This window comes from Nonomuraea sp. B12E4 (genome assembly GCF_039871825.1).
Taxonomy (GTDB): Bacteria; Actinomycetota; Actinomycetes; order Streptosporangiales; family Streptosporangiaceae; genus Nonomuraea.
In genome coordinates this window covers 1-172,073 of the sequence record NZ_JBDPME010000020.1, presented here as the reverse complement: position 1 = coordinate 172,073, position 172,073 = coordinate 1, and the positions used below count along the sequence as shown (strand labels likewise).

Here is a 172,073-nt window from a genome sequence, read left to right as displayed (position 1 = left end):
GCTACAACACCCGCAGGAGACACTCCACGCTCAGCTACCTCAGCCCCATCGACTACGAGCAGCAGACCACCGCTAGAGTGCTGCTCGCCGCATGACAGCCGGTGTCCACGCTTCGGGGTGAGCCCCCTGGGTCATGGCGCGTGCGGGGTCGGTGCGGGCGAGCACGTATGGAGCACGCAAACGCTAGACGAAAATTCTAGAACGCATCCGATCCCGCATAGTCGCAGGTCAGACCATGATCAAAGCGCGCCCTGCAGGATTCGAACCTGCGACCGTCGGATTAGAAGCAAGATCTTTTAGTGCCGCGCCGTGCCGTTAGGTGACGGTTCGTGCCACCTCAATGCGTTTTGCGTGTCAGGCAATGCCGGGTTCTGACGGCGTGTGACGGGGCATACGAGCACGCACCGAGCACGACGGTACTCTACCGGCCCACCATACCCATCGTCGCCTCAGCGGCGCTTGAATTTAGCTTGCCGCTAAGGAGCCTTGTCGACCAAATTCATGATGCGGTGACCTGTTCACGGGGTGAGATTGCGCAGTGTGGTGACCATCAGCGACCATTTGCTGTCGGAGAAGTACGAGCCGTTGTCGTCCGTCCAGAGGATCACCGGCTGTCCCTCCCGGTCGAGCGTCATGGCCAGGCCATCGCCAGGCCCGTTGCGCATGCCGGTCACCGCGGTACGCGAGCAATGGCCATCGGCGCAGGACCTGGCGTGAGTCGCCGGCCGGAATCGTCAGAAACGGTAGTGCGCGACCGTGGTGCCCAGCCTGGAGAAGGCCGCGCTGAGCGCCGACAGGCGGGTCCACAGGCGCAGGGCCGTCGGGAACTGGTCGACCTCGGGCTCCCGGGTGAGCAGGATGTGCCGGATCAGGGTCAGTCGCGGGTTCCACCGTACGGGGTCGAGGCGGTCGAAGCCGGGGGACTTGAAGAGGGGGACCAGGAATTGGCTGCCGGAGTAGTGTTTCGCGGCCCAGACGGTGAATCGGGTGTAGACGTTGAACGCGATCTCCCCACTGGGAAAATGGCTGGTGAGACGGCCCAGCAGCGTGATCATCTCTTCCTGGGAGAGGAAGGGCAGCACGCCGTCGGCGACGATCACGGCGGGACGGTCGGCGGGCAGCGCCTCCAGCCAGCCGGGCTCGGTCAGGTCCGCGCCGATGGTGTGCGTGTGCGGCCGCTCGGGGATGACCCGGTGCCGGGCGTCCACGATTTCTGGGAAGTCGACGTCGTACCAGTCCGCTGTGGGTGGAGGGTCGATGCGGAGGGCTCGGGTGTCGAGGCCGGCTCCCAGGTCGATGCCGATCGCGTCGGGGTGGCGGGCGATGAACCGCTGCGCGATCTCGTCCAGTTTCTTGGCGCGCTGGGCGACGTCGATGGCCGAGGCCGCGCTCCAGCGGAGTTTGCGGTGGTCGTAGCCGGTCTTGTGGATGATCTCGTAGGCCATGCGGTCGCCGAGTATGGGGCTTGGCAGGCGGCTGTCGAGCGCCCGGCCGCACAGCGTCACCCACAGGGTTTCCTGCAGCGGGGTCAGGGTAGGAAGGGTCACTCCCATGATGTCCTCCAGGCTCAGGTGGTGGGCATGTCGCGTCGGGTGAGTCCGGCCAGGCCGGCCGCGACGAGGGCCGCCGCGACGACGGTCATGACGATCAGTGGCGTGGGCGTCATGACCCCGCCGGGGAGTTTCGGTACGTGCTCGAAGACCGACAGGTTGATGACCCATCGGTCGAGCTGCAACTCCCCGCCGACCCAGCCGAACAGCATGCTCACCATGGCCACCGCGAACGTGCCGGCGACCAGCCGGGGCAGCAGCCCGAACAGCGCGAACGCGATCCCGGTGAACACCCACACCACAGGGAGCTGCACGAGTGCGGCGGTCAGGAGGCGGGGCAGCTCACGGGCGATGTCGCCGGTGTTGAGGCCGTGCGTCAGGCCGGCGGCCGCCCCGAAGGCCACCACCCCGAGCGCAGGACCGAGTAGCGCGAAGGCGACGTGGCTGCCCGCCCAGTGCAGCCGGTTGACCGGCGTGGCCAGCAGGGGCTCGGCCCGACCGTCGCGCTCTTCGTTCCTGAGCAGCAGCGCGGACTGGATCGCGAAGAAGGCGCTGACCAGGCCGAGCATGGTCATCATGGGAGCGAGGAACTGGTCGACGAGCGTGCCAGGACCGCCGAGCCGGGCAAGTACCTCTCGCGCCACGGCACCGCTGTTGTCCATCAGCGCGCCGAGGCTCGCCGACATCGCGCCGATCACCAACCCGACCAGCGCGAGCCCCGCGATCCTGCTGATCAGCGGCCCGCGGTGCAGCCGCCAGGCCAGCGCCAGCGGGCTGCGCAGGCGGGGTCCGGCGGCGGCCGGGCCCAGGCGGGCCTGGAACATGCCGGCGCCGAGGTCGCGCCGATCCGACAGCGCCACGGCCAGCACGATCAGCGCCAGCACGGCGCCGGCCGCGAGCGCGAGGACCCACCAGCGTTCGCCGCTGTAGGGCCGCAGCGCCTCCGCCCAGCCGAGCGGCGTCAGCCAGGACACCCAGGCGGGCCCGTCACCGGACTGCGCGGCGATGTCGCCGACGCCGCGCAGGAGGATCGCGGCGCCGAGCGTGCTGATCCCGATGGCGCGCGCGCCGCCCGCGCCGGTCGTGAGCTGCGCGGTCACGGCGCCGATCGCGGCGAACGCGCAGGCGGCCACCGTGAGCCCGAGTCCGAGCGCCAGGGAGCCGGCGGCGGGCAGGCCCTGGCCGATCAGCGCCAGCGCCGAGGCTATGCCCAGGACGAGGGCGGCACCGCAGGTGACGATCAGGGTGGCGGCCAGGTCGGCGTGGCGGGACACCGCTGTGGCCCCGACCAGTTCGCGCCGTCCGGCCTCTTCTTCCGTACGTGTGTGCCGGATGACCGTGAGCAGCGCGAACAGCGCGACCATGAACGTGACGAATCCCGACCGCCAGGCGACGAGCTCGCCAAGGCTGGAGCCGTTCAGCACGCCGTAGGCGATGGTGAAGGCCCTGGTGTGGACGCTGGTCTCGTAGTAGTGCTGACGGGCCTCGGCCGTGGGGTACGCGCCGGTGAACGCGCCGACGAACACCACCGGGATCATGCAGATGAAGGCCACCCACAGCGGCAGCAGCACACGATCGCGCCGCAGCACCACGCGGATGAGCTTTCCCGTGCCGGCGAACGCGTTCATCGTCCTGCCTCCGCGTGCCGGCCCTTGACGTTCGCGGTCGCGCGGTCGTAGTGCCTCAGGAACAGCTCCTCCAGCGTCGGAGGCTGGCTGACCAGGCTGCGCACGCCGGCCTGGGTGAGGTGGCGAAGTGCGAGGTCCAGCGCGGCGGCGTCGACGCTGAAGCGTACCCGGCCGCCGTCGGCGCGCAGGCCGTGCACACCCGGCAGGCCGGCCAGCCCGTCCGGTGGGGCGGCCAGTTCGGCGTCGATGGAGGTGCGGGTGAGGTGCCGCAGCTCGGCCATGGTGCCGGTTTCGACGGTACGGCCGTCGCGGATGATCGTGATCCGGTCGCACAGCGCCTCGACCTCGGAGAGGATGTGGCTGGACAGCAGCACCGTACGGTCACCCGCGCGCCGCACTTCCTGGACCGTTTGCCGGAAGACCTCCTCCATCAGCGGGTCCAGGCCGGAGGTGGGCTCGTCGAGGATGAGCAGCTCGGCGTCGGAGGCCAGAGCCGCGACCAGGGCCACCTTCTGCCGGTTGCCCTTGGAGTAGGTGCGGCCCTTCTTACGCGGGTCGAGGTCGAAGCGCTCGATCAGCTCGTCCCGGCGCCGCCGGTCAAGCCCGCCGCGCAGCCGGCCGAGCAGGTCGATGGCCTCACCGCCGGACAGGCCGGGCCACAGGGTGACGTCGCCGGGCACGTAGGCCAGGCGGCGGTGCAGCTCAGCGGTCTGTGTCCAGGGGTCGCCGCCGAGCAGCCGGGCGGCGCCCGCGTCGGGGCGCATCAGGCCCAGCAGGATCCGGATCGTGGTGCTCTTGCCCGCGCCGTTGGGCCCGAGGAAGCCGTGCACCTCGCCGGTCCGTACGACGAGGTCGAGGCCGTTCAGTGCCCGTGCCGGGCCGAACGACTTGACCAATCCAGCCATGGAAATGGCATCAGTCTCAGTCATCATGGATGTCCTTGTGTGGTGATGGGGAGAGGGCTAGAGATCGTCTCCCTGCTGGGCCTCCCAGGCGGTCTGGGCGGCTTTGAGCATGGTGTCGTCGGCGTACAAGCCGTGGGTGTAGATCTCGAGCATGGGCAGCCCGATGCGCCGCAGCACGTCGGGGCCCATCCGCTCGAAGCCGAGCGCGCGGGTCAGGGGCGGCGCCATGGTCAGCGTGGCCAGGCTCACCAGCACGGTGAGCACGGCCAGCGCCCGCACGTCGGAGGACTGGCGCATCGAGCCGCCGGCGATCCCGTCCCGGAAGAGCTGCTCGGTCTCCTCCACCAGCGTGTTGACGAACGTGGTGGCCGCGGAGGAGTCCTCCTCGATCGCGCGCACCATGTACTGCACATGGAGGCGGTACTCCTCCGAGCCCGACAGATATTCCTGGGACAGATCCCGCACGCCGACCAGGTCAGCCGCAGTCCGGGCCCTCCGCACCAGGATCTGCAGGACGTGCTCGTCGCAGACGCTCCGCAGGTTGTCCTTGCTGCCGAAGTGCCGGATGACCAGGGCGGCGCTCACCCCCGCGGTGGCCGCGATGGCGCGCAGGTTCGTCTTCTGGAAGCCGTCGCGGGCGAAGTGCGCGATGGCGGCGTTACGGATCTTGGCCTGGGCGGTCAGATCCGCCGATGTGGCTGAACACACGTTTACTATAGTAAACACGTGTTCAGTACCGTGGCAACCGGGGTCAGAACGTGGTGAGGATGATCTTTCCGTGGACGTCCCGTCGTTCCAGAGCGCGGTGCGCCTCGGCGGCCTCGGAGAGTGGGAAGCGGGCCCCGATTCGTGGCCGGATGTGACGCCCCAGTGCGAGCTCGAAGAGGTGCGTGAGTAGTGCCTGGTGCTGGGACGGGTCCGTGGCGATCTCCCGGGGCAGCGTGCAGAGGGCCGTGCGCTTGCCAGGCAGCAGGTTCAGCATTCTGTTGCGCAGCGCGCCGCGGATAGTGTCGGCCAGCACGTGTCCTGGTCGGCCCATGAAGGCGTAGCTGACCAGCACGCCGCCCGGCGCCAGGAGACGATGGTTGGCGCGCATGCTGGCGCCTCCGAGGTGGTCGTAGACGATCCGGACGCCTTCGGGGTGCTTGGCGCGTACGACCTGGGCGACGTCCTGGCGGCGGTAGTCGATGGGCACGATGTCGTAGTCGCGCAGCCGGTGCAGGCTACGCTCGGAGGCGGTGCCGTACATGACTAGGCCCCGGTGAGCGCCGAGTTGGCACAGCGCGTCGCCCACGCCGCCGGTCGCGCCGTGGATGAGCACGGTGTCGCCAGGGCGGGCTCGGCCGTGGCGGTCAGGAGGCTCAGCGCGGTCAGGTAGTCCAGTGGAAGGGCGGCCGCCGCCAGGGTGTCGAGGCCATCCGGTACGGGGGCCAGCAGCCGGACTGGCAGGTTGGCGTATTCCCTGTAGCCGCCCATCCTGGTCAGGCACGCGGCGACCCGGGCGCCGGCGACCAGCCAGGGCGGTGCCGGATCCGCGTGGTGGTCGACCACCTCGCCCACGAACTCGTATCCGGGGGTGAACGGCAGCCGGCACTGGAAGATGCACTCGCCCTTGCGCGCCATCAGCCTTCAGCCGTGTCCGCAACCCCAGCGGCTTCTGGCTCTGGCCGGGCTCGGCCACCAGGCGCTCCTGCTTCCGCCCTCGACCGCTCATCCCGGCATACAAGAACACATCTCCCCGCTACACGGTGTACACCCCGGCGACGTATCTGACCTGCCGGACGGAGACCGGTGGCGCGGTCACATCAAACGCCACGATCAAGGACGTCGTCCGCTTTCTGCCGTTCTTGTCGACGCTCTCAAGCGGCTGGACAGAGTCGATATCCGTGATGATCAGGCTGGTCGGTGAGCCGGTGACCCTCCAGGATCGCGCGAAATCGGGCGGCGGGAAGTGCGTAGGCGACGCAAGGTTGCAGGGCTGTCACCGTGGCCGAGCGCCTGCCGCCGTCGATGGCTGCGATCACGCCGACCACCTCCCCGGGCCCGCGTACGGCCAGAAGCACCTCGGATCCATCCGGCTCGCTGCGGGTGACCTTGATCTTGCCTGCGGTGAGGCACAGTACGAACGCGCCCGTCTCACCCTGCCGTACCAGGACGTCTCCGACGGCGTAGGACCGAGCCGCGCCAGCCCTGATCAGCCCCTCCCACGCCGGCATGGGTAATGCGCCGCCGAGCCCTCGGACGGGTGACTCAACGTTGGCCATCTTCTCCGTATACCTGGGCTCGTGAACTCCATCAAGCCTCAGGCGGAGCATCAGCCGGCTATGAGACGACGTCAGCTACGGGGATTACGGAGTCGACCATCCAGGCACTCCCCCGGCAGACGACAAGTGGTCGCCCCCGAACCTGCGTTACACGGTCGGACGGCAATGATTTCTGTACTACTACAAGTCGCGGCAACATGGGCTTCTTCGAGCTCTACAAGAGGCTGGTTGGCTCCTCGGATTGGCCGACCTATGGTACGGGCTTCTCCTGGGGTGACGAGCAGATCGCGAGGGCGGCGGTCCCGCAACCGGGAGGCGTGTGCTCGCACCGCCTCGACGATGAACTCGGCGACCTGCCGGGAGGGGTGGGCGGCGTCAGCGACTTCGAAGTACAGGGCGTACTGCTCCTCGTCGCCGGCTGTGACGGCCCAGACGCCGTATTCGTCCTTATCCAGGTTTGATGGGCCGGGAACGACGGCTTAGGACGCCAGGTCGACGGTGCCGATCTGATCAGGAGTAGGAATCGGTGGCTGCATCGCAACCTTCCTTCTGCTCGGACTGGGAAGATGACGCGTTGAGAGCGGCCTCCCATGGTGGCGGAGGCGGCACGTGATCGCCAGTCTTATCGCTAGAGCGGAGGTCAGGATTCCATCTGACGGCTCGGGACGACCAGGGGTGAGGGCCAGCGCCCGGCTCAACCTGAGTTCCCCGCACCCTGGGCACTTGCCCTGAGGTCATCCCCTGATCGAGTGCGGGCCCTGGCTGGCGCGTCTGTCGTCGCCCACCGTGTGAGGTGCAGGTGGGACAGATGACGAAGACTCGTGTGCAGGTCAGCAGGCGATGCGGCTGCGTGGATGCGGAAACAGGACGTCAGCGAGGGGTGACGTGTCCGCGTCTGCCGGTAGATGACGACCATGGCAGCTGGTATTTCGCGGTGCAGGTGCGCGGCCTGGACGGGCAGCGGCAGCGCGTCCGCCAGGGCGGTTACGCCGACCCCGAGGAAGCACAGGCGGCAGGCCGTGCCCTGGCCGCTGCCGACCATGACGGCGCAGGGGCCGGATGCACCCTTGGACAGTGGCTGGCGCGCTGGCTGGCCACCAAGGACGCCCTGCGTCCGTCGACTCGGCAGGGCTACGCCACCCATATCCGCCTCTACCTCATCCCGCAGCTGGGACGGGTCCTGCTCCGCCAGCTCACCTCTCGCGATGTCAACGGACTGCTCGCGACGCTGGCGTCCCACCCCTCGCCGACCGGCCGTCGGTTGTCACCCGCCACCGTGGTGCGGATTCACGCCACCTTGCGGACCGCGCTGAACGCGGCGGTGCGCGCCCGGCTGCTCCCCATCAACCCGGCCAACGGCGCCGAACTCCCCCATCCCCGACGACCACATCCGGTCGTCTGGACCGCCGGACGGACCGCCCGGTGGCAGCAAACAGCAGAACGTCCGGCGGTGGCGGTCTGGACCGAACAACAGCTCGCGGCCTTCCTGACCGGCGTCGCGCAGGACCGCCTGTACGCCGCCTGGTGGCTGGCCGCGCTACGCGGATTGCGCCGCGGTGAGCTGGCCGGGCTACGCTGGACGGACGTCGACCTGCAGACTGCGGAGCTGACAGTGGCGCAGCAGCGGGTGCACACCGATGGTCACGTCGTGGTCGGCCCGCCGAAGAGCGCCGCCAGCTGCCGGGTGGTGGCCCTGGACGCGGAGACCGTGCGGGTGCTGAGACGGCACCGCGAGCGCCAAAAGGAGCTGAGCGCGACGGCGGGCACACGCTGGCAGGACTCCGGGTACGTGTTCACCACCGCGGACGGCGAGCCGCTGCGACCGGACTACCTCACCGGCCGGTTCCGCCGACTGGTGACGACCTCCGGACAACCGCCCATCCGGCTGCACGACCTGCGACACGGCGCCGCCACCCTCGCGCTGGCCGCGCGCATCGATCTGAAGGTGGTGCAGGCCATGCTCGGGCACGCCAGCATTGTGCTCACCGCCGACACCTACGTCTCGGTGCTACCGGAGGTGGCCCACCAAGCCGCCAGGGAAACGGCCAGGCTGGTGCTGAACGCCGCGTCCGCGCTGGGGCGGCCGCTGGGCGGCTGACTCAGCTTTGCCCCACATTTGCCCCATGCTGCCCCAGCGCACGGGCGTGGCCTGAGTTTGCCCAGGTGGAGAAGCGCGCCCTGCAGGATTCGAACCTGCGACCGTCGGATTAGAAGTCCGGTGCTCTATCCAGCTGAGCTAAGGGCGCTCCCGCCTTATTGTGCATGATCCGGCGACTTGTCATGCACACGTTTTCCCCGTGTCAGCCCTTGAGGGCCGATCACCCCCCACATGAGCAGCGTGACCACGGCTGTCTAGCCGACGGCACACCTGGCCACATCGGCTCCAGTGAGGATATCGGAGTTGCCGGGCGGAGGGGAAAACCGGAGAAGGCCGCATGGCGCGCCTCAGGTCTTCTGGGGGGATCGGGTTGCGACTGAGGGCTGGGCAGAGCGTCCGTGAGTGGTGGCGTGTGGGCTTGTTCTGGATTTGCGCCGGGGGCGATGTGGGGCCGCAGCACGGGGGTCGTGGGTTGGTCGGTCGGGCCTCGATGGCAGCGGAGCTCGCATGCAGTGGGACTCGGGGGGTTGGGTGGAGCAGCGGGATGCGGGGGTGGAGGTGGGGAGGGGTGGGTGAAATGGCTGGATGGTGAGGGGGCGCGGGGGATGGGAAATAGCGGGCGGGGGTGTTGGGGAAGGGTCTAAGCTGTCTTGGCATGGTCGCGACGCTCCTGCATGAGATTCCCTTGCAGGGCGGGGACGTGACTGACGGGGTGGTGCGGGTTGGGGATACCGTGCGCAGACCGGCCAGTACGTCGACACCCGCCGTGCATGCCCTGCTCAGGCACCTTGAGGCGGTCGGGTTTGAGGGCGCGCCCAGGGTGCTGGGGATGGATGGGCTTGGGCGGGAGATTCTTACCTTTGTGCCCGGTATAAGTGGGTTACGTGTTGAAAGTGTGGCTGATGGGGCTTTAGCCGGTATTGCGGCGTTGTTGCGCGAGTATCACGATGCGACCGTTGGGTTTCCGCTGACCAGTGGTGGGTGGGGCGGGGGGTCGAATGATGACAGGGCGCCGGAGGTCATCGGGCATTGTGACTTGACGCCGGAGAATGTGATCTTTTCCAGGGGTGGGCGGCCTCGGGCGATGATCGACTTTGATCTGGCTCGGCCGACCACCCGGCTCTTCGACATCGTGACCACCCTGCGGCACTGGGCACCGATTGCCGATCCCGTCGATCGGCACCCGCTCCTTCGCAATCTTGACGTCGGGGCTCGCCTCCGCCTGTTCTGCGATGCGTACGGGGTGTCGCCCCGTGACCGCCGCCGCCTCCTCGAACTGGCCAGGGCCCGCTTTCATCGCTCTTACACCATCATGCGCACCCGCGCCACGGCCGGGGGTGCTTGGGCCCGGATATGGGCGGATGGTGCGGGTGAGCGCATCCGGCGCGCGACTGCCTGGCTGGATGTCCACGAAGATGAGCTTTATGCCCATTTGGTATGACCCCCTGGGCCTCGCTCTCGGCGTGGCCCTCGACCAGTTGCTCGCCGATCCCCGCAGCGCCGCCCACCCGGTCGCGTTGTTCGGGCGTGCCGCGGCGGGCCTGGAAAGATCCCTGTACGCGGACAGCAGAGCGCGGGGAGTCGTCCACGTCGCCGTGTGCGTCGGGTCCGTGGCCGCCCTCGGTGTGCTGGCCCAGCGGGCGCCTGGGCGCGCAGCCCGTACGGCCGTCACCGCCGTCGCCACCTGGGCCGTGCTCGGCGGCACCACGCTCGCCCGTGAGGGTGAGTACATGGCCGATGCCCTCGAACGCGACGATCTGGAACGCGCCAGGGCCCGGCTCCCCCACCTCTGCGGCCGCGACCCGGCCGGCCTGGAGGCTCCCGAACTGGCCAGGGCCACGGTCGAGTCGCTGGCCGAGAACACCTCCGACGCCGTCGTGGCCCCGCTGTTCTGGGGGGCGGTGGCGGGGGTGCCGGGGTTGCTGGCGTACCGGGCGATCAACACGCTCGACGCCATGATCGGCCACCGCTCCCCCCGCTACGAGCGCTTCGGCTGGTTCGCGGCGCGCCTCGACGACGTGGCGAACTACCTGCCCGCCAGGGTGACGGGTCTGCTCACGGCCCTGACGGGACCGAACCCCGGTCGCGCCCTGGCGATGCTCATGAGAGACGGCCATCGCCACCCCAGCCCGAACGCCGGTAGGTGCGAGGCGGCGTTCGCCGGTGCGCTGGGGGTGACGCTGGGCGGTACGAACGTGTACGGCGGCCGTACCGAACACCGGCCCACCATGGGCGACGGCCCCAAGCCCGATGTCAAGGACATCCGCCGGGCCACCCGCCTCACCCGGGCAGTGAGCCTGGCAGCCGCCGGAGCAGCCGTCCTCACAGCATGGACCCTGAATCGAGTCGCGAACAAGAAACAACCCTCCTGAGGGCACGGGTATACGACGGCCCTGAGGCGGGGGCCAAATGGCGGTCCGGGGGTCGTGGGCGGCCGTACGGCGTCCCCGAGATACGTAACCGGCCATACGACTACCAAAGGAACGGCGGGCGGTAATGACCTGAAGGGTCGAATTCACATGACGCGGTTCAGGTTGACCACCAGCCAGATCACGAACAGCGCCAGCACGGTGATCCCGATCATCGACCTGGCCGCGTTGTGCGCGACCTCCTTGCGGGCCGTGACCTGCCTGGCGCTCTGCTTCCACACCTGGCGCATGACGATCATGTTCTGGTAGCGGCGGCCGAGAGCGAACACGGCGAGTGCGATAAGGACGAATAGGATGATGCGAATGTCTGCAGATGCCACGGAGATCCCCCTGTGGGCTTTGAAGACTCATCCCCCGAGATGTTAGAAAATCATGATACTCGTACGGCCACGATTTGTGATTTGAATTTACGGTTCGAGATCGACCACGATCGGTGCGTGGTCAGAAGGGCCCTTTCCCTTTCGGGCCTCGCGATCGACGTACGCCGAGCGCACCCGGCCCGTGACCTCCGCGCTCGCGTAGACGAGGTCGATCCGCATCCCCTTGTTCTGGTGGAACATCCCGGCCCGGTAGTCCCAGTACGTGAACGGGTGCGGCCCCTTCATCGGCGTGGGCACCACGTCGTGCAGCCCGAGGGCGCGCAGCTCGGCCAGCGCCCCGCGTTCGGCGGGCGTGACGTGGGTCGAGCCGACGAACAGCGCGGGGTCCCACACGTCGGCGTCCGTCGGTGCCACGTTGTAGTCCCCGCAGGCCACCAGCGGCGCGGCCACCTCGGCGGCGAGCGCGTCCCGTAGCGCGGCGAACCAGGCCAGCTTGTAGGCGTAGTGCGGGGAGTCGAGCGTGCGGCCGTTGGGCGCGTACAGCGACCACACCCGCAGCGTTCCGCAGGTCGCGCCGATCGCGCGCGCCTCGGTACGGGCCACCCCGTCCCCGCCGAGCTCCGCGAAGCCGGGCTCCCCGGGGAAGCCCGGCGTCACCTCGTCCAGGCCCACCTTGGACAGGATCGCGACGCCGTTCCACCGCCCGTCGCCGTGGGCCGCGGCGGCGTACCCCAGCGCGCCCACCTCCGCGTAGGGGAACGCCGCCGCGGAGCACTTGGTCTCCTGCAGGCAGACGATGTCGGGGTTCGCCTCGGCCAGCCATTCGAGCAGGCGAGGCAGCCGTGCCTTGACCGAGTTGACGTTCCACGTAGCCAGGCGCATCCCTACAGACTGCCACCGGCCGGCGCCGCTCGGGACCGCGCCCCCATCCCGCAGCCGAGGTCAGGCGGGTGCGCCTCGAAGGTGCTGGGGGACGAGGGCAAGGTGTGTCAGATCAGGCCGGTGCGGCGGGCCAAGGCGGCTGCCTCCACGCGGCTCGTCGCGCCCAGCTTGGCCATGATGTTCGAGACGTGCACGCCCGACGTCCTGGCCGAGATGAACAGCCGCTCCGCGATCTGCTTGTTGCTCAGCCCCTCGGCGACGAGCCTGAGCACCTCCAGCTCCCGCGCCGACAGCGCGAGCTCGGTGGTGAGGCCGACGCGCAGCGTGGCACCGGTCGCCTCGATCTCCCGCCGCAGCGGCTCCGCGCCCAGGGCGTCGGCTATGGTGGCCGCCTCGCGCAGCAGCTCGCGGGCGTTCGCCCGGTCCTGCTCGGCGGCTCGGACCAGGGCCTGCCCCAGCGCGTACGGCTGCCCGACCGAACGCCAGGCGGTCACCGCCTCCGCCCAGGATCCACCACACTCGGCGCGGAACGTGGCCCGGTGCGCCTGCTGTACCCGCCCGGTCGTGGCGATGCCCGCGGGCGCCTCGCGCAGGCGGCCGATGCGGGCCGCCAGCACCAGCAGCGGCCAGGCGTAGCGGCGGCTCAGCGTGAGATCGTGCTCGGCCAGCACGTGGCCGGCCACCCGCCGAGCCCGCTCCAGGTCGGCCCGGGCCACCGCGAGGCGGCATTCGAGCAGGTCAGGCTCCAGGCACGAGTCGTATCCCCGCGAGCGCCCCCGCATCAGCGGCCTGGCCAGCCGCAGGATGTCGTCGGCCTCGGCCAGCGAGCCCTCCCAGACGGCGACGGTGCCGAGCACCATGAGGATCCAGGCCCGGTGGATCGGCGGCGGGTCGAGCGCGAGCGCGGCCGTCATGACCTCGCGGGCCTCCTTCCAGCGGCCGAGCGAGGCGAGCGGCTCGGCGAGGTTCGCGGCCAGGTGGGCGCCCCTAGAGCGGGCCAGGCCCAGCCGCCCGGCCCTGGCGATGCCCTCGCGGGCGACGGACTCGGCCCTGGCGTGCTCGCCCGCGGCCTCCAGCACGTCGGCCTGGCTGGCGTAACAGGCGAGCAGGCTGTGGTCGTCGGGAGCGCCGGCCCTGGCCTCGGTGTACAGGCCGGTCGCCGTCTCCAGATCGCCTTCCAGCGCGGTGAGCGCGGCCAGCGTGGTCAGCGACCTGGTGTCACCGAGCGCGAGCGCCTCCTCGGCGTGGGCGCGGGCCTCGGCGTCCTGGCCGTTCCAGTAGAGGGTGGTGGCGAGCGCGCCGATCAGCCTGGCCTCGCGCGGTGCCAGGCGTACGGCCTCGCGCAGGTCGTCCAGGCCCTCCTCGCCGAGCAGGTCGCGAATGGCCACGCGCAGTTCCAGCAGGTGCGCTGCCCGCAGCGGGTCGTCCACCTGGTCGAGCGCCCGGGTCGCGAGGTCCTCCGCACGCTTGGCGTCGCGGCCGCATGACGTTGCGCAGCAGGAACACCAGCAGGTCCCGGCTGGCCTGGTCGGCCCAGTGCAGGTCCTCCAGCACGAGCACCAGGGGGCGCCGCTCCGCCGCCCGCTCGATCAGCAGCAGCGCCTCCTCGAACAGCCGGGCCCGCCCCAGGTCCGGCAGCTCCTCGGCCTCACCCAGCTCGGGCAGCAGCCGGGCGAGCCCCCGGCGTCCGCCTCCCGGCACCAGCTCGGCGCCGTACTCCCTGATCAGGCGGCGCAGCACCGGCACGAACGGCGCGTACGCCGTCCCGCTCGGATCGGCCCCGCCCTCCGCCACCAGCCCGTCCACCCCCGCGACGAACTCGTGCACCAGCCGGGGGTTCGGGCTGGTGCTCGGGCACAGCGGCTATTCGGCCGGGTTCGCGCTGGTCGCGGTGCTGATGGCGGCCACGCTGCCGCTGGCCAGGGCCGGTCGTACGGGTACGCCCCAGCCGGTCGCCCGGTGACCGTCAGTGGCGGGTGCGTTCGACGCCCACGGTGATCTCGGAGCCGAGGCGGCGGCCGGTGAGCAGCTCCAGGTCGTCGCCGCTCCAGAACCTGCCGGGGTCGTACCAGTTGGGGCGGCGGCGGACGGGCAGCAGCCCCATCGCCTCGTAGGTGACGGCCACGACCTCGGCGCAGTAGGCGCTCTCCAGCGTCCGCTCGCCGCCGTTCCCGCGCGGGACGCGTCCCCTGAACCAGCGCGCCGCCATACGGGCGGTGGACGGGAACGGAGTGCCGTCGAGCCTGGCGACCGTACGCAGGGCGGCGTCCTCCATCTCCAGCGTCGCCTCCGGTTCGAGCTGGCGCAGCCAGACCCGCTGGTCGTACCGGTCGACCCAGACCTTCACCGCGTCGCGCAGGTCGTGCAGTTGCACCCCGCGCTGGTGGGTGCCCGACCACAGGTCGGGCAGTGACCTGCCGAGCTCGGCGTGCCACATCATGGGTGGCAGGTCCTCGATCACGACGGCCATGCCGACGTGGTTGACCGGGCTGTTGGTCATCGTCTGGATGGCGCGGTCGGGCACCGAGCGTCCGCGGAAGATCCACAGGTCACCGGTCCTGGTCACCTTGACGGCCTCATCGAGAGTCAGCACACCGTTTAGCCTAGGCACATGCGCTGGTGGAAGATGCTGGGTCTGGCCGGAATCATGGGCGTCGCGGCCACGGGGGTGGTGATCGCGCGCGCCGAGCGCCGCCGCCGCGCCTACACCCCCGAGGAGATCAGGACACGCCTACGCGCGCGCGTCGAGGGAGCGCCGCATCAAACACGAGGGAGCGCCGCCGTCTAAAGGAGCGGCGGGAGCGTGGCGGCAGCGGCGTGGTTCAGCTCGCGGGGCGCAAATCGTAGACGAAGACGACGTCGGGGTAGGCCGGGTTGTCGTCGTAGCCCTGCACCCCGCCCAGGTAGGCGCGCCGGTAGTTGACCACCCACGGCAGCACGGCGGCCACGCGTTGGTCGAGCACCCGCTTGGTCACCTGCTCGTACGTGCGCTGCGCGGCCGTCCGGTCGGTCACGGTCAGCTCGGGCAGTGTGTCGAGTTGCGCGTCCAGGTCATGGTCGTTGAGGTAGGTCAGGTTGAAGACCGGCGGGTTCGCGCTGTGGAAGACGTTGCCGAAGTAGGAGTAGCCGTCGGCGTAGTCGGGCCACCAGTACATGACGAAGATGTCCTGCCCGCGCTTCTTGCCCAGGTCCCACTGGTCGGTCCAGGGCATCGCCCTGGCCTCGACGGTGACGTTGAGCGTCTGCAGCGTCCTGGTCAGCTTTGTGGCGAGCAGGCGCCAGTCGGCGTCGCCCTCGCCGTACGTCATGCGCAGCCGCAACGGCCGGCCCCCGGGCCCGTATCCCGCGTCCTGCAGCAGGCGGGTGGCGCCGGCCAGGTCCTGCCGGGGGACGCGGCCGGGCACGTGGCCCACCAGGCCCTCCGGGACGACGCCGCTGGCCGGCCTGCCGGCGCCCTTCAGGTTCTTGATGAGCCCCTGGTAGTCGATGGCCTTCTGGACGGCGCGGCGCACGCGTATGTCCTTCATGGGGCCGCTCGCGGTGTTGAACAGCATCATCGCCGTCTGGAACGAGGGCCGCGCCGAGGTGCGCAGGCCCGGCGCGGCAGCGGCCTCGGCGAACCGGCGCGGGGCGAGCCGGGGCACGAAGCTGGCCTCGCCGCGTTGCAGCAGCCGCCATGCCCGCTCGGGATCGGGCACGACCTGGAACTTCACGATGTTGTAGTGCGGTGTGCGCCACCCGCCCCAGTATTTGCCGTACGCCTTGAGCGTGAGCTCCTCCTCGTCACCGTTCCGCCACCCCGCCACCGTGTACGGCCCGGAGCCGGCGTCCCGGCCCGCCTGGAACCACTCTCCGAGGTCCGGGGCCGCCTTCGTGTCGTAGATGTAGGCCGCGTACCCGGAGGAGGCCACGAGGTCCAGCGGCACCGGGTACTTCAGCGCGAACGTCACCGTGGTGGGCCCCTCGGTCCTGATGGAGGAGACGGCGTCCCAGATGTAGGAGGCGCCGGTCCTGGCGCTCATGGTGCGCTCGATCGACGTCTTGACCGCCGTGGCGTCCAGCGGCCTGCCGGTGTGGAAGGTCACGCCGGGCCGCAGGTTGAACGTCCACGTCCGGCCGTCCGACGAGGCCCGCCACGAGGTGGCCAGGCGTGGGGCGGACTTCTTGGTGACGGGGTCCCAGAAGGTGAGGGTCTCGTAGACGTTCTGGAAGGCGACGATCTCGTTGGAGTAGGACGTGCTGGGGTCCCACTCGGTGATGATGTCCAAATTCTTCAGGTAGACGAACGTGGACGCGCCGGCCGGCGCGCTGGGCGTCTCCGCCGCGGGCGCCGAGCAGGCCGCGAGGAGCATCAGCGCGGCGGCCGCTGCGAGACGACGGCGCAACGCAACTCCCTCTGTCGGCATGTACGCGGGGAAACCTACTCCAAGATCATGAGAACCGGGGTGTCGTACCCAAAAGTCCCGAAAAATTGGGCATTCTGGTGATCGAATTGCTATCCTCGGGGCTTGTCCCGTCCGGGGTTGCCAGCAGGGGACCGACCGGAGTGAGGTGCCATGGGTCGTAGCCGAACGATCCGCATGAAGATCATCGGACTGCTACTCGTGCCACTGAGCTCCATGGTGGTGTTGTGGGGGGTCATCACTGCGGTAACCGCCGGGGAGAGCCTGGAACTGCGTGAATACAAGACACTCTGGACGAACCTCCGTGTTCCCGCGTACAAACTGATCAACGAGATCCAGAATGAGCGGCTCGCCTCGGCCAAGCTGCTGCGTGACCCGGCGGAGGCGCCGGCCGTGACCGCGCAGCGCAAGCGCACGAACACGGCCGTGACCACGTTCAGGCGTCTTTCCAGCGGTTCAAGGGACAGATCGGAAGAGATCCGCACACAGGTGGATGCTGTGTACACGCAACTCGACAGGCTCGAATCGATCCGAGGAGAGATCGACATGGGTCTGTCCGACCGTCTGCACAGCTACGAGGCCTTCAACGCGGTCATCGACTCGCTCTTCGGCCTGCACCGGCGGGTCGCGATCATCGACGACATCCCGATCTACGAGCAGTCCCGCGTGCTCATCGACATCGCCTACGCCAGGGAGCTGCTGACCAGGGAGCAGGCCATCGCGCTCGGGCCGGTCACGACGGCGGAGCGGCGGCAGTTCACGCAGATCGTCGGCAACCGCCGCTTCCTGATCGACCAGGCGCTCAGCGAGCTCGACCCGTCACTGCGCGAGCCGCACATCAGCTTGATCACCTCCCCCGCCTACCAGCGGATGCGGATGATGGAGGACCAGATCATCGCCAACCGCACGCCGCGGGGCTATCTGGCCGCCACGGAGGGGCCGGCCAAGGCGTTCCTGGAGGTGCAGATGCGGGCCAGCACGATGCTGAACGGGCGCGCGGACCCGGTGGCCGACCAGGTGCTGTCGAGGGCGTTCCTGCTCGCGGGCACGGCGCTGGCGCTGGTGATCGTGTCGATCGCCTTCTCGCTGCGCATGGGCAACCGGTTGTCCAAGGAGCTGGGCGCGCTGCGGCTGGCCGCGCTGGAGGTGGCCCAGGAACGGCTGCCGCACGTGGTGGCCAAGCTGCGCAAGGGCGAGAAGGTCGAGATGCCCGAGCTGTCGGTGGCCAGCACCACGGTCGAGATCGACGACGTCGGGCAGGCCTTCTCCACCGTCCAGCAGACCGCCGTGGAGGCCGCCGTCGGCCAGGCGCAGCTCAGCGAGGGCGTCGGGCACGTGTTCCGCAACCTGGCCCGGCGCAGCCAGACGCTGCTGCACCGCCAGCGCATCCAGCTCGAGGACATGCAGCACCGGGCCACCGACCCGGAGGCGCTGGACGACCTGTTCCGGCTGGACCACCTGACGACCCGCATGCGCCGCCACGCCGAGGGCCTGATCATCCTGTCGGGCGCCACCCCCGGCCGCGGCTGGAGCAAGCCGGTGCCACTGCTCGACGTGGCCCGCGGCGCGGCCGCCGAGGTCGAGGACTACCAGCGGGTCACCGTCGAGCCGATGCCCAGCCAGCGCCTGGCCGGGCCCGTGGTCGGCGACGTGATCCACCTGATTGCCGAGCTCATCGAGAACGCCACCGTCTATTCGCCCGCGCACACGCCGGTCATCGTGCGCGGCGAGGTGGCGGCCCGCGGCTTCATCTTCGAGGTCGAGGACCGCGGGCTCGGGCTGAGCGCAGAGGAGCTGGCCGATCTCAACGAGCGGCTGGCCAGCCCACCGGAGTTCGACCTGGCCGACAGTGACCGGCTCGGCCTGTTCGTCGTCTCCCGCCTGGCCGCCAGGCATGACATCCGCGTGACGTTGCGCGGTTCACCATATGGAGGGACCACCGCGATCGTGTTGATCCCGGATGAGCACGTGGCCGAGCCTGAGGCCAGCGTGACGAAGGAGCCCGCTCGTCCCATGCGGGTGGTGCGAAGTGACTAAGGGGCCTAACGAGCGCTGGCTGGACGAGGACGCCGGTCCGATCGTCCCGGCGTATCTGCTGACCCGGGGCCGTACCGTGCCCGCGAGCAAGGCCATCGACCTCATCGCGGTGATCATCACGGCCGGCGGGCTGACCCCGCCGGTCGGCCTCGGGCCCGAGCATCTCATCATCCTGCAGAAGTGCACCAGGCCGACCCGGCTCGTGGACGTCGCGGCCGAGCTCAACCTGCCCATCGGCGTGGTGAGGGTGCTGGTCGGCGACCTGCACGCGCAGCAGCTCGTGCAGGTCGAACTGCCCCCGCCCGCCCCGGACGCGACGGTGCTGCTGGAGGTGATCAGCGGGCTGAAGGCGCTGTGACGGCCGGGCGCCGGTTGAGGGCGCCGTAGACGGCCGCGAACAGCGCGGCCACGGCGCCCGCCGCGGCCGCCACGCCGAAGACCCACTGGTAGCCCGCCACGCCCGGCTGAGCGGCCAGCAGGGCGGCGATCACCGCGCCCGCCGTGCTGGCGCCCACGATCCGCACCAGGGCGTTGACGCCCGCCGCCACGGCCGTCTTGGCCGGGTCCACGTGCTCGACCGCCATCGTGCCCAGCGCCGCGTATCCGACGCCGAGGCCGATGCCCATCAGCGAGGCGGCCACGTACAGGTCGGCCGGGCCGTCATGGGAGAGCACCAGCCACAGGCCGCCCAGCCCGGTCACCGCCGACCCCGCGCTCACCATGGTGGAGGCCTGGAACGTACGCATGAACCGGCCCGCGAACAGCGAGATCACCAGCATGAACAGGGTGCTCGGCAGCAGGTAGAGGCCGACCTGCAGGGTGGAGGCACCGAAGCCGCCGGCGCCGGCGGGCGCCTGGGCGAAGCCGGACATGCCGGTCATGATGGTGAAGAACGAAAACCCGAGCAGCATCGAGGACACCGTCGCGCCCACCGTGCCCCGGTGCACCAGCATGGACATCTCCACCAGCGGCTCGGCCACCCGGAGCTCCACCACCACCCAGACGGCGGCCAGCAGCACCGCGGCGGCGAACAGGCCCAGCACGCCCGCCGAGGTCCAGCCCCACGAGCCGCCCTCGCTCACGGCGAGCATGAGCGCGACCAGCCAGGCGGCCAGCAGCGCGGCGCCGAGCAGGTCGGGGCGCCCCTTCCCGGCCGGGGCGCCGTCGCGGACGAGTACGGCGACGACCACGGCGGCCACCAGGGAGATGCCGCCCATGATCCAGAACGCCAGGTGGAAGTCACCGGAGGCGAGACCGGCCAGGATCATGCCGCCGCCGCTCCCGAAGCCCATCGTCGCGCTGAGCACGCCGATCCCGGTCGCGAGCTGGTTTCTGGGGACCGTGTCGCGTACCACCCCGATCGACAGCGGCACCAGCGCGGCCACGAAACCCTGCAACACCCGCGCCACGATCAGCATGGCCAGCGAGGTCGCCAGGGCCGCCAGCACGGAGCCGATCACGAGGAGGGCCAGCGCGCCCAGGATCATGCGGCGCCTGCCGTACATGTCGCCGAAGCGCGACAGCAACGGCGTGGCCACCGCGGCGACCAGCAGACTCAGCGTGAGCGTCCAGGTCACGGAGGTGAGTGAGGTGTTCAGCTCCTGCTGCAGCACGGGAAGCAGCGGGACCACCGCGGTGTTCTGCAATGCGGCGATGGAGGCCGCGAAGGCCAGGGCGACCACGGCGGGCCAGGGGTTCTTGCTCGTTGTCTCGGTAGATGCGGCGGGTGCGACCACAGTCGCCATGTCCGGCTCCTCTTAGCTAACTTAGGTAAGCAACCGGAAAACGGTAACACATACGTAAGTTAGGTAAGCAAATAGATGGACGCAGACCTCAACGGCACGGTGGCGGCCTTTCGCACACTCGTGACCACACTCAATCGCGGCAAGACACACGAGCGACTGACCGAGGTGGCCGGCGTCCGGCTGGATCGGCCCGATCTGCAGGTCCTCATCCACCTGCTGGACCTGGGCGAGCCGCGCCGGATCGGCGCGATCGCCGAGGGGCTGCAGGTGGAGAGCCCGCACGTGACCCGGCACGTCGCCGCGCTGGAGCAGCGCGGCCTGGTCGAGCGCGTACGCGACCCGGACGACGGCAGGGCCTGGCGCATCGCGCTCACCGAGGAAGGGGCCGAGGTCGCCGCCCGCTGCCGCAGGGTGACGACGGACTGGTTCGCGGGCGCCCTCACCGACTGGTCCGAGGCGGACAGGGCGGAGCTGTCCCGGTTGCTGCGGAAGCTGTCAGAGGATCTGAGCAAGCATCTGAGGGCCCAGGCCGTCATCAAGTGACGTGGTCGCCGGCGAGGGTGTCCTCCGCCCGGTGACAGGCGACCTGGCGGCCCGCCACGTCCCGCAGGGCGGGCTCCCGCTCGCATTCCGGCACCGCCAGCGGGCAGCGCAGCCGGAACGGGCACCCCGTCCCGGCCGGCACGGCCTCCGCCCGGCCCCTGGCCTCGGGTGGCGGGCCGCCGAGTCTGGGTACGGCGTCGCGCAGGGCCCTGGTGTAGGGGTGGGCGGGGTTCGCCAGCAGGTCGCGGGTGGGGCCGGACTCGACGATCCGGCCCGCGAAGAGCACGTGCGAGGTGCGGCAGAGCCGCTCCACCACGGCGAGGTTGTGGGTGATGAGCAGGCGCTCGGTGTCCAGGGACGCCAGCAGATCCAGGACCCTGGCCTGGACCGTGACGTCCAGGGCGCTGGTGGGCTCGTCCAGGATGAGCAGGCGGGGGTCCACGGCCAGGGCTCTGGCGATCACGACGCGCTGGCGCTGGCCTCCTGAGAGCTGGTGCGGCCTGCGGGTGGCCAGGCCGGGGTCGAGGCCGACCTGTTGGAGCAGGTCCGCGACCCGTTGCCTGGTGCCGGGCCGGGCGCTTCGGGGCAGGGCCTCGGCGACGGAGGTGCCGACGCGTATCCGGGGGTCGAGGGCCTCGGCCTGGAAGACGGGCTGGACGTCCTTGCGGAACTTCCTCAGGTCGGCTTTTTTCAGTGTTTGGTCGCCGTACCAGATATTTCCGGACATGGGGGTGAGGAGGCCCAGGAACGCGCGGGCCAGGGTCGTCTTGCCCGAGCCGCTCTCCCCGATCAGGCCGACGCCGCCCTCGGTGATGTCCAGGGTCACCTCGTGCACGACCGGGCGGTGGCCGTACCCGAGCGTCACCCGCTCGGCCCTGAGCATGGTCACGGGGTGCCTCCAGGTACGGACAGCACGGCCTCCAGCAGCTCGCGCGTGTACGGGTGCCGCGGCTCGGCCAGCACCCGCGCGGCGGGCCCCGACTCGACCACGGCACCGTCCTTCATGACCAGCACCCGGTCCGCGATCGTCGAGACCAGGGCCAGGTCGTGGGAGACCAGCAGGAGGGCGAGCCCGCGCTCCTCGCGCAGCCGGCGCAGCACGCCGACCACCTCGGCCTGCACGGTCACGTCGAGGGCGCTGGTGGGCTCGTCGGCCAGAATCACCTCGGCGCCCAGGGCGATGGCCAGCGCGATCGCGAAGCGCTGGGCCTGGCCGCCGGAGATCTCGTGCGGATAGCGGGTGAGGATCCCGGGGTCGAGCATGACCGCCGCCACGGCCTCCTCCATGACCTCCGCGCTGCCCCCGGCGCTCCCGTTCCCGACGCCGTGCAGCTTGAGGGCGCGGCGCATCAGGACGCCGAGCCTGGTGGCGGGGCTGAGGGCGGCCTGGGGCGACTGCATGACGAGCGCCACCCGCGCGCCCCTGATCTCGCGCAGGCGGCGGGGCGGGGCCGTCAGGACGTCCACCCCACAGACCCGAATGTGTCCCGAAATTTCGGCATCTGGGGTGAGGCCCAGCAGCGAGAGCAGCGTGGTCGACTTGCCCGACCCGCTCTCCCCCACGATCGCCACGCACTCGCCCTCGCCGACGTCCAGCTCGGGAACGTCGGCCACGAGCCGCCCGCCGTAACTCACCCGCAGGTCGCGTACCTCGATCATTTCACCACCCTCGCAGCCCCGCTCCGCGGGTCCAGCGCGTTGCGCAGCCCCTCGCCCAGCACGTTGAACGCGAACGCCGTCACCAGGATCGCCAGCCCCGGGAAGGTGACGACCCACCAGTTGGTGGTGAACAGGCTCTGCCCCTGCTGCACCATCAGCCCCCACTCCGCCGTCGGCTCCTGCGCGCCGAGCCCCAGGTACGACAGCGCCGCCGAGGTCAGGATCACGCCGCCCGCGTCCAGGGAGAGCTGGACCAGGACGGGGGTGAGCGAGTTCGGCAGCACGTGCCGCAGGATGATCAGCGGCGCGGGCACGCCCAGGCAGCGGGCGGCGTCCACGTAGCCGCGGGTGGCGATCGAGGCGGCCATGGAGGCGGCCAGCCGGGTGTACCAGGGCCACCAGGTCACCGCGATGGCCAGGATGACGGTGTTCACGCTCGGCTGCAGCACGACGGCCATGGCCAGGGAGAGCAGCAGCGCGGGGAAGGCCAGGAACACGTCCGTGATCCGCATGATCACGTCCCTGAGCCAGCCCCCGGCGTACCCGGCGACCACCCCCAGCAGGGTCCCGGCCAGCGCCGAGACGCCCAGCACGGCCACGGCGATGAACAACGACGTGCGCCCGCCGTACAGGATCTGCGTGAGCACGTCCCGCCCGACCTGGTCGGTCCCGAACCAGTGGGCGCCGCTCGGCGGCCGCAGTTGCTCCAGCGGCGCCGGCTCGTTCACCGGGTACGGGGCCAGCCACGGCGCCATGATCGCGGCCAGCACCACGAGCACGATGAGCACGGCCCCGAACGCGGCGAACCGGTCCGGGATCCGCGGCAGCCACCTGCGCAGCGGCACGGCCTCCGCACTCGCCATGGCCTCGTCCTTCCCGGCCGTCATCGGGCCCTCGTCCGCGGGTCGACGAAGGCCTGGAGGATGTCCACCACCAGGTTCGCCAGCACGTACACCAGGGCGACCAGCAGCGTGACGCCCGCGATCGCCGGGGTGTCCAGCGAGCGGATCGAGTCGGCGGCGTAGCGGCCGAGGCCCGGCCAGTTGAAGACCGCCTCGACCAGGAACCCGTTGACGATCGAGTAGGCGAAGACCAGGGCGATCAGCGACAGGACGGGGTTCAGCGCCGGTCTCAGGGCGAACTTGGTCAGGATGGACGTCTCGCCGAAGCCGAGCGCGCGTTCCAGCCTCGTGTGGTCCTGGCCGGCCTCCTCGATCAGCGCCGCCCTGGTCATCTGGGCGATCACGCCCGCCGGGTAGGCGGCGACCACCAGGGCGGGCAGCACCAGGTGCTGGAGCGTGCTGGTGAAGATGGGCCAGTTGCCGGTGATGAGGGCGTCGACGACGGTGATGTTCGTCCAGAGGGTGAGCGGGCTGGTCGTGTCGAGCGAGGAGTCGTACTCGCCGGCGACCGGGAACCAGCCCAGATGGCCGGCGAACACCAGTTGCATCACCAGGGCCAGCCAGAAGACCGGCACGGAGACGGCCAGCATGCTGCCGACGCGCACCCCGAGGTCGGGGAGCCGCATCTGGTGGCGGGCGGCGAGCACCCCGACCGGGATGCCCACGACGACCGCGATGAGCAGGGCCGCGCCGACCAGCTCCAGCGAGGCGGGGAAGGCCTGGTAGAGGTCATCGCGGACGGGCTGCCGGGTGTGCAGGCTGATGCCCCAGTCGCCGCTGAGGAGGTCGCGCACATGGTTCAGCAGTTGCAGGGGCAGCGACTCGTCCAGCCCGAACTGCCGGCGCACCTCGGCGAGCTGCTCGGGCGTGGCCTTCGGCCCGGCGAACGCGACCGCGGGGTCCCCCGGCACCAGCCGCATGACGGCGAACGTGAGCACGACCACGCCGGCCACGACCAGGAGGGCCTGGCCGAGCCGGCGGCCCAGATAGCGGAGCATGTCGTCAGCTTGCGCGCTTGAGGTCGTGGAAGAAGACCACGTTGGGATAGGCGGGGTTGTCCACATATCCCTCGACGTCGGAGGACAGCGCGCGCTGGTAGGTCTGCACGTACGGCACCGCCACCGCCGCCTGCTCCGTGATGATCTTCTGCTGCAGATCCCGGTAAGCCTGGTCGGCCTTGAGCTGGTCGGTGGCCGTGAGCTCCGGGAGCGTGTCGATGGCCGTGTCGATCCCCGCGTTCTTCAGGTAGGACAGGTTGAACTGCGGCTTGTCCTCGCTCTTGAAGACGTTCAGGAACCACGAGTAGGCGTCCGGATAGTCCGGATACCAGTACATGATGAGGACGTCCTGGCCCTGCTTCTTGCCCTGGTCCCACTGCGCGGCCCAGGTCATGGGCTTGGCCTGCAGGTTCACGTTGAGCTTCTGCAGCGCGGAGCTGAGCAGCGTGACCAGCAGTTTCTGGTCGTCGTCGCCCTGGGCGTAGGTGAGGCTGAGCTTGAGCTCGGGGTTGTCGGGGCCGTACCCGGCCTCGGCGAGCAGTTGCCGCGCCCTGGCCAGGTCCTGCTTGGGCTCCATGCCGGCGACGTGGCCGAGCAGGCCCTCCGGCACCAGGCCGCTGGCCTTCTGCCCAGAGCCCTTGAGTGCCACCGCGAGGCCGTCGTAGTCGATCGCGGCCTGCAGCGCCTGCCGGATCCTGACGTCCTTCAACGGGCCGGTGGCCGTGTTGAACAGCACCAGCAGGTTCTGGAACGACGGCATCTGCTCGGTCTTCACGTGCTCGGTGCTCCCTGCCTGCTCGAAGAGCTGCGGGTTCAGCCGCTGCACGAAGTTCACCTCGCCGCGCTGCAGCAGTTGCCACGCCGTGGTGATCTCGGGGGTGACCCGGAAGGCGGCCTTCCTGTACTGTCCCGGCTGCCAGCCGCCCCAGTAGCCGTCGAACGCCTTCAGCGTCAGCTCCGTCTCCTTGCCCTTCTGCCAGGAGTCGATCGTGTACGGGCCGGTGCCGGCGGTCGTCTTGCCGTCCGGGTCCACGGCGTTCACGTCGTAGATGTAGGCGGCGTAGCCGGAGGAGGCGACGAGGTCGAGCGGGGTGGGGTATTTGAGGGTGAACTTCAGCGTGGAGGCGTCCACGGCCTCGATCTTGTCCACCGAGTCCCAGATGTAGGCCGCGCCGCCCTTCTTCTCGATCGTCCGCTCGATGGCCTTCTTGGCGGCCTCGGCGTCGAGCGTGGCGCCGGAGTGGAACTTGACGCCCTGGCGCAGCTTGAACGTCCAGACCTTGCCGTCGTCCGCCGAGGTCCACTCGGTGGCGAGGAGCGGCTCGGCCTCCTTGGTCTGGGAGTTGTACCTGGTCAGGCCCTCATAGATGTTCTGCAGGGCGACGATCTCGTTGGAGTAGGACAGGGCCGGGTCCCAGTCGGTGACGACGTCGAGGTTCGGCACGTACACGAACGTGCTGTCGTTGGCCTGCGCGGTCGCCGCCGGGCCGCCGCTCGTCGCCGGCCCGGGCGTGCCGCCGGCGCCGCGCACCTGGCCGCCCCCGCAGGCGGTTGCGGTCAGGACCAGGACACCGGTCACACCGGCGGCGACCAGTCGCTTGTGCCAGCGCATGGTGGGGATCCTTTCGGTCGGTCACCGGGCGAGGGGTCCGGCGGCTTTGACGTGTACCCGTACGGCGGGCTCGGAGAGGTAACTCAGCGGCACCTCGAGGAGGTCGACGATCTCGACGCCGGAAGGATCCGCCCCCGCTGCCACGGCCCGCCCCACAGCCTCCTCTTTTGCCCTTTCTATCGCTTCCGACCGGTTATCTCCCGCCGGCAAGATCGTATCGACTCTCCCGCTCGCGAGCGCGATCGCGGCCCCCACGGCGTTGGCCACCTCGGCGTGTTCCGGGCGGATCACCCGGCTCGCCCCGGGGATCCGGTCCGGCAGCAGGAACGCCCCGCCGCCCACCGCGACCAGGGGTCTGTCGGTCTTGCCGAGCGACATCCGGTCCACGGCGTCGATCACCATCTCGTCCGCGACCGCCACCGCCCTTTCCAGGGTGTCTGCCATTCCTTCCGACATGTCACCCAGCGCGGCGTCCAGGCGGTCGCGCCAGCCGGGCGCCTCGCGCGGGCTGCGGCCCGCCGCGACGGCCGCGTCTGTCATCGTCGCCGTGCCGCCGCCGAAGACCAGCGCCTCCCGGACGATCCGGTAGCCGGCCGAGTCCGGCCCGATGCCGTGCCGGCGCACCATCGTGCCGCCGCCGAGCGCGATGGCCAGGATGTCCGGCATGCGGAAGTTCGTCAGCACGCCGCCGATCTCGACCGCCGCCGCCGACTCCCTGGGGAAGCCCCCGGACAGCACGCCCAGGTCGGTGGACGTGCCGCCCACGTCCACCACGATCGCGTCCGCCACGCCGGACAGGAACGCGGCTCCGCGCAGCGAGTTCGCCGGGCCCGAGCCGATCGTCGACACCGGCAGCCGCGCGGCGTGCTCCACCGTCATGAGCGTGCCGTCGTTCTGCGCCAGGTACGGCTGCGCCGGCCGGTCAGAGGTGCCCAGCCCGCGCTCGGCCAGCGCGGTCACCAGGGCGTCGGTCACGTGGGCGGCGACGCCGTACAAGGCGGCGTTCAGCACGGTGGCGTTCTCGCGTTCCAGCAGCCCGAGGGAGCCGATCTCGTGGCTCACCGAGACCGGCAGGCCGTACTCGGCCCGTACCAGCTCCGCCACCAGGCGCTCGTGCTCGCCGCTCGCCGGGCTGAACACGCTGGTGACGGCCACGGCGTCCGCTTGCCTGCCCTCCAGGAAGCGGCGGACCGCGTCCAGGTCGGGCGGGCTGATCTCGCGGCCGTCCACATAGTGGCCGCCGGGCACGATCGCCTCGCCCGCCGAGACGGCCTCGCGCAGGTCGTCGGGCCAGTCGGTGAGCGGGGGCACGGAGGTGGTGGCGGGCGCGCCGAGCCGCAGCACCGCCACCCGGCCGAGGCCGCGCCGCTCCAGGATCGCGTTGGTCGCGTGGGTGGTGCCCAGCATGACGCGGCCGATCCCGGTGGTGCGCTCCCCCAACTCGCCCAGTACGGCGTCCAGGGCGGCCCGCAGGCCCCCGGTCACGTCCGGGGTGGTCGGCCGCTTGGCCTTGACGATCACCCGGCCGTCGGCGTCGAGCACCACCGCGTCGGTGTTCGTGCCGCCGACGTCGATCCCGATCCTGAGCTCCGGCAGGTCAGCCACGCGTCATCAGCTCCTCGACCGGAGCGTAGTCAAGCTCGTACCCGAACGCCCTGGGCCCGGCCGTCTCCAGGCCCTTGGCGGTGCGCCAGAGGGGATCGCAGGGCCAGGCGAGGACCGTGACGCGCTGGCCGTACCTGAGGGCCTCGGTCTGGACGGCGACGGCGGTCTCGGTGTCCACGACCGTGATGAGGTCCGGGACCATGGCCCTGACCTGGCCGTTCTCGATGGCTACCAGGTTCTCGTTCTGGAGCTCCATGGTGAGGCCGCGGCCCCGGTCCGCGCCGGTGCCCTCGATGGTGGCCGTGCCCCGGACGAAACCGCCCGTGGTGCGCCGTTCGACGTCGGTCAGCTTGCCAGTGATCAACCTTGTGGCGCCCAGCCGGTCCTGGAGGGCCTGGAGCGGGTCCGCGGCGCCCTCGGTGGCCCGGCCGACCTCCAGGGCGCGGGTGACCGTACCCTCGATGACGGCGCCCCTGGCCCGCGCGGCGGTGAGCACGTAGTCGGCCATCAGCGCGTGCGACCCGGCCGCCACGCACACGGCCCTGGCCAGGCGCTCCGACCACAGGCCGTCCACCGGGCGGATGGTCACCACGTTGCCGGCCACGTCGGACATGATCACCAGGTCGGCCGGCAATCCCACCACGTACATGGACACCATCTGGACCTCGGGAAACGCCCGGCCCATGCCGTCGGCGTCGAGCAGCGGCAACCCGAGCTGGGCGGCCCAGGCGACGGGGGCCACGCCGTTGGAGCCGCCGATCTCCGAGGACATGACCGCGCTCGGCGGCCGGCCGAAGAGCCGCTCCACCTCCTCGGCGATGCGCTTCGGCTCGTCCTCGCTGTGGATCATCTCATGGCTGACCGTGGGCGCCCCGATCCCGGACAGCGGCACGACCAGCGCGTCGTCGTCGAGATCGGCCAGCGTGACCAGCGGCACCTCGCCATACTCGCGGATGGCCCTGATCGCGGCCAGCGACCCGGTACGCACGTCTCCGCCGCCCCCGGTGCCCAGCACGGCGCATCCTCGGGCGAGGGCAGGAATATCGCTTACAGAAATGCTCATATGGGGACACAACCAAGCACATGACACCATATTTGGCCAGTCCAACGGGGGCTCGGCAGGGTAAAACCTGTTGCGCCGTCCCCCTCCCGGCGGCCATGATCGAGCTCAGTGCCCGATCTTCTCCTGGAAGGACGACCCCATGGTCAACCGGCGAATGCGCCTGCGGCGCCGTACCGGTGTGCTGCGGGGAGCCTGACCTTCCTCACTCCCCCGCGGCCGTACGGAAGCGGGTGGGGGCGCTGGTGTGCCCGACGGCCTCATAAGCCGTGCACAGGCGGGTTCGATCCCCGCACCCGCTACGAGCCCCCGTGGCGCAGCGGAGAGCGCGCCTGTTTCCGGAACAGGAGGTCGCTGGTTCGATTCCAGCCGGGGGCACCGGGCGGACCTTAGGATCGGCTCATGCGGATTTCGGTGGCCGCCGACAGCAAGGACGGGGTGGCCGAACGGGTCGTGTCCGAGCTGCGCAGGCGGGGGCACGAGGTGGTGACCCACGGCGCGCTCAGCGACGTGGAGCGCGACGACTGGGCGTGGGCCTGCGAGCTCGCCGCGAGAGACGTGGGCGAGGGGCGGGCCGACCAGGCGGTCGTCTGCTGCTGGACCGGCACGGGCGCGTCGATCGCGGCCAACAAGGTGACCGGGGTGCGGGCCGCGTTGTGCGTCGACGCCTACACGGCCGACGGCGCCCGCAAGTGGAACGACGCCAACGTGCTGGCGCTCAGCCTCCGGCTCACCTCCGACGTGGTGCTGGAGGAGATCCTGGACGCGTGGCTGGACGGGCGGCCGAGTTCTGACGCCGTGGACGTGGCGAACATCTCCCACCTCGACGACATCTGACCCCCGGCCGTACCTCCTCTTCCCGTGCGCTCGTACGCCGGACTCAGAACCGTCACACCCAAGGAACGGAAAACGTCGGCGCCGGCGTTTAGGGTGCTTGGCATGACCGACGTGCTGCTCCGCGGCGGGCTCCCGTGGGGCCTCGGCAGTCCAGCCGACATCCATGTCCGCGACGGCCTGATCCATCGCGTGGCCCCGGACGCGGAGGTGCCCGGCGCCCAGGTCATCGACATCGACGGGCAGATCGTCCTGCCCGGCCTCGTCGAGGCGCACTGCCACCTCGACAAGACCCTGTTCGGCGGGCCGTGGGTGCCCCACGCCGCCGACGACACGCTCGCCGGCCGCATCGGTGACGACCTGGGCCGCCGGGCGGAGCTGGGCGTGCCGAGCGTCGCGCGGATCGGCGCGCTGCTGGAGCGCATGAGCGCGGCGGGCACCACGCACGCGCGCACGCACACGGACATCGACCCGCAGGTCGGGTTGCGGGGCGTGGAGGCCGTGCGGGAGGCCGCCGCGGGCTCGCCCGTCGAGGTGCGCCAGGTCGCCTTCCCGCAGCACGGCCTGCTCACCAACCCGGGCACGGCCGAGCTGCTGGAGGAGGCGCTGAAGAGCGGTGTCGAGGCGGTCGGCGGCCTCGACCCGGCGGGCATCGACCGCGACCCCGTGCGCCACCTCGACCTGATCTTCGGCCTGGCCGGGCGCTACGGCACGCATCTCGACATCCACCTGCACGACGGCGGCTCGCTGGGCGGGTGGGAGCTGGAGCTCATCACCGAGCGCACCAGGGCGCTCGGCCTGGGCGGCCGGGTGACGGTCAGCCACGCCTACGCGCTGGGCCAGCTCGACGAGCCCTACCAGGACCGGCTGGCGCGGGGGTTCGCCGAGGCGGGCGTGGCGGTGGCGACCGCCGCCGTCTACAGCTTCCCGGTGCCGCCGATCAAGAAGCTGCGCGCCGCCGGGGTGACCGTCGCCTGCGGGCACGACGGCATCCGCGACCTGTGGGGCCCCTACGGCAGCGGCGACATGCTGGAGCGGGCGATGCACGTCGCCTACCGCAGCACCTTCCGCAGGGATGAGGACATCGAGCTGGCGCTGGAGGCCGCCACGTTCGGCGGCGCCCGCGCGCTCGGGCTGGAAGGATACGGGCTCTCCCCGGGTGACCGGGCCGACCTGGTCGTGGTGCCGTCCGGAGGCCCCGCGGAGGCCGTGGTCGTTCACCCTGCGCGCACTCTGGTCATGAAGGATGGCGTCGTCCTGCACAATTGACCGGCGGGACCATCGAAAGGCAGGCAAGTGCTCTCTATTCACCAGCGGATCGCGGCAGAGCTCGGCGTGCGCGACGGGCAGGTGCAGGCCGCCGTCGAGCTGCTCGACGGCGGCGCGACCGTGCCGTTCATCGCCCGATACCGCAAAGAGGTCACCGGCGCACTCGACGACGCGCAGTTGCGCACGCTCGAGGAGCGGCTGCGCTACCTGCGCGAGCTCGACGAGCGCAGGGCGGCGATCCTGGAGTCGATCGAGTCTCAGGGCAAGCTCGACGACGAGCTGCGCGAGCAGATCATGGCTGCCGAGACCAAGGCCAGGCTCGAGGACATCTATCTGCCTTACAAGCCCAAGCGGCGCACGAAGGCGCAGATCGCCCGCGAGCAGGGCCTGGAGCCGCTGGCCGGCCAGTTGCTCGCCGACCCCTCGCTCGACCCGGCGGAGACGGCCGCGGGGTTCGTCACGCAGGACGTGGCGGACGCGGCGGCGGCGCTGGAGGGCGCCAGGGCGATCCTGATCGAGCGGTTCGCCGAGGACGCCGACCTCATCGGCGGCCTGCGCGAGCAGCTCTGGGACCGCGGGCGGCTGGTGTCGCAGGTCCGGGAGGGCAAGGAGGAGGCGGGGGCCAAGTTCGCCGACTACTTCGAGTTCGGTGAGCCGTTCACGAAGTTGCCCTCGCACCGGATCCTGGCCCTGTTCCGGGGGGAGAAGGAGGAGATCCTCTCCGTCACGCTGGAGCCCGACGACACCCCCGACTACGAGATGCGCATCGCCTCCCGGTTCGGCATCTCCGACCAGGGGCGCCCGGCCGACAAGTGGCTGAGCGAGACCGTGCGCTGGGCCTGGCGCACCCGCATCCTCGTGCACCTCGGCATCGACCTGCGGATGCGGCTGTGGCAGGCGGCCGAGGACGAGGCGGTCCGGGTGTTCGCGACCAACCTGCGTGACCTGTTGCTGGCCGCGCCGGCGGGCACCCGGGCGACGATGGGGCTCGACCCCGGGCTGCGCACCGGCGTGAAGGTGGCCGTGGTCGACGCCACCGGCAAGGTCGTGGAGACGTCGACGATCTACCCGCACGAGCCCAGGCGGCAGTGGGACCAGTCGCTGGCCGTCCTGGGGGCGCTCGCGCAGAAGCACGGGGTGGAGCTGATCGCGATCGGCAACGGCACCGCGTCCCGGGAGACCGACAAGCTGGCCGGGGAGCTGGTCCAGCACATGTCGTCGGTGACCAAGATCGTGGTCTCGGAGGCGGGGGCGTCGGTTTACTCGGCCTCCCCCTACGCCTCGCAGGAGCTGCCCGAGCTGGACGTGTCGCTGCGCGGCGCGGTCTCCATCGCGCGCCGGCTGCAGGACCCGCTGGCCGAGCTGGTCAAGATCGACCCCAAGTCGATCGGCGTCGGCCAATACCAGCACGACCTGGCCGAGTCCAAGCTGTCCCGCTCGCTCGACGCCGTGGTCGAAGACTGCGTCAACGCCGTCGGGGTGGACGTCAACACCGCCTCCGCGCCGCTGCTCACGCGCGTGTCCGGCATCGGCTCCACGCTGGCCGAGAGCATCGTGCGCCACCGCGACGCCAACGGTCCCTTCCGCACCCGCTCGGCGCTGAAGGGCGTGCCGCGGCTCGGCCCCAAGGCGTTCGAGCAGTGCGCGGGCTTCCTGCGCATCCCGGGCGGCGACGACCCGCTCGACGGGTCCAGCGTGCACCCCGAGTCCTATCCGGTGGTGCGCCGCATCCTCGGCTCGGTCAAGACGGACCTCAAGTCACTGATCGGCAACACGGCCGCGCTGCGCTCGCTCAGCCCGGCCGACTTCACCGACGAGACGTTCGGCCTGCCCACGGTCACCGACATCCTGCGCGAGCTGGAGAAGCCGGGCCGTGACCCGCGTCCGGCCTTCAAGACCGCCACCTTCAAGGAGGGGGTCGAGAAGCTCTCGGACCTGACGCCGGGGATGATCCTCGAGGGCGTGGTCACCAACGTCGCGGCCTTCGGCGCCTTCGTCGACGTCGGCGTCCACCAGGACGGCCTGGTCCACGTGTCGGCCATGTCCCGCAATTACGTAAAGGATCCGCGCGATGTGGCCAAGCCCGGCGACATCGTCCGCGTCAAGGTCCTCGACGTCGACATCCCCCGCAAGCGCATCTCCCTGACGCTGCGCCTGGAGGATGAGACCACGGCCCAGCCCTCGGGCGACGGCCCCCGCCGCACGTCCGGCCGCCAGGGCGGCAACCGCGGCGAAGGCGGCCGCGGTGACGGCTCGCGCGGTGACGGCTCGCGCGGTGACGGCCGCCGGGGCGACGGTGGTCAGCGGGGCCGGGGTCAGGGCGGCCGGGGCGACGACCAGCGCGGCCGGGGCGACGGCGGGCGAGGCGACGGGCAGCGCGGCCGCGGGGACGGCCAGCGCGGCGACGGCGGCCAGCGCGGTCGCGGGGACGGACGCGGCGGCCAGCGCCGCCAGGACCGCCCGGCCCCGACGGGCGCCATGGCCGAGGCCCTCCGCAAGGCCGGCCTGGGCGGCGACCAGCGCTAGGGCTCTTCGTTTGCGGTGCTCGGGTGGGTTTGTGGCAGTCTCACAACCCACCCGAGAAGGTCGGTGCCGCCCCAGCAGCCCTCGCAACGAGGCGGGGCGAACGGTGGCCGTGTGTGATCGTGGACGACAACGCAGTGCGCTGCTTCGTCGCGGGGCGTTGTCCGTCGAAGGGCGGCGTACCTGGCGTTCCCCTCCGTGCGGTCTCGGTCATCGGGCTCAGCGGTTCCCGTACGCCTGTCCGCCACTCCGCTGATCGCCTGCCACGTGGGGGCGATACGGTCTGAGGGTGGGCACGACGACGTATGACGCGGCGGTCGCGCAGGCTCGCGACCTGCTCAGGTGGTGTTCTCCCCTGCGGACCGAGCTCTGGGCCGGGCGGCTTGCCGCCGGGCTGGAGCCCGGAGAGGTGGAGCCGTTCCTGCGGAGGTTGGCGCAGGATCGTGGCGCCGAGTCACGTCTCACGCTCGCCGCCCTGGCGGCGGTTCATCGGGCGGTGGAGGGCGCATCCGGCGCGTCGTCGGTGAAGGGTGATGACCGGGGCTCGCGGCCGTACACGCTGGCTGGGAGCGAGGTGGCGGGCCCGCTGCCCGGGTGGGTGCGGCGGATGACGCACGTGACGTGCGAGGGGGGCTGGTACGGCAAGGGCGACCCGTACGGTGAGCAGACCCTGGCGGCGCTGTCCTTCCGCTATGAGAACGGCAAGGAGCCTCACCTGCTCGTCGTCGGCATCGACCAGGTGAGCGGCGGGCTGGCGGTTGACGCGGTGGTCGAGGAGGTGAAGTTCCTCGACGGGCTGGAGCTACCGGCGGTGGATCCGGGGGTGGTCGCGGGGCGGGTGCTGGACGCGTTCGAGCTGGGAGATCGGATCATGGGCGCGGTCGTCGCCGACACGCTGCCCGCCGTGCGGCCCGTCGCGCTCGCCCGGGCCCACGCGGTGCCCGATCTTGTACGTCCGGCGCCCGACGACACGGTGGCCCGGTTCCGGGATCTGCCTGACTTGCCCGGTGGGCGGGAGGCGTTCGAGAAGCTGGTGGAGTTTGTCGGGGATCGTCCCCTGTGGTGGAGTCCGGCGAGGGTCAGCCGGTTTCTGACCTCGTGGTTGCCCAGGGAGGCCATCCTCTCCGAGGCGGGGATCGCGGCGATGCCGGAGGTGGTGCGGGCCTGGAGCCGGTTCTCCGGCGGGCATCGGGCGGTGCTCGACCAGGTGGAAGCGGACGCGCCCCGGCTGGCCGCCCTCATGGCCGACGAGTCCCTGGCCGGCCTGGGCAAACGCATCGCCCAGAACCGCCACCGCTCCTGACCCGCCCGACCGGCGCGGTCGCCCGGGCCGTGGTCACGCGGGCCGTGGTCACGCGGGCCGTGGTCACGCGGGCCGTGGTCACGCGGGCCGTGATCACACGGGCCGTGGTCACGCGGACCCCATCTTCGCCCCCGCGGCCGACCGGCGACCGGCCGTGGCCGCCTGCGTGCGGACTGCCCGGCGGCGGGCGCCGGGGGGAGCTACGCCGTGAGCTGGGCGGCGGCGCTGGACAGCAGCATGTCGAGGGCCGTCGGGTAGGCGCTGTTGTTCATGCGGGCCACCAGCAGCGGCGCCGTCGCGGCGATGTTGGGATGGGTACGCGCGGGCAGCCGCGCGTACGTGTCCCGCCACACCTCCTCATCAGCCTCCCGGGCGGGCGCCGGCAGCGCCAGCGTGGCGGCGTCCAGGATGGCGAAGGCCAGGCTCTGGTCGATGAACGCGTGATAGATGCGCACCGCGTCGGTGTCCGCGAATCCGGCCCCACGCAGGATGCCGAGGATCGTCTCGTCGCTGGCCACCTCGTTCGGCCGGCCCGTGACCCGGCTGGCCGTCAGCAGGGCGGCCTGTGGATGGGCCAGATAGGAGTCGTGGATGCGCAGGCCAAGGTCGCGCAGGTCGGCCCGCCAGTCGCCGGTGGGCCGCCAGTCCGCCATCGCGTTGGCGAACACCTCGTCCGCGATGGCCAGGGTCAGATCGTCCATGCCGCGGAAGTACCGGTAGACGGTGCTGGCGTCGGCGCCCAGGGCGAGGCCGAGGCGGCGGGCGGTCAGGCCGGCCGCGCCGTGCTCGCGCAGCATGCGCAGCGCGGTCTCCACGATGAGCCGGTGTGTCAGCACCTGTCCCTGCTTGGTGGGGCGCCGCCGCCTGCGTGCGGTCTCCGGCACCACCCGTTTGGTCGCCATATCTCCCCTTATGCCAACACCATTGACGTTGAAGACCCTACTGGCGTTGGATGAACGACATACCCCACAAAAAGCGTATAAAAGGGGATAAATAGTCATGCGCATCCTTCTTGTAGGAGCCGGCGGAGTGGGAACCGCCATCACCCGGATCGCGGCGCGCCGCGACTTCTTCGACCACATGGTGGTCGCCGACTACGACCTCCCCCGCGCCAAGGCCGCCGTCGCCGCGCTGGGCGAGCGGGCGGGCAGGTTCACCCCCGTCAAGATCGACGCCGCCGACCCGTCCGCCGTCACGGCCCTGCTGACCCAGTACGGGTGCGACGTCCTGCTCAACGCCACCGACCCGCGTTTCGTGCTGCCGCTGTTCGACGCGGCGCTGGCGGGCGGGGCGGACTACCTCGACATGGCGATGTCGATGTCCAGGCCGCACCCCGACCGCCCGTACGAGGAGGTGGGGGTCAAGCTGGGCGACGACCAGTTCGCCCGCGAGGCCGAGTGGACCGCGCGGGGCAGGCTGGCGCTGGTCGGCATGGGCGTGGAGCCCGGCCTGGCCGACGTCTTCGCCCGGTACGCCGCCGACGAGCTCTTCGACGAGATCGAGGAGATCGGCATCAGGGACGGCGCGAACCTGACGGTCGACGGCTACGACTTCGCCCCGTCGTTCAACATCTGGACCACGATCGAGGAGTGCCTCAACCCGCCGGTCATCTACGAGAAGGACCGCGGCTGGTACACCACGGAGCCGTTCAGCGAGCCCGAGGTCTTCGACTTCCCGGCCGGCATCGGCCCCGTGGAGTGCGTGAACGTCGAGCACGAGGAGGTCGTGCTCGTCCCCCGGTGGATCCCGGCCCAGCGGGTCACCTTCAAGTACGGCCTCGGCGACGACTTCATCGACAAGCTCAAGACCCTGCACGCGCTGGGCGTGGACAGGACCGAGCCGGTCCCGGTGAAGACGGACCACGGCACGGTCAAGGTGTCGCCGCGCGACCTGGTGGCCGCCGTGCTACCCGACCCGGCCGGGCTCGGCGACCGCATGCACGGCAAGACCTGCGCGGGCACCTGGGTGAAGGGCCGCAAGGACGGGCGGCCCCGCGAGGTGTACCTGTACCACGTGGTGGACAACCAGTGGTCGATGCGCGAGTACGGCTCCCAGGCCGTCGTCTGGCAGACCGCCGTCAACCCGGTCGTCGCCCTGGAACTGCTGGCCGACGGGGCGTGGAAGGGCGCGGGCGTGCTGGGCCCCGAGGCGTTCGAACCCAGGCCGTTCCTGGACCTGCTGGAGGAATACGGGTCCCCGTGGGGAATGCGCGAGCAGTAGGCGGATCATGGAAGGGCCACGAACCACATCACCGGAGGAGTGTTCTTGAGCATCGCCGAGGATCCCGACCGCGCACCGGCCCGCTCCCACCTGTACGCCATGGGCATGTCGGACGAGGACATGCGCCGCCCCACGGTCGGCATCGCCACCACCTGGACCGGCACCATGCCGTGCAACCTCACCCACCGCGAGCTGGCCGCCCATGTGGCCGAGGGGGTGCGCGCGGCGGGCGGGACGCCGATGGAGTTCAACACCATCGCGGTCTCCGACAACCTCACCATGCACACGCCCGGCATGCGCGCCTCGCTGATCAGCCGCGAGGTCATCGCGGACTCGATCGAGCTCATGGGCCGCGCGCACGGCTTCGACGCGCTGGTGGCCATCGTGGGCTGCGACAAGACCGTACCGGCGGCGATCATGGCGCTGGCCCGGCTGGACGTGCCCTCCGTCGTGCTCTACAGCGGCAGCATGATGCCGGGCCGCTGGCGCGGGCGCGACGTCACCATTCAGGACATGTGGGAGGCGCTCGGCGAGCGGGCCGTCGGCCGCCTGGACCAGGCCGACCTGGACGACCTGGCCAGGCACGCCTGCCCGGGCGCCGGCACCTGCGCCGCTCAGTACACCGCCAACACCATGGGCGGCGTCGCCGACTTCCTCGGCCTGGCCCCGTTCGGGATCGGCGACATCCCGGCGGTGGCCGAGGAGAAGAACGCCGCCGCGCGGCGGGTGGGCGAGATCGCGATGGGCGCCCTGGCCCGCGACGCCCGCCCGTCGCGCGTGCTCACCGAGGACGCGCTGCACAACGCGATCGTGTCGGTCGCCGCGATGGGCGGCTCCACGAACGCCGTGCTGCACCTGCTGGCCATCGCTCGCGAGGCGGGGCTGCCGCTGCGGATCGACCGGATCGGGGAGGTCTGCCGCGAGGTCCCGATCATCACCGGGCTCAAACCGAGCGGCGGCGAGCACACGGCCCTCGACCTGTGGCGGGCCGGCGGGACCTCGCTGGTGGTGCGCCGGCTGCTGGCCGCCGGGCTGCTGCGCGACGACGTCACGCTGGTGGACGGCCGCACGCTCGCCGAGGTCGCGGCGGGGGCCCACGAGGCGCCGGGGCAGCGGGTCGTGGCGAGCGTGGCTGAGCCGTTCAAGTCGCGCGGCGCGCTGGCCATCCTGCGGGGCTCGCTCGCGCCCGACGGGTGCGTGCTCAAGCTGGGCGGCAAGCAGGATTTCCGGCACGAGGGGCCCGCCAGGGTGTTCGACTCGGAGGCCGAGTGCACAGCCGCGATCGACGCCGGGCAGATCGTGGCCGGTGACGTCATCGTCGTCCGCTACGAGGGGCCGGCGGGCGGTCCCGGCATGCGCGAGATGCTCTCGATCACCGGGCCACTCGTCGGCCGGGGCCTCGGCGACTCGGTGGCGCTGGTCACCGACGGGCGCTTCAGCGGGGTCTCGCACGGGCTGGTGATCGGGCACGTGGCCCCGGAGGCGTACCACGGAGGGCCGATCGCGCTGGTGCGCGACGGCGACACGGTGGTCGTCGACAGCGCGGCGGGGACACTGGACCTGGTGGTGCCCGAGGAGGAGCTGGAGCGGCGCCGGGCGGCCTGGCGACGGCCCGAGCGGGCGGTCGAGCGCGGAGTGCTGACGAAGTACGTCGCCACGGTCGGCTCCGCCTCGGACGGCGCGGTCACGACCTGACCCGGGCGGAACGAGCAGGTGGCGGGGGCGGCTATGCTGCAGTCACTCATGCCGTCCCCGCAGAAGGAGACTTACGCGATGTACAAGGAGTTCGCTCTTGAGGCCGTGATGTGGCTCGTCCCGGTCGTCGTGCTGATCGGAGTGGCCATCCTCGTCACCGCGTGAGGCCAGGGGACCGGCCGGGGGTCGACCGGCCCCTGGCGGTCACTCAGCGGTAGTAGAGGTACGACACGGACGTGCGGGCGTACTTGTTGTAGGACGCGAGGTCACCGTCCAGCCAGGCGTTGTAGTAACGGCTCAGCGTGGCGGTGCGCACGGTGCAGGACGCCCAGCGGACCTTACGGGCCTTGATGGTGCCCACGTTGTCGTAGCAGGCCCCCATCTTGCGGCCGTTGATCGTGAGGTTCGCGTTCAGCTTCACGCGGTAGAGGGTCTTGCGGGAGATGTTCGTGACGCGGACCTTGACCTGGCAGGTGTCCTTGCATCTACCGAAGTAGACCTTGGTACGGATGAGCTGAGGTCTGGCGGCGGTGGCGGCGACCGACGCGTCGGCGGACGTACCCGCCGTGGACGCGTTGGCGGGTGCCGCCAGGAGAGCGGTCGCGGCAGCAACGACTAAGGCCACGCCGGCAAGACTCTTGAACATGTGATGCCCCCAGTGATGAAGACGGCCGCTTCCCCCTGTTGGTAACGACCAGTACCTGATCAACCCCTATCAAGAAAAGCGGCACGCCGACATTTCACCGGGCACTTCCGATACGAAACGGTTATCAGCTTATATCGCCCTTATACGCCCAATCCCGAGGACGCCCACGCCAGTAACGGGCCGCCCTTCCTGAGCCGTTTCAGCGCCTGGCGCTCCAACGGGCGAATGCGCTCCCTGGCCAGGCCCAGGCGCTCCGCGATCTCGGTGCACGTCCGGACCTCCTGCCCGGCCAGGCGTGCCCCCATCACGCTCGATGAGCACGGGCACTACCCGGTGAACGGCGGCGAACTCCCGGGTTCGTTGAGTTCCGCGATGGCCAGCTCGGCCGTGCTGCGGATGTCGAAGAACTTGTCCAGCGCGGTGATCGCGAACAGGTGCTTGCACCGGCCGTTCAGCCCGGACAGCAGCAGCTTGCCGCCGGAGGCGGTGACCGCCTTGTGCAGGTAGACCAGCACGGACAGGCCGGAGGAGTCGCAGACGCTGACCGCCTGCATGTCGATGACGAGCAACGGGGGCTGGGTGAGGTCGAGGGCCTTGGTGACGCGGTCACGGACCTCGGCCGCGGAGCCGAAGTCGAAATCCCCTGTCAGCCGCGCGATGACGCAGGGTCCCTGGAGTCCGAGGCTGATCGACAAGGCCTGCTCCGAAGTCACCCAGCTCCACCTACCCGCGCGTTGTTCTCCCGATCGCACCTACTTTACGAGAAGTAGCGTTTCGGGTTGAACACCAGCATCTGCTCAATCTGGTCGTCGGTCACACCCGAGTCCAGCAGTGCGGCCAAAACGTCGTCGTGAATGTGATCGTAGCGCCAGTTCGGCGCGAGCGTCGGACGGGCCTCGTCCCAGGCGCCACCGAAATAGTCCATGAAGCACGCCGTGTCGTGGCTGAGGACCATGCGGTCGGCGTATCCCCGCTGGCAGAGCGCGGCGACCGTGGCCACCCGCTGGGCCGTCGAGTTGTAGACGTCCAGCCCGAATCGGTCCATCCCGAGGATCGCGCCCGTGTCCGCCAGGCGCATGAGGTAGTCCAGGTCGTTGCTGTCGCCCGCGTGCCCGACGACCACCTTCGTCAGGTCGGCCCCCTCCTTGCCGAACAGGTCCAGGACGAGCAGGCCGCTCCGCGTGTAGGAGTTGGTGTGCACGGTGATCGGCGCGCCGGTGCGCACGTGCGCCTGGGCCACGGCGCGGCAGATGCGCTCGACGCCGGGGGTCAGGCCCTTCGCCTCGACCACGCACTTGAGGAACGCGGCCTTGACGCCGGTGTCGGCGATGCCGTCGGTGAGGTCGCGGACGAAGTCGTCGACCATCGGGTCGGGGCCGTCGATGGCCAGGCCGGGGCCGCGGTGCTCGTACTGGTGCGGGAGCTCCTCGAAGGAGTAGATGCCGGTGGCGACGACGATGTTGAGGCCGGGCACCTGCTCGGCGATCCGCTGGACGCGCGGGATGTAGCGGCCCAGCCCCCACACGGTCGGGTCGACGAGCGTCCGCACCCCCTTGGCGGCCACCGCGTTGAGCTTGGTGACGGCGTCCGCCACCCGGAACTCCTCGTCCCACCAGGCACCCTTGCCGTAGTTGTCCAGGTGCTCGGTGGCCACGACGAAGATGTGCTCATGCATGAGGGTCTGACCAAGTTCGTCCACGTCAAGGGGGCCGCGGACGGTGTTGATGGTGGGCACGAGCACCTCCATACCGACTGGTTGGTCGCGCCGCCAACCTAGGCCCCCAGTCGATCTCCGTCAACCTTCGCCACGAGGCGCCGGAACAGCGGCTCCGGCCGCGGCAACCGCTCTCCGCGCACCGCCGCCGCCACCCGCGCCGCCGCCGTCGGCAGGAAGGGCTCCAACTGCACGGCGATCTCCCGGCAGGCCCGCACGAGCGTGGCCAGCGACACCTCCCGCGCGTCGGGGGCCTGCCGCCACGGCTGGGTCTGATCGACGAACCTGTTGGCCGCCTCGACGAGCGCCCACACGGCCGCCGCCGCCCGCCGGAAGTCGAAGTCCTCCAGCGCCTCGTGCACCGCGCCGGACACCTGGGCCGGCTCCCGCGCGGGAACCTCGGGCACCCGGCCGTCCAGGAACCGGTGCACCATGGTGACGACCCGGTTGACCAGATTTCCCAGGCCGTTGGCCAGGTCCTCGTCGGCGCGGGCGGCCAGCCCGCCCTCAGTGAAGTCGCGGTCGCCGACGCGCGGCACCTCGCGCAGCAGCCACCACCGCACGGCGTCGACCCCGTACGCGTCCACCAGCGACACCGGGTCGGCGGCGGATCCCGCCGACTTGCTGATCTTGCGCCCATCCACCGTGAGGTAGTCGTGCACGAAGATCTCGGTGGGCAGCGGCAGCCCGGCCGACAGCAGCATCGCCGGCCAGTAGACCGCGTGGAACCGGATCACGCCCTTGCCCACCAGGTGGGTCCTGCGTTTCTCGGAAACCCACCAGCGCTCGTAGTCGCCGCCCTCCAGCCCGGTCACGTAGTTGGCCAGGGCGTCCCACCACACGTACACCACCTGGCCGGGGTCGCCCGGCACCGGGATCCCCCACCCCCTGGCGCGTACGGCCGACCGCGAGACGCTGATGTCGGCCAGCCCCGCCCGGACGAACGCCAGCACCTCGTTCCGCCGCCCGGCCGGCTCGATCCTGAGCCGGCCGCCCTCGATCAGCTCCAGCAGCGCGTCCCGGTAGCGGGACAGCCGGAAGAACCAGTTCTCCTCCGACACCTGCTGCAGCGGCGCCTCGTGCCCGTCGGGGCAGGGGCCCGCCGGGTAGAACTGCTCGCAGCCCACGCAGTAGAGCCCCGCGTAGTGCCGCTGGTAGAGGTCGTGCCGGGTGGCCGCCCAGATCCGCTCGACCCCGGCCCGGTGCCCCGGATGGCCGCTGGTCCGGATGAACGAGTCGAAGGACAGGTCCAGCGGCCGCCGCAGCCCCTCGAACGCGGCCGCGTTCCGCTCCACCAGGTCCCGCACCGGCACGCCCAGCTCCTCGGCGGCCAGCACGTTCTTCAGCGAGTTGTCGTCGGTCCCGGTCTGGAACCGTACGGGCTCACCCCGCCGCCGGTGGTGCCGGGCCAGCACGTCGGCCTGGACGAGCTCCAGCGCGTGCCCGAGATGCGGCCGGGCGTTGACGTAGGGAATGGTCGTCGTGACGTACATCGGATGCCTCCAAGGGGCCCCGGACACGACGAGAGGCCCCGCTCGCAGGGCCTCAACAAGACGTCGCCGGTGAAACCCCCTAGGGGGCCATCATCACCAGGCGAGCCGTCATGCCTCCATGATAGCCCGCCCGGCCGGCTCGGTCAGTCGCTTTTCTCCGGGGCGGGCACCACCAGCACCGGCCGGTTCGCGTGGTGCAGCACCCGGTCGGAGGTGCCGCCCAGCAGCAGCGAGCGCACCCCGCCGAGCCCTCGCGTGCCGGTCACGATGAGCTTGGCGTCGATCTCGTCGGCCACGTCCACGATCGTCGACCAGACGGACACCGAGTCCGTGTCACAGCGCGCGCTCGCCTCCAGTCCCGCCTGGCGGGCCAGCTCCGCGCCCTGCTCGGCGAGCTGCCTCATCGCCTCCCCGATCGCCTCGTCCTCCAGGCCGGCCTGGTCGAGCGTCAGCATGAGCCCGGCCGAGGCCCGGGACGCGGCCAGCGCCACCCGCTCCCACACCGTCAGCACCACCGCGTGCTCCCCACGCATGAGCTCACCCGCGAGGGCGATGGCGGCCTTGGCATCATCAGAACCGTCGTACGCCACCAGAATCGTCATGTCAGACCTCCCGCTTGCCACGTTGGGCAATCCCCCCTTTCCCGATCACCGCGTTTCACGCACGTGGATCACGGAAAAGGGCTCCCGGAGTGCCCGGAAGCCTCCACAGGACGGCGCGTCACGCCAGGGCGGGCTCGGCGGCGGCGTGCCGGACCCGGGGCCGCAGCATCGACAGCCCGGCCAGCGCCAGCACCCCCAGCTCCGCGACCACCACGACCCGCTGGGTCAGCCCGGCCGGGATGTCGTCGTTGCTCAGGGGCACGCCGAACATCCGCACCACGTACGGGATCACCACCAGCAGCAGCGCCCCGAGCGCGATCCCGCTGAGGACGCGCACCGCCCCGGCGTAGCGGATGCGGGCCCTGGCGAGCAGCAGCCCGACCACGGGCATCGCGAGGAAGGCCGCGAAGGCGGCATAGCGGTGGATGCCCCCCGACATGGACAGCGGCACCCCGGGCCGGTCGGTGGGGAAGGCACCGATCAGGAACATGCTCGCCGCCCACGCCAGCACCAGCGCGACGGCCCAGCGGCTCGTCCCGGCCCGGCGCAGCGCCTCGGCGATCAGCGTGCCGCCGACGGCGAACAACGTCAGCGAGGCGGGCAGCAGCCAGCCGCCGGCGTGGAAGGCGTACTCGCTGATGACACTGTGCACCGGGTCGAGCCCCGCCTCGGCGTGCAACGTGAGCATGGCGCCGGTCCCGGTGCCCATGGCCGCGAACCCACTGACAAGCAATCCCTTCATGCCTACAAAAGTCCTGGAACGCGGCCACGCGCAGTATCGGAGATGGACCCCAACCGGCCCTGAAGGATCCCCTGATACCTTGGTCGGTGTCTCCCCTGAGGGGCCCTGGTGACCTGTGTGAACGTGACCCTTGGTAGGGCTCGCCCCCTCAGGGTGGGTACAGGGACCCGCACCCGGTTTGACTTAGAGCGCGCTCTAAGGGCGAACATGACGATCCAGGGGGCCGCACCGCGGCTGCGGACAACTGCGAGAGGCAGACATGAACAAGCGCACTCTAGGACAGGACAACCTCCAGGTCTCCGCGCTGGGCCTCGGTTGCATGGGCATGTCGGAGTTCTACGGCCAGGGGGACGACAAGGAGTCCATCGCCGTCATCCACCGCGCGCTCGATCTCGGCGTGAATTTCCTCGACACAGCCGACATGTACGGCAGCGGAGCCAACGAGGAGCTCGTCGGCCGCGCCATCAGGGACCGGCGAGACGAGGTCGTGCTGGCCACCAAGTTCGGCATCAAGCGCGAGGGCACCACCCGCTCCATCGAGAACAGCCCCGAGTACATCAGGGCCGCCTGCGACGCCTCGCTGCGCCGCCTCGGCGTCGACCGCATCGACCTCTACTACATGCACCGCCGCAACCCGGAGGTGCCGGTCGAGGAGTCGGTGGGGGCCATGGCCGAGCTGGTCAAGGAGGGCAAGGTCGGCCACCTCGGCCTGTCGGAGGTCGGTGCGGACACACTGCGCAAGGCCGCGTCGGTGCACCCGATCGCCGCTTTGCAGACCGAATACTCGCTGTTCACCAGGGACCTGGAGGCGGAGATCCTGCCGGCGGCCAGGGAGCTGGGGGTGGGACTGGTGGCGTACTCGCCGATCAGCCGCGGTTTCCTGACCGGAACGCTGCCGCCCGCCGACGAGATGCCCGACACCGACTTCCGCAAGTGGATGCCGCGCAACTCGGGCGAGAACGCCGCGCACAACGCGGCGCTGGCGGCCGAGGTGAAGAAGGTCGCGGACGCGGCCGGGGTCACCGCGGCGCAGATCTCGCTCGCGTGGGTGCTCGCCCAGGGCGAGGACGTGGTGCCGATCCCGGGCACGAAGCGGCTGAAGTATCTGGAGGAGAACGCGGCCGCCGCGGACATCACGCTGACCGCCGAGCAGCTCGCCGCGCTCGCGGCGGCCGTGCCCGCGGACGCCGTGCGCGGCACCCGCTACCCCAACATGTCGGAGATCGGCCGCTGAGAGGGCCGGGCTGGTCAGGGGAGGTCGAAGTAGGCGCGGACCGCTGTGCCACCGGCATGGGTGTGGACGCGGACGAGGTCGCTGAGAAGGTTGACGATGAGCAGCCCGCGCGAGCCCGACGCCCGCGGATCGACGGGCTTGCGCCCGGCCAGCGGGTCGGTGATGTGGCCCGCGTCGCTGACCTCGCACACCAGCCGCCCTTCCGCGGTCCACACCCTGATCAGCCCCGCGCCGCCGCCGTGGTCGAGGCTGTTGGCGCCGAGCTCGGCCACCGTCAGCCGGATGTCGTCGAGCCGGTCTCTGCCGAACCCCAGCTCGACCGCCCGGCGCGCGGCCAGCGCCCGCGTGGCGGACAGGTTGGTGCGGTCGAACCGCAGGGAGACGAACCCCACCGGCTCCTCCAGCGGCCGGTTGTGCCCGTCCACCACGAGGTCCGGCGCGTAGTCGGCGCTGGGCCACTCTCCCGTGGCGTCGCGCAGCACGGGATGGGTGAGCGCGGCCTCGCGGAGGATCAAGGGGTCCAGGCGGGCGGCGTCGTACGGGCACAGGATCGTGATCCACCGCCCCGCGAACGACAGGTTGATCAGCGCCTCGTGCTGCGCGCACGCGGGATATTCCGTCGCGGTGCGGCCCGGCCAGATCGGCTCACCGATGATCCGCACGGGCCGGCCGGGATGCCGGTCGGCGAAGTCGCCCAGCACGGCGGGGATGATCCGCCCCGGATTGCGCCCGACCTTGCTCATGTCGAGCAGGTGCACGGCCCTGGCGTCGGAACCCAGCTCGGCCTCGATCACGGCGAGGTTTCCGGCCGGTACGGCGACCGCGACGGGCTCCCCGGCGGCCAGACCGGCCCGCACGAACGCCGTGGTGGCAGCCGCGTATTCTCGCTCCCCACGATAGAAGAGCGCCGGGTGCAGGAAGGGCTCCGCGAACATCAGCTCTCACGCTACCCAACGAAGGTGACTTCATGGCGAGCCGTTGGGTACGTAGATGTTGTGAGAAGAATCCAGGTCATCCGCCGTCCCCGGCCGGAGCGCCGGCCGGTTCCTCTCGATCTGCGCACCCCATCAGGCCGGCATCTCCCGTTCTGAGCGCCACGAACCTATGCTCAAGATATGTCGGAATTGCAGATGCGGGTCTCCGACGAGGACCGGGAGCGCACCGCACAGCGCCTGCAGCACGCGTTCGCCGAGGGTCGTCTCACCCAGATGGAGCTCGAAGACCGCCTCGAACTGGCCCTGGGCGCGAAGATCTACGGCGACCTGGCCGGCCTGGTCAGCGATCTACCCGACGATCGGCCTCCGGCCAGGGACGTGATCGAGCTGGAGGCGAAGAACGGCCACCTCAAGCGTTCCGGCGACTGGTTGGTCCCGCGCCGGCTGCGGGTGACCTCCAAGCACGGCAGCGTCGACCTCGACCTTTCCGAAGCCGTCATCGACCACCCGGTCGTCGAGATCGAGCTCAACCTCACCTACGGCTCCGCCCGGATCACCCTGCCGGAGGGCGCGGCGGCGAACGTGGACGGGTTCCAGAGCGACTGGGGGCGCGCGAACTCGGGCGTGTCGCACAGGTCCAGCCCCGGCTCCGTGCAGGTGGTGATCAGCGGCCGGTCGAAATACGGCGGCGTCACCGTGCGCTACCCGCGCAAGCGCTGGTTCACCCAGTGATGGAAGATCGAGATGTGGTGCTCGCTGGGCACCAGCACGCCGCCGTCCCGGTAGGCCCGTGACGACATCCCCGGCTGGGTCCGCTCGCATGCCGCGAAGTCCTGCTCGTTGACCCGGTGGAACAGCTCCACCGACGACGACAGGTCCGCCCCGGAGGCGACCACGTCGGGGTGGTAGAGCCAGTCGCACTCGACCACCGTCCGATCGACGGCCAGCGGGAACATCCGGTGCATGATCACGTGGTCGGGCACCAGGTTGACGAAGACCTGCGGCTTGACGGTGATCGCGTAGTAGCGGCGGTCCTGCTCCGGAGCCACGCTGGGCAGTTTGCCGAACCCCGCCCTGCCGTCCACGGTGAACCCCTCGGCCCGCTCGGCGAACTCGGCTCCGTGGCCCACGTAGTACTGGGCCGCGTAGCCGCCGGCGAACTCCGGGAGCACGGCGGTCAGCTCGGGGTGGATGGTGGCGCAGTGGTAGCACTCCATGAAGTTCTCGACCAGGAGCTTCCAGTTGGCCCGGACGTCGTAGACGATCCTGCGGCCGAGCGCGAGCCCGTCCACGTGGTAGCGCTCGATGGCGGCGGGGTCGCCGAGCCGCTCGGTGGCCGCGTACGTCACCGTCTCCTCGAACGAGGGCGGCCGCTCGGCCAGGCACACCCAGGCGTAGCCGAGCCATTCGCGCAGGTGCACGGGGACCAGGCCGTACTCCACCCGATCGATGTCGGGCATCTTGGCCAGGTTGGGCGCGGCGGCGAGGCGGCCGTCGAGATCGTAGGACCAGGCGTGATAGGCACACCTGATCGTGCGCTTCACCGCGCCGCTCTCCTCCAGGCACAGCCGGGCGCCGCGGTGCCGGCACACGTTGAGGAAGGCACGCAGCCGCTCGTCGCGGCCGCGTAGGACGATCACGCTCTCCCTGCCGACCTGGACCGTCCTGAACGCGCCCGGCGTGGGCAGGTCGGCGGCCCGGACCGCGCAGAACCAGAGGCTTTCGAAGATCGTGGCCTGCTCGTCGGCGAACACCTCAGGGTCGGTGTACGAGCGGCCGGGCAGCGTGGAGATCAAGCTCGAAGTGGTCGTCAACCCGCACCCCTTGTTGCGTATTACGCACCGAGTTGCTCTATATGCGAATAGTCGGGCGGGTCTCCCGAGGTGTCAAGGGATGTCACCCACTGGGAGCCCCCGGATTTTCTCTCCCTTGCAGGAGGGGATTCCCCAGGTCGATCCGGTGGCTTTACGCCCACTTGACGCGGGCGGTGTTAGTGGGGTGCAAGTGACGATCAAGCGCTCATCCATAATGTTCCCTTCGTTGTAAGAACCTACGAAGGGCACGGAATGACACCCCCTCGTCGCCTCGCCGTCGCGGCCGCGACGCTGACTCTCGCCGTTCTCACCACGTCTTGTGGAGCGGTCGGCCAGGCTGTTGACTGCGCCAACGTCAGTCAGGAGATCACCAAGATCACGACTGAGTTCAGCAGCGCGGGAAGCGACCCCGCGGCCATCGAGAAGGCCAGCCAGGACGCCGCCGGCAAACTCAAGACTCTCGCGGGCCAGTATGACGGGGACCTCGCGAGCGCGGTGAACGACATGGCGACCGTCTTCGAGAGCGTCAATTTCGACGACCCGACCGCCACCACGGACGCGATGTCGAAGCTCCCAGAGATCCAGGCCAAGGCCGTCGCCGCCTGCGGCTGATCAACGCGCGACCGTCGCACAGCGGCCCGTGGGGGGCAGGTCGCAGCGGCGGTCGCGCCCCGACCGGTCGTCGCACCGCCCGCGGGGGCAGGTGGTGCGGCGACCGTGTCATGTCCGGGGTCATATCCGGCCCGGCGCGCTACGCGGTGCCGCGCCGCGACCGGCTCACCGCCTGCTCGTACGCCCCCTCGAACCCCTCCAGCACGGTCGGCCACGAGCCCGCGGCGGGCGGCGTCGACCGGTTGTGCGCCGCGATCGCCTCGCGCAGCCCCGCGTCCACGCACAGTCGCGCCACCGCCCGCGACAGGTCGCCCAGCGTGCGTCCGAGCAGTCCCTCGGTGCCGTTCTTGACGAAGTCGGCCACCCCGCTCTGCTCCCTGGCCACCACCGGCAGCCCCGCCGCCCGCGCCTCAAGGGCCGCGATGCCGAACGACTCGCGCGGCGCGGGCGCCACGAACACGTCGGCCGACTCCAGCACCTTGGCGATCTGCTCCCGGGTGTAGCGGCCGGGCAGGGAGACCCAGCCGGCCATCCGGTGCCGGGCGAGGAAGCGCTCCATCTGCCCTCTGGCGGGACCGTCGCCGACGATCGTGGCCCGGATGGGGATCCGCGCGGGCACCCGCGCCCTCGCCGCCCGCAGCAGCCTCAGCAGGCGTACGGGCTGCTTGCGCGGCGCCAACCGGCCGACGGCCACGATGTGCACCTCGCCGTTGCGGTGCGGGCTCCCCGGCAGCGCCCAGCCGGACAGGTCAAGGCCGTTGGAGACCACCCGCACCGGCACCGCCGGCCCCGCCACCGCGCGGATCGGGACCGCGGCGGCGTTGCTGACCGTGGTGGCCACCAGCCCCCACCCCTGCCAGCCGAACACCAGCCGCAGCAGCCGATAGGCCCCGCGGGTGAGCGGATCCCACATGCTGTGCACGGTCACCACGCACGGCACCCGCGCCCGCACCGCCGCCCGCACCCCCATCCAGGCGAACGGCGAGACCGCCCCCGCATGCACGTGCACCACGTCGGGCCGGACCGCGGTGATGCGGCGGGTGAGCAACCCCACACCGAACGGGTGCACCGGCAGGTCGAAGGGCATCCTGGCGACGATCCTGTGCACACCTGGCAGCGGCTCGCCCCGGGTCGCCGTGGCCACCGAGACCTCGTGCCCGGCCTCCCGCTGCATCCGTACGAGGTCGGCGACCTGGACCTCGATTCCCCCGAGTCGTGGCAGGTAACAGTCACTCACGTGAAAGATCCGCACCCCTCCCAGACTAATCTGGGCGTGTGCCTCCACGTACCGCTGTGTTCTTCCATGCCCATCCCGACGACGAGGCCCTGCTGACGGCGGGCACCATGGCGATGCTCGCGGCCGAAGGACACCGCGTGGTGCTCGTGGTGGCCACCGCGGGCGAGCGCGGGCTGGCCGAGATGGAGCCGGGCGAGGCGCTCGGCGAGACCAGGCTCAAGGAGCTCTACACGTCGGCCGCGCTGCTGGGCTGCGCCCGGGTGGAGTGCCTCGGCTACGGCGACTCGGGGCTGAGCCCCAAGGGCGGCATCGCCGAGGAGCGGCCCGACAACGCCTTCATCGACGCCGACAGCGAGGAGGCGGCCAAGGCGCTGGCCGCGATCCTCCAGGAGGAGCAGGCCGACCTGCTGGCGATCTACGATCCCGCGGGCGGCTACGGCCATCCCGACCACGTGCAGGTGCACCGGGTGGGCAAGCGGGCGGCGAAGATCGCGGGCACGAAGATCGTCCTGGAGGCGACGGTCAACCGCGACCCGCTGGTCAGGCTGCTGCGGATCGCGGGCAGGTTCTACAGGTTCCCGCCGGAGTTCGACGTACGGACCTTCGAGAGCGCCTACTCCTCCAGCGAGACGATCACCCACCGGGTCAACGTCCGGAGATACACCAGCCAGAAGCGGGCCTCCATGGCCGCGCACGCCTCCCAGGCCAGCGGCGGCGACAGCGACCGCACGCTCGCCGTCATGCTCAAGGTCCCCCGCCCTCTCTACCGGCTGGTCTTCGGCACCGAATGGTACGTACGCCGCGACCTCCCCCCGGGCACCCGCCTCACTCATCCCTTCGACCGGTGGCCCGACTGATACCTGAGATTGACGAGGCCCCCGCCGCCAACCGGCAGACTGGACCCGATGAAGAACAAGTGGCTCCAGATCACCCTCTCCGTGCTGTCGCTCGGGCTGGCCGTGCTGCTCGTGCTCTACCTGCCGCAGATCCTGCGCACGCTCACCGGCAAGCCCGTGTCCTGGCAGCAGATCCTCGCGGTGTTCGGCACGCTCGGGGGCGGCGAGATCGCGCTGATGACCGCGCTGTGGCTGCTGAGCCTGCTGGCCTACACGTTCGTGCTGACCAACTCCCTGCCCGGCCTCAACAACCTGCAGGGCCTCACGCTCAACGCGGCGGGCAGCGCGGTGAGCAACCTGCTGCCCTTCGGCGGGGCCGTGGGGGTCGCGCTGTCCTTCGCGATGACCAGGGGCTGGGGCTTCACCAGCCGGTCGTTCGTGGTCATGACGCTGGTCAGCGGCATCTGGAACACGCTGTTCAGGTTCGTCCTGCCGGCCGTCGGGATCATCGCGCTGCTGATCGCGGGCAAGGCGGCCACCCCGCAGATCGCCCAGGCGGGCTGGACCGGCGCGATCTCCATCCTGGTGCTCTGCGTGGTCGTGGCCGTCGCCCTCTACTGGGACCGCGCCGCCACCGTGCTCGGCCGCGTGCTCGACGTGCTCGCCCGGCTGCTGCGCCTGAAGATCAACGCCTCCGAGGCGTTCCAGAAGCTGCGCGCCGACACCGCCGGGGTCGTCAGGAGCCGGTGGCCGGGGCTCTCCCTCGGCATGGTGTTCTTCCTCGGCTCCCAGTGGGCGATCATGGCGGTCTGCCTGGAGGCCACCGGCGCCTGGCCGGGACCGGCCGAGTCGATCGCCGTCTTCGCCCTGTCCCGCGTGCTCACCAGCGTCCTGATCACGCCCAGCGGCGCCGGGATCATGGAGGGCGGCGTGGTCCTGCTCCTCACCCAGGGCTTCGGGGTCGAGGTCGCTCCGGCGACGGCCGCCGCACTGCTTTTCGGCTTCTGGACTTACACTATCGAGATCCCGTTCGGTGGCCTGGCTCTGGGCGCGTGGGCACTCCTGCGCAGGCGCAACGGCCGGAACGCCGGCGCGGAGCCCCCGTCCGCGATCCCGAAGGCCACCCGGTGACAATCCCAAACCCAACAGATGCTAATCAACCACGGGCCTTGTGCGTGATTCCAAGGCACGCATAGCGTGGCGGCTGACATGGTGGCGTTCCGAGTTCTGGGGCCAGTCGAGGCGTACGAACACGACGACGAACTCGACCTCGGCGGGTTGCGGCAGCGGGCCGTCCTCGCCCGACTGCTCGTGGCAAGAGGTCAGGTCGTGCCCGTTGACACACTTCTTTACGATTTGTGGGATGACGACGCGGCCAAGGGCGCGCAGTCGGGCCTGCAGGTCTACATCTCGCGCCTGCGCCGGGTGCTGGAGCCGGGCCGCCCGCGCGGCGGGCCCAACCGGCTGCTGGTGACGGTGGCCTCCGGCTACGCGTTGCGGGTGGCTCCCGACCAGGTCGACGCGCTCAGGTTCGAGCAGCTCGTCCGCGCCGCCGGCGAGCACCTCGAAGAGAGCGACCCGCAGTCGGCCCGCGGCCGCCTGGAAAAGGCGCTGGGCCTGTGGCGCGGCACCCCCTACTCCGACTTCGCCGACCAGCAGTGGGCCGAGGCCGAGGTCAACCGGCTGGCGGAGCTGCGCGTGGTGGCCCGCGAGCGGCACGCCGACACCGGCCTGCGGCTCGGCCTGCACGCCGAGACCGTGCCCGACCTGGAGGCGCTCACCACCGAGCACCCGCTGCGCGAGGAGGGCTGGCGGCTGCTGGCGCTCGGCCTCTACCGCTGCGGCCGGCAGGGCGACGCGCTGGCCGCGCTGCGCAGGGCCAGAAACATGCTGGCCGACGAGCTCGGCATCGACCCCGGGCCGGCGCTGCGCAAGCTGGAGTCCGACATCCTGTCCCAGGCACCCGAGCTGGAGCTGGCCGCCCCGGCCCGGCCGCCGCGGCCCGCCCCGGTCAGCGACACCTGGCCGCCCCGGCCGGCCACGCCGGTCGAGCCGCCGCCGCTGGAGCCGGAGCCGTTCGTCGGCCGCGACACCGAGCTGGCCCGGCTGACCACGGCGGCCTCACGCACGGGCCGGTTCCAGGTGGCGCTCGTGACCGGGGTCGCGGGCGCGGGCAAGACCACGCTGCTGCGCCAGCTCGAAAGCAGGCTGGCCACGGACGGCTGGATCACCTCCTCCGGCGCCTGCCCCGACTCCAGCGCCACCCCGCCCGGCTGGGCCTGGGTGGAGATCCTGCGCACGCTCACCGAGACGACCGGCGCGGGCGAATACGCGCAGTTGCTCGCCCCGCTGCTCGACGACGCCGCCCCCGACCCCGACGAGGACGAGGTGTCGGGCGGCTTCCGGCTGCACCGCGCGGTCGGCGGCTACCTGGCCGGGGTGGCGCGCCGCGCGCCGGTGCTGCTGACGCTCGAAGACCTGCACTGGGCCGACGACCAGACGCTGGCCCTGCTGCGCGCGCTGCCGAGCCTGCTGGCCACCAGCCGGGTGCTGCTGGTGGTGACGTGCAGGGAGAGCGAGCTCGACGACCGCCAGTCCGACGTGCTGGCCGCGCTGGCCAGGCTGAGCCCGGTGCGCGTGGGCCTGTCGGGGCTCGACCCGAAGGCCGTGGCCGAGCTGGTCAAGGCGACGTGCGTACGCGAGATCGACGAGGACGCGGTCGAGTCGATCGTCGAGCGCACCGGCGGCAACCCGTTCTTCGTCCGCGAGACCGTGCGCCTGCTCGACGCCGAGGGCGCGGCCGACCGGGCCAGTGCGACCGAGGTGCTCTCGCGGGTGCCCTCCGGCGTGCGTGACGTGCTGCGGCGGCGCATCTCCCGGCTGCCGTCCGGCGCGCAGCAGATCCTGCTGCAGGCCGCCGTGATCGGCCGGGACGTCGATCTCGACGTGCTGGTGGCCGTGGCGGTGGACGAGGAGTCCGTGATCGAGGCCGTGGAGGCGGCGCTGCTGGCGGGGCTGGTGACCGAGCCGGGCCCCGGGCTGCTCAGGTTCGACCACGACCTGGTGCGCGACACGATCTACTCCGATGCCTCCCGGCTGCGCCGCACCCGGCTGCACGCGGCCGTGGCCTCGGTGATCGAGCAGCGCACCCCGTCCGACGTGGCGGCGCTGGCCCACCACTACTTCCTGGCCGACGCGGCCGAGAAGGCGGTGCACTACGCGGGACTGGCGGCCGAGCAGGCCGAACGGCGGTTCGCCCACCGCGAGGCGGCCACGCTGTGGGAGCAGGCCATCGCCGCGTTCGACCGGTCGCACAACGACGACCAGGGCGGCGCGCAGGAGCCCGAGCCCGCCAAGGAGCGGCTGCGGCTCATGCTGCGCCAGATCAGGGCGCTGGCGCTGTGCGGCGACATGACGGCGGCCAGGCTGCTGCGCCGCCAGGCCATGGACGCGGCGCTGCCGCTGGGCGACCTGGAGATCACCGCGAAGGTGGCGGCCTCGCTGGCCGTGCCGCACAAGGGCATGGCCCGCGACTTCACCCGCACTGCGTGGGAGATCGTGGACGTCACCGAGAAGGCGCTCATGGAGCTGCCCGCGGGCGAGCAGCGGCTGCGGGCCAGCCTGCTGACGACGCTCGCCCTGGAGCTGGAGGGCTCCTCCTCGCCCGAGCGCGGGCGGCAGGCGTCGCTGGAGGCGCTGGAGCTGGCCAGGCAGAGCGGCGACCCGGCGCTGATCGCGGCGGCGCTCAGCGGGCGGCTGCGCCAGTCCTACGACATCCCCGCCGTGGACTCGCGCGAGAGCATCGGCCGGGAGCTGCTGGAGGTGGCCCAGCGCTCCGGGCAGATGGCCACGCAGGCGCTGGCGCACCTGGTGCTGCTGGAGTGCGCGGCGGCCAGGGGCGAGTTCGCGGTCGCCGACGAGCACGCGGCCGCGGCCGACCGCCTGGCCAGGCAGTACGACCTGTCGGCGCCCGCCGCGGTCGTCGTCTGGTATGCGGGCCAGCGGCTGATGATCGCCGGCGACTACGAGGGCGCCGAGCGGACCTACCGCGAGGCGGCCAGGATGACGCAGCGGGCCGGCATGCTGGAGGGCCGCCAGGACCTGCCGCTGATCACGCAGTTCTGCCTGCACCTGGTGGCGGGCCGGGCGGCCGAGACGGTCGATCTGCTGGCCGACAAGCACATGGGCGGCTCCAAGTGGACGCTCGACGCCTACGCGCTGGCCCTGGCCTCGGCCGGGCACCTCAACGACGCCAGGGCCGTGGCCGCCACCCGCCCGCCGGTGCGGCCCGACTTCCTCTACGAGCTGGCGATGACCTGGCGGGCGCTGGCCGGGATGCTGCTCGACGACCGGGAGCGGATGGTCGACTGCTACGACAAGCTCAAGCCGTTCGCCGACCGGGTGGCGGGCGCCGGCACCGGCGTGGTGGCGTTGTGGCCGGTGGCGCTGACCCTCGGTGACCTGGCCGTGCGCCTCGGGCAGCCGGACGCCGCGCGTGACCACTACAACAAGGCTCTGGAGGTGGCCGGGCGGGTCGGCGTGCCGCGCTGGGTGGAGGCGGCGCGGCAGGCGGTCAGCAGCTCACCTGGAAACGCTCACTCTTGACGGGCTCGGCGCCCGCGACCGACAGCTCGACGCGATACCATCCGGGGTCGCCGGAGACGTGGAGCCGCCACTCGACGCTGTCCGCGCCGCGGGCGAAGCCGTCGTAGTCGGCCAGGTAGGTGCGCCAGGTCTTGGTGGCCTGGCTCCAGCGGGTGAGCCTCCAGCCGTACGTCACGGGCTCGGCCGGCTCGGACGGGGTGGGCCTGCTGCGGGCCACGTACGACTTGGCGCAGTTCTCGCCGGCGGCCAGGAGGCTGAGGGTGACCTCGCCCGCCTTGACGGGGGCGGCGATCTTCTCGACGACCGGCAGCTCGCGGGCCGAAAGGGCGATCTGGGTGGGGCGGGTCTGGGCGCCGGTGCCGGAGGTGGCGTTGCTGTAGGCGGTGAAGCCGACGTACGCGCTGGTGAAGGCGAGGGCCGCCACGAAGAGTTTGGCCGCGTTCGCGGTGCCGGTGACCAGGACGGTCGCGCTTCTCGACGTCATCTTCAACACCCCTTTGACTCACCCCTAGAGTGGGTCAGGGCGGTTGAGTGGCACTTGTCGGGCGGTTGCACCTTTTGCGGGGGGCTTGCAGGCCGATGTAGCGATAACTTGCCCCTTGAACTAAGGTAAGGCTGACCTAAGGGGCGGAGGGGCGATGGGTCAGAGGTGTGGCAAGTGATGATCGCCGACCCGACGCGCCCGTCCTTGCTCGGGCTGCCGTACTGGCTGGTGGGCGCCGTGCTGATCCTCGCCCTGTTCGGCGCGTTCCAGGTCTACTACTGGGTGGGCCGCAAGCTGGGCGAGAAGCTCTACGACTCGCGCATGGGCGTCAGGCTGGGGCGCGAGCGCATCGCGAAGATCGAGCAGATCGTCGAGAAGTGGGGGGCGCTGGCCGTCTACGGCTGCTTCTGGGTGCCCATGCTGCGGCACACGCTGCCGTGGGTGGCCGGGGCACTGCGCGTGTCCTACCCCTGGTACGTGGTCGCCAGCGCGCTGGGCTGCCTGACCTGGGCGCCCATCTGGTGGTTCGGGCTCACGGCCATCGTGTGGGGGTGGCTGGAGCTGGCCGCGCGGTCGCCGCTCACGGCGGGCGTGGTGGCGGTGGCGGTCATCGCGGGCGCGTGGTGGTTCGGGGCCCGGCGCAGGCGCAAGCGGCGGACGGCCGAGGCCGCGGTCTCCTAGCTAGGGCTCCTGCGACTGGCCGCTCCGGTCGTCGATCGTGGCCTCGGGAGCGTTCCTGCGTACGGTCTCGATGCCGTTCACGCAGGCCACCTTGGTCGGGAAGCCCTCCCCCACCGCCAGTGTCTGCCCGTTGTTCGCGACGAGCTCGAAACGGAATCCACCGCGCTCGTCCTTGCTGATGACGAACCTGCCCGCCACAGCCGCCACCCCCGCCCTTTTCCGATCTGCCATACATTTACCCCTCTCTGAGGGTGCCTTATGGCCCGAGTCGGCAAACGAACCCTTGATCTCCTGAGACCATGATTGCCATGCGTATTGGGGGTTTCATAGTTTCTGCCGCGCTCGCACTGGTTGTCGGCGTCTCCACACCCGCCGTGGCCGTGGCGCGGGAGACGGCCGCTCACACTCCTAAAGTGACGGCCAAGGCGGCGTACGTGGTCGATTCCACCGGAACGATCCACTTCGGCAAGCAGGAGACTACGCGGCTCCCGGTGGCCAGCCTGGTCAAGGTCATGACGGCGTACGTGGTGCTGCGCGAGGCCCGGCTGAGCGACACCATCACGATCACCGCCACCGACGTCAAGTACGGGTCCAGGGACGGCGCCACCACGGCGGGATTGAAGGCGGGCGAGCGCCTGACGGTCAGGGACCTCCTCTACGGACTCCTGCTGCCCTCGGGAGCCGACGCGGCCAACGCCCTGGCCCGCCGGTACGGCCCGGGCAGGACGGCCTTCGTCGCCAAGATGAACCGCGCCGCCCAATCCCTCGGCCTGGACAACACCCGCTACACCAACGCGGACGGCATGCCGGATCCGGATGACGGCACCTCGACCGCCGTCGACCAGGCCCGGCTGGCGCAGCACCTGCTGGAGAGCAGCACGTTCAGGACCGTGGTGGGAACCAAGGTGCACAAGGTGGCCAAGTCGGCGGTGCACCGGGCGCACACCTGGCACAACTCCAACAAGCTGTTGTCGCAGGCGAGCGGGGTGCTCGGGGTGAAGACCGGCTACATCCGTGCGGCCGGCTACTGCCTGCTGTTCGCGGGCGAGCGGGGCGGCGAGCAGGTCGTGGGCGTGCTGCTGGGCGGCAAGAGCTCCGAGGGCCGCTTCACGACGGCCGAGCAACTGCTCGACTACGCCGGGGACCAGATCACGGGCCGCTGACCGCCCGTCCGGGGGAAGCCCTTAACCGAAGGTGACGCGGCCGGAGCCGGCCAGGCCGGCCATGCCCTGGGTGGCGCAGCCAAGGAGGGCCGTGGCGGGGGTGACACCGCCGCGGGCCCGCTCGCCGGTGAGCGGGCCGGCGGTGACGGAGCCGATGAGCAGGGTGTCGGCCGGGCGCTGGATGGCCGGCCGGTCGGCCCCGACGCGTAGCTTCGAGGTGCCGACCGGGCGACTGTCCAGGCCGAACCAGGTGATGACGGCGCTGCCGCGGACGCGCCGCGTGCTCGTGCAGGAGGTCTGCAGGGTGGCCTTGACGGCGACCCAGCCCGAGCTCAGGGCGGCGGCCGTGCCGTCGGGTGACACGCAGCCGGTGAACTCGAGGTGGCCGCTGGCGGTCACGCGTCTCGGGGTCAGGCCCACGCTGGGACTGAAGGCCAGCGGGCTGCCCGCGGGGGTGGCGACATGGCAGGTCAGAGTGGCCGGCTCGGCCGGGCTCTGCGGGACCGCCGCAGCCGTGACGGCGATGATCCAGGCCATGTGCATCAGACACTCCGGACACTACTGAGGGTGACAGGCCCGCCACAGTCTAGAGGGGCCGGCCTCCGCCTGCCGTCAGCCCGGGTGGCATGCCGGGTCCAGGCGGTCGGCGGTCCACCTGAGCGAATACGCGAGCCGCACGCGGACCGTGCGCCTCTCCCGGTGCGGGCGGCGTGGGGCATCGGGCAGGGCCTCGCCCAGCGCGGTGCGATGACCCATGGCCGTCTGGTGCGCGAGGACTTGCATGGCGTCCATGACTCCTCCTTAATCAATTAAGAGCTTAATTGATTAAGGAGGAGTGGGCAACCCGTTGCCGATACCGTTGGACAATGGCCAGGGTCACTCTCCAGACGATCGCCGACCGGCTCGGCGTCTCCCGGGCCACCGTGTCCTACGCCTTCTCCCGCCCCGACCAGCTCAGCGACGGGCTGCGGCGGCGCATCCTGGAGGTGGCCGACGAGCTCGGCTACGCGGGGCCCAACCCGACCGCGCGCTCCCTGCGGCTGGGCCGGGCCGGGGCGCTCGGGCTGCTGTTCGGCGAGACGCTGGCCTACGCGTTCGCCGACCCCTACGCGATCGGGTTCTTCCAGGGGCTGGCGACGGCCGCCGAGGACGCGGGGGTGGGGCTGCTGATCCTGCCGCTGCCGCACGGCGACCGGCGCAGCGACACGGTCAAGGACGCAGTGGTGGACGCCTTCTGCGTGGTCTCGCTGCCCGACGGGCATCCGGCGCTGGCGGAGGTGCTGGCCAGGAAGCTGCCCGTGGTGGTGGTGGACGAGCCCTACGTGCCCGGACGTCCGTTCCTGGGGATCGACGAGCCCGCCGCCGCGGCCGCGGCGGCCCGGCACGTGCTGGAGCTCGGACATCGGCGACTGGGGGTGGCCATGGTCGCGCTCAACGACGACGGCCACTCCGGCTGGGCCGGCCGCGACCGGCAGGAAGGCGCGGTGTTCGAGGCCATGCGGCGGCGGCGCTCGGGCTATCAGCGGGCCTGCGAGGAGGCCGGAGTGGACTGGGCCGGGGTGCCGCTCTACGAGCTGGCGCGCAACTCCCGCGAGTCCGGGCGCCGGGCGGGGCACGCCCTGCTCGGGCTCGATCCGCGGCCCACCGCGATCCTGACCAACACCGACGTGCTGGCCCTGGGGGTGCTGGACGCCGCGGCCGACCTGGGGCTGCAGGTGCCCGGGGAGCTGTCGGTGGTGGGATTCTCGGACAGCGCGGCCGAGGAGGCGGGGCTCACCACGATCCGGCAGGCCAAGCAGGAGATCGGGGAGGCGGCCGGGCGGCTACTGCTGTCGGGGGAGGCGGCGCGGCCGGAGCGGCTGATCTTCCCGTACGAGCTCGTCGTCCGCTCCTCCACAGCCCCACCACCCGCCTGACCCGTCCGCCCTTCACTTTCCCCTTCTCCTCAGTTGCGACCGTCCAGGAGCACCTTTACCGTACGATCCCCCTGGTGCGGCCGTGTGGGTACATCTGCCCGGCGCAGGCTCGCCGGGCCCCACCTGCCCGGACCCGAAGCCACGGGTAACTTGTCCTGAATTCCGCTGAGCCATCCCTGCCCTGGGCGTTTCCGTGGGTAGGGTTGAGATCAACCCCTCCAGAAGGAAATCCCTCATGGCGGAATTCATTGAGGTCCACACGACGATCGAGGGGCATGAGAGGGCCGCCGAGCTCGTCCATGGCATCCTCGATGCCGGCCTCGCCACCTCGATCGACATTTCCGAGGTGCCACCGGCCGCCGCCCTTTCCGAGGATGTCACGACGTGGGAGCTCACGTTCATCGCTCCGGCGGCCCAGGCTCCTGTCCTCGAACGCCACATCAGGGAGCGCGGCTTTGGCAACCTGATCGTCAGCCTGCCGGTCACTCACAGCCTCGACAACCACCCCGGCTGGCTCACCGACGGCCCGGTCTGAGCCTCCCCCCGGCGACGCCCTGCGCTCGCCATGGTGATGACGGCCGGCTCACGTTTGTCGGCAGGACTCTGAGGTAAGCATCAGCCCGTGGCACGCGATCGCAGCGGCGGCCACGACGTTGAGCGAATCCACTCCGGCCGCCATGGCTTCCGCGCTCATCGGGATGCACACCGTCTCGTCCGCCTCCTCCAGCCAGTGGGAGGAGAGCCCGTCGCCCTCGGCGCCCAGCAACAGCGCCACCCGGTCGCCCGTCTTGACGCTGTCGATGGGCGTGGCGCGCTGGTCGGGGGTCAGCGCCAGCGTACGGAAGCCCGCCCCGCGCAGCCGCCCGAGGCCCTCGAACCAGTCGTCCATCCGCGCGTACGGGATCGAGAACACCGCCCCCATGGACACCTTCACCGCCCGCCGATACAGGGGATCGGCGCACCGGGGCGACAGGATGATCCCGTCCACTCCCAGCGCGGCCGCGGACCTGAAGATCGCGCCGACGTTGGAGTGGTCGACCAGGTCCTCCAGCACGAGCAGGCGGCGCGGGCCGTCGTCGAGCAGGGTTTCGACGGCGGGGAGCGGGAGGCGCTCCATCGAGGCCAGGGCGCCGCGGTGGACCTGGAAACCCGCTATGCCGGACATGATCTCGTCGCTCACCACATAGACGGTGGCGTCCCCGAGCACGTCGGCCAGCGGGGACAGCCAGCGCCGGGTGGTCAGGACCGAGCGGATCGGGTAGCCGGCGCCGATGGCCCGCCTGATCACCTTCTCCCCCTCCGCCAGGAACAGGCCGCGCTCGGCCTCCAGGCTCTTGCGCAGCTCCACGTCCCGCAGCCGGGTGTAGTCGGACAGGCGCGGGTCGTCGGGGTCGGTTACGAGCTCATGCACCTTCCGATAGTGCCATGCGCCGGCCGACCTGCCAGACCACGGCATAGGAGACGAGGACCAGGCACAGGCCGACCACGGTGCCCGCGCCGGTCTTGGTGATCACGCTCGGCAGGCCCAGCTCGGGGCTGGGCCGGTCCACGAGCGGCCAGAGGACGGCGCCCGCGACGACGCCCGCGGCGCAGGCGCCCAGCACGGTCCAGCGTACGCGCGGGGCCAGGCGCAGGCGGTCCGGGACCGCCGTGGCGGGCATCCCGGCCAGGCCGCGCCAGCCCCACCCGACCACGACGGTCAGGCCGATCACGGACGAGACGTATTGCAGCAGGCGGAAGAGCGGGATCACGCCGAGGACCGAGACGGACAGCCAGGGGCCCCATTCCGCCGGGCCGGTGGAGTGCGTGAAGGAGTCCCACAGGATGTGCGAGGCGGCGCCGATCACCCCGCCCGCGACCATGGGCAGGAAGGCCGGCCGGGACGGGACCAGCCGGGCGGCGCGGCCGGCCAGCGACGGCGGCAGGAGCGAGATCAGCGGGTCGCGCAGGACGAAGTGGAACAGGGGCGTCAGCAGCAGCACGGCGGCCAGGTCGATGGTGACCACGCCGGCCCAGGAGTGCCAGTCGGTGTAGTCAGGCAGGAACGGCAGGAAGAGCGGCAGGTCCGGGACCATCGCTCCCAGCGCCAGCGCCCACGGATCGACGAACCTGCGCACGGTCGGCGAAACCATCAGTGGCACCACCAAGGCCACGTGACTGGGCGTGAACGGCACGAACCCTCCCCCTCAGCGATCTTCGGCCATTATGCGGCGAAGCTTGAGCATCCTTTGCCAAGGTAGCCTTGAATCACTCTCCGTAGTTGGTACCGTACATATCGCTGTCGACGGCCGGAAGCCGGGAGTTCGGGGGATCAAGGTGCCTGACCAGCGGATTCTGCAGCATCCGGCCGCGTCAGCCGACTGGTTGCACGCAGCGCGGACGGCTCGTTCGCTGTCCGTGGTCACGCTGGCCTGGCTGGGCGTGGAGAGCACGCTCGGCCTGGCCGCGGGGCTGGCCGCGCATTCCGTGGCGTTGATCGGATGGGGACTGTCGGCCTTCGTGGAGGCGGCGGCCAGCCTGATCGTGGTGTGGCGGTTCACCGGCGCCCGCACGCGCTCGCCGCACGCGGAGACCACCGCCAGGCGGGCGGTCGCGGTGAGCTTCTGGCTGCTCGCGCCCTATCTCATCGTGCACGTCGCGCACGACCTGGACGCGGGCCACCGGGCGGTGCCGAGCACTCTGGGGATCGTGGTGACGACGCTCAGCCTGATCGGCATGCCGGTGCTGGGGGTGGCCAAGCGGCGGCTGGGCCTGCGGCTGGCGTCGGCGGCCACGTCGGGCGAGGGTGCTCAGAACCTCATCTGCGCCGCGATGGCAGCGGGAGTGCTGGCCGGATTGTGGCTCAACACCGTGGGCTGGTGGTGGGCCGATCCGGCGATGGCGGTGGCGCTGGCGGTGGTCGCCGTACGCGAGGGCACGCGCGCCTGGCACGGCCATTTGTGCTGCCATCGAACGTAACAAGCGCCACATACGTATCAGTGATAGATGTACCAGAACAGTCACGCATATAGCAATTAACCGCAACACTGGGTAATCGCCGCATCAAAACGGCTGTTTTCCCCCACTGACCGCACCGAGTATCGTTCCCGGGAGTATTGCGGAGCATCTCCCGCTAGGGTCTCCGGACCGCTGCGTGCGAACGCGGCGATAAGGTCACAAGCACACCGAAGAGGACATCGTGGGGCGACACCGCACAGACGAGCTCGACGACGGATACCGCGCGAACCACCCACCGGCCCGTAGACGGTCTCGCGGTCGCGGCAGAGTGCTCGTACCGCTGGCCGGGGCGGTCGCCCTGGCCGTGCTGCTCGGTGTCGCGGCTTTTGTGATCTTCAATCGCGACCACGACTGCTCGGACGGCAAGCTGCCGCTGCGCGTCGTCGCGACCCCGGACATCCAGCCCGCGCTCGACAAGATCGCCGGCCGGTATAACAAGGCCCTGCACTCGGTCGACAGCCGCTGCGTCGAGGTGACGGTGGCCAAGGAAGCGGCGGCCAGGACAGCGAACGGGCTGGCCGCGGGCAAGGTGTCCGCCGACTTCTGGGTGGCCGACTCCAGCCTCCTCCTGGAGAGCATGCGCAAGACCCCGGCGGGCGAGGCGCTGCCACAGCCGGAGGGCTCGGTCGCCACCTCCCCCGTGGTGCTGGCGGCGGCCAGGTCGGCGGCCTCGAAGCTGTCCTCCAGCCTCCAGCCGAGCTGGGGCAGCATGGTCGCCGCCGCGAACGTGGCGAACGTGGACGGCCCCGGCCGGAAGGTGCGCGTGCTCGCCCTCGACCCGCAGAAGAACTCCGCGGGCCTGGCCGCGCTGCTGGCCGCGGCGGGCGTCGCCAAGGAGACCAAGCAGGACCAGGCGCTGGTGGGAGCGATGAAGGAGCTGTCGGGCCAGCTCGCCTCCGACTCCACGGCGCTGCTGGCCAGCCTCACCGTGAAGTCCGGCAGCAGGGTGCCCATCGGCGTCACCTCCGAGCAGGCGATCTTCTCCCACAACGCGAACAAGCCGGACGCCCCGGTGGTCGCCCTCTATCCGAAGGAGGGCACGCTGAGCCTGGACTACCCGGTCACGATCCTCACCAAGGACCCGTCGGTGATCAAGGCGGCGGCGGACTTCAAGCAGGACCTCGCCACCGATTCGGCCCAGAAGACCCTGCGCGAGGCCGGGTTCCGCGGCACGGACGGCCAGGCCGGGTCCGGGCTGTCCAAGGACAAGGGGTTCACGCCCGGCAAGCCGCTGGCCCTGGACCCGCCCGACGGCGCGACCGTGGCCAGGATGGTGCAGACCTGGTCCAGGCTGAATCTCGGCTCCCGGCTGCTCACCCTCCTCGACGTCTCGGGCACGATGGCCCTTCCCGTGCCGGGCACGAACATGACCCGCATGCAGGCCATCAACAAGATCGCCACCGAGGGTCTCTCGCTCTTCCCCGCCGAGTCCGAGCTGGGCCTGTGGACGTTCTCCACGCACCTGAACGGGCAGGGCAAGGACTGGAAGGAGCTGGTCTCCGTCGGCCCGGCCAGCGAGACCATCAACGGAGTGCTCCGCAAGGACCAGCTCGTCCGGGCGTTCGCCCAGGTCCGGGCCAAGCCCACCGGCGACACCGGGCTGAACGACACGGTCAAGGCGGCCTACACGGAGCTGACCAAGACGTACGCCGAGGACAAGATCAACACACTGCTGATCCTCACGGACGGCGCGGGTAACGACGATCCTGACGGCGGCGTCAGCAACTCCCAGATGCTGCAGTTCCTGAAGAAGACCTACGACCCGAAGCGGCCCATCAGCATCCTGCTCATCGCGTTCGGCCCGGAGGCCGAGAAGGGCAAGACGCAGATGGACGCGCTGGCCAAGGCCACGGGCGGCGAGGCGTACATCGCCAAGGACATCCTGCAGGTCCGCGACTTCTTCCTGCAGGGGATGGAGCGCCGCCTCTGCTCCCCCAACTGCGACGGCTGATCCGGCGACCGGCCCGCCCGCCATGCCTGTTGGGCATGGCGGGCGAACCTGCCCGAATGAGGCCGCGTCCTCTCCCGCGTGGGGCCTGAGTGCCCGTTCCACCTGCGGGGAGGGAAATCCGTGCCCGGATGGCCGACCGTCGACCGCGCCGAGGACAACGAGCTCGTCGAGACTCTGCTGCGCGCGACCGCCGACGCTCCCGCCAAGCTCTACGACCTGTACGCCGAACGCCTGCACGACTACGCCTTCGGCCTGGCCGGCGACCGGGACGTGGCGGCGGACGCCGTACATGACGCGCTCGTCACCGCGCAGGGAAGCGTGCGGCGGTTACGCGACCCCGGCCGGCTGCGACCCTGGCTGTACGCGCTGACCCGCTTCCAGGTACGCGCCAGGCTCGCCCACCGGCCCCCCGCGACGGGAACGCCCGCACCCGCGGAGCAGGAGCACGACGACCCCGAGCTGGCCGAGCTCGTCCACGAGACGCTGGGCGACCTCAGCGGCAACGAGCGCGAGATACTGCGGCTGTCGCTGCGCCACCGCCTGACCCCGGCCGAGGTCGCCGCGGTGCTCGGGCTGACCTCGCGGCAGGCGGCGGCCCGGCTCGGCAGGGCCCGCGACCACCTGGAGAACGCCGCCGCGGCCGTGGTGCTGGCCAGGACCGGCCGGGCGCACTGCCCCGACCTGTCGGCGATGGTGGACTCGTGGGAGGGACCGCTCACCCCGCTGCTGCGGCGGCGGCTGACCGGGCACATCAGCGGGTGCGAGGTGTGCACGGAGAGGCGGCACCGGCAGGTCTCGGCCTCGCGGCTGCTGGACATGGTGCCGGTGGAGTACCCGGCGCTCTCGCTGCGCCGCCGGGTAATTGACACGTGCGTCAGCCCCGAGCGCGACCCGACCCGGACGCTGATCATGGAACGTGGGGAGGCCTTCGACCGGACTGGCTTCCCCGTGGCCGCCGACCGGCGCCCGCGCCGGCGCAGGCCGCTCCGCCTGGCGCCGGTGGTGCTGGCGGGCGCCTGCGTGCTGGCCGCGACCGGCGCCATGGTCGTGATCAACGGCCGCGGGGCCTCCGACACCGCCACCCTGCGGCTTCCCCCCTCCCCCACGCCCTCCCAGGAGGAGGAGAGCCCCGCGCCCGAGCCCGTACCGGACCTGGACGAGCTCACGCCGTCGCCTACGCCCACGCCCACGCCGAGCCCCAGGAAGTCCGTACGGGTCCCGCCCACCCCGCGACCGGCCGCCGCGCGGCCGAGCACCCGGCCCGCCACCGCGCCCACGGCCACCCGCCGCCGGTCCGCGCCCGGTGCACGGCTCACCACCACGTGCCCGGCGTCGATCGACGAGGTGGCCGAGATCGGGCTGCGCGCCCGCCACGCCGCCGTCTCCTGGGTCGCGACCGCCTCGGAGGGCCTGGACGCCTACCCGGCCACCGGGTCGATCAAGTCCGGCGGCTCCATGCGAATCTGGGTGACGGTCGTGGACCCGTCCGGCTCCGGCAGCGGCCGCGTCGTCTTCACCTCGAACGGCGGCACCGCGACCTGCGCGTTGTCCTGGGACGGCGAGCGGCTCTCCACCTCCGAGCCGCCGGACGACCAGCTCACGACCTCCCCGGAGCCGAGCGAGTCGGCCTCCGACGCCCGGACTGCTTTACGGGAAAGCGACCCGGAGAGCGACACGGCGGGCAAAACGCCCACAAACTCACAGTAATCCTGCAGTTTAAGCCGACAAACAGGTATAAATCGGGCCCTGAGTCGAGGAACCTCAGCCAGATAGGGCATTCTGGTGTGCTTGGGGCGGCGTCGGAGCGGCAGACTGCTTGACCGTGTGCTGAAACTCACAGAAGAAAACTTTGCCCGCCGGTAAACCGGAGCGCGTCACCAAGCGTCGGCATTGACGTGTCCAGGCACCGATTGGTCCCATGAACTGCGATCCGATCGGCCTTTACCAGGAAGAGCAGGAGAGAAACAGGAGATGCTCAAGCACCGCAGAGCGCTGGCCTGGCTGCTGGCGCTCGCCTGCATAGCCGGGGCGGCGGTCGCGCTGTTCGACATACAGACGCCGTTGCGCCCGTTCCTGATCTCTCTGTTCCTCCTGGTGGTCCCAGGGGCCGCGGTGGTGGGGCTGTTGCGTGATCGTGACCCCCTTGCCGCACTATCGGTGGGGGCCGCGGCAAGCCTCGTACTGAACGTGCTTCTCGCGCAGGCCATGCTCCTCTTCGGCGCGTGGTCGCCCCGGGCAGGTGTGGCCACGGTCGCCGTGCTCGGCGGGTTCATGTACGTGCTCCGCGTGCTGTACCGGGGGAAGAGCATCCAAACCGAACAGGGGGCCAGGGCAAGGTGAACATCCAGGTAGTTCGGCCGAACGAACTCGGCGACGCCGAACGGGACCGGTGGCGTGAGCTGCAGAAGGCCGACCCGAGTCTGGACAACCCGTTCCTGTCCGTCGAGTTCGCCCTGGCGATGGACCGCTTGCGCGGCTACGTGAGGGTGGCGGTCATCTCCGACGGCGGCCGCATCGCGGGGTTCTTCCCCCACGAGCGGCACAGCTTCGGCATCGGCAAACCGCTCGGCGGCTTCCTGACCACGTGTCACGGCCTGATCGCCGGCCCGGAGCTCAACCTCGACGCGAAGGCCCTGCTACGGGCCTGCAGACTCAGCGTGTTCGACTTCGACCACCTCGTGGCGGGGCAGCCGACGTTCGCCCCTTATGAGATGGACGTGCGCCCGGCCCCGGTCATGGACTTCACCGCCGGGTTCGACGCCTGGATCGACCAGGTCAAGTCCAACTCGCCGAAAAACCTCAAGACCGTGCGTTACAAGGAGCGCAAGCTCGGCCGGGAACAGGGCGAGCTGCGCTTCGAATGGGCCTCGGCCGACCCCGAGGTGCTGCGCACGCTGCTCAACTGGAAGTCCGATCAGTATCGCCGCACCGGCCGGGTCGACAGGTTCGCCCAGCCGTGGATCGTCGAGCTGACCGACATGATGCATACCGAAAAGTCATCGGACTTCGCGGGTGTGCTGACCATGCTGTATGCGGGGGACGTACCGGTGGCCGGCCATTTCGGCCTCCGGACGGCGACCACGCTTGTAGGGTGGTTCCCCGCCTACGACACCGAGTTCGGGCGCTATTCGCCCGGCATCGTCCACCACCTGCAGATGGCCGAGGCCGCCGCGAACGACGGCCTGCACATGGTCGACATGGGTAAGGGCGGCAAGGAGTACAAAGACTGGCTGAAGAGCGGAGTCCTGTACGTTGCCGAAGGCCGCATCTCGAGACCGTCCGCGACGGCGGCGGTCCACTGGATGGGCCGAACTCCTTTGAACAAGGCCCGAACAATTGTCATGGACCGGCCGTCTCTTTATAGGGCGGCCGATCGTGTCCTCAAGGGCTTCGGTCGGGTGCGCACCTCGATGCAGCAGCAGGAGTCACCCAACTCGGTAGTCAAGGAACCAACGGGAGCGAGCTGAGCGCTCCCAAACCCGGCACAGCACAGCACACCCTCACAGCACAGGACCCTTCAATGCAGCGTTCAGCGGCCTCGCCATTCCCACAGCACCCGGGGCTGGCTTCATCCGGGCCGCGGCAGGGCTGGGTCCCGGAAGGATTTCCCTCGCCATGAGTCCCGAGATAGCCAAGTACAACGGCCAGCGCCAAGGCTCCCCCCTTCGCGCTGTGCCGTCACCCTCGAGCTTCACGCCGGTCACCCCACACCTGGCCATCTCACCCACGGTGAGCGTGGTGGTGCCGGCGATGAACGAAGCCGAGAACCTGCCGCACGTCTTCGCCACGGTGCCGCAGTGGGTCGACGAGATCGTGCTCGTCGACGGCAACTCCACTGACGACACCGTGGCCGTGGCCAAGCGCCTGCGGCCCAACGTGAAGGTCGTCACCCAGACGGGCAAGGGCAAGGGCGACGCCCTGGCCGCCGGATTCGCCGCGTGCACCAGCGACATCATCGTGATGATCGACGCCGACGGCTCGACCGACGGCAGGGAGATCGTCAACTTCGTGGGCGCGCTGGTGACGGGCGCCGACTTCGTGAAGGGCTCGCGCTACGCCTCCGGTGGCGGCAGCGACGACCTGACGATCAACCGGCGGCTCGGCAACAAGGTGCTGACCGGCATCGTCAACGTGATGTACAACACCAAGTACACCGACCTCTGCTACGGCTACAACGCCTTCTGGGCCCGTCACCTCGACGTGCTCGACCTCGACTGCGACGGCTTCGAGGTGGAGACGCTGATGAACGTGCGCGCCGCCAAGGCCGGGCTGAAGGTCCACGAGGTGCCGAGCCACGAGCGCAACCGCATCCACGGCGAGAGCAACCTGCACGTTGTACGAGATGGCTTCCGGGTGCTCAAGACCATCCTGAAGGAGTGGCGACGCCGGCCCTCTCCCTCTCAGCCTGAGCCGACCGCCACCCCTGCCGCTGACCGAGGCGTCGCATAAAAAGGACCGTTGTGAACACGTCTGTTGTCATCTGCGTCTACACCGAGGACCGGTGGGAGGACATCAGGCAGGCAGTCGAGTCGGTGGAGAAGCAGACCCGCCCGGCACACGAGCTGATCCTGGTGGTCGACCACAACCCGGACCTGCACCTGAAGCTCAAGCGTGAATATCCACAGGCCATCGTGGTGGAGAACTCGCACGAGCAGGGGCTGTCCGGGGGCAAGAACACCGGCGTGGCCACGGCCAACGGTGAGATCGTCGCGTTCCTCGACGACGACGCGGTCGCCGACGCCGGGTGGCTGGAGGCTTTGGAGGAGGGCTTCCAGAACCCCGGTGTGGTGGGCGTGGGGGGTCGGACCGACCCCCTGTGGGCGTCCTCGCGGCGCCCGCGGTGGTTCCCGTACGAGTTCGACTGGACGGTCGGGTGCACCTACCGCGGCATGCCCGAGGTACGCGCGCCCATCCGCAACGTGATGGGGGGCAACGCCGCCTTCCTACGGGACGCCGTGGCCGAGGTCGGCGGGTTCCACAGTGGCATCGGGCGCAGCGTACAGGGGCGCAAGTCCCGCCCGCTCGGGTGCGAGGAGACCGAGTTCTGCATCCGGCTGAGCCAGCGCAAACCCGGCTCGGTCATGTTGTTCGAACCGCGCGCGGTGATCGGGCACAAGGTGTCCGCGCAGCGCGAGCGGTTCGCCTACTTCAGGTCCAGGTGCTACGCGGAGGGGCTCTCCAAGGCCCTGGTGACGCAGGAGGTCGGCACCCAGGACGGGCTGGCCAGCGAGCGGGCGCACGCGCTCAAGACGCTGCCGCTCGGAGCGCTGCGCGGGGTCGGCGAGGCCCTGCGCGGCGACGTGGGCGGCCTCGGCCGGGCCGCCGCGATCGTGGTCGGGCTGGCCTGGACGACCTGGGGTTACCTGGTGGGTTCCGTACGGCTGAAGGCGGCACGCTCATGATCCGGGTTCCGATCCTGATGTACCACTCGGTCACCGACAACCCCAACCCGGAGACCAAGCCGCACGCCGTACGGCCGGGCGACCTGGCCGAGCAGGTGGCATACCTGTCGGAGAGCGGCTTCACCCCGCTCACGCTGGGCGACCTGGTCGCCTCACTGAACAAGAACAACGGCCGGTCGCTGCCCGCCAAACCGGTCGTGCTGACCTTCGACGACGGCTACGCCGACTTCCACAGCCACGCGCTGCCCCTGCTCGAACGGCATGGCTTCCCCGCCACGGTCTTCCTGACCAGCGGGTGGGTGTCCGACGCGGGCCAGGACGCCGCGGGCCGGCCGCTGGACGCCATGCTGTCCTGGACCCAGGCCCTCGAGGCGGCCCAGACGGGCATCGAGATCGGCGGGCACAGCCACAGCCATCCCCAGCTCGACCAGCTCCGCATGGACGACCTGCGGCAGGAGCTGCGCAGGAACAAGGGCCTGCTGGAGGAGAAGATCGGCGCGCCGGTCGCCACCATGGCCTATCCCTACGGCTATTCCAGCGCCCGCGTACGCCGCGAAGTGCGCAAAGCCGGTTATTTCGCTGCTTGCGCCGTGAACAACTCGCTCGCCGCCGACCGGCACGACGTGCTCGCCATCCCCCGGCTGACGGTCGGCAAGGGCACCACCCTCAGCATGTTCAAGCGCGCCGTCGAAGGCAGCTCCGTGCCCCTCATCTACCTGCGCGAGCGCATCCTCACCAAGGGGTACGCGGTCGTGCGGCGGACGAGGTACGGGCTGCAACGGGTGCGCGGAAATGTCTAAGGTCTGGAACCGGGTCCTCGTCGACCTGCGTAACCCGCTCTTCCGGCAGGGTTACTCGCTCATGGCGAACACCGTCATCACCGGTGTGCTCGGCATGGGCTACTGGCTGCTGGCCGCGCACTACTACACGCCCGAGGAGTTCGGCCGCGGCCAGGCCGTGATCACGGCGATGCGGCTGTTCGCGTCGCTGACGGCGCTGGGCTTCGTGGGCGCGCTGGCCCGCTTCCTGCCGCTGGCGGGCCGCCGCACGCCGGAGCTCATCCTGCGCGGGTACGGCCTGGCCGCCGCGACGGGCGGGGTGGCCGCCGTGGGATTCCTGCTGACGCTGCCACTGTGGGGTGAGACCTACTCGGTGCTGGCCGGATTCGGCCCCGGGTTGTTCTTCGTGGCCTCCGTGGTCGTGTGGGCCGTGTTCACGCTGCAGGACGTGGTGCTGACCGGGCTGCGCAGGGCCACCTTCGTACCCCTGAACAACCTCGTCTTCGGCGTGGTCAAGATGGGGTTGCTGTTCGCGCTGGCGGGCGCGCTGCCCGAGGGCGGGATTTTCACCTCCTGGGTCATCCCGACCGCGCTGGCGCTGATCCCGGTCAACTGGCTGATCTTCGGCCTGGTGGTGCCGAGGCACGTCCGGCAGGTCGACGCGGCCGCCCAGCCACCTCGGCTGCGCGAGGTCGGCAGGTTCCTGGCCGGGGACTTCCCTGGCACGCTGTCGATCCTGGCGATCGTCTACCTGGTGCCCGTGGTGATCGCCACGCAGGTGGGCGAGGCCACGTTCGGGCGCTTCTCGATGGCGTTCACCCTGGCGAGCATGATCGAGCTGCTGGCCATGAACATGGCGGTGTCGCTGACCGTCGAAGGCTCTATAGAACGTGCCAAACTGGCCGTGAACGCCAGGAACGCGTTGCGGCGCGCCCTCCTGGTCGTCACTCCGATCATCGCCGTCGCCATCGTCGGAGGGCCGCTGATCCTGCACATCTTCGGCTCGGACTTCGCCGACGAGGGCTCCACGTTGCTGCGGCTGATGTCGCTGGCCGTGCTGCCGAGAGTGCTGATCGAGGTCTATCTGAGCACGTTGCGGGCGCAGAGCAAGGCGCGGACGCTGGCGACCGTGCAGGTCGGGCTGGCGGTGCTGGTGCTGATCTCCGTCGCGGCGCTGTTCCCCCTCGCCGGGGTGAACGCGGTGGGGTACGGACTGCTCTTCAGCGAACTTCTCATGGCACTTTTGATCTTCGGAAATCTACGCAAAACGCTCAGATATCGCGAAACTGGCAAGCCGACTGTCACCCAGGGGTCGTCCGGGGCCGCATGATGGTCAACGTGAGGCAACGGGACGGCGATGGCATGACAACCGGGATCACCGGCTCCTCAGGCGTGCGCGGCGACAAGGAGGAGTCAGAGGTGCCCTTCGATCCGGAAGCCACGGGGGTCATCCCGCGGCTGACGTTCGATCCCCCGGCCGGTCCGGTGAAGTCCGGGTCGGACAAGGAGGCTGCGAAGGGCGCCGCCGAGGGCGGCTCCAAGAGCGGTTCCGACGGTTTCGACGGGTCCAAGGGCGGTTCTGAGGGCGGTTCCGACGGCTCCAAGGGCGGTGCTGAGGGCGACTCCGAGGGCGCCGGGAGCGCTGCCGGGGCCGCCGGTTCTCCGGGTGCGGAGAAGACGACGGCCTTCCGGCTTCCCGGGCCCGTCCGCATCGGGCAGCCGCCCGCGGCGGAGAAGGGGGCGGCCGCCGCGTCGCCGGTTGCCGGGACGCAGCCCATGAGCCTTCCGTCCGTCGGAGCGACACCCGGCGAAGGAACGCCTTCGGCCGAGGCTGCCCCGGCCGCCGGGCCGCAGCAGGCACCGGCCACCGGCCCACACCAGGCGCCAGATAGCGGACCGCGGCAAGCACCGGGCACCGGACCGCACCAGGTGCCGGGCGCCGGGCCGCAGCAGGTGCCGGGTGAGTGGCACCAGGCCGGTGGTGGGGAACCGCAGGGGGCGGGTGGCGCTGCTCTGCGGCAGCCCGCCCTGGCGGGGCCCGGTGGAGGCGCGGGGCAGCGGAGTGCCGGCGCGCCCGGGCTCGCCGGGCGGGCCGGGGCGCTGGTCGCCAGCGCGCCCAAGTGGCTGCCGGTGCTGCTGGTCCTTGAGGGCCTGTTCATGTACATCCTCGCCCTCAAGGTCTCCCCCGGCCCGCTCCGCGGCGTCAACCCGGCCGACATCGACGGGCTCGGACTGATCTCGGCGCTGCCGGTGACCGCGTTCGTCGCGATCCTGATCATGATCGTGTCGTTCTTCGTCACCGTCGCCCAGAGCACCGACCGCAAGTTCCTGCTGTTGTTCCAGATCGCGGCGATCACCTTCGCCCTGCACGGGGCCGGGGCGCTGGTGTCCAGCGAGCCGCGCTTCCCCACGGCCTACATTCATGCGGGTTTCGTGGAGTTCATCGGCAGGACGGGCGAGACCGCGATCAACATCGACGCCCGCATGGGATGGCCGGGCTTCTTCGCGCTGTTCGCGTTCGTCACCAAGGCCGCGGGCATCACCGACATGACGACGATCCTGCAGTGGACGCCGTTGCTGTCGAATCTGCTCTACCTGCTCCCGTTCGTGCTGATCCTGCGTCAGGTGGTGGCCACCACGCGGGCGCGCTGGTTCGCGGCGCTGCTGTTCGTCCTGGTGCAGTGGATCGGGCAGGACTACTTCTCGCCGCAGGGCTTCACGTTCGCCCTGTATCTGGCCTGGGTGGCGATCCTGCTGCGATGGTTCGGACGGGTGGAGCCGCGGACCAAGCCGATCCCGCCCAAGGGGCTGCGCAAGCTGCTCGGGCGACTGGACGCCATGACGCCGGGCGAGCTCGCCAACACCGGGACGTACCGGGCCGACAAGCTGCTCATGCTGATGATGCTGCTCGCGCTGTTCTTCGCGGCGACGGCCTCTCACCAGATCACGCCGTTCATGATGCTGGGCGTCGTCACGGCGTTCCTGATCTTCAAGCGGACCTCGCTGACGTGGGCGCTGGCGTTCTTCCTCGGCCTGGTGGTGGCGGCCTGGATCAGCTACATGACCGTGGGGTTCTGGGCCAGCCAGATCGACACGATCTTCGGCGGGTTCGGCGACATCATGGCGAACCTGCGAAGCAACACCGGCGACCGGATCGAGGGCACCGACCCCGCGCACACGATGGTGCTGCAGGCCCGGCTGGGCATTCTGGTGGTGATCCTGGCGCTGGCCGCGACCGGGTTGTTCCGGCGGTTGCGGCGCGGGGTGTTCGACCGGTCGGCGCTGATCCTGCTGTGCGTGCCGGTACTGGCGCTGGGACTGCAGAGCTACGGCGGCGAGATCGGGCTGCGGATCTACATGTTCGCACTGCCCGGCGCGTGCCTGCTGGCCGCGTACGCGTTCTTCCCGAACCTGCCCGCCGACAGCGCGGACGTGCGCGAAGAGACCGTGCCGATGCGCAAGCGGAACACGCGCCTCAACCCCGAGCTCACGAAGAAGCTCACAGTGGTGCTGGCGGCCTGCTTCGCGGTCCTGTTCGCGATGGCGTTCCTGCTGGCCAGGTACGGCAACGAGAAGTTCGAGCGGGTCACCACCGGCGAGGTGGCCGCCATGCGCTACGTTTACGACCACGACAAGCCCAGCGCGAGGGTGGTCTACCTGGTGCCCAAGCTGGGGGACGAGGTCACGCCGACCATGCCGTGGGGCGAGCAGGACATCGAGCGGGTCAACTTCGGCGTGCAGGCCCTCGTGCACAAGGACCCGACGCAGATCGCGGACACGGTGGCCAGCGTCAAGGCGCAGCCGCGTAACACGTACCTGATGGTGAGCGCCGGCCAGGTGAGCTACCTGCAGCTCAACGAGGGTTATCCGGCCGACTGGGGAACACGGTTCCGGGCGGCGCTGGACGCCTCGCCGGATCTGAAGCGGGTCTACTCCAACACCGACGCGGCGCTCTACACGTGGAAGAGCTTCGTCCGGGGCACGGAGATCCCGGAGCCGGAGCCGTACAAGGGGAGCGGCGATCCCAGCACGCCGTGGACGCCGGTGGGCATCGGCGCGCTGGCCGTGACCTGGGTGGCGCTCCTCGGCTACGAGATCATCCGGCTGAACGGCCCGAACCGGGCGCGGAAGGCGCGCAAACGCCTGCTGTTCCTGGCGGTTCCCGGCTTCGTGGTGGCGGTGGCGGTCATCGTCGAGCGGTTCATCTATATCGCGGCGAACAACTGAACCCCGCGGAATGCGCCCTTGTGGCCCCCGTTGGGCACAAGGGCGCGTCCCGCCCGTGCACGGTAGCCGGCCCGGCTCGGCACCCGGAATCAGGCTGACCTCCAGGTCGGTGTTCGCGTTCCGTCCCGAGACGGCGCGCCTGGGGTGGCTGCCGGTGTTCGCGGTGGCCCTGGTGGGCTGCTGGGTGCTGGTGCGCGGCCGCAGGCCGATCAGGTGATGCGGTAGCCCACGCCCGGCGTGGTGGTGATGATCGGGGGGTCGCCGAGTTTGCGGCGTAGCCGGCCGATGGTCACGGTGACGGTGTTGGTGAACGGGTCGGCGTGCTCGTCCCAGACCTGTTCGAGCAGGTCCTCGGCGCTCAGGAAGGCCGGGGTGGCCCGCAGCAGGGCCTCCAGCAGGGCGAACTCCTTGACCGACAGGTCCAGGTGGCGGCCGTCGCGGGTGGCGGTGCGGCGTACCGGGTCCAGCTCGATGCCGGCCGCGCGCAGCGTGCGCGGGCGGGCCGAGGGCCGGCGGCGGGCCAGCGAGCGGACGCGCAGCACCAGCTCGGGGAAGTGGAACGGCTTGGCCAGGTAGTCGTCGGCGCCCAGGGTCAGGCCGCTGACCCGGTCGCCGGGCGAGCCGGCCGCGGTCAGCATCAGCACCATGGCCCGGTCGTCGCGCTCGGTGATCATCTGGCAGAGGGTGTCGCCGTGGATGCCGGGCAGGTCGCGGTCGAGCACGACCACGTCGTAGGAGTTGACGTCGAGCTTGGCCGCCGCCGCCAGCCCGTCGTAGGCCAGGTCCACGGCCATGCCCTGGTCACGCAGGCCCTCGGCCAGCACGTCGGCCAGGGCCCGCGCGTCCTCCACCACCAGCACCCTCATCCCGGCACCGACGGCAGCGTGATGGCGACCCGCAGGCCACCCGCCGGCCGGGCGCTCAGGTCCAGGGCGCCGCCGTGCGCGGCGGCGACGGCCGCGACGATCGTCAGCCCCAGCCCCGACCCGTCGCCGGAGTGGGTGCGGTCCGGACCGAGCCGCTGGAACGGCCGGGCCAGCAGCGCGACCTGCTCCTGGTCGAGAGCGTCCCCGCCGGTCTCGACGACCAGCAGCGCCGTGCCGTCCGCGGCCGTGGCGGCGACCTGGATCCAGCCGCCCGGGCGGTTGTGCCGGACCGCGTTGTCGATCACGTTGTCGACCATCCGGGACAGCAGCGTCCGGCTCCCCCGCGTCCGGACGTCGCCGAGGTCGGTGCGCACGGTCAGGTCCTGGGCCGCGATGCCGGCGGCCCGGGCCTCCAGGGCCGCCGCCACGGCGTCGCCGAGCGAGACCGCCGCCCGGTCGACCATCGCGCCGTGCTGGGCCCTGGCCAGCACGAGCAGTCCGTCGAGCAGCCGATCGACCTGGTCCAGCTCGGTACGCAGCCGCCCGGCCAGCGACACGGTCTGCTCGGGCACCGGCTCGGGCTTGGCCACCGCCACGTCCAGGGAGGCCCGCATGGTCGCCAGCGGCGTCCGTAACTCGTGCGAGGCGTCGGCCACGAACCGGCGTTGCGCGGCGAACGAGCCCTCCAGCCGCTCCAGCAGCCCGTCGATGGTGTCGGCCAGATCCTTCACCTCGTCGGCGGGACCCGCCACGGCCAGCCGTTCGTGCAGGTTGTCGGCGGAGATGCGGCGGGTGGTCGCGGTGATCGCCCGCAACGGGCGCAGCACCCGGCCCGCGACGAACCGCCCCAGCACCATCGACACCACCGCCATGACGCCGAGCGCGACCGCCGACCCCAGCAGCAGTTGCCGCGACTGGTGCGTCTCCGCCTGCGCGAGCTCGGCCTCGAGCTGCCCGATGCGCTCCTGGGCGGCGGCGAGAGCGGAGGACCGGTACGGCTGCTCACCCATGGGCGCGGCCCGGCTGATGTTCGACGGGCCGCTGGCCACGACATAGGTGAGGGCCAGCAGCCCGATGGCCGACAGCAGGAACAGGGCACCGTAAAGGGCGGTGAAACGCTGCCGTACGGTCCGGGCCGGGCGTCGCGGCTTGCTCATCGGTTCTCTCTCGTCGCGGGTTCTCCAGGATGCCGTGCCGGGCCTAACAGCGGTATGACGGCCCTCGTTCGGCCCGTGTCAGGGGCACGGCCGTACAACTTCGTCGCATGCGAGCAACCATCGAAGTCATCGGCCTGCGCAAACGCTTCGGGCCCACCCTGGCTCTGGACGGGATGTCGTTCACGGTCGAACCCGGGCGGGTCACCGCGTTCGTCGGGCCCAACGGGGCGGGCAAGTCCACCACCATGCGGGTGGTCCTCGGCCTGGACGCCGCTGACGAGGGCCGGGCGCTGGTGGGCGGGCGGCCGTACCGGACCCTGCGGCATCCACTGCGCCACGTCGGCGCGCTGCTGGACGCGGCGGCGCTGCAGCCGGGCCGCACCGGCCGCGACCACCTGCTGTGGCTGGCCCACTCCCAGGGGCTGGGCGCGGCGCGGGTGACGGAGGTGCTCGACCTGACCGGCCTGGGCGGCGGGGTGGCCCGGCGCAGGGCGGGCGGGTACTCGCTGGGCATGCGGCAGCGGCTCGGCCTGGCCGCCGCGCTGCTCGGCGACCCACCGGTGCTCATGCTGGACGAGCCGTTCAACGGCCTGGACCCCGAGGGCATCGGGTGGCTGCGCGGGCTGCTGGCCGGGCTGGCCGCGGAGGGGCGGGCGGTGCTGGTGTCCAGCCATCTGCTGAGCGAGCTGCAGCACGTGGCCGGGCACCTGGTGGTGGCCGACCGCGGCCGGGTCGTGGCCGACACCGGGGTCGCGGCCCTGGCCGCGGCCACCGGCGGCCTGGAGGCTGCCTACCTGAGGCTCATCGGGCGGCGCGGCGATGCCTGAGCTCCTTCGCGCCGAATGGACGAAATTCCGCACCGTACGCGGCTGGGTGCTCACCGTCGTGGCCGCGGCGCTGGTCACCATGGTCCCCGGGCTGCTCTTCGCCGCGGGCAGCCATTCCTCCTGCAGCGAGGGCCCGATCGAGGTGCCCTGCCCGGCGCCGCTGCTGGGGCCGGACGGCGAGACCGTGGAGGACCGCTTCTCCTTCGCGCACCGGGAGCTGACCGGCGACGGCGCCCTCACCGTCCGCCTGACCTCCATGACCGGTGTCATCACCTACCCCCCGCCCGACCACGACAAGATCGTCGCGGGGCTGGTGCCGTGGGCGAAGGCCGGGATCATGGTCAAGGACGGCACGCGGCCGGGGTCGTCGTACGCGGCCGTGCTGCTCACCGGCGGCCACGGCGTGCGCATGCAGTACGACTTCGCCCACGACACCGCCGGCCGCCCCGGCGGCGTCTCCCCGCGGTCCCCGCGCTGGCTGCGCCTGACCCGCTCCGGCGACCGCCTCACCGGGTACGAGTCCCCCGACGGCCGCCACTGGACCGAGGTCGGCACGGCCCGCCTCAGCCTCCCGGACACCGTACGCATCGGCATGTTCGCCGCCTCGCCCGGCGACCTCACGGTCAAGCAGAGCGAGACGGGCGGCAGCATCGGGCAGGTACGGTTCACCCAGACCACCGCCGTCTTCGACCAGGTCAGCCTCCAGGGCGCGTGGGCCGCCACCGAAGTGGGCGACAGCCCCGGGCAGACCGACTGGGAGCGCTACCACCGCGCCAACGGCCTCGTCAGGTCCGGCGGCACGTTCACCGTCACCGGCACCGGCGACATCGCGCCCTCCGAGGACGGCCCGACCGTCCAGGACACACTCCCCGGCGTGCCGTTCGGGCTGGTCGTGGTGGTCGTGGCGGCGGTGCTGCCGATCGCGGCGGAGTACCGGCGGGGCCTGATCCGCACCACCCTGCTGGCGTGCCCGCGGCGGGGCCGGGCCCTGGCGGCGAAGGCTGCGGTGATCGGCGTGGTGGCCTTCGCCGCCGGGCTGGCCGCCGCCGCCGTGACGGCTCCGATCGGCATGAGCCTGCTGCGCGCGAACGGGTTCGTTCTCCCGCCGACGCCACTGCTCACCGAGGTACGGGTGATCGCCGGGGTGGGGATGGTCTTCGCGCTGGCCGCCGTGCTCGCCCTGGCCCTGGGCGCCCTGTTCCGGCGCGCCACCGGGGCCGTCGTCACCGCCGTGGCTCTGGTCGTGCTGCCGTACATGCTGGCGGTCTTCTCCCCCGTGCCCGACGACGTGTCGCGGTGGCTGCTGCGCCTGACCCCGGCGGCCGGCCTGGCGATCCAGCAGAGCGTCCCCGCGTACCCGCAGGTGCTGAGCCATTACGTGCCGGGCACCGGCTACTATCCGCTGCCGCCGTGGGCGGGGCTCGCGGTGACGGCCGGGTACGCCGCGCTCGCCCTGGCCCTGGCGATCCGCTCGGTGCGCCGGAGGGACGCATGAGGCGGGAACTGCATGCGGAATGGACGAAACTCCGCACTGTGCCCGGCGCCGGTCGGCTCCTGCTCGGCCTCGTCACGCTCACCGCGGCGGCGGGCGTCGCGCTGAGCGCCGGCGTGACGTGCCCGTGGGGCCGTTGCACCCAGGACACGGTCAGGCTCGGGCTCAGCGGGATCCAGCTCGGCCAGGTGTTCGTCGTGATGCTGGCGGTGAGCATGATCTCCGGCGAGTACGGCACCGGCCTGATCCGCCTCACCCTGGCCGCGATGCCCCGCCGGGCCACCGTCCTGGCCGCGAAGGCGGCCCTGCTGACCGGCCTGACGGTGGCCGGGGGCGCCGTCGCGGTGGCGGCGTCGCTGCTGGGCGCGGGCCTCGTCCTGCCCGCCCGCGGCTACCCGCCGCCGTCCCCGGCCGACGGCCCGACGCTGCGGGCGGCCCTCGGCTCGGTCCTCTATCTCGCCCTGATCGCCCTGCTCAGCCTCGGGGTCGCCACGGCGCTGCGGGAGCCGGCGGCGGCCACCGGCACGGTGCTCGGGCTGCTCTACCTCTTCCCGCTCGCCGTCCTGCTGCTCCCCGACCCGGACTGGCAGCGGCTGCTGTGGCGCCTGTCCCCGATGAACGCCGGCCTCGCCGTCCAGGCCACCACCGGCCTGGACGGCCTGCCCCTGGATCCGTGGACGGGCCTGGCCGTGCCCGCCGCCTGGGCCACGGCGGCCCTGCTGGCCGGCGGGCTGGCGCTACGGCGCCGCGACGCCTAGCCCACGCTCGTGGTCAGGCGGCGCCGCGGTGCCCAGCCCGCCGGCAAGGCGTCACCGCCGCGCCTGACCTCCGCTCGTGGTCAGGCGCCGCCGCGACCGGCCCACTTGATCTCGTAGGGCGCCAGGGACACCTGCTTGCCGTCCACCGACGCCGTCACGGGCTGGTCAGAGGTGTTCACCATGACCACCTGGCGCTGCTGTGCGAGCACCCGCACCCGGTTGTCCGACGACTGCACGCCGACCAGCCCCACTCCCGTGGGGAACCACTTGGCGAAACCGCTCAGCAGGCCCGCCATCGGCAGTTCGCCGCCCACCTTGGGGGCCCACAGGCAGCCCGGGCACTCGCCCGCCTCGTTCAGCTGCGGATTCCAGTAGAGAGCCGTCGTGACGCCGCTCCTGGCGAACTCCATCAGGGCCGTCGCCTGCACCGCCGTGCGCTTCTCCTCCGACCAGCCGGAGTTCTCCGGCTCGACGTACCACTCCGCCCACCACACGGGCATGTCGCCGCTCTGCTGCCGCAACCACTGCGTGATCGCGCCGAACTTCGCCTGAGCCGCGAAGTCGTCGGGCACGTTGCGCTTGTCGTCCTTGGCCACGGACGCGCCGTCCACCACGATGAAGTCGGCGCCCTTCTTGTGCTGGATCCAGTATTTGATCGCGTCCAGCGACCGCTGGTCCACCGTGCCCCAGGGGCCGCTCAGCTCCGAGGAGGCGGCGGCACTGGAGTTGGTGTCGATCGACACGTACGGCCCGCCGACCTGGATCGCCGGGTTGACCTCCTTCAACGCCGTGTAGACCTGGTTGTAGAGCTCGGTGTAGCCCTTGGCGTCCCATTTGTTCGTGCTCGGGTTCCAGAAGCCCTTGAGCTCGTTCCACACCATGAAGTGCCGGACGGTCGGATACTGCTCGGCGACCCGCGCGGCCAGCTTGGCGTAGTCGGCGAAGTGCTCGGGTTCCGGGGCGACCGTGGGGTTCTTGCTCCAGTCCGTACGCCCGGCCTGCCCGCCCTTCATCCAGTCCGGCGCGCAGCACAGCGTGATCACCGGCACCGCCCGCGACGACGACATGAACTTCAGCCGCCGGTTGAGATCGCGGAAGTTGAACTGCCCCGGGCTCGGCTCGGGATTGCCCACCCCCCAGCCCATGATGTGCTGGTTCTGCAGCATCGGGACGCGGCCCAGCAGGTCTCTGGCCTCGTCCAGGACCGGCTCCGGCTCGTTGTCGGCACTGAACTGGGTGTGCGTGACCCCCCAGCGGGGCCAGGCGTCCAGCGCCGGGGGCTGCTCCAACTCGGGCGCGGGCTCGCTGGGGACCGTCGTGGCGATGTCGGTGCCGTTGAACTCACTGCGCGACTTGGCCCGGTTGGAGGCGTAGAACATGATGCCCGCCACCAGGACGATCGCCAGGAAGCCGGCTCCCAGGGCGACGGGCCCTCGTGATCGTCGGCGCGCGTGCCGGCCGTCGGTCGGAATCACGGTAGCTCCTCGGGGTGTGCGAGCAAGAGGGAGACCCTCTGAACGTACTGAAGGGCTGGGCAAGGCCCAGCCCTAATGACGCTAATGGTCCCACCTACCAGGAACTTGCCGTCACTGAACCCCTGGCGGCCGCTGCCCTCCGGCCGGACCGGGGACCCCGGCATAACGGTAGGGCACCGGCGGGCGCCCGGGTTGCACGACGAGGAGAGTACCGGAGGTCTCGGCATAGAAGGCGGACTCGACGGCGGCGGCCACGTCCTCGGCCGACAGCAGCGGGAAGCCCGCGTTGACGAACATCTCCCGCGTCTCGGCGACCAGCGGCGTGTCCGTGAAGCCGGGACAGACGGCGCCGATGCGCACGTTCTGCTCGGCCAGCGGCTTGGCCAGCCCTCTGACCAGGCCGACGACGGCATGCTTGGTCATGGTGTAGATCGGGTCGCCGGCGAAGCCGACCAGGCCCGCCAGAGACGAGGTGACCACGATGGCGCCGCCGCCGGAGCGTACGAGCAGCGGGAGGCTGGCCCGGACGCCGAACACGACGCCGTCCACGTTCACCGCGACCACCTTGCGGTAGCGCTCCAGGTCGAAGTCCGCGAAGTCCACCCGCCCGCTGATCCCGGCGTTGAGGTGGACGAGGTCGAGCCGGCCGTAGCGCCGCCCGGCCAGCGCGACCGCCTCCCGCGAGGCCTCCTCCTGGCTGACGTCGGCGGCCAGCCACGCGCCCTCCACCTCCTTGGCCAGCCGCTCCACGCCCTCACCGTTGAGGTCGACGAGGACGCATTTGACGCCACCCGCCGACAGTCGCCGAGCCACGGCCGCCCCGATGCCGCTGGCCGCTCCGGTGATCAGTGCAACTGTGCTCATGGCGCTCCCTGCGAGATTCCGGTAAGTGGTTCAGGGCTGGTCGAGCATGCGATGCGCACGGGTGATCAGAGTGGGCACGGCCGAGCCGATGCGGTCGAACCCCTCACCGACGGTCTTCCCTTGCCGGAACCTGGCGTGGATACCCTCCACGATGACGGCGAGCTTGAAGTTGCCAAAGGCCACATAGAACCCAAGATCCGAAATATCCCTGCCCGACACTTTCTGGTAGTGCCCAGCGAACTCTGCGGCATTCATGAATCCGGGCGCCACCGTCACATCCCCCGCCACCGGGATCCCCGCCCGCTCCTCGTCCCCGCGATCGTGCCAGTACGTCAGCGTCAGCCCCAGATCCGCCAGCGGATCCCCGAGTGTGGACATCTCCCAGTCGACCACCGCCAGGATGTCGAGGTCCGCCGGCCTGATCAGCGTGTTGTCCAGCCGGTAGTCGCCGTGCACCAGCGTGTTCGCCGAGGTGGCGGGCAGGCGCTGCCGCAGCCGCTCCACGAGCCGGTAGTAGTCCGGCAGATCCGCCGTCTTCGACCGCTCCCACTGCTGGCACCACCGGTCGAGCTGCCTGGCCATGTATCCCTCGGGCCGGCCGAAGTCACCCAGCCCCACCTCGCGGTAGTCCACGGCGTGGATGGCGGCCAGCACCTCGGCCAGCCGCTCCGACAGCCGCCGCGTCTGCTTCTCGGTGGGCCGCCCCAGCTCCTCCCGCGTCCGCACGGCGGCGCCGGGCACGTATGCCATGAGGTAGAACGGCGCGCCGATCACGTCCTCGTCCCCGCAGAAGGCGACCGGCTCGGGCACCGGCACGGGCGTGGGCGCCAGGGCCGAGATGACCCGCCACTCCCGCCGCATGTCGTGGGCGGTGGGCAGCACGTGACCGAGCGGCGGGCGGCGCAGCACCAGGCGGCGCTCCCCGGTCTCGACCAGGTAAGTCAAATTGGACCGGCCGCCGGAGATCAGCGAGACGGACCGGGGCTCGCCCGCGTCGGGCACGTGACGGCTCATCCATGCGTACAGGCGGGGCTGGTCTACGCCGGGAACGGTCATGGACACACATTAGAACGTCACTCGGTCCTGAAAGCTAGCTGGTAGTTGTGTAACGTTCCGGACCTGCGACGATGTGATCAGGCGAGATCCTTTACCCTGGCCGTATACGCCTGCACGCATGCTGGCCGGGCAGTGGTATGCCGACAGTAGGAGCCCATGCACGTCACCCTTGCCCTCCCCCGTGAGCTGGGACAAACAGAGCTGAGCCGTTGGCGGGCTCTTCAGGAGTCGGATCCGACCCTGGACAATCCCTTTCTGTCCCCAGAGTTCACCATCACCGTCGGAGAACTCCGCGATGCCGTGCGTGTCGCGGTTCTTTACGATGCTTCTGACATCGTGGGCTTTTTCCCCTTTGAGAGGCATCCTATGGGCATCGGCAAGCCGGTCGCCGCGGGACTGACCGACGCGCAGGGGCTGGTGTGCGTGAAGGACTTCGAGTTCGACCCGATCCGGCTGATCAAGGATTGCGGGCTGGCCGTCTACGAGTTCGACCACCTGGTCTCCGGGCAACCGCTGCTCAGCGAGCGGCACGAGAGGCACCCGTCGCCGATCATCGACCTGCGCGACGGCTATGAGCGTTACACCGAGTGGTTGCGGGAGCACTCCGGCAAGACGTACAAGTCGACACTGGCCAAGTCCCGCAAGCTGCAGCGTGAGGCGGGAACGTTCCGCCACGACTACGCGACGACCGACCTCGAGCCGCTGCGCACACTGCTCGGCTGGAAGACCGACCAATACCGGCGGACCGGGCGCACCGACAGGTTCGCCCACCAGTGGATCGTGGAGCTGGTGGAGCGGCTGCTGACCACCCGGTCGGAGAGCTTCGCCGGGGTGCTCGACATGGTCTACGCGGACGACCAGCCGGTGGCCGGGCATTTCGGGCTGCGCACACGCAGGACGCTGGCCGGGTGGTTCCCCGCCTACGACACCCGTTTCGCGAAATACTCCCCCGGCCTCATCCAGCACCTGGCGATGACCGAGCGGGCCGCCGAATCCGGCATCCAGGTGATCGACATGGGCCGGGGCCAGAAGGAATACAAGGACAAGCTCAAGAACGACGAGTTCGAAGTGGCCGAGGGCCGGGTGGCCCGGCTCGGCCCGGCGGCGGGCGTGCACTGGATGATGCGGGTGCCGGTGCGCAAGACCCGGGCCACGGTGCTGGCCCATCCGCTACTTCTCAAGACCGCCGACAAAGCGCTCAAAACCTTGGGACGACTCAGGACCGTCGTACAAGGGTGAAGTTCATCGCACAGCGCACGGATCGTCACTTCCTGTTGCCGCCTTCCAACCGCCTGGACCTCTACCTGGCACTACGTGCTGGCCGTCGAGCACGAGTCCGACCTGCGGGCCCTCACCACCGCCCGCGACGCCCTGCTCATCCCCGCCTCACCGCGGGCCGACGTGGTCAGCGTGGCCACTTCGATGGCCCGCCAGGCGGCGCTCAAGCTCGGCCTCGTGCGCCCCGCGCTCGCCCTCGCCCGCGCCCTGCCCGTCCTGCGCCGCCTCAAGCCCCCGACGCAGAGCCCGCCCTGAGCTCGGTATCCAGGATCAGACCGGCCAGGATCCGGCAGCCACGGCGGACGTCGTTGAGCGAGGCGGAGCCGTACCCGATCACCAGGCCGTGCAGGCGCTCGCGGCCGTGGTGGTGGCGCTCCACGGAGTCGAGCAGCACGCCGCGCTCCCTGGCCCGCTCGATCAGGCCGGGCACCACGTCCGGAGGCAGCTCGGCGAGCATGTGCAGCCCGGCCGTGTCGCCGCGCAGGCGGCAGACGGGCCCGAGCAGCTCCACCACGGCGGTGCGGCGGCGCGCGTATTCCAGGCGCATCCTGCGCAGGTGCCGGTCGAGGTCGCCGCGCTCCAGGAGGGTGGCCACGGCCTGCTGCACGGGGCCGGAGGTGCGGTCGCCCACGGCGCGGCGCAGCGCGGCGACCCTGCTCACCAGCCCGGCCTCGCCCACCAGCCAGCCCACGCCCACGTCGGGCGCGAGGGTCTTGGACAGCGTGCCCAGCAGCACCACCCGCGACGGATCAAGGCCGTAGAGGGCGGGCAGCGGCGCGACGTCGTAGCGGAACTCGGCGTCGTAGTCGTCCTCCACGATCGTCGCGCCGGTGCTCCTGGCCCAGGCCAGCAGCCGCTCCCTGCGCGGGATCGGCAGCCGCCCGCCCAGCGGATACTGGTGGGCGGGCGTGGTGTAGAGCACCCGCAGATCGCGGGGCAGCCCGTCCACGATCACGCCGTCCTCGTCCACCGGGCACGGCACGACCTCGGCGCCCCTGGCCGCGAACACCGTGCGCGCCGCGTGGTAGCCCGGGTCCTCCACCCCGGCCCGGCGGCCGGCGCCGAGCAGGGCCATCGCGCACAGGTCGAGCCCGTTGCCGGTGCCCCTGGTGACCAGGATGTTCTCCGGGCCGACGGCCATGCCCCTGGCCCGCCTGAGGTGGTCGGCCAGCAGCTCCCTGAGGTGCGGCAGGCCGTACGGGTCGGGCGCGTCTCCGGGCGGCAGGTCGGCGGCCCGGCGCCAGGCCCGCTTCCAGGCCGCCCGGTCGTAGTCCCGCACCCAGGGCCGGCCCGGCGTGAGATCGATCCACTCGGCCGGAGGCGGCGTCGGGGCCGGGACGTGGGAGCTCTCGCGGGGCGGGCTGGGCGCCTCCCTGTCGGCGATGATGTCGGCCACGAACGTCCCCGAGCCGTGCCGCCCGTCCAGCCACCCCTCCGCGTAGAGCTGCTGGTAGGCCTCCGTGACCACGGTCCTGCTCACCGCGAGCTGGGCCGCCAGTGCCCGCGAGGACGGCAGCCGCTCGCCCGGGGCCAGCGTGCCGTCCAGCATGGCGCGCCGCAGCCAGTCCGCGAGCTGCGCGGTGAGCGGCGCGTCCGAGCCCCGCTGCAGCGATATGGGCAGGTCAACCTGGGTACGCACGTAAGTGGTCTCTACGAAGGGCTCGATAGTGGCCCTACAGCATAGGTCCACTTCGTCGTTACGGTCGAATCATGCTCTCTTCCACACCGCGCACCACCCTCGGCCGCGAGAAGCAGCGCGGCAGCACCGACCGGAACGATCTCTACGAGGTGCTCGACAGCGGACTGGTCTGCCACCTGGGCGTGCTGGCGAACGGACACCCCATGGTGGTGCCCACCGGCTACGGGCGTATCGGCGAGACCCTCTACCTGCACGGCTCCACCGGGGCCTCGTCGCTGCGCGCCGGGGACGGCAGCGAGGTGTGCGTCACGGTCACGCACCTGGACGGCGTCGTCCTGGCCCGCTCGATCTTCCACCACTCCGTCAACTACCGCTCGGCGATCATCTACGGGCGGCTCCGGCTGGTGACGGACCCCGAGGAGCGCATGGAGGGGCTGCGGGCCCTGGCGGAGCAACTGGCTCCGGGCCAGTGGGACTACGTCCGCCGGCCCTCGCGCAAGGAGCTGGCCGCCACGGCCGTGCTGGCGCTGTCGCTGGCGGAGGCGTCGGTCAAGATCCGGCGCGGCGGGCCGAAGGACGAGCCGGAGGACTACGAGTCGCCGGTGTGGGCAGGGGTGCTTCCGCTGGTCACGTCATGGGGCGAACCCGAACCTGATTCGGTGCTCCCAGAGGGTATCGGCACGCCGGTTCACATCCTCCGTCGGGAGTAGTTCCATAAATCCGGAACCACCTGGCCAACTCGCCTCCTTGATCGTACGTCTCATCAGGTGGGCCGGCCCCTGATGGGAGAGGGCAATGGAGTGGAGCGTTCCCGGTTACACGGAGATCAAGCAGCTCGGGGCGGGCGCCAGCGGACGGGTGGTACTGGCCGTCCATGATGAGACGGGCGTCGAGGTCGCGATCAAGTACCTGTCCGAGCGTCTGCGTCGGGATCCGGCCGCGCTGGCCAGGTTCCGGGCCGAGGCGCGGCTGCTGACCACACTGCGCGATCCGAACATCGCCACACTGTGGGAGTACGTGCAGGACGACGATGGCGCGGCCATCGTGATGGAGCTGGTCAACGGCGTCGCGTTACGCGCCCTGATACGCGAGCACGGCGCGACCGAGCCGGAGGCGGCCCTGGCCGTGCTGAAGGGCTCCTTGCTCGGCCTGGCCCAGGCGCACGCGCACGGCCTGGTGCACCGGGACTACAAGCCGGAGAACGTGATCGTCAGGAACGACGGGGTGAGCAAGCTCGTCGACTTCGGCATCGCCGTCCCCCAGGGCACGACGCTCGCCCACGTGGAGGGCACGCCTCCCTACATGGCGCCCGAGCTCTGGGAGGCGCTGCCCCCCTCGCCCGCCACGGACGTGTACGCGGCCACCGCGGTCTTCTTCGAGTGCCTGACCGGGCACCGGCCCTACCGCTCGACGGAGCCGAGCGTGCTGGGTTACCAGCACGTGCACGCCCCCGTGCCCTTCCACGACGCGCCGGAGCCGGTGCGCGGGCTGATCCGGCGCGGGCTGGCCAAGGACCCGGTGCGCCGGCCGGCGAGCGCGCTGGAGTTCGTCGAGGAGCTGGAGAGCACGGCCAGGGCGGCGTACGGGGAGGACTGGGAGGAGCGCGGCAGGCGGCGGCTGGTCGTGCTCGTCGGCCTGCTCGCGCTGCTGCTGCCGAGCCCCCAGACCCCGTTGCCCGAGACCGGCACCTCGCTGGCCAGGACGGTGTTCCGCGGCCTGCGGTCGGGCGCGGCCCGGGTGAAGGCGTTCCGTCGCCTGCGCTCGAACGCGGCCCGGGTCTCCGCGGCCGCCGCCACGGTCGCGGCGGTGGGCATCACGGTGGCGGTGCTGCTGGCCAACCGCCAGCCGCCGCCCGCGGAGCCGATCGGCGCGGCGGCTGCCGTGCCGCCGAGCGAGGTGGTGACCGACCCGGCCGCGGGCCCTCCGGACACCTCCGAGCCGGAGCCCACCTCCTCCGAGGGATTACCCGAGGCCGGGCCGCAGGACTCGCCCGAGGCCACGCCGCAGGACTCGCCCGAGGCGGCCGTACCCGGGGACGACCCCGACTCGCCCCCGGCGGACGACACCGACCCGGTGCGGCCCCCCAAGGCCACGAAGAAGGCCGATCCGAAGACGACGCCCACCGGCACCGAGGACCCGGCTGACCCGCCCACCGAGGCGTCCACGGACCCGCCCGGGGCCTCCACCGAACCCCCCGACGACCCGCCGTCACCGCCGACCTCGGTGCTCGGGGTGCGCGTGGGCGGCCTCGCGGTCGACGCCGACGGGGACGCCGCCGCCACGGTCACCCTCAGCACCAGCGGCACCGCCGCCGTCACCGCCACCGCCACCTGGAGCGCTCCCGGCACCGACGGCCGCGTCCAGCGGGTACGCCTGAGCGGCGCCCGGTCCTACACCCGCGAGCTCACCTGGGCCATCGGCGAGCGCCCGTGCGGCAGCACGGTCACGCTGTCCGTCACCACCACCCCGGCCGCGCCCGGCGGCGCCCGATCGGCCTCCGTGTCCGTGCCGCCCTGCCCGACCCGGGTGACCGGGCTGCGCGTGCGCCTCAACCTGCCCGCCGCGCCCGCCCGTACGGCGACCGCCCGGGTCATGGTGACGGCGAGCGGCACCGCGGCGATCCCCGTCGAGGCCCGGTTCGCGGTCGACGGCGAGTCCGTGGCCACCCGCACCGCGACCCTGTCGGGGCGGACCTCCTACACCAGGCCGTTCACTTACACCTTCAGATCCCGCCCCTGCGGCTCGACGCTGTCGGTGACGGTGAGCGCGGGCGGCCGGACGGCCACCGCACGGGCCTCGGTGCCCTGCCCGCCGGCGGTGCGGCAGGTGCGGATCGTCCGGGCCGGTCCCGGCGAGGGCGGGCTGTACGCGACCGTGTCCGTGACCACGTCCAACACCCAGCCGGTACGGCTCATCGTGCGGTTCTCGGCGGGCGAGGGGAGCCGTACCGAGACGGTCACCCTGTCCGGCCGCACGTCGTACACCTCCAGCGTGAGCGGGTCGGTCAAACCGCCCTGTGGCACGAGGTGGGTCGTGACGGCGGCCACCGCCCCGGCGGCGGCCGGCGGGAGCGACAGCGCGAGCGGCAGCACGTCGGAATGCCCCAAGGACCCGGAGCCGGACCCGGAGCCCGAGCCGGAGCAGTCGGAGAAGACCCCCAGACCGGAGTCGCCGGGCACCATCGAATGACAATTTCCCCTTATCAGGATTTGAGTAGCGGGAAAGCGGTTCCCTCTGGTTAAGCTACGGACCGGTTGATGAGGGTGGGGGCCCATATAACTCCAGGAGTCCGCATGTACGGTGATGGGCAGTGGGGGGTCCCTGGCTACACCGCGATCCGGGAGCTCGGCACGGGAGCTGCCGGGCGCGTGGTGCTGGCCAGGCGCGACTACGACGGTGTCGAGGTCGCGATCAAGTACCTCAGCGACGAGCTGAGGTCCGACATGGGCTTTGTCGCCCGGTTCCGGCACGAGGCCCGGCTGCTCGCGACCGTGCAGAGCGTGCACCACGCCCGGCTGCTCGACTATGTCGAGAACGGCCTGGGCGCGGCGATCATCATGGAGCTGATCGAAGGGATCTCGCTGCGCGAGCTCCTGCGCTCCGAGGGACCCACCGGCCCTGAGGCGGCCCTGGTCGTGCTGAAGGGCTCGCTGCAGGGTCTGGCCTCGGCCCACGCGATCGGGATCGTGCACCGCGACTTCAAGCCCGAGAACGTCATGGTCCAGGGCGACGGCACCAGCAAGCTGGTGGACTTCGGCATCGCGGTCAGGGTGGGCGAGGGGGCGAGCGCCGCGGGCACGCCGCCGTACATGGCGCCCGAGCAGTGGTCGGGCGGGGCCCCCGGGCCCGCCACAGACGTCTACGCGGCCACCGTCGTGTTCTTCGAGTGCCTGACCGGCTCCCGTCCCTACCGCGCGGCCAACATCGCCGCGCTGGCCCACCAGCACCAGAGCGCGGCGCCTCCGGTGGAGGAGGTGCCCGTTCCGCTGCGCGGCCTGATCGAGCGCGGCCTGGCCAAGGACCCGGCCGAGCGGCCGCCGTCGGCGGAGGCGTTCCTGACGGAGCTGGAGGCGGTCGCGGCGGAGGGGTACGGCTCCGACTGGGAGGAGCGCGGGCGCCGCCGCCTGGCCGCCCTGGCGGGCGTGCTGGCCGTTCTCTTCCCGACCGCCCTCGACGAGCCCTCCCGGTCCGCGACCTCGCTCGCCGAGACCCGCTTCCCGAGCCCGTCCCGGCTGCTCGGCAAGCTGCCCGCCAAGATCGCCGTCGCGGCGACCGCCGTGGGCGCGCTGGTGGTGGCGGCCGTGGTCATCGCGAACGCCTCCGCCGAGGAGCCGCGGCTGCAGGCGCAGTCCGGCCGGATCACGCCGTCCACGACGCCGGCCACCAGCCTGAACCCGGTGGAGACGGAGGAGCCGCCACCCACCCTGGAGGAGGTCACGCCGACGCCCACGCCGACGCCCACGCCCACGGCCACGGACAGCGCCGAACCGCCGCCCGCCCAGCCGAGGAACGCCCGGCCCGCCCGGACACGTGCCCCCAGGCCCACGCCGACCCGGGTCAGAGCGCCCAGGACGAGGGCGCCCGCCACGACACCCGCCACGACGCCCGCCACGACACCGACCGATTCGACCCGGCCGCGACTCTCCGGCGGGGTGGACGAGTGGGAGAACGCCCGGCCGACCCGCACGACGCCCGCGCCCGCGCCCTCCACCCAGATCCCGAGCACCCCGCCGACCCGGCCGACCGAGCCGACGCAGGGCCCCACCGAGGAGCCCGGCGGCAGCGAGAGCCCCGGCGGCAGCGAAGGCCCCAAGCCGACGGATCAGCGCGGCGGGCAGACCCGCGCGGTCGAGCCGGCGGCCCAGCAGTGGCAGGACGGCTGGGGCCCGGAGCCGGCCGCGTTGATCGCACTCGGACTGGTGACGTCGGGCGCGCTTCCGGTCACACTTGCGGTGAGGCGCCGCATGGCGGGACGCCGCAGACGGAAGCGCTAGATCGCGCCGGGGGGCAACGGCGATGGGCAACCCTGGAAACGACATTGCCGGATTCCGGCTCACCGAGCACACCTGGATGACCGAACTCGGCAACTGGATCGACGCCATCTCACCCGACGGCCGCAGGGCGGGCGCGCTGCTGTTCGATCCGAAGATCATCAGCGTGCCCGGCGTGCGCGAGCGCGTGGTGCAGGCGGTCATGACCGACCAGCGGCTGGTGCTGGGCGGGCTGACCGGCCTCATCCCCGTGGCGGACGTGGTCGCGGCGGGCAGCCAGGTGTGGCTGCTCACCGGGCAGGCGGTCAGCCCCACCCTGGCCGACCTGCTCACCGCCGGGCCGATCGACCCGGGCGGCGCGGCGGCCGTGCTGGTGGAGACCGCCCAGACGCTCGCGGCGCTGCACGCCGCCGGGGTCACGCACGGCTCACTGCACGCGGGCACCGTGGTGATCAGCGCGGAGGGCGCCGCGCTGCTGTCGGAACGCGGCCTGTCGGACGCCATCCGCGGCCTGGCCTCGCCGCCCGAGCGGGACGCGGCCGGGTGGGCCTCGCTGGCCCGGGGGCTGGCCGCGCCCTTCGCGCAGAGCGCGCCGCGGGCCGCCGACCTGTTCGAGCGCGCCGCGGCGACCGCCGCCACCCTGGGCCTGGCCGTCGCCCGCGACCTGCTCGTCAACGAGCGTTCGGTGCTGCCGGACGGCCTGATCATCAGGGACGGGCTGGCCCAGGCGGCGCGGAGCAGGTCGGCGTTCGCGCGGGCGCCCGCGTACGCGCAGGCTCCGGTCCTGCCCAAGGACGAGGGTGACATCGTCACGCTGCTGCACCCTCCCGGCCGGTCGGCGGGGAGGGCCCGGTTCGGGCCGGGGGTCGCGACCACCGGCACGCAGCCGCAGCGGCCGGAGACGACGGCCGAGCGGATCTGGCGGGCCGGGCGCGACGAGGCCGCCACCAAGCGCCGCCCCGGCACCAGGACGAGCCGGACCGGGCGGGCCCGCCGGCGGCGCACGATCCTGGCCACGGCCGTCTTCGCGGTGATCATGGCGGGGGCGGTGGTGGCCTGGATCAAGCTGGGGAACGTGCCGGATCTCGTGGTCAAGTCGATCAACGTGATGGCGCCGAAGAAGACCCAGAGGTGCGGCAGCGCCGTACTGGTCACAGGTACGGTCGTGACCAACGGGGCGCCTGGGGAGATCACCTATGAATGGCGCAAGAATCTCGACAAAGATTTCGTCAAGGGAAAATTGCTTACAAGCTCCGGCAAAACCTCCTACACCGTGCCGCTGCGATGGACGTTGCAAGGAAAGAGCAACGTCAAAGCCACGGCCACGCTGCGGATCCTGACTCCGGGGCCAGTGCTGACGGACAAGGCGACCTTCACGTACAAGTGTTGAGGCCTCCTTCTGGCCATGCATATCCAAGCAGTTCTTACTAATCTGGCGAACATGACCACGCACACCCCCGCAGGGTGGTATCCGGACCCCTACGGAGAGCCCCAGCTCCGCTGGTGGGATGGCGACCAGTGGACCGACGCCACCCACGCGCAGGAGCAGGGGCCAGGGCAGCCCCGGCAGCCGACCTCCGGGCCCCAGCAGCAGCAACGCGCTGACGCCCGCGAGGGGTGGCAGCAGCCGCAGCCCCCGTCGCAGCCCCAGATCCAGACCCAGATCCAGCCGCAGCCGGAGCCGCCGGGGCAGTCGCAGCCGGGCCCGGACTGGTCGGCGACGCCGGCGAACCCCACACTCCAGTTCGGCCAGCCGGCCTATGGCCAGTCCGCCTACGGCCAGCCCTCACCCGGCCAGTCGCCCTACGGCCGGCCCCCGGCCGGACAGTCGGCCTACGGCCAGGTCTCGGCGCCCACCCAGCAGTGGGGCGGCGGGGGCGGATACGCGCCGCCGCCACCGCGGCAGGGCAATCCGCTGCCGTGGGTGTTCGGCGGGCTGGCGGCGCTGGTGGTGGTCGCGCTGATCGCGGTGGCCGGGATCTTCTTCATCAGGCCGACCAGCACGGAGAGCGCGGCACCACCGGTCGACACGTTCGAGCCGGAGCAGCCGCCCGGCAACGAGCCGCCGTCCAACGAGCCGCCGACGCGGCAGGGCCCGGCCGAGCTGCCGCAGCCGGCCGACGGCGTCATCACCGACGCGCGCAGCGGCCTCTCCTTCCAGGTGCCGGACAGCTGGAAGGTGCCGCCCGTCAACGAGCTCAACGGCCCCGACCCGACCCAGCAGGCGTGGACGAGCGGGGTGCAGGCCGTCTCGCAGGACAACTACGAAGGCGAGTCCGACTGGATCGGCAACGTCTACGTGGGCCTGCTCAACGAGCTCTATCCCTATACCGGCACCTCGGGTCTCGGCGACACCGCGAAGGCCGTCTTCGTGGACTTCTCCACGAAGTACTACCAGCTCGCCCACGAGAGCAAGGTCGTCGAGGACAAGGCCATGAAGATCGGCGACCGCGACGCGTGGGTGCTGCGGTTCGAGCTCGACTTCAGCAAGGTCTCGGAGGAGAAGGGCTACAAGTGGAAGAAGGAGAACGGCGCGATCGTTCTCATGGACCGCGGCGAGGGTGAGACTCCGGCCATCGTTTACGCCTCCGTGCCCGACAATCTGGGCACCGATGTGGTCGGTAAGGTTCTCGGCTCGCTCAAGCCCGCGTAACCAGTGGCACTAGGCTGGTGGGGTAACAAGCGGGCGGATTGCTCCGAGCCGCTGGGCGAGGAGATCGAATGAGTGACTTGCTGGTCTGGATCGACTGCGAGATGACTGGGCTCGACCTTGGTCGTGACGCGCTCGTCGAAGTGGCGTGCGTCATCACCGACAGCGAGCTCAATCAACTGGACGAGGGCGTGGACGTGGTCATCAAGCCGCCCCCGGAGTCGCTGGAGCAGATGTCGCAGGTCGTTCGTGAGATGCACACCGCCTCGGGACTGCTGCCCGAGCTGGCGGGCGGGGTGACGCTGGCGGAGGCCGAGTCGCTCGTGCTCGACTACATCCGCCGGCATGTCTCCGAGCCGAAGAAGGCGCCGCTGTGCGGCAACTCGATCGGCACCGACCGCACGTTCCTCGCGCGCGACATGCCCGGGGTGGATGCCTATCTGCATTATCGGATGATCGACGTCTCGTCGATCAAGGAGCTGGTCCGCCGCTGGTATCCCCGGGTCTACTTCGCCGCGCCCGAAAAGCAGGGCGGGCACAGGGCTCTGGCCGACATCACGGAGAGCATCAGGGAGCTGCGCTACTACCGCGCGGCCATCTTCGTGGAGCAGCCCGGGCCCGATTCGGCCACCGCCAGATCGCTGGCGGAGCGTGTCAGCGGGTAATCGGGTGGCGTAAAGGGTCCCGATGCCCGCTACACTTTTCCTGTGCCACCCTGCGGGGTGGCCGTGGTGGGTGTAGCTCAGTTGGCAGAGCGCCAGGTTGTGGTCCTGGATGTCGAGGGTTCAAGTCCCTTCACTCACCCCAGTGCGTGACGGCCGATCCTTCGGGGTCGGCCGTCGCCGTTTTCTCCCAACAACGGCCCCAAATCGTGACAATGCGAGTTATGCTCGCTGTCTACCGCTAACGCCGGAAGCACGGGGGCTATCGGCAATCTGTCCGACTGCACGCCCCCGGAGGCCGGATGAGAGTCGACGACGCAGCGTTCGAGAGCGTGTTCACGTCCCTGAGCAAACGCGAGGCCGAGGTCATGGACCTGATCGCCACGGGCCAGTCCAACGGCCAGATCGCGCAACGGCTGTTCCTCAGTGAGAAGACCGTCAAGAACCACGTCAACCGCATCTATGCCAAGCTGGGCGTGGACTCCCGGGTCACCGCCATCGGCCTGTGGCTGTCCCGCCAGGAATAACCTTCCCCGGTCCACTCAGCCGGCCGCTCCGCCACGGGGGACGGCGGAACGGGCCGCACGCGTGCCCGGGGGACGGTCCTCCGGCCCGTTTCATCCCGTGTGATCCCGTAGCAGGTTCCCTGATGCGGTTTATGAGAGGGTGACGGTGCCATAGGTATCCATGAAGGCGTTCATGGAAAGGACCGCATCATGGTGCAGAGAGCTCGGGTCGTGGTCGTGGGTGCGGGGTTCGCGGGCCTGGCCGCCACCAAGGTGCTCGCGCGGGCGGGGGCGCTGGTGACGCTGGTCGACCGCAACGCGTACGCGACCTTCCAGCCCCTGCTCTACCAGGTCGCCACCGCCGGTATGGGCACCTCGGACGTGTCCTATCCGATCCGCACCTTCGCCGCCAGATGGCCCAACGTACGGACGCGCCGGGCCGGCCTGAGCAAGGTGCTGCCCGGGGAGCGGCGGGTGGAGTTCGAGGACGGGAGCGGCCTGGACTACGACTACCTCGTGCTGGCCACGGGCGTGACCACCAACTGGCTCGGCGTCGAGGGGGCGCGGGACAACGCGCTGCCGATCTACTCGCTCCGGGACGCGACGGCGATGCGCGACCGGCTGGGGCAGCGGCTGGAGGACACGGCGCTCGGCCGGCGCGAGAGCACGCACGTCGTGGTGGTGGGCGCGGGCGCGACGGGGGTGGAGATGGCGGGCACGCTGGCCGAGTTGCGGCGGCGCACGCTGCCGCTGACGCATCCGGAGATCAAGCCGGGCCAGACCAGCGTGACGCTGGTGGAGCGGTTCGACTACGTGCTGGCGCCGTACAAGCCCCGGTTGCGGGACGCGGCGGCCGCGGCGCTGCGCAAGAGAGGGGTGAAGCTGCGGCTGGGGTCCACGGTGGCGGCGGTGGAGCCGGACGCGGTGGTGCTGGCGGACGGCACGCGGCTGCCGAGCGACCTGACCGTGTGGGCGCTCGGCGTGACGGCGCCCAAGCAGGTCTCCGACTGGGGCCTGCCGCAGGGCAGGGGCGGCCGGATCACGCTCACGGATGCGCTGAACGTGCCGGGCCATCCGGAGATCTTCGTGGCGGGCGACCTGTCGGGGCCGCCCTCGCCGCAGCCGCAGCTCGCCCAGCCCGCGATCCAGATGGGCGAGCACGTGGGCAGGCAGATCGCCGCGGCCGCGCAGGGCAGGCCGGTGCGGCCGTTCTCGTACGACGATCCGGGCATCATGGCCACCGTGGGCAAGGCCGAGGCCGTGTTGCAGCTACCCAAGGGGCTGACCGTGCACGGCCTCCCCGCCTGGCTGGTGTGGATCTTCATCCACGTGTCCTACCTGCTGGGCGGCCGCAACCGGGCCAGCGTGCTGCTCAACTTCTTCTGGCGGTACGCCGGGCCGCGCCGCAGCGCCACCAGCGTCTCCCAGTAGCCCCTCAGAGGGCCGCGGACAAGGCCGCCAGACCGTGGTCCAGGTCGGGGTCCGGGATGTTCAGGGCGGGGCGCAGGCGTACGGAGCGGGGCCCGCAGGGCAGCACCAGCACCCCCTGCTCCTCCCTGAGCCTGGTCACCAGGGCGTCCCTGGCGGCCTGGTCGGGCAGGTCGAACGCGCACATCAGGCCCCTGCCGCGGACGTTCGACAGCGACTCGGGGCGCTCGGCCTCCAGCTTGTTGAGGCGTTCGAGCAGCACGTTGCCCAGGGTCGCGGCGCGGGCGATCAGGTCGTCGCGCTCGATGATCTCCAGCAGGCCCCGGCTGCGGACCATGTCCACCAGGCCGCCGCCCCACGTGGAGTTGATGCGGCCGCTCTGCTGGAACACGTTGTCCGTCACCAGGTCGACCCGGCGGCCCGCCATGATCCCGCCCACCTGGACCTTCTTGGCGAACGCCACCACGTCAGGGGAGAGCCCGAGCTGCTGGTAGGCCCACGGGGTGCCGGTCGTGCCGCCGCCCGTCTGGACCTCGTCGAGGATGAAGAGGGCGTCGTACTCGTGGCACAGGTGCTGCATGGCCTGCAGGAACTGGGGCCGCATGTGGTTGTCGCCGCCCTCCCCCTGGATGGGCTCGGCGATGAAGCAGGCGATGTCGTACGGATCGGCCTCGAACGCCTCCCTGGCCTGGGCCAGCGCGCGTGCCTCGGCCTCCTCGACGTCGCCGAAGTGGATCGCGGGCACCTCGATCCGCGGCCAGTCGAACTTGGGGAAGCGGTCGGTCTTGGCCGGCTCGGTGTTGGTCAGGCTCAGGGTGTAGCCGCTGCGGCCGTGGAAGGCCCTGGTCAGGTGCATGACCTTGGTGCCCAGGTCGCGTGACCTGCCCGCGGCCTCGTTGCGCCGGCTCTTCCAGTCGAAAGCCGTCTTGAGGGCGTTCTCGACGGCGAGGGCGCCGCCTTCGACGAAGAACAGGTGAGGGAGCTCCGGGTCGCCGAGCACACGGACGAAGGTATCGACGAAGTCCGCCAGGTGCTCGGTGTAGGTGTCGGGGTTGGCCGGCTTGTTGCGCGCGACCTGGCCGAGCAGTTGGGCGAAGTCGGAGTCGAAGGGTGGGTTCACACCGAGGGGGGCCGAGGCGAAGAACGTGTAGAAGTCGAGGTATCGGCGGCCGTTTCTGGCGTCGACGAGCCAGGAGCCGCGACTGAGCTCCAGGTCGAGCACGAGCCGGTATCCGTCGACGAGCAGATGGCGGGCAAGGCGGGTGTGTACATCCATGGCGCCTCCACATTCGGTCGGTCGGTGTTACGTTCCTACGGAGGAACGCCGACATATATGAAAAATTTACGGCACACATCCCCCTTGAGCGAAGTTCTTAACGTGCTGTCCTCGTTGTGATCATGGCGGACGCCGTGCGGGACGGCGAATGCGCCGACCGGCGGGAACGGGGCGAGCAGCCGCGCGCCGGGCCGGATGAGAAGCAGGGCGCCGGGAACGATGGCGGCCACGCCGGAAGTGGGGAGTGACCGCCACGGTCGTACGTTTTCCCGCATGCCAGTCTGCTATCCGGACGCGCCCGAAAAGAGACCAGCGCGGGGTCAAAAGTCGGCGATCCGCACTCTCGCGGTCCCGGAAGACGTCACAGGCCGACGATCCGCACTCCCACGGTCCCGTCGCGGCCCCTGCGCACCTTGCTGCCGAAGATCGTGATCCGCCCCATGAGCCCATATTTCCGGCGCAGCAACTCCCGAACCCGCTCGGTCTCGGCCGCGTCCAGCACCTCGGCCCGCCCTCTGACCGGCTCGGTGCCGAGGTTGCCCCTGAAGTCACACCCGGCCACGCTGACCTCGGGGTTGTTCCTGATCCGCTTGATCTTCCCGGAGTCGGCGACGGTCCAGAAGACCACCGCGTCGCCGTCCTGCGCCGCCCACACGGGGGTCGCCACCGGTGTGCCGTCCCTGCGGTAGGTGGTCACCGAGATGTACCGCTGCGTGCCGAGATCCATCACACGTGCGAGTAGACCACGATCGACACCGCGATGTACTGGATCAGGTACGCGGCGATGGTGAACGCGTGGAACACCTCGTGGAAGCCGAACCAGCGGGGTGAGGGGTCGGGGCGGCGCAGGCCGTACACGATCGCGCCCGCCGAGTAGAACACGCCGCCGACGGCCACCAGCACGACGGCGGCCACGCCCGCGCCCTCCAGCAGTTGCGGCACGACGAAGATCGCCGTCCAGCCCAGGGCCAGGTAGAGCACGGTGTAGAGCCACCTCGGGGCGCCCATCCACAACACCCGGAACAGCACCCCGGCCAGGGCGCCGCCCCAGATCACCGACAGCACCGCGATCCTGGCCACCCCCTCCAGCGCCAGCAGGGCGAAGGGCGTGTAGGTCCCGGCGATGATCAGATAGATGTTGGCGTGATCGAACCTGCGCAGGAACTCCGCCAGCCGCGGGCCCAGCGTGCTGCGGTGATAGGTGGCCGAGATGCCGAACAACGACGCCGACGTGATCGCGTAGACGGCGGCGGCCAGCCGGGCCTGCAGGGTGGGGCCGAGCGCCACGAGCACGAACCCCGCGACCAGCGTCACGGGCAGCGCCCCGGCGTGCAACCAGCCTCGCAGCCTGGGCTTCACGGTGATGGTCGTCATGAAACCTACGGTACCGTAGGTTATGGTCAGGAACCGGCACAGGGCCACTACCACCCAGGTCAGAAGACCGCTCGCCCGCCGAGCCGACGGCCACCGGAGGCCGTGACCCACCCAGAGGCCGTCGCCGCCAGAGATCACCACCCGTCAGAGGCCGTTGAGGAAGCGGGCCGCCACGGGGACGGCGGCCGCCCGGCCCGAGCCGCCGTTCCGGACGAACACGCAGAAGGCCAGGTCGTCGCGGAAGCCGATGAACCACGCGTGCGACCTCTCGCCCTCCACCTCCGCCGTGCCCGTCTTGCCCGACACGCCCTCCGGCAGCCCCGCGTCACTGGCCGTGCCGTGGTCGACCACGGCCGCCATCATGTCGCGGAGCGCCGCCACGATCCCCTCGTCGAGCTGGACGTCCTCGAACGGCATGCCGTCGATGCGGCGTACCTGCTCCTTCGACAGCAGCCGGGGCGAGCGCCAGACGCCGCTCTGGACGGCAGCGGCGACGGAGGCCATGCACAGCGGCGTGGCGACGACCTGGCCCTGACCGATCGCGTCCGCCGCGAACATGTCGACGTTGTCGGTTTCCGGCATGTCGCCGCAGACCCCGCCGATGCCGGTGGCGATCGGGCGGCTGAAGCCCCATTCGTCCGCCGCCTGGCGCAGCGCGTCCACGCTGAGCAGGGTGGTGGCCTGTTCGATGAACGTCGTGTTGCAGGAGTGGGCGAACGCGTCGGTGAAGCTGACGACGCCGCGGTCCACCTCGCCGTCGTTCTGGAAGGGCTGGTGGGACGGGACGGTGTACGTCCCCGGGCACCGGAGCTGCGCCGCCGGGTCCAGCCCGGCCCTGAGCAGGGCCGCCGCCGTGATCACCTTGAACGTGGAGCCGGGCGGGAAGACGTCGCGCACGGCGCTGTAGTTGTCCTCCAGGCGGTCGGCCAGTGCGAGGATCTCCCCCGTGCTCGGGCGGATCGCGACGATCGCGGAGTTGCCGGCCCCGTCCAGCGCCCGGGCGGCCGCCGCCTGCACGGAGCGGGACAGGGTGGTGCGCTCGACGTTCGCCTCGGGCCGGCGGGTCATCAACCGCCGCGCCGGTTGTCCGGGCACCTTCGACACCAGCTCCCAGCCGCTCCTGGCCTGCTCGAACTCGGGTTCGAGCTCGTCGAGGTAGGCATCGGCGTAGCTGTCGTTCGGGATCTTGTCACCCTCAGTGGTGAGCAGCTCGGCCGCGGTGACGTCGATCTGGTCCAGTTCCAGCGTGCCGCCGTCCTTGAGCAGCGGGTGCAGCGTCTCGGGCGCCCATAACACCTTCCAGGCCCGATCCCGTACGCCCAGCCGCAACGTGCCGTCGAACGGCCACGCCCCGAACTCGGTCAGTTGCCGCACCCCCGCGAACGGCACCTCCGCGGCCTCCTCCCCCATGCTCCGCAGCGTCCCCGGCGTGAGCTGGATGGATTCGACGTGCAGTTCGTCCGTGAGCGCGTGGTGGAGGACGACGAAGTCGGCCGGCGGCCGGTACACCAGGCGCGCCATGGCCGCCACGTCCCCCTCGTGCCATGCCTGGAAGTACGCGGCCGCCGTCTGAGAGGCACTCCCCTTGATCCGATTCGACGCGGTGATCGCGAAAGCTCCCGCACCAAATACCGCGGCAACAGCGATAACGAGCACAATCAGCCTTCGTCGTCGCATACGGTTTCTCCCAGGAGGGAATCAGCGTGGCACGAGGACAGCGGGAACCGGCGCCTGGCCTGTACCCGGTGACGTTCGGGGAGATCGAACTTCTCCGGGACCTGGACAGGCAGGACGGCTGGATGCTGTCCAAGGATGGCGTACCTCAGTCGTACGTCGATCTACAAGACCCGACATTTCTCGAATTCGAGTATGTACGACTCATGGCGGACGTGATCGACCTTCTCCAGGAAGGGCCGCTGAGCTGCGTCCACGTGGGCGGGGGCGGCTGCACGATCCCCCGCTACGTCGCGGCCACCCGTCCCGGCTCGCGGCACATCGTGATCGAGCCGGACGGCCTGCTGGTGAACCTCGTACGCGAGCAGCTCGATCTCCGTTCGGTGCCCCGGTTGAAGGTCATCGTGGCCGACGGGCGGGCGGGCACGGCCAGGGTGTGGGACGCGTCGGCGGAGCTGGTGGTGCTGGACGCGTTCACGGGCGCGACGATGCCGGTGGAGCTGGCGACCACCGAATACATGGGGGACATCGCCCGGATCCTGCGGCCCGGGGGCACCCTGTTGATCAACATGGCGGACGGGAAGGGCCTGTCCTTCGCCAAGCGCCTGCTCGCGACAGTGGCCGGTACGTTCCGGCATGTGGCGTTGCTGGCCGAACCCGGGATCATGCGGGGCCGCCGGTTCGGCAACCTGATCGTGGCGGCCTCGCGTACGGAACTGCCTGTCGACCTGCTCACCCGGCGCGCGGCCGGCGGCCTGACACAGGCGAGGTGCGTGCACGGGGAGGCGCTGACGAACTTCATCGCCGGCGCGTCCCCCATCAAGGACGGCGACCCCGTCCTCGCCCCGGTCCCCCCGCCCGCCGTCTTCGGCTGAGCGACCGGAGATATCCGGTCGCTCCGGCGACCGGATATCGCGACCGACACGGGTCGCATGATTCCCGCCGCCGGCCACCACCGCCTGACCCGGCTCACCGAACGCAATCTGGCGGCCATGTGGGGAAACTACGCGGCGCTCGGGCACCGGCGGTTGGTCTACACGAACACGGTCACAACCCCCTTCCCTCGCTCTCAAAAAAGTGATATCACTTTGCTATCAAGGTGAAGTCAGATAGAGGAGGAGGCAGAGATGGGGGAAGCATCAGGCGGGGTCGTCCTTGAGAGCGCCGTCGTGGACATGCCCGCGCCACGCATCAACGAGCGCCCGATGCGAGCCACCAACGGGTTCGTGATGCTGGTGACAGCGTCGGTGCTGGACCTGGCCGGGGTGGTGCTGCTGATCGTCGCCATCGCCATGCTCGCCGGGGGGGCCGGGCAAGGCGGTCTGTGGCTGCTCATCGCGGCCATCCTGCTGATCATCATCAGCACGACGCTGTTCTTCGGCCTCACCGCCGTGGCACCGGGCGAGGCCAGGGTCGTCCAACTGCTCGGCCGCTACGTCGGCACCATGCGCACGCCGGGTTTCCAGTGGGTCAACCCGTTCACCGTGCGGCGGCGCATCTCCACCAGGATCCGCAACCACGAGACGGAAGTGACGAAGGTCAACGAGGCCGACGGCAACCCGATCCAGATCGCGACCGTGGTGGTCTGGCAGGTGCAGGACACGGCGCAGGCGGTGTTCGAGGTGGACGACTTCGTGGAGTTCGTCGCCATCCAGGCGGAGACGGCGGTGCGGCACATCGCGGGCAGTTATCCGTACGACTCGCACGGCGAGCCCAGGCTGTCCCTGCGCGACAACGCCGACGAGATCAACGAGCAACTGTCGGCGGAGATCGCGGCCCGGGTCGCCTCGGCCGGGGTGCGGATCATCGAGTCGCGCATCATCCACCTGGCCTACGCGCCGGAGATCGCCCACGCGATGCTGCGCCGCCAGCAGGCCGGCGCGGTGGTGGCGGCCCGCCAGCGGATCGTCGAGGGGGCGGTCGGCATGGTGGAGATGGCCCTGGAGAGGCTCGCCGAGCACGACGTGGTCGATCTGGACGAGGAGCGCAAGGCTGCCATGGTCAGCAACCTGCTGGTGGTGCTCGTCGGCGACCGGGACACCCAGCCCGTGGTCAACACCGGCACGCTCTACCAGTAATCACCGTGGAGAGGAAAAAGATCCTCTTGCGGCTCGACCCGGTGGTCCACGACGCACTGGCCAAGTGGGCGTCCGACGAGCTGCGCAGCACCAACTCGCAGATCGAGTTCCTGTTGCGCAAGGCGCTCTCCGACGCCGGGCGGCTACCTGAAGGAGTGGGGAAGATACGCCCCCGCGGGCGGCCGAGAAAGACCCCAGAGGAAGTCCTGGAAACCGCCTTGGAAGAGGCCCTGGAAGGAGGCGAGACAGCGGATGGAGACACGGATGAGAGCCAAGCGGGGTGAGTCCCTCACGAAATCGGTCTTCCTGCTGGCGTTCGACCTCCGCAAGGAAAAGCTGGTCAACCGCCGCGAGCTGGGCTATCTCCTGCGGGCGGCGGCACTCGCCGAGCTCATGATGAGCGGCAACCTGGCGGACGAGTCGGGGAAGGCGCGGGCCGTCAGCGCCCCTGCCGACCCGGATCCGCTGCGGGCGGCCGTCTGGGAGCAGATCGCCAACTCCCCGCCCAAGGCGTGGCAGCGGTGGATCCGCATGGATCGCAGGCACGCGTTCCGGCTGGTGCGGGACGCGTTGGCGGCCGACCGGCTGATCAGGGTGGAGCAGCGCCGCATCCTGCTGTTCCGGGTGGAGCGGATCACGCTCCGCCGGCCGTACGTCTCGCGCAGGCTAGCCGATCGCGTCGGCCGGGCGATCCGCGGCGGCCGGCCGGTCAGCCGCATCGAGTCCGACGTCCGCGCCCTGGCTGCCCTGGCCGCGGCGGCCCGGCTCAAGACGGTCCTGCTCACGGGGGACCGGCGCCGCCAGAAGGAGCGGATCGCGGCCCTGTCCACGCCCATCGAGCCGATCACCACCGCGTTGCGCGAGAGCGTGGACGCGGCCGCGCGACAGGGCACGGCCGGCGGCGGCTGACCACCGCCCAGCCCAGACCTTCCACGGCGACACCGGGGGCTCGCCGTGGCCCGCCGAACCAGCCCGACCTCAGCTCCACAGAAGCGCCACGGCAAAGCAAGATCATCGCTCAGGCAGCGCGGTGACAGAGGCAAGACCGTCACGCGGTCCACGCGGCACGGAGGCGAGACCACGGCGCAGCCCGCGCCGTGGCCCAGGCAAGACCGGCTTTCGTCGCTGCCAGGAGAAGGGCGGGCCGTAGCCCCACCACCACGACACCTTCGAGGAGTTAGGTCTTGAACACGACCATCCAGGCACGAACGTCGTCCCACAGCCCGCCCGGTGCCCCCGCGCGGGCCCTGGCCCCGGACCTGGCCCGCGGCTTCATGTTGCTGGCCATCGCCTTCGCGCACGGGCCACTGTTCGTGGTCGACATCGACCGCGGCCCGGCCGTGGTCAACGACATCACCGCCTTCTTCCACCAGCTCTTCGTCAACAACCATGCGCGGCCGATGTTCGCGTTCCTGTTCGGCTACTCGCTGGTCCAGCTCATGCATCGGCAGACCCAGCGCGGCAGCGACTGGCCGGGCGTCCGCAAGCTGCTCCGCCGCCGGGGGTGGTGGCTGGTGGCGATCGGGTTCTTGCACACGGTGCTGCTTGTTCCGCTCGACATCCTCGCCATCTACGGCCTGGCCGCCGTCCTGCTGGTCGGCATGCTGCGGCGCAAGGACTCGACCCTGCTGTGGACGGCGGGGCTCCTCCAGGTGCCGGCCACCGCGATAGTCGGATTTTTGATGGTATATCCGCTCTCGGAGGGCATCTCGACCTACACGGTGGGCACTGTCTCCGTGGCCGGGCAGAGCCCTTGGGAGCTGCTCGTCACTCGAATCCAGATCTGGCCGTTCAGCCTGCCCTTCGCGGTCCTCACGGTCGTGCCCGGGGTGCTCCTCGGCATATGGGCGGCGCGGCGCCGCTTCCTGGACGAGCCCGCGCGGCATCGCGGTTTCCTGATCCGGGTCTCCGTGGTCACTACCGTCCTGTCAGTGCTCGGCTCCGTACCCGCCGGTCTCATCCAGACCGGGCTCTGGACGGACCCACCGGCCACCGCGGTGTGGACCGCCGCCTTCGCGCAGCCGCTCACCGGTTATCTCGGCGGGATCGGCATGGCGGCGATCAGCGGCCTGTTCGCGCTCTGGGCCGGCCGCCGGCGCAACGGAGTGATCACCGCGATCCAGGCGCTCGGCCAGCGCTCGATGACCTTCTACATCTTCCAGTCGATCGTCTTCGTCGCCCTCTTCTACCCGTACGGGCTGGGACTGCAGGACGACCTCGGCCTCGCGGGCGCCACGGGCGTGGCGGCGGCAGCCTGGATGATCTCGATCCTCCTCGCCGACGTCATGCGGCGCGTCGGGCACCGCGGCCCGGCGGAGATCCTGCTTCGCCGCCTCGCCTACCGCCGGCCCCGTGGTGGTCACGGGGAGCCGGGGCCGAGGTAGGTCAGGACCGCCGCCACCCGGCGGTGCACGTCTCCGCTGTTCTCCAGGCCGAGCTTGGTGAAGATGGCGTTGACGTGCTTCTCCACCGAGGAGATCGACAGGTGCAGGGCCTTGGCGATAGCGGAGTTGGAGCGGCCGTGGGCCATCTCCCTGAGCACGTCACGCTCCCGCGACGTCAGCGCCTCCTGCTGGCCGCGTACGTCCCGCCGGGCCAGCAGGCCCTCCACCACCTTGGGGTCGATGACCGAGCCGCCCGAGGCGACCGCCCTGATGGCGCCCAGCAACTCGTCCAGATCCCCCACCCGGTCCTTGAGCAAGTACGCGTAGCCCTCGGTGCCCTGCTTGAACAGCTCCAACGCGAACAGCGCGTCCGCGAACTGCGACAGCACCACGATCCCGACCCGGGGATGCGCCGAGCGGATGTGGTGGGCCGCGTCTATGCCCTCGAAGCCCTGCCGCCACTGCCCGCCAGGCATCCGGATGTCGGTGATCACAACATCGGGGCCGAGCCTGCGGACGGCGTCCAGGAGCTCGTCGGCGTCACCGACCGCGCCCACGACCGCCACCTCGCCCGACAGTTCCAGGAGTTGCCGGGTGCCCTCGCGGACGAGGTAGTGGTCGTCGGCCAGCACCGTACGGATGCGCTCACTCATCGACCGGCACCCACGCGTTCACCCGTGTCCCCTTCCCCGGCTCGCTTTCCACGATCAGCTCGCCACCGAGGGCGTTCAGCCGGTCGGACAGCGTCGCCAGCCCTCTGCGGCCCGTGGCCGACGGGTCAAAGCCCGTCCCGTCGTCGGTGACCGTGGCCCGCAGGCGTCCGCCGGACTGCGCCAGGCCCACCTGGATGCGGGTGGCGCCCGCGTGCTTGAGGGCGTTGGCCACGGCCTCGCTCACGGTGAAGTATGCCGCGCCCTCGATCTCGTCCGGAAAGCGCCTGGTCCGCAGCGCGGGGGACGACGTCACCGTGGTCTGCACGGGCAGGCCGGAGCAGCGCTCCTCCACGGCCTCCACCAGGCCCCCCTGGCTGAGAGCGGAGGGGTGGATGCCGGCCGCCAGCTCGCGCAGGTCGTGGAGCGTCTGGCGGGCCTGTTCGCGCAGATGGGCGAGAATGTCAGGGTCGGCTCCGGTGGCCCGGGCGAGCTCCAGTCCGGCGATGAGGGCGACGAGCTGCTGCTGCACGCCGTCGTGGATGTTGCGCTCGATGCGCCGGCGTTCGGCCTCCTGGGCGTTGACCAGGCGGCCGACCAGGCCGGCGCTCTGGATGGCGAGCCCGGCGGGCACGGCCAGCGCCGCCAGCAGCCGCCGGTCCTCGCGGGTCAGCGGGCCGGCCTCCCTGGGGCCGCATTCGAGCCGCCCGCCGCGTACCGGCACGGTCAGCACGGCCTGGCCCTGTTCGGTGCCCGCGACCACGCGGGTCCCGTCCGCGAGCGTGACGGCCGCCCACCTGGCCTCCAGCCCGGCGCGCACGGCCGCGGCGAGCCGGTCGAGCTGCTCGGCCGGCTCGGGCGTGTCGTGCAGGGCCGTGCCGAGGTCGGACAGCACCTCGTCCACCGTCGGGCGCAGGTCGAACACCAGCTGCAGCCGCGATCCCCGGATGCCGATGCGCAGGTCGAGCAGCCGGTGCCGGATGATCGCCACTCCGATCGTGACGGGCACCGACCCCAGCATCGCCATGAGCCCGATCGCCCCGGACATCGTGAACCGCGAGGCGTCCCACAGCACCAGCACGCCGCCGGTCAGGCTCATGGCCACGCCCGCGACCATCCAGGCGAACTGCCCGCGCTCGCCCGGGGTGCTACGTCTCCACCGGAGCACGAGCCCGCAGAACACGACCACCGCCATGATCCACGTGACGAGCTGCCCGATCCCGCCCAGGAACGCCCCGACGATCTCGGTGCCCGACAACGGCGGCGTCGGCACCTCTATCAAGGAGTACCCGGCCAGCGCGAGCCCGCCACCGTGCGCCGCGATGGCCGGGACCGAGACCCGGGCGACCCAGCGCCACCGGCGGGAGGGCAGCCGGCCGTCGGGGAAGAGCAGCGGGACGAAGATCCAGATCAGGCCGTAGAAGACGGCGAGGATGTAGACGAGGGGGTTCGGCTGCCCGGTGCGGCTGGACAGGCCGACGCCGAAGAGGCCGATCCCGAGGGAGAGCCCGCAGGCCAGGAGCAACCAGCTGTAGCGGTTGCCGGGACGCCGGACCGCCAACAACCAGCCCAGCGCGGGCAGGACCAGGCCGATCACGACGAAGGCCCACTGCGTCGCCGGAGCGGGCAGCCCGCTTTCGAGGAGCGCGCCCGCCACGACGCCGACGGCCGCGAGCACGGACAGCGACCCGGCCACGAGCCTGGATCTCATAGGCCCCAATCGTCATGAGTGCTGTGGAGGGCGTCTACGAGGTTATCCACATATTTCCTGCGGCCAGCCTCACCTTCGGGAACGGTGGCCTCCTTGGTGGTCCCCCGCCCCATGGCCGCGATTGCCTTGGATCACGGAAACGCAGCCCCGAGCCGGAGGACTTTTCATGCATGCCCCGTCGAAAACCGCCCGATCCCTGGTGGTGACCGCGGCAGCGGCCACGATGACCGTCTGCGTGGCCCAGCCCGTGCCCGTGCAAGCCACCACGACCCCCGTCAGCGCCCTCACCGCACCGGCGACGGCCCCTGTCACCGCGCCGGCGATCCCGGACACGCCCGCCGGCAGGCAGTTGCGCTGGTTGCTGGACGCAGCCACCCGGCCGCCGGTGCCGGAGAGCGAGCTTGCCCAGCACTTCACCGCCGGCTTCCTCAAGGAAATCCCGGCCGCCACGATCAACCAGATCCTGGCCGCCTTCCGGGGCATGCGGCTGGAGCGGCTGACGCAGGCGCAGCAAACGGCGCTGATCGCCCTTGTGACGGCGGGCGGGACGGCGTACGAGGTGCTGCTCGGCGTGGACGCCGCGGGCCTGATCGGCAGCCTGCAGTTCCGCGCGCCCGCACCGCGGAGCTGGGCCGAGTTGGACGAACGGCTACGCAAGGCGGCACCCCAGGCCGGCTTCGTCGCGGCCGAGCTGACCAAGAACGGCGACTGCCGTCCCGTCCACTCGATCGCCGCCGACAAGGTGCGCCCGCTCGGCTCGATGTTCAAGCTGTACGTGCTGGGCGCGGTGGCCGAGGCCGTCGAGCGCGGCGAGTTCGGCTGGAACACTCAGCTCACGATCGAGCCGGAGCTGAAGAGCCTGCCCTCCGGCCAGCTCCAGGACCGCCCGGACGGCAGCAAGGTGTCGGTTCTGGAGGCCGCCAAGCTGATGATCTCCATCAGCGACAACACGGCCGCGGACCTGCTGATCCACAAGGTGGGCCGCAAGGCCGTGGAGCGCACGACGCGGGCGTGGGGCGGTCACGACAAGCGCAACGCGCCCTTCCTCACGACGCGGGAGATGTTCGTGCTCAAGGGCGTGGACTATCCCCGGTACGCCAAGAAGTACCGGTCGTTGAGCACCACCAAGAAGCGCGCCTACCTGGACGAGGTCGTCGCCAAGGTGCCCTTGTCCAGCTTCGCGATGTGGAGCGCGCCGCGCGAGCTGGACACGCTCGAGTGGTACGGCTCGCCCGCCGACGTCTGCCAGGCCTACGCGGGGCTGACGAAGCTGCGCGACGCGCACGTCGGCCAGGCACTGTCGATCAACGACGGCGGGCTTGGGCTGGACCCGAGCCAGTGGCCGACGGTGTGGTACAAGGGAGGGTCGGAGCCGGGCGTGCTCGACGTGGGCTACCTCGCCCGCATGAAGGACGGCAGGACGTACGTGGTGGCGGCGATGGCGAGCGACCCGGACGCGCCGTTCAGTGAGGCCCAGCTGGGCCAGGAGCTGGTGGGGTTGGCCCGAGGCGCGTTCACCCTGGTCAAGGAGGACTGACCGGAGAGTGCTCGGGGAGGCGGAGTAGTTGAAGGTAAATCGGGTTGAGCGGGGCAGACTCGCTGGAAGGAGCGCGCGACATGCCCGCCATGACCGCAGAAAACCCCCTCAGCCTCCCGCGCCTGCCCGAGCCCGTGGCCTGGATACCCGAACGCAAGGTGCTCACCGTCGAGACCGCGCCCAGGTGGGGCGGGGGCTTGGTGGAACGCCGGCGGGATCCGTCGGACGGGCGGATCGTACTCGTCGTGATCACCGATGCGGGCCGCGAGGTGCTGCGGCACCGGGCGGCCGCCCGCGTCGCGTTCGTGGCCACCCTCATCGGCAAGCTGGATGAGACCGGCCAGCGGGCGCTGGCCGATGCCACGCCCGCCCTGCGTCACATGATCGACCAGGCCGCCGTGCCCGCCGCGCTGGCCGCGGCGAGAAAGGCGACCGAGCATCTCGGGGAGTGAAAGCGATGTCCACCGACACCACCACAGGACCGGGGAGGCCCACAGAGATCCCGTACTACCCGATGGAGAGGTCGGCGGGGTGCCCGTTCGACCCCCCGCCGGAGCTGCGGGATCTGCAGGCGAGGACGCCGCTGACCAAAGTCCGGCTCTGGGACGGCAGCACGCCGTGGCTGGTCACCCGGTACGCCGAACAGCGTGCCCTGCTGGCCGACCCGCGGATCAGCGCCGACACCACCCGGCCCGGCTACCCGTTCGCGACCGCGGGGATCCGGGAGCGCAGGAAGATCGCGCAGACGTTCATCAGCATGGACGATCCGGGCCACGCCCGGCTGCGCCGCATGGTCACCGCGCCTTTCACGGTCAGGCGGATCGAGGCGCTGCGGCCGGCCGTCCAGCGCATCGTGGACCGGCTGATCGACGACATGCTCGCCGGCCCCCGGCCGGTGGACCTGGTCCAGGCGTTCGCGCTGCCGGCGCCGTCCCTGGTGATCTGCGAACTGCTTGGCGTGCCGTACGCCGACCACGACTTCTTCCAGTCGTGCGGCAAGGTTCTCGTCAACCGCGACACCTCGCCCCGGGACCAGGAACGCGCCCAGAACAGCCTGACGGACTACCTGGAACGCCTGGTCGAGGACAAGCAGGCCCACCCGGGAGACGACCTGCTGTCCCGGCTGGCGGTCGGCCAGGTCGCCACCGGCGCGCTGTCCCGCCGCGAGGCGGCCCTGATGAGCACGTTGCTGCTGGTCGCCGGGCACGAGACGACCGCGAACATGATCGCCCTGGGCACCCTCGCGCTGCTGCGCGACCCGGTCCAGCTCGGCGAACTGCGCGACGGCGACCCCGCGCTGATCGCCGGCGCGGTGGAGGAGCTGCTGCGCTACCTGACCATCGTGCACACCGGGCGGCGCCGGGTCGCGGTGGCCGACATCGAGATCGGCGGCCAGGTCATCCGCGCCGGCGACGGCGTGATCCTCGCGTCCGAGATCGGCAACCGGGACACGGAGGTCTTCGACCACCCCGACCGCCTGGACGGACACCGTGACGCCCACGGCCACATGGCCTTCGGGTTCGGGGTGCACCAGTGCCTGGGCCAGAACCTCGCCCGAATGGAGCTCCAGGTCGCCTACGGCACCCTGTACCGGCGAATCCCGGACCTTCGGCTCGCCGTGGACGCGGCTCAGGTCCGGTTCAAGCACGACGGGCTGATCTACGGGGTGTACGAGCTGCCTGTCACATGGTGAAAGGGGGCAATGCCATGAAGGTGACCGTCGATCGAGAGCTGTGCGTCGGATCGGGGCAGTGCGTATTGAGCACCGCCCAGGTGTTCGACCAGCGTGACGAGGACGGCGCCGTCGTGCTGCTCGACGACGAGCCGCCCTGGTTCGCGCCGTTCCGATGCCCAGCAGTGATCGCAGGATGGCGGAATAGTTGAAAAGTAAATCGAGTTGAGTGGGGCAGATCCGCTGGAAGGAGCGCGACATGCCCGCCGTGACCGTAGAGAACCCCCTCAGCCTCCCTCGTCTCCCCGAGCCCGTGGCCGGGAGGCCCGAACGCAAGGTGCTCGCCGTCGAGACCGCGCCCAGCGGGTTCGAAGGGGAAGGGTTCCCGGTGCGCCGGGCGCTGGCCGCGATCAAGCCCGAATACCTGGACCCGTTCGTGATGATGGACCAGATGGGCGAGGTGGACTACGCGGCGGGTGAGCCCAAGGGCACGCCGTGGCACCCTCACCGGGGCTTCGAGACCGTCACGTACATGATCGACGGGGTGATGGACCATCTCGACTCCAACGGCGGCGGCGGGACGATCACCAACGGTGACACGCAATGGATGACCGCCGGAGCGGGGATCCTGCATAAAGAAGCGCCGCCGGAGTGGCTGGTGCAGCAGGGCGGGCTGTTTCACGGAATCCAGCTCTGGGTGAACCTGCCGGGGGCCAAGAAGATGACCGCCCCGAAATACCAGGACATCAGGGGGTCCAATGTCGTGCTCCTGAGCAGTCACGACGGTGGCGCCCTGGTCCGGCTCATCGCCGGTGACCTCGGCGGGAACCTCGGCCCCGGCAGCACGCAGACGCCGATCACGCTGCTGCACGCCACCGTCTCCCCCGGCGCGCGGCTGGTCATGCCGTGGCGCAAGGACTTCAACGCGCTTGCGTACGCGCTGTCGGGCCGGGGGACGGTGGGGGCCGAGCGCCGGCCGTTCCACGGCGGGCAACTCGCCGTGTTCGACGGGTTCGGGAACCGTCCGGGGCTCACCACGGCGGGTGAGAGCATCACCATCACGGCCAAGGAAACACTCGAAGTGATCGTCCTCGGCGGCGAGCCCATCGGGGAGCCGGTGGCGCACTACGGGCCGTTCGTCATGAACACCAAGGCCGAGCTGGCCCAGGCCTTCGAGGACTACCAGGCGGGCCGGCTCGGCACCATCCCCGCCCAGCACGCCTGACGCGGCCCGAGCGGGCCGGATCGCGGATCGCTCGGGTCCTCCGCATCGCGAGGAGGGTCGGGATACGCGGGTCCCGCATCGCGAGGAGGGCCGGACTGCCTGTACCGCGCCGCCGGATCGACCACCCGGCCGAGGCGGATCATCCCGGTCCGTGTTCGGGTTGGCTGGTCAGGTGGACTTTTTCAGGGTCAGGCAGGCGACGCGGTCTCCGGCCGTACCGACCTGGGGGCCCGAGGTGACGGTGGGCTTGGCGTGGATCACCAGGGAGCCCGGCAGTTCGGTGGGGTCGAACTGCCAGTCGTTGCGGGCCGTGGAGCGGCCCGCGCCGGAGGCGTTGGTCTTGACGTCGAGCCAGACCTCGCTGGCCGGGGTGATCTGGCCGGGATGGTGCTGGTAGTGCGGTCCGGAGTCGTCGGGGCGCTTACCGCAGGGCTTGGTGTGCAGATGAGCGCCGTAGGTGCGGTTGGGGCGCATGCCCTCGACGACGAGGGAGGTGCGCGCTCCCTGGTTCGTGGACTCGGCGGTGACGCTGGCCTGGGAGCCCTTCGGGGCCAGTTTGCGGTCGTAGGCGATGGCCGAGGTGTCGTCGGAGGTGAACTGGCCGCCGCCGGTCAGCGTGATCCCGGCGGCGGGCGCGGTCGGGCTGCTGCCCGAGGCGTTCTGCAGCGGGGCGGGTGAGCCGGCGCAACCTCCGGCGGCGGTGAGCAGGACGAGCAGGAACGCGGGCACGCGCATGAGACCCCCCATGGTTCGAGCCCGTTCGGTGCGGACTCCGAGAGGTCACCACTCTAACGAGTGACCAGGTGGATACGGTGAGTATTCGCCTCAGTCGCCGTGTTTCGCCGCGATGTCGTCGATCCGGGCGGCCAGCGTGAAGTCGAGGTCGGTGAGGCCGCCCTGGTCGTGCGTGGCCAGCGCGAGATGCAGCGTGCGCCAGCGGATGTCGATGTCGGGATGGTGGTTGAGCTCCTCGGCCTGTACGGCGATGTCGTCCACGATGCGGATGGCGGCCGGGAAGTCGGGGGCCTCGATCGTACGGCGGATCTCCTCGCCCTCGCGCCGCCAGGCGGGCAGGGCCGCGAGCTTGGCTTCGATGTCCATGGCGCCACGTTACTTCAGCGCGCCGGAGCTGAGCCCCGACTGGATCTGGCGCTGGAAGATGATGTAGACGATCAGCACGGGCAGGATGGTCATGCTCAGCGCGGCGAACAGCCCCGGCCAGTCCGCTTCGTAGCCCGCCAGGGTGGAGATGCCGGCGATGCCCTGGGTGAGCACCCATTTGTCCGGAGCGCCGGCCAGCAGGACCAGGGGCAGCAGATACTGGTTCCACTGGCCCAGGACGTTGAAGATCGTGATGCTGATCAGGCCGGGCTTCGCCATGGGAACCATGATCTGGAAGAACGTACGGGTGTGGGAGGCGCCGTCGATGCGGGCGGCCTCGGCGACCGCTTCCGGCAATGTCCGGAAAAATGCCGCCAAGAAGAAGACCGTGAACGGCAGCGAATAGGCGATGTAGACCAGGATCAGCCGATGTGGGAGTTCAGCAGGCCGACCTGCTTGACCACGAAGAAGAGCGGCCCGAGGGCCAGGAAGACCGGAAACGCCAGCCCGGCCACGAAGTAGTAATAGATCAGCTTGTTGCCGACGAACCGGTAGCGCCCCAGCACGTACGCCGCCATCGACCCGAACAGCATCGTGCCCGCCGTACCGAAGAAGACGACGATGACCGTGTTGAGCATGTACTGGCCGATGTGCGCCTTGCCCCACGCCCTACCCCATGAGTCCAGGCGCAGCGCCCCGGGAAGCTGGAGCGGGTCGCCGAAGATCTCGGTGTTGTTCTTGAACGACGCCAGGAACGTCCACAGCAGCGGCAGGACGATCAGCAGCGCCCACACGGCCAGCGCCACGTGGGAGAGCCCGCTGAGCACGCTGGGGCGCGGCCCGCCCCTGTCACGCGAGGCCATCTCTACAGCTCAACCCTCTCACGCCGGGTCGTACGCAAGGTCAGCACGGCGAATGTCACGGTCAGGAAGAACAGCGCCACGCCCATCGCGGAGGCGTAACCGACCTTCCCGAAGGAAAAGGCGTTCTTGTAGATGGTGATCGGCAGAATGGTCGTGGCGCCGTCCGGCTCGCCCTTGTCGCCCACCAGCACCTGGATCAGCGCGAAACCGTCCATGGCCGCGATGCCGAGATAGATCCAGCCCACCTGGACGGTGTCCCGCAGCAGCGGCAACGTGATGGAGAAGAACAGCCGCGCCCGGCCCGCGCCGTCGATCGCGGCCGCCTCGAAATAGTCCTTGGGAATGGCCGCCATACCCGCCGAGAACAGCACGACGTAGAAGCCGACCCCCTGCCAGACCATCACCGCCATGACCGACCAGAGGGCCAGTCTCGGCTCGATGAGCCAGCCGACGGGCTCGACGCCGAATCTGGCCAGCAGCCCGTTGACGACGCCGTCCTCGTCCGGCCGGTAAATGGCCTGGAACAGCACGCCGACCACGGCCACGGCGAGGACCTGGGGGAAGAAGAACACCACCCGGTAGAACTTCGACCCCCACACTCCCCGCATGCCCGCGCCACGGGTGCCGCCGCCGAGATTCAGCAGGAAGGACAGGAACAGCGCGATGACGAGCGTCGTGAGCGGCATCGCGAGCAGCAACAGCCCGTGGTTGCGCAGGGCCTGCCAGAACACCTCGTCACCGAGCAACCGGCCGAAATTGTCCAGCCCCACGTAGCGCACGATCGAGCTGTATCCGTTCCAGCTCGTCAAGGAGAGCTGGAACGCCTGGACATAGGGGCTGATGACGAAGACCGAATAGAGCGTGAGCGGGACGATGAGAAATCCGGCGACGAACCCGTACTTGCGCAGCCGCTCCATCTGCTCACTGGCTCCGCGTCTGCTTGGTGACCGCGTCGTCCTGCTTGACGTCGTCGGCTTTCTGCTGCATGTTGGCGCAGAACCTCTCCGGTGTGATGCGCCCGGCCATGACCACGTTGATCTGCTCGGTGCCGTAGTCGAAAAGCTCCTTGTACCAGCCCTCGAAACGCGCGTCGGTGATGATGTTCTGGCCGGCCGCGTCCTGGGCCCTGGCCGCGCTCATCAGGCCGGCGGGCAGGTCGAGTCCCTCGGCGGCGCCGTTCACCACGGTGACGTTCTTGGTCTTCTCGGTGAAACCCCGGGCGCCTTCCTTGGAGAGCATGATGCGCAGGTATTCGAGCCCGCCCCGCGGGTTCTTGCCCTTGGCCCCGACCACGAAGTTCTCGCCGACGCCGACCTGAATGGCGCCGTAGGGCATCTGGTCGGCCGCGGTGACGTCGGGAATGGGGGCGATGGCGTATTCGAAGTCGGCCGGCTTGTCCTTGGCCATCTCGTTCTCGATCCAGGAGCCGACGGGGTAGAACAGCAGCTCGTTCTGGAGTTGCTTCACCTGGGTCTGGGTGTGGTCGAGGCCGAAGTACGCTTCGTCGCCATATTTCGCCTGAACGTCCGCCCAGGCGGTGACCGCCTGCTTCATCGCCTCGGCGTTCCAGGCGTTGTCGACCAGGTTGTCGATGTCGATGAGGACCTGGTTTCCGCCGATCTTGGCGGCGGTGTAGAGGACGTTCCAGAGCTGGTAGTACGGGCCCTTCTGCCCCGGATAGGCGAAGAGCAGGATGCCTTCCGCCTTGGCCGTGTCCCCCAGCGCCGTGAACTCGGCCCACGTCTTCGGCAGCGTCCACCCCTTGGAGGCGAACAGCTTGGCGTTGTACCAGAGCGCACGGTGGGACACGGTGTAGTTCAGCACCAGGTCCCTGTCGTTGATCTTGGCGTTGACGAGCACGGCGGGGGTGACGGTGTCGCGGACCTTCTTGGCCGGGTCGTCGACCGAGGGCGCGTCGAACAGCGGGGCCAGGTCGGCCAGGTGCCCCTCGGCGGCCAGCGCGGCCAGGTCCAGCGAGTCGGGGCCGGAGTTGTTCAGCACGTCGGGGACGTCGCCGCCGATGATGCGGGGGCGGAGCTGGGTGCCGATCTGCTGGGTGGCGTTGTGCTTGATCGACACGCCGGGGAACGCCTTCTTGTAGAGCTCCTCGTGGAGGTCCCTGGCGTACGAGTCGCCGTACCCGCCGCTGAAGATGACCACTTCGAGCGGCTTCTTGGCGTCGGCCCCGAAGGGGTTCTTCGCGTCCGCCGAAGCCGCGATCGACGTGGTCGGCGCGGCGGACCCGCCTCCCGCGCCGCCGGTGGCGCACCCGCTCAGCAGGCCCGCCCCGGGGCCGGCGACGAACGCGGTCAGGCCGATCCGGCGTATCAACTGACGCCGTGTGATTTCGCCCGGGTGGGTCATGAGGGCTCCTGGAATTAGGAAAGTTTCCTAAACGTTTGCCCGAACGTACGAATGGCCCCGACACGCGTCAAGGGGGTGCGATCGAGACGTGACCCTGCCGTGATGCCTGTCTAGAATGAGATTCTAGAAGGGGGTGGTCATGTGATTGTCGAGTACGCGGAGCGCGTGTGGCGCGGGGAATCAGAGGACAGCATCGTGGACGCGGGCATGGGGGGCAAGGGCGTCCAGACAATAACCGACGGGCTGGGGTGGTGGCCAGGGTTCGGAAATGTCATCACTTTCGAGACCGAGGGGGAATTGTTGCTGTTCGACACCAGCAGTCCGCTTTCGGCCTCCCAACTCCACGAGGACGTACGCAAGTGGAGCAAGGCGCCACTGACGACCGCGTTCTACTCACACGGGCATATCGATCATGTATTCGGTACGGGACCCTTCGAGGAGGCCGGACCGCGTGCCACGGTTTACGCCCATGAAGCGGTAGTTGACCGGTTTGAGCGATATTTGCTGACGAATGGCTACAACGCGGTGATCAATCAGCGGCAGTTCCAGACCCCGGAGCTCCGCTGGCCCACCCGCTACCGCCACCCCGACGTCACGTACTCCTCCAGCCTGACCGTGCGGCGCGGCGGCCTGACGTTCGACCTGCTGCACGCCAAGGGCGAGACGGACGACGCGACCATCGGATACGTCCCCGAGCACCGCCTGCTGCTCCCCGGCGACCTGTTCATCTGGGTGACGCCGAACTGCGGCAATCCGCAGAAGGTCCAGCGCTATCCCCGGGAATGGGTGCACGCGCTGCACCGGATGGCCGCGCTGGACGCCGAGATCATGCTGCCCAGCCACGGCGCCCCGATCTTCGGCCGGGCGCGCATCCGCAAGGCGCTGCTGGAGACCGCCGAATGGCTGGAATCGCTGGTCACGCAGACCCTGGAGCTGCTCAACGCGGGCGCCCGGCTCGACGAGATCGTCCATTCCGTACGCCCGCCCGCCCACCTGTCCGACCGCCCCTACCTGCGGGCCCGCTACGACGAGCCGGAGTTCGTCGTACGGAATCTGTGGCGCCTCTACGGCGGCTGGTACGACGGCAACCCCGCCAACCTGAAACCCGCACCCGACGCGGTCCTGGCGAAATCGGTCGCCGAGCTGGCGGGTGGCGCGACGGCGCTCGCGGACGCGGCGCTGCGGGCCCTCGCGGACGGCGACGAGCGGCTGGCCGGGCAACTGGCGGAGATGGCCGCCCTGGCGGCTCCGGACGACGCGGGAGTGCACCGCGTACGCGCGGAGGTGTTCTCCACCAGGGCGGCCAACGAGTTGTCCCTCATGGCGAAGGGCATCTTCACCTGGGCCGCCGCCGAGTCCAGGCGGCGGTCTTCCTAAGGTCAGTCCTGCCACCAGGTGCGGCGGGCAGCGGGTGGGTCAGCCGAAGTGGGCGCGGGTTTCGGCGAACGCCTGGTCGGTGCCCTCCAGGGCCAGCGCCACCTCCGCCTCCGTGTGGGCCGCCGACATGAACCAGTTGTGCCACGGATGGAGGTACACCCCGTGCCGCAGGCAGGCGTCGCTCCAGTACATGGCCACCGACAGGTCGGCGTCGCCGTCGAAGCTGAGCCACGGGATCGTCACCGGGCCCGTCTGGTTGATCACGAACCCGTGGGACTTGGCCTGCCCGTACAGCCCCTCCCTGAGTTGGGTGCCGGCCCGCTCCATGGTGGCGATTCCGTCCGTGTCGCGGAGGGTCTCGATCGTGGCCTTGGCGGCGGCCATCGCGACCGCCGAGAACCAGAACGAGCCGGTCGAGTAGAGGGTCTGGGCGGGGCCGCGCAGCGCGTCCGTGCCCGTCACCGCGGCGATCGGGTAGCCGTTCGCCATGGCCTTCGACCAGGCCGTCAGGTCGGGGCGCACCCCGTACGGCTCCCACGAGCCGCGCAGGTCGATGCGGAAACCCGCGCGCACGTCGTCGATCACCAGGGCGGCCCCGAGCCGGTCGGCCAGGGCCCGGGCGCCGCGCGCGAAGGCGGGCTCGACGAGCTCCTGGTCCTCGAAGGCGTCGTGCTTGAACGGGGTGACGATGATCGCCGCCACGTCGTCCTCCACGGTCGCCGCCGCGGCCCGCAGGGATTCCAGCGAGTTGTAGGTGAACTCGACCAGGTCGGCCCGCTCGTTCGGGGTCGTCCCGGACAGGGAGGGCGTGCACCACGGGTCGGCCCCGTGGTAGGCCCCGTGGGCCATCAGGACCTTGGTCCGGCCGGTGGCGGCGCGGGCGACCATGAGGGCCTGCGTGGTGGCGTCGGTGCCGTTCTTGGAGAACATCGCCCAGTCGGCGCTGGGCACGGTGTCCACGAGGAGTTCGGCCAGCTCGACCATGATCGGGCCGGGGCCGTTGAGGCAGTCGCCGGAGGCGGCCTGCCGGGCGGCGGCCGCCTCCACCCGCGGGTGGTGGTGACCCAGCACGACCGGGCCCCAGCTGCACATGAAGTCGATGTACTCGCGCCCGTTCACGTCCCACTGCCGGCAGCCCTCGCCGCGCTCGAAGAACTGGGGGAAACCGGGGGCGAAGAGGGCGGCGTTGAGGTGGCCGTACATGCCGCCGGGGACGACTTTCGCGGCCCGCCGGCGGAGGTCGGCGTCGTTCTGGAGATCCATCGGGGGGGTCCTTAGACAAGGTTCTCGGAGGGGGTCTCAGAGGGGGTTCTCAGAGAAGGGCGAGGGTGGATTCGAGGTCGGTGAGGCCGGCGTCCGAGCCGAGCCCGGTGGCGACGCGGGCGGCGGCGGCCGTGCCCCAGCGGGCGGCGGTCAGCACGTCGCGGCCGTGCAGGAGACCGGTGATGAACCCGGCGCAGTACGCGTCACCGCAGCCGGTGGTGTCCGAGACGTCCGTTTTCAGGGCGGGCACCCGCTCCGCCGAGTCCCCGGTGACGACCAGGCTGCCCGACTCCCCGAGCGTGACCAGGACGCCCCGGGGTCCGTCCGCCAGCAGGGCGCGGGCGGCGTCGGCGACGGAGCGCTCCCCCGTCATGAGCAGGACCTGGGACTCGTTCGGCAGGACGTAGTCGACGTGCGGCAGGAAGGCGCGCGCCGGGCCCAGCAGGTCGGGCATCTCCGACAGGAGGTCCATGGTGACGATGGTCCCGGCCGCGCGCACCGAGTCCAGCAGGGCGAAGAACTCCGGGTCGCCGAGGCCGAACGTGACGTCCATCCCGCCGAGGTGGATCGCCCGCGCCGCGCGTAACGCCGGGACGTCCAGGTCCGCGTACGTCACCCCGAGGTTCGCCCCGGGCACGTGGAAGCTGGGGCGCCCGCCGTCCGGCCTGATCGGCAGGATCGAGGCGGCCGTCTGCTCCCCCGCCCTGCGCACCAGCCGCGTGGCGTCCACCCCCCGCCTGCCCAGCACCGCCACCAGGAAGTCGCCCAGCTCGTCGTCCCCGACGGCGCCCATGGTGACCACGGTGTTGCCCAGCTTGACCAGGTCCACCGCGGTCCCCGCGGCGGCGCCGGCGGCGGTCAGGCGGATCTGGTCGACCAGCACGGTGTCCTGGCCCTCGGGAATGTGCTCGACGGGCCTGGCGAGGATGTCCACGATGTGGACACCGACGGTGGCGACGTTGGCGACGGTCATGGTCTAAATAGACAGACGTCCGAATAAAAAGTCAACGTGCCCGGGGAGGCAGCGGATGCCGAAGATCGTCGATCATGGCGAGCGCAGGCGGGAGCTCCTGTCGGCGGCCCGGCAGGTGATCGTCAGGGACGGCATCGACGCCGCCACCACGCGCGCCATCGCCAAGGAGGCCGGATACTCCAACGGTGTGCTGGCCCACTATTTCGCCGACAAGGACGAGATCCTGCTGTCGGCGCTGCGCCAGTCGCACCAGCGCATCAGGGATCGGCTGACCGGCAAGGTCGAGGGGCTGGCGGGGCTGGCGGCGCTGCGCGAGCTGCTGCTGGACAACCTGCCGCTGGACGCCGGGCGTACTCAGGAGACCCGGCTGGAGGTCAGCTTCTGGAGCCGGAGCCTGGCCTCGGAGCGGCTGGCCGAGGTGCAGCGGGCGGAGGCGGGCGAGCTGCGCGCCGCCGTACGCGACCTGCTGGGCCAGGCCCGCGCGGCCGGCGAGCTGCGCACGGACGACAGCCTGGACGACCTCACCGAGCACCTGCTCGCCCTGGTCGACGGCCTCAGCCTGCACCTGCTCCTCTACCCCGGCCGCCTGGACCGGGCCGATGTCGAACGCCTCATGTCGCGGGCCGTCGACCGCCTTTGACGACATTTCGGACGACCTACTACATTGCTCGCGCATGAGCCTGCGCGAGCAGTTGTGCGAGTACGGCCGGCGCGCCGTCGAGCTGGGACTGGTCATCGGCACCTCGGGGAACCTGAGCGTGCGCGACGGCGACCTGGTCGCGGTCACCCCCTCGGGCGCGGCGCTCGACCGGCTGACGCCCGACATGTGCCCGATCGTGGACGTGGCGGGGCATCTGGTGGAGGGGGACCTGCAGCCGTCCAGCGAGACCCCCATGCACCTGGCCGTCTACGAGACCACCGCCGCCCAGGCGATCGTCCACACGCACTCGGTGTTCGGCACGGTCGTGGCCAGCACGATGACGGAGCTGCCGCCGGTGCACTACAACGCGCTGATGCTCGGCGGGGTGGTCAAGGTGGCGCCGTACGCCACCTACGGCACGCCCGAGCTGGCCGCCAACGTGCGTGCCGCGATGGAGGGCAAGCAGGCCGTGCTGATGGCCAACCACGGCGGGGTGACCATCGGCTCGACGCTGGAGCAGGCGTTCGAGGCCACCCGCCTGCTGGAGTGGCTGTGCGAGGTGTACGTGCGGGGGCTCGGCGTGGGCAACCCCACCATCCTGACGGACGAGCAGCTCGCCGCCGTGGTCGAGCGCTCGCTGAACCCGCCGGTGTTCCCCCGCCGGCTATGACCGGATCGCCCGCTCGGCCAGGCCCAGCGGCAGCCCGCCGGATCCGGCGATCCGGTCGTGGAAGTCCTTCAGCGATCCCTGCCACGACTCCCTGATGCGGTCGATCTCGATCGCGCCCGTGAGGTAGGAGGGGGCCTGCGTGGGCCAGGCGCAGTAGCGGTTCACCTCGCCCTGCGCGGTGCCGGGCGACAACGACGCCTTGGTGGCCATGAACGTCTCCGCCTCCTCGACGGACATGTCGTCGCAGTGCAACGCCGTGTCCACGATGATCCTGGCGGCCCGGAAGAGCCGGAGGTCCAGGTGGGCCAGCTCGGTGGCCGGGGTGTCGAAGTAGCCCTGCTCGTGCAGGACCTTCTCGGCGTACAGGGCCCAGCCCTCGGTGAAGTAGGGGGTCCTGAAGACCTTCCTGACGGTACGCGGGTTGCCCGCGATGTGCGACAGGTGCCAGTGGTGCCCCGGGTAGACCTCGTGCACGGCGATGGAGGGCATGTGGGCCCGCGCGTTCGTCCGCAGGCGCTGGCGTACCTGCTCGGGGGTGAAGTAGTCCGGCGTGTACGGGACGAAGAAGATGCCGGTGCGCGAGGAGCTCAGGGGCGGCGGCGCCAGGTAGTGGGCCACCGCCAGGATCGGGCGGTTGTGCTCGGCCGACGGCAGCACCTGGCACTCCTCGCCATCCGGGAAGGTGACCAGGTCCCGCTCACGGACGAACTCGCGGGCGCGCCGCGTCTCGGCCTCGCACTCGGCCCGCATGTCGGCCAGGGTCGGCGGGTGGTCGTCCATGAGGAACTCCATGGCCGCCCGCCAGTCCTCACCACCGTTGACCCCGACCGCGACCCGGCGCATGCGCGCGTCCAGGTCCGCCCAGGCGGCCCTGCCCTTGTCGTGCAACTCGGCGGCGCCGTACCCGAGCATCTCGCGCTCGCGCAGCAGGGTGGAGTAGAGCCGCTCCCCCATCCGCCAGGTGCCGCCGCACTCGAAGCCTTCCAGGAACGTCACCAGCTCGTCGAACGCCCGCGCGGCCGGCTCGGCCGCCTCGGCCAGCCTGGCCCGCAGGTCCGGGTCCTCGACCATGCCGGGAAGCGCGCCCGTGAGCAGGTTGCGGCCGGTACGGGCCTGGCCCAGGCCCCGCTTGACCAGCAGCGGCGCGGCCAGGTCGGGGTCCAGGTTCGCGCGGCAGGCGGCCAGCACGCCGGGCACCTCGGCCAGCCGGGCGATCGCGGCCGCCACCAGCTCGGGCTCCGGCTTGAGCCTGTACTGGAACGGCGTGTACATGGACGTGAAGACCGCCGAGAGGTACGCGGCCGGGTCGCGGCGCCACTCGGGCCACGACGCCATCGCGATCGACCCCCTGAGCCGCGAGAGGACGAGATCCCTGTCGATCGCGTCGTCCGGGGAGGCGACCTCCGCCGCCGACAGGCGTTCGAGCCAGCGGACTTCCTCGCGCTCGCGGGCCGCCCAGGCGGAGGCGGTGAAGTCACCGAGGGTGTGATCGTAACCGTCGGCTCCTAAGGAGCTGGCGACGACGGGATGTTCGGAAAAGTACCACTTGAGAAACTCGTCCATCGACGCACCATATCCTGGGCCAATGCCCCTCCAGATCACCGGCGCGCTAGGCGACCCTGACCTGATCCGGCTCCCCTGGGAGACGCCCCTGGCGGACTGGCCACAGCAGTACCTCGTCGATCTGCCGCGCGGTATCTCGCGGCATGTGGTGAGGTTCGCGCGGCTGTCCGGCAAGGTGTACGCGATCAAGGAGATCAGCGAGCGCTACGCCAAGCGGGAGTACCAGTTGCTGTGGGACCTCGCCCGGCTCGACGCGCCCGCCGTGGCACCCGTCGCGTACGTCACCGGCCGCGAGAACGACCTCGACGCGGCCCTGATCACCCGGCACCTGCAGTATTCCCTGCCCTACCGCGCGGTCATGTCGGGCACCCTGCGGCCCGACACGCTCACCCGGCTGCTCGACGCGCTGGCCGTGCTGCTGGTGCGGCTGCACCTGAACGGCTTCTACTGGGGCGACTGCTCGCTGTCCAACACGCTGTTCCGCCGGGACGCCGGGGCCTTCGCCGCGTACCTGGTGGACGCCGAGACCGGCGAGATGCATCCGATGATCAGCGAGGGCCAGCGGCTCGGCGACATCGACGTCGCGCACACGAACATCTTCGGCGAGATGCTCGACCTGGAGGCCGGCGGCCTGCTGCACCCGTCGATCGACCCGATGGACACCGCCGAGGACATCGTCACCCGCTACCACCGCCTGTGGGACGAGATCACCCAGAGCGAGATCATCGAGGAGGTGGACTGGCACCGGGTGGAACACCGGATCAGGCGGCTCAACCGGCTGGGCTTCGACGTGGCCGAGATGATGGTGCGGCGCAAGGTCGGCACCGGCCGGCTGATCGTGCGGCCCAAGGTCGTCGACGCCGGGCACCACCAGCGGCGGCTGCTCCGGCTGACCGGGCTCGACGTGGAGGAGAACCAGGCGCGGCGGCTGCTCAACGACCTGGACGGGTTCCGGGTGGCCCAGGGGCTGCGGAACGAGGAGGAGGCCATCGTGGCGCACCGGTGGCTGGCGGAGGTGTTCCAGCCGACGGTGGCGGCCATTCCCCCGGAGCTGCGCGGGAAGCTGGAACCCGCGCAGCTCTTCCACGAGATCCTCGACCACCGCTGGTACCTGTCCGAGAGGGCGGACGCCGACGTGGGGCTGGCCGCGGCCGTCACGTCCTACGTGGAGAACGTGCTGGTCCACCGGCCCGACGAGCGGGCCCTGCTGCCGGAGTCACCCGACGGGCAGCCGGCGCTGCCCGAGGGGCCCGCGAGTTAGGGCCGGGTCAGGCGCCTTCGGTGGTCAGCTTGGTGATCTCGGCCGTGATCTGCGGCCACAACGGCACCGGCAGATCGTGTCCCATGCCCGGATAGGTCACCAGCCGGGCGCCGGGGATGGCGGCCGCCGTGGCCCGCCCGCCCGCGACCGGGATGAGCGGGTCGTCCTCGCCGTGCAGCACCAATGCGGGCACGCCCACCCCGCCCAGCCCCTCGGTACGGTCGCCCGAGGCCATGATCGCCGCGAGCTGCCGGGCCGTGCCCAGGGGGTCGAAGCACCGGTCGTAGGCCAGCGCGGCCTTCATGGTGACGTTCTCCCGGTCCAGCTCGTAACCGGGCGACCCGATGATCGACCAGGTCCGCACCGCCTGTGCCAGCACGGACTCGCGGTCGGCGGGCGGGGTGGCCCGCAGCACCGCGGAGGCGGCCTCGGTCGGCGGGGCGATCGAGGGGCCGGGCGTGGACATGATCGAGGTCAGCGTCAGCACCCGCGCCGGGTGCCGGATGGCCAGCGTCTGGGCGATCATCCCGCCCATCGAGGCGCCGACCACGTGCGCGGCGGGCCAGCCGAGGGCGTCCATCAGCCCGGCGGTGTCGTCGGCCAGGTCGTCGAGCACGTACGCGGACGGCGCGCCCCGCGCGGGCGCCCCCCTGTCGTGGAAGTGGGTGGACAGGCCCACGTCGCGGTTGTCGAAGCGCACGACGTGGTGTCCCTGCTCCGCCAGGAGCCGGCAGAATCCTTCGTCCCAGTGGATGAGCTGGGCGCCGAGCCCCATGATGAGGAGCAGCGGGCGTCCTGCCGGCGAGCCGAAGCTCTCATAGGCGATTTCGATGCCGTTCGCGGCTACGCGGGTGGTCACCGGACCAGAATGACATTCTGGAACGGCCCCGTAAAGGATGCCGCGGGCGGTGTCAGCCGCGGTCGGCCCAGGCGCCGGTGGAGAACGGGACCGGCCGGCCCCTCCTGCCGGGGCCGTCGCCCCACTTGGTGATGACGTAGTCCACGTCGATGTGGCCCTCGCCGCCGTTGCCGTCGACGCCCAGGGTGTCGGGGTTGAACGTGCCGCCGGTCAGGTCGGCGAAGGTCTTGGCGTCCAGGTCCAGCATGACGCCGTTGCTGGAGGGCTCGCCCGGGCCGCGGTCGCCCACGAAGAAGGGCATCTTCTTGCCCTTGTAGATGACGTAGCCCTCGGTCATGAGCGGCCAGCTCGGGCTGGCGGCCAACTGCTTCTGCATCGGCTTGCCGCTGGCCGGCAGTCCCGTGTCACCGGCTCTGCCGGAGGCGTCGTCCCAGAAGTATGACGCCGTGGTGGAGCCCTTGAGCAGCACTTCCTCGTCGGCGCCCGAGTCGGCGTACGCCGCGGTGCCGGCTAGTGCCAGCGCGCAGCAACTGGAGGCGGTGATCAGAGCGAGGGAACGCAGACCAGTGCGAGCAGACATGAAAAGTAGAGCCCTTCACGAGGAAACAGGGGGTCGCGCTCTCCGGGGGCGCAGGCATGGCCGCTCAGGCCACCCGGCGGGGTCAGGTGGAGCGCTTGGAGAATCCGGGAAAGGGGCTGCTCAGAAGGCAGCCGACACTACGTTGTCCAGTGGTTCGATCATGGGTATGTCCTCTCCATCACGCCTACCGGGTTAGCTGACGGGCTCGGGCGTGGAGATGCCCTACCGGCGCGGCCGGATTCACCCCAGTGGAGGTGGGTCCCCGGTTCCCGACTGATCGGGATTCGGCGCCAACCGGTGGTCCCTCTTGGGTAAGGGCCGGGTCACCAGTTGGTAATGGCGAAAACAGTAGCATCGAATCGGACAAACGCAAACGTTTCACCATGAATCGGGCGAAGATCTACCTTAAATGGCAAAGAGAAAGGGGGTACGGCATGCCGTACCCCCATGGAAACCGGGCCTCAGCCGCCGCTCTTGCGCCTGAACGATCTTTTACTCGCAGCTGGACCGTGCGCCCCGTGGATCTTCGATGGGTCGCCGCCCCTGCCACCCGCGCCCGAGCCGGCGTGCTGGTTGCGCTTGCGCTCCAGCGCCTCACGGAACTTGCGCTTCATCTCGTCCTCGGGAGTTTCGTCGTTTTCCGGCTCCGGTGTTTCCGCCATGAGAGGACCTCCGTGGTGTTGGGGACACCCACAGCTTCGCACGCCGCTGCTAATGACGCGAAACCGGCGCGGACCAACGTCACGGCGTGGCGGGCCCGCGCGGCCTCGCCGCTGCCTGCGACAGCACCGCGCGCGGGCCGACAAACCCCCGCTGACCTCGGCCTTCACGCGAGGTAAAGCGGAACGGTTACGTTCCTGGTATTGCGTTGGAGCAGCTCCGGAAATAGACCCGGCATGATGCTCCGGCCCCCGGTCCCGCAATGAGCCTTCTCGGTCGTGACCTGGCCCTGGATCTGGGCACGGCCAGCACCCGGATATACGTCAAGCGCAAAGGGATCGTGCTGGACGAGCCTTCGGCCGTCCGGCGCGACAACAACTCCGGCAAGGTCATCGCATTCGGCACGGAGGCGGCCGACGGCGCCGACGACGCCGACGACGCCGAGACGTACTGGCCGATCAACGGCGGCCTGCCGGCCGACGGCGAGATGAGCCGGCGCATGGTCAAGCATTTCCTGCGCAAGGTGCACCGGCATCCGTTCTCCAGGCCGCGCATCGTCATGGCGATGCCCGACGACTCCACCCCGATCGCGCAGATGGCGCTGCGCGATCTGGCGTTCGAGGCGGACGCCAGGGGGATCCTGCTGTTCCCGCACGCGCTGGCGGCGGCGCTCGGCGCGGGCCTGCCGGTCAGGGACTGCGTGGGCAGCATGGTGATCGACATCGGCTGCGAAACCACCAGGATCGCCGTGGTCTCGCGCGGGGACGTGGTGGCGACCAGCACCGTCCTCGGCGGCGGCCGGGGCGTCGACAGGGCCATCGCCCGGTGGGTGGAGAGCCAGTACGGGCTGGTGCTCGACGAGGGCGAGGCGGACGCGGCCAAGCGTGGCGCCGGGCAGCCGCCGTACGAGGAGGTCGTGGTCAAGGGGCACGATCCGGACACCGGCGAGCGGCGCTGGGTGGCCCTGCCCGCGCAGGGGATCCGCGAGGCGGGCGGGCAGCAGGTCGAGTCCATCGCGTGGGCGGCGGTCGAGACGGTGGAGCGCTGCCCCGCCGAGCTGGCCGCCGACCTCAGCGAGCAGGGGGCGATGCTGATCGGGGGCGGCTCGTTGCTGCGAGGGCTGGGCCGGCGGCTGCGTACGGCGCTGAGCATGCCGGTACGGCGGGCCGAACGCCCCCTTGAGGCGGTCGCGCTCGGGCTGGGCCGGTGCGCGGAGGAGCTGGGGCTGATCGCGAAGCTCCGGCGGCAATGAGCGAGGACCTGCTGCACGCCGGGGTCTCCCTCGCCGACAAGGCCGTCAGGACCGTGGCCGTCTACCTCACCGTGGCGGCGCTGCTGCGGATCGCCGGCAAGCGCGGCATCGCCCAGCTCAACAACTTCGACTTCGTGGTCATGCTGCTGATGAGCAACGTCGTGCAGAACGCGATCATCGGCCCGGACAACTCGCTGGTCGGCGGGCTGGCGGGGGTGGTGATCCTGGTGGCGTTCAACGCGGTGGTGGTGCGGTTCGCGGCGGAGGTGCCGGTCGTGGGCAAGATCGTCGAGGGCGGGCCGATCGTGCTGGCCCGCGACGGGCACTACATCAGGTCGGCGCTGCGCCGGATGGGGCTGCGGCAGGCCGACGTGGACGTGTCGATCCAGCTCAGAGGCGGTACGAGCGTGGCCGACACGAGCCTCGTACGGCTGGAGCCCGGCGGCGCTGTGCTTATCCGGCTACGCCCCGAGGAGGAGCCCGCCGAGCGCGGCGACCTGGCGGAGCTGCGGCTCAGGCTCGACCGCATCGAACGCAAGCTCGACAGCCTCGCCGGCCACGACGGGGCCTGAGGCTCGCCGGCGCGGGGGGCGGGGCGGACCTGAGCCTCGCCGGCGTCTCCGTCCCGGGTCACTCCCTGATCACCCGCAGCCGGACAAACTGCTACGTCCCCGATTAGGCCCCGGGCAGGGGGAAGGCGTGATCGGGGTTCCGGGCCGCCGGCAGCCGGCGGCCGGTCCCCCGCACGGTACGGGCCCGCCCCCCCGAGCCCCGGTTCCCCCTACGGCGTGGCCAGGGCCTCTGTCGGTGAGAGGCGGGAGGCGCGGATGGCCGGGTAGAGGCCCGCCACGGCGCCGATGAGCAGCGTGGCCGCCAGGCCGCCCGCCGTGGCCCAGGCCGGCACCACCGAGGGCCAGCCACTGTAATACGCGTAGCCCATCGTGACCCCCATGCCGAGCAGCACTCCCCCGCATCCGCCCAGGGCCGACAGCAGCAGCGACTCCGACAGGAACTGGGTGCGGATCTGACCGCGGGTGGCGCCCAGGGAGCGGCGCAGGCCGATCTCCGCCCGGCGTTCCAGGACCGAGATGACCATCGTGTTGGCCACGCCGACCCCGCCGACCAGCAGCGCCACCGCTCCCACGCCGAGCAGGAGGTTCGCGAACGCCTGGCTGGTCGCCTGCTTGGCCGCCAGGGCGTCCGACGGCCGGGAGACGTCCACCTCGTTCGGCGCCTCCGGGTTGGCCGTGGCGGCCAGGACCTGGCGTACGGCCTCCAGCCTGGCCTCCTCCGAGCGCGTGTAGAGGGTGGTCGGATGGCCGTCGAAGTTCAGCCTGGCCTCCGCCACCGGCCAGCCGACCAGGACCCCGCTGTCCAGGTCCGTCGCCAGCGCCACCGGCGCCAGCACGCCGATCACCGTGAAGCGCACACCGCCCACCACGACCTGCGTGTCGGGTCCCGCCGCGCCGACCCCGAGCCGCTGGGCCGCGGAGGCCCCGAGCACGGCGGCCGGATAGCGTTCGGTGGCCGCGTTGAGCCAGGTCCCGCTCTGCAGGGTGGCGCCCACGGTGGCGGGCAGGTCGAGGCGGACCGCGTACGCGGACAGGCCGCCCGTCTGGGCCTCCGGGATCCGCTCGGAGCGGTAGACCTTGGCGTCGGCGACCTTGCCCGTGGCCGAGGCGGCCTGGACCGGTCCGATGCGCTCGATCATCGCCTCGGCGTCCATCGGCATCTTGGCCTCCTCGCCCATGAGCGTGGTGCCCGGCGAGACGGTGAGCAGGTTGGTGCCCAGCGCGGAGAGCGTACGGTCCAGCTCGGCGCCCGAGGAGGACGAGAGCCCGACCACGCCGACCATGGCCGCGATGCCGATGGCGATGCCGAGCGCCGACAGGAACGCCCGTAGCGGCCGCGTACGCAGGCCGACCGCGCCCACCCGGAGCACGTCGCCCAGGCTCATCCTGGCCGGGACCAGCTTCGGCCGCGGAGCCTCGAAGCCCGCCGTCACCGGACACCCGATTCGGCGGGCCAGGGCTCGCTCTCGACGGCGGAGTCGGAGATGATCATCCCATCACGCATGCGTACCTGCCTGGGCAGACTGGCGGCGATCTCCCGGTCGTGAGTGATGATCACGATGGTGGTGCCGCCGGCGTTCAGCTCGTGCAGCAGCTCCATCACGCCCGCGCCCGACACCGAGTCCAGCGCGCCGGTCGGCTCGTCGGCCAGCACCAGCGGCGGGTCCCCGGCCACGGCCCTGGCGATGGCCACACGCTGCCGCTCGCCGCCGGACAGCTCGTGCGGCTCGTGGTCCAGCCGGTGGCCGAGGCCCACGCGTTCCAGCGCGGCGGCCGCCCGCCGGCGGCGCTCGGGACGGCTCAGGCCGGTGTAGATCAGGCCGTCGGCCACGTTGTCCAGCGCCGGAACCTTCGCGGCGAGGTGGAACGACTGGAAGACGAAGCCGATCGTGGTGGCCCGCAACGCCGAGAGCTTGCCGTCGGAGAGCTGCGACACGTCGTACCCGTCGATGTGGATGGTCCCGGAGGTGGGCCGGTCGAGGGTGCCGACGACATTGAGCATCGTCGACTTCCCCGACCCGGACGGGCCCACGATGGCGATCAGCTCGCCGTGCTGGATGTGCAGGGACACCGAGCTCAGCGCCGTGACGCCGCCGGGGTAGGTCTTGGAGACGTCCGTCAGGGTGATCATGGGGAACGTCATTTCGGCATCCCCACGGTCATGCCCTCGGTGAGCCCGTCGCCGAGGACCTCGACCCGGCCTCCGGCGAACAAACCCGTCTCAACAACGATATATCGGGACTTGCCGCCTTCGATGACTTCGAGGCCGTACCCGCCCTCCTGCAGCGCCACCAGCGCCGCGACCGGCACGGTGAGCACGTCCTTGCGCTGCGAGGCCGTGAACGTCACGTCCACCGCCGCCTTGTCGAGCCCGCGCGCGGACTTGCTGTCGCCGATCGAGACGAGCGCCTCCAGCCGGGTCTCCGCCTCGTCGTTCTGGCTCTCGCCCGGCACGATGACCGTGGCCACCTCGGTGACCTTGCCGTTCACGCTCTTGCCGTCCGGCAGCGTGACCTGGACCTTGGCGCCCTTCTTGGCCATGCGCTGGTCCTCGGCCTCCATCTGGACCGTGACGACCTTGGACGTACCGGTATAGGTCAGTACCCGCTGGCCGGGAGCGGCCGGCTGGCCCTTCTCCGCCTCCAGGCTCTCCACCCGTACCTTGTCCGGCGCGAACACGACCCGGCCCAGCTCGACCACGCCGGTCTCGTCCAGGCCCCGGTCGTCCTGCCATTCCTGGACGGCCTCGGCCGTGTCGTAGGTGTACTCGTCGTCGACGGTGAAACCGTCGTAGCCGAGCTTGCTGAGGTTGCGCTCCAGGTTCTCGACGTCCGTGCCCTCCGTGCCGATCGTGAGGTCGCGGTAGGCGGGCGTCGAGCCGTACATGAGCAGGACCGGCTTGTTGTCCACCCGGTAGAGCGGCTTGCCGCGGGTGATCTCCGCGCCGCTGTCGGGCAGCCAGGTGATCGTGCCGCGCTGGCGGCTCATCGCCGTGGTCACCGGGCCGTAGCCGAGCTCGCCGTCGGCGTCCACGGTGTCGTTCAGCGTCTGCCGGGACACCGTGGTGGTGGCCGGGGGCAGGGCGCTGGCCGAGCGGGTCGGGCCGGCGTTCCCGTCGAGCAGGCCCGCGCTGTTGACGGCCACGAGAGCGCCACCGGCGACGGCCACCACGACCAGGAGACCGGCGGCGAGTTTGCCCCGGCCGCGCCGCCGCCGGCGCGCGGGCGCCGCGCCGGGGTCGGCCCTGCCGTCGAGGGTGACCCTGTCCGCCGCCGGGCCCATCAAGAACCTCCCATACCGGCGTCAGCGGCCTGCTGCTGGCACTTCTCCTCGGCGGACTTGAAGTCGGGGTCCTGGGAGACCTCGGCGTTGATGCGCATCATGCCGCCCTCGGGGTCGGGGTAGCTCTCCACGCCGTTGTCGCGCATGCACTGGGCGAGCTTGCGCAGGTTCTCGCCCATCTTGGGGTCGCCCTGGCCCGAGCGCTGTCCGCTCGGCGCGTACTGCTTGCAGGCTTCCTGAGCCTTCTTGACCGCCTCCTGGTTCTGCCCGGTGATCTTCATCCTGACGCCCTTGCCCGGCTCCGGATCATCCATGTCCACGCCGTTCTCGCGCATGCACTGGGCGAACTTCAGGGCGCGCTCGTGCGGGTCCTCGCTCGGCTTCGCGCTGGCCGCGGCCGGGCTCCCGGCGCCGGCGACCGATGCCACGTCCGAGCCGCCCGCGTCGCCGCCGCCGCAGCCTGACAGGAGCACTGTCGCGGCCGCCAACGCGATGAGGACTGGTCCTCTCATGGGTCTTCTCCTTCGTCGAACGAATGTCATTCGAGGGGAGATGCAATACGGCGGCGCGTTTCCTTAGCGTTTCCATTTCGGCTTACTCCGACCGAATGTCCTCTGGGCCACACTCGGCTCTGCAAGCGGATGTCGGCGCGTTCCGGGGAGAGTCGGCGCGTCCTGGGGAGAGTCGCGCGTTCTGGGGAGAACCGGAGCGTTCTGGAGAGAAAGGTGCGTCATGCGGGTGCTGGTGGTTGAGGACGAGCGCTTGCTCGCAGACGCGATAGCCGAGTGGCTGCGCGACGAGACCCACGCGGTCGATCTCGCGCACGACGGCGAGGCCGCGCTGGAGCGGATCGCGATCAACGACTACGACGTGGTCGTGCTCGACCGCGACCTGCCGCGGGTGCACGGCGACGAGGTGTGCCGGGAGCTGGTGGCCTCCGAACGCGACGCGCGGGTGCTGATGCTCACCGCCGCCGCCCAGCTCGACGACCGGGTGACCGGCCTGTCCCTGGGGGCCGACGACTACCTGACGAAGCCGTTCGCGTTCCCCGAGCTGGCAGCCCGCGTCCTGGCGCTGGGGCGGCGCTCGCGCCCGGCCGTGCCGCCCGTGCTGCGGCGGGCCGGAATCACGCTCGATCCGGCGCGCAGGGAGGTGTTCCGGAACGGGCGGTTCGTCCCGCTGTCGAAGAAGGAGTTCGCGGTGCTGACCGAGCTGATGCGGGCGGGCGGGAGCGTCGTCTCGGCCGAGCAGCTCCTGGAGAAGGCGTGGGACGAGCACGCGGACCCGTTCACCGGCGCGGTCCGGCTCACCATCCTCAAGCTGCGCCGCAAGCTCGGCGATCCGCCGGTGGTGGAGACGGTGCCGGGTGTGGGGTATCGGATCGCATGAAGTCCTCGGTGTCCGACCGGCTGGGCGGCCGCCTGCCGCTGCGGCCGACGTTGCGGCTGCGGCTCACCCTCGTGTACGGAGCCGTCTTCCTGCTCGCCGGGCTGACCTTGCTCGGTGTCACGTACCTGCTGTTCAACCAGAAGGTCGCCGAGCAGTACGAGAGCCGGTTCGAGCCGCAGCCGGGCCGGCGCAAAGAGATCTTCATCATGAAGAACGGCGTCACGCTCCAGGGCGAGGACGCTGTCAGGTTCATGCGGCAGGAGGCCGAGGTGCTGCGCAGCGCCGCCGTCACCTCGATGCTCACCCAGGGCGGCATCGCGCTCGGCGTGGTCGGCGGGGCCGCGGTGGGGCTCGGGTGGGTGGTGGCGGGCCGGATGCTCGCCCCGCTGCACAAGGTCACCGACACGGCACGCAAGATCGCCGCGGCACCCGCCGAGCGCGGGCTGCACGAGCGGATCGCGCTGAGCGGGCCGGAGGACGAGGTCAAACAGCTCGCGGACACGTTCGACACCATGGTGGAGCGGCTCGACCACTCTTTCGACGGGCAACGCAGGTTCGTGGCGAACGCCTCACACGAGCTGCGTACGCCGCTGACGCTCAACCGCGCGCTGGTCGAGCTGGCCATGCACCGCCGTACCGCCTCGCCGGACGTCAAGGAGCTGGGCGAGAGCCTGCTGGAGATCAACGCCCGGCACGAACATCTCATCTCCGGGCTCCTCCTGCTGGCCCGGTCGGAGCAGGAGACCGTGGACCGGTCGCCGGTGGACCTGGCGGACGTGGTCACCCACGTGACCCAGCAGTCCGCGGCCGAGGCCCACGAGGCCAAGGTCGCCATGTACGAGGTGACCGCGCCTGCGCCCACCACCGGCGACGCGCTGCTGCTCGAACGGCTGGTGCACAACCTGGTCGAGAACGGCATCCGGTACAACCTGGACGACGGCACCGGGTGGGTGCGGGTGGTGAGCCGAACGGTGGCGGACAGGAAGGTCGAGGTGGAGGTCAGCAACACCGGGCCGAGCGTGCCGCCGTACGAGGTGCCGCAGTTGTTCAAGCCGTTCCACCGGCACGCGGCCGACCGGGTGATCACCGCGCGCAGCGCCGGGCTGGGGTTGTCGATCGTCCGGTCGGTGGCGGTCGCGCACGGCGGCGACATCAGGGCCCGCGCCCGCGAAGGCGGCGGCCTGATCGTGGTCGCCTCCCTCCCCCGCGGCGCCGCGTACCCGCCGTAGAGCCTCGATCACCAATTGCGCAGATACTTGTAGATCAACGAGCCGTTGTACGGGCTGTGGGCCCAGGGATGCCGCATCTGCGGTAAGGGGCCCCCTTCGAGACGACGAACGCGCCCACGGTGTCGTCCCCGATCCCGGAATGGTCGTCGCTCTGCCAGGACCAGCGCAGGTTCGCCGGGTAGGGAGGGCCGGCCGAGAACCACTGAATGTAGCTGCCGTCCAGCCAGTAGGTGTTGTCGCCCGGATCGTTCATCCAGTAGTTCCCAAATGGCGAGGTCGAATACCAGGCGAAGGCATGGCAGTTGTACGTCCGGCTCGCGTTCCTGACCAACGTGGCGAGCGGGTAGGCCGCTCGTGTCTCCCGGTTGATCTCCTCGATCGTCGCGGCGTCGAATTCGTCCAGGGCGAAGACGGTGGCCGGCGTGCCCCTCGGCGTGTAGATCGTGGCGAGCCGATCGACGAGCGGTTGCGCGCTTTCGGGGGCCTTACCCGGATGGGCCAAGGAGTGCTCGACCTCCCCCACCACCCGGTCGACGTCGGCCATCGTCCGGACCATCGCGTCACGCAGCAGCGCGGAGTCTTCCCAGTTCCTGTTCTCCTGGCGGGCGAGAGCGCGGGCGAGCAGGACCGCGGTCTGTTCCAGGCCGAAGATGTCGTACGTGCCGGGCATGGCCTTCTTGGCGGTGCAGGCGTCGTATGCGGCGCGCACGGTCCGGTCGAGTTGCTGGGTGGACAGGGTCCGCAGGAGCTGCCGCTGGGCGAGCAGCAGCTCCAGCTTCCACCACCCGAAGGCATGGGCCGCCGGGCCGTCGGCGGCTTTGGGAGGCTGGACGTCCAGGCCGGTGTACCTCTCCAGCAGCACCGGGCCGGCGTCGGGGCGGCGCAGCAGCTCGGCGAGCCCGCGGAACCGGGCGGCGACGGTCTCGACTCCGCGCTGCGGGCGCGCGGCGCCGACGTGCGTGCAGCCTCACGCCGCGGTCCGACACCTTTCGACTGGTACGACAGCCTGGCGAAGGGCAAGCCCTGCCCCCAAGATGTTGATCGCCGCGTTCACATCAGCGTGCGCGCTGTGCCCACACGCCTTACACCGGAACTCGGCCTGGGTTTGGCGGTTCTCCTTCGCACAGTGCCCACACCGGGCACATGTGCGGGAGGTGTTGGCAGGGTTCACCGCGATCAGCTCTCGACCGGCGCTTTCAGCCTTGTACGCGAGGACCGTCAGGAACACCCCCCAACCCGCGTCCAGAATCGAACGATTAAGCCCGGATTTTGCCGACGCGCCGTTGGATAGGTACGTGCCCTCGCCGTCCAGCTTGGGCGCGGCCCGCTTGGTCATATCGGTGACCTTGAGCGCCTCGTGCACGATCACGCCGCAGCCGCGGACCAGCGCGAGCGCGGCCTTGTGCGCGCCGTCCAGACGCTGCCGCCGCACCTTGGCATACAGCGCCGCGACGCGCGCCACGGCCTTGCGGCGCCGCTTGGAGCCGCGCTTCTTACCAGCGAGGTGCCGTTGTGCGGCGGCCAGCCGTTCGGCGGATGTGGTCAGGTAGCGCGGGTTGGCCAGGTGCTCGCCGTCACTGGTGGTCACCAGGGACGCCACGCCCAGGTCGATCCCCACGACTGCAGGTGTCGCCGGGAGCGGTTCGGCGGGCACGTCATCGCAGGAGAGGATCACGTACCAGCGCGAGCCTTCCCGCTTTACACTGATCGTCTTGACCCTGCCCTTGATCGGACGGTGCTGGTGGACACGCACCTGCCCGACCCCCTGCAAGCGAAGGAAGGTCGCGGACGGATGCCTCGGCTGGGAGTCCCAACGGCAGCCGTCGCCGTCCTTGGGCCACTCCACCGTATCGAACCGGCCCGCGCCCTTGAACCGCGGGAACCCGGGCGTACGGCCCTCGCGGACCCGCCTGAAGAATGCGGCGAACGCCTTGTCAAGCCTTCGCAGGGTGGCCTGCTGGGAGGAGAACGACCAGCGGCCCTGACCGTCGGTGTCATCGGCGCGAATGTGTTTCAACTCGCCCGACTGTTCACCGTACCGGACCGTGACGCCCGCCTTGCGGTAGGCCGTACGCCGGTGCTCAAGTGCGGCGTTGTACAGTTCACGGTGATCTTCCAGACAGGCGGCCAGGGCGACGGCCTGCTTACTGCTGGGGCGCAGCAGGAACTTGAACGACCTGTGCACACCCACCCCCGGACGCTCGACAACGCGACCACCACGTTATCGACAGGCAACGACAAAATTCGTGAGGAGGGAGCGCGGATCCCCCGCTGAGGCAGGCGGTCCCCTCCGCGCAATCTTGATGGCGCATGTCGAACCGCTGCGGGAGGATGATCCAGCGGCAGTAGGGATATATCGGCTGCTCGGCCGGTTGGGTGCGGGCGGTCAGGGGACCGTGTACCTCGGTCAGGCGCCTGACGGCCGGCAGGTGGCGGTCAAGGTCTTACGCGGTGGTGGCGCGGGGTTCGCCGACAGGTTCGACAAGGAGATCGCGGCGGCGCGGCGGGTGGAGCCGTTCTGCATCGCCCAGGTGCTGGACGCGTCGCCGGGCGAGCAGCCGTACATCGTCACCGAGTACGTCGAAGGCCCCTCCCTCCAGCAGGCCGGCCGCCACACCGGAGCCGACCTGCAGCGGCTCGCCGTCGCCACCGCCACCGCGCTGACCGCCATCCATCAGGCGGGCGTCGTGCACCGCGACTTCAAACCCGCCAACGTCCTGCTCGGCCCCGGTGGCCCCCGGGTCATCGACTTCGGCATCGCCCGCGCCATGGACGACGCCATGACCCACACCAGCAGCATCGTGGGCACACCCGCGTACATGGCGCCCGAGCAACTGGCCGGGCAGGCGGTGGGCGCGCCGGCCGACGTGTTCGCCTGGGCTTCGGTCATGGTGTGGGCGGCCAACGAGACACCGCCGTTCGGCAGTGACACGCTGCCCGCGATCATCAACCGCATCCTGCACAACGAGCCGCAACTGGGGGATCTGCCGCACACGCTGCGCCCGATCGTGTACGCCTGCCTGGTCAAGGACCCCGCTGCCCGTCCCACTATGCGAGACGTGCTGCTGGGCTTGCTGAACGGCCAGAACCCGGCACCCCATCCGCAGCAACAACCCATGCACGTGCAGGGCTGGGGCCAGGCTCCGGGGCCGGGGCCGATGGGCGGACTGGCGATGCCGGGGCCCGGGGTCGGGCCGATGGGCGGACCCGGTGGTGGGCCGATGGGCGGGCCGATGGGCGGGCCTGGAGCCGGTGGGGTGCCGGGGGCGCGGCGGGGTGGGCGTCGGCGGAGTGGGGCCAGTAGTGGTGTCTCGACGGCCACCGCCGTGGGAATCGGTCTGTCGGGCGTCCTGGTCGCGACGCTCGTCGGTGGTGCCGTCTGGCTCGCTCCCTGGTCGGAGCGGCCGGGCGCGTCCAGTGCCGCCGCCTCCGCGAGCCCGTCCCCGCAGTCCTCCTCCCAGCCGGTTCCGACCCGCTCGGAGACGAAGCCGCCCCGCAAGCGCACCCACAAACCCACTCGAACACCGACGAAGAGCCAATCCCCCGAGCCCACAGTCACGTCTTCTCCCACGCACAGCCCTGCCCGCACGACCAAGCGCCCGACCCCCACCCGAACCACCCAGAAACCGGCGACGTCGGCCAAGGTCAGCATTCTCCCGATCGAATTGTTCGAAGGCCCCGGCCACGTCCAGGGCACCACCTGCCTCATGCCTCCCGTGCACTTCCAGGGCCAGGTGGAATCAAGCCGTCCAGGGGTGTGGATCAAGCATGCGTGGGACGTGGACGGCAAGACCGTCTTCAGCAGTACGAGTTGGGTGCCGAGGGGCGAATACACCGCACCCGTAAGCTCCCACGAGTACATGCTGGAGGCCGGGCCCCATACGGTCACCCTGCGGGTCACGTCCCCGGGCACAGCCCGTAGAAGCCTCTCGTTCGACGTCTGCGCGATGGAAACCTGGTGATGTCACAAGAGGCCATCGGGCCGTACAAGATCGTCCGGCAGCTCGGAGAGGGTGGCCAGGGCATGGTCTACCTGGCCACCGCCCCCGACGGCACGCCGGTCGCCGTCAAGGTGCTGCGCGAGGGCGTGCCCGGGGACGGCCGATTCGCCAAGGAGATCGCGGCGGCGCGGCGGGTGGAGCCGTTCTGCATCGCCCAGGTGCTCGACGCCTCGCTGGGCGCCCGCCCGTACATCGTCACCGAGTACGTCGAAGGCCCCTCCCTCGCGCAGGCGGGCGTCCACACCGGGGCCGACCTGCAGCGGCTCGCCGTCGCCACCGCCACCGCGCTGGCCGCCATCCACCGGGCGGGCGTCGTGCACCGCGACTTCAAGCCCGGCAACGTCCTGCTCGGCCGCGACGGTCCCCGGGTGATCGACTTCGGCATCGCCCGGGCCATGGACGCCGCGGTCACCCGTACCAGCAGCATCGTGGGCACGCCCGCGTACATGTCGCCCGAGCAGTTCCTGGGCGCGACCGTCGGCCCGCCCACCGACGTGTTCGCGTGGGGCTCCGTCATCGTGTACGCGGCCGCCGGCACCCCCCCGTTCGGCAACGACTCCCTCCCCGCGGTGCTCAGGCGCATCCAGTACGACGAACCGCACCTGGGCCCGCTGCCCGAGCCGATGCGCTCGATCGTGTACGCCTGCCTGGCCAAGGACCCCACGGCCCGCCCGACCATGCAGGACGTGCTCTTCGCCCTCATCAGCGGCACCCCCATGCAGGCCCCCATTCCCCCGCAGGCCCCGCCTCCCATGCAGGCACCACCGCGGGGCGGCCCGGTATACCCGCCCCCACCAGCCGGAATGCCCCACTCACCGACCGGGCCAGGGCCCGGGCAGCCACCGATCGGGCCGGGTCAGCCGCCGGGCGCCTTCCACCGGACCGGCCCCACCAACCCGGGCGGCCGCCGGCGCCGGGCAGTCGGGCGCCGACGCCGGACCACCGTCCTCCTGACCGCCGGAACGGCGCTCACCGTGACCGGTGCCCTGGCCGCCGCCTGGTTCTGGCTGCCCATCCCGCCGGGGCGGACCAGCACGGCCCCCGCCGCCACGACCCCGGCCCCGACCTCGGCCCACAGCCCCTCCCCCACCGTGTCCAAGGGCACCAAGGGCACCGCCAAGACCCAGCGCCCGAAGCACACCCGGACCGCCGCGGCCGCCGAGACCCCGTCCGCCGAGGAGCCCACCCCGACCCGCACCCCCACGAAGAAGCCCACCCCCAAGCGCACCGCGAAGGCGGGCGGCGTGAAGTCGGTGTCGTTCGACTACCAGGGCCTCCGGCTCGGAGACTGCTGGCGAAGCGACCTGAACATCTGGGTGGACGTCTCCGCCACCGGCCCCTTCACCTACCGCTGGCTGCTCAACGGCCAGAACCAGGGCAGGCAGGTGAGCGACCCGGAGCGGAGGCCCCTGCTTCCCACCATCGTGTGGAAGAAGGCGGGCACGTACGACGTGGTCTTCGAGATCGTCACGCCGACGCCCATCCGGAGGAGCTTCTCCGTGACCATCTGCGACTTCAATGAGAGCTGGTACGGGTCGAACAACGGCAGCGAGGACGACACGGAGCAGCCGTAGATCGGGCGATCAGGAGCCGGCGGTAGGCGAGCGCACCGCTCCATCCGCCAGGTGGCGGATTCCGCGACCGACCGCCAGGGTAGCTTTTCGTGATGAATTGCACATCATGTCCGGAAAGGTGAAGTCTGTCATGACCACGATCCCCCGTTTTCATCTGGCCGTGCCCGTGGACGACCTGGACGCGGCCCGCCGCTTCTACGGCGAGCTCATGGGTTGCGCGCAGGGCCGCAGCTCCGACACGTGGATCGACTGGAACCTCCACGGCCACCAGTTCGTCACCCACCTGGCCCCCGCCCGCTCCGAACGCGTGCACAACCCGGTCGACGGCCACGACGTCCCCGTGCCTCACTTCGGACTTATCCTGACAATTCCGGAATTTCACAAACTGGCCGACCGGTTCCGCGAGGCCGGCACCGAGTTCGTCATCAAGCCCTACCTGCGCTTCGAGGGCCTGCCCGGCGAACAGTGGACGATGTTCCTGCTGGACCCGGCGGGCAACGCGATGGAGTTCAAGGCGTTCGCGGACGACGCGCAGGTGTTCGCCGTCTAGCGGCCGGCGTTGCGCAACGCCCGGTAGAGCAGCCGCGGATCACCCAGGTGATGGCGCAGCAGCTTTTCCAGGCCGCCGATCGGGACCAGGTTCTGGGGCGCGCGCGGGTCCTTGTAGTCCACCCCGGCCAGGGCGGGCAGCGCCAGCGTCACCGCGTCGGCCAGCCGCGCCACCTCCCCCGCGTCCAGGTCGGCGCTGGCCTCGCAGCGCGCGATGCCCGCCCAGGGGGCCGACGACTGCACCGGAAGGCGCAGGTACCAGGCGTGCCGGCGCCAGCTCGTGCCCATGAGGAACACCGGCGTGCGCTGCCCCGGCCCGAGCGCCGCCACCACGGCGGACTGCGGCGAGGGCAGGTAGGCGGTGTGGTGGGTCTTGATGTAGCCGACCGTGCGCGGCAGGTGCGTACGCCCCCGCAACGGCCCGTCCACCAGCAGCAGATCATCGCTCCCCGACCGGTGCCGCACCGCCAGGTCCACCTCCGACTGGGTGACCTGGCGCTGCAGGGCCAGGGACAGCTCGTCGAAGGTGGAACCCGCGGCCCGGCTCGGCCGGTAGACGGCGTGCGCGGTCTTCACCTCGGGTGTGAGCGGCGAGGCGGAGATCAGCGTCCGGTGGACGTCGATCGCGGCCGGCTCCGCCCCGTCCGGACCACAGCGGACGATCCCGGCCGCGTAGGAGGCGGCGATCCCGGGCAAGGGCATGGGCGCGTCGTCGTCGTGCACCCAGACCCGGGCGTCGATCCTGCGTACGCCGTCCGCGACCAGCAGCGTGCCGGGAGCGGCGGCGCCGGGCCCGGGCGTAACCGGCTTCCAGTCCGCCGCCGGCCGCTCGACGTCGAGAACCAGCTCGGCACTGGTCGCCCCCAGCTCGGCGAGCGCCTCGACGGCGAGCGCGGCGGCATAGCCGGGATCCCAGGGATCGACGGTGAAACCTGTCACAGACCTGCCTTTCGAACATGTGAGCCCTTGGCGTCGCGCTTGACCTCGAAGCGTACCGGCACCCGGTCGGCCAGCGCGGGAACGTGGGTGACGACGCCGATCATGCGTTCCCGGCCGGAGGCGAGGCGTTCGAGGGTGGTGGCGACGGTGTCCAGCGTGGCCGGGTCCAGGGTGCCGAATCCCTCGTCCAGGAAGATCGAGTCCAGGCCCCGGGCGACGGCGCCGGACAGCGCCAGGGCCAGCGCCAGGGCCGCCTGGAACGTCTCGCCGCCCGACAGCGTGCGGGCGCTGCGCCGCATCCCGGCCTCACCGTGGTCGATGACCTCGATGTCCCCGGTACGGTCGGCGAGTGCCAGCTCGTACTGGCCGTCGGACAGCTCGCGCAGCGTGTCGGAAGCACCGGCGACCAGGACCTCCAGGGCCTCGGCGCACAGCCAGCGCTCGAAGGCGTTGGCCCGCAGCCGCAGCGCCAGCTCGTGCGCGACCTTGGCCTCGTGCTCCTTCTCGGCGACGACCCGCTCCAGCTCGGCGGCCCGCCTGCGGTCCTCCCTGAGTCGTTCGAGCGCGCCGTCGGCCCGTGCCACGGCCGCGGCGACCGCGGCGCCGAGCTGGTCGGGCGACGCCTCGCGCGGGACGGTGACGCCGTGCTCGGCGAGGCGGTCGGCGAGGTTGCGGCGATCTCCAGCGAGCCGGGCGGCGGCCTCGGCGAGTTCGGCCTCGCGCGCGGCGAGCGCGGTGGCGGCGGCCCGCGCGGCCTCGTCCCGCCAGCCGAGCAGCTCGGTCCAGGCCCGGTGCAGGTCGCCGCGGTCGAGCGCGGGCGGGGGCACGTCGTGCGGGCCGAGCACGAGGAGGCGGTCGCGGGTGGACTCCAGGGTGCGCCAGGCGCTCTCGGCCTGGCGTCCGACCTGCTGGGCGGCGGCGCGGGCCTGGTCCAGCCGGCGGCGGGCGGCGCGCACGGCCGTACGCGCCTGGTTGGCCAGCTCGTCGGCCTTGCCGAACGCGGCCAGCGCCGCCTCGATCCCGGCCCGGTCGCCCGGGGCGGGCAGCGCGGCCAGCTCGGACTCCAGCCGGGTCGCCTGCCCGGCCAGCATCGACGCCGACGTCTCCGCCTTGGCGTGGGCGGACCCGGCGCGGGCGGCGCGGTCGCGGGCGCGTGCCAGGGCGCGCTCGACCGGCCCGAGATCGAAAACCTCCTCGCCAGAGCCATGACCGCCACCGGTAGTGCCGCGGCCATCGGGTGCCCCGCGCTCGGCGGGCAGTTCGGTGACCGTACGCAGGCACACCGGGCACGGCTCGCCCACGGCCAGCCGGTGGGCCAGCCCGGCGGCGGCGTGGGCGTCGCGCAGCCGCTCGCGCTCGTGCTCGGCCGCGGCCACCGCCTGCTCGGCCGCGACAAGGTCGGCCTTGGTGCCCTCCAGCGACCCGCCGGCGGCCGAGGCGGCGGCGCGGGCCTCGCCCGCCTCGGCGGTCAGCCGCTCGCGGGCCTCCAGGGCGGCCAGGGCGGCCAGCGGCTCGGCGCGGTCGCCCAGCGCCGCCAGCGCCTCGTCCGCCGCGCGGTCGTCGGCCTCCAGCCCGGCCACCTCGTCGGTCAGGGACGCGATCGACTCCTCGGCGGCGCGCCGGGCCTCGGCCAGCGTCGGCACCGCGCCCGGCATGCGCAGCGAGGACAGCGCGGACTGCCGCTCGGCCACGGAGGCCCGCTCCTGCTCGGCCCGCCGGATGTCGGCCTCGCGGGCCCGCAGCAGGTCCAGGTCGGTGTCCATGGTCCCGGCCAGCCGCCGCAGCGCCGCCAGCCGGTCGGCCGCCTCCCGCTCGGCCGTCTCCGACGCGCCGGACAGCCGGCCGAGCTGGTCCCGGGCGAAGGCGGCGGCGCTCTTGGCGGCCTCCTCCTCGCCGGCCGCCCGCTGCCTGATCCGCTCGTACACGTCGGCGTCGAGGAGCTGCACCAGCAGGTCCTGCCGCTCGCGCGGCGCGGCGTGCAGGAACTCGGCGAAGCGGCCCTGGGGCAGCACCACGCACTGGGTGAAGAACTTGTACTCCAGGCCGGTCAGCCCCTGCACCTCAGGGGTGACGTGCTCACCCTCGGCGAGCGGCTTGAGCACCGCCTCGTACGCCCGGTCGAGCGGCGCGGCCGGGTCCAGCTCGTCGAGCCTGGCCGCCTTGGTACGCACCGCGCCCTTGTTGTCACGGGCCACCGACCGGACGACGCCGTATCGCCGGCCGCCGCTCTCGAACACCAGCCCCACCTTGCCGGCGGCCGCCGAGGGAGCCAGGGCGTGGGAGATGACGTTCTCCTTGCCCCAGCGCGGGACCGTGCCGTACAGGGCGAAGCAGATGGCGTCGATGATCGTGCTCTTGCCCGCGCCGGTCGGACCGACCAGGGCGAAGTATTCGGTGTCGGAGAAGTCCACGGCCGCCGGCTCGCGGAAGCTGCCGAAGTGGTCGAGGTTGAGCAGCAGGGGACGCATCAGCCGGTCACCTCGTCGTAGAGCCGGTCGAACAGGGTGGCCACCTGGTCGTCGTGGCGTCCGGTGGCGGTGAGGTATTCGCGGAACAACTCGCGCGGACTGCGCTCGGCCGAGCCGCCCTTGCGCACGGCCGGCACCGGCCTGAACCGCTCGTCCAGCAGCACGTCCACGGCGCCGGGCAGCAGGTCGCGCACCGAGTCGGCCAGGCCCACCCGGGGCCGCTCCTCGACGATCACCTTGAGCCAGTCGTCGCCCGCCTCCTGTATCTGGGCCTCCAGTTGCTCCAGGGTGCCGCGCACGGTCCGCAGCCGGCGGGCCGAGCTGAACGTCAGCTCACGCACCACCGCCGGGCGGCCGGGCGAGACCTCGACCAGCAGCGCGCCGGGGATGTTGCCCTCCTCACCGAAGTCGACGGCGACCGGCGAGCCGCTGTACCAGATCGGGCAGGGGCCGGGGATCTGCTGGCGGCGGTGCAGGTGGCCGAGGGCGGCGTACTGGGTGGAGGGCGGGAACGCGGTCGGCTCGAAGTAGTAGGAGAAGATGGACTGCGCCTCCCGCTCCCCGCCGCCGAACGCCCCGCCGGGCAGGGTGCCGTGGGTGGTGACCAGGTTGACGGTGTCGCCGTGGAACCCGGCGGTCAGCGCGCCCATCAGCTCCGCGACGCGGGTGGCGTAGTCGCGGTTGTGCTCTGCGGCGGTGCCGGTCAGCACCTCGGCGGCGCGGACGACGTACCGGTGTGACAGGAAGGGCAGCACGGCCAGGCGTACCGGCTCGCCGGAACGGGCGGTGAAGGCCAGCGTGCCGCCCGCGTCGGGGCGGCGGAAGGCGCCGACCACGTGCAGGCCGAGCGCGCCGAGCACCGGCCGGTAGACCTCGAAGAGCTGCGGGTTGTCGTGGTTGCCGGCCAGCACCACCACGTCCCGGCCGTCGCCGCGCAGCGCCATGAGCGCGCCCAGGACCAGCGACTGCGCCTCGGGCGTGGGGGCGGAGGTGTCGAAGAGGTCGCCGGCCACGATGACGGCGTCCACGTCGTGGGTGCGCGCGGCGGCGACCAGCTCGCGCAGCACGGCTCGGTGCTCGTCGAAGCGGGGCCGGCCCTTGAGCACCTTGCCCACGTGCCAGTCCGCGGTGTGCAGGATCTTCACGAAACCACCTGACTCAGAAGGGCGGGATGTCGTCTTCGACGCCGGGCAACCCCTTGAACGGATCTTCGGAGGCCGCCGCCGTCGCCGGGGCCGCCGCCTCGGAGGGCCGGGTCGCCCAGGCCGGGAAGGGGAAGGCGACGGCCAGCGGCACCGGGATCTCGGGCTGGGCCACGAACATGGTGCCCGGCTTGGCGATCGTGGCGCGTTCCCGTACGGCCGGGGGCAGCCAGCCGTACTCGGACCTGGCGGCCTCGGCCGGGTCGAGGCGGCCGGCGACGCGTACGGCGCTGTTGGAGACGATGCGGCGCTCCACCTCCGAGGCGGTCTGCTGGGCGCCGATGAGGATCACGCCGAGCGAGCGGCCCCGCTCGGCCACGTCGAGCAGGATCTCCTTGATCGGGGAGTCGCCCTCGCGCGGCGCGTACTTGTTCAGCTCGTCCAGCACCACGAACAGCAGCGGCCGGGCCGTGCCCGAGGACTCCTTGCGGTGGAACTCCCCGCGCAGCACCACGCCCACCACGAACCGCTGCGCCCGCTCCGGCAGGTTGTGCAGATCCACGATCGAGACCTGCGCGTCGGAGGTGCTGACGGAGTGGGCGCGGTAGAACGGCAGGTCGCCCCGCACGATCGGGGACAGCGCGCGCACGGCGCTGCGCAGCCTGCGCAGGAACGCGTTGACGGTGCCCAGCGGCGTCTGCGCCCCGGTCCACTCCAGGCGGCTGGCCTCGTCCTGCAGCTCGTCGGACAGCAGCTCGACCAGGTCGGCGAAGGTACGGCAGGCGGTGCCGCGCACCATGACCGCGCCGCCGTCGCCCACCGGCTCCGCCCACGCCTTCAGCCGGGCGGCGACCTGGCCCACCAGCAGCGAGTAACCGGCCCGCTCGTCGTCGGCGTCGGCGAAGACGAACCTCAGCAGCTCCTCCGCGCAGAACTCCACGAGCGTCCAGTAGAACGCGCTCACCCCCTGGGTCCGAGCGGCCACGTGCGGCACGCCGTTGGGGTCGCCGGGCCGGGGCGGCGCGAACACGTGCACGCTGCCGAACGCCCGCGCGGGCAGCCCGAGCCGGCCGTAGACGCCCCGGGCGCTCTCATCCAGCCGCAGGTTGTCGTGGTCCAGGAACAGCAGGTCCTCACCCTTGACGGAGAAGATCAGCGCCTTGGTGTTGGCCGACTCCTCACGCAGCACCCCGGAGTTGAAGATCGAGTAGAGCAGGAACGTGGCGAACGACGTCTTGGTGGCCACCCCGGACACTCCGGAGATCGACACGTGGGCGCCGCGGGTGCCGTCCAGGAAGTCGAAGTTGACGTAGAGCGGCTGGCCGTCGCGCCCCATGCCGAGCGGCACCCGCCGCTCCATCACGTCGAAGTAGAGTGCCTGGTCGCGGTCGCCGGCCCTGGCCAGGTGCACCTTCGCGCCGGGCAGCGGCGGCACGAACACCTCCGGCTCGACCCGGGTCACCCGCACCTCGGCCACCTCGACCACGGCCGCGGGCAGCGCGCCGTCGGCGATCAGGAAGACGTCGGAGTCGTACGCGGCGCCCTCGTGCCTGGCCTCGACGGTCGAGACCACGCCCGCCACCAGCACCGGCCCGTATCCGGGCACCTCCCGCCTGGTCACCACCACGTCGTCGAGTTGCAGCACCTTGCCGGGCTCCAGCCCCACCCAGAACGACAGCGGCGAGGCCGCCTGCGTCCCGAGCACCCGCCCGACCACCTCACCCGCCGCAGGCATCTCGGCCGTCGCCTCTCGGCTCGCCGCTGCCCCGTTGACCGTCACAAATCCCTCCGCCCCCATGAATGCTCGTCAATGGGAGCGTAGTGGCGCTCGGGGGATGCGTCCGGCTCATTACCGCTTCGACCCGCGGCGTCCGGTCACGCGATGATCACATTTGTCCTAAAGTAGATAGGCTGGTCAACCCAGCGTCGGCATCCCCCGTCTCCTCTGATGCACCATCCGCAGCAAGGGAGCTCTCGTGCGCGTCGAACTGGCCATCTCAGCAGCCGCCCTGCTCTTCTCGTACGCCGCCGCTCCCGCGGCACACGCGAAGGCGGAAACCGTGGCGTACTCGTGCAAGACGGTCGCCACGGGCGAGACGCAGACCGTCCAGCTCGACATCCAGCTCACGATACCCACCGACGCCCAGGTGAACAGGGAGATGAGCATCGGCTGGAAGGCCTCCTACGTGGGCAGCGAGCTCATGGCCCCGGACACCGGGCTGGAGGGCGAGATCAACCTGTACGCCTATGCCGGCATCAGCGGCTTCCAGGGGCTGACCTCCGCCACCGGCGTCGCGCCCCTCGGCACGATCGTCCCGGGGGATTCCATCCCGCTCCCCGTGACGACCGTCGAGCTCAAGACCACCCCGAACAGGGAGGGCGAGGGCACGGTGCACGTGGCCGCCATCAACATCGGCTCCGATCCGCAGAATGCGGCGATCGAGTGCGACCCCGCGGGCACGAGCGCCCGGACGGAATATCCCCTGCGGGTCCCCGGCACCGGCCAGGACTCCACCCCCAGCACCGACCCGACCTCCACCGAGACCTCCGACCCCGACCCGACCACCACGGACCCGACCACCGAACCGGACACTCCCACCGACACCGAGAGCGACACCGACACCGACACCGAGAGCCAGACTCCCGACGGAGGGGCCGCGACCGGCGGCGGCGGTGAGGCCGGGCCGGACGGCCGGATGCTGGTGGCGGCGGGGCTCCTGGTCGCCCTCGCCTCCGGCGCCGGGCTCTGGTTACGCCGCCCGGCCCGATCTCGACGCTGACCCGCGCGGCCGCCGTCAGTGGCAGAAGATCGAGGTCGCGATGGCGAAGACCTGCTCGGGCGCGGCTGCGGAAATCCACAGCGGTCGGCCTCCGGCGAACCTCATGGACCGCCGACCCTCCGCGTCCATAGGCTCGCCGAAGGACGACGAGACGGGAGGATCCGGTGAGCACCGGTAAGGCCAAGCAGCATCCTGGGGTACGCACACTCGATCTTCCGGGCGGGGGCACGGTGCTGGCCCGGGGGCTGCGCGCCACCCCGGTGCCGGATCCGCCGGTGGAGTTCGGGCTGTATCTGCTGGGGCATCCCCTCGACCGGCCCTCTCTTTACGGCCGCTACCTGGTCGGGCTGCGACCCTGGACGCCGCCCTGGCCGTACGAGCGCGTGGACTGGCCGGACTTCTCCGCCCCGCGCCGGCCCGAGGCGGCGATCGGGCAGCTGGGCGACCTCCTGGCGCGCGTCGGGCGCGGTGAACGCGTCGAGGTCGCCTGCGCCGGCGGCCACGGCCGCACCGGCACGGCCCTGGCCGCCCTCGCCGTCCTGCGGGGGATGTCCCCGGAGGAGGCGGTCGGCTGGGTGCGGGAGGCATATGACGCCAAGGCCGTCGAGACGCGGGCGCAGGTCCGCTTCCTGCACCGGATCACCGCGTCATGACAGCGGACGTGTGATCGCGATCACACCGCCAGCAGCGACTTGCCGATCGTGGTGCGCTCGGCCAGGGAGGCATGGGCGTCCCCGGCGCGTTCCAGCGGATAGGTCGCGCCGATGGCCGGCCGGATCCGGCCCTCTGCCGCCAGGGCGAGCGCCCGGGCGAGCGACTCCCTGACCACGGCCGGGTCGGGCGGCCCGGCCGCCAGGGCGTTGCGCACCCGTACCCGCCGCCGCTCGGCCGTCCGCGGATCGATCTCCATGAATCCGCCGTTGGCGGTGCCGTACGAGACGAACCGGCCGCCATCGGCCGTCGCGTCGAAGGCGGCCTCGCTCAGGCCACCGCCAGCGCAGCCCGCGCCGCCCGCGGCGGCGGTCACCAGGACCCACTCCCCTTCCCGGATCCGCGCCTCCCCCGCCAGGATCTTCGTCCGGATCGGGCTCCGGAACCCAGCCTGCAACCTCTAGTTAGGTTGAGGTCAATTTCGGCCCGGCTGGGCTGCCCTCAGAAGGACGAGATCACGGGATACCGACGTTTCACGCCGGCGGCGCCGCTGCGGGACGGCGGATCGCTCCCCGGCCTCGCGAGCCCCCGACGACCAGTGTTCGCCCCTCAAACGGCAGGCGCGCTCAATCGCGCTGGCCGGCCCGTAGCCGGGCGGACAGGGCGGCGACTTGGGTGCGGTGCTGCATGTTGAGCTTGGACAGCAGGTTGGAGACGTAGTTCTTGATGGTCTTCTCGGCCAGGAACAGCCTCTCGCCGATCTGACGGTTGGTCAGCCCTTCGCCGATCAGGTCGAGGATGCACCGCTCTCGGTCCGACAACGCGGCCAGCGGGTCCTTGGTGGCCGTCTGTTCGCGGAGCCGTCGCAGCATGGCCGCGGTGGTCCGCGGGTCCAGCAGCGACTGCCCGGAGGCCACCGTACGCACCGCGCTGACCAGGTCGGAGCCGTGGATCTGCTTGAGCACGTATCCGGAGGCGCCGGCCATGACCGCGTCGAAAAGGGCGTCGTCGGCGGCGAACGACGTCAGCATCAGGCAGGCCAGCTCGGGCAGCCGGGAGCGGGCCTCCCGGCAAACGTCGACGCCGCTGCCGTCGGGCAGTCGCACATCGAGGATCGCCACATCGGGGCGCGATGCCGGGATACGGGAGATCGCCGACTGGGCGGTTCCCGCCTCGCCGATGACCTCGATGTCGTCCTCGGCCTCCAGCAGGGCGGCCACCCCACGCCGCACGACCTCGTGATCGTCCACGAGGAACACCCGAATCATGTATCCGACGCTAGTCAACGGCTCCGCAATGCCAAGGGGCCGACCTCCGCGGGCCGGCGCTGAAGGGGAACATTTGACCAGGCGGCGCCTGGGCCTTGGTGTCTCCGGGAAGCGCGGCGTCATCGCAGGGAATCCGGCCGGGCGCACAGGCGTACGGCGGTGACTTTGTATTCGGGACAGGAGGTGACGGTGTCCGCGTGGCCGGAGGTCAGGGCGTTGACCCCGCTGGATGGGAAGTGAAAGGCGCAGAAGAGTTGACCTTGGGTGACCTCCTCGGTGACGCGCGCGGGCAGCGTGGCCTGCCCGTGCCGGCTTTCCACCACCACCGGATCACCGTCGCGGACGGCCAGGCGGGCGGCGTCGGCAGGATGGACGTCCAGCCGGTCCGCGGGGTCGAGATCGATGGTGCCGGACCGCCCGGTCATGTTGCCGGAGTTGTAGTGCGCCCAGCGGCGGCCGGTGATCAGAATCAGCGGGTAGTCGTCGTCAGCACTCTCGCCGGGCGGCAGGTAGTCGCGGGCGGCCAGGTGCGCCAGCCCGTCCGTGGTGGCGAACCGGTCCCGGTAGAGCCTGGACTCACCTGGACGGCCGGGGTCGGGGCACGGCCACGGGATGGCGCCCTCCCGGTCCAGCCGTTCGTGGGAGATCCCGGCGAAGACGGGGGCCACTCGTCCGCATTCGGCGAGCGCCTCGGCGGGTGTCGGGCAGCCGAGATCGGCTCCGTAGGCCGCGGCGAGCGCGTGCACGATGGCGAAGTCGGTGCGGGCCTGGCCGGGCGGGACGAGCGTGGGGCGTACACGCTGGAAACGCCGGTCGAAGTTGACGAAGGTGCCGTCCTTCTCCAGCCAGGAGGCGGCCGGCAACACCACGTCGGCGTGCCGGGCGGTTTCCGAGAGGAAGAGCTCCTGGCTGACGACGAGGGGGCAGGTCTCCAGCGCCTCGACGACCCGGTTGGCATCGGGGTCGGTGCTGGCCACGTCCTCCCCGACGACCCACAGGACCCGCAGGTCTCCCGACCGGGCCGCCGCGAACATGTCGGGAATGCGCAGGCCGTCATGGGCCGGCAGGCGGGTGCCCCATATCTGCTCGGCTCGGCCGCGCGTCACGGGATCGCGGACTTTCCCGTAGCCGGGCAGCAGGTCGGGCAGGGCACCCATGTCGGAGGCGCCCTGGACGTTGTTCTGACCGCGCAGCGGGTTGACGCCATAGCCGCCCTCGGTTCCGACCGCGCCGCGCAGGATCGCCAGGTTCGCCAAAGTTCGTACGCCGTCGGTGCCGTGCAGGTGCTCGGTGACGCCGAGCCCGTACACGATCGCGGGACGTCGTGCGTGCCCGTAGAGCCGCGCGGCGGCGACCAGATCCGCCGCGGGCACGCCGGTGATCGCGGCGACCTGGTCAGGTGGGTAGTCGTCGAGGACCGCGGTCAGCTCGGGGAGCCCGGTGGCGCGGTGGCTGAGAAAGTCCTCGTCGATCAGCCCTTCGGCGAGCAGGACGTGGGCAAGCCCGTTGAACAGGGCGACGTTGGTCCCCGGCCGCGGTCGCAGGTGCACGTCGGCGTGATCGGCGAGGCCGACGGCGCGCGGGTCGGCGACGATCAGCCGGGTGCCGTGCAGGACCTGCCGGAGCAGGCGGGCGCCGACGACCGGGTGCGCCTCGATGGGGTTGGCGCCCACGACGAGGAGGCAGTCGGCTCGCTCCACGTCCTCCAAGCTGTCGGTGCCTCCCGCCAGGCCGAACGTGGCGGTGAGTCCGGCGGCCGACGGCGAATGGCACAGGCGTGAGCAGTTGTCGACGTTGTTGGTGCCGACGACCACCCTCATGAACTTCTGGATCAGATAGTTCTCCTCGTTGGTCGCGCGGGCCGAGGAGACCGCCGCCACCGCGTCAGGGCCCGCCTCCTCGACGGCGGCGCGGAGTTCGCGGGCGATGTGGCCGAGGGCCTCGGTCCAGCTGACCGGCTCCAGGCCGGAGCCGCGGCGCAGCAGAGGCTGGGTGAGCCGTTCCGGGGAATGCAGGAATCCGTGGGCGAAGCGGCCTTTGACGCATGCGTGGCCCCGGTTCACCGGCCCCTCTCTGGCGGGCCGTATGGCGGCGACCTCGCCGTCGCGGGTCAGGACGTCCAGGGTGCAGCCGACGCCGCAGTATCCGCAGGTGGTGCGGGTGGAGGTGAGCGCCGACAGGCGGGTTCCGATCGGCAGGCCCGGCTCGGTGATAGCGCCGGTGGGGCAGGTGTCCACGCACCCGCCGCACGCGACACAGTCGGAATCCACCCACAGGCCGCCGGTGCCCGGCGCGACCACGGTCTCGGGGCCCCGTCCCGTCAATGTGAGCGCGAATGTGCCCTGAACCTCGGCACACATGCGTACGCAGCGGCCGCAGGCGATGCACAGGTCCCGGTCGAGCCGGACAAAAGGATGACTGTCGTCGCGGCCCCTGCCTGCACCTTGTTGTGCGGTTTCCGGCTCGATGCCGAGTTCCTGGCAGACTTGGGCCAGCTCACCGTCCCCTTCCAGCGCATACGGCGGAAGCGCTGAAACGATCACCTCCACGGCGTCGTGGCGCAACCGGTGCAGGTCGTCTTCTTCGACGCGAACCTGGGCGCCCTCCGTCGCCGGCGTCACGCAGGACGCCGCCACGCGGCCGTCGACCCGTACCAGACAGGCCCGGCAGGAGCCGACGGGCGTCAGCCGGTCATCGTGGCACAGCGTGGGCACGTCGAGACCGGCTGCGCGCACCGCGGTCAGCAGCGTCGCCTCCTCCGGGAGGTCGACGGGTACGCCGTCCACGGTGACTCTCATCCGCCCCACCCCCGCAAGCGGTCTCCATAGGCGCGGGCCAGGCTCCGGACGGCGTGCGGCAGCCGACGGCCGAACGCGCACAGGCTGGCCTCGCTCATCACACGCAACATGCGGGCGTAGGCGTCGCCGGGAGGCACGCCTGTCCTGGCCTGCTCCAGCCCACGGCGCGAGCCGACCCGGCAGGGCGAGCAGGCGCCGCAGCTCTCGGCGGCTGCGAACGCCCACACGTGCCGAAGTACATCAAGTGGTTCCAGCCGCTCGTCGATGGCCACCAGACCGGCATGGCCGAGCGCCGCCCCATAGCCGGCCAGCGCGGTTTCGGTGAGGGGCACGTCCAGGTCCTGCTCGGACAGGAATCCGCCGAGCGGGCCGCCGACCTGCAGGACGCCGAGCTCCGCTCCGTCCCGCATTCCACCCCCCAGTTCGGTGACGATCCGCCGTACCGGGGTGCCGAGTTCCACCTCGTAGCAGCCGGGGCGCGCGAACCGCTCCGACAGGCAGACGAGCTTCGTGCCGGTCTCTCCGGGCACGCCACGACAGGCGTAGGCCGCGCCGCCGTGTCTGACGATCCACGGCACGGCGGCCAGTGTCTCAACGTTGTTGACCACGGTCGGGGCGTCCCACAAGCCGCTGTCGGTCGGGTACGGAGGGCGCGCCCGTGCGCAGCCGCGGCCGCCTTCCAACCCCGCGATCAGCGCTGTCTCCTCGCCGGTGACATAGGAGCCGGCGCCCGCCACCACCTCGACGTCCAGATCCACGCCGCTGCCGTGCACCCGGCGGCCGAGATGACCGTCCGCGTAGGCCCGCTCCACCGCCTCCCGCATGCGCGCGAGCGCCTGCGGATACTCCGAGCGCACCAGCACCAGGCCATGGCGGGCCCCGCAGGCGAAGCAGGCCAATGCCAGCCCTTCCAGCACCCGCGCCGGATCGGCCTCCATCAACAACCGGTCGGCGAAGGAACCCGGATCCCCCTCATCGCCATTGGCGATCACCACGGTGTCCGGCGAGCCGCCCACCACCGCCCACTTGGCCGCCACGGGAAAGCCCGCCCCACCCCGGCCGCGCAGGCCGGAGGCCGTCACCTCGGACCGCACCAGCTCCGGAGAGCGCTGCTCCACGGTTTCCGCCCATGTCCGCCATGGGGCTTGCCCGGCCGCGATCCCGGCGAGCACCACCGGATCGCCCGTGGCGTCGACCACGGGGATGGCAGGCGCGTGCGGCCGTACACGCCCGGCCACCTGCTCGGCGACGTCCGGACCCGCGCAGGGGGTCTCACCGTCCAGCGCCGCCGGTCCTCCATAGCAGTAGCCGAGGCATCGCACGATCTGCAACGACACCTCAGGGTCCGCATCGTGATCGTCATCGGCCGTGACGCCGAGCACGTCCTCGATGGCAGGCAGGTGCCGACCCTCCTGGGCGGCGAAGCACGCCGTCGCGCTGCACACCCGCACATGGCGGCGCCCGCGCGGGACTGCCAAATCCGCGTAGAAGGTGGCAGGTCCGAGCCCGGCCGCCGCGGGCAGCCCGAACCGCCTGGCCACCTCCGGCGCCCAGGTTCGCGGCCCTCCTGCCTGTTCCGCGGCCGCGGTGGAGAGGGCGTCGATCAGATCGGCACCTGGCCGCCCACGCCGTTCGGCGAGGGCGCGAAATGCATCAAAAGGGCTGCTTCACAGCTATGTCCATGCCCATTTCCCGGATTTATAGGGCACACACAATGGAGTCCGCTCCTCCTGAATCTCCCAACAACGATCCACCGACGCATCCTGGTGCAAAGCCGCTCCGAGGAGGAGGCTCCCCGGTACCACGGTCGCGGCTCGCGATGAAGGTCCGTGGCGGCGATTCTAAGGTGACGGGGTCACTGCCACTGGGCATCGGGCTTGGGCCAGCGCGGTCTGAGTGACCGGCCCGAGCAGCAGGCAAGGGGGTGAATCGTTCCCCCGGTTGCCGAGCACGAGCAGCGTCGCGTCCTTCGTCGAATCGAGCAGCGCCCGCTGCGGCCTCTCCGCCACGAATTCCGTGGTGACGGGAACCTTGGGGTGTCTGGAAGTCAGATGTGACGTCACTTCGCGGAAACGAACCTCCGCTCCCTCGCGTATCGCCAGGGAATCGACGAAGGGCTGCCGATCCGGGCCGGCCGGTAGCCCGTAATCGCGCCAGCAACAGATCGTGGTCACGGCACCGTCGCGGAGCGCGGCCTCGTCCAACGCGAACGCCAGAGCGGCCAGGCTGGCGGGCGAGCCGTCGACACCGACCACGATCCGCGTCCTGTCACCGGCCGGCATCGCGTCGGGCCGTACGACGATGACCGGCCTGACGCTGTGCGCGGGCACCTGCACGGCGGCCGACCCCACCTGTAGGTCCTCGAAACCACCTTGCCCCCGCGAGCCGAGCACTGTCATCTCAGCCTCGTGTGCGGCCTGCAGGAGTACCGTTGAGGCCGTCCCTCTGATCAATCGCGGCTGAACGTCCACATCAGGGGCCAGCCTCCGTACATGACCTACGCCCTCGTCCAGCACGCGGGCAGCTATCCCCTCGACCTGCGCCAGGACCTCCGGCTCCACGAGCCGCCGGGGATACGGCCACTGCCAGGCATGGCACACCAGGATCGAGGACCTGCGTAGTCGCGCCTCGTCAACCGCCCAGCACAATGCGAGCGTGCTCGCGGGCGACTCGTCGTAACCAACCAATATGGGTCGTCCCATCATGTCTCCTCGGAAAGAGGGTTTTCCTCCTGCGGCACGGGCTTCCCCTACCTGGGGGATGAGACCCATGGGTGGTGAAAATCTCGGCCGTCCCCCGTTGACCGCGTTGGGTCTCGAGAGGGGCGATGACCGGGCATCGCGCGTGGGCGACCGCATGGGTGGCCACGGAGCCGACGACGGCCTCGGCGACTGCGCCGAGTCCGCGGGAACCGACCACGAGCAGCCCGGCATCGGCCGACAGCGCTTCCAGCCGCTCGGTGGCCGACCCTTCGTACAGGTCGGGGCGTACATCCAGCCCAGGGGAACTGGCTCGCGCGCAGTCGGCGCCGTGCCAGAGCACGTGCTCGGCCGCACGCCGTAGCGACTCACGGGCCGTCGGGTCCCCCTCGCCATAGGGCCGCTGCCACGTGTGACAGATGGTCAGGGGCAGCTTCCGGAACTCGGCCTCATCTCATCGAGGTCGGCCGGCGCTCGTGAAGCCGCCATTCACCAAGAAAACCAAATAAGGTCGCATCTCCACCCAAGCTGATACCTGCACAACCTAAATCTTGGCCCAAATCCCGAAGAGGCCACTTCAACACCGAGCATCCCGAACAGTACAAAAGTCCCGCAGAAAGAGGACTAAATCCCCTAATCGAATAAAAGGCCCCAATTGATACTGAGAGGAGGGATACCAGAAGGCGGACAAAAGGCCATGGACCCCTTCCGCCGCCACGGCCCGTTCGAACCACACCGACTACCGCTGGAGGACCTGGAGTACACCGCCATGACCGTGCTCACCGAGCGGCTCGCCAGCCGCTGGACCCCCATGACAACCGAGCTCGCCACGGCTGGAACGAGCCGAAACTGACAGAGATGGAGGAGCCATGAAGGCAGCCATAGGGGACAGGCTGGTGATCGAAGGCACCCATCAGGGTGACCCACGCCGCATCGGCGTCATCGTCGCCCTGCACCACGACGACGGCACACCGCCGTACGTGGTCCGATGGCTTGAGGAAGAGCACGAGACCCTCGTCTACCCAGGACCGGGCGCCCACATCGAACACCATGACGCCAGCCCCAGACGGTGACCGACGTCAGGATGCCGCCTTGCGGGACGTTGCTGCAGACCATCGGAATCGGGCGCGTTGCGTGGGCGACAGCCGCCGGTCGCGCGGTCGTGCTTCCGGTGAACTTCGTCCTGGACGGCGAAGCGGTAGTGATCAAGACGAGCCGCGACGGCATGGCCGACGCGGTCGAGCATGACCGCGTCATCTCCTTCGAGGCCGATGACGGATAGCTCCGTTGCCCAGCAAGGAGCCTTGATCCGCGGGCCCTCACCGGTGGTTCCGCGGCGTGAAAGTGTCTGGCCCGCGACCACCGATCAAACCGGGGTGGGTGGACCCGTTCAACTGTCCGGTAGCTGTGGTCGGGAGCCGATGATGCGGCGCGCACGGTCGGCATCGGCTCGCTCCGTCTCGTCCAGCGACAGTTCGACGGCGGCCAGAGCCTCCTCCAGCAACGGGAGGAGCCGGTCTTTGAGTGCGCGGTGCCGAGCGTCTGCGGATGCCCTCGGCGGCGGCCGCGGCCTGACGCATAAGCTCCGCGACGGCCTGTTCATCGCGCCTGCGGGCAAGAGCCGATGACCGTGCGCGCTCCGCATTCGCCTCCGCACGGGCCGAGGCGACTATGGCCGCGGCCTGATCGTGGGCGCGCGCCCGTATATCGCCGGCACGGCGCTGGGCCCGCTCCCGCTCGTTCGCGCACATAGCCTGGATGTCGGCGAGCGCCGAGAAGACCGGTGCCAGTTCGTCGGCCTGGTCGGCCACGTAGTCGGCAGGGACGCCTGAGGGGGGCCGCTTTCCCGGGCACGCCGGAAGGCCGAAACCGTGCCAGGAAATCGTTCAGTCGGATCATCGCTCACCTCCCCACGTCCTGTCACCTTGGGTGATGCCCGCGACAGCGCAAAAGTCGGTCATGGCACGGCCGAATGTCTACCACGCTGTTGAGGCGACGGGTCAACGTGCGGTCATGACACCCGCGAGGGAGCATGCGGAGATCCGTACCGGCACTCCCGCGTACTCGGACGGTCAGTAATGAACCACGACAACGGGCGCTCGCGAATGGTGGAGCACGGCATGAGCTGTGCTTCCGAGGCCGAGCAAGGATCGTGCTCCGGTGTGCGCCCCGACAACGACGAGGTCGGTGTTCGTCGATGCATTGATCAGCGCCTTGGCCGGATGCTCGTGGACGACCTGCTGGATGAGCGTGACGTCGGGAAACCTCTCGCGCCACCCGGCGATGGCCTCCGCGAGCAGCAACGATTCCTCCTCGCCCACACCTTCGACGTCATAGAGAAGAGGCTGCATGTCACCAGGCTCTCGTACGGCGGGATGAACCCAGGCGTGTACCGCGCGCAAGGCAGCGGACCGCGACGCGGCCTCGCGGAAGGCGAAGTCCAGGAGTGGTTCCTGGCCGGCGCGCCCTGTGACGCCAACGACGATCTCACCGCGATCGCCGGCGTGCGGCTGCCGGATGACGGCCACCGGGCATGGTGATCGGGCCACGACGTAGCGGCTCACCGAGCCAAGCAGCAGCTCGGCGAATCCCCCGCGGCCCCGGTGTCCCACCACGATCAACTGTGCTTCTTCTGCGGCGTTGACGAGCGTCTCAGACGCTCCGCCATCGACGATCTCGGTGGTGATCGACAGACGCGGTCTTCCCGCTCCGGCATGGATGGCCGCTTGGTGAAGCATTTCCCGAGCCGCGGCTTCCGCGCCGGATCCCCAGGTAGGAGGTTGCGGGACGAGCGGAACGCTGTGGCTCCAATGCACGGCGGCGTGGACGATGTGCAACGGAGCGTCGCGGATGGCTGCTTCCTGCCCGGCCCAGCTCGCCGCCAGGAGCGAGGGCGCTGATCCGTCGACACCAACGACGATCGGCATGGCCATGACCACCACCTCGCACGTTCCTCGATGACCGTTGGAACGGGGACTCTCCAGTCCGGCTGCCGCCGGCGATCCCCCGTTTCCTCAGGTTAGGCACGCACTCGACCGTCAGGCCGAAACGTGGACTGTCCAGTCCCGGGCTTTACCCCTGTCGTGACCCGGTCATGCGGGGACACGCCAACATAGCCGTGTCCCACCACCCTCTGGGACCTCAACCTCAGCGAAGCCGCCGAGTTGGCGGGCCCGTTCCTCGATGTTGCGCAGGCCGCTGCGCCTGCTGCGCCCGCTCAGGCCGACACCGTTGTCGGTGACCACGACCGTGAGGCAGGCACCGCCAAGCTCAACCGACACCTCCGCCCGGCTCGCCCTCGCGTGCCGGGCCATGTTGGACAGGGCCTCCCGCAGCACCGCGAGCACATGATCAGCCAGAGGCTCGGACACCCTGGTGTCCAACTGACCTTCCAGCCGGAGGCCCGGCATGAAGCCGAGCCGCCCCGCCGCGTCCTCCACCAGATCGACGACCCGAGCCCGCAGCCCCGCTCGCCCGTCCTGCGTGCCGCTCTGCAGAGCGAAGACAGTCGAACGGATCTGCCGGATGGTGGCATCCAGTTCGTCCACGGCGCGCCGCACGCGCTCAGCCGCCTCAGGGCGCTCGATCAGGCGGACCGTGCTCATCAATGTCATGGCGGTGGCGAACAGACGCTGGATGACCACGTCGTGCAGATCTCTGCCGATCCGGTCGCGATCCTCCAGGAGTTGCAGCCGCTCAGCGTCGCGGCGCGCCTCGGCCAGCTCCAGTGCGATCGCCGCCTGTCCGGCGAACGACCGGACCACCTCTTCATCACCCCCGCTGAACGGCACCTGGCCGGTCCGCTTGGCCAGCCCCAGCACCCCGCGTACGTGCTCGACCGCGCCCAGGGGGACCATCAGCCGCGGCCCGTACCCCAGTCGGCGCAGCAACGAGTCCGGGCACAGGACGCCCTGCACGTCGTCCTCGGCCATCGGCTCACCTTGCGTGAACACATCCCCCGCCAAGGTGTTCGCGATCTCCAAGGTCGTCCCCAGCGATTCCTCCGCCCCAGGTCCCTCGGCGATCTCCGTGATCAACACCCGCCCGCTCGGGTCGGGCAGCAGCAACTGCACCAGGTCGGCGTTGCTCATCTCCCGGGCATGCGCCACCACGGTCGACAGCACCTCGCGCGGCTCGGCTCCCGACAGCAGGTGCGTGGTCACCTCGGCGGAGGCCTTCAGCCACGTCTCGCGCCTGCGCGAGTCCTCATACAGCCGGGCGTTCTCCACGGCGACCCCCGCCGCAGTCGCCAGGGCAACGGCAACGGCCTCGTCCTCCTCGTCGAACTCGCCGCCGTCGCGCTTCTCGGTCAGGTAAAGGTTGCCGAAAACCTTGTCGCGCACCCGAATGGGCACCCCGAGGAAACCGACCATGGGCGGATGCCCGGACGGGAAGCCGTACGACTCGGGATGGTCGCAGATGCGGCTCAGTCGCAGCGGACGGGCATCCTTGATCAGCAACCCGAGCAGGCCCCGTCCGTGCGGCCAGTGCTCGATGCGGGCTATCTCCTCCTCACTCACCCCGACCGGGATGAACTGGACGAGCGTGTTGTCCTGCCCGACGACGCCCAGCGCGCCGTAGCGGGCATCGACCAGTTCCGTGGCCGTCTCCGCGATGCGCCGCAGCACGGTCTGCAGATCCAGCTCGCCGCCTATCGACACGACCGCGCCCAGCAACGCGTGCACCCGGTCCCTGGCGGCCAGCACAGCCTTCAGCCGGCTCTGCAGCTCCGCCAGCAGCTCATCCAGCCGCGTCGAAGGAACCAACGGCCAATCCTCGCCCCCGCTCATAGGCATCAGCCTCACAAGACACGTCTCGCCCGCGCCTGGTCAATGGCCTCCCCCGGCCGTCGAAGAAGCCAATCACCGGAAGGCTCTCCGTACGCTCCCCTGCCCATGAACAGGTCCGGAACACGTGAGCGATCTTCGGCCGTTTGTTGTGGGCATCGGCGCCAACAGCCTGCCCGCCCCGGCCCGGCTTCTCTGGACGCGGATCGAAGTCAGCGCAGGCCACCAGCATCGCTGCGTACCGGCCGTCATCCGAGCCGACGTCAGCACCACAGGGGACCTTCGGGCCAAAGGTGAGGGTCGTCCGGCCCTGTCCGCGCATCGGCTCATCGGGCAGTCTCGGTGCTGGGAGGTGCTTCACGTCCATGTCGCCTGCATCCGCGCAACCCATGAGGACCCCGAGATCCGGAATGTCCGAGGGATGTCACGTCCTGTTGCGTAACGGCGGCATCGCGTACGTGCGCGCGCTCTGCCGCACCGACCGTGAGGCCCTGCACGACCTGGTGAACCGCTCGTCAGAACGCTCCGCCTACCTGCGTTTCTTCACCGGCGGTCGCAACAGCGCGCACGCCTACATCGACCGCATCACCAGTGACACCTACAGCGGCCACGCCCGGGTGGCCCGCCTGCACGACCGGCTGGTCGCGGTCGCCGAGTACATCCCCCTGGACCGCGGCCGCGCCGAACTGGGCATTCTTCTGGACGACGCGGTGCACGGGCTCGGCCTCGGCACACTGCTGCTGGAGCACGTCGCGATGGACGCCGCCGAACACGGCGTGCGCGAACTGGTGGCCGACGTGCTGGCCGAGAACCAGCCGATGATCAAGGTGCTGCGCGACCTCGGGCTGACGGTGACGCAGCGCTTCGAGGACGGCACGTTGCACTTCAGCATCGCCGCCGAGCCCACTCCCGCGCTGCTGGCGGCCATCGAGTCTCGCGACCACGAGGCGCAGCGGGCCTCGCTGGAACGGGTGCTGTCGCCCCGTTCGGTAGCGGTGATCGGCGCGAGCCGCGACGAGCGGGCCGTCGGCCACAAGGTGATCCGCAACCTCATCGAGGTCGGCTTCTGCGGGCCGATCTACCCTGTCAACCCGAACGCCACCCAGATCGCCGGCCTGGCCTGCCACAGCAAGGTGCCCAGCGGCGTGGATCTGGCGGTCGTGGCGGTGCCCGCCCCGCAGGTGCCGCAGGTGGCCCGCGATTGCGCGGACGCGGGAGTGGCCGGGCTGGTGGTGCTGAGCTCGGGGTTCGCCGAGGCAGGGCAGCATGAGGCGGAGTCGGAGTTGCTGTCGCTTTGCCGTACGGCGGGAATGCGGCTCATCGGCCCGAACTGCCTTGGCGTCATCAACACCGGGGCCTGGTTGAACGCCAGCTTCCTTCCCTGTCATCCCGTCCGAGGGTGCGTGGGTTTGATGTCCCAGTCCGGTGCCATCGGGGCGGCGCTGCTGGACCGGCTGGAGGTCTCCTCGTTCGTCTCGGTCGGCAACAAGGCCGATGTCAGCAGCAACGACCTGCTGGAGTACTGGGAGGACGACGACGACACCGGCGTGATCGCGATGTATCTGGAGTCGTTCGGCAATCCGCGCAAATTCGCCCGCATCGCCCGCCGGGTCGGCAGGCGCAAGCCGGTGCTGCTGGTCAAGAGCGGGCGGGGCGAAGCCGGCAGCAGGGCCGTCCGCTCGCACACCGCCGCCGCGGCGACCCCTGACGTGGCGGTGGACGCGCTCACCCGCGCCGCGGGCGTCATCCGGCTCGACAGCGTCCCCGAACTGATCGACACCGCCAGGCTGCTGGCCGCACAGCCGCTGCCGCGCGGTCGCCGGGTGGTCATCGTGGGCAACTCGGGTGGGCCGCAGGCGATGGCCGCCGACGCGTGCGAGCGGCACGGCCTGCTCGTGCCCGAGCTGCCGTCCGGACTGCTGAACGCCGGGGTCGCCGCGGCACTGGGCAATCCGGTCGACTTGACCGCCGGTGCCACCGCCGCCGAGATCGGTGCGGCCGTCGAGGCGCTCGCGGCCTGTCCCGACACGGACGTGGTCCTCGTCGTGTACACGCCGCCCTTCGGTGATGGCCTGGACGCGACCCGTCAGGCCATCGCCAGCGCCACCAAGACAGCGGCCAAGACGGTGCTGGCCTGCGTCGTCGGCCACGACGGCCTGATCGACGGCCGCGTACCGAGCTATGCCTTCCCCGAACAGGCCACCCAGGCCCTGGCCCACGTCGTCCGTTACGCCGAATGGCGCAACCGCCCGGACGAACCCGTGCCGGCACCTCCACCGGCCGACGAAAGGACCGCCCGGCAGATCGTGCAGGCGGAGCTGACGACACACCCGAACGGTGACTGGCTGTCACCCGCCGGCACGGCCCGGCTACTCGGCTGCTACGGCGTGCCGCTGGTGGAATCCGTCGCCGTGGACGGCCCGGAGGCCGCCGCGGCGGCGGCCTCCCGCGTCGGGCTGCCCGCCGTCCTCAAGGCCACCGGCCCTGTCCACAAGAGCGAGGTCGGCGGCGTCCGTCTCCATCTCCGGAGCACCGACGAGGTACGGCAGGCGTACCACGACATGTCGGCGCGGATCGGCGCCAAGATGACCGGCGCGATCGTCCAGCCCATGCTGTCCGCCGGAGTCGAGATCATCGTGGGTGGCGTGAACTACCCGGCGTTCGGACCGCTGGTCATGGCCGGGATGGGCGGCGTCGCGGCCGATCTGGTGGCCGATCGCGTCTTCCGCGTACCTCCCGTCGTCAACCCCCACGAAATGCTCAATGAGCTGCGCTGCTCCCCCCTGCTGCATGGCTACCGCGGCTCCCCACCCGCCGATGTCGACTCTCTGGCCGATCAGATCGTCCGCATCGGCCGGCTGCTCGAAGACCTGCCGCAGATCGCCGAACTCGATCTCAACCCCGTCATCGTCACCCCCGACGGCGCCACCACGGTAGACGCCCGGATCAGGGTGGCCCCCTGCGAGCCGCGGCCCCCGCTGCCGCTGCGGCGGCTGCGTTGACCAACGACTGCCCCGCACGGGGCTCCCGCACTCGGCGTCTCCTCTGTCGGGCGACCTGTGAAGGTGATCGACCGGTCATGAGTGCCTCCACAAGCCGCTGACCACGGCCACCGGGCAGTGCGCCCGGTGCAGGACTCCATGGCTGACCGAGCCGAGCATCAGACCGGTGAATCCACCCTGCCCGCGCGATCCCACCACCACGAGCTCGGCTGCCCGCGAGGCCTTGGCCAGGGCCGGAACGGGATGCTCGCGGACGATCGACTCGATCAGCTCAACGCCGGGGTGCTTCTCCCGCCACGCGATCAGGCGCTGCCCGACCTCAGGCGCTTCGTCGACCGGCAATGGCCCGTACCCGACGGGATGCGGAGCCGCGATCGGGTATCGCCTGCCATAGAGCACGCGAAGGGGTGCGTTACGGGCGGATGCCTGCGTCGTGGCGTACTCCAGCGCCAGGTCCGCGCACGGCGAGCCGTCGTAGCCCACCACGATCTCGCCGCTGTCTCCCCGTGGGAGCCTCCTGACGACGACCAAGGGGCTCTTGGCATACCCAGCCAGGCCCAGTCCGACCGAGCCGAGCACCAACCCGCTGAACCCGCCCCACCCCCTGCTCCCCACCACCACGGTCTCGGCACTGTCCGACTCGGTCTTGAGCCGCTCGATCACCGCCCCGGTGACCAGGACCGCCGAGATCCGCGCCGTGGGGGCGAGAGCACTGGCCCGCCGGGCCGCGCTCTCGAGCAGTTGCCGGCACCGCTCGGTCAAGGTCTCCTCGTCGCTGGAAGCGGTGAGCGGGTGCTCGGCCAGCCAGGGCTCACGCACGTGGACGATGCGCAGCGGAATGCTCCGGCGTTCGGCGTCCTCGGCCGCCCAGGCGAGTGCCGACCACGCGGCCCGGGAACCATCGACGCCCACGACGATCGCTCTGTTCATCATCGTCCCTCCATCGCTGGTGAGCAGGCCCTTGACACCGCCCATGGTGATCCGATCGCCGGCGCCCAACGGCCTTCCCCCGGCACCCGCCGGCCTTCAGGACACCGTCCGTGTAGACGCGCTTGACGTCATCGGTGCGGCCGCGACGCCGTACATATCGGCCATCGGCGAGGTGGTCTCGACTCGGAGCATCCGCCCTCCCGGAAAGGACCCGGCCATCGGGCGCGCCAGCCCCTCGAACTCCCGTTCACACGTCCAGAGTCACCCTGCAGGCCCACTGACTTACATGGTGTTCGCAGGTCAACTGGTGCAAGGTGACAGCCTTGGGGACCGCCCCGGTCTGGGGAACGGTCGTCAGGTCGGCCATGATCAGGCGGAGGATCAGATGGTTCGCCTGCTGTACGGTCAGCACCTTGATCGGGATCTGTCCTGTGGTGTCCATCAGGTAGATGACCTCCTCCAGGGCCGCCACCAATTGATCCTTGGGCTCGCCGGGCTCGATGTGAAGGTCGAGCGCTCCTGTGGCGGCGGCGCCGCGCAGGTCGAGGAAGCTCTCTACCGTGCCGAGCACAGCCTGGGCGATGCATTCCCCGGTCGTCGGTGCCCATGCCTCGATACGGGTGTCGGCGGTGTGAGGAAGGGCACGGTGCCCGGCATAGGTGCTCATCGGCGTTTCCCTTTCCTGTCGCTCATCCTTTGACGACGCCGAGGGGCATCAGGCGGGCCACCTTACGACATAGCCCTGCCCCCTCACTGGCTGTGATCACGGCGTCGATGTCCTTGTAGGCCGTGGGTGTCTCCTCGGCCAGCCCGCGCCAGGTCGCACCGCGTACGACGATGCCCTGCGCCTCCAGCCGGTCGCGCAGTTGCCTGCCGCTGATGGAACGCGCCGCCTGGTGACGGCTTTGAGTACGGCCCGCGCCGTGGCAGGTGGAGTGGAACGCCTCACCGCCGGAAACGCCAGTGAGCACGTAAGAGGCGGTGCCCATGGTGCCCGGAATCAGCACGGGCTGGCCTGCCGGGGCCAGATCGGCCGGTAGATCGGGATGGTACGGCGGCAGCGCCCGAGTGGCCCCCTTGCGGTGGACGCACAGCCGCGCGCCGTCGTGCGTTTCGATCTTCGCCAGGTTGTGCGAGACGTCATACACCAGGTCCAGGCCGCTGCCGGCGATGTCCAGGAAGGCCCGCCGCGTGGCCTCGCCGAGCAGTTGCCGGTTGGCACGCCCGTAATTGGCCGCGGCGGCCATGGCACCGAGGTACGCGCGGCCTTCGGGGGAATCGACCGGGGCACAGGCGAGTTGCCGGTCGGGCACCGTGATGCCGTAATGCGGCATCACCTTGTCCATCGCGCGTACGTGGTCCGTGCAGATCTGGTGGCCGAGCCCGCGCGAACCGCAGTGGATCATCACGCACACCTGGCCGCGATGGAGGCCGAAGGTAGCTGCCACCGCCTCGTCGTACACCTCCTGGACCGCCTGGATCTCCAGGAAGTGATTGCCGGAGCCGAGGCTGCCCACCTGGTTCAGCCCTCGCTCCATGGCGCGGGAGCCGACCTGGGAGGTGTCGGCGTCAACGATCCCGCCGAAGTCCTCGCAGCGTTCCAGATCCCGCGCCACGCCGTGGCCCTGGTCGACGGCGTACCGGGCACCGCCGTACAGGACCCTTTCCAGCTGTGGCCGCCCGGCCAGGTGCCAGACGGCGCCACGGGCGGGACCGCGCGGGATGACATGATCGAGGCGATCCAGGAGCCGGTTCATCAAGGGTGCCAGCCGGTCGCGATCGATGCCTGCCGCGAGCAGCCGTACTCCGCAGGAAATGTCGAAGCCGACCCCGCCCGGGGAGACCACACCTCCGGCCGCGATGTCGGTGGCGGCCACGCCGCCGATCGGGAATCCGTATCCCCAGTGCAGGTCGGGCATGGCGTAGGAGGCGCGGACAATGCCCGGCAGTGCGGCCACGTTGACGACCTGCCGCAGCGCCTGGTCCTCCGGAAGCAGCGCACGGGAGGCCAGGACGACGCCGGGCACTCGCATCGATCCGTGCCGCTCGATGCGGAAGCGATAGGGCGTCTCCTCGACGAGCTGGATCATGTCTTCCGCCCCCATAGTGCAGATTGCCCATATAGGAGTCCGGGTTCCGGCTGGCGGAACCAGGTATCGGCGCAGGCAACGCCGGGCCTCTCAACCCAGGCTTGTCCTGAAATGGTCGGCGAACCAGTCGCGTGCCAGGTCGGCGACGCTTTCCAGCGCTCCGGGCTCCTCGAAGAGATGCGTAGCGTCAGGGACGATCTCGAGGCGGTTTTCACAGCGCATTCGCTCTAGCGCCGCCTGATTGAGATCAACCACCAGTTCGTCCCGGCTGCCCACGATCAACAGCGTCGCCGCCCGCACCGCGGACAGCCGCGGTCCGGCCAGGTCCGGTCGTCCACCTCGTGAGACAATAGCGGCCACCTGGCTGCCCGGTTCCGCCGCGGCCCACAGCGCGGCCGCCGCTCCGGTGCTGGCGCCGAAATAGCCCACCGGCAGGTCCACAACCTGGTGATCGGTAAGCCAACCTGTCACCTGCGAGAGCCGTTCGGCCAGCAACTCGATGTCGAACACGTTGCCGCGGTCATACTCCTCCTCGACCGTGAGCAGATCAAAAAGCAAGGTACCCAGTCCCGCGCGGTTGAGCAGCGAGGCCACATACCGGTTGCGCGGGCTGTGCCGGCTGCTGCCACTGCCGTGCACGAAGACCACCATTCCCTCGGCCTTCTCCGGAATGGTGAGTTGCCCTGGCAACTGGACAGGACCGACATCCACCAGCACCTCAGCGGCGATCTCCGGCGAGGCGGATTCCGGCACGCTCCCCTTCTCAGGCATGCCCTTGGCCACCGGGTTCGCGGCCCGATGCAGCAGTTCGACCACTTGCTCATCAGTGATCTGAGTGAAGTCGACGTACCAGGCCCCGATGGAGTAGAGAGCGGCAGGCGTCTCCAGGCAGATCACCTCGTCGGCGTCTTTGCGCAGACTCGCGATCGTGTCCGGCACCCCAACAGGGATTGCCAAAATCACGCGCGAGGCCCCACTCGCACGAGCCACCCGGCAAGCGGCACGAGCGGTGCTGCCCGTGGCGACCCCGTCGTCTACCACGATGATCGTACGGCCTGCGAGGTCGACCGGCGCGCGACTGGCACGGAAGCGATGCGCACGGCGCCGTAGCTCGGCTTCCTCGCGCTCCTCGACCTTGGTCATCTCCTCGGGCGTGGCATTCGCCATCCGGACGACGTTCGCATTGATCACGCGTACGCCGCCTTCTCCGATTGCACCGAATCCCAGCTCGGGCTGGAACGGCACCCCAAGCTTACGTACCATGATCACATCCAGCGGCGCACCCAAGGCCCGGGCCACCTCGAAGGCCACCGGTACGCCGCCCCTTGGCAGCCCCAGGACCGCCACATTCTCATCCGTGATCAGTCCAGCCACTCGTTCGGCCAGGCGCACACCTGCGTCATGACGATCGGCGAACACTATCCGCACCCCCAAAGCCCCACGTCGGCGGCTTGGAAGACCTCCTCCCCTCACCATCCGAGTGCAAGCGGCCCCATGGGTAGGGTCGAAGGTCCCTATTTGTGAACCTGCCCGGCACCGCGACGACTGCGATCCCCACTGTTCGCGTTACGCAGACGGCCGTTCACGCGCGGGGTGACGACGCCGGAGGGTCTTTCCTGCGGCCACGACTCCATCCGAGCGCGTCGATGGAACCGGATTTGGGACCAAGGTCCCGGCAGGCCGGGTCACCCGGCCCTGGAAGGACTCGGGGCCGCTCTCCGAGACTGGAGGCGGTTGATTCCGTACCCTTGATGGGGGAGTACGCGAACATGAATCACATCGTGCTCGGCTATGACGGCTCGGACTTCTCGGTGCAGGCCCTGGACTGGGCCCTGGACGAGGCCGAGCTGCGTAAGCTCCCGCTGACCGTTTCCCATGCCTGGCAATGGCCTTACGGCGAGGCGCACGTGGAGGCCAAGGCCCACCTGCGCAAGGCCGCCGAGCACGTGCTGTGGCACGGCGCCGACTGCGCCCGCTCGTCCAGTTCCGGGCTACACGTGGAAACCGACCTGTACGAAGGCCCCGCCGCACAACGCCTGGTCGAGCTCTCCAGCCATGCCGCGCTCGTCGTGGTCGGCTCCCGTGGGCTGAGCGCGCTGCCCAGAGTTGTCGTCGGCTCGGTCGCCGGATACGTCGCCGCCCACGCGGACTGTCCCGTGATCGTCGTACGCGGCCCAGGGCCCCTGCCCGCCGCGACACATCTCGGACCCGTCGTCGTGGCGGGCACCGAGCCGGACGCCTCGGTCCTGGAATTCGCGTTCGGCGAGGCCGCCCTGCGCCAGGTGCCGGTGTCCGCCCCGGTGGACGTGACCAAGTGGGCGGATCGCCATCCGGAAGTCCGCGTCCAGACGGAAGCTGCCCGCGATCAGGCGACGCTCGTCGTGGTGGGGCGCAAGCGCGCCGAGTGGTTCGGCACGGCGGAGTTCCTTGCCCAGCACTCTCCCTGCCCCGTCGCGGTGGTGCCCGGAGGATGAATGTAGCCCGGCGCGGGCGGTTGGGCACCGTGACGGTCCTCGTTGCCGGGGGGGACCATGGACCTGCCACCGAGGGACGTAAGTCCCTGTGATGCGGATGCCGACCCTGGCAAAGGTAGGGAAGGAGAGCACTGCCTGGGAGATGGCCCTGATGCCTTGACCCCAAGCCCGATGCGGTTCCCGCAACCGAGGAGACGCAGCCGCTAGAGCTCGAACTGAATCTTGTCAAGGCCCGGGTCGGCAAAGCCGAGAAGCGGATCCAAGCGTTGGCCGAAGCCATTCTGGCGCTCGCGCGCGGTCTGGCGGCCGGGCCGGTGGAGAAGCCCGGGGCAGACGCACCCCGAGCAGGCCGCACGGCTCGCCCGCGAACTGCCGCTTGCTGCCGGCCTCATCAGAAGGGACGTGACACGGCATGAGCAGTCGACACGCCTCCGTGACGTTTGACCCCCGCGAGGTACGGGTGGAAACACGCGGCACCATCTCACCCGGTGCAGTCGACGATGCCCGCGAGGTGGTGGCGGCAGCGACGTCGTTCGCCCACGAGCCAGTGCTCTTCGCCCGGGTCAAGCTCAGCGCCTCGGCCGATCCAGTTGTGTTCTGTCCGTGCACCGCGCAGGCGAACATCGACGTCAGCGGGCGGCTCGTCCGCGCTCAGGCGGTCGGCGAGTCCATACACCAAGCCATCCGGCTGCTCGGCGACCGGCTCCGGGTCCGGCTGCGCCATGCCGGCGGGGACGGGGAGAACCTGCGTGGGCGACGCCCAGAGGACGCCGACGACGAGTGGCGGCGCTCCAGTCCTCACCGTCGCCCGCTGCCCTACTCCCCCCGGATCGGGGGAGAACGCGAGATCGTCCGGCACAAGGCCTACGAGCTGGCCTGGGCTACGCCCGATGAGGCGGCCTTCGACATGGAACAGTTCGACTACGACTTCTACCTGTTCACCGAGGCGGAAACCGGCCAGGACAGCGTCATCTACCACAACCGGGACGGTTACCGGCTCGCGCAGATCGTCCCCATGCCCCACAGGCTCGGCCCGGTGTCGATCCCACTCACGGTCAGCTCCGTTCCAGCACCCGTCCTCTCCATCAGTGAAGCGGTCGAGCGTCTGGAAACCACCGGTATGCCATTCATCTTCTTCGCCGACGCCGGCACGGGGCGGGGCAGCCTCGTCTACCACCGTTACGGCGGCCACTACGGCCTCATCACACCCCGCAGATGATCAGTCGGCTTCGCCTACATGGCGGAAGGCTTGCCCGCTACGGAGATCGGCGTGAAGTCACCACGGCCCACGCCGGTGCGCAAGCCAGCGTCCGCGTTCCCACTCCGCCGCCGGTAAGGGCCCGGATCCTGGAGGAATACGACCGGTTCGATAAGGCCGGCAAGGGCGCGCTGCTGAGGCGGGAGTGCCTGTACTCGTCGCTGATCTCCAGTTGGCACACGGCGGGGGATCGCCCAGCGCAAGCAGGGCATATATCCCATGTCAGGCGCTTCTGTCTGATTTCCGGAGGTGGCTGTGCGGCCATCAGAGGCCGCAAGCGGCGTTCTCCTGGTGCCCGCCTTGAACAGGAGGTAGAGATGATCACGAGACGGGGGTTCCTGGCAGGCGGGGTGGCCCTCCTCACCTCTCCCCCGGATCCTGCCGGGGCGCTCCGGGGCGGCCGGATGAACCCCGCCTCCATCGCCAAGTACGTCGTCCCCCTGCCGGTGCCCTCCATCATGCCGGCCGCCTCGAAGGACGGCCCGGCCGACCGGTACGTGATCGGCGTGCGACGGCTCCGCCTGCAGATCCTGCCGCCCGGCAGCCCAGCCACGACGGTACTGGGCTACGGAGCGGTGGGAACACCGCGAAGCTTCAGCAGCCCGGCCTTCAGGATGGAGGCCAGAGTCGGCCGTCCAGTACGGGTCACGTGGGTGAACGAGTTGGTCGACGGCCACGGGAGAGCCCTTCCACATCCGCTGCCGGTGGACCCGACACTGCACTGGGCCAACCCACCCGGCGGACGGAACGGACGCGACTCACGTCCGGCCTTCACCGCCACGCCCGGCCGCTACCCCGGGCCGGTCCCGATCGTCACGCACCTGCACGGCGGACGCAACTCCGACCACAGCGACGGCCATCCCGAGGCCTGGTTCCTGCCTGCGGCACGCGACATCCCGGGCGGGTATGCCACCGAGGGATCGCAGTATGCCGATTTCGCTGCTTCCTTCACCGACCAGCACAAAGGCTCCTGGAGTCCGGGATCGGCGGTCTTCCATTACGACAACGAGCAGCGGGCCGCGACCATGTGGTTCCACGACCACGCTCTCGGCATCACCCGGCTCAACGTCTATGCCGGGCTGGCCGGCTTCTACCTGCTGCGCGGTGGCCCTGCCGACCTCGCACCGGGCCTCCTGCCGGGCCCAGCCGCCTTCGGGGCGACGAGGAGCCAGGGCATACACGAGATACCGATCATCATCCAGGACCGGACATTCGCCGCCGACGGCTCGCTCTTCTATCCGGCGAGCCGCAGACAGTTCGACCGATTCGCCGGGCCGTACATCCCCGACAGCGATATACCACCCATCTGGAACCCCGAGTTCTACGGCAGCACCATGATGGTCAACGGCCGCACCTGGCCGTACCTGCCCGTCCAGCCACGCCGCTACCGATTCCGGCTCCTCAACGGATGCAACAGCCGCTTCCTCGACCTGAAAATCGTCACGACTCCGCTGACTCGACGGCCCGCCTCCGCCGCCCTGCCCTTCTGGCAGATCGGATCAGACGGAGGATTCCTGCCCACGCCGATCCAACTCGGAGAGGTCCTACTGGCCCCGGCGGAACGCGCCGACGTGATCGTCGATTTCTCCGGCGTACGCCCGGGGACGGAGTTGTTCCTGATCAACGAAGCCCCGGACGGCCCCTTCCACGGCCGCCACCCCGTGACCCCGGCCGACCCCGCGACCACGGGGCAGGTCCTGAAGTTCACGGTCCGCCCGCTGACGGAACCCGACCGCACCGTGCCACCCGCAGAACTTACCCTGCCCGCCTTCACCCCATTCGGCACGGCAAGTACGACTCGTCAAGTCGCGCTGCTCGAGCAGGACTCCAAGCGCGTGGCGGGCGTGGGACCGGCGGTCGCGCTCCTGGGCACCCTGGAGGGAGGCGGCACAGCGAAGATGTGGTCCGACCCGATCACCGAGAACCCGGCCGTCGGCGCCACCGAGACGTGGGAGATCCACAACTTCACCATGGATACCCACCCGATCCACCTCCACGAGGTCGTGTTCCAGGTCATCGACCGGCAGCCGTTCCACGGCCCCGCCAGGCCGCCGGAGGCTTGGGAGCGCGGCTTCAAGGACACCGTCATCGCCTACCCGAGCCAGATCACCCGGATCAAGGCCACCTTCGACCGGCCGGGCCTGTTCGTGTGGCACTGCCACGTCCTCGAACACGAGGACAACGAGATGATGCGCCCCTATCGCATCGGCCCATGAGCACCACATTCCCCCCGTTCCCCGGTCGTCCCGCGTGCTCGTGGGACGACCACAGGATCAGGTGCATGGCGCTGCCGCGCTGGCGCAAACCAGCAGACCGGAGCGGGGGCGAATCAGTGCCCGGCTAGCGTCGAGACCACCCTGAGACCTCCGTCCTCGTCGAAAGCTCGCCCGGCGGCTCCGCCCAGACTACGGAGACGTGGGCCAGAATTTGGGCGAATCCAGCGCCGGATCGATCACCCGCAGCCGACTCGCTACCGTGGGATCGACGCCTCGCAAAGCGATCAAGCGTGGTCCGCTGGATTCCTCCAGCATCGCCGGCGCGCTCGGCAATCCAGCGGCGACCGTCGCGATCGCGGCGCCCATCCCGACCAGCCCAGGGTGCTTGTGCGGGTATTCGATCCGGTGCAGACCAGAGGCGGCGACAGCGGCCACTTCCCGCGGTCGCTGCATCTGACGGCCGTCGTTGGTGAGAACCACGTGGAACCCCTTCGGCCGCGGCTCGCGGATACGGGGTCTCATCGCGCGTACCCGGCCAGCCAACAAGATCCAGAACGAGCTTCGTAGTCAATCACGACATCGTCCACCTTGAGTCGCGGGCAACTGTTCGAGCAGGCAACTGCAGCCGCGGGGGTCCCGCGGGCCCTCGCCCCGAAACGTGGACACCTTGAGTACCGGATGATGGAGATCCGGAGACAAGGAGTTCCACGTGGCGATGAAGTCGTATCCGCCGGAGTTCAAGGCGGACGCCGTCGCGTTGTACCT

164 protein-coding genes, 4 tRNA genes, 1 pseudogene and 1 riboswitch are annotated in these 172,073 nt (G+C 70.6%); of the genes and pseudogenes, 82 read left to right on the top strand and 87 right to left on the bottom strand.

Going from position 1 to position 172,073, the window contains the following annotated elements; genetic code table 11:
* Positions 1 to 518: 518 nt before the first annotated feature.
* The 8 genes from ABGB18_RS34735 to ABGB18_RS34700 form a co-directional block, all read right to left on the bottom strand.
* On the bottom strand, positions 519 to 665 hold the full coding sequence (locus ABGB18_RS34735) for a hypothetical protein (RefSeq protein WP_347699891.1): 147 nt from the start codon (positions 663 to 665) through the stop codon (positions 519 to 521).
* 69 nt (positions 666 to 734) lie between these two features.
* Entirely contained in the window at positions 735 to 1,553 is an 819-nt protein-coding gene (locus ABGB18_RS34730) for a class I SAM-dependent methyltransferase (RefSeq protein ID WP_347699890.1), read from the bottom strand.
* A gap of 14 nt (positions 1,554 to 1,567) precedes the next feature.
* On the bottom strand, positions 1,568 to 3,178 hold the full coding sequence (locus ABGB18_RS34725; RefSeq protein ID WP_347699889.1) for an ABC transporter permease: 1,611 nt from the start codon (positions 3,176 to 3,178) through the stop codon (positions 1,568 to 1,570).
* Positions 3,175 to 4,083 carry an ABC transporter ATP-binding protein gene (locus ABGB18_RS34720; protein ID WP_347699888.1) on the bottom strand — a complete coding sequence of 303 codons (909 nt, stop codon included), beginning with the start codon at positions 4,081 to 4,083 and terminating at the stop codon, positions 3,175 to 3,177. The genes ABGB18_RS34725 and ABGB18_RS34720 overlap by 4 nt, the downstream gene beginning before the upstream one ends.
* A 57-nt stretch (positions 4,084 to 4,140) precedes the next feature.
* The gene (locus tag ABGB18_RS34715; protein WP_347699887.1) at positions 4,141 to 4,791 is read right to left on the bottom strand and encodes a TetR family transcriptional regulator; all 651 of its coding nucleotides are present in this window, start codon (positions 4,789 to 4,791) and stop codon (positions 4,141 to 4,143) included.
* 43 nt (positions 4,792 to 4,834) lie between these two features.
* The gene (locus ABGB18_RS34710) at positions 4,835 to 5,332 is read right to left on the bottom strand and encodes a zinc-binding dehydrogenase (protein ID WP_347699886.1); all 498 of its coding nucleotides are present in this window, start codon (positions 5,330 to 5,332) and stop codon (positions 4,835 to 4,837) included.
* A gap of 2 nt (positions 5,333 to 5,334) precedes the next feature.
* On the bottom strand, positions 5,335 to 5,706 hold the full coding sequence (locus tag ABGB18_RS34705) for a hypothetical protein (protein WP_347699885.1): 372 nt from the start codon (positions 5,704 to 5,706) through the stop codon (positions 5,335 to 5,337).
* A gap of 236 nt (positions 5,707 to 5,942) precedes the next feature.
* Positions 5,943 to 6,347, bottom strand: a complete 405-nt coding sequence (locus ABGB18_RS34700) for a cyclic nucleotide-binding domain-containing protein (RefSeq protein ID WP_347699884.1) — start codon at positions 6,345 to 6,347, stop codon at positions 5,943 to 5,945.
* Positions 6,348 to 6,544: 197 nt separating this feature from the next.
* Here ABGB18_RS34700 and ABGB18_RS34695 point away from each other — a divergent pair, with 197 nt between their 5' ends.
* Both ABGB18_RS34695 and ABGB18_RS34690 read left to right on the top strand, forming a co-directional pair.
* Positions 6,545 to 6,808 carry a hypothetical protein gene (locus ABGB18_RS34695; RefSeq protein WP_319709412.1) on the top strand — a complete coding sequence of 88 codons (264 nt, stop codon included), beginning with the start codon at positions 6,545 to 6,547 and terminating at the stop codon, positions 6,806 to 6,808.
* Positions 6,809 to 7,227: 419 nt separating this feature from the next.
* Positions 7,228 to 8,445, top strand: a complete 1,218-nt coding sequence (locus tag ABGB18_RS34690) for a site-specific integrase (protein ID WP_347699883.1) — start codon at positions 7,228 to 7,230, stop codon at positions 8,443 to 8,445.
* A gap of 74 nt (positions 8,446 to 8,519) precedes the next feature.
* Here the strand turns inward: ABGB18_RS34690 and ABGB18_RS34685 are convergent.
* Positions 8,520 to 8,593: transfer RNA gene (locus ABGB18_RS34685), tRNA-Arg, on the bottom strand.
* Positions 8,594 to 9,100: 507 nt separating this feature from the next.
* Between ABGB18_RS34685 and ABGB18_RS34680 the strand changes: the two genes are divergently transcribed.
* Together ABGB18_RS34680 and ABGB18_RS34675 are read left to right on the top strand one after the other, a co-directional pair.
* A complete protein-coding gene (locus tag ABGB18_RS34680) occupies positions 9,101 to 9,886 on the top strand; it encodes an aminoglycoside phosphotransferase family protein (RefSeq protein WP_347699882.1) in 786 nt (261 codons plus the stop codon).
* Positions 9,870 to 10,817 (top strand): cobalamin biosynthesis protein, encoded by a 948-nt coding sequence (locus ABGB18_RS34675; protein ID WP_347699881.1) that lies wholly within the window; start codon positions 9,870 to 9,872, stop codon positions 10,815 to 10,817. Before ABGB18_RS34680 ends, ABGB18_RS34675 begins: the two co-directional genes overlap by 17 nt.
* A gap of 143 nt (positions 10,818 to 10,960) precedes the next feature.
* On the opposite strand, the gene ABGB18_RS34670 is transcribed toward ABGB18_RS34675, so the two are convergent.
* From ABGB18_RS34670 to ABGB18_RS34660, 3 genes are all read right to left on the bottom strand, one after another.
* Positions 10,961 to 11,143, bottom strand: a complete 183-nt coding sequence (locus ABGB18_RS34670; protein WP_347699880.1) for a hypothetical protein — start codon at positions 11,141 to 11,143, stop codon at positions 10,961 to 10,963.
* A 138-nt stretch (positions 11,144 to 11,281) separates the two neighbouring features.
* Positions 11,282 to 12,076, bottom strand: coding sequence for an exodeoxyribonuclease III (locus ABGB18_RS34665; protein WP_347699879.1), 795 nt, complete (start codon positions 12,074 to 12,076; stop codon positions 11,282 to 11,284).
* 107 nt (positions 12,077 to 12,183) lie between these two features.
* On the bottom strand, positions 12,184 to 13,506 hold the full coding sequence (locus ABGB18_RS34660; protein WP_347699878.1) for a response regulator transcription factor: 1,323 nt from the start codon (positions 13,504 to 13,506) through the stop codon (positions 12,184 to 12,186).
* A gap of 53 nt (positions 13,507 to 13,559) precedes the next feature.
* Here ABGB18_RS34660 and ABGB18_RS34655 point away from each other — a divergent pair, with 53 nt between their 5' ends.
* Positions 13,560 to 14,039, top strand: coding sequence for a hypothetical protein (locus ABGB18_RS34655; protein ID WP_347699877.1), 480 nt, complete (start codon positions 13,560 to 13,562; stop codon positions 14,037 to 14,039).
* A gap of 3 nt (positions 14,040 to 14,042) precedes the next feature.
* Here the strand turns inward: ABGB18_RS34655 and ABGB18_RS34650 are convergent, their stop codons facing one another.
* Positions 14,043 to 14,669, bottom strand: coding sequence for a hypothetical protein (locus ABGB18_RS34650; protein WP_347699876.1), 627 nt, complete (start codon positions 14,667 to 14,669; stop codon positions 14,043 to 14,045).
* 18 nt (positions 14,670 to 14,687) lie between these two features.
* Here ABGB18_RS34650 and ABGB18_RS34645 point away from each other — a divergent pair, with 18 nt between their 5' ends.
* On the top strand, positions 14,688 to 14,864 hold the full coding sequence (locus tag ABGB18_RS34645) for a hypothetical protein (protein ID WP_347699902.1): 177 nt from the start codon (positions 14,688 to 14,690) through the stop codon (positions 14,862 to 14,864).
* A 34-nt stretch (positions 14,865 to 14,898) separates the two neighbouring features.
* Here ABGB18_RS34645 and ABGB18_RS34640 read toward each other — a convergent pair whose 3' ends face one another.
* Complete coding sequence (locus ABGB18_RS34640) at positions 14,899 to 16,461, bottom strand: ABC transporter substrate-binding protein (RefSeq protein WP_347699875.1); 1,563 nt, start codon at positions 16,459 to 16,461, stop codon at positions 14,899 to 14,901.
* A gap of 195 nt (positions 16,462 to 16,656) precedes the next feature.
* On the opposite strand from ABGB18_RS34640, the gene ABGB18_RS34635 reads away from it, so the two are divergent.
* Both ABGB18_RS34635 and ABGB18_RS34630 read left to right on the top strand, forming a co-directional pair.
* A complete protein-coding gene (locus tag ABGB18_RS34635; protein ID WP_347699874.1) occupies positions 16,657 to 18,516 on the top strand; it encodes a nitrate- and nitrite sensing domain-containing protein in 1,860 nt (619 codons plus the stop codon).
* Positions 18,509 to 18,874, top strand: a complete 366-nt coding sequence (locus ABGB18_RS34630; protein ID WP_347699873.1) for a DUF742 domain-containing protein — start codon at positions 18,509 to 18,511, stop codon at positions 18,872 to 18,874. The genes ABGB18_RS34635 and ABGB18_RS34630 overlap by 8 nt, the downstream gene beginning before the upstream one ends.
* On the opposite strand, the gene ABGB18_RS34625 is transcribed toward ABGB18_RS34630, so the two are convergent.
* On the bottom strand, positions 18,852 to 20,261 hold the full coding sequence (locus ABGB18_RS34625; protein WP_347699872.1) for an MFS transporter: 1,410 nt from the start codon (positions 20,259 to 20,261) through the stop codon (positions 18,852 to 18,854). The two genes, ABGB18_RS34630 and ABGB18_RS34625, sit on opposite strands and share 23 nt — an antisense overlap.
* Before the next feature lie 75 nt (positions 20,262 to 20,336).
* Here ABGB18_RS34625 and ABGB18_RS34620 point away from each other — a divergent pair, with 75 nt between their 5' ends.
* Positions 20,337 to 20,804: a MarR family winged helix-turn-helix transcriptional regulator gene (locus ABGB18_RS34620; protein WP_347699871.1), complete on the top strand. Its 468-nt coding sequence runs from the start codon at positions 20,337 to 20,339 to the stop codon at positions 20,802 to 20,804.
* On the opposite strand, the gene ABGB18_RS34615 is transcribed toward ABGB18_RS34620, so the two are convergent.
* Genes ABGB18_RS34615 through ABGB18_RS34585 form a run of 7 tightly spaced genes read right to left on the bottom strand, consistent with a single transcriptional unit; the run spans position 20,797 to position 28,643 of the window.
* Complete coding sequence (locus tag ABGB18_RS34615) at positions 20,797 to 21,687, bottom strand: ABC transporter ATP-binding protein (RefSeq protein ID WP_347699901.1); 891 nt, start codon at positions 21,685 to 21,687, stop codon at positions 20,797 to 20,799. The two genes, ABGB18_RS34620 and ABGB18_RS34615, sit on opposite strands and share 8 nt — an antisense overlap.
* Before the next feature lie 2 nt (positions 21,688 to 21,689).
* Positions 21,690 to 22,463: an ATP-binding cassette domain-containing protein gene (locus ABGB18_RS34610; RefSeq protein ID WP_347699870.1), complete on the bottom strand. Its 774-nt coding sequence runs from the start codon at positions 22,461 to 22,463 to the stop codon at positions 21,690 to 21,692.
* Positions 22,460 to 23,350, bottom strand: a complete 891-nt coding sequence (locus tag ABGB18_RS34605) for an ABC transporter permease (RefSeq protein WP_347699869.1) — start codon at positions 23,348 to 23,350, stop codon at positions 22,460 to 22,462. Before ABGB18_RS34605 ends, ABGB18_RS34610 begins: the two co-directional genes overlap by 4 nt.
* Positions 23,347 to 24,363, bottom strand: coding sequence for an ABC transporter permease (locus ABGB18_RS34600; protein WP_347699868.1), 1,017 nt, complete (start codon positions 24,361 to 24,363; stop codon positions 23,347 to 23,349). The genes ABGB18_RS34605 and ABGB18_RS34600 overlap by 4 nt, the downstream gene beginning before the upstream one ends.
* Before the next feature lie 4 nt (positions 24,364 to 24,367).
* Positions 24,368 to 25,975, bottom strand: coding sequence for an ABC transporter substrate-binding protein (locus ABGB18_RS34595; protein ID WP_347699867.1), 1,608 nt, complete (start codon positions 25,973 to 25,975; stop codon positions 24,368 to 24,370).
* Between the two features lie 21 nt (positions 25,976 to 25,996).
* Complete coding sequence (locus ABGB18_RS34590; RefSeq protein WP_347699866.1) at positions 25,997 to 27,580, bottom strand: hydantoinase/oxoprolinase family protein; 1,584 nt, start codon at positions 27,578 to 27,580, stop codon at positions 25,997 to 25,999.
* Positions 27,573 to 28,643 (bottom strand): DUF917 domain-containing protein, encoded by a 1,071-nt coding sequence (locus ABGB18_RS34585; protein WP_347699865.1) that lies wholly within the window; start codon positions 28,641 to 28,643, stop codon positions 27,573 to 27,575. Before ABGB18_RS34585 ends, ABGB18_RS34590 begins: the two co-directional genes overlap by 8 nt.
* A gap of 225 nt (positions 28,644 to 28,868) precedes the next feature.
* Between ABGB18_RS34585 and ABGB18_RS34580 the strand changes: the two genes are divergently transcribed.
* The 6 genes from ABGB18_RS34580 (at position 28,869) to ABGB18_RS34555 (ending at position 34,569) form a co-directional block, all read left to right on the top strand.
* Positions 28,869 to 28,942: transfer RNA gene (locus ABGB18_RS34580), tRNA-Met, on the top strand.
* A 3-nt stretch (positions 28,943 to 28,945) separates the two neighbouring features.
* Positions 28,946 to 29,018: transfer RNA gene (locus ABGB18_RS34575), tRNA-Arg, on the top strand.
* Positions 29,019 to 29,042: 24 nt separating this feature from the next.
* The gene (locus ABGB18_RS34570) at positions 29,043 to 29,477 is read left to right on the top strand and encodes an RpiB/LacA/LacB family sugar-phosphate isomerase (RefSeq protein ID WP_347699864.1); all 435 of its coding nucleotides are present in this window, start codon (positions 29,043 to 29,045) and stop codon (positions 29,475 to 29,477) included.
* A gap of 102 nt (positions 29,478 to 29,579) precedes the next feature.
* A complete protein-coding gene (locus ABGB18_RS34565) occupies positions 29,580 to 30,743 on the top strand; it encodes an amidohydrolase (RefSeq protein WP_347699863.1) in 1,164 nt (387 codons plus the stop codon).
* Between the two features lie 27 nt (positions 30,744 to 30,770).
* Entirely contained in the window at positions 30,771 to 33,269 is a 2,499-nt protein-coding gene (locus ABGB18_RS34560; protein WP_347699862.1) for a Tex family protein, read from the top strand.
* 286 nt (positions 33,270 to 33,555) lie between these two features.
* A complete protein-coding gene (locus tag ABGB18_RS34555) occupies positions 33,556 to 34,569 on the top strand; it encodes a hypothetical protein (protein WP_347699861.1) in 1,014 nt (337 codons plus the stop codon).
* 200 nt (positions 34,570 to 34,769) lie between these two features.
* Here the strand turns inward: ABGB18_RS34555 and ABGB18_RS34550 are convergent, their stop codons facing one another.
* A complete protein-coding gene (locus tag ABGB18_RS34550; protein WP_347699860.1) occupies positions 34,770 to 35,471 on the bottom strand; it encodes a TetR/AcrR family transcriptional regulator in 702 nt (233 codons plus the stop codon).
* Between the two features lie 97 nt (positions 35,472 to 35,568).
* On the opposite strand from ABGB18_RS34550, the gene ABGB18_RS34545 reads away from it, so the two are divergent.
* Positions 35,569 to 36,789: a saccharopine dehydrogenase C-terminal domain-containing protein gene (locus ABGB18_RS34545; RefSeq protein WP_347699859.1), complete on the top strand. Its 1,221-nt coding sequence runs from the start codon at positions 35,569 to 35,571 to the stop codon at positions 36,787 to 36,789.
* Between the two features lie 45 nt (positions 36,790 to 36,834).
* On the top strand, positions 36,835 to 38,484 hold the full coding sequence (gene ilvD / locus ABGB18_RS34540; protein ID WP_347699858.1) for a dihydroxy-acid dehydratase: 1,650 nt from the start codon (positions 36,835 to 36,837) through the stop codon (positions 38,482 to 38,484).
* Between the two features lie 208 nt (positions 38,485 to 38,692).
* On the opposite strand, the gene ABGB18_RS34535 is transcribed toward ilvD, so the two are convergent.
* The 6 genes from ABGB18_RS34535 to ABGB18_RS34510 all read right to left on the bottom strand — a co-directional run bounded on the left by ABGB18_RS34535 (position 38,693) and on the right by ABGB18_RS34510 (position 43,681).
* Positions 38,693 to 39,130 (bottom strand): hypothetical protein, encoded by a 438-nt coding sequence (locus ABGB18_RS34535; protein WP_347699857.1) that lies wholly within the window; start codon positions 39,128 to 39,130, stop codon positions 38,693 to 38,695.
* A gap of 326 nt (positions 39,131 to 39,456) precedes the next feature.
* On the bottom strand, positions 39,457 to 39,843 hold the full coding sequence (locus tag ABGB18_RS34530) for an STAS domain-containing protein (protein ID WP_347699856.1): 387 nt from the start codon (positions 39,841 to 39,843) through the stop codon (positions 39,457 to 39,459).
* 44 nt (positions 39,844 to 39,887) lie between these two features.
* Positions 39,888 to 40,865: a phosphotriesterase-related protein gene (locus tag ABGB18_RS34525; RefSeq protein WP_347699855.1), complete on the bottom strand. Its 978-nt coding sequence runs from the start codon at positions 40,863 to 40,865 to the stop codon at positions 39,888 to 39,890.
* 38 nt (positions 40,866 to 40,903) lie between these two features.
* Positions 40,904 to 42,337 (bottom strand): methionine--tRNA ligase, encoded by a 1,434-nt coding sequence (locus ABGB18_RS34520; protein WP_347699854.1) that lies wholly within the window; start codon positions 42,335 to 42,337, stop codon positions 40,904 to 40,906.
* Between the two features lie 143 nt (positions 42,338 to 42,480).
* On the bottom strand, positions 42,481 to 42,939 hold the full coding sequence (locus tag ABGB18_RS34515; protein ID WP_347699853.1) for a universal stress protein: 459 nt from the start codon (positions 42,937 to 42,939) through the stop codon (positions 42,481 to 42,483).
* Positions 42,940 to 43,057: 118 nt separating this feature from the next.
* Positions 43,058 to 43,681, bottom strand: a complete 624-nt coding sequence (locus ABGB18_RS34510) for a DUF998 domain-containing protein (protein ID WP_347699852.1) — start codon at positions 43,679 to 43,681, stop codon at positions 43,058 to 43,060.
* Positions 43,682 to 43,940: 259 nt separating this feature from the next.
* On the opposite strand from ABGB18_RS34510, the gene ABGB18_RS34505 reads away from it, so the two are divergent.
* On the top strand, positions 43,941 to 44,915 hold the full coding sequence (locus ABGB18_RS34505; RefSeq protein ID WP_347699851.1) for an aldo/keto reductase: 975 nt from the start codon (positions 43,941 to 43,943) through the stop codon (positions 44,913 to 44,915).
* A 14-nt stretch (positions 44,916 to 44,929) separates the two neighbouring features.
* On the opposite strand, the gene ABGB18_RS34500 is transcribed toward ABGB18_RS34505, so the two are convergent.
* Entirely contained in the window at positions 44,930 to 45,850 is a 921-nt protein-coding gene (locus ABGB18_RS34500) for an anti-sigma factor RsbA family regulatory protein (protein WP_347699850.1), read from the bottom strand.
* A gap of 180 nt (positions 45,851 to 46,030) precedes the next feature.
* Between ABGB18_RS34500 and ABGB18_RS34495 the strand changes: the two genes are divergently transcribed.
* On the top strand, positions 46,031 to 46,582 hold the full coding sequence (locus ABGB18_RS34495; protein ID WP_347699849.1) for a DUF1707 domain-containing protein: 552 nt from the start codon (positions 46,031 to 46,033) through the stop codon (positions 46,580 to 46,582).
* Here ABGB18_RS34495 and ABGB18_RS34490 read toward each other — a convergent pair.
* Entirely contained in the window at positions 46,552 to 47,664 is a 1,113-nt protein-coding gene (locus ABGB18_RS34490) for an aromatic ring-hydroxylating dioxygenase subunit alpha (protein ID WP_347699848.1), read from the bottom strand. The two genes, ABGB18_RS34495 and ABGB18_RS34490, sit on opposite strands and share 31 nt — an antisense overlap.
* Positions 47,665 to 47,916: 252 nt before the next feature.
* On the opposite strand from ABGB18_RS34490, the gene ABGB18_RS34485 reads away from it, so the two are divergent.
* Positions 47,917 to 48,276, top strand: coding sequence for a hypothetical protein (locus tag ABGB18_RS34485; RefSeq protein ID WP_347699847.1), 360 nt, complete (start codon positions 47,917 to 47,919; stop codon positions 48,274 to 48,276).
* Between the two features lie 139 nt (positions 48,277 to 48,415).
* Here ABGB18_RS34485 and ABGB18_RS34480 read toward each other — a convergent pair whose 3' ends face one another.
* Positions 48,416 to 49,513 carry a glycosyltransferase gene (locus ABGB18_RS34480; protein ID WP_347699846.1) on the bottom strand — a complete coding sequence of 366 codons (1,098 nt, stop codon included), beginning with the start codon at positions 49,511 to 49,513 and terminating at the stop codon, positions 48,416 to 48,418.
* Between the two features lie 38 nt (positions 49,514 to 49,551).
* Here ABGB18_RS34480 and ABGB18_RS34475 point away from each other — a divergent pair, with 38 nt between their 5' ends.
* The 3 genes from ABGB18_RS34475 to ABGB18_RS34465 all read left to right on the top strand — a co-directional run bounded on the left by ABGB18_RS34475 (position 49,552) and on the right by ABGB18_RS34465 (position 54,954).
* A complete protein-coding gene (locus ABGB18_RS34475; RefSeq protein ID WP_347699845.1) occupies positions 49,552 to 50,370 on the top strand; it encodes a PIG-L family deacetylase in 819 nt (272 codons plus the stop codon).
* Between the two features lie 48 nt (positions 50,371 to 50,418).
* Positions 50,419 to 51,480, top strand: coding sequence for a lysylphosphatidylglycerol synthase domain-containing protein (locus ABGB18_RS34470; RefSeq protein WP_347699844.1), 1,062 nt, complete (start codon positions 50,419 to 50,421; stop codon positions 51,478 to 51,480).
* 66 nt (positions 51,481 to 51,546) lie between these two features.
* Positions 51,547 to 54,954: a BTAD domain-containing putative transcriptional regulator gene (locus ABGB18_RS34465; protein WP_347699843.1), complete on the top strand. Its 3,408-nt coding sequence runs from the start codon at positions 51,547 to 51,549 to the stop codon at positions 54,952 to 54,954.
* Here the strand turns inward: ABGB18_RS34465 and ABGB18_RS34460 are convergent.
* Positions 54,923 to 55,438, bottom strand: a complete 516-nt coding sequence (locus ABGB18_RS34460; protein WP_347699842.1) for a hypothetical protein — start codon at positions 55,436 to 55,438, stop codon at positions 54,923 to 54,925. The genes ABGB18_RS34465 and ABGB18_RS34460 overlap by 32 nt on opposite strands.
* 177 nt (positions 55,439 to 55,615) lie before the next feature.
* On the opposite strand from ABGB18_RS34460, the gene ABGB18_RS34455 reads away from it, so the two are divergent.
* Positions 55,616 to 56,119, top strand: coding sequence for a VTT domain-containing protein (locus ABGB18_RS34455; protein WP_347699900.1), 504 nt, complete (start codon positions 55,616 to 55,618; stop codon positions 56,117 to 56,119).
* On the opposite strand, the gene ABGB18_RS34450 is transcribed toward ABGB18_RS34455, so the two are convergent.
* Positions 56,120 to 56,350 carry a DUF1508 domain-containing protein gene (locus ABGB18_RS34450; RefSeq protein ID WP_347699841.1) on the bottom strand — a complete coding sequence of 77 codons (231 nt, stop codon included), beginning with the start codon at positions 56,348 to 56,350 and terminating at the stop codon, positions 56,120 to 56,122.
* Between the two features lie 77 nt (positions 56,351 to 56,427).
* On the opposite strand from ABGB18_RS34450, the gene ABGB18_RS34445 reads away from it, so the two are divergent.
* Positions 56,428 to 57,282: a D-alanyl-D-alanine carboxypeptidase family protein gene (locus ABGB18_RS34445; RefSeq protein WP_347699840.1), complete on the top strand. Its 855-nt coding sequence runs from the start codon at positions 56,428 to 56,430 to the stop codon at positions 57,280 to 57,282.
* Positions 57,283 to 57,303: 21 nt separating this feature from the next.
* Here the strand turns inward: ABGB18_RS34445 and ABGB18_RS34440 are convergent, their stop codons facing one another.
* Both ABGB18_RS34440 and ABGB18_RS34435 read right to left on the bottom strand, forming a co-directional pair.
* Positions 57,304 to 57,825, bottom strand: a complete 522-nt coding sequence (locus ABGB18_RS34440) for a hypothetical protein (protein ID WP_347699839.1) — start codon at positions 57,823 to 57,825, stop codon at positions 57,304 to 57,306.
* 69 nt (positions 57,826 to 57,894) lie between these two features.
* Entirely contained in the window at positions 57,895 to 58,074 is a 180-nt protein-coding gene (locus ABGB18_RS34435; protein WP_347699838.1) for a hypothetical protein, read from the bottom strand.
* Between the two features lie 74 nt (positions 58,075 to 58,148).
* Between ABGB18_RS34435 and ABGB18_RS34430 the strand changes: the two genes are divergently transcribed.
* On the top strand, positions 58,149 to 59,198 hold the full coding sequence (locus ABGB18_RS34430) for a LacI family DNA-binding transcriptional regulator (RefSeq protein WP_347699837.1): 1,050 nt from the start codon (positions 58,149 to 58,151) through the stop codon (positions 59,196 to 59,198).
* A 235-nt stretch (positions 59,199 to 59,433) separates the two neighbouring features.
* Positions 59,434 to 59,733, top strand: coding sequence for a hypothetical protein (locus ABGB18_RS34425; protein WP_347699836.1), 300 nt, complete (start codon positions 59,434 to 59,436; stop codon positions 59,731 to 59,733).
* Between the two features lie 48 nt (positions 59,734 to 59,781).
* On the opposite strand, the gene ABGB18_RS34420 is transcribed toward ABGB18_RS34425, so the two are convergent.
* Complete coding sequence (locus ABGB18_RS34420) at positions 59,782 to 60,609, bottom strand: RNA methyltransferase (RefSeq protein ID WP_347699835.1); 828 nt, start codon at positions 60,607 to 60,609, stop codon at positions 59,782 to 59,784.
* Complete coding sequence (locus tag ABGB18_RS34415) at positions 60,602 to 61,372, bottom strand: DUF4184 family protein (RefSeq protein WP_347699834.1); 771 nt, start codon at positions 61,370 to 61,372, stop codon at positions 60,602 to 60,604. The genes ABGB18_RS34420 and ABGB18_RS34415 overlap by 8 nt, the downstream gene beginning before the upstream one ends.
* Positions 61,373 to 61,514: 142 nt before the next feature.
* Here ABGB18_RS34415 and ABGB18_RS34410 point away from each other — a divergent pair, with 142 nt between their 5' ends.
* The 11 genes from ABGB18_RS34410 (at position 61,515) to ABGB18_RS34360 (ending at position 74,771) form a co-directional block, all read left to right on the top strand.
* A complete protein-coding gene (locus tag ABGB18_RS34410; RefSeq protein ID WP_347699833.1) occupies positions 61,515 to 62,156 on the top strand; it encodes a hypothetical protein in 642 nt (213 codons plus the stop codon).
* A gap of 307 nt (positions 62,157 to 62,463) precedes the next feature.
* Positions 62,464 to 64,146, top strand: coding sequence for a substrate-binding domain-containing protein (locus ABGB18_RS34405; protein ID WP_347699832.1), 1,683 nt, complete (start codon positions 62,464 to 62,466; stop codon positions 64,144 to 64,146).
* A gap of 120 nt (positions 64,147 to 64,266) precedes the next feature.
* The gene (locus ABGB18_RS34400; RefSeq protein WP_347699831.1) at positions 64,267 to 65,853 is read left to right on the top strand and encodes a sigma-70 family RNA polymerase sigma factor; all 1,587 of its coding nucleotides are present in this window, start codon (positions 64,267 to 64,269) and stop codon (positions 65,851 to 65,853) included.
* A 264-nt stretch (positions 65,854 to 66,117) separates the two neighbouring features.
* Complete coding sequence (locus ABGB18_RS34395) at positions 66,118 to 66,486, top strand: hypothetical protein (RefSeq protein ID WP_347699830.1); 369 nt, start codon at positions 66,118 to 66,120, stop codon at positions 66,484 to 66,486.
* Positions 66,483 to 67,613 carry a GNAT family N-acetyltransferase gene (locus ABGB18_RS34390; RefSeq protein ID WP_347699829.1) on the top strand — a complete coding sequence of 377 codons (1,131 nt, stop codon included), beginning with the start codon at positions 66,483 to 66,485 and terminating at the stop codon, positions 67,611 to 67,613. The genes ABGB18_RS34395 and ABGB18_RS34390 overlap by 4 nt, the downstream gene beginning before the upstream one ends.
* Before the next feature lie 205 nt (positions 67,614 to 67,818).
* Entirely contained in the window at positions 67,819 to 68,595 is a 777-nt protein-coding gene (locus ABGB18_RS34385) for a glycosyltransferase family 2 protein (RefSeq protein ID WP_347699828.1), read from the top strand.
* 11 nt (positions 68,596 to 68,606) lie between these two features.
* Positions 68,607 to 69,548, top strand: a complete 942-nt coding sequence (locus tag ABGB18_RS34380; protein ID WP_347699827.1) for a glycosyltransferase family 2 protein — start codon at positions 68,607 to 68,609, stop codon at positions 69,546 to 69,548.
* Positions 69,545 to 70,348, top strand: a complete 804-nt coding sequence (locus ABGB18_RS34375) for a polysaccharide deacetylase family protein (protein ID WP_347699826.1) — start codon at positions 69,545 to 69,547, stop codon at positions 70,346 to 70,348. Before ABGB18_RS34380 ends, ABGB18_RS34375 begins: the two co-directional genes overlap by 4 nt.
* The gene (locus tag ABGB18_RS34370) at positions 70,341 to 71,657 is read left to right on the top strand and encodes a hypothetical protein (RefSeq protein ID WP_347699825.1); all 1,317 of its coding nucleotides are present in this window, start codon (positions 70,341 to 70,343) and stop codon (positions 71,655 to 71,657) included. Before ABGB18_RS34375 ends, ABGB18_RS34370 begins: the two co-directional genes overlap by 8 nt.
* Before the next feature lie 32 nt (positions 71,658 to 71,689).
* Positions 71,690 to 74,554 (top strand): hypothetical protein, encoded by a 2,865-nt coding sequence (locus ABGB18_RS34365; protein ID WP_347699824.1) that lies wholly within the window; start codon positions 71,690 to 71,692, stop codon positions 74,552 to 74,554.
* Between the two features lie 55 nt (positions 74,555 to 74,609).
* The gene (locus tag ABGB18_RS34360; RefSeq protein ID WP_347699823.1) at positions 74,610 to 74,771 is read left to right on the top strand and encodes a hypothetical protein; all 162 of its coding nucleotides are present in this window, start codon (positions 74,610 to 74,612) and stop codon (positions 74,769 to 74,771) included.
* On the opposite strand, the gene ABGB18_RS34355 is transcribed toward ABGB18_RS34360, so the two are convergent.
* Complete coding sequence (locus tag ABGB18_RS34355; RefSeq protein WP_347699822.1) at positions 74,764 to 75,420, bottom strand: response regulator transcription factor; 657 nt, start codon at positions 75,418 to 75,420, stop codon at positions 74,764 to 74,766. The two genes, ABGB18_RS34360 and ABGB18_RS34355, sit on opposite strands and share 8 nt — an antisense overlap.
* Complete coding sequence (locus tag ABGB18_RS34350) at positions 75,417 to 76,577, bottom strand: ATP-binding protein (protein WP_347699821.1); 1,161 nt, start codon at positions 76,575 to 76,577, stop codon at positions 75,417 to 75,419. Before ABGB18_RS34350 ends, ABGB18_RS34355 begins: the two co-directional genes overlap by 4 nt.
* 107 nt (positions 76,578 to 76,684) lie before the next feature.
* Here ABGB18_RS34350 and ABGB18_RS34345 point away from each other — a divergent pair, with 107 nt between their 5' ends.
* From ABGB18_RS34345 to ABGB18_RS34335, 3 genes are read left to right on the top strand one after another with little or no spacing between them, the layout of a single operon-like run.
* On the top strand, positions 76,685 to 77,404 hold the full coding sequence (locus tag ABGB18_RS34345) for an ATP-binding cassette domain-containing protein (RefSeq protein ID WP_347699820.1): 720 nt from the start codon (positions 76,685 to 76,687) through the stop codon (positions 77,402 to 77,404).
* Entirely contained in the window at positions 77,397 to 78,899 is a 1,503-nt protein-coding gene (locus tag ABGB18_RS34340; RefSeq protein WP_347699819.1) for a hypothetical protein, read from the top strand. Before ABGB18_RS34345 ends, ABGB18_RS34340 begins: the two co-directional genes overlap by 8 nt.
* On the top strand, positions 78,896 to 79,654 hold the full coding sequence (locus tag ABGB18_RS34335) for an ABC transporter permease subunit (RefSeq protein WP_347699818.1): 759 nt from the start codon (positions 78,896 to 78,898) through the stop codon (positions 79,652 to 79,654). The genes ABGB18_RS34340 and ABGB18_RS34335 overlap by 4 nt, the downstream gene beginning before the upstream one ends.
* A gap of 80 nt (positions 79,655 to 79,734) precedes the next feature.
* Here the strand turns inward: ABGB18_RS34335 and ABGB18_RS34330 are convergent, their stop codons facing one another.
* The 3 genes from ABGB18_RS34330 to ABGB18_RS34320 form a co-directional block, all read right to left on the bottom strand.
* Positions 79,735 to 81,129 carry a xylan 1,4-beta-xylosidase gene (locus ABGB18_RS34330; RefSeq protein WP_347699817.1) on the bottom strand — a complete coding sequence of 465 codons (1,395 nt, stop codon included), beginning with the start codon at positions 81,127 to 81,129 and terminating at the stop codon, positions 79,735 to 79,737.
* 111 nt (positions 81,130 to 81,240) lie between these two features.
* Entirely contained in the window at positions 81,241 to 81,993 is a 753-nt protein-coding gene (locus tag ABGB18_RS34325; protein WP_347699816.1) for an SDR family oxidoreductase, read from the bottom strand.
* 30 nt (positions 81,994 to 82,023) lie between these two features.
* Positions 82,024 to 83,049, bottom strand: a complete 1,026-nt coding sequence (locus ABGB18_RS34320; RefSeq protein WP_347699815.1) for a phosphotransferase family protein — start codon at positions 83,047 to 83,049, stop codon at positions 82,024 to 82,026.
* Between the two features lie 366 nt (positions 83,050 to 83,415).
* On the opposite strand from ABGB18_RS34320, the gene ABGB18_RS34315 reads away from it, so the two are divergent.
* Positions 83,416 to 84,288: a GNAT family N-acetyltransferase gene (locus tag ABGB18_RS34315; RefSeq protein ID WP_347699814.1), complete on the top strand. Its 873-nt coding sequence runs from the start codon at positions 83,416 to 83,418 to the stop codon at positions 84,286 to 84,288.
* 75 nt (positions 84,289 to 84,363) lie between these two features.
* Positions 84,364 to 84,582, top strand: a complete 219-nt coding sequence (locus ABGB18_RS34310; RefSeq protein ID WP_347699813.1) for a hypothetical protein — start codon at positions 84,364 to 84,366, stop codon at positions 84,580 to 84,582.
* Here ABGB18_RS34310 and ABGB18_RS34305 read toward each other — a convergent pair.
* Entirely contained in the window at positions 84,554 to 85,966 is a 1,413-nt protein-coding gene (locus tag ABGB18_RS34305) for a PLP-dependent aminotransferase family protein (RefSeq protein ID WP_347699812.1), read from the bottom strand. The genes ABGB18_RS34310 and ABGB18_RS34305 overlap by 29 nt on opposite strands.
* 71 nt (positions 85,967 to 86,037) lie before the next feature.
* On the opposite strand from ABGB18_RS34305, the gene ABGB18_RS34300 reads away from it, so the two are divergent.
* From ABGB18_RS34300 to ABGB18_RS34260, 9 genes are all read left to right on the top strand, one after another.
* Positions 86,038 to 86,676, top strand: a complete 639-nt coding sequence (locus tag ABGB18_RS34300; protein WP_347699811.1) for a pyridoxamine 5'-phosphate oxidase family protein — start codon at positions 86,038 to 86,040, stop codon at positions 86,674 to 86,676.
* An 85-nt stretch (positions 86,677 to 86,761) separates the two neighbouring features.
* Entirely contained in the window at positions 86,762 to 89,155 is a 2,394-nt protein-coding gene (locus ABGB18_RS34295) for a protein kinase (RefSeq protein WP_347699810.1), read from the top strand.
* Positions 89,156 to 89,259: 104 nt separating this feature from the next.
* Entirely contained in the window at positions 89,260 to 90,960 is a 1,701-nt protein-coding gene (locus ABGB18_RS34290; RefSeq protein WP_347699809.1) for a serine/threonine-protein kinase, read from the top strand.
* A gap of 22 nt (positions 90,961 to 90,982) precedes the next feature.
* Positions 90,983 to 92,347: a hypothetical protein gene (locus ABGB18_RS34285; protein WP_347699808.1), complete on the top strand. Its 1,365-nt coding sequence runs from the start codon at positions 90,983 to 90,985 to the stop codon at positions 92,345 to 92,347.
* A gap of 51 nt (positions 92,348 to 92,398) precedes the next feature.
* Entirely contained in the window at positions 92,399 to 93,610 is a 1,212-nt protein-coding gene (locus tag ABGB18_RS34280) for a DUF2510 domain-containing protein (protein ID WP_347699807.1), read from the top strand.
* A gap of 68 nt (positions 93,611 to 93,678) precedes the next feature.
* Positions 93,679 to 94,272, top strand: coding sequence for an oligoribonuclease (gene orn, locus ABGB18_RS34275; protein WP_347699806.1), 594 nt, complete (start codon positions 93,679 to 93,681; stop codon positions 94,270 to 94,272).
* A 66-nt stretch (positions 94,273 to 94,338) separates the two neighbouring features.
* A tRNA-His gene (locus ABGB18_RS34270) sits at positions 94,339 to 94,414 on the top strand.
* Between the two features lie 157 nt (positions 94,415 to 94,571).
* Positions 94,572 to 94,796 (top strand): helix-turn-helix transcriptional regulator, encoded by a 225-nt coding sequence (locus tag ABGB18_RS34265; protein ID WP_347699805.1) that lies wholly within the window; start codon positions 94,572 to 94,574, stop codon positions 94,794 to 94,796.
* A gap of 189 nt (positions 94,797 to 94,985) precedes the next feature.
* Positions 94,986 to 96,206: an NAD(P)/FAD-dependent oxidoreductase gene (locus ABGB18_RS34260; RefSeq protein WP_347699804.1), complete on the top strand. Its 1,221-nt coding sequence runs from the start codon at positions 94,986 to 94,988 to the stop codon at positions 96,204 to 96,206.
* A 4-nt stretch (positions 96,207 to 96,210) separates the two neighbouring features.
* On the opposite strand, the gene lat is transcribed toward ABGB18_RS34260, so the two are convergent.
* The 5 genes from lat to ABGB18_RS34235 all read right to left on the bottom strand — a co-directional run bounded on the left by lat (position 96,211) and on the right by ABGB18_RS34235 (position 100,530).
* Positions 96,211 to 97,479 (bottom strand): L-lysine 6-transaminase, encoded by a 1,269-nt coding sequence (gene lat / locus ABGB18_RS34255; RefSeq protein WP_347699803.1) that lies wholly within the window; start codon positions 97,477 to 97,479, stop codon positions 96,211 to 96,213.
* A 35-nt stretch (positions 97,480 to 97,514) separates the two neighbouring features.
* Positions 97,515 to 97,709 carry a hypothetical protein gene (locus tag ABGB18_RS34250; protein WP_347699802.1) on the bottom strand — a complete coding sequence of 65 codons (195 nt, stop codon included), beginning with the start codon at positions 97,707 to 97,709 and terminating at the stop codon, positions 97,515 to 97,517.
* Between the two features lie 131 nt (positions 97,710 to 97,840).
* On the bottom strand, positions 97,841 to 98,206 hold the full coding sequence (locus tag ABGB18_RS34245; protein WP_347699899.1) for a PPOX class F420-dependent oxidoreductase: 366 nt from the start codon (positions 98,204 to 98,206) through the stop codon (positions 97,841 to 97,843).
* Positions 98,206 to 98,853: a hemolysin III family protein gene (locus ABGB18_RS34240; RefSeq protein ID WP_347699801.1), complete on the bottom strand. Its 648-nt coding sequence runs from the start codon at positions 98,851 to 98,853 to the stop codon at positions 98,206 to 98,208. Before ABGB18_RS34240 ends, ABGB18_RS34245 begins: the two co-directional genes overlap by 1 nt.
* 144 nt (positions 98,854 to 98,997) lie before the next feature.
* Positions 98,998 to 100,530 (bottom strand): penicillin-binding transpeptidase domain-containing protein, encoded by a 1,533-nt coding sequence (locus ABGB18_RS34235; protein WP_347699800.1) that lies wholly within the window; start codon positions 100,528 to 100,530, stop codon positions 98,998 to 99,000.
* A 26-nt stretch (positions 100,531 to 100,556) separates the two neighbouring features.
* Here ABGB18_RS34235 and ABGB18_RS34230 point away from each other — a divergent pair, with 26 nt between their 5' ends.
* From ABGB18_RS34230 to ABGB18_RS34210, 5 genes are all read left to right on the top strand, one after another.
* Positions 100,557 to 101,402 carry a fused MFS/spermidine synthase gene (locus tag ABGB18_RS34230; protein ID WP_347699799.1) on the top strand — a complete coding sequence of 282 codons (846 nt, stop codon included), beginning with the start codon at positions 100,557 to 100,559 and terminating at the stop codon, positions 101,400 to 101,402.
* Between the two features lie 252 nt (positions 101,403 to 101,654).
* Entirely contained in the window at positions 101,655 to 102,605 is a 951-nt protein-coding gene (locus ABGB18_RS34225) for an SPFH domain-containing protein (protein ID WP_347699798.1), read from the top strand.
* Entirely contained in the window at positions 102,605 to 102,889 is a 285-nt protein-coding gene (locus tag ABGB18_RS34220) for a hypothetical protein (RefSeq protein WP_347699898.1), read from the top strand. Before ABGB18_RS34225 ends, ABGB18_RS34220 begins: the two co-directional genes overlap by 1 nt.
* Positions 102,870 to 103,514: a GPP34 family phosphoprotein gene (locus ABGB18_RS34215; RefSeq protein WP_347699797.1), complete on the top strand. Its 645-nt coding sequence runs from the start codon at positions 102,870 to 102,872 to the stop codon at positions 103,512 to 103,514. The genes ABGB18_RS34220 and ABGB18_RS34215 overlap by 20 nt, the downstream gene beginning before the upstream one ends.
* A gap of 275 nt (positions 103,515 to 103,789) precedes the next feature.
* The gene (locus ABGB18_RS34210; RefSeq protein ID WP_347699796.1) at positions 103,790 to 104,989 is read left to right on the top strand and encodes a DUF418 domain-containing protein; all 1,200 of its coding nucleotides are present in this window, start codon (positions 103,790 to 103,792) and stop codon (positions 104,987 to 104,989) included.
* Here ABGB18_RS34210 and ABGB18_RS34205 read toward each other — a convergent pair.
* Together ABGB18_RS34205 and ABGB18_RS34200 are read right to left on the bottom strand one after the other, a co-directional pair.
* Positions 104,965 to 105,642, bottom strand: a complete 678-nt coding sequence (locus ABGB18_RS34205) for a response regulator transcription factor (RefSeq protein ID WP_347699795.1) — start codon at positions 105,640 to 105,642, stop codon at positions 104,965 to 104,967. The two genes, ABGB18_RS34210 and ABGB18_RS34205, sit on opposite strands and share 25 nt — an antisense overlap.
* The gene (locus tag ABGB18_RS34200; protein WP_347699794.1) at positions 105,635 to 107,350 is read right to left on the bottom strand and encodes an ATP-binding protein; all 1,716 of its coding nucleotides are present in this window, start codon (positions 107,348 to 107,350) and stop codon (positions 105,635 to 105,637) included. The genes ABGB18_RS34205 and ABGB18_RS34200 overlap by 8 nt, the downstream gene beginning before the upstream one ends.
* Positions 107,351 to 107,516: 166 nt before the next feature.
* On the opposite strand from ABGB18_RS34200, the gene ABGB18_RS34195 reads away from it, so the two are divergent.
* From ABGB18_RS34195 to ABGB18_RS34175, 5 genes are all read left to right on the top strand, one after another.
* Positions 107,517 to 108,887 (top strand): serine hydrolase, encoded by a 1,371-nt coding sequence (locus tag ABGB18_RS34195; protein ID WP_347699793.1) that lies wholly within the window; start codon positions 107,517 to 107,519, stop codon positions 108,885 to 108,887.
* Positions 108,888 to 108,967: 80 nt separating this feature from the next.
* Positions 108,968 to 109,339: a hypothetical protein gene (locus ABGB18_RS34190; protein ID WP_347699792.1), complete on the top strand. Its 372-nt coding sequence runs from the start codon at positions 108,968 to 108,970 to the stop codon at positions 109,337 to 109,339.
* Positions 109,340 to 109,344: 5 nt separating this feature from the next.
* On the top strand, positions 109,345 to 110,580 hold the full coding sequence (locus ABGB18_RS34185) for a cytochrome P450 (RefSeq protein WP_347699791.1): 1,236 nt from the start codon (positions 109,345 to 109,347) through the stop codon (positions 110,578 to 110,580).
* 14 nt (positions 110,581 to 110,594) lie between these two features.
* Positions 110,595 to 110,771 carry a ferredoxin gene (locus tag ABGB18_RS34180; protein WP_347699790.1) on the top strand — a complete coding sequence of 59 codons (177 nt, stop codon included), beginning with the start codon at positions 110,595 to 110,597 and terminating at the stop codon, positions 110,769 to 110,771.
* 47 nt (positions 110,772 to 110,818) lie between these two features.
* Positions 110,819 to 111,784, top strand: a complete 966-nt coding sequence (locus ABGB18_RS34175) for a pirin family protein (RefSeq protein ID WP_347699789.1) — start codon at positions 110,819 to 110,821, stop codon at positions 111,782 to 111,784.
* A gap of 168 nt (positions 111,785 to 111,952) precedes the next feature.
* Here the strand turns inward: ABGB18_RS34175 and ABGB18_RS34170 are convergent, their stop codons facing one another.
* The 6 genes from ABGB18_RS34170 to ngcE form a co-directional block, all read right to left on the bottom strand.
* Complete coding sequence (locus ABGB18_RS34170) at positions 111,953 to 112,519, bottom strand: hypothetical protein (RefSeq protein ID WP_347699788.1); 567 nt, start codon at positions 112,517 to 112,519, stop codon at positions 111,953 to 111,955.
* A gap of 90 nt (positions 112,520 to 112,609) precedes the next feature.
* Positions 112,610 to 112,885 (bottom strand): 4a-hydroxytetrahydrobiopterin dehydratase, encoded by a 276-nt coding sequence (locus ABGB18_RS34165; RefSeq protein WP_347699787.1) that lies wholly within the window; start codon positions 112,883 to 112,885, stop codon positions 112,610 to 112,612.
* 9 nt (positions 112,886 to 112,894) lie between these two features.
* Positions 112,895 to 113,263, bottom strand: coding sequence for a carbohydrate ABC transporter permease (locus ABGB18_RS34160; RefSeq protein WP_347699786.1), 369 nt, complete (start codon positions 113,261 to 113,263; stop codon positions 112,895 to 112,897).
* A 44-nt stretch (positions 113,264 to 113,307) separates the two neighbouring features.
* Positions 113,308 to 113,748: a hypothetical protein gene (locus ABGB18_RS34155; protein WP_347699785.1), complete on the bottom strand. Its 441-nt coding sequence runs from the start codon at positions 113,746 to 113,748 to the stop codon at positions 113,308 to 113,310.
* A 2-nt stretch (positions 113,749 to 113,750) separates the two neighbouring features.
* Positions 113,751 to 114,665, bottom strand: a complete 915-nt coding sequence (locus ABGB18_RS34150) for a sugar ABC transporter permease (protein WP_347699784.1) — start codon at positions 114,663 to 114,665, stop codon at positions 113,751 to 113,753.
* A 4-nt stretch (positions 114,666 to 114,669) separates the two neighbouring features.
* The gene (gene ngcE, locus ABGB18_RS34145) at positions 114,670 to 116,112 is read right to left on the bottom strand and encodes an N-acetylglucosamine/diacetylchitobiose ABC transporter substrate-binding protein (protein WP_347699783.1); all 1,443 of its coding nucleotides are present in this window, start codon (positions 116,110 to 116,112) and stop codon (positions 114,670 to 114,672) included.
* A gap of 207 nt (positions 116,113 to 116,319) precedes the next feature.
* Here ngcE and ABGB18_RS34140 point away from each other — a divergent pair, with 207 nt between their 5' ends.
* The gene (locus tag ABGB18_RS34140) at positions 116,320 to 117,489 is read left to right on the top strand and encodes an alkyl sulfatase dimerization domain-containing protein (RefSeq protein ID WP_347699897.1); all 1,170 of its coding nucleotides are present in this window, start codon (positions 116,320 to 116,322) and stop codon (positions 117,487 to 117,489) included.
* A 39-nt stretch (positions 117,490 to 117,528) separates the two neighbouring features.
* Here ABGB18_RS34140 and ABGB18_RS34135 read toward each other — a convergent pair whose 3' ends face one another.
* Positions 117,529 to 118,752: an aminotransferase class III-fold pyridoxal phosphate-dependent enzyme gene (locus tag ABGB18_RS34135; protein ID WP_347699782.1), complete on the bottom strand. Its 1,224-nt coding sequence runs from the start codon at positions 118,750 to 118,752 to the stop codon at positions 117,529 to 117,531.
* Positions 118,753 to 118,801: 49 nt separating this feature from the next.
* Positions 118,802 to 119,725 carry a carbohydrate kinase family protein gene (locus tag ABGB18_RS34130; protein WP_347699781.1) on the bottom strand — a complete coding sequence of 308 codons (924 nt, stop codon included), beginning with the start codon at positions 119,723 to 119,725 and terminating at the stop codon, positions 118,802 to 118,804.
* Between the two features lie 55 nt (positions 119,726 to 119,780).
* On the opposite strand from ABGB18_RS34130, the gene ABGB18_RS34125 reads away from it, so the two are divergent.
* Both ABGB18_RS34125 and ABGB18_RS34120 read left to right on the top strand, forming a co-directional pair.
* Entirely contained in the window at positions 119,781 to 120,365 is a 585-nt protein-coding gene (locus tag ABGB18_RS34125) for a TetR/AcrR family transcriptional regulator (RefSeq protein ID WP_347699780.1), read from the top strand.
* A 34-nt stretch (positions 120,366 to 120,399) separates the two neighbouring features.
* On the top strand, positions 120,400 to 121,035 hold the full coding sequence (locus tag ABGB18_RS34120) for a class II aldolase/adducin family protein (protein ID WP_347699779.1): 636 nt from the start codon (positions 120,400 to 120,402) through the stop codon (positions 121,033 to 121,035).
* On the opposite strand, the gene ABGB18_RS34115 is transcribed toward ABGB18_RS34120, so the two are convergent.
* Complete coding sequence (locus ABGB18_RS34115; RefSeq protein WP_347699778.1) at positions 121,030 to 122,598, bottom strand: DUF885 domain-containing protein; 1,569 nt, start codon at positions 122,596 to 122,598, stop codon at positions 121,030 to 121,032. The genes ABGB18_RS34120 and ABGB18_RS34115 overlap by 6 nt on opposite strands.
* A gap of 22 nt (positions 122,599 to 122,620) precedes the next feature.
* On the opposite strand from ABGB18_RS34115, the gene ABGB18_RS34110 reads away from it, so the two are divergent.
* Positions 122,621 to 123,859, top strand: a complete 1,239-nt coding sequence (locus tag ABGB18_RS34110) for a DUF4032 domain-containing protein (protein ID WP_347699777.1) — start codon at positions 122,621 to 122,623, stop codon at positions 123,857 to 123,859.
* A 7-nt stretch (positions 123,860 to 123,866) separates the two neighbouring features.
* On the opposite strand, the gene ABGB18_RS34105 is transcribed toward ABGB18_RS34110, so the two are convergent.
* From ABGB18_RS34105 to ABGB18_RS34095, 3 genes are all read right to left on the bottom strand, one after another.
* Positions 123,867 to 124,718 (bottom strand): alpha/beta hydrolase, encoded by an 852-nt coding sequence (locus ABGB18_RS34105; protein ID WP_347699776.1) that lies wholly within the window; start codon positions 124,716 to 124,718, stop codon positions 123,867 to 123,869.
* A 52-nt stretch (positions 124,719 to 124,770) separates the two neighbouring features.
* Positions 124,771 to 125,298, bottom strand: coding sequence for a hypothetical protein (locus ABGB18_RS34100; RefSeq protein WP_347699775.1), 528 nt, complete (start codon positions 125,296 to 125,298; stop codon positions 124,771 to 124,773).
* 166 nt (positions 125,299 to 125,464) lie between these two features.
* Positions 125,465 to 125,598, bottom strand: a riboswitch (cyclic di-AMP (ydaO/yuaA leader).
* Between the two features lie 161 nt (positions 125,599 to 125,759).
* Positions 125,760 to 125,960, bottom strand: coding sequence for a DUF5302 domain-containing protein (locus ABGB18_RS34095; protein WP_347699774.1), 201 nt, complete (start codon positions 125,958 to 125,960; stop codon positions 125,760 to 125,762).
* 260 nt (positions 125,961 to 126,220) lie between these two features.
* Between ABGB18_RS34095 and ABGB18_RS34090 the strand changes: the two genes are divergently transcribed.
* Positions 126,221 to 127,210 (top strand): rod shape-determining protein, encoded by a 990-nt coding sequence (locus ABGB18_RS34090; RefSeq protein WP_347699773.1) that lies wholly within the window; start codon positions 126,221 to 126,223, stop codon positions 127,208 to 127,210.
* Positions 127,207 to 127,782, top strand: coding sequence for a YetF domain-containing protein (locus ABGB18_RS34085; RefSeq protein ID WP_347699772.1), 576 nt, complete (start codon positions 127,207 to 127,209; stop codon positions 127,780 to 127,782). The genes ABGB18_RS34090 and ABGB18_RS34085 overlap by 4 nt, the downstream gene beginning before the upstream one ends.
* A 209-nt stretch (positions 127,783 to 127,991) precedes the next feature.
* On the opposite strand, the gene ABGB18_RS34080 is transcribed toward ABGB18_RS34085, so the two are convergent.
* The 4 genes from ABGB18_RS34080 to ABGB18_RS34065 are packed head-to-tail and all read right to left on the bottom strand — an operon-like array spanning position 127,992 to position 131,576.
* Positions 127,992 to 129,167 (bottom strand): ABC transporter permease, encoded by a 1,176-nt coding sequence (locus ABGB18_RS34080; protein ID WP_347699896.1) that lies wholly within the window; start codon positions 129,165 to 129,167, stop codon positions 127,992 to 127,994.
* 44 nt (positions 129,168 to 129,211) lie between these two features.
* Entirely contained in the window at positions 129,212 to 129,925 is a 714-nt protein-coding gene (locus tag ABGB18_RS34075; protein ID WP_347699771.1) for an ABC transporter ATP-binding protein, read from the bottom strand.
* Positions 129,922 to 131,064, bottom strand: coding sequence for a peptidoglycan-binding protein (locus tag ABGB18_RS34070; protein WP_347699770.1), 1,143 nt, complete (start codon positions 131,062 to 131,064; stop codon positions 129,922 to 129,924). The genes ABGB18_RS34075 and ABGB18_RS34070 overlap by 4 nt, the downstream gene beginning before the upstream one ends.
* Positions 131,064 to 131,576 carry a hypothetical protein gene (locus ABGB18_RS34065; RefSeq protein WP_347699769.1) on the bottom strand — a complete coding sequence of 171 codons (513 nt, stop codon included), beginning with the start codon at positions 131,574 to 131,576 and terminating at the stop codon, positions 131,064 to 131,066. The genes ABGB18_RS34070 and ABGB18_RS34065 overlap by 1 nt, the downstream gene beginning before the upstream one ends.
* A 220-nt stretch (positions 131,577 to 131,796) precedes the next feature.
* On the opposite strand from ABGB18_RS34065, the gene ABGB18_RS34060 reads away from it, so the two are divergent.
* A complete protein-coding gene (locus tag ABGB18_RS34060; RefSeq protein WP_347699768.1) occupies positions 131,797 to 132,453 on the top strand; it encodes a response regulator transcription factor in 657 nt (218 codons plus the stop codon).
* Positions 132,450 to 133,682 (top strand): HAMP domain-containing sensor histidine kinase, encoded by a 1,233-nt coding sequence (locus ABGB18_RS34055; protein WP_347699767.1) that lies wholly within the window; start codon positions 132,450 to 132,452, stop codon positions 133,680 to 133,682. Before ABGB18_RS34060 ends, ABGB18_RS34055 begins: the two co-directional genes overlap by 4 nt.
* Before the next feature lie 34 nt (positions 133,683 to 133,716).
* Here ABGB18_RS34055 and ABGB18_RS34050 read toward each other — a convergent pair whose 3' ends face one another.
* Together ABGB18_RS34050 and ABGB18_RS34045 are read right to left on the bottom strand one after the other, a co-directional pair.
* The gene (locus ABGB18_RS34050) at positions 133,717 to 134,544 is read right to left on the bottom strand and encodes a hypothetical protein (protein WP_347699766.1); all 828 of its coding nucleotides are present in this window, start codon (positions 134,542 to 134,544) and stop codon (positions 133,717 to 133,719) included.
* 105 nt (positions 134,545 to 134,649) lie between these two features.
* Positions 134,650 to 135,873, bottom strand: coding sequence for a transposase (locus ABGB18_RS34045; RefSeq protein ID WP_347699765.1), 1,224 nt, complete (start codon positions 135,871 to 135,873; stop codon positions 134,650 to 134,652).
* A gap of 112 nt (positions 135,874 to 135,985) precedes the next feature.
* On the opposite strand from ABGB18_RS34045, the gene ABGB18_RS34040 reads away from it, so the two are divergent.
* From ABGB18_RS34040 to ABGB18_RS34030, 3 genes are all read left to right on the top strand, one after another.
* The gene (locus ABGB18_RS34040; RefSeq protein ID WP_347699764.1) at positions 135,986 to 137,644 is read left to right on the top strand and encodes a serine/threonine-protein kinase; all 1,659 of its coding nucleotides are present in this window, start codon (positions 135,986 to 135,988) and stop codon (positions 137,642 to 137,644) included.
* Complete coding sequence (locus ABGB18_RS34035) at positions 137,644 to 139,257, top strand: protein kinase (protein WP_347699895.1); 1,614 nt, start codon at positions 137,644 to 137,646, stop codon at positions 139,255 to 139,257. Before ABGB18_RS34040 ends, ABGB18_RS34035 begins: the two co-directional genes overlap by 1 nt.
* A gap of 130 nt (positions 139,258 to 139,387) precedes the next feature.
* Entirely contained in the window at positions 139,388 to 139,807 is a 420-nt protein-coding gene (locus ABGB18_RS34030) for a VOC family protein (RefSeq protein WP_347699763.1), read from the top strand.
* Here the strand turns inward: ABGB18_RS34030 and ABGB18_RS34025 are convergent.
* The 4 genes from ABGB18_RS34025 to ABGB18_RS34010 are packed head-to-tail and all read right to left on the bottom strand — an operon-like array spanning position 139,804 to position 146,135.
* Complete coding sequence (locus ABGB18_RS34025; protein ID WP_347699762.1) at positions 139,804 to 140,745, bottom strand: hypothetical protein; 942 nt, start codon at positions 140,743 to 140,745, stop codon at positions 139,804 to 139,806. The genes ABGB18_RS34030 and ABGB18_RS34025 overlap by 4 nt on opposite strands.
* Positions 140,742 to 143,213: an SMC family ATPase gene (locus ABGB18_RS34020; protein ID WP_347699761.1), complete on the bottom strand. Its 2,472-nt coding sequence runs from the start codon at positions 143,211 to 143,213 to the stop codon at positions 140,742 to 140,744. Before ABGB18_RS34020 ends, ABGB18_RS34025 begins: the two co-directional genes overlap by 4 nt.
* Positions 143,213 to 144,358, bottom strand: coding sequence for an exonuclease SbcCD subunit D (locus tag ABGB18_RS34015; protein ID WP_347699760.1), 1,146 nt, complete (start codon positions 144,356 to 144,358; stop codon positions 143,213 to 143,215). The genes ABGB18_RS34020 and ABGB18_RS34015 overlap by 1 nt, the downstream gene beginning before the upstream one ends.
* A gap of 13 nt (positions 144,359 to 144,371) precedes the next feature.
* Complete coding sequence (locus ABGB18_RS34010) at positions 144,372 to 146,135, bottom strand: ATP-binding protein (RefSeq protein ID WP_347699759.1); 1,764 nt, start codon at positions 146,133 to 146,135, stop codon at positions 144,372 to 144,374.
* A 196-nt stretch (positions 146,136 to 146,331) separates the two neighbouring features.
* Between ABGB18_RS34010 and ABGB18_RS34005 the strand changes: the two genes are divergently transcribed.
* Both ABGB18_RS34005 and ABGB18_RS34000 read left to right on the top strand, forming a co-directional pair.
* Positions 146,332 to 147,135 carry a hypothetical protein gene (locus ABGB18_RS34005; protein ID WP_347699758.1) on the top strand — a complete coding sequence of 268 codons (804 nt, stop codon included), beginning with the start codon at positions 146,332 to 146,334 and terminating at the stop codon, positions 147,133 to 147,135.
* 164 nt (positions 147,136 to 147,299) lie between these two features.
* Positions 147,300 to 147,788 carry a protein-tyrosine phosphatase family protein gene (locus ABGB18_RS34000; RefSeq protein WP_347699757.1) on the top strand — a complete coding sequence of 163 codons (489 nt, stop codon included), beginning with the start codon at positions 147,300 to 147,302 and terminating at the stop codon, positions 147,786 to 147,788.
* 20 nt (positions 147,789 to 147,808) lie between these two features.
* Here the strand turns inward: ABGB18_RS34000 and ABGB18_RS33995 are convergent, their stop codons facing one another.
* From ABGB18_RS33995 to ABGB18_RS33965, 7 genes and pseudogenes are all read right to left on the bottom strand, one after another.
* Positions 147,809 to 148,243 carry a zinc-binding dehydrogenase gene (locus tag ABGB18_RS33995; protein ID WP_347699756.1) on the bottom strand — a complete coding sequence of 145 codons (435 nt, stop codon included), beginning with the start codon at positions 148,241 to 148,243 and terminating at the stop codon, positions 147,809 to 147,811.
* A 169-nt stretch (positions 148,244 to 148,412) separates the two neighbouring features.
* Positions 148,413 to 149,054: a response regulator transcription factor gene (locus ABGB18_RS33990; RefSeq protein ID WP_347699755.1), complete on the bottom strand. Its 642-nt coding sequence runs from the start codon at positions 149,052 to 149,054 to the stop codon at positions 148,413 to 148,415.
* 119 nt (positions 149,055 to 149,173) lie between these two features.
* Positions 149,174 to 151,852, bottom strand: a complete 2,679-nt coding sequence (fdhF, locus tag ABGB18_RS33985; RefSeq protein ID WP_347699754.1) for a formate dehydrogenase subunit alpha — start codon at positions 151,850 to 151,852, stop codon at positions 149,174 to 149,176.
* Positions 151,849 to 152,262, bottom strand: a complete 414-nt coding sequence (locus tag ABGB18_RS33980) for an NADH-ubiquinone oxidoreductase-F iron-sulfur binding region domain-containing protein (RefSeq protein WP_347699894.1) — start codon at positions 152,260 to 152,262, stop codon at positions 151,849 to 151,851. The genes fdhF and ABGB18_RS33980 overlap by 4 nt, the downstream gene beginning before the upstream one ends.
* 174 nt (positions 152,263 to 152,436) lie before the next feature.
* Positions 152,437 to 153,471, bottom strand: a pseudogene (locus ABGB18_RS33975) (NAD(P)H-dependent oxidoreductase subunit E); the annotation flags it as partial.
* A gap of 222 nt (positions 153,472 to 153,693) precedes the next feature.
* On the bottom strand, positions 153,694 to 154,554 hold the full coding sequence (locus ABGB18_RS33970) for a universal stress protein (protein ID WP_347699893.1): 861 nt from the start codon (positions 154,552 to 154,554) through the stop codon (positions 153,694 to 153,696).
* On the bottom strand, positions 154,484 to 154,972 hold the full coding sequence (locus tag ABGB18_RS33965; RefSeq protein ID WP_347699892.1) for a universal stress protein: 489 nt from the start codon (positions 154,970 to 154,972) through the stop codon (positions 154,484 to 154,486). The genes ABGB18_RS33970 and ABGB18_RS33965 overlap by 71 nt, the downstream gene beginning before the upstream one ends.
* Positions 154,973 to 155,248: 276 nt before the next feature.
* Here ABGB18_RS33965 and ABGB18_RS33960 point away from each other — a divergent pair, with 276 nt between their 5' ends.
* The 3 genes from ABGB18_RS33960 to ABGB18_RS33950 are packed head-to-tail and all read left to right on the top strand — an operon-like array spanning position 155,249 to position 155,833.
* Complete coding sequence (locus tag ABGB18_RS33960; RefSeq protein WP_347699753.1) at positions 155,249 to 155,404, top strand: fructose 1,6-bisphosphatase; 156 nt, start codon at positions 155,249 to 155,251, stop codon at positions 155,402 to 155,404.
* 16 nt (positions 155,405 to 155,420) lie between these two features.
* Positions 155,421 to 155,624, top strand: a complete 204-nt coding sequence (locus ABGB18_RS33955; protein WP_347699752.1) for a DUF1918 domain-containing protein — start codon at positions 155,421 to 155,423, stop codon at positions 155,622 to 155,624.
* On the top strand, positions 155,621 to 155,833 hold the full coding sequence (locus tag ABGB18_RS33950; protein ID WP_347699751.1) for a pyridoxamine 5'-phosphate oxidase family protein: 213 nt from the start codon (positions 155,621 to 155,623) through the stop codon (positions 155,831 to 155,833). The genes ABGB18_RS33955 and ABGB18_RS33950 overlap by 4 nt, the downstream gene beginning before the upstream one ends.
* A gap of 790 nt (positions 155,834 to 156,623) precedes the next feature.
* On the opposite strand, the gene ABGB18_RS33945 is transcribed toward ABGB18_RS33950, so the two are convergent.
* Together ABGB18_RS33945 and ABGB18_RS33940 are read right to left on the bottom strand one after the other, a co-directional pair.
* The gene (locus tag ABGB18_RS33945; RefSeq protein ID WP_347699750.1) at positions 156,624 to 157,484 is read right to left on the bottom strand and encodes a universal stress protein; all 861 of its coding nucleotides are present in this window, start codon (positions 157,482 to 157,484) and stop codon (positions 156,624 to 156,626) included.
* Between the two features lie 159 nt (positions 157,485 to 157,643).
* Positions 157,644 to 159,317, bottom strand: a complete 1,674-nt coding sequence (locus ABGB18_RS33940) for a GAF domain-containing protein (protein ID WP_347699749.1) — start codon at positions 159,315 to 159,317, stop codon at positions 157,644 to 157,646.
* 431 nt (positions 159,318 to 159,748) lie between these two features.
* Between ABGB18_RS33940 and ABGB18_RS33935 the strand changes: the two genes are divergently transcribed.
* Entirely contained in the window at positions 159,749 to 162,340 is a 2,592-nt protein-coding gene (locus ABGB18_RS33935; protein ID WP_347699748.1) for a GNAT family N-acetyltransferase, read from the top strand.
* A 75-nt stretch (positions 162,341 to 162,415) separates the two neighbouring features.
* On the opposite strand, the gene ABGB18_RS33930 is transcribed toward ABGB18_RS33935, so the two are convergent.
* The 4 genes from ABGB18_RS33930 to ABGB18_RS33915 form a co-directional block, all read right to left on the bottom strand.
* On the bottom strand, positions 162,416 to 163,273 hold the full coding sequence (locus ABGB18_RS33930) for a universal stress protein (RefSeq protein ID WP_347699747.1): 858 nt from the start codon (positions 163,271 to 163,273) through the stop codon (positions 162,416 to 162,418).
* Between the two features lie 244 nt (positions 163,274 to 163,517).
* Positions 163,518 to 163,937 (bottom strand): archease, encoded by a 420-nt coding sequence (locus tag ABGB18_RS33925; protein ID WP_347699746.1) that lies wholly within the window; start codon positions 163,935 to 163,937, stop codon positions 163,518 to 163,520.
* Between the two features lie 22 nt (positions 163,938 to 163,959).
* Positions 163,960 to 165,360 carry an RtcB family protein gene (locus ABGB18_RS33920; RefSeq protein WP_347699745.1) on the bottom strand — a complete coding sequence of 467 codons (1,401 nt, stop codon included), beginning with the start codon at positions 165,358 to 165,360 and terminating at the stop codon, positions 163,960 to 163,962.
* Positions 165,361 to 165,450: 90 nt separating this feature from the next.
* Positions 165,451 to 166,779: a phosphoribosyltransferase family protein gene (locus ABGB18_RS33915; protein ID WP_347699744.1), complete on the bottom strand. Its 1,329-nt coding sequence runs from the start codon at positions 166,777 to 166,779 to the stop codon at positions 165,451 to 165,453.
* Positions 166,780 to 167,129: 350 nt separating this feature from the next.
* Here ABGB18_RS33915 and ABGB18_RS33910 point away from each other — a divergent pair, with 350 nt between their 5' ends.
* From ABGB18_RS33910 to ABGB18_RS33900, 3 genes are all read left to right on the top strand, one after another.
* A complete protein-coding gene (locus ABGB18_RS33910) occupies positions 167,130 to 167,834 on the top strand; it encodes a universal stress protein (RefSeq protein WP_347699743.1) in 705 nt (234 codons plus the stop codon).
* A 433-nt stretch (positions 167,835 to 168,267) separates the two neighbouring features.
* Positions 168,268 to 169,053: a sigma 54 modulation/S30EA ribosomal C-terminal domain-containing protein gene (locus tag ABGB18_RS33905; protein ID WP_347699742.1), complete on the top strand. Its 786-nt coding sequence runs from the start codon at positions 168,268 to 168,270 to the stop codon at positions 169,051 to 169,053.
* A 356-nt stretch (positions 169,054 to 169,409) separates the two neighbouring features.
* A complete protein-coding gene (locus ABGB18_RS33900; RefSeq protein ID WP_347699741.1) occupies positions 169,410 to 171,308 on the top strand; it encodes a multicopper oxidase in 1,899 nt (632 codons plus the stop codon).
* Positions 171,309 to 171,497: 189 nt separating this feature from the next.
* On the opposite strand, the gene ABGB18_RS33895 is transcribed toward ABGB18_RS33900, so the two are convergent.
* Positions 171,498 to 171,788, bottom strand: a complete 291-nt coding sequence (locus ABGB18_RS33895) for a hypothetical protein (RefSeq protein ID WP_347699740.1) — start codon at positions 171,786 to 171,788, stop codon at positions 171,498 to 171,500.
* Positions 171,789 to 172,073 lie beyond the last annotated feature (285 nt).

Bases quoted from the DNA above. Each gene is read 5' to 3' on its own strand.
- ABGB18_RS34735 (WP_347699891.1), bottom strand. From the start codon at position 665: ATGCGCAACGGGCCTGGCGATGGCCTGGCCATGACGCTCGACCGGGAG.
- ABGB18_RS34730 (WP_347699890.1), bottom strand. From the start codon at position 1,553: ATGGGAGTGACCCTTCCTACCCTGACCCCGCTGCAGGAAACCCTGTGG.
- ABGB18_RS34725 (WP_347699889.1), bottom strand. From the start codon at position 3,178: ATGAACGCGTTCGCCGGCACGGGAAAGCTCATCCGCGTGGTGCTGCGG.
- ABGB18_RS34720 (WP_347699888.1), bottom strand. From the start codon at position 4,083: ATGGCTGGATTGGTCAAGTCGTTCGGCCCGGCACGGGCACTGAACGGC.
- ABGB18_RS34710 (WP_347699886.1), bottom strand. From the start codon at position 5,332: ATGTACGGCACCGCCTCCGAGCGTAGCCTGCACCGGCTGCGCGACTAC.
- ABGB18_RS34705 (WP_347699885.1), bottom strand. From the start codon at position 5,706: ATGGCGCGCAAGGGCGAGTGCATCTTCCAGTGCCGGCTGCCGTTCACC.
- ABGB18_RS34700 (WP_347699884.1), bottom strand. From the start codon at position 6,347: ATGGCCAACGTTGAGTCACCCGTCCGAGGGCTCGGCGGCGCATTACCC.
- ABGB18_RS34695 (WP_319709412.1), top strand. From the start codon at position 6,545: ATGGGCTTCTTCGAGCTCTACAAGAGGCTGGTTGGCTCCTCGGATTGG.
- ABGB18_RS34680 (WP_347699882.1), top strand. From the start codon at position 9,101: ATGGTCGCGACGCTCCTGCATGAGATTCCCTTGCAGGGCGGGGACGTG.
- ABGB18_RS34675 (WP_347699881.1), top strand. From the start codon at position 9,870: ATGCCCATTTGGTATGACCCCCTGGGCCTCGCTCTCGGCGTGGCCCTC.
- ABGB18_RS34665 (WP_347699879.1), bottom strand. From the start codon at position 12,076: ATGCGCCTGGCTACGTGGAACGTCAACTCGGTCAAGGCACGGCTGCCT.
- ABGB18_RS34655 (WP_347699877.1), top strand. From the start codon at position 13,560: ATGACGTTGCGCAGCAGGAACACCAGCAGGTCCCGGCTGGCCTGGTCG.
- ABGB18_RS34645 (WP_347699902.1), top strand. From the start codon at position 14,688: ATGCGCTGGTGGAAGATGCTGGGTCTGGCCGGAATCATGGGCGTCGCG.
- ABGB18_RS34635 (WP_347699874.1), top strand. From the start codon at position 16,657: ATGAAGATCATCGGACTGCTACTCGTGCCACTGAGCTCCATGGTGGTG.
- ABGB18_RS34625 (WP_347699872.1), bottom strand. From the start codon at position 20,261: ATGGCGACTGTGGTCGCACCCGCCGCATCTACCGAGACAACGAGCAAG.
- ABGB18_RS34620 (WP_347699871.1), top strand. From the start codon at position 20,337: ATGGACGCAGACCTCAACGGCACGGTGGCGGCCTTTCGCACACTCGTG.
- ABGB18_RS34615 (WP_347699901.1), bottom strand. From the start codon at position 21,687: ATGCTCAGGGCCGAGCGGGTGACGCTCGGGTACGGCCACCGCCCGGTC.
- ABGB18_RS34610 (WP_347699870.1), bottom strand. From the start codon at position 22,463: ATGATCGAGGTACGCGACCTGCGGGTGAGTTACGGCGGGCGGCTCGTG.
- ABGB18_RS34605 (WP_347699869.1), bottom strand. From the start codon at position 23,350: ATGACGGCCGGGAAGGACGAGGCCATGGCGAGTGCGGAGGCCGTGCCG.
- ABGB18_RS34600 (WP_347699868.1), bottom strand. From the start codon at position 24,363: ATGCTCCGCTATCTGGGCCGCCGGCTCGGCCAGGCCCTCCTGGTCGTG.
- ABGB18_RS34595 (WP_347699867.1), bottom strand. From the start codon at position 25,975: ATGCGCTGGCACAAGCGACTGGTCGCCGCCGGTGTGACCGGTGTCCTG.
- ABGB18_RS34585 (WP_347699865.1), bottom strand. From the start codon at position 28,643: ATGAGCATTTCTGTAAGCGATATTCCTGCCCTCGCCCGAGGATGCGCC.
- ABGB18_RS34570 (WP_347699864.1), top strand. From the start codon at position 29,043: ATGCGGATTTCGGTGGCCGCCGACAGCAAGGACGGGGTGGCCGAACGG.
- ABGB18_RS34565 (WP_347699863.1), top strand. From the start codon at position 29,580: ATGACCGACGTGCTGCTCCGCGGCGGGCTCCCGTGGGGCCTCGGCAGT.
- ABGB18_RS34550 (WP_347699860.1), bottom strand. From the start codon at position 35,471: ATGGCGACCAAACGGGTGGTGCCGGAGACCGCACGCAGGCGGCGGCGC.
- ABGB18_RS34545 (WP_347699859.1), top strand. From the start codon at position 35,569: ATGCGCATCCTTCTTGTAGGAGCCGGCGGAGTGGGAACCGCCATCACC.
- ABGB18_RS34535 (WP_347699857.1), bottom strand. From the start codon at position 39,130: ATGTTCAAGAGTCTTGCCGGCGTGGCCTTAGTCGTTGCTGCCGCGACC.
- ABGB18_RS34520 (WP_347699854.1), bottom strand. From the start codon at position 42,337: ATGTACGTCACGACGACCATTCCCTACGTCAACGCCCGGCCGCATCTC.
- ABGB18_RS34515 (WP_347699853.1), bottom strand. From the start codon at position 42,939: ATGACGATTCTGGTGGCGTACGACGGTTCTGATGATGCCAAGGCCGCC.
- ABGB18_RS34510 (WP_347699852.1), bottom strand. From the start codon at position 43,681: ATGAAGGGATTGCTTGTCAGTGGGTTCGCGGCCATGGGCACCGGGACC.
- ABGB18_RS34505 (WP_347699851.1), top strand. From the start codon at position 43,941: ATGAACAAGCGCACTCTAGGACAGGACAACCTCCAGGTCTCCGCGCTG.
- ABGB18_RS34500 (WP_347699850.1), bottom strand. From the start codon at position 45,850: ATGTTCGCGGAGCCCTTCCTGCACCCGGCGCTCTTCTATCGTGGGGAG.
- ABGB18_RS34495 (WP_347699849.1), top strand. From the start codon at position 46,031: ATGTCGGAATTGCAGATGCGGGTCTCCGACGAGGACCGGGAGCGCACC.
- ABGB18_RS34485 (WP_347699847.1), top strand. From the start codon at position 47,917: ATGACACCCCCTCGTCGCCTCGCCGTCGCGGCCGCGACGCTGACTCTC.
- ABGB18_RS34470 (WP_347699844.1), top strand. From the start codon at position 50,419: ATGAAGAACAAGTGGCTCCAGATCACCCTCTCCGTGCTGTCGCTCGGG.
- ABGB18_RS34460 (WP_347699842.1), bottom strand. From the start codon at position 55,438: ATGACGTCGAGAAGCGCGACCGTCCTGGTCACCGGCACCGCGAACGCG.
- ABGB18_RS34455 (WP_347699900.1), top strand. From the start codon at position 55,616: ATGATCGCCGACCCGACGCGCCCGTCCTTGCTCGGGCTGCCGTACTGG.
- ABGB18_RS34450 (WP_347699841.1), bottom strand. From the start codon at position 56,350: ATGGCAGATCGGAAAAGGGCGGGGGTGGCGGCTGTGGCGGGCAGGTTC.
- ABGB18_RS34445 (WP_347699840.1), top strand. From the start codon at position 56,428: ATGCGTATTGGGGGTTTCATAGTTTCTGCCGCGCTCGCACTGGTTGTC.
- ABGB18_RS34440 (WP_347699839.1), bottom strand. From the start codon at position 57,825: ATGCACATGGCCTGGATCATCGCCGTCACGGCTGCGGCGGTCCCGCAG.
- ABGB18_RS34435 (WP_347699838.1), bottom strand. From the start codon at position 58,074: ATGGACGCCATGCAAGTCCTCGCGCACCAGACGGCCATGGGTCATCGC.
- ABGB18_RS34430 (WP_347699837.1), top strand. From the start codon at position 58,149: ATGGCCAGGGTCACTCTCCAGACGATCGCCGACCGGCTCGGCGTCTCC.
- ABGB18_RS34425 (WP_347699836.1), top strand. From the start codon at position 59,434: ATGGCGGAATTCATTGAGGTCCACACGACGATCGAGGGGCATGAGAGG.
- ABGB18_RS34395 (WP_347699830.1), top strand. From the start codon at position 66,118: ATGCTCAAGCACCGCAGAGCGCTGGCCTGGCTGCTGGCGCTCGCCTGC.
- ABGB18_RS34375 (WP_347699826.1), top strand. From the start codon at position 69,545: ATGATCCGGGTTCCGATCCTGATGTACCACTCGGTCACCGACAACCCC.
- ABGB18_RS34370 (WP_347699825.1), top strand. From the start codon at position 70,341: ATGTCTAAGGTCTGGAACCGGGTCCTCGTCGACCTGCGTAACCCGCTC.
- ABGB18_RS34365 (WP_347699824.1), top strand. From the start codon at position 71,690: ATGACAACCGGGATCACCGGCTCCTCAGGCGTGCGCGGCGACAAGGAG.
- ABGB18_RS34355 (WP_347699822.1), bottom strand. From the start codon at position 75,420: ATGAGGGTGCTGGTGGTGGAGGACGCGCGGGCCCTGGCCGACGTGCTG.
- ABGB18_RS34350 (WP_347699821.1), bottom strand. From the start codon at position 76,577: ATGAGCAAGCCGCGACGCCCGGCCCGGACCGTACGGCAGCGTTTCACC.
- ABGB18_RS34345 (WP_347699820.1), top strand. From the start codon at position 76,685: ATGCGAGCAACCATCGAAGTCATCGGCCTGCGCAAACGCTTCGGGCCC.
- ABGB18_RS34340 (WP_347699819.1), top strand. From the start codon at position 77,397: ATGCCTGAGCTCCTTCGCGCCGAATGGACGAAATTCCGCACCGTACGC.
- ABGB18_RS34335 (WP_347699818.1), top strand. From the start codon at position 78,896: ATGAGGCGGGAACTGCATGCGGAATGGACGAAACTCCGCACTGTGCCC.
- ABGB18_RS34325 (WP_347699816.1), bottom strand. From the start codon at position 81,993: ATGAGCACAGTTGCACTGATCACCGGAGCGGCCAGCGGCATCGGGGCG.
- ABGB18_RS34320 (WP_347699815.1), bottom strand. From the start codon at position 83,049: ATGACCGTTCCCGGCGTAGACCAGCCCCGCCTGTACGCATGGATGAGC.
- ABGB18_RS34315 (WP_347699814.1), top strand. From the start codon at position 83,416: ATGGGCATCGGCAAGCCGGTCGCCGCGGGACTGACCGACGCGCAGGGG.
- ABGB18_RS34300 (WP_347699811.1), top strand. From the start codon at position 86,038: ATGCTCTCTTCCACACCGCGCACCACCCTCGGCCGCGAGAAGCAGCGC.
- ABGB18_RS34295 (WP_347699810.1), top strand. From the start codon at position 86,762: ATGGAGTGGAGCGTTCCCGGTTACACGGAGATCAAGCAGCTCGGGGCG.
- ABGB18_RS34290 (WP_347699809.1), top strand. From the start codon at position 89,260: ATGTACGGTGATGGGCAGTGGGGGGTCCCTGGCTACACCGCGATCCGG.
- ABGB18_RS34285 (WP_347699808.1), top strand. From the start codon at position 90,983: ATGGGCAACCCTGGAAACGACATTGCCGGATTCCGGCTCACCGAGCAC.
- ABGB18_RS34280 (WP_347699807.1), top strand. From the start codon at position 92,399: ATGACCACGCACACCCCCGCAGGGTGGTATCCGGACCCCTACGGAGAG.
- orn (WP_347699806.1), top strand. From the start codon at position 93,679: ATGAGTGACTTGCTGGTCTGGATCGACTGCGAGATGACTGGGCTCGAC.
- ABGB18_RS34265 (WP_347699805.1), top strand. From the start codon at position 94,572: ATGAGAGTCGACGACGCAGCGTTCGAGAGCGTGTTCACGTCCCTGAGC.
- ABGB18_RS34260 (WP_347699804.1), top strand. From the start codon at position 94,986: ATGGTGCAGAGAGCTCGGGTCGTGGTCGTGGGTGCGGGGTTCGCGGGC.
- lat (WP_347699803.1), bottom strand. From the start codon at position 97,479: ATGGATGTACACACCCGCCTTGCCCGCCATCTGCTCGTCGACGGATAC.
- ABGB18_RS34245 (WP_347699899.1), bottom strand. From the start codon at position 98,206: ATGGATCTCGGCACGCAGCGGTACATCTCGGTGACCACCTACCGCAGG.
- ABGB18_RS34240 (WP_347699801.1), bottom strand. From the start codon at position 98,853: ATGACGACCATCACCGTGAAGCCCAGGCTGCGAGGCTGGTTGCACGCC.
- ABGB18_RS34235 (WP_347699800.1), bottom strand. From the start codon at position 100,530: ATGCGACGACGAAGGCTGATTGTGCTCGTTATCGCTGTTGCCGCGGTA.
- ABGB18_RS34225 (WP_347699798.1), top strand. From the start codon at position 101,655: ATGGGGGAAGCATCAGGCGGGGTCGTCCTTGAGAGCGCCGTCGTGGAC.
- ABGB18_RS34215 (WP_347699797.1), top strand. From the start codon at position 102,870: ATGAGAGCCAAGCGGGGTGAGTCCCTCACGAAATCGGTCTTCCTGCTG.
- ABGB18_RS34205 (WP_347699795.1), bottom strand. From the start codon at position 105,642: ATGAGTGAGCGCATCCGTACGGTGCTGGCCGACGACCACTACCTCGTC.
- ABGB18_RS34200 (WP_347699794.1), bottom strand. From the start codon at position 107,350: ATGAGATCCAGGCTCGTGGCCGGGTCGCTGTCCGTGCTCGCGGCCGTC.
- ABGB18_RS34195 (WP_347699793.1), top strand. From the start codon at position 107,517: ATGCATGCCCCGTCGAAAACCGCCCGATCCCTGGTGGTGACCGCGGCA.
- ABGB18_RS34190 (WP_347699792.1), top strand. From the start codon at position 108,968: ATGCCCGCCATGACCGCAGAAAACCCCCTCAGCCTCCCGCGCCTGCCC.
- ABGB18_RS34185 (WP_347699791.1), top strand. From the start codon at position 109,345: ATGTCCACCGACACCACCACAGGACCGGGGAGGCCCACAGAGATCCCG.
- ABGB18_RS34180 (WP_347699790.1), top strand. From the start codon at position 110,595: ATGAAGGTGACCGTCGATCGAGAGCTGTGCGTCGGATCGGGGCAGTGC.
- ABGB18_RS34175 (WP_347699789.1), top strand. From the start codon at position 110,819: ATGCCCGCCGTGACCGTAGAGAACCCCCTCAGCCTCCCTCGTCTCCCC.
- ABGB18_RS34170 (WP_347699788.1), bottom strand. From the start codon at position 112,519: ATGCGCGTGCCCGCGTTCCTGCTCGTCCTGCTCACCGCCGCCGGAGGT.
- ABGB18_RS34165 (WP_347699787.1), bottom strand. From the start codon at position 112,885: ATGGACATCGAAGCCAAGCTCGCGGCCCTGCCCGCCTGGCGGCGCGAG.
- ABGB18_RS34155 (WP_347699785.1), bottom strand. From the start codon at position 113,748: ATGGCCTCGCGTGACAGGGGCGGGCCGCGCCCCAGCGTGCTCAGCGGG.
- ABGB18_RS34150 (WP_347699784.1), bottom strand. From the start codon at position 114,665: ATGGAGCGGCTGCGCAAGTACGGGTTCGTCGCCGGATTTCTCATCGTC.
- ngcE (WP_347699783.1), bottom strand. From the start codon at position 116,112: ATGACCCACCCGGGCGAAATCACACGGCGTCAGTTGATACGCCGGATC.
- ABGB18_RS34140 (WP_347699897.1), top strand. From the start codon at position 116,320: ATGGGGGGCAAGGGCGTCCAGACAATAACCGACGGGCTGGGGTGGTGG.
- ABGB18_RS34135 (WP_347699782.1), bottom strand. From the start codon at position 118,752: ATGGATCTCCAGAACGACGCCGACCTCCGCCGGCGGGCCGCGAAAGTC.
- ABGB18_RS34130 (WP_347699781.1), bottom strand. From the start codon at position 119,725: ATGACCGTCGCCAACGTCGCCACCGTCGGTGTCCACATCGTGGACATC.
- ABGB18_RS34125 (WP_347699780.1), top strand. From the start codon at position 119,781: ATGCCGAAGATCGTCGATCATGGCGAGCGCAGGCGGGAGCTCCTGTCG.
- ABGB18_RS34120 (WP_347699779.1), top strand. From the start codon at position 120,400: ATGAGCCTGCGCGAGCAGTTGTGCGAGTACGGCCGGCGCGCCGTCGAG.
- ABGB18_RS34115 (WP_347699778.1), bottom strand. From the start codon at position 122,598: ATGGACGAGTTTCTCAAGTGGTACTTTTCCGAACATCCCGTCGTCGCC.
- ABGB18_RS34110 (WP_347699777.1), top strand. From the start codon at position 122,621: ATGCCCCTCCAGATCACCGGCGCGCTAGGCGACCCTGACCTGATCCGG.
- ABGB18_RS34100 (WP_347699775.1), bottom strand. From the start codon at position 125,298: ATGTCTGCTCGCACTGGTCTGCGTTCCCTCGCTCTGATCACCGCCTCC.
- ABGB18_RS34095 (WP_347699774.1), bottom strand. From the start codon at position 125,960: ATGGCGGAAACACCGGAGCCGGAAAACGACGAAACTCCCGAGGACGAG.
- ABGB18_RS34090 (WP_347699773.1), top strand. From the start codon at position 126,221: ATGAGCCTTCTCGGTCGTGACCTGGCCCTGGATCTGGGCACGGCCAGC.
- ABGB18_RS34085 (WP_347699772.1), top strand. From the start codon at position 127,207: ATGAGCGAGGACCTGCTGCACGCCGGGGTCTCCCTCGCCGACAAGGCC.
- ABGB18_RS34080 (WP_347699896.1), bottom strand. From the start codon at position 129,167: ATGAGCCTGGGCGACGTGCTCCGGGTGGGCGCGGTCGGCCTGCGTACG.
- ABGB18_RS34075 (WP_347699771.1), bottom strand. From the start codon at position 129,925: ATGACGTTCCCCATGATCACCCTGACGGACGTCTCCAAGACCTACCCC.
- ABGB18_RS34070 (WP_347699770.1), bottom strand. From the start codon at position 131,064: ATGGGCCCGGCGGCGGACAGGGTCACCCTCGACGGCAGGGCCGACCCC.
- ABGB18_RS34065 (WP_347699769.1), bottom strand. From the start codon at position 131,576: ATGAGAGGACCAGTCCTCATCGCGTTGGCGGCCGCGACAGTGCTCCTG.
- ABGB18_RS34060 (WP_347699768.1), top strand. From the start codon at position 131,797: ATGCGGGTGCTGGTGGTTGAGGACGAGCGCTTGCTCGCAGACGCGATA.
- ABGB18_RS34055 (WP_347699767.1), top strand. From the start codon at position 132,450: ATGAAGTCCTCGGTGTCCGACCGGCTGGGCGGCCGCCTGCCGCTGCGG.
- ABGB18_RS34040 (WP_347699764.1), top strand. From the start codon at position 135,986: ATGGCGCATGTCGAACCGCTGCGGGAGGATGATCCAGCGGCAGTAGGG.
- ABGB18_RS34035 (WP_347699895.1), top strand. From the start codon at position 137,644: ATGTCACAAGAGGCCATCGGGCCGTACAAGATCGTCCGGCAGCTCGGA.
- ABGB18_RS34030 (WP_347699763.1), top strand. From the start codon at position 139,388: ATGACCACGATCCCCCGTTTTCATCTGGCCGTGCCCGTGGACGACCTG.
- ABGB18_RS34020 (WP_347699761.1), bottom strand. From the start codon at position 143,213: ATGCGTCCCCTGCTGCTCAACCTCGACCACTTCGGCAGCTTCCGCGAG.
- ABGB18_RS33990 (WP_347699755.1), bottom strand. From the start codon at position 149,054: ATGATTCGGGTGTTCCTCGTGGACGATCACGAGGTCGTGCGGCGTGGG.
- fdhF (WP_347699754.1), bottom strand. From the start codon at position 151,852: ATGAGAGTCACCGTGGACGGCGTACCCGTCGACCTCCCGGAGGAGGCG.
- ABGB18_RS33980 (WP_347699894.1), bottom strand. From the start codon at position 152,262: ATGCGGGACGGAGCGGAGCTCGGCGTCCTGCAGGTCGGCGGCCCGCTC.
- ABGB18_RS33970 (WP_347699893.1), bottom strand. From the start codon at position 154,554: ATGGGACGACCCATATTGGTTGGTTACGACGAGTCGCCCGCGAGCACG.
- ABGB18_RS33960 (WP_347699753.1), top strand. From the start codon at position 155,249: ATGGACCCCTTCCGCCGCCACGGCCCGTTCGAACCACACCGACTACCG.
- ABGB18_RS33955 (WP_347699752.1), top strand. From the start codon at position 155,421: ATGAAGGCAGCCATAGGGGACAGGCTGGTGATCGAAGGCACCCATCAG.
- ABGB18_RS33945 (WP_347699750.1), bottom strand. From the start codon at position 157,484: ATGGCCATGCCGATCGTCGTTGGTGTCGACGGATCAGCGCCCTCGCTC.
- ABGB18_RS33935 (WP_347699748.1), top strand. From the start codon at position 159,749: ATGTCCGAGGGATGTCACGTCCTGTTGCGTAACGGCGGCATCGCGTAC.
- ABGB18_RS33930 (WP_347699747.1), bottom strand. From the start codon at position 163,273: ATGATGAACAGAGCGATCGTCGTGGGCGTCGATGGTTCCCGGGCCGCG.
- ABGB18_RS33925 (WP_347699746.1), bottom strand. From the start codon at position 163,937: ATGAGCACCTATGCCGGGCACCGTGCCCTTCCTCACACCGCCGACACC.
- ABGB18_RS33920 (WP_347699745.1), bottom strand. From the start codon at position 165,360: ATGATCCAGCTCGTCGAGGAGACGCCCTATCGCTTCCGCATCGAGCGG.
- ABGB18_RS33910 (WP_347699743.1), top strand. From the start codon at position 167,130: ATGAATCACATCGTGCTCGGCTATGACGGCTCGGACTTCTCGGTGCAG.
- ABGB18_RS33900 (WP_347699741.1), top strand. From the start codon at position 169,410: ATGATCACGAGACGGGGGTTCCTGGCAGGCGGGGTGGCCCTCCTCACC.